This is a genomic window from Parapedobacter pyrenivorans (assembly GCF_014636865.1).
GTDB classification, from domain to species: Bacteria; Bacteroidota; Bacteroidia; order Sphingobacteriales; family Sphingobacteriaceae; genus Parapedobacter; species Parapedobacter pyrenivorans.
Map to the genome: position 1 here is coordinate 287,115 of NZ_BMER01000004.1, position 212,304 is coordinate 499,418.

Sequence of the window (212,304 nt, forward strand, 5' to 3'; positions counted from 1 at the left end):
ATATACCTGCCACCGGTCGGACCGGATTGGCTTATCCATCATATTGTAAAAAAAACCGGCACGATTGTCTTTCTTATCGACCCGCGCCCAGATTTCGGCCTCGGCCGTGGAATCGACGACTTCCACTTTCACCGCCGCCTGGAGCCGGAAGTTTTTCCCTTGGTGTGCCTCGATCGGGATACGCTGGATGAACGCTCCCCAGTCATCGGCAGGCTGAGCCAATAAAAAAAGAGGTAGAAAGAGCAGCCAGCCGATGGCTATGAGCATGTAACGTGTCATATCCGCAAAGATAGTTAGCTTGCGCCGATGTGATTTTTTTTTAACATTCGTTAACGGTGGGATAATTTCCTTGTGCTTCAAAATGTAATCTGCAACGCTGCCTCACACCCGCCGTTTCTACCGGGTTTCCAATGTGGCCCGTTGAGTACGATAGCGACCGCTAAGGAATTTAAGTTCTCGTTGTTGGTTTTGACTACCTTAATATCGGTCGGACGCCCGTCTTTATCCACGATGAATGTTAGGTCAACCGTGCCTTTTTCTCCGTCAGCTCGCTTTTGTTCGTCTTTCAAATACCGTCGATAGGCACGCCAACCGTCCTTGGGCTCGGGATTGCCGGCGCTTTTGGCTTTGCCGTAGCCGGTCACAACCACTTCGCTGAGCGAAACGGCCGAGGGTTCCATAATTAGCAGAATCGTATCCTTCCCGACCACTTCTACCGACTGAAGCTCATAGCCGATGAGCGAAGCGCTTTGTATAAGCTCCGGATCTGCAACGACGAACCGACCGGAAGAGTCTGTGACGACCTTATGCCCATCCGAGAGCTGTAATGCCACACCCGACAACGGCTCCTGTGTTTGGCCATCCACAATCTTACCGCTTACAACAGGTTGGTTCACATGCTGACTCACGCCGCGTATACGGATGCCAGGCGCACGCCCAGCTAAGGCTTGCTCACTTTCTTTTACCGGCGTGTCTATTAGTACATTGGCGGCTACCGCGCCGGTGAGGTCTGCTTTTTTCTGAGCACCATAACCCACCACTACGGTTTCGTCCAACGTATCCATGGATTGCGTTTGCTTCGCAGCGGTCTGCCGGTCCGTTGAGCCAATTGCTTCAGCGGAGCCCTCCGCACTTTCGCGCAAAGGCACCGTTGGGGCGGCGGCCAAGCGTTGCTGGCGCTGGTCTGCCAGCGGCACCTTGGATTGAGGCGATTGCACGGCTGCAGCGCCTTCTGAAGCAACTCCCTCTTCAGGTGTGACAGGTTGTTCGAGACGAGGTGTTTCCGCTTCGATGGGCGCCGATACGAGTTCCGCTTGGCTTTGTTCTGGTGCGCGCCACTCTGTGAACCATAAGGCGCCAAGGGTGAAGGCGACCAATACGGTTGCCGCTATGGCCCAGCGCTGTGCGGTAGCTAACCGTCGTGTACCGCCACGCCTGGTACGCACCGCAATACGGTTGCGGATAGCCGCAAGGTTAGCTTCATGCACTTCTTCGACTTCATTTTCCATCCCCAAGATGACGTCCATCAACGCAGGGTCGTCTTGCGCTTGCCGCTCCAACGTATACATCTCGCGGGGACTGAGTTCCCCACGGACATACCGTTTGATCAATTCCATATCCACCTTACCCTTTTCCATGGTTGGCCTCCATGCACAATTTTAAGTTCCGTTTGCCATTCTGGATGTAGCTTTTTACTTCTTTCAGGCTATACCCAGTCATGTCGACGATTTCCTTATAACACTTTTCATTCAAAAAAAACAAATCGACACTGCGTTTTTGTTTTTCGGGGAGCCGCTCCATGCAGCGTTCTAATACTGTGAGCAGCTGTTCTTTTTCCCCCGCGTCGTCCTCCGGATGCACGGACAATGGAAATTCCACAAATTCATCGATGGAAATTTGCTGTCTGTTTTTCTCGGACCGCAGCTGCATGAGGCAATGGTTGCGGCTAAGTACGTATAACCAGCTGCCGAATTTTTGGATTTCCTGCTTATTGACCTTACCGATAAGCTCCTCGAAAATCTGCATGACGGCATCCTTGCTCCGCTCGCTATCTTGTAGGTAGCGCATGCATACGTAATAGACCATTTCTGCATGGACATCAAATAACTCACCCAATGCAGCCAGATCGCCAGTATCGCGATAGCGCCGTAGGAGTATATCGTCGTCATCGACGTTTTTTTTGGACTTGCTAAACCAACCCATTGCTCGGTGAAAATAATTTTTTTTTCCGGTTTATGGAAATTCGGGAATTCACGCATCCTTCGCGAAAAAATTGACAGTTATGAAAGCTATTTTCTTTGCAACGGTGCTGATGTTATCCCTGGTGGGATACCGGAGTGCCACACCGTTTAATATCAGCGGTACGGTGTATGATCAATCGAGTGGAAATGCCCTGGTTGGCGTACAAGTGTCGGTTGAGGGGGCTGGGACCGCTGTGGCTACCGACGCCAACGGTCACTATGCGATTAGCGCAGAAAAAGGCAAATACCTTGCGTTTCATTTCATCGGCTACGAAAGTAAACGGGTCAAAGTCGGAAAGGACAGTGTGATTGATGTTAAATTGAACCCCATAACCGAAAACCTTGAGGAAGTAGTGATTGTGGGACACGGCGTGCAGGCAAAATCCGAATTAGTGGGAAGTGTTGCCGGTATCCGTATCCGAGGCATGTCACGAACCGGGTATAGCTCCCAAGTATATATGCCGCAGCCTATAAACACCGAATCCTATAAAGGGGTTACAGAAAATCGCTTTTTTAATCCTTTGGATGAACCGCTATCAACCTTTGCAATCGATGTGGATGCGGCCTCTTACAGTAACTTCCGACGCTTCATCAACAATGGGCAGCTCCCGCCTATAGATGCGGTACGGATTGAAGAGCTGATCAACTATTTCCAATATGATCTCAAAGGACCGTCTGGCGGTGAGCCTGTGGCGATCCACACGGAGCTGGCAGTAGCACCCTGGAATCCGGAACACCGCTTGCTGCGTATCAGCCTGAAAGCGAAATCGGTACCGACCGATAAGCTGCCAGCGTCAAACTTGGTTTTCCTTATCGACGTTTCGGGATCCATGATGGGGGTAAACAGGCTACCACTCGCGCAGGCATCGATGAAGATGTTGGTCGACCAACTGCGCGCGAATGACCACGTGGCAATCGTAACCTATGCCGGGTCTGCCGGCGTGGTACTCGAAAGTACGCCGGGCAGCCAGAAGACCAAAATAAAGGATGCTATTGATGCACTGCATGCCGGCGGGTCTACCGCAGGCGGGGCTGGCTTGCAGCTGGCCTACCGCATCGCCCGTCAGCATTTCATCAAAGGGGGTAACAACCGCATCGTCCTCGCCTCTGACGGCGACTTCAACGTCGGTTCGGCTAGTGACGGCGACATGGAACAACTCATCGCCAAAGAACGGCAGAGCGGTGTGAGCCTCTCCGTACTGGGCTTTGGCATGGGTAACTTCAAGGACAGCAAGATGGAACTGCTAGCCAATAAGGGGCATGGTAACTATGCGTACATCGACAATATCACGGAAGCCCGCAAGGCGATGGTCACGGAGTTCGGCGGCACCTTGTTTACCGTGGCCAAGGATGTGAAGGTACAGGTGGAATTCAATCCCGGCAAGGTACAGGCATATCGTTTAATGGGTTATGAAAACCGGCTGTTGGAAAAAGAAGATTTTAACAACGATGGAAAGCTTGGCGGCGACATGGGCGTTGGCCATACCGTAACCGCCCTCTACGAAATCGTGCCGATGGGGGTGAAAAGCACCTATCCTGGCGACGTGGATCCGCTGAAATACCAACCTGTTAAAGAACGGCCCGAGGTGAGAATCAGCGACGAGATAGCAACGGTCAAATTCCGCTACAAGGATACAGAAGGCGACAAAAGTCGGTTGCAACAGATGACCGTGGCGGGCAAGCCGCAGGAGCTATCGGAAGCTAGCGCGGATTTCCGGTTTGCTAGTGCAGTAGCTGAACTGGGTATGTTGTTGCGCAACTCGGACTACAAACAACAAGCAGACTATGACCGGCTGATCGCTCGGGCGAAGGGTGCAAAGGGAATCGATGATGAAGGATACCGTGCAGAATTCATCCGGTTGGCTGAAAGTGTCAAATTGCTGGCCAAAAGCAATGAATTGGCGGCAGAAAGTGATTAATCGGAATTTTAACAGGTCACCGACGGACGCTATCCGTCGGTGACCTGTTTATTGCAATGTTGCCAATGCTAAAGAGCGGCTATCATGCGATCGAAAACTGCCCGTTGTTCCCGCATGGATTGCACTTTATCGGCGGGGTCGGTGTGGCATTCCAACAGGATCCAGCCGCTGTAATCCATGGTAGCTAGGTTTTTCAGAAGGGCGGGGTAGGGGTAGTCCGTGCGGTCCAGTTCGCGTACGTGAACCGTGTCACCGAAACGATCTTTCACCAAATCAAAATTATATTGGAACCCTTGGCCGTCTAAATCCTGCGGATTGCAGTTCCAGCAAATCGTGGCGTTGGGATGATCGGCATGATCCATGATGGTCTTGATATTGGGCAGATTCTGGGTTTCATTTCCGTGTACCTCCAAGCGGAGCTGCTGCCCGAAGTCTGCAGCGTAGGCTGCCAGCTCATTCAATGCTGCTCCGATTTGCGCCATCGTCTTTTCACGGGGTACATCACGATGAAAAGCATTCGGTTTTACTTTTACGCCCGTTCCGCCGATGTCGGCACTCAACTGGATAAAAGCCTTGGTACGCGCAATAGACGTCTGCAGTTTGTGCTGATCCGGAAAATCGTACTGCTCATTGGTACCCATGCCTACACACTGCACCGCACTGGCTTCAAATTGTTCTTTTACGCGTTGCCGCTCGCGGTTGCTCATCTCCGGGCTGACGTGGTGAGCGTGGTCTACACGCAATTCAACGCCGTGTATACCCGTATCCGTACAATTTTTGATCAGGGTGGGTACGTCCCAATCCTTACCCCAGAGGTAAGTGACCAGTCCGAGCTTCATTTGGGTTGCAGGCTGATGATGGGCAGCTGCCCAGGTGGCAGCGGGAAACAATGGCACACCTGCAAGCAGTGACATCGTTTTCAGGAATTGCTTTCTATTGATGTTGTACATCGCATGTTATAATTGGGTACAGCTACAAATGTATCAAAAAATCTAAAACTTCATCCGCTGTATGCGGATTGCATTGCCAATAGCCAATAGCGCCACACCGACATCGGCAAACACCGCCTCCCACATGTTGGCCAGTCCGCCAGCACCTAGAATAAGCACGACGGCCTTTACCGCAAATGCCAGGGTAATGTTCTGCCAGACAATACGGCGAGTTGACTTCCCGATGCGGATAGCCACGGGAATCTTACCGGGCCGGTCATCTTGGATGACGACATCTGCGGTCTCGATGGTCGCATCGCTACCGAGCCCGCCCATGGCAATACCCACATCGCTCAACGCGATCACAGGGGCATCATTCACACCATCTCCAACGAAAGCAACAGTTATATTTGACGCTTTCATCTCCTTGATTTTATTTGCTTTATCTTCTGGTAGAAGATCACCGTAGGCGTCGGTGATTCCAAGTGTATCGGCCACAGCTCTCACAACAGCGGAGCGATCGCCACTCAGCATGGTAGGAGTTATACCTAGGGCTTCTAACTGAGTAACGGTCTCGGCAGCATCCGGCTTGAGTTGATCGGCAATAGTCAAATAGCCAGCAAATCGCCCGTCGTAGCCAAGGGCAACCACCGTAGCGGTTATTGAATTGGCATCCACATCATATGCGATACCGAACCGGTCGAGCAGCTTGAAGTTGCCGACTAACAGGGATTTGCCATTTACCACCGCCCGCAGCCCGTGACCGGCAATTTCCTCAACTTGCTCCAGCTGCAGGCTTTCATCCACAGGCCCCACGTGTGCATGGATGGCCGTAGCGACCGGATGGGTACTGTTGCTTTCCAATGCGTTGGCAAGACGGAGTACCTCAGCTCCGTTGAATCCTTCGGAAATAACGACTTCCTGTACCTTGAAGACCCCTTGGGTTAATGTACCGGTTTTGTCCATCACGACATGCCGGATATTGGCCAGTGTATCCAGGAAATTGCTGCCTTTGAAAAGAATGCCGTGGCGGCTAGCAGCGCCGATACCACCGAAATAGCCGAGTGGAATAGAGATGACCAATGCGCATGGACAGGAAATAACCAGAAAGACCAATGCGCGGTACAACCAGTCGTTAAACACGTAGTCGACTACAAAGAAGGCCGGGAGTAACGTAATAAGCAACGCCAACAGCACCACGATAGGCGTGTAAATCTTAGCGAACCTACGGATGAACAATTCGGTAGGTGCCTTCTGCGCAGTGGCATCCTGTACCAAGGAAATAATCCGGCTTAGCTTGCTATCCGTATAGGCGGTGGTGATGCGTACCAGCGCCACGGTATTCAGATTGATCATACCCGCGAGTACGGTATCGCCCTGCATCTTTGTATCCGGTTTGCTTTCTCCGGTGAGCGCCGCGGTATTGAAAAAGGCACTTTCTGACAGTAGTTCACCATCGAGGGCAAGCTTATCCCCTGGCTTGAGCTGTATGATCTGGCCGATGGTGGCCTGCTCGGCTTTGACAATTCGCGGACTTCCATTGTCCAAGATGGTCACTTCGTCGGGCCGTTGGTCCAACAGCGCCTTGATATTGCCCTTGGCGCGGCGTACGGCCATGCTTTGGAAATTCTCGCCGACTGTATAAAATAGCATGACAGCGACACCTTCCGGGTATTCGCCGATAAAGAAAGCCCCCAACGTAGCGATGGTCATCAGCGTGAACTCCGAGAAGATTTCTTTGTTGGAGAAGGCTTGGAACATTTCACGGATAACCGGGAAGCCCACAGGAAGGTATGCTGCGGCATACCAAACCAAGCGCACCCAGTGGTCCGAAAATGCCTGTACAGGGAACCACGCATTGTCAATGGCGAGTCCCAGTAGCAAAAGGATAAGGCTCACGAAGGCCGGAAGAAAAAGCTTAAAAGTAGATTGGCCTGCACCGTGGTTGTGATCTTCGCCATGATCGTGCGAATGGGAACAGGTGGTGCAGCCGGCCACGTGGCTATGCTCGCCAACGGTATCAGCACGGATTGAATCATGGTTTATCATTTCATGGATTGCCTTTGTCCTATACCAACAAAGGTAACGGCAAAAGCCATGCAACCGATTTGCAAAGTTATGTTGAGCAGTCCTCGCAAAGTCCCTTCATCACCATGTTCATCTCTTTCAATACGAATTTCTGTGGCAAATTTACGGCAGGAATGGTATAATCTGTAAGGCAGAATGTGCGTTTGCAGAGCTGACAATGGAAGTGTACATGCAAATCTCCGGGATTGCACTCACATCCCTCACTGCAGAGCGCATATTTGGCAGAACCCGTACCATCGTCGATACTGTGAATGATTTTATGCTGCTCGAATGTCTTTAGCGTGCGGTAGAGCGTTACCTTGTCTACTTTATCGAACTGTTCCTCTAGATCCGAAAGGCTGATGGCGGTTTCCTGCTGAGCCAGCATGTCCAAAACCAACAACCGCATGGCCGTCGGTTTGACGGAACGCGCATGGAGTATGGTTATCAACCGCTGATCATTCATGGTATATTGCTATACAGGTAACGTATTCAAAGATAAGCAAATTTTCAGTCGGTTGAGGGGCGTCGGCATGTATTAACCAAATTTAGTAGACCGTCTCGGAACCAGATATCCCTTAAAATAGCAGAATCAATGTCGATATCACCGTCAGCGTAATCATTGCGGTTTTGAATTGTCGCTCGGGAAGAACGTGTACGATCCGGATACCGAGCAGGCCCCCAAGCAGGATAACGGGCAGTGCCGTCAGATCGAGCAAGAGGCTATTCCAGGACAGGTTGTCCCAAACGAAAGCTTGTAATGGTATCTTGGCGTAATTCAGTATCATGATGAACCATGCTCCAGTAGCCACAAAGGCAAATTTGGGAAGTCGCATGGAGAGCAGGTACACCGTGAGGAGAGGGCCGGCAGCATTGCCAATCATGGTGGAAAATCCCAGAATGAAGCCCATAGCCGGAGCAAACCAAAGCGATTCGGTGATGGCAGCTGCGCTTTCGGAGCGATGGGTACCAATCATCGTGATAATCCCCAACAGGATGCACCCAGCCATTATCACCTTAAAGCCCGATTCAGGAACGAGGTGTCCGACGGCCAGCGCAACGGCTAAGCCAAGTAAAGCCCAGGGCATAGGCTTGATGACCAAATCGCGATGGAACTTCTTGCGGTAATAAATGACTGCCAGCAGATCAGCCATGCAAAGCAATGGCAATACAATGCCCGTGGAATGCTTGGCACCGAAGAGCAACGCAAATAAGGGAACGGTGAGTGTGCCGATATTGGGAATGCCGGTTTTTGACATACCGATAAGCAGGGCACAGGAAAAGAAAATGGCCCATTCGAACGGCCCATCCAACAGACCGGAGAAATCAGGCATCGGTGTGGGCTAATAGTTGCTTGATGCGGTTTACATCAATATCAAGGTAATCGTGGATGTAGTATTGGCAGGGAGGAAGTTCGTCCTTGGTATGGGAGGTAAGCACTCCTACCACCTTGGCACCGGCATTGATACCAGCGGATACACCGGAGAAGGAATCTTCAAAGACCACGCAGTCTCCCGGTGCAACGCCCAGCTTTCGGGCCGATTTCAGGTAGACTTCGGGGTTCGGCTTATGTATATGTACATCTTCGCTGGATAAAGCGGTGTCCATGAGCGAACGCAGGGAAAGCCCGTCTATGATGAAATCGAGGTTAGCCCGAGGTGCCGAAGTAGCTACACCTATTCGGAACCCCTCGGCCTTGAGCGCTGAAAGAAACTCAGGAAGCCCCACAATGGGCATGATATGGCCGGCATAAATCTCGCGGAAAAGTGCTTCTTTTTCTTCCGCGAGGCGCTTGATTTCCGAGCCAGTCAGTTCGCGTCTGAAAAAGTGACGCATGATGTAATCATTATGTTTTCCATACATATGGTCCTCGAATTCCTGCTCGGTATAGGGGACTTTATAGTTGTCGAAAAATTGTTTAAATGCTTCGGAATGGTAGGGATTGGTATGTGCGATGACCCCATCCATGTCAAAAATGACTGCGTAATTATTCATGCTGCAAAGGTAGCTTTTTTATCATACGCAAATGTCAATCCGTCGTCTTCCATATGAAGACACCTGCATCGGCCTGCGCAAGGGCGTTGCTATCCACGTCAGTATGGATGTTTACGGTTTACGGCTTGGTTCGTAAGCTCTGCGGGCCATGTAATAAAGGGGAATACCGATACAGGCGATCAAAATTGCGTTCGCAATGGCTACATTGGCAAAACTAAGTGGAGAAACGCTCGAAATTCTGGACAACGGGATAACGACAAACTGGATAACAATCCACATAAAGGGAGCATAAAGTATACCGGAAAGAAGGCCTATACGGCGGACGGATGCTAGCGAACGAAACAGCGCAAAGAATAGGGTGGTAAATGCAAAGGCAATGACAAAATGAAACAGCAGGCCCCATCCGGCCATGAGGATACCTCCCTTGTATGCACCGTCTCCAAATACGCCACTGGCAATGTAGTGCAATACCACAACGGGATTATTGTGCGTTGTGAAGTAGAATTGCAGGAACGCTGCCAAAATGTCCAGCGTTCCTATGATTAATCCTGCACGTACAACGGCTCTCATTGCGATACAGCGGTAATCCACCAGGTATTGCCAAAGGGGTCTTTGACCCCGCACGTCCTGCCATAATCCTTATCCGACGGCTCCTGCCCCGGTACGGTTTTCGCTCCGGCTTGGAGGGCTTTTTCGTACGTTGTGTCGGCGTCTTCCACATGGATGTATAAACCGGCATTCATAACCGTAAACTGATCGCTCGCCTCCGCGAACATGATGACCGTATCATCACCGATGCGGAGTTCACCGTGCATGATGCCGCCATTTTCTCCGGGCACGATCAATTGCTCCTGTGCATCGAATACCCTTTCCATAAACCGCAAGAAATCGCGGGCATCCTTAAGGATCAAATAAGGCATAATCCTGTTGTACTGTTTTGGAATGTTTGTAGCCATAAATTTTAGTTTTAATTACCTGTCAAAATTAGCAGATCGCTACGCGGAAAAATTGTAAAAAACCGACAACTTCAATCTCTCCATGAGGTTGCGTCAGTATCACCCGTAAAAAACTGCCGCGGATGGCACCCCGAAAAATGTTTGAAATCATGGATGAAGTGCGATTGATCATAATAGCCGCATTCGGCTGCTATATCTGTAAGCTTGATTTTCCGGCCGCCGTAATATGACATCGCCCAATGAAAGCGCGTTATCCGGCAAAATAACTTGGGTGGCATACCCGCAAATTGTTGGAACTGCCGCTCAAACTGTCGTTCAGATAGGCAATAGTTAGCGGCTAATTGCTTTACATTGGTCTTGGGTTGGCAATGAATGATGTCATTTATGGCTTGGAAGACAGGTCGTTTCGGGCTATGATGCCGTGCTAATCGCCCCACCACAAAATCTGAAAGGATTTTTATCCGCTCGGCATTATTTGCAGCTTCCATTACACGGCTTTCAAGCATGGAACCCCAATTTCTTGACCATGTATCCAGACTAACCATTTCGCCAGTAAATTCTACGGTCGGAACATCGAACACCAATGGGATTGCGTGCGGGTAAAAGTAGACCCCGAAAATACCAAACGATCGATTGATCTGGAATTTCCGTGTTTGGCAACATTGACCTTGGATGCCTGAAATGAATGACTTTTCGGTGATACCCCCCTCGAATATTTCATCAAAACGACCGCGGTAATGGAATAACAGTTCCGGGCAAACGTCGGCCATCGAATGATGAGTATAAGGAGATTCGCTCTCAAGGACCCAAAAGTACCTGATAAAATCGCTTAGTTTTTTGCCGGGAGGTATGGAATGGTACCGCATGTAAGAGCGAAGTTAGGAAATTTGAAGTAACTTATATTTGCTGATTACATGATTTGCCTTATAGACCTGAAAAAAATATTGCTACTTTTGGCTTATGCTGCTGAGAGGCGGCTTATTATCCGCTTTTACTAGATTGTCATTTATGCATTTCCACCAACGAATTACCTGCGCTGCAACATTGTCATTCCTGTTCCTATCGCTGTTTTTTGCCGGTCATGGATCAACGATCGCCTTTAGGGGTATACACCAAGACAGCCTTCGACTCATGGATACGCTGCTTATGGATACCAGCGTGCTCCGCGGTAGGCTCCCCAACGGATTTACGTACTACATACGCCACAATGCGGAGCCCAAAGATCGAGTGGTGATGTATTTAGCTACGAAAGTGGGCTCTATCCTTGAAACCGATAACGAATTGGGGCTGGCGCACTTCTTAGAACATATGCAGTTCAATGGCACCAAAAACTTCCCCAAAAATGAATTAGTAGACTACCTGCAAAAAGCGGGCGTGCGTTTTGGCGGAGACCTCAACGCCTATACCTCGTTTGACGAAACGGTATATCAACTGCCCATCCCCTCCGACGACCCAGAATTGCTTCAAAACGGATTGAAGGTAATGCGTGATTGGGCACAGGATGCCCTGCTCGACGACGAAGAAATAGACAAGGAACGCGGGGTCGTACTAAACGAGTTACTGGGTGGACGGGGAGCGCAACAGCGGATGCGCGACCAGTATTTTCCCATGGTTCTCAATCAATCACGCTACGCACAGCGTTTACCAATAGGCACCAAGGAAAGTATCGAAGGATTCAACCATGAAACGTTGCGTGATTTCCATCGAAAGTGGTATCGCCCGGACCTTCAGGCGCTTATTATTGTAGGCGATATCGATGTAGCAGAAATGGAAAAACAGGTAAACATTTTGTTTGCCGATCTCGAAAATCCGGATGATGCCCCAAATCGCGAAGAATATACGATTCCGCTAGCCGGCAAAAACCAATTTATAGCTGTAACGGATGCAGAAATGCCGCAAACTGTTATGCAATTGATCATCAAACACCCAGAGGCAGACATAAAAACGGTGGCCGACTACCGCATGCAGTTGATCAAGTCGCTATTCAATCAGATGGCCGGATCGCGTTTTGCTGAGCTTACCCGTCAATCTGACCCACCGTTTATTCAAGGGGGAGGCAGTATCGGCGGCTTTCTGCGGGGTTTGGATGCCTTTACGATGTATTTTGCTGCAAAGCCCGGTGAAATCGAACGGGGGTTCGAAGCGGTGGTAACGGAGTTTGAACGGATTAAACGCCATGGCTTCACAGCTACTGAACTGGAACGGGCCAAGGAAAACTTCATCACCAGTGTGGAGTCGTCATATGCCGAACGCGATAAGCGAAAGTCGGAAAGCTACGTGGAAAGCTACCTCAATCATTTCCTTGAAGGGGAAAATAGCCTGGGCAATGAAGATCGATACCAATTGGGTAAATCACTTATTGGCACCATTACACTGGAGAACATCAATGCCCTGGCCCGCCAATACTATACCGATAGCAACCGCGATATCCTCATCATGGCTCCTGAAAAAGATAAAGACACGTTACCCAATGAAAACACCGTAAATAACTGGATGGAGGCCATAAAAGTATCCGACATTATGCCTTATGACGACAATATACAAGAAGAGCCGCTCTTGGATGAACTGCCGCAAGCGGGCACGGTGATCAGTCGGCAGGATAAGCCCGAATTGGGCGTTACGGAACTGACGTTAAGCAACGGTATGAACGTGGTACTGAAACCAACGGATTTCAAGAACGATGAAATCAGCATGACGGCATTCAGCCAGGGGGGTACGTCGCTTTACGATGATGAAGATTTCCTTTCGGCTGCCTATGCGGCGACCGTTGTGGGTGGTAGCGGCCTTGGGCCACATAACGCGACCCAGTTGACCAAATATTTGAGTGGCAAGAAAGTATCCGTAAGGCCATATATCGCCGAACGGTCTGAGGGCTTCAATGCCTCCAGTGGCAAGAAGGACCTTCAACTGGCTTTCGAACTCATTTATGCTTACTTTAAGGTGCCACGGCTGGACATGGATGTATTTGAGGGATATATGCAGCGGATAAAGGCGTCACTGGCTAATAGGCTGGATGACCCCGATGCTGTTTTTTCGGATACGATAAACGCGGTACTTTATAATCACAATATCCGCCGAACAAGCATGACCATAGCGCAAGTGGATCTCATCGATCCGCAACGGGCCTACGACATCTATAAAGAACGATTTGCCGATGCATCGGATTTTACGGTGACCATTGTGGGCAGCTTTACGGAAGATGAACTCATGCCTTTTGTCCTGCAATACCTAGGTGGATTGCCGGCAACGGATAGGGGAGAGCAGGCCCGCGACTTGGGTATTTATCCGCCTGAAAAAGGATTGCAACGTACCGTGCATGAAGGGCAGGAACAGAAATCGAGCGTACGGCTATACTATTTTGGAGATTATGACTATTCAGAATACGAGAATATGCAGCTCGATGCGTTGGAAAGCATTCTGAACATCAAGTTAATCGAACGATTGCGGGAGGCCGAAAGCGGCGTCTATGGCGTATCTGCAAGTGCATCGTATGCCAAGTACCCGCGCCATCGGTATTCTTTCGGTATTGCCTATGGCACCAGTCCGGATATGGTAGCACCGCTAATGGCCTCAGTATTTGATGAGATCAATAAAATCAAACAAAATGGGCCGGAACAAGTGGATATCGCGAAGTTCGTAAGCGAACAGCGGCGTATGCTCGAAGTGCAACTGCGGGAAAACGGCTTTTGGTTGAGCCATCTTTCTGGTTCGTATCAAAACCATGAAGACCCTGCGTATATCTTAAAATACCTCGATGAACTAAACAAGGTAACGGCCGAAAGTGTTAAAGCGGTTGCCAACAAATACCTTCTCGAGGAGCGACTTTTCGAATTTGTGCTCATGCCTGACGCACAATAAGTGGTGCAGCCAACAACATTTACCCATAAAAAAAGGCCCCGTACAACACGGGGCCTTTTTTAACAACGATAGTTTGCTAACCTAAATAAGATTTCAAAATCCTGCTACGGGAAGTATGGCGTAGCCGTTGTAACGCTTTATCTTTGATCTGTCGTACCCGCTCACGGGTAAGATTGAATTTCTCGCCGATTTCTTCTAAGGATAATTGGTGATTAGATCCCAAGCCGAAGAACAAGACAATGATTTCGCGCTCCCGTTCGGTAAGGGTGGCCAATGATCTTTTGATCTCTTCGGAAAGTGATTCATCGATCAATGTACTGTCCGTATCGGGGTCACTGTTTTCCAAAACGTCCAATAAGGTGTTTTCCTCACCTTGAACGAAAGGTGCATCCATGGAAACATGGCGTCCAGAATTACTCAACGTATCGGAAACTTTGTCTACCGTCGTTTCCAGGATGTCTGCCAATTCTTCAGGTGATGGTTCCCGTTCATACTCCTGCTCCAATCGGGAGAAGGCTTTGCTGATTTTGCTTAACGAACCTACCTGATTCAATGGAAGACGTACGATGCGCGATTGCTCGGCAATAGCCTGCAGAATGGATTGTCGAATCCACCACACCGCATAGGAGATGAATTTAAAACCTTTTGTTTCATCAAAGCGTTTTGCGGCCTTGATTAAACCAAGATTTCCTTCGTTAATCAAGTCTCCAAGGGTGAGTCCCTGGTTTTGATATTGCTTGGCTACGGAAACTACGAAACGTAAGTTTGTCTTTGTCAACCGCTCCAAAGCCGCTTGGTCTCCTTCTCTGATTTTCTGAGCGAGGACAACCTCTTCTTCAGCAGTGATTAAGTCTACTTTACCAATCTCGTGCAAGTATTTGTCTAACGACTGCGACTCGCGATTGGTAATGGATTGTGTAATTTTGAGCTGTCTCATTTAATCTATTAAGTACCTTCCTCTCTAAAAAGTGTGCAAAAATACGATTTTTCTAATCATATAAACTGATTTTCTTGGAAAAAGTTGTCTGATTTAGAGGAAATTATCCGATATTTTTACTAAACATTCTTCATCAAAAAGTGTTCCAAACATTCAAACGGCTGTTTTAGCTTTAAAATATTGATATAAAATCAATAATTATTTAATATCAATAAAAATAGGTTGATTATCAATATGAACCGGTTAGCATTGTTGATTGAATATGAGAGAATTGTGACAGAGCAGATTTGATGCAATCGGTCTAATTAATTGATAATGAAGATCCAACGTGTATATTGTCAAATATAACGATATCTATCATAGGCGGTTTAGCGGTGATGATGCAAGCTATCGCTGGTGATTAAAACCGGAATCCCCGGAGGAATTCTTTGACATCCATCCGCTTTTTCCCTTCCAGCTGCAGCTCTTTTACCGTGATGTAACCATCCTGACAGGCAAATTTTAAAAACGACTTGCCATCGGTGTAAGGGGTTCCTGGTTCATGTTGCGTTGGCATCTCGTCTTTTTCGGCCTTAAAAAGCTTTAAGGTTTTTCCATCCAATAACGTGTATGCGGTGGGATAAGGACTGAGCCCCCTAATCAGGTTGTAGACCACAGCGATGGGCTTATTCCATGTTATCAGGCAGTCTTCCTTAAAGATTTTTGGTGCGTGTTTGAGTTCGGTACCTGCCGCTGCTCGATCCTGCGGAATGGGTTCGATTTTGCCCTGTGCAATAGCCCTAACCGTTTTGACCAGCAAATCGGCCCCCACTACCATAAGCCTATCATGTAAATCACCTGCGGTATCGTCGGGGCCGATGTTCACCTTTTCGGAAAAAAGAATATTTCCAGTATCGATTTCGTGTTGGAGGAGGAAGGTGCTGACCCCACTCTCCGTTTCGCCGTTGATGAGGGCATGGTTGATCGGAGCGGCCCCGCGGTATTGGGGCAGGAGGGAAGCATGCAGATTCACCGTGCCCGCAGGCGGCATATTCCAAACGACTTCCGGAAGCATCCGGAAAGCGACCACCACCTGTAAATCGGCATCTAGTAATTTCAAATGGGCTAGAAAATCGGGATCACGTAATTTTTCGGGTTGCAAAACCGGTATTCCGTTCGCATCGGCATATTGCTTTACTGCAGACTGTTGTAGGTGCCTCCCGCGCCCGGCGGGCTTGTCGGGTGCTGTGATCACCGCCACAATATCTTCGCCTGCATGGATTAATGCTGCTAAAGAAGCCACGGCGAATTCGGGAGTACCCATGAAGATGATGCGCATCAGTTGTTTCTAATTTCGTATTTCTAATCTCGTATCTTACCTTTGCAAAGTTATAAATTATATCGAGAGGCTTGAACTTCCCATATTTTTTAGCGAAACGGATTGCCATTGACGGTAAGCGGACCTTCTCTGGACTCATTGTGCGGGTTGCCATCGGTGCCATTGCTATTGGCGTGGCGGCGATGTTGCTTTCCATTGCGGTGCTGCGAGGTTTTAAGGGCGAGGTAACGGCAAAACAACGGGGCTTCTTCGGTGACATCATCCTCAGTAATTACGACCTGAATACCTCGTATGAACCGTTCCCTTTCCGTCTCACCGCAGCCGAAATCGACACATTAAAAGCGATTCCCGGCCTATTATCCATTCACTATTTTGCCGCCAAGGCCGGTATCATCAATGTGAATGACGAAGTGGAAGGCGTGCTCTTCAAAGGAATAGACAGTGCATATAACCAACATTTTCTCGCGAGCACATTAGTGGATGGGTATCCGATTGATTTTACCGATAGTGCAAAGGCCATCGGCCAGATTTTAATATCGCAACATACCGCCAGCCGGCTAAAGTTATCCGTTGGTGATGATTTCATCATGTATTTTGTGCAAGAGCCTGTCAGGCGGCGCAAATTCGAGATCAAGGGTATTTATCATACCGGTGTAGAGGAACTAGACAACACCTATGTGATTGGTGCACTGCCCTTGATTCGACGACTGAACGGATGGAACTCCGGTGAGGTAGGGGGGTATGAATTGTCCATCACTGATTTTGATAAACTGGCGGCGATCACCGCCGATGTACACGATAAACTCCCGATCGATGTGGAAGCGGTAAGTGTGCGCGACCAATTGCCTGAGATCTTTCAGTGGCTCGATCTGCTTGATGTCAATACCGTGATTATCTTGATTTTGATGATAATGGTTGCGGTCGTGAATATGATATCGGCATTGCTCATTATCATTCTGGAGCGGACGCCCATGATCGGTATATTGAAGGCATTGGGCTACACAGATGGTGGTATCCGTAAGGTGTTTTTGTATCAGGCGGGATATTTGATTAGTTTGGGCCTGCTCCTTGGCAATGTCCTAGGCCTTGGATTATATTGGTTTCAACATAAAACCCATTATTTTAAACTGGATGAAACGTCTTACTACGTTTCTTACATCCCGGTGAACATCAGTGTGTTTGAGGTGATTTCGCTCAATGTCGGCATCGCGGCAATTGCCTTGGCTGTCTTGCTGATTCCATCGTATCTCATCAGCCGAATCAGCCCCATTAAGGCAATTCAATTTCAATAAACTGACAGACGATCCCGAAAGGAACCGCTAATTTTGTTATCTTTGGGGCAGGTTTGACAAACCAACGAACGAATATTTTAAAATAAATCTATGGCCAAAAGTATTTTCGACCAGTTAAGCCATGCATTTGAAATACCGCTGAGCAATCCTGTGCTCATTTTCGCACTGATCCTGTTCATCATCCTTTTGTCGCCCATTTTACTACGCCGGATTAAAATCCCGGGCATTATCGGGCTTATCCTTTCAGGGGTTGCCATCGGTCCTCATGGATTGAACCTGCTCGAGAAAAGTTCGGCGGTTGATCTTTTTTCTACCATAGGGCTACTGTATATCATGTTTATTGCCGGTTTGGAGTTGGACATGAACGAATTTCGGAAAACCCGTCACAAAAGCCTCTTATTCGGTTTCTTGACCTTCGCTATTCCCATTGGCATCGGCTACCCCGTGTGTTATTACGTTTTAGGATACGATATGCTCGCGAGCATCATGATTTCGAGCATGTTTGCTACCCATACACTGGTAGCCTATCCGGTTGTAAACAGTTATGGTATTTCCAAGAATGAGGCGGTTGCCATTACTATTGGGGGGACTATCCTAACGGACACTGCAGTGCTGATTATACTCGCGGTCATTATTGGGGCCTCCCAAGGCCAGCTCGATCAACAGTTTTGGCTGACACTCGGTATTTCTTTTGCGATTTTTCTGCTGATTATGTTCGGTATCGTGCCGCGCGTGGCCAAATGGTTTTTTCAGAAGGTAGAAGGTGAAAAAACGGCACACTATATTTTTGTGCTTTCGGTCGTGTTTTTCGCTGCGTTTTTGGCGGAAATAGCCGGGCTGGAGCATATTATCGGTGCGTTCGTTGCAGGATTGGCGCTCAACAAACTAATTCCGCATTCTTCTGCATTGATGAACCGGATTGAGTTTATCGGCAACGCCATATTCATCCCTTTTTTCCTCATCAGCGTGGGTATGATCGTCGATGTAAGCGTGCTGCTCAATGGTCCGCTGGCACTGATTATTGCAGGCACGTTGACTGTTGTCGCTATTTTCAGCAAGTGGGTAGCGGCTTGGTTTACCCAATTGCTATTTGGCTATTCATCGTCGCAGCGACAAGTGATTTTTGGACTTAGTAGTGCACATGCCGCTGCTACGTTGGCAGTGATCATGGTGGGGTTCCGATATGAGATTATCGATGAAAATGTGCTCAATGGCACCATAGTACTTATTTTAGTCACCTGTATCGTAGCCACACTTGCTACAGAAGCTGCATCCAAAAAAGTCGTGCTAGCAGGTGATCAGGATGCAATGCCCAGCGAAAAGAACATCGCTCGGGAAGAACAGTTGGTACTACCGATTGCGAATCTGAACAACATGGAATCGTTACTGGATTTCGCAACGTTAATTAAAAGTAAGCATTCTCCCCATCCGATTACCGTACTGACAGTGGTACCCAATAATGAAATGGCTGAGCAAAACCTGCAACGCGCCAGAAAGAACCTTGATTCGACAGCGAAATACGCTTCAGGCAGTGAAACGGAGGTGAATATGATGGCAACGATCGACCATAATATCGCTAGCGGTATCAGCAGGGCCGCGCGCGAGGTGATGGCTGATGGGATTTTATTGGGCTGGCCGAGCCGCCCAGGCATCATTGAAAAGATGGTGGGGGAGAAAACGGAAAGCATCCTAAACCAAACGGATACGAATCTATTCATGTGTCACGTTGACAAGCCGCTGGTCTTACAGAAGCGCATTGTGGTATGCTGTCCGCCGCTGTCCGAATCAGAACTCGGTTTTGACTATTGCGTCGAAAAGATAATGCGTCTTTCACAGGAATTGACCATTCCTATTCAATTCGTTTGCGACGTGCGGACAAAGCAAGCTGTCTCCTTATATATCGAACGGAACAAAAACAGTACACGTGTGTTATTTACTGACCATAACGAGTGGGACGACTTGGCTACATTGAGAAGCGCTATAAAAGACAATGATCTCATCGTATTTATTTCTGCAAGGCAAGGGGAGGTGTCGTATCGCCATTCGTTTGACGGAATCGCAAAAAAGCTTGGAAAGGTATACGTTCAGCACAGCCGGATATTGATATTTCCAAGTCGGAGAGCTGGCTACTCGCTGGATGAATACGAAGACGTATCGGCCGCGCCGATCTTGCAACGTATCGGTAGGGGTATTGGAAATATGTTTACTAAGGATCGACGTTGATACCTCATTACAGAATGACAAGAATCACAAAAAAAGAAGACGGTACGCTGCTTGTACCACATCATGTGGACATCCCGTTTATTGTCGGTGACGGCATCGGTCCGGATATTTGGCGTGCCTCAGTGCGGGTATTTGATGCGGCTGTAGAAAAAGCGTATGATGGTAAACGTGGCGTGAATTGGAAAGAAATCCTAGCCGGCGAGAAGGCTTTCCAATTAACGGGCGAGTGGTTGCCAGAGGAAACGCTAAATACAATCCGTGGACATCTAGTTGGTATTAAAGGACCACTTACTACGCCCATTGGCGGAGGTATACGCTCGCTCAACGTGGCGATACGTAAGGCGCTCGACCTGTATGTTTGCCAACGGCCCACACGTTGGTTTGATGGCGTCCCCTCGCCTGTGAGACATCCCGAACATGTAGACATGATCATGTTCAGAGAGAACACCGAAGACATTTATACCGGTATCGAATTTCCCGCTCATTCCGTCGATGGGGCCCGCGTCAAGGACTTTCTTCAACATGAACTGGCTGTGGATTTCGATTTTACGGCAGATACGGCCATCGGCATAAAAACAGTTTCGGAACATGGGTCGAAGCGGTTGGTTAAGGCCGCCATCGAGCACGCCGTGCAGCATAAGCTCCCGTCGGTCACTTTGGTGCATAAGGGAAACATCATGAAATATACCGAAGGAGCGTTCAAAAATTGGGGATATGAGGTGGCGGAAACGGAATTTACAGACAGCACGTACACGTGGTTGCAATGGGAAAGGACGAAATCAACGGAAGGCGAGCAACGGGCCAACGATGAAATGCGTGCCGCTGAAGCCACAGGCATGGTGATCATCAAAGACGTCATTGCCGACAATTTCCTGCAGCAGATTTTATTGAATCCGAAAGATTACTCCGTTATTGCTACGTTGAATTTAAATGGAGATTACATCTCCGACGCTTTGGCCGCCATTGTCGGTGGAATTGGCATTGCACCGGGAGCCAATATCAATTACAATACCGGTCATGCCGTGTTTGAGGCTACCCATGGTACAGCACCGCGATTTGCGAATACCGACAGCATGAATCCTTCATCTGTGATCCTTAGCGGTGTGATGTTATTTGAATACATTGGTTGGAGGGAGGCCGCTTCGTTGATTGTTTCGGCATTACGGGAAACCATTTTGCAGAAAATGGTTACGATCGATTTCTTCAACCAGATGAAGGGAGCAAAATTGCTGAAAACAAGCGAATTTGCCACAGCCGTCATCGACAAAATAAAATCCGGTTTTGACCGTTCGATATACTAAAACAGGCATCCAATTTTATTAATCGCTTACTCCATGGCCAATATTCTTTTGGTAGAAGATGATACCACATTTGCCACAATACTTGAAAACTTCCTAAAAAAAAAGGGATTCGAGGTTGTGGTGAAATACAGCGTAAAAAGCGGCATCGAGGCGCTTAGAAACGATACATTCCATCTAATCTTATTGGATTATCGATTGGGAGATGGTATCGGCCTCGATGTGGTAGATGCGCTCCGTCGGCAGGGCAAGGTAATTCCCTCCATTATTATGACGAGTTTCAATGATGTCCGGACAGCGGTGAAAGCCATCCGACAAGGTGTATTTGACTACATCACCAAGCCGGTAAATCCCGACGAACTATTGATGGTGGTCAATGAAGCATTGGAAGGAAAATCTGCCGAACGCATTACCACTGTTTCACGCATTCGCGAAGATAACGCAGATGCCAAGGATTTGGATTTCGTCGAAGGGACGAGCACGGCGGCACGTAAGCTGCATGAGTACATTGCTTTAGTGGCTCCCACAGATATGTCCGTGCTTATCCGTGGCGAAAGTGGTACGGGAAAGGAATACGTGGCGCGTGCCATACACCAAATGAGTATGCGGGCTGATAAGCCCTTCGTTTCCATCGATTGTGGAACGTTGTCCAAGGAGTTGGCATCGAGTGAACTTTTTGGCCACATCAAAGGATCGTTTACGGGAGCGTTGAATGACAAGACAGGCCAGTTTGTTGAGGCCTCTGGTGGTACCCTGTTTTTGGATGAAATCGGCAATCTTTCTTACGATGTACAAGTGAAGCTCTTAAGGGCCTTACAGGAAAGAACGATACAGCCGGTTGGAGCAAACAAGACAATAAATGTCGATGTGCGGGTGATTGCCGCGACCAATGAGGATCTTTTGGGCTCGGGCAAGTTTAGGGAAGACCTCTATCACCGTATCAACGAGTTCGAAATTATCGTTCCGGCCCTTCGGGATCGGCGTGGTGATTTCCAGCAGTTCGTCGATTTTTTCGTAATGAAAGCAAATAACGAGCTGGGTAGGGAGGTGAATGAATTGGCCGACGAGGTGGATGAGATTTTCAATGCCTATGATTGGCCGGGCAATTTAAGAGAACTGAAAAATGTGATCAAGCGCATGGTGCTGCTGTCGCCCGGAAGCAGGGCCGAGGCATCGGCATTACCGCAAGAAATGGTATACGTCATCAAGAATCCCATCACGATAACGGACCAAGTGCCGTCGGCAGATAACCCCGACCTGCGCCTACACAGTGAGGCGCATGAGCGGAAGCTGATTTTGGATGTATTGCAAAAAGCGAAGTATAACAAAAGCAAAGCCGCACAGATGCTCAATATAGATCGCAAGACGTTGTACAACAAGATGGAAAAGTACGGCATAGAATGAAACTGTTTGACCTGCTTAACACATTCATTGGCGACAGCGCCACCTTACACCGACACCTACATCATAGGGCGGCCGAACTACTTGATGAAGGAGGGTAGCCGAAGCCTGGAAACTGCTATTACCGGCTTAACGAACAATAGATTTTTATTGAATTATTCGCAACAAATTATTAGAATTATTGAATGAATCTCAATGAATAATTGCTATTTTTGCGGCGAATTAAAAGGATACACCTTTCAGACAAAATAAATATGAAACATAATTTTGGAGCGGGGCCCTGCATATTACCTCAGGAGGTTTTCCAGGAAGCATCCCAAGCCGTATTGAATTTCAATGATACCGGATTGTCTATCCTGGAAATATCTCACCGAAGCAAAGAATTCGAGGCGGTGATGAACGAGACCGAGCGTTTGGTGCGTGACTTGCTTTCCGTACCCCAGGGTTATTCGATCCTGTTCCTGCAGGGAGGGGCGAGCACGCAGTTTGCCATGGTTCCGTTGAATCTATTACCGGAAGGTGGTAAGGCCGCCTATTTGGATACGGGAACCTGGGCTAGCAAGGCTATAAAAGAAGCAAAGAAATTGGGTGAAGTGACGGTCGTAGCATCCTCGGCTGATGCCAATTATTCATACATTCCGAAGGTCTATGAGGTTCCGACTGATGCCGCATACTTCCATTACACAACAAACAACACGATCTTTGGAACGGAAGTTTTTGATGTTCCCAAAACGTCCATTCCCTTGGTGTCCGACATGTCATCAGATATCCTGAGCCGCAAAATAAACGTTGCGGACTATGGGCTTATCTATGCGGGTGCACAAAAAAATATGGGCCCAGCAGGCGCAACCCTGGTCATTGTAAAAGACGAGCTGTTAGGAAAAACAGGTCGCACGCTGCCTACCATCTTTGATTACCAACCGCACATTGCAGCTGGGTCTATGTACAACACGCCTCCCGTGTTTTCGATTTATGTGTCGATGCTTAACCTCCGTTGGTTGAAAAGCAAGGGTGGGGTAGCGGTAATCGAACAGGAAAATATCATTAAGGCGCGCGCGCTTTACGACGAGATCGATCGAAACCCGCTATTCAAAGGCACGGCTGCGCCGGAAGATCGCTCACGCATGAATGTAACATTCGTGACAGAAGACAAAGCTCATGAAGCCGCGTTTTTAGAATTGGCAAAAGAACGTGGTCTTATAGGCTTAAAAGGACATCGTAGTGTTGGTGGATTTAGGGCATCGATTTACAATGCATTGAGCATTACCGGTGTAAATGCGCTTGTGGATACGATGCAGGAATTCAAAGAAAAAAACAAATAGACGTCAGACATGAAGATTTTAGCTAACGACGGAATAGACCCATTGGGTAAACAATTACTTGAAAGCGCCGGATTTACCGTCGATACCACTCATATATCACAAGATGAGCTTTCTGAAAAACTGCAGGCGTACGATGCAATCACAGTGCGTAGCGCCACCAAAGTCCGTAAAGAACTAATAGACCGTTGCCCCGGTTTGAAATTGATTGGTAGGGGCGGGGTAGGCATGGACAATATTGATGTGGAATATGCCCGCTCCAAAGGTATTGTCGTGGTCAATACGCCGGCGGCGTCTTCGTTGTCCGTGGCAGAACTTGTATTTGCTCATTTATTGGGCGGCGTCCGCTTTCTATACGATGCCCAACGCAAGATGCCCATCGAAGGTGACACGAATTTCGGCGGCTTAAAAAAGGCTTACGCCAACGGAATTGAATTACGGGGTAAGACACTCGGGATTGTGGGGATTGGGCGGATCGGACGTGAAACCGCAAAAGTAGGCTTGGGCTTAGGTATGGACGTTATTGTGAGTGATTTATTTGACGCTCCTACAAGCCTTCCCGTTGAACTTTCCGGCGGTATTACAGTCGATGTACCCATCCAGCAGGTGGAAATTACAGAATTATTGCAGCGTTCGGACTTCATTTCAATACACGTTCCATTTACAGATAAACCGATCATTGGAAAGGACGAATTTGCCTTATTAAAGACGGGGGTAGGTCTAGTAAACGCGTCACGTGGTGGTGTTATCGATGAGTTAGCACTTATCGACGCGCTTAATAGTGGCAAGGTGGCGTTCGCTGGCATTGACGTGTTCGAAAACGAACCCACTCCGCGTAAGGAACTACTTACCCATCCCAAGGTATCGCTCACACCGCATATCGGTGCAGCTACTGGTGAGGCGCAAGAACGTATTGGAGAGGAACTGGCCAGTTTGATCATCGAGCATCTAAAGAAATAAATTCAATACCTTAATTATGGCATGAAGGGCTATTTAGCTATCTTTGTGCCTTAATTTTTAAGTGATTATCCGACCAGATCGCGAGTTCGAATAGTCCTAATCCATAATACCATCGATGAAAGTATTAAAATTCGGGGGAACTTCCGTAGGAAGTGCAACACGCATCAAAGCACTGCTGGATATCATCCAGCCACAGGAACGCCAGATCGTCGTTTTATCTGCTGTAGCAGGTACAACCAATGCATTGGTGGAAATATCCCAAGCGTTCGGGTCTGGAGATAAAGATAAAGCAGCTGAGCTCATCGGTTTGCTTTATGACAAATATAATGTGTTCATCTCAGAACTGTTTGCTACGGATGAAGGGTATCAGAATGGTAGGGGTTTAATTGATTATCACTTCAATTTGATCGAGTCTTTTTCGAGTCATTTGTTTACACCCACTGAAGAAAAAATCATCTTGGCCCAAGGGGAATTGATTTCCACTACGCTCTTCCATTTCCACCTAACCGAGCTTGGTATACGTTCCAAGCTTTTGCCTGCGCTTGACTTCATGAAAATTGATGAAGATAACGAACCAAAAATAGATTTCATCCGCGAGCAATTGAATGAATTATTGCTTCAATCCAGTGATCATAACTTCTTCATTACCCAAGGATATATATGTCGAAATGCCTTCGGCGAAATCGACAACCTCCGTAGGGGTGGGAGCGACTATACCGCGTCGCTCATTGGCGCTGCCATCGGTGCTGACGAAGTTCAGATATGGACAGACATCGACGGGATGCACAATAACGATCCTCGTGTAGTAAAGGGTACTGCACCAATTGCTAATCTTAGTTTTGACGAGGCTGCGGAGCTGGCTTATTTCGGCGCCAAAATATTGCATCCGCAGAGTGTTTTTCCCGCGCAACGCTACAACGTACCGGTACGTATTCTCAATACCATGGAACCCAAGGCACATGGAACACTGATAAGCAAAGCAGGCGCTACCAAGGGAATTGTGCGCTCTATTGCGGCAAAAGACGGTATTACTGCCATACGTATCCATTCCTCGCGGATGCTGTTGGCATACGGTTTTTTACGGCGCGTGTTTGAGGTGTTCGAACGTTACAAAACACCGATAGATATGATTACAACCTCCGAGGTGGCCATATCATTGACGATAGATGAAACCAAATACCTTCCAGAAATTGAGAAGGAACTTTTAGATTTTGGATCGGTGGAGATAGACCGCGACCAAACCATCATATGTGTGGTGGGTGATTTCGGGCCGGATACGCATGGTTATGCTTCGCGCGTATTGGATGCTGTAAAGCACATTCCCGTGCGGATGATTTCCTATGGCGGAAGCAATTATAACATTTCCTTGTTGCTGCAAACGGAAAACAAGGTTGAGGCTTTGCGGTCCTTGCATAACAGACTTTTCTAAAAAAATAAGCGTGTGACCGATTATGTTTAACTCTGGACTCATTACCGCTCTTTCCAAGCACGAAACGCCGTTTTACTATTATGATCTCGACCTATTGGCGCAAACATTGGATGCTGCCAAACAAGCTTCGGCGGAATTGGGCTTTCATGTGCACTATGCCCTTAAGGCTAATTTCAACGAGCGCTTACTGAAACACGTATTGGAGGCTGGCTTCGGTGCGGATTGTGTGAGTGGAAATGAGGTAAAAAAGGCCATCGACATCGGATTCGATCCCACTAAAATTGTGTTTGCCGGTGTGGGTAAATCAGATAAGGAAATCACATTTGCACTGAGTCAGAATATCTTTGCTTTTAACGTCGAATCTATTCAGGAGCTGCACATTATTGACCAACTGGCAGCCAATCAGGGCAAAAAAGCGAGTGTAGCCCTTCGTATCAATCCAAACGTGGATGCCCAGACCCACCATTATATTACTACCGGTTTGGATGAAAATAAGTTTGGTATTGCACATTGGGAATTGGCGGATGCAATCGAAGCGCTGCGATCGTGTCCGCATATCGAGTTGATCGGAATCCATTTCCATATCGGTTCGCAAATAACCGATCTGAATGTATTCAAAAGCTTGTGTGTGAAAGTGAACGAACTAAATAACTGGTTTGACGAACGTGGTTTCCGTTTAAAAGTTCTCAATGTAGGGGGGGGGTTGGGAGTAGATTATCACGAGCCAGACGCGAGGCCCATCCCAGATTTCAAGTCATACTTCACGGTTTTTTCTGATTTTCTCGAACGCAAAGCCGGTCAGGAAGTCCATTTTGAGTTAGGCAGGGCATTAGTATCGCAATGCGGCAGTTTGGTCAGTCGTGTGCTATATGTTAAAAATGGCATCAAGAAAAATTTCCTTATCCTGGATGCCGGAATGACCGAGCTGATGCGCCCGGCACTATACCAAGCCTATCATCACATCCAGAAGCTTAGCCCGGTTCCTGCCGGAACGACAAAGGATCAGGTACACTACGATGTCGTTGGCCCTATATGCGAGAGCAGCGATTGTTTTGGAAAAGAGGTGCAACTTGCACCATCAGAACGTGGGGATCTTATTGCCATACGGACCGCGGGTGCTTACGGTGAGGTGATGGCATCTCACTACAACCTTCGCAATGAAATACGCTACGTATATAGCGACCAACTCTAGGGGTCCGATACTATATACTGATCAAAGCCAGCATTTCCGCAGTATTGCGAACACCTAATTTATGCAGGATGTTTTTGCGGTGTGTCATTATGGTATGTATAGATAAAAACAATATATCCGCTATTTCCTGATTGGTGTGGCCGTTACGTACCAATCCGATTATTTCCAGTTCGCGCCTTGAAAGTTTAAATTTTTTCAGGAACTTGTCTTCAAAAAGCACGTCGGATTGACCTGGTTTTAAGGTATGGTCGTAATCGTACCGGTTTTCGCCATCATATATGGCCTTGATCGTGTCTATGAGGTGTTGGGCGTCCGAGTCTTTATGCAAATAACCATTGATGGCCAATTCCCTGCATTTCGCGTAAATATTTTCATCTGCATACATGCTTAGCACCACGATTTTGCTAGGCGTTCGATTGTTTTTGAGAATGCGGATCGTATCAGGCCCATTCAATACCGGCATATTTAAGTCGATAAGGACTAAATCCACGATATGAGATCGTAGGTATTCGATAAGTTCCTTGCCGTTACCGCAGATTTTGACAACAGCCAACTCAGGATCCGACTGCAAAATAGAAGCGATACCTTCGGACATCAGTTTATGGTCATCGGCAATGGCAATAGTTATCATTGGTTATACACGAAAGAAAATGGTCAATCTTGTGGAATACGCAATTGTATGTGAGTCCCGCCACCATTAGAGGAAGAATCAATCTTAATATTGCCCCGAATAAGATTGACCCGATCGTAAATATTGATGAGCCCCGCTCCAGTGAAGGTGGAATCCGTCTCAAAACCTACGCCATCATCAGCGATTGACAGGATACAACCATCATTTTCCGCTACTAACTTAACAAATATATGTTTAGCTTCTGCATGTTTTAGGATATTATTGATGCATTCCTGGAAAATCCGGCTTATCATCAAGCGATTTTGAATGTTCGAGGGCTCACAGAAACCGGTGTTTTCAAAAGAAGTCTTTACAAGGCCAGCTTTATGCACCTTATTAAGCTCCTGTTCGATGAAATCACTAAGCGAGTACTGTTCCACGCGGTTGATATTGAGATCATGAGATAATAAACGAATATCAGTAATCGCTTGATCGATTAGCTGTTTGACATCCGTCTTCGGCTGTGTACCCGGACGGGAGAGGTAGAGTTTGATTAATGAAAGCACCTGACCAACATTGTCGTGGAGTTCTTGTCCGACGTATTTCAACGTTTCTTCACGTATCTCCACTTTAGCCTTTAATACCGCCTGTTCGTATTGAGCAATCAAACGCTGTTGCTCCCTGATTGTCTTTATTTTTCGTTTCTGATAAAATATCACCATAACGAACATAAATACACCAATCAATGCGAGTATTAAACTGCCAAAAAGGACAGCAATGACTACTTCGATGTTTGTCGTTCCCATTTGTTTCGAAATTCATACACGCCAGTAAGGCTACCTGATTTCGTCGGTTGGCTTATGCAGTAATATACCAGCAATATACATTGAATATAATATGAACGCAAATACACGCAACATCACGGTACCGAAATATTCGTTATTGACAACAAAATAGTTCCAAAAAATAATGGTGAGCGTACTACTGAGGTAAAAGAAGAATATTCCAGTTACAATCCAAAACGACGCGTTACGAACCGGATTGATATCGTATCCGCTATCAGACGTGACGATTTCATGAAAAAACAACAGGCTGTAAATAACCAATGAAATGGACATCGTTGTTCGGGGATAGGTCATCAAGAATGATATGTCCTGGACAAACAACAGATCAATAAGGAAAAAAAGCAGGTTTAATGCGGTGCCCACAATGATCACTTTTCGCTTGACCGGGTGCCTGACAATGCCGTGAAACAATACGCCAAAGCACAACATATTTATTGGGAGTGAGATGTTAAATATAAAATGATTGGACGCATGTTCGGTTAAAACAAACGAGTACAGGGATGCGATCAACTGATAAAGAAATTGAAATAGCAGAAAATAAGGAAATAATTTCAATACCGGTAATCTAAGGTTATTTCGATTATAAAAACCGATACCTGCACCTAGAAGGATTAGTCCCAATAAAATCACGGTAACGCTATTCATCGCGTACGAATGGAGGAGGTAATATTTTCGCCGGTAGCTAAATCCTTGCTAAATAAATGACGTGATAACCGATGATCATAAAAGTTGACCTTTGGAAGAGGGGGGAGGGCATAAGTCTAGTTCATCTGCCGGTAGGCCCGCCCACGACGGGGCAATGGGCAAGATAACAGGACCGATTTTTCCCTTACTCTTAACGATCGTTGTCTTCATGGGGATATTGAGACAATCCGTGCTGTTTTCCATGGTGGGATTCTCCGGATCATCCGATTTCGTGGCTACCATTATCGCGGTATGTGCCTTCTTATGATTAGGTTTCTTTAAGTCAAAACCCGGATAATCGTCCGCAATTGCGTAGTAGAATCGTATTCCATCAGCATTATTTAATTTCATCAGCTCAAGCAACGCTTCTTTGCTCACCCAAAATGAACGGGGCTCCTCCATCGGCTTACCTAATTCCTTACTTCTTTTCCTTGCCGCTGGTACTCGCCGCTGCGTGTCGTAAGCTTTGATCATTTGCTGGGCTAGTTCAATCGGGATTAAATTCAACTTACTTTTCCTTTCGTTGTTTGACTCTTTCATAATAAGGATATTTTTTTACAAAAAACTTAGTCCTAGAACATCACAAACCTCGAAAGAAGGAAGGCCAATAGCAATACACCAAAATGGGTATTTTCCTAGGAATTGCCCCCTTCGAAAACCGCATCAATTCCCCAATTGGCGGAGTCGAGCGACGCCTGTACCGCAAGGCGATCGCAGCGTTCGTTCTCGGGGTGGCCAGCGTGCCCTTTTACCCATATAAAACGTACATGATGCAGTTTATAAGTATGAAGAAATCGTAACCATAAATCCTTGTTCTTTTTACCCGCAAATCCCTTCCGTACCCAACCATGTACCCAACCCTTCTCTACAGCATCGATAACATATTTTGAGTCGGAGTAAACGGTTACATGCTGGTTCGGTTTCCTGAGCGCCTCTAAACCCTTTATAACGGCCATCAATTCCATTCGATTATTAGTGGTCTTCCGGAAGCCTTCGGCTATTTCTTTATAGTGTGAGCCGGCTCTCAAGATTGCCCCGTAGCCCCCCGGACCGGGGTTGCCACTTGAAGCCCCGTCAGTATACAATTCAATCATCGGCAACAAAGGTAAGCCATTCCGGGTTTATTCTTTAGCAAAAACGCTGGAAGATTGCTTATTTTGTTCCTGTGAAACCGCTAAATTTTATTGTTTACGAATGAAACATATCGTTGTATTTACCGGCGCCGGCATCTCAGCCGAGAGCGGTCTTAAGACATTCAGGGGAGAAGATGGGTTATGGGAAGGTTATCGAATCGAAGATGTGGCCACGCCGGAAGCATGGAGAGCGAATCCAGAAAGGGTACAGCATTTCTATAATCTGCGCCGAAAATCAGTGCTTGAGGCAGAACCCAATGCGGCGCACCTCGCATTGGTAGAACTCGAAAAACGATACCAAGTAACGATCATTACGCAAAACATTGATGATTTACATGAAAGGGCAGGATCGAGTAAAGTACTGCACCTGCATGGCCTTATTACAAAATCACAATCGAGCATCAATCCGAATTTAGTTTATCCCGTTGCGGGCAGCGAAATATCAATGGGTGAACTTTGTGAATTAGGAAGCCAATTGCGTCCGCATGTGGTTTGGTTCGGTGAACCCGTCCCCGCAATGACTGAAGCCACGCAGATCTGTCGCCAAGCATCCATCTTCATGGTTATAGGTACCTCGCTGCAGGTATATCCTGCAGCGGGCCTATTGGACGTGGTGCCATGCGATGCTCAACGGTACGTTGTCGATCCTCGTGCGTCAACGCTGTCGAAGCACCTGGATCTCATTTGTTTCGACGACCAAGCCAGTGTGGGCGTACCGAGCGTCGTAACCTATTTAATGAACAATATATAATATTGATTTAATATTGTTTACCTATTATAAATCAATTTAATATTCATGTCGGTTATAGGCGTTGATAAACGATTGTCTCATTTCTTGGAAACGAGCAGAAACGGACTGAGTAAACTCGGTATCAACTAGTTGAAACACCCCGTCGACCCCATTAGTCACATCGATTTCAGCAATTTTATAGACCTGTTCCAATGTCCCTTGCTCAAACTTGATAATGAATTTCTGATTCATCGCAAAGATGGTAATCTTAAAGTCCGGATGGGGCAGCTCCGCTATCGTTCTCATACGGGGGATATTTCACGTTTTTTTAGACAAATCCTTGTGCCTTCATTGCTGTGGCGACCTTCACAAAGCCACCAATGTTGGCACCTTTCAGGTAGTTGATTACGCCGTTTTTATCTTTACCATAATGCACACAAGTATCGTGAATTTCTTGCATGATTTTCTTGAGTTTACCATCTACCTTGTCAGCGGTCCACTGCTGACCAACCCGATTCTGAGACATCTCAAGTCCAGATACAGCCACTCCACCAGCATTGGCGGCTTTACCAGGAGCATAAAGTATCTTTGATTTCAGTATTGCTTTCACTGCAAGCTCAGTACACGGCATATTTGCACCCTCGGCTATGCAGATACAGCCATTTTTTAAAAGTTGCCGTACATCTTGCTCATCTAATTCGTTTTGAGTAGCGCAGGGGAGGGCGATATCACAAGCAAATTGCCAAGGCTTTTTCCCCTCATGATACTCGGCAGGGAAACGGGTCGTATATGCTTCAAGATTCCGTTTAAGGGTGTTTACATAATCCAGCTTCTCCTGCGAAAACCCATGTTCGTCGTAAATGGTACCGTTACTATTGGATATGGTAACTACCTTGGCGCCCAATGATATTGCTTTTAGAGCAGCATAATAAGCAACATTACCTGCTCCCGAAATCGCTACCGTTTTACCTTTCAGTGTGTTTTGAGTCTCATAAAACATGCGCTCAACAAAATAAAGCAGGCCGAATCCGGTTGCTTCCGGCCGAATAAAGCTGCCACCCCAAGCCGGTCCCTTGCCCGTCAATACCCCGGTAAAATTATTCCGAAGACGTTTGTATTGTCCAAATAGATAACCGATTTCACGTTCGCCAACACCAATATCGCCAGCTGGCACATCGGTATCAGCACCGATATGGCGAAAGAGCTCAGTCATAAAGCTTTGGCAAAAACGCATGATCTCGTTATCAGATTTGCCTTTCGGGTCGAAATCCGCGCCACCTTTGCCTGCGCCCAACGGTAATCCAGTGAGACTATTTTTGAACGTCTGCTCAAAGGCGAGGAATTTCAATACGCTCAGATCCACGGTCGGTGAAAACCGCAGACCGCCTTTATACGGACCCAGTGCACTATTCATCTGCACGCGATAGCCACGGTTGACCTGCACGTTATTATCATCATCCATCCAAACAACGCGGAATGAAATAACCCGTTCAGGTTCGGAAATACGTTCAAGGAGCTTGGCATCAATTAAGTCAACTGCGTTGGCCTCCATATATGGAATGATATCTTCTGTAACTTCCCTTACGGCCTGTAAGTATTCGGGTTGATTGGGGTTACGCACAGTAACATAATCAATGAACGATTCAAAATAGCTCGACATGCTTAGAATTTAATTTTTAATATAGTTTACGAAGGCGACAAATTTAGAAAATTTTAATTAAACTATAGTTTTTTTATGATATTTTAAGGATAAACTCCCAAATCGTTACAATAATAGCATCGATAGTTCGATGCGGTGGCAATGGTTTGTTATTGATAATTGACGTTATGTTAAATAAATAGATAAACCACTACACAGAGTGGTTCGTATATCACGTAAAATTGACAAGAATTTTTTGCGGAATGATACTATCCTGTCGATTTGGTTATCATTAACGCAGCAACCGTCAGGTTATTCCGTGGATCAATGATAATGGCGCCGCCATTTGCTTTATTGGATGTGTATTGATCGAACGCTAACGGCTCGGCAGACTTGAACTGGATTCTTCCGATATCATTTAAACCGAAATGCCCATTGGCCGACTTTTCAAGTGTTTCGATATCAACACGGTAAATGACTTCCTGTATTTTTACCTTGGCAGTCCTACCGTGTTGTTGGAGTAAATAGACCTGATTGAGATCAAGTGGTGTAGTATCCATCCAGCAAATTTCTGACTCAAAGCTTTGTGATACAATCGGTTGTTCGTTTTGTTTTACCAGCATATCACCTCTACTGATATCAATATCGTCCGCCAAATGGAGAATAACTGACGCGCCATTTTCAGCTGTATGAAGGGATTCTGAAGCCAGTTCGATATGACTTATTGTGCTACTAAACCCAGACGGAAGTACGGTTATTCGGTCGCCCACCGAAAATGTTCCACCGACTACGCGGCCTGCATATCCCCGATAATCGGGCAACTCATCCGTTTGGGGCCGGATCACCCACTGTACCGGAAAACGGGCCTGTTGGTTTTCATATTGGTGACTGACGTGTAATGTCTCGAGGAATGCCAATAACGGCTTTCCGCGATACCAGGGGATATTGGCAGATGGTGTGGCGATATTATCTCCCTTCAATGCGCTCACAGGGATATAATCTACCTGTTTGATATCTAGGTTTTCGGTAAGCCGCTCGTAGTCGGTCTTAATTTTTTCAAATACAGCCTCATCGTAGTCTACCATATCCATCTTATTGACACATACAAGGATGTTGGGAATGGCCAGCAGCGACACAAGGAATGAATGTCGCCGGGTTTGCTCAATAACTCCTTTGCGGGCATCGATTAAAATGATGGCTAGGTCTGCGTTCGATGCGCCGGTTACCATGTTACGCGTATACTGGATGTGTCCTGGCGCGTCTGCAATAATAAATTTACGGCTATCGGTTTGGAAATATTTGTAGGCCACGTCGATGGTAATCCCCTGCTCACGCTCTGCTTTTAATCCATCGGTTAATATCGCCAGATCCAACGTGCCGTCATTGTTTTTACGATTAGCCCGTTGTATAGCTTCGAGTTGGTCGTCCAATATAGAATCAGTGTCGTATAATAACCTTCCTATTAAGGTGCTTTTGCCGTCATCTACACTACCCGCTGTTATAAATTTTAATAGATCCATTTTGGATTTTAGATTATTGATAAAATGATTTGCCTTCAAATGGCATCATGAGAACCCTCAAAAATACCCGCCCTTTTTACGATCTTCCATCGCTGCTTCCGATACTTTATCATCCATCCTTGCACCGCGTTCACTGATTTTGGATAACCGGATTTCCTCGATGATATCATCAATATGATAAGCTTCGGATGGCACCGCTGCTGTACAGGTCATGTCCCCTACCGTACGGAATCGCACCTTCCTGTACTCAATCACGTCTTCGTGGTCGATGTTTAGGTATTCTGCGGCCGCCATCAATTGCCCATTACGGGTAATCACATCACGTTCATGCGAAAAATAAATGGAGGGCAGGTCGATATTTTCACGTCGGATATAGTTCCACACGTCCAATTCGGTCCAATTGCTAATGGGAAACACGCGGACATTCTCCCCCTTGTGAATACGCCCATTATAGATATTCCATAATTCGGGACGCTGACGTTTGGGATCCCATTGCCCAAATTCGTCGCGGACCGAAAAAATCCGCTCCTTAGCTCTCGCTTTCTCTTCATCCCGCCGTGCACCGCCTATACATGCATCAAATCCATGAGTTGATATTGTGTCTAATAGCGTAATGGTTTGCAGCGGGTTACGGCTTGCATTCTTACCGCTTTGTTCAACTGCTTTCCCGGCATCAATGCTATCCTGCACATACCCGACAATCAGTTTCTCCTTCAAATCAGCAATCAGTTCATCACGAAATGTGATGGTTTCCGGGAAATTGTGACCGGTATCGATATGCACCAGTGGAAAAGGAAACCTACCAGGTCTGAATGCCTTTTTGGCCAGATGCACCAACGTGATTGAATCCTTGCCTCCCGAAAACAGCAACGCAGGTTTTTCGAATTGCCCGGCCACTTCCCGCAGAATGTATATGGCCTCCGCCTCTAAATGGTCTAAATAATCCATGTTTATTGTTTGTATTCTTCTATTATTCTATCTTACCTATCCCATTATTTATGTGGCATGCAACCCGCATTCCTTCTTACTTTGATCTTCCCACCACCATCGGCCTGCCCTGAAATCCTCACCTTCTCCTACCGCTCGCGTACAGGGCGCACAGCCGATACTCGGGAATCCCTTATCATGCAGTGGATTATAAGGAATGTGGTTTGTTTTAGCATATTCCCACACTTCGTCAAGCGACCAATCGTATATTGGGTGGAACTTAATAAGCTGATGACCAGCATCCCACTCTACTTGCGACATATCCTGCCGGTCTCCCGACTGCTCTGCCCGTATACCGGTAATCCAGCATTCAACACCTTCCAATGCACGCTGCAGCGGCTCAATCTTGCGGATGCGGCAACACTCCTTTCTATTTTCGATCGACTCGTAGAAACTCGATGGCCCCTTTTCCCGGATCAATTGCTGTACGGCGTTTGTATCGGGAAAATAGGCTTCAATTTCCCTTTTGTAGGTTTCGAGTGTCCGGTTCCAAACATAATAGGTTTCGGGAAATAAACGTCCCGTTTCAAGCGTAAAAACCCGTATAGGCAGTTCATTGCTGAAAATGAAATGCGTGAGGATTTGGTCCTCTATGCCAAAACTAGTTGAAAAAACAATCCGTTCAGGAAAACGATCGGCCAGCAAAGCCAACGATTCCAGTACCGATTTCCCGCTCACCAGCGTGTTGATTTCTGTTGTCAATGTGTTCATCTTCCCTCTTTTGATGCAAGCAGCGAGGCCGTGTGTTTATTCAATTCCCTTACCTTATCAGTAAAGTCGCCTTTCAGCAAATCCCGCAATTTACTCATATAAGTCAACGTCTCGTCAATTTCTTCGGGCAATGCTTCGTTGAGCAGCTCCTTGATCCGCTTTGCAATGGTAGGTGATTTGCCATTCGTGGATATGCCTATTTTCAGATTTCCTTTCTTAACGACGGAACCTAAGTAAAAGTCACATAGCGTGGGCTTGTCTGCCACATTGATTAATAAGTGCCGTTTGCGGCCTTCTTCGCGAATATGTGCGTTTAAATCAGGGTTGTCCGCTGCTACCACTACCAGGTCCACCAAATCCAAATCCGTGTCCTGAAAACTACGTTCGTGCATAGTCACCCCTGGAAAATTGCCGGCAAAGTTACGCACTGCCGGACTTATTTCCTTAGCAACGATGCTAATCATCGACTTGGGACTATTGCCCAGTAGGGCGGTGAGTTTTTCCAATGCGACATTCCCTCCCCCTACAAGAAGCGTATGTAGTTGGTTCAACTGTAAAAAAACGGGAAATAGCTGATTATCATCAACCCGAATCATACGGCAATCGAGTTTGGCTGTTCCTGCGCAAAATGCTCATGTTTGGCCACCACTTCTCCAATAATAATCACTGCTGGTGCTCCGATTTGCTCCTCTTTGGCACGGGCCACAATACTATCCACTGTTCCCAATGCAATTTTTTCATCGGGCAGCGAGCCATTCTGTATAATCGCAATGGGGAGTTGGCCCCTACCCGCTTCTTGGTAAACCTGTACAATCTCGGCCAACTTATTCAACCCCATAAGTACGACAACGGTAGCCGCTGTTCTGGCAGCGGTATAAACATCTTTGGAAATCGAGCCGGCCGTTGTAGCACCGGTGATGACCCAAAAACTCTCGCTCAACCCTCTATAGGTCAATGGTATGCCCTGTAAACCTGCAAGGGAGATGGCGCTGGATATGCCGGGCACCACCGCTGTCGGAATATGGCGGCTTGCCGCATATTCAATTTCTTCTCCGCCTCTACCGAATACAAATGGATCGCCTCCCTTTAACCGGACGACATGCCCGTGTGATCGGGCGAAGGCGACCAACATCTGATTAATCTCCAATTGGCTATATGCATGATGGCTCGCCCGTTTACCTACGAATACGCGGACGGCCGTAGCGGGAACATATTCAAGCAATGCCTCGTTGACCAGCGCGTCATAAAGTACCACGTCAGCTGTCGACAATGCTTTCAACCCTTTGAGGCTGATTAAATCGGTATCCCCGGGCCCGGCCCCTACTAACGTTATTTTGGGATAAGCGTTCATTTTTTCTATAGTTCGTTATTAATATTTAGTTGAATTGAGCGAATTAACTATTTATTACAGTCGTAGCCGATCGCTTGGCAGCAATTACCTCATGAAAATCAATCGCCATTGCCAAGTATTGCCGTGCAAAGTCCTCAGACGGCTCGTTTTTATTGATTTCGAGGACCTGTCCGGCAAAGCCGCCCGGTATGATGTATTCACCCGATTCCACAAAGTTTGTATCAAAATCCTTAATGATAGCAATCTGTGTGCTGCTATGGATGCCCTTGTCAAGGAGCAATGCCTTTGCCGCACTGATATACATACTATAGGCATGATAGATGGCATCAGCGTATGAACCCGCACGGTAACTCTCATTTGCCCAGGCAAGCTTCTCTTCTGCTTCGAATAGCAGAACCGATACAAGGTCGATTACAACACCAGCACACTCTCCCACGCCGATCGCTTGTTGATAGGTTTCCTGATGGCCCCAATCGACAAATTCGTCATCAACTAGCGTAGCAAGGTCAGCCAACGGTTTCAGCATGCGATAAAAATAGTCTTTCGTCTGCCGCAGATAGTAGTCATGGAAAAGTTCCCCCGGAATAGTATTAGCAGCAAAATCGTCCAAGAGCAACCGTACTGCACTTACGACCCGTTTAGACGGAACTTTGATTACCCGTTCGGCTACCCGACCATCCCCGTCACCTAAAACACCGCCTCCAAGCATAATCTGGGCAGCCGGAACCACCTTACCAGCAGCTTTCAATGAGCTGCCATGTATGCCGATGTGAGCAATTCCGTGCTGTCCGCATGAATTCATGCAGCCGCTTATTTTTATTTTAAGTTCCCGGTCATAAACAAGTTCGTCATATTCGTCGTATATCAACGACTCAAGCACCCTTGCCATTTCAGTACTGTTGGAAATGCCGAGGTTGCAGGTATCTGTGCCCGGGCAGGTCGTCACATCAGCAACACTGTCAAACCCCGGTTTTGCAAAGCCGATTTTCGCCAACACATTGTATATATGTGGAAGTGATTCTTTCCTTGCAAATTTCAAAAGCAATCCTTGGTTTTGTGTTATCCGCACTTCATCGGCAACATGCCCACGGATACCTGCCAGCAATTCCCGCGCGCTTGCCGTTGGTAAATCTCCTGTTGGCACCTTGACGTACACCGCATAAAATCCTACCTGTTTTTGTGGCCATACATTCGTTTTTTCCCAGACTTCATAGGCTAAGTTATTGGAAGGCTGTTCTTCTTCGAAGGGAACTAATTCCGGTGGCGTTGGTAGAGGCACCGCATTCCGATCGATCGTGAATGTCTTTACTTTACTGGCAGTCTGCTCATCTTCGATCAGCTGCTTTACTTCCTCCAACCCCAATTTCTGAATCAGGTATTTGAAACGCGCCTTATTCCGATTGTTTCGTTCGCCATACCTGTCAAAGGTCCGGAGTACGGCTTCCGAATAAGGAATCAGTTGATCTTCTGGAAGAAATTCATTTACCACATGCCCAGCCATCGGTTGAGCTCCCAATCCGCCGCCCAGCACTACCCTGAATCCACGCTCTTCGATACCATTTACTATCCGGATCCTGGGAATAAATCCCAGGTCCTGCCCGAAGGCAAAGGCTGTATCGCGCGAGCTGGATGAAAAGCCGAATTTAAACTTCCTACCCAATTCTTGGCAAATCGGATTACGTAAGAAATAAGAAAATGTAGCATGTGCATATGGCGACACATCGAAGGGCTCTTCCGGGTCAATGCCCGCTTCGGGAGACGCCGTGACATTACGCACCGTATTGCCACAAGCTTCACGGATCGTCACATCGTCCTCGGCCAACTTTGCCCAAAGTTCGGGGGTTCGGTCCAAGCTCACGAAATGGATCTGTATGTCCTGACGGGTTGTGAAGTGCAGGTTACGGATGGCATATTCGTCGGAAATATCCGATATACGGAGCAGTTGCTTGAATGTGGCTTTACCAAATGGCAACTTAATGCGTACCATCTGGACACCGGGCTGGCGCTGACCATAAATACCGCGGGCTAAACGCAAGCTTTTGAATTTTTCTTCCGGGATAGAACCTTCACGGAAAGCCCTGATTTTGCGTTCAAGCTCGATAATCTCTTTTTCGACGACCGGATTTTCCAGTTCAGTCCTAAAGCTTTGCATGGATTGTTGTTTAGCTATTTACGTAATAAAAAAACCTCCCTATACTGTAATGGAGGCGATTATGTGTTTTCCAATATGACGTATCAGATACGCTGTATAACGACCACCACTTACTTAGCTATCCGGCAACAAATATAGATAACTGAGTTACTTTCTTCATGGTGCAAATATACCTAAAGTATATAGAAATAGTAGTTTTAAAATAAAATTTCACAAATATTGATTACAAATTGCTTGTTTACAGTGAATTAATAAATTAAAAAACGACTTATTTTCAAGCGAAGATTTGAAAAATCAGGAGATAACTTTCCAAAGTACATAAAGTCTACCTGTTTTATATATATATTTGCACCTCCAAATGTTAATCAGGGAACATGGCGATTACCTCCGTTGAGCGCTTTTATAAACACTGGTCTATCAGCAAACCGTGTATTGCATTAGCACTCTTTTGTGTATTCCAATGGGGTTGTGTACCGAAAAACTCATCGAGCTGGGATGAGGAAAAGGGATTGCAGGGAATGATAAGCCTATCAGGCGCATTTGCACTTTATCCCCTCGTGGTATTGTGGAGTGAGGAATTTAAGGCCATCCACCCCGATGTCCGTTTCAATATTTCAGCAGGCGGGGCCGGAAAAGGCATTGCGGATGCCCTAAACGGGATGGTTGATATCGGGTTAGTTTCCAGGGATATCCATCAACAGGAATATGACCAGGGAGCATATGTCATCCACGTGGCAAAAGACGCAGTAGTCGGGACGATGAGCAGCCAAAACCCCAACTTAAGTGCTATCCAGCAACGCGGTATCAAACAGGAAGAATTCAAACGGATTTTTATAGATGGCGATATTTCCAAGTGGAATCAGATTGAATCTTCCTTTTCGTCAGACGACCTGTATGTGTATGTTCGTTCCGATGCGGCGGGTGCTGCTGAAACATGGGCAGCGTACCTTGGGAAATCTCAAGAGGATCTCAAAGGGGTAGGGATTTTTGGGGACCCGGGCATTGTGCAGGCCATACAGAAAAATCCATTTGCCGTCGGATTCAGTAATATCAACTACGTCTATGACCTCAAGACGAGGCAGCAAAATCCCGGGATCCGCGTAGTTCCCATCGATTTGAATAATGATGGAGTCATCGGCCCGGAAGAAAATTTCTACAATAGTATAGACAGCCTTACCCAAGCAGTGGCACAGGGGCGCTTTCCCTCTCCCCCATCACGGAGTCTGTCCTTTCTTTTAAAGGGTAAACCGCGGGATGTGGTCGTGACTGAGTTCATTAAATTCGTGCTGACACAAGAATCGCAATCCATCCTACTGGAAAACGGATACATCCCGCTCCATGAAGAGTGGCTTATAACAGAACGGGCTAAACTTAATTGATTTGAATATCAGGATAATAAAAGACAAGATTATTGCCAATGCGATGCTCATCCTTTCGGTCGCATCGGTTTCCTTTGTGTTTTTGATCGGAATTGGGCTGTATTGGCGGGCAGCTCCTTTATTTGAGGGACATACGTTGTTTTCCTTGTTTAGCACGAGTGAATGGGCTCCTTCCAAAGGCAAGTTTGGATTCTATCCCTTTATCATGGGTACGTTATGGGTCACCTTGATCGCCATTGCGGTGGCGCTTCCGCTGTGCTTGTTGATGGCCATTTACCTCACTGAATATGCCAAGCCGGGTATCCGCAAGGTCATATTACCCCTGGTAAATATTCTTGCAGGCATCCCTCCCGTCATCTACGGGGTCTGGGGTATTTTTTTTGTGGTCCCGATTGTACGCGAATACTTGGCCCCGCAATTCATCGAATACTCCAGCGGATATACCGTATTGACTGGCGGTGTGGTGTTGGCTGTGATGACATTCCCCATCTTGGTGAGTATCGTTTCGGAAGTATTGCGCACCATTCCCAAGGAGTTGAAAGACGCGTCCCTTTCTTTGGGGGCAACGAAATGGGAAACCATCAAAAAAGTCGTACTCAAACGGGCATTCCCCGGTATCATGGCAGCTGCTGTTTTGGCGGTGTCAAGGGCATTCGGCGAAACCATCGCAGTGCTGATGGTGTGCGGCAATGTGCCGGTGGCTCCCACTTCTGTTTTCGATGCGGGGTACCCTTTGCCGGCACTGATTGCCAATAATTTCGGTGAGATGATGTCAATTCCCCTATATGATTCCGCTCTGATGTTTGCCGCCTTACTGTTATTTTTTATCATTTTCCTGTTTAATTTAGTTTCACGTATTATCCTCAATCGTATAGAATATAAATTCATTTCCTAGTGGGTATTAAAAAGCGAAAGACAGAGGAAGCAATTTTCAAAACACTGATGGTGTTGGCTTGCATATTGGTCAGTTCCAGCTTGTTTCTCATTATAGGCACTATTGTTGCAAAGGGGCTGCCATACCTCAACTGGGATATGGTATCCAAGGTACCGCAAGGGGGATTTTATCTGGGTAAAGAAGGTGGTGTACTCAATGCCATTATCGGTTCACTATATCTTGCAGGGGGAGCTACGGTGTTGGGATTACTGATCAGCATTCCCATCTCGGTGTACCTCAATATCTACTTGAAGAAGGGTAGTCTTTTGAGTAAGTCGGCCAAGTTGGCATATGATGTATTGTTCGGTATTCCCTCGATCGTCTACGGTGCATTTGCGTTCAGTATCATGGTGTGGCTGGGGGTCCGGGCTTCCTTGTTAGGTGGAATAATAGCGGTCACACTGCTGATTATTCCCATATTGGTGCGTACGTTGGATGAAGTGATTGCCACGGTACCTAAAGAACTGAAGCACGCCGCCCTGTCGTTGGGGGCCACACGGTGGGAAGCAGCTAAAGTTGTTCTCAAACAAATCAGACCGGGTATCTATACGGCCATTCTGTTGGCGTTCGGAAGGGGGATCGGCGATGTAGCTGCCGTGCTATTCACCGCAGGGTTTAGCGATAACATCCCTAAATACATCGATGAACCTGCCGCTACCCTCCCGTTGGCCATATTTTTCCAGTTAGGGAGTCCGATCCCCGAGGTTCAAGGCCGGGCTTACGCATCTGCCCTCATCCTTACCATCATTATTTTGGTTATCGTATTTTTATCACATGTCCTGGCAACCAAACAGAATAAGCACAAAATATAGACATGACGCAACACCCACTTATCAGTGTCAAGGACCTGAATGTACATATCGATGGGCACCACATCCTCAAAAACATCAATATCAGTATTCCCGACAAAAGCGTAACATCAATCATCGGGCCATCAGGGTGCGGGAAAACGACTCTCTTGAAAACATTCAATCGGTTGTTGGATGACACGGCAAATGTAACGGTATCAGGCAGTGTATTGGTGGGCGATGAGGATATCTATGCACCACATGCCGAGGTTACCCATATTCGCAAAAAGATGGGCTTGCTCTCTCAACGCCCCTATCCGCTCCCCATGTCGATATATGACAACGTCGCATATGGACCACGGATACATGGCATACGGAAAAAAAGCGAATTGGATGTCATCGTTGAGAAGCAGTTGAAAGACACCAGTCTCTGGAACGAAGTCAAGGACCGTCTGCACACACCGGCAGCAAAACTTTCCATTGGTCAGCAGCAGCGGCTCTGCCTGGCGAGGGGGCTGGCGGTAAAGCCTGAAATCATCCTTGGCGACGAATCGACATCAGCACTAGATCCAATATCTACCCATAAAATAGAAGATTTATTTGTAAGGCTTAAAGAACAGTACACGATTGTATTGGTTACCCATATCCTTCGCCAGGCGCGCCGTATTTCAGATTACATTATCTTCGTGTATATGGGTGAAATCATTGAGTTTGGTCCGACCGAAGAGGTGCTTCTTTACCCTAAGGAAGAGCTTACCAAGCAATATGTGAAAGGATTTATTAGTTAGGATTTCTTCAAATTTGTATAACACGTTCAATGGGTTTCTTGGAATGTCAGGCAAAGTTTTTCAGCGATTGCTTCTACGGTTGAGCACTTCGTCAAAATTATGTCGAAATCCGAAAGTTGGGGATTGGTTTGCAGTCGATATAAATTCTCCCGATCCATGAATAATGCGATTTTGGCATCGGGATACCTATCGCGCGTCCGTTTTATGTAGAACTTCTCCGGATCTAGCAAAAAACAATCTTCTAATATTACGAGGTCGTAGCCGCTTCCGGTTCGATCGAGCAATTGTTCCAACCCGGAACTATCGACTGCATCAGCAACCGATTCGGGTAAGTAATGCCTGACTGTTTCCAAGAATGCAATCTGTTCGACGATAAAGTCATCAGCGATCAGAACCCGTAGCCCCCTTCGGGTCGCCGATATTGTTTCGAGGTACCGATTGATCGTTTCTGAATGCTTCATTCCATTGATTATTTATGAGGTAAAATAAACTGGTTATTGTTGATTGTTTTGTAAAAAAATAGACCAAGCTAGCTCGTCATACCTTTCATCAAGTTTCGGAAACCGCTCCTGCCGAATGTACGTCGTGATTCCGCTATGGCGGTTGATTTCAAATCCAAGCCGGCTGGGGATAAAAAATGGTGTGGCTGCTTTATACACTACGACATCATTCAGTAAATCGTTCAGACGGCTTTCAGCCGCTGGTTCAACCATTCTTCGGCAATAGTCGCCGAAGTCAAAAAACAGGCGGTGGTTGCTATAGCGATCGAAATGCTGAACGTCGGGTAGGTCTATCGGCGATCGTGCCGCGATACCATATTGGCGTATCCAAGTTGCCAGCGGTTGAAGGCCGGCGGTTTTAGTAACGGTGATTGTTGCCGATCGATAATCACCAATTTGGTCGTTCCAGAAATCAAAATATGCCTGGGCAAAGGCAACAACGTCCGCCCGCGGTTCAAATAGCCGTTGAAGTGCGTTGGGATAAACCGGCGCAAATCCCGGCGAAACGACCTCGGCAGAAGAGGATAAAATATAATCCGTTTTATCTTTCAATTCGTAAAGCACCTCTATACCCGCCATGAAACAAGCTTCAAAAGCAATGAAGTCAAAGAAGTGATCAGGAATCGCCGCAGCAAACTCCCTAAGACCAAGTTCGCTGGTACCATCCATGGCTATGGTATACGTTCGGATGGGAGATCTTCCCATCCGCAGCAAGGCAGTTTCCGGTTGGGTAAGCGTGCCTTGGGGTAGCCAGCCTGATGCATGAGAAAAAAGAATAAGGCCATATGACTTAGCGGGGAATAATTGCTGTATATCGTCCAGCAGCAACTGGATGTCCCCTGCTACTACCTCGTTTTGCTCCGGATAACCCTTTATTATACGGATTTGGTTTTCCCCGGTCTTGTCCGCATATATTTCCAGCAGTTGGGGCACGTTATTCGGGATATCTTTATAAATGACAAGCCTGTTGTCACCTCCGGGAAAACCGAGGCGCAAGGCCTCGATTTTCTCGTCGGCTTCCACATGTAGATTATTATCGGCCCCTAGGTAATACAGGATGGTACGGTTAGGCAGCTCCGGTCTAACTTTATCATCTTTATCGCAACTCACTATCAACGAGAGCAGTATAGTTATCAAAACTAGTTTAGATGCCGTAATATATTTGTTCGTAAGTTGATATTCCATGGCAATTTACGGGTTTTCACTGATTGCAATATTCAGCCGACGTGGGTAGCGGCATATGATTGGCTGTAACTCCATCCAGATTAGCTGACCATCGTTTCTCAATTTGGAACATCATGGGCATAGCCGCCAGAAATACGGATTGCTATCCAGAAAGATATACTTATCACAGTATAACGTCACATCCCCTATATCAATATGTACCCATCGTCGTAAACTTTCCAGTTGTTAATATATATAATCAGCCTTCCGCTTGTGGTGTAGTTTATATCGATATTAAAATCACTCGTACAATCTGGGTTAAGGCCCGGTACCTTTTCCAGTAATGCATAAAAATATTCATCAACCAATAGCCTACCTGTTCTTGGATCGATGAGCTGGAATCGCGTATAATCCCCGTCGTCTTTCAGCGGCCAATTGATAAACGTCTTACCTATATATATACCTTCTTCTTCACGAATAGGTACAATGACCGGTGGGTTACCAGCCAAATAGACCTGTTCTCCCTCAAATGTGTATTGTGCCGCATTTCCAGCAATTATGATTTGATACTGATCTGTAGCTAATCCATCTACAGAAATATTCAGAGTTTTCGTCCGTTGGATTAGCACCAATGCGATCTCCTGACTTGGATCATCGGGAGCTACGGTAAGTGTATCGTTACCCAGATATAGTTTCTGTTCAGCGGAAGTCAAAGCGCCATTTCGCTGTTCAAAATATGCCGATACTGATGCGTCTTGGAGTCGCTTGACGCCCGGCACAAACGGTGCACCCCTCAGTTGTTCGTCGACATACCCTGCCATGGCTACGAATTGATAATGAGCAGGAACTAGTGATAATTCCAGTTGATCATTTGCTCGATCAGACACCGTATCAACTTGTTCTATAAACAGACCTTTTTGATCAAAAAGGAAGACCGTTAGTCTATTTACATCGTTTGGCATGATGCTATCTTCAGCACACACAGCAGAAGGAACAAATACAAAATTGATACGCACCGGCTGTGGCAGACAGATTTCAAGGTTCTCTTTGATACATCCTAAGAAAACCGACACCAATAAGCAACTAACAATGCTTAAACAGGTAATCTTCATGAATCTTATCGCTTTGCAAAATATCCTTTAAACAGAGGCCCCGAATAGGCTGGGACCTCTGAAATTAATGTTCTAACTTATTTGGCGGCAATGACTAATACACTTCATAATCTTGATCGTCGCTAAGCCAATCATCCAGCGTTATGCCAGCACTAAGCCCTGTAAACAAATCCAGTGGATCGATTTGGGCCGTTGGAAGTACCGGAGTATTCGGAAGAGGGTTAGGAAACCAAGCGCCCGGCCAAGTAGGTGTACCTCTACCAATATTAGTTAAGTGGTTTTCATAACTTCCTGGTAACGAATTCGGTCTAGTGGTGCCAATATAGTTTACACCCGTAATTGTGGCTAAATACACAGTATTACGTAAGATGTTATAGTTGCCAGTACCTGTACCGGGATCTCCGTCACTTCTGAGGTTTGGATTGAGGTAAATCCGATAATAGCAATAGCTGTCTTCATAAAAGAAGATATAATGATCGGACTCCCCAACAACCGCTGCATCATCGTAAACCGGACTTGTACTGGCGGTAATCGCCGATCCAACCTGATCTACAAAATAAGCTCCGGTTACAAAATCTCTTGCGTTGTTGATGTCGCTAAAGTAACGTACACCAAGTGCGTCGTCACCTGTAGGATCGCCGGTGAATACGGCATAAAAACCGCCTGGAATCTCTGTGCTGTTATCCCCAGTTCCGTCGTCAGGCAATGTCCCCGTATCAGCATCGGCACCCAGACGATGCGGTATGAATTTTGCCCGTATGCTGACATAGGTTACATCTTGGTGTCGGTACTCTTCCGATGTATTTTCTGTAGCATACCGCATATTTGTGGCTGCTCCATCCCCCGCATCCGCAAGAAGGCCATTTATCGGAATATAGTCTGAAGGCCTCACAAACTGCAACTTTTGTATGGCTGGATGAAGGGTACTTGACGTAGATACATTCACGATAGTAGACGCTAAAAAATTAGGATCTGCTCCACCGACGAGAGGGGAAACAAACATTTGGTTATTGCGTTGGCCAATGGCGAACTCCAAGTCGGAAACGGTTCCACCATTAACGTCCCAGGAAGCGCCATCAGCGCCATCGGCCATCACGACCACTTTAGCTACTAGCCTACTTACACTTACCGGGATAGCGGCACCGTCAGCCGTTACGTCGTGCTCGACAATTGCCGTATTAAAAAAAGCAACCTCTGCTGATCCCGTTGTTTCTATTTCCTCTGTTAGTAAGTCGATCAAGTCAGTTTGCTCATAAATTTCGTTGATGTAATACCCGGTCTTTAATCGATCCACAATAAAATCAGGTAAATTGACGCCCACGTAAACCAATTTAGGGCCCTCCCGCACATCAAAATCGGCTGTTAAAAACTGATCTCCTGTACCGTTATAATTAAAGAAACCTGCCGCAGGTTCAGCTGTGCCTAGTGGAGCGGTAGGAGCGAAACGGTAGTAAGTTAACGCATAGCTGCCTCCATCATCATAGATGAACACATCGATCGTGTTAGCAACGATTTCATCGTCGGTGGCTAATGGGTCAGTGTCGCCAGGAGCATACGTACGAACACTCTTCGGCACTGAAATGGCAAGCTTCGCTTTAACCAGTTCTCCCTCAGGATCAATGACGTCCGGATCATCTCCCCCAGGCTTGTTACATCCGCCCAGCGCTAATCCAATCAGCGCAAAGACTACATACTGTTTGATTTTCATAAGTAAAGAATTTTAAGTGCTTAAGAAATTGATTATTTGATTTAGTAAAAAATATGATGAATTAGTACAGTGCATACGCAGCACTCAAATAGACAATTGATAGGGACGACTTGCCAGGACCTAAGTACCTACGCGTGTCCGAGCCTTTAAAAGCACCGCACGTTCGGCAATCATAGCTATCATACCAGAGGTACGAAAAAACGAGTGTGGTGCCTATCTCGCCGCGCCACCTGCCTCCCAAACCGAACTGGTTGGCATACGTAAGGCCCCCACCTGCCCCGTGACCCTCATAACGGGTATACTTCGGATCAGGGAACATGCCAAACGGGATGTTGATACCCCCCGCATTGTAATATAGGTAGTGAAGCTGCAGACCAACGAAAGATTGCACGTTGATAAAAGAGCCACGGAAGGTCTCGCCGAACCAAACTCGGAACTCCGGTTGAATAGCCAAGTGCTTAATTTTTTTATTGTCCTCAAACGTCCAAGGATTATAACTAACTGGTAGGAGAATGCTAAATCGGTTCTCGAAAAATTGTTCTATCCCTATATTTAGTGTAGTAGTGGCCAATTCCGTGATATTCGTGCGGATAGTCAACATAGGGTCTACCCATCGGCTTCCGCCAATCTGCCGCAGCGAAGTCGAATAGTTTGTGGCCAATGCAGGTGACGACCTTGTGTAAGACCAAGCGGATGTTCGACTATAATCAGACGGCATTTGAGCAGAAGGACAATAGTAACATACCATGCATAGTGTTGTTGCTATCCAATATGGCATATGAAAACGGTTACGTTGATATTTCATTGTTATAGCGCAACATCAATTTGATGGTTCTGACAGTCAGATTGCGATAATGAATTTGGCATAAATCAATATGAATGAAATGAACGAGGAAAACGTGAATGGCAATAGATAATATTTACCATTTTTACTAATTGATTATTTAACTCCGATTAGAAATGAAAATCATGGGTTTAAAAGTTGAAAGGAACTAGGTGAATGTGTTACTTCGCTAGCAAACAAATGGCAATAATTTTTCCTTAAGATTAAGATATTCCCTGTTGATTTTCACAATATTTTAATTAATATACATTAAATAACGATATTGACGTTTTTGGCATTATTTGTGGTTACGGTGAGCATAAATCACCCATAAGTTGTTATGGCTTTTTCATAAATAATTGTTAAAAGGTAGAATAAACGGAGCTAATATATAGAATATATTCTAAAACAGTCAAGCTTATTTAGAGATTTTTCTATTTCTGGTTGTGCATGTCGAGTCCATTGAAGCGAATTAAAGATTATATAGATTTTAAGCGCATTAAAATCAGCGTTTTCGAAAAATCCGTAGGTTTTTCCAACGGGCTATTTGGAGGCCAATTAAAAAAAAATAAGACAATAGGTATTGACAAATTAGAAAATATACTAACTGTTTACCCTGATCTCAATGCCAATTGGGTACTTACTGGTAAAGAGAGTATGCTAAGAGATGACGTCCGTGAAGAAGCAACGGTCAAGTACCAATCCACTGAGCATGAATTGGCGAACGATTTGAAAAGAAATCATGAAGAAGTCATAGCGTCACTAAACGACGTAATAGCGGTCCAGCAAAAGACCATTTCACTATTGGAACAGCTGGCCACAGGGAAGGAACGTAACCACTAGCTACGCAGCCTCACTAGTTTCCCAATTCAGACATGAATTTGATACGCATCAATTGGATTTCCTCGTAGGTATAATCATCTGAACCCAAATCGCTTAAAGCTTGATCAACGGAATCAATCTCTGCGCTCCGGAAGTAATCGAACACTTCATCCTGTCGATCCTCATCGATAATCTCATCTACAAAATATCCAAGATTTAATTTGGTTCCCGAATTGACGATGGATTCCACCTCTTTCAACAAATCCTCGTAACTGATGCCTTTCGCATTGGCGATATCTTCCAGACCTATTTTGCGGTCGATATTTTGGATGATAGATACCTTCAAAGCCGATTTGTTAGCAGTACCTTTGATTACCAAGTCCTGCGGACGATCAATTTCGTTTTCTTCGACATAGTGTTTAATAAGCTCTACAAATTGTCCCCCGAATTTCATTGCCTTCCCCCCCCCTACACCGTGGATCTGCTTCAGTTCATCTATAGTAATCGGATAATGCGTACACATTTCATCCAATGAAGGATCCTGGAAAACTACAAATGGCGGCAATCCCTTTTGCTTGGCGATTTTCTTTCGCAACTCCTTTAGCATTTTGAGTAGCTGGGTATCAACAGCTCCCCCGCTCGCTTGCGAAGTTTCATCTGTACTGTTTTCGGTAGCGGCCTCCATGGGCTTATTGAGTATGTACCTAATGCCGTAAGGATTATCAATAAACCGTCTACCTGATTCCGTCAACATCAACAACCCATAATGATCGATATCTTTGGCCAAGAAATTATTCAATACCGCTTGCCTAATCAACGACTTCCAATAGATAACGCCGTGCTCCTTCCCACTCCCAAACATTGAATGTGCATCATGCTTGTAAGAAGATATAGGCTGGTTATTTTGTCCAATGAAAACATTTATGATATGATGATCGTCAAATTTCTCGCCCTGTTCCCGAATGAATTTTAGCACATCCAATAACGAATTTTCCGCATCGAACTGTGTTTGCTGCGAACTGCAATTGTCGCACATGCTGTTGCAGCCGGTTTCATCAAAATTTTCACCAAAGTAATGCAGTATCTGTTTTCGGCGGCATACCGAAGACTCCGAATAATCGATGACCTCTTTCAAGATCTGCGTACCAATCTCCCGTTCGGAGACTGGCTTATCTTTCATGAATTTGGTCAGTTTTTCAATGTCCTTTTCAGAATAGAATGCCAAGCAATGCCCCTCCCCACCGTCACGTCCGGCGCGTCCGGTTTCCTGATAATAGCCCTCCATACTCTTGGGAATATCATGATGGATAACGTACCGCACATCCGGCTTATCTATGCCCATCCCAAAGGCAATCGTGGCTACAATCACCTCGACATCTTCCATCAAGAATCTATCTTGTGTATCTGCACGTGTTTTAGCATCCAGCCCTGCATGGTAAGGTAGGGCCCGGATTCCATTGATATTCAATACTTCGGCAATCTCCTCGACCTTCTTGCGGCTCAAGCAGTAAATAATGCCCGATTTCCCGGTATTACTTTTAATAAAGCGGACGATCTCCTTGACAACGTTCCGCTTAGGTCGTACTTCGTAATAGAGGTTTGGTCTGTTGAATGACGATTTAAAAAGGGTCGCGTCATTCATTTGCAGGTTTTTACGGATATCGGACTGCACCTTGGGGGTCGCTGTGGCCGTAAGGGCGATAACTGGAATATCATTGCCAATGGAGTTGATGACAGACCGAATCTTGCGGTATTCCGGTCGGAAGTCATGCCCCCATTCGGAGATACAATGCGCTTCGTCCACCGCCACGAATGAAACCGTAATCAATTTCAGGAACTCTACGTTCTCAGTCTTAGCCAATGATTCGGGCGCTACATATAGTAGTTTTGTTTTGCCCGCCACCACATCCTGCTTTACGCGGGTAATCTCACTTTTGTTCAGTGACGAATTTAGGAAATGGGCAATACTGTCATCTCCGCCGAAGGACCGGAGCTGATCCACCTGATTCTTCATCAAAGCGATAAGCGGGGAAATAACAATAGCTGTGCCTTCACTCATCAGCGCCGGCAATTGGTAGCATATAGACTTCCCGCCACCAGTGGGCATAATCACAAACGTATCCTTTTTTTGTAAGATGTTGGTGATTATAGCCTCCTGATCGCCTTTAAATGTATCAAAACCAAAAAAATCCTGTAAATTGTCAAATAATCTTTTCCCTATTTCCATTGCGCCTTTCGCAAAATTTAGATAGACTGATAACCAAATAATGCCCAAAATAACATATTTTTGCGCATATCACTATCTAAAATTAAAAAATATATTTGTGAAAAGCAATTCCAAAATCAAAAACATGATAATAAGCGTTTGGGGCTTAGAGACAACCATTTTAATCGCACGAACGAGACAGATTGATAGTGATTTCATTGCTGTCATAAGCTCAACTATTGAATTCGCGCACCGGTTTGGACGTCGGTTAGCAAGCGGGGATCCCGTGTAGCAGCTTTTTAAATGATCGCGGTTTGAATGGCTTTGCCATGATCGATATTAAATGACTATATTATGCACGGATATAGGAAATTAAGCCAGGAACTGAAAACTAATGCAATAAGCTGACAGCTAAAAAAGAAAAAACGAATGAAGAACTACTATGCCGTCATTATGGCGGGAGGCATCGGAAGCCGGTTTTGGCCGGTAAGCCGTACAAGACTGCCAAAGCAGTTTATCGATATGATGGGTACTGGAAAAACCCTTATCCAAGCGACTTACGACCGCTTTAAAAAAATCATTCCCCAAGAGAATATCTTTGTAGCAACTAATGAAGCCTATGCTCATTTGGTTCATGAACAGCTACCGCAACTTTCCCAAGAGCAACTGATATTGGAGCCGATCATGCGCAATACCGCACCATGTATTGCCTATGCTAGTCATAAAATACAACAGCGCAATCCGAACGCAATCATGGTGATCGCGCCAGCCGACCACTTGATCATGGAGGCTGATGTATTTATCGATGATGTGATGAAGGGGCTTAAATGTGCGGAAAATAACGATTGGCTTATTACTTTGGGTATAAAGCCCGCCCGCCCGGACACAGGTTACGGTTATATCCAGTATGGCAAAAGCGCAACGGTACCTGGCTTCAAGAAGGTAAAGACTTTCACTGAAAAACCAACCCTTGAATTAGCCAAAACATTCCTGCAAAGCGGGGACTTCCTGTGGAATGCTGGTATATTCATCTGGTCTGCAAAATCCATTATCCAAGCATTCCAGAAGTATCAAACGGAGATGAACGAGGTATTTAAAGAAGGTACAGAAATTTATAACTCCGACCGAGAGGCTAAGTTCATTTCCGGCGCATTCGTGCGCTGTGTTAATATTTCCATTGATTTTGCGGTTATGGAAAAGGCCGATAATGTGTATGTTTTGCCGGCAGACTTCGGCTGGTCGGATTTGGGTACATGGGCTTCCATTTACGATTTGGCAGACAAAGACTATTTGGGTAACGTATCCTCGTCTTCGGAAAACGTTATTGCTTATGATTCATCTAATTGCATGATCCATGCGCCTGATAATAAGCTCATCATCATAAAAGGGTTACACAATTTTATCGTTGTCCAATCCGATGACACACTGATGATCTGCCCGAAAGATCAGGAGCAGGGTGTCAAGCAGATTGTGGCCGACGTCAAAGAGAAATTTGGAAACCAGTATATCTGATGGTGGAACGCAGCTAACGTGGATTTAGCACATAAATACGGACGTTGGGTTAATAGGAAATCGTGATAACCTGTTAATGCCGTATCATCCGGGTTCAATTCTTTGCTAATGGAGTTAGGATTTGTAAAGACCGATATAAACGCCGATGGGTTGGCCGTGATTACTTTTGGGCATCCTGCCCATAATTCTCTGCCGTCGGAATTGCTCAATCAGCTGAGCAAACACATCCATTCCGCGGGTAATGACTCCCATACTCGACTCATCGTATTACAAAGCGCCGGCGAAAAAACATTCTGCGCGGGTGCGAGTTTTGATGAATTGCTCGCGATAACTGACGAAGAAATGGGCAGCGTTTTCTTTTCCGGATTTGCGGATGTCATCAACGCTATACGTATTTCACCGAAACTTGTCATCGGCAGAGCGCAAGGAAAAGCTGTGGGCGGTGGCGTAGGGCTTATGGCAGCTTGCGATTATTGTTTCGCTACGGAACACGTCGCCGTTAAACTCAGCGAAGTAAGCATTCATATCGGTCCGTTTGTCATTGCTCCTGCCCTCGAACGAAAGATAGGCATTTCGGCATTCACGCAGCTTTCGCTAAACCCTACCCGCTTTTTCGATGCACATTGGGCGTTGCAACAGGGTCTCATCCATTCTGTGCAACCCACTATCGCAGAAATGGACCTTGCTATCCAGGAATTTTGTGACCCTTTATTAACTAAAAACGCGGAAGCGCTTGCGGCACTTAAGCAAACGCTCTGGCGGGGCACCGAGCATTGGTCCGAGCTGCTGTACAAACAGGCTGCTATCAGCGGCCGATTGGCCCTCAGTCCGGAAGCAAAACGATTGCTCGGGGAACTTAGACGGAAATGAACGCATCTCATGCAACGGTCCTTATATATCCTATTGTTCGTCACGTTGCTATTTTGCTATTCGGGGCATGCCCAGATGCGATCGGATAACAGGCGGGCGCAAGCAGCTTTCGAAAAGGCCGGAAACCAATTGAGAAATTATCAGTATGACCTGGCCATCGCTTCTCTGGAATCTGCGATCGCTTTAGATACCGGATTTGCAGCCGCCTACCAACAACTTGGTGATATTTACCGCAGGCAGCAAAATTATGGAAAAGCTACATCGCAATACGCACAAGTTGTTCAACTGGATCCGACATTGACGACGCTCACCTGGTTTGGCTTGGGAGAAAGCCTCCTGTATACAGGCCGCTACCAAGAAGCGTTACCTGTATTACGACGATACCTTTCCACACCCGGACTGGATGCAGCGGGTAAACAGCTTACCACGAAATACATAGCCGATTGCGAATTCAGCCTCGCGGCGCTCAAGCAGCCCCAGCCATTCCATCCACATAACCCCGGACCCACCATCAACAGCCCCTATGACGAATATTTTCCGCGCCTCACGGCGGATTACCGGAACATTATTTTCACCCGCAAAGAAAACAACCAGGAGAATTTCTACGAAAGCACACAAGATAGCAGCGGGGTATGGCAGACCGCACTGCTTCTGCAGGGCGATATCAACTCCGAACTATACAATGAAGGGGCCCACTGCATATCGCCCGACGGAAAGTACCTGTTTTTCACCGGATGCAACCGTCCTGAGGGCTTGGGGAGTTGTGACATCTACGTATCCCGCCGGGAGGGCGGCCGTTGGGGGGCTCCCTATAACCTCGGCGCCCCGATCAATAGCAGCGGCTGGGAAGCGCAACCCGCACTGGCTGCAGATGGACGTACCCTCTATTTCGTAAGCAACCGGCGCGGCGGACAGGGCGGTTACGACATCTGGAAATCGGAACTTCAAGGCAGCGGCCAATGGGGAGCACCAGTAAACCTGGGGCCTGCTGTCAACACGAGCTATGATGAGAGTTCACCCTATATCCACGCCGACAACCGTACCCTCTATTTTGCGTCAAATGGATGGCCGGGTTTTGGCGATAAAGACATTTTCAGAAGCCAGCTGGATAGTGCGGATAAGTGGGGGGAGCCAACCAACCTTGGGTATCCCATCAATGATCACCATGAGCAAAGTGCGCTCACAGTGAGCATGAATGGCAAGCAGGCTTTTTTCTCGACACGCAGGGACGACGCAGTAGGTGGGCTGGATATCTATTCGTTTGACCTGCCGCAGACCATACGTCCCCATCCCGTAGCGTACCTAAAGGGAATCATCGTAGATGCGGAAAGTGAGTTGCCGGTTCAGGCAAACGTAATCGTAACCGACATGCTCGCTAATGAGGCTGTATACAACGAGCAGGCCGATTACGAAGACGGCACCTTCCTGGCTCCGCTACCCTTTGGCAAAACGTATGCACTGCATATCAAACAGCCGGGCTACCTGTTTTTCTCCGAGAACTATCCGCTTGATGACCGGACCAAAATCAACGACGCCTATGAAATCCGCATTGCCCTGTCCCGCATCAAAGTAGGTAGCACCGGCACACTCAACAACGTTTTCTTTGACATCGATCGTTATGAACTGCTTCCGAAGTCCAAGATCGACCTCGATAACCTCGTCGAATTCCTAAATCTGAATAAAACGGTACGGGTAGAAATCGGCGGACATACAGACAATACGGGCAGGGAGGCGCATAACCAAATCTTGTCGGAAAACCGGGCGAAAGCGGTGCACGATTACCTGCTTCATGCGGGCATTGCTGCCGCTCGCTTAACCTACAAAGGATATGGCCCGTCTCAGCCCCTTGCTACCAATGAGACGGATGAAGGCAGACAACTTAACCGTCGTACGGATTTTAAGATTATAAAGTAAAAATAGTGTCGAAATCAATTTATTCAAATAACAATGAGAAACAACGTCCTCACGGCTTTATTAGCTGTTTTCGCCAGCTTCGCAGGCAATGCCCAGGTGGTTTCGCCAGATGCCAAACTGCAACTTATTGCCGACAATTTTAAGTTTACAGAAGGACCCGCCGCAGATGCAGCAGGAAACGTGTTCTTCACCGACCAACCCAACAACCGGATATGGAAATACGACACAGACGGCAAGCTATCGATCTTCATGGAGCCAGCGGGCCGAGCGAACGGCTTGTATTTCGATCGGGAAGGCTATTTAATCGCCTGTGCGGATCAGCGTTACGAATTATGGCGCATCGGGATGGATAAACACGTTCAAAAATTAGCGATCAATTATAAAGACTCCCTCTTCAATGGACCCAACGATGTGTGGGTATCTCCATCGTCGGGAGCAATCTATTTCACCGATCCGTACTATCAACGGGATTATTGGACGCGCACCTCGCCCGATATGCACGACCGGGCTTTGTATGTATATCGCGATGGCCGGATAACCCGCTTGGATAGTCAGTTCAAGCAACCGAATGGCATCATCGGCACCCCCGATGGAAAGTTCCTCTATGTCGCAGACATCGGCGACAGCAAGATCTATCGGTACGCGATACAAGCCAACGGCACATTGGCGGACAAACAGCTGTTTGTCGCTCAGGGGTCTGACGGGATGACCATCGATGACCAAGGCAATATCTACCTCACCGGCAAGGGCATTGACATATATAACTCCTCCGGCAAGAAGATCGAGCACATTGATGTCCCGGCAAAATGGACTGCGAATGTCTGTTTTGGCGGCGTAAATCGTGATCTGCTCTTTATTACCGCCAGTGAAAAAGCATTTACGTTAAAGATGGCGGTAAAAGGAGTTCGATAGTTCCTTTATACGTGTTGTCCTGCATGTTTACCTTCGGCAAATTCTTCGAGGACTTTCTCGTTGAAATCGGGCAGATCATCGGGTGTGCGGCTGGTTACCAAACCTTGGTCAACAACCACCGCACTGTCTTCCCACAATGCACCTGCGTTGATCAGGTCCTTGCTGATATTTTTGACCGACGTCATCTTCCGACCCTCCACCACTTCGGCATTGATGAGTATCTGTGGCCCGTGGCATATTGCGGCCACGGGTTTTCCCGCTTCGAAAAAGGCCTTTACAAAGCCCAGCGCCTGTTCATTCACACGGAGTTTATCCGGATTATACACACCGCCGGGTAACAGCAACGCATCGTAGTCATCTGGGTTTGCCCGATCCAATGGAACATCCACATCGAAATCAAGGCTCCATTCGCTTCCCTTTTTAGCACGTACCACCTCTTTTTTGGGCGATACAATATCGGTTTTTCCGCCAGCCATCTGGATGGCATCCCGCGGACTTGTCAATTCAACCTCTTCAAATCCGTCCGCTGTCAAAATTGCTACTTTCCGATCTCTTAATTCGTCAGCCATAATTAATCCTCCTTTTTAAGCTACTTTATCTTGAATAGTTTACAGGATAACAATGAAAATTGTTTTCGAAAAAACGGATAAACCCGACAGCCAAACTGGTATCAAAGAACCCATTCCAGTACCTTGTCGCCTGCGGTTGGATAAATACGTGCACCGGGCGACGGCTGTACCATATGCAGTCCTGTCAGCATCCCAAATGCGGGTAGCAGCAAGGTTTGCCTCCGAAAGTAAAAACAGGGCAAACGGTACGCCTGTCTTCCTTTTGCCGGGATAAGACAACCTGGATGTACGTGCCCGGCGATGTTAAGTCGTCCGACAAATTCGCCTCCTTCGGGGTGATGGGTGCAATGGATATGGGATGCAATGGAATAGGAAGGCACGACATCAACCGCCGCCTTTTCCAATAAATCGTCCGGCAGGATATCGTGGTTGCCGCGCGTAAGGATAAATCGAATAGCGGGATTGGTTGCTCTGAACCGCTCAAACACCAGCCATTCGCTATTCAGGTCGCTATGGAACAGGTCGCCCAGGAAAACCACGGTTTCGACACGATAGTTATCCAATAACGATTGCAAGCGCATCGTATCTTTATCGACCGGCAGTACCGGCATATAAATCCCCGCTTTACGGAAATGCGCTCCTTTTCCCAAATGCCAGTCGGCCACCACCAATGTATGATAATCGGGAAGCAACAACGCTCTTTCAGGCAGTAAGGTGAGTCGCGTATTCATCAGTTGGATTGCTTTCTCCATCCTGCTACGCCTCCAATTGGGTTTTTAGCTTTTCCAACCGTGTCTGCCAATCTTCATTGCTGTACCGCTCGCGGAAAGACTCCGCAAACACCGGAAACGCAAACGGCGTGAGCTGCGCCGGCCGCTGCACCACGATGCGGTGTGTGCTGATCCGCTCAAATGCTTTGTGCGTACGCGAAGCCTCCAACTGAAAATCGTACACTTCGTCGTAAGCCTGCCGGAGCAACAAATTGCCAGAATCATACTCTTCGAATACCGAAAAGAAAAGCCCCGAGTTGGCCTGGAGGTGTTTCGTTTTCATGGGCTTGCCCGGATAACCCTGGAACACCAATCCGGCTATCCCGGCGATATCCCGGAACTTGCGCCGTGCCATCTCCCGGATATTAATGCCACTGCGGATATCATCGAATAGCTTTTCCGTAGAAAACAAACCGGTTTGCAACGCCTCATCCAATGGCAGCGGATCGTCGCAGAGCAGCTCAAATCCATATTCATTGCTTGCAATGCTGAACGTGGCTTTCCGTATACTGCTCAACCGGTACGCCACCACTGCGGCCATACCTTCATGTACCAGCTTCCCTTCAAAGGGATAGACAAACAGGTGATAACCATGTCGGGTGTGGATGTATTCCACCAGCAATTCGTCTTCTTCTGGTAATTCCGACACCCGACGCTGTTCGGCGAAAAGCGGCTGGAGGTATCGCAGTTCCGTAGGAAGGTGACGGCTTTTCCGGTGAATTTCTGTAAACGTATGTCGGAGTGCTGCTCCAAAATTATCCGATATCGGGAACCTGCCCCCCATCCACGATGGGACGGCGCCTTTTTTACCAGCAGCGGGCCGGACAATGGCTTGGATGTCCTTTACTCGTACCAGCTCAAGCAATCTTCCCGAAAACCAGAACGTATCACCGGGTTGAAGCCGGGAAATAAACCATTCTTCTATGGTACCCAAGTATTTACCACTCAAGAATTTCACGCGCATCATCGTATCAGACACAATGGTGCCGATACTCAATCGATGGCGCATCGCCACGCGTTTACTGGTAACTTTGTATAAGCCGTTCTCTACTACGACTTTGTGGAACTCTTCATAGGTATCCAGCGTACGGCCACCCTGCGTCACCATCAACAGGCACTCGTCAAATTCATCGCGGCTAATGGATGAAAAGCAATGGGTGCGTATGATCTCGTTGTAAAGCTCATCCGCACGGAAACCATCGGATACCGCCAGCGTAACCATATATTGCAACAGTACGTCAAACGACCGAACATAAGGCAGTCGTTGTTCCAGCAATTGATGCTGCACCGCATATCGGATAGCCGCTCCCTCCATGATCTCCAACGAATGGGTAGGAAGGAAATAGATCTTGCTCGTTTCGCCCGGCCGGTGACCGCTTCTTCCGGCGCGTTGTACAAATCGGGCTACTCCTTTGGGCGAACCGATCTGTACCACACAATCTACCGGTCGGAAGTCCACACCCAGATCAAGGCTACTTGTGCATACCACCGCTTTGAGTATTCCCCGGTGCAGCGCGTCTTCCACCCACAGGCGTAATTCGTCGCTCAGCGATCCATGATGGATGGCCAGTGCACCGGCAAGCTGCGGCGCTGCATCCAGCAGCCGGTGGTACCAAATCTCCGCCTGCGAACGCGTGTTGGTAAACAACAAGGTTGACTGATGAGCATCAATAATGGGCAACACCTTGTCGATCATGGTCGTGCCCAAATGACCGGCCCACGGAAAGCGTTCCAGTACGTCGGGCAACAAGGTTTCCATGTGGATGTCTTTTTTTAGGCTGGCACGTACCAACGTACCCTTTCCCCTGCCGCCCAACAAGATTTCCATGGCTTCCTCGAGGTTGCCGATCGTGGCTGAGATTCCCCATACCTGAAGATTTGGACAGATGGTGCGAAGCCTGCTAAGGGCGAGTTCTACCAGCACACCCCGTTTGCTGCCCATCAATTCATGCCATTCGTCGATCACCACAAACTCCAATCCGCTGAAATAGTCGCCGTAGCCCTTGGATGCCATCAATAGATGAACACTTTCGGGAGTGGTAATAAGTGCCTGTGGTGCCGAAGTTTTCTGCCGTTGCCGTTCGGCAGCACCCGTATCGCCGGTTCGTAGTCCAATTCGGTAATCGAGTTCCAAATCATCGCTTACAGTACGGGTTGCTTGGAGTATTTCTGCGGAAAGCGCCCGCAAGGGTGTGATCCACAAGCAGTGAACACCCCTTTTCCGCTGCTCATTCCGGTAATAACGCTGGAGCACGCCGAACCACACGGCGAAGGTCTTTCCATATCCAGTGGGTGCGTTCAATAACCCCGACCGGCCATTGGCAATAGCCGACCACGTATCCTGCTGGAAACGGTGGGGCTGCCACTGTTGATTGAAAAACCAAGTTTCGGCGAATGTGTTCAATGGTGTTTTTCCCTATGCTAGCGGTTCGCGCTGAATCTCCTGCCAGTAATGCTTGTCTATGTAAGCGATTGCCTGTTCCTGATTAAGAACTGAAAAGTCCTTATACCGATGGTGAACATCGATAATTTCATCCAATGCTTGCCGTACTATTGCTTGGTTATCCCAGGTTTTCAGGTGTTCAACCACCATACCAAGGCAGTTCTTCTTATAAGCAATTTGTCCCAACACATGAACCAACGTACGCTTGACCCGCGCGGTTTTGTCAAACTGGAGTTCTTTGAGCAGCGGTAAAATATCCTGCGGATGTGTCCGCCCCCGTAGTTCGATGCCGTGGCAAATTTCCCTGCGAACCTCTTGGTCTGGATGATGCAGATATTTTCTTGCCCATTGTAAAACCGGCTCCGGATTTTTTTCGCCCATTTTCTTAACCGAACCGATGACTGCATTTCTAACAGCATGATGTTCATCGAACAATGCGTGATCAAAAAAATGTTCGACATTCCCGAATTCCTTCATGCCAATCTCACCGGCCGCATTAATCACCGTCTGTCTGACTTTTTCGTTATTGAATGTCAAAAGTTCATCTAGCAATGTTAAAATCTTGGGTTGCATATCCGGGCTTCCGGCGGCTATTTTTCCGATGGCTTGATAAGCTATCTTTCGTATGTACGTATCGTCATCTGAAAAATAAGCGATGATACGGTCACTCGTTGTCTGATGAATATCGGCACGTATGGCCACATTGATTTCATCCACAAGTTGAAGCCGCTGCGCTTTATTGAGGTCGTAAAATCCCATCGTTCGTCTTTTTAATCAAATTGAGGGTTTACAAATGTACAATTTCATCCATTGACCGCCGCGATTAACTCAAGCAAATCCGTCTGGGTATTTGCACTTTCGGGTGATTTGTCCCGGCGCCAGCGCAGGATACGGGGGAAACGGAGCGCCACCCCGGATTTGTGTCGGCTACTTTTTTGAATGCCTTCAAATGCGATCTCAAAAACATGATGCGGCTTGACGCTACGTACCGGACCGAAGCGCTCCGTTGTATTTCGTTTGATCCACGCATCCAATTCCGTGATCTCTTTGTCGGTGAGGCCCGAATACGCCTTGGCAAATGGCACCAGGGTTCCCGTCTCGTCCCATACCGCAAAGGTATAGTCAGTATACAGGTTTGCCCGACGCCCGTGGCCGCTTTGCGCATAGATCAACACGCCGTCGGCTGTCAATGGATCGGTTTTCCATTTCCACCAGTTTCCCCGCCTGCGGCCACTGCCATAGGAGCTGTCCCTGCGTTTGAGCATCACCCCTTCGCAATGGAAATCCCGCGCGTGCTGGCGGAAAACTGCTACTTCCGGCCAATTGTTGAACGGCATGATTTCCGACAGCAGCAAGACATCTGGGGCGGCCGTCGGCGACGAAAGCAATGTCTCAAGTAGGTTTCGTCGGTAACTCATCGGCATGTCGCGGATATCTTCCCCATTCCATTCGAGCAGATCATAACAAACCATCACCAAGGGTGCCTCCCTGAGCGATTTCTGCGATAGGTTCTTCCGGCCGATGCGCGTCTGCATGACCTGAAATGGTAATGGCTGTCCGTCCTGCCAAGGAATGATTTCACCATCGATGACGGTTCCATCGGGCAAAGATTCAGCCAGTTGTGTGAACTCCGGAAACTTATCCGTCAGCAAATCTTCCCCCCTGCTCCACACAAATAACTGGCCGTTGCGCACGATGATCTGCCCCCGTATACCATCCAGTTTTTTTTCAATGTACCAATCCTCGATATCGCCAAGGGATTCGGGAGGAGTGTCCAATTGATAAGCCAGGTAAAACGGATAAGGCTGGAAATCACGGGTACCGGATGCAGGTTCCGAAAATAATGACATCATCGTCTCCGCCGCCGGGATCCATTTGCCCATTAACCGGTGTGCTACTGCCGCTTCATCCATGTTGAGGTGGATCGAAAGTGCTTTGATAACCAATTGCCGAGATACGCCTATCCGGAAATTCCCGGTAATCAGTTTGGTAAAAATAAATCGCTCGTCCTTTCCCAGATGCCGCCAGTAATCTGTAATGATATCCTTCTTCCGTGCGTCTGATTGTTCCGATAGCTTAGAAAGCTCATCAATCACATCTGGCAGTCGGTAGTCATTCGGTGAAATTGAATCAAACGGAAGGACCAATGCGATAGCCTCGGCCAAATCACCCACGATGTGATACGATTCTTCGAATAGCCAATCGGGTATTTTCGCGATCTCTGTAGCCCACTTTTTGAGATCCGAAGTCTTGACCGGCCGTCTGGGGCGATTACCGATTAACAGGGCTATTGCATACAGTTTACTCCGATCGTCACTATCTGCGAGGAAGCGAACGATCGCAGCAACCTTTTCATTGGTTTTCGTCGTCTGGTCGATGGCCGTAAACAGATCAGTGAACCGCTTCATAGGTCTTCCTCCCCCGTTTCGCCGCCCTGCAAGTGTACCTCTTTTGCCTGTAGCCCTCTTTCTTCACAAAGCCAACGGGCGAAAGGCTCTTCGTAACCATGCGTTACGTACACCATTTCAGCTGCGGTAGCAGTGATGGCGTCGTTCAGCTGTCTCCAATCGCAGTGATCGGACAGTACGAAGCCGCGGTCGACCCCTCGGCGCCGGCGGGCACCGCGAAGCTGCATCCAGCCACTACATAACGCGATACGATAAGGTAACAATTTCTTGAGCCACGGCGAACCGTACGCGGAAGGGGGCGCTACGATGATGGCGTCTTTGATTGCTTTCCGGTCTGTCTCGGAAGTGATACGTGCTCCGGCAAATTGGAAGCCGATTTCGCCCAACGAAGCATTTACATTGGCTACTGCACCGTGAAGGAATACCGGGCCAATGGTTGTATCCAAGTGCGCAAGAATGGCCTGCGATTTACCTAATGCATAGCCAAGGAGTACGCTGTTCAAGCCCTCGGCAGCGTTACGCGCACACCATTGATTAATTGCAGGGAAAACCATAGCAGGATCGGGAAATTGATAAACGGGCAAACCGAATGTCGATTCTGTGACGAAATGGTGGCAGCGGACCGGTTCAAAGGGTTCACTGAGTCCGTCATAAGCAAGCTTGTAGTCCCCGGAAACGACCCATACCTCGCCCTTATGTTCCAGCTTTACCTGAGCGGAACCGATAATGTGTCCCGCAGGATGTAAACTGATGCGCACACCGTTTACCGTGAGTACTTCGCCGTATGCTAATTCTTGGATGGCAATATCCATCCCCAACCGCAAACGCAAAATGGGAGCCGTATGCCGATGGCAAAGGTAACGTCTCATACCCCATCGGGCATGGTCGCTATGACCGTGGGTCACAATGGCCTTTTCAACAGGTTGCCAAGGGTCGATATACATATCCGCCTGTGGGCAGTATATCCCCCGTTCCGTAAATCTAAGCATCGTCCTCCCTAAACAAAAAAACGCCCATCTTGGTTTCCGTATTTTATTATTATGTTTGAATCATGGAACATGTTTTTTACGAAGGGCAGATCATTTGGGCGCAGATAGACGCCAATCGGCATCTTCGTCATTCTGCTTATGCTGATCTATGTGCACAGGCAAGAAGCAATATGCTTAAAGAAATGGGGCTTTCACTCGACAAAATAGCGGAGATGAACATCGGACCGGTACTGTTCCGCGAAGAGTTGATCTACCTTCGGGAAATCCACCTCAACGAATTGGTAAAAGTGACCGTTGTCATGACCCGATATAACGTTTTAAATTCGCGTTTCTCTTTTCGTCATGAAGTATATCGTGCAGACGGCGTAAAATGTGCCGTGGTAACGGTGGACGGTGCATGGATGGATATTGAAAAACGCAAGTTAACTGTATTGCCCGCGGAATGGCAGTCTATTGTTTCTCATTTACCGAAAAGCGAAGACTTTGAGGAAATATCGGTATAATCACAGACCAAGATAACCAATAACCGGCTTCATTAATTGAAAAAGCCCGCCGAATTGGATTCGCGGGCTCTTTTTAATCGATTTTACCTGTGGGGGTTATTTTACCTCAATTAAACGTGAAGCTACCTTCGCTTCTTCTTTTTTGGTGATGTCTACTTTCAATACGCCGTCTTTGTAGTTTGCGTCGATTTTACCGTGGTCAATACTATCGGGCAACGTGAAAGAACGGGTGAACGACGTATAGCTGTATTCACGTTTACTGTACTTTTTGCTTTCGTCGGAACTTTCGACCTTCTTCTCTGCCGAAATAGTTAATACATCGCCGTCAACATTAATTTTGAAATCACCCTTTTCCAATCCCGGCGCAGCCAGCTCAATGTGATAAGCATCACTCGTTTCGGCCACATTCACCGCAGGAACACGTGAAGTAAAGCGGTCGGACAAGAACGAATCGTTAAAAACTGGATTAAAGAAATCGTTTACCCAGTTGTCCACTCCCCTGTTTTTGTTTCCAGAAAATTTTACCAATGTCATTTTTATTTCCTCCTATAATTTTATTCGTTGATAGGTGGTTTTCAATTTATATACCAACGGGAGAAAAATTTGTTTTAATGACTTTTTGTCACCTAAACAATGGGTTAACAAGACATTTTGTCGCTTATGCGCCGAGACGGCCTGACGCAGTGTCTTCAGATAGCTTCCACACCAGCGCTACATTCGCTTTCGCGTGATCGGCTCCAAATGGTGGGTTGTTTTTACAGATATTAACTTCAATTTCGTCTACAAATGGGAACTCAGCCAACACGCGATCGAGCATGGTTTCGGTCACGGTTTCCAGCAATTTTCTGGGACACTGCATTTCCTCTTTGGCAATACCATAAAGTGTTTCATAGTTGACGGTACCGGACAGGTCTTCTTCAGCTTTTCCCCGCTTATAAAACGCAACGTGGATCGATACTATAAACTCATTACCAAGCACCTGCTCTTCCGGATAGTAGCCATGAAATGCATAAAACCGTAGATCGGTAAGCGTTATGTGTTGGCGGATCGTTCTCATTTCGCAAACCTAAAGGAAATCGGCTAGCTTTGCAACTGTGTATTGAAGGCTGTCGATAAAATAAGGAGCACATTGTTTATTCATTAAACCAACTTTTATCCATATACTTGTACATCAAATGCGAGCTATGAGCCAATACCGTGCACCCGACTATTACCTGTTGGATGAACTGATCAGTGACGAACATCTGCTTATCCGCGATAGCGTAAGACAATGGGTCAACAAGGAACTGGTTCCCATCATTGAGGATTATGCTCAGCGTGCGGAATTTCCCCGCCACCTGCTTTCCGGCATGGCCCAGCTTGGACTCTTTGGCCCTACGATACCCGAAGAATATGGCGGCGGCGGGCTGGACTACTTGGCTTACGGCATCATGATGCAGGAACTTGAACGGGGTGATTCAGGCATCCGCTCTACCGCATCCGTACAGGGATCGTTAGTGATGTACCCAATATATGCATACGGTAGCGAGGAACAAAAACGCAATTACCTGCCGAAACTTGCAGGCGGCGAATTGATGGGATGCTTTGGCCTCACCGAAGCCAACCACGGCTCCAACCCGGCCGGAATGACCACCCGCTTTGAAGACGATGGGGATTCTGTGCGATTGAATGGTTCAAAAATGTGGATATCCAACGCACCATTTGCCGATATCGCTGTTGTATGGGCGAGGAACCCGGAGGGAAAGGTTCAGGGGCTGATCGTAGAGCGCGGCATGGATGGATTCAGCACACCGGAAACGCACAATAAGTGGAGCCTTCGGGCGTCGGCCACCGGTGAGCTGGTCTTTGACAACGTACGTGTACCTAAGACCCATATCCTGCCCGATGTCTCCGGCATGCGCGGGCCGCTCAGTTGCCTCAACCAAGCCCGTTATGGAATCGCTTGGGGAGCTTTGGGGGCTGCGATGGATTGCTACGATACGGCCCTGCGTTATGCCAAAGAACGCGAACAATTCGGCAAGCCAATTGCCGGCTTCCAATTGCAACAGAAGAAACTGGCCGAAATGCTCACCGAAATCACTAAAGGGCAATTGCTCGTGTGGCGGCTTGCGATGCTTAAAAACGAAGATCGAGCTACTCCGGCACAGATTTCTATGGCCAAGCGCAACAGCGTAGCGACAGCATTGGAAATCGTGCGTGAAGCCCGGCAAATACTCGGCGGAATGGGTATCACCGGTGAGTATCCCATTATGCGGCATATGATGAATCTCGAATCTGTGGTGACTTATGAAGGTACGCACGACATCCACTTGTTAATCACTGGAATGGATATCACAGGAATCAATGCGTTCGTTGGGTGAGCGAAGCGCGGACAATTGGATTGAATAAGGGTGTGACAACCACGTTAAGTGAAAATTATCGTTTAAATTTTTTTATATTTATGACTACTAAATCGTTTATTTCGGCCGGAATAGCAACATTGTTGGTGTTCCCGGCCTTAGCGCAACAAAACAAAATGAAACCAGAGGAAACCGAAGTGTGGGAGCCAGAGCCGCGAATGGTGACTACCGCCACCGACAAGGCCCCATCGGATGCCATCGTATTGTTTGATGGTACATCAACTGATCAATGGGTAAGCGGAAAGGATGGCTCCTCCCCCGCTGAATGGGTAGTGGCAGACGGTGCGCTTACCGTGGTTAGTGGCAAAGGCGAAATCCGGACTAAAGGGGAATTTTCTGACTACCAACTGCATGTAGAATGGAAAAGTCCCACGGAAATCGTGGGTGAAGGACAAGGTCGGGGAAATAGTGGCATTTTCATGCAGGGCTTATACGAGGTGCAGGTTTTGGATAGTTATAACAACCGCACCTATTCGAATGGCCAAGCGGCAAGTCTCTATAAGCAGCGCATACCGCTGGTGAATGCGACAAAGCCCCCCGGCGAATGGCAGACCTATGATATCATTTGGACGGCTCCACGATTTAACGCAGATGGCATGCTGATCAGCAAAGCGCGTGTTACCGTCATCCATAACGGAGTACTCGTACAGAACAATGTAGAACTGGATGGGCCGACCGAATATATCGGGATACCCAAATACAAGGCACATGGTCCCGGCCCAATTGTCTTGCAGGATCATGGAAACCCCGTAAGCTTCCGTAATATCTGGATAAGGCCGCTTTAATAGTTAGTTGTATTAGCATGGCTGGCAAACATACAGGCCGGATATCCTGAAGATATCCGGCCTGTATGTTTGTTGTTAGATCCAGCCAAATGCTTACGATCATATAGCTACGCTACTGTATGCTAACTTCTTCTTTATTTTTTTCCTTCTCATAACTTTCAACGTGTACAGCAGCTACTGCACGGCCGGAAGGATCGTTCAGGTTCTGGAATGACGCATCCCATGCCAATGCTTCGGGTGTGCTGCAGGCCACCGACTTCACAGACGGCACAGTCAACGCTGCTGCTGCCGAAGGAAAATGCTCGGTAAAAATAGACCGATAGAGGTACTCCTCTTTGTTCTGCGGCGGATTGATAGGGAACCGCTCTGCGGCAGCGGCCAACTCGCCATCACTAACGCGCTGCGCGGCCTGTTCTTTTAGGGTATCTATCCAGCTGTAGCCCACGCCATCCGAGAACTGCTCTTTTTGCCGCCAAGCGATACTTTCAGGCAGAAAGTCTTCGAAAGCTTTACGGACCACCCATTTCTCCATGCGGCCTTCCCGGATCATTTTATCTTCGGGATTCAAGCGCATGGCAATATCCATAAACTCCTTGTCGAGGAAAGGCACACGGCCCTCTACACCCCATGCTGCCAGCGATTTGTTGGCACGCAAGCAATCGTACAGATGCAATTTGCTCAGTTTCCGAACGGTCTCCTCATGGAATTCCTTTGCATTAGGCGCTTTGTGAAAGTACAAGTACCCTCCGAATAGCTCATCGGAACCCTCACCGGAGAGAACCATCTTAATGCCCATCGATTTGATCACCCGAGCAAGCAGATACATCGGTGTAGAGGCACGGATGGTGGTAACGTCGTAGGTTTCCAAATGATAAATCACATCGCGGATGGCATCCAAACCTTCCTGAATGGTGAAATTAATTTCGTGGTGTATCGTACCGATATGATCGGCGGCTTTCTTCGCGGCTGTTAAATCCGGCGATCCCTTTAATCCTACCGCAAACGAATGCAGGCGCGGATACCACGCTTTTTCCTGGTCATTGGATTCGATGCGACGGGAGGCGAATTTTTTGGTGACGGCCGCGATAACAGACGAATCCAGCCCGCCGGAAAGCAATACGCCATAAGGCACGTCAGACATCAACTGGCGGTGTACCGCATCTTCCAGTCCCTTACGCAGGGCATCGATATCCGTTACATTGTCTCTGACATTCGTATAGGATTCCCAATCACGGGTATACCATTTGCGGGGCTCATTGCCTTCTTTGCTATAAAGGTAATGTCCCGGAGGAAAGGTCTCAATACGGCTGCAATACCCTTCCAATGCTTTCAACTCGGAGGCAACATAGAGCGTTCCCCGATCATCCCAGCCAATATAAAGTGGTATAATCCCCATGTGATCACGGGCAATCAGATAAGCATCTTTTTCAACATCATACAATGCGAAGGCAAAAATGCCATTCAGATCTTCAATGAAATCGGCCCCTTTCTGAGCATATAGGGCCAATATCACCTCGCTATCGCATTGTGTGGAAAACTCGTAATCGGAAAGCTGGTTTCGCAATTGCTGGTGATTATAAATCTCGCCATTCACGGCAAGCACGATATTACGATTCGAGCTGTAAAGGGGTTGCTGGCCAGACTTAGGGTCGACAATTGCTAAACGTTCATGCGCCAATATCGCCCGTTCGGAACTATATATCCCCGACCAATCCGGACCGCGATGCCGAATTTTCTTCGACATCTTCAACACCTGGGGGCGCAATTCCTCTGACCTCATTTTCAGGTCAAAAGCACCAATGATTCCACACATAGATAATCCTATTAAATGTTAGTTATCGCTATTAGCTTACAAAGTAACGAATAAAAAAATTGACATTCGCAACATTTTATGTATTTATCAATCATTTTTTCAAAGAAATGACATTTTTCGAGAAATTATATCAATAAAAGCTCCATTAGACTGTCACAATTCTAATAAAAAGATTTCCGAATGAAGCGGTGCTATCGTGGGAAAGCGTATAGATCGTATCGTATTTTTACAGGAAGATGTCTAGTGTCTTTTGGTCAGCTGCTACATAAAAGCTATTTTCGCGCCCCAAAGATAATACATTTAAGGAAATTAGATAAAATTCATCCAAACTTTGATGTCGGTGGTTGGCTAAAGACCGAAAAATTTGTAAGTTTGGGTGCAATCGTCAGAAAGCACATCATCAATCCATCAAAAAACGTGAAGAAACGAATCGCTATTTTTGCTTCGGGCTCTGGATCGAATGCTCAAAAAATTATGGAATACTTTAAGTACAATGACCAGATCGAAGTGGCCCTTGTATTAAGTAATAACCCAGACGCTTACGTGCTGCAACGTGCCGACAATTTTGAGGTACCTACGCATATATTTGACAAGCATGCTTTTTACAAAACCGATGAAGTTGTCGATGTGTTGGACAGACTTCATATTGATCTGGTAGTATTAGCTGGCTTTCTATGGTTAATTCCCCAGAATCTATTGCGCAAATACCCTAATAAAATCATCAATATCCACCCCGCTTTGCTTCCGGCCTACGGTGGCAAAGGGATGTATGGCGACCGCGTACATCAGGCCATTTTGGATGCAGGTGATGAAGAGTCTGGCATTACCATCCATTTCGTAAACGAACATTTTGACGAGGGAGAAGTTATTTATCAAGCACGGTTCCATATCCAACCTGACGACAGCCTGGAAGTCATCAAGTTTAAGGGGCAACAATTGGAGCATCTTCATTACCCGAAAATTATTGAAAATCTACTCAAAAAGATATAGCGAGGCTGGAACGGGGATTTTTTTTATCTTTGCTGCTTATAAAACAAAAGCGCTAAATAGCAAATGAGCCATCCCGTAAAAATAAAAAATGCATTGGTCTCTGTATATTACAAAGACGGCCTCGCTCCATTGATCAATCTGTTAAACAAGCATGGTGTCACGTTCTACTCTACAGGCGGCACGGAAACATTTATCCGCGAACTCGGACACGAGGTGATACCAGTAGAAGACCTTACTGGTTACCCCTCAATATTAGGCGGACGGGTCAAAACCTTACACCCCAAAGTGTTTGGAGGCATCCTATCCCGCAGGCCTTTGGCGGCCGACAAGCAACAGCTCGACGAATACGAAATACCTGAAATCGATTTGGTAATCGTAGACCTCTACCCATTTGAAGAAACGGTGGCCTCTGGAGCATCCGACCAAGAAATCATCGAGAAAATCGATATCGGTGGGATTTCCCTGATCCGCGCTGCAGCGAAAAATTATAATGACGTGGTCATTATCGCCTCCAAAAACGACTACCAGCACCTTGAAGACATCCTAGCCGAAAACGAAGGCTATACTTTTGCGGAACACCGCAAGGAATTTGCCAAGCGGGCATTCAATGTATCTTCCCATTACGATTCGGCGATTTTTAATTATTTCAATCGGGAAGAACCGTTGCAAGTATTTAAACAAAGCGAACAGCGTGCACAAGTACTGCGATATGGCGAAAACCCGCATCAGAAAGGCGTTTTTTACGGTGATTTGGAAGCATTATTCGATAAGCTGAATGGCAAGGAACTTTCTTACAATAACCTCGTTGACGTGGACGCCGCGGTAGCGCTAATCGACGAGTTCAACGACCCAACGTTTGCCGTCCTGAAACACACCAATGCTTGCGGCATAGCCACGCGCGCCGACTTATTGACGGCATGGCAAGATGCCCTTGCGTGTGACCCCGTTTCGGCCTTCGGCGGTGTGCTTATCTGCAACGGGCAGATCGACGAAGCTACAGCGGCGGAAATCAACAAACTTTTCTTCGAAGTGCTTATCGCCCCCGACTATACCGACGATGCGCTGCGCACCCTCACCAGTAAGAAAAACCGGATATTGCTAAAAAGAAAGCCCACCCAATTACCCCATAAGCACTTTAAAACCCTATTGAACGGTGTTATTGAGCAGGATAAGGATGCGGTCATCGAAGGGGCGGCACAAATGAAAACGGTAACGGACAAGGAACCTACCGACAGGGAATTGACCGACCTCTCCTTTGCCAATAAGATTGTAAAGCATACCAAATCAAATGCGATCGTATTGGTTAAGGACGGACAGCTGTCTGCCAGCGGCGTGGGGCAGACTTCGCGAGTCGATGCCCTGAAACAGGCCATCGAAAAGGCGAAGACCTTTGGTTTCGATCTAAATGGCGCTGTTATGGCATCAGATGCCTTTTTCCCTTTTCCGGATTGTGTGGAAATAGCGGCTGAAGCAGGTATTACAGCGATCAGCCAGCCGGGTGGTTCCATCCGCGATCCGGAATCTGTAGCGATGGCGAACAAAAAGGGCGTGGCCATGGTTATTACTGGAATACGTCATTTTAAGCACTAGTACTTAACTTGAAAAAATGAAATTCGGAAGCGTTGAACATCCGGAAGCGGTAGATTTTACCCTTCCTCCTACCCATCCAGACACCCTGGCTTTATTGAAAAAACATAAGCCGGCGAGCCAATTGGAGGTATACGTAGGATGTGCCAAGTGGAATAAGCAGGATCTCAAAGGGTTCTATCCACGGGGCACTAAGGATGAGCTGACTTACTACGCTACGCAATTCAACAGTATTGAACTGAATGGTACATTTTACAACGCTCCCGATAAGCAGCAGGTAGAGACCTGGAAAGCCAAAACACCGGCTGATTTCAAGTTTTTTCCAAAGGTTCCGCAGTCCATCAGCCACTATGGTCGCCTGTTGAATGTAGATGAGAAGATGACAGCTTTCTGTGATGCCATCACCTTCTTTGAAGAAAAGCTGGGCGTTAGTTTCCTCCAACTGCACGATAACTTTAAACCCAAAGACTTTGATCGATTGGCTGCCTTCGTGGAGAAATTTGCAAAATCCGTGCCGCTGGCACTGGAAGTGCGGAATGCAGAATGGTTTGCTGATGCAGCCACGAGTGAGCAATTATATCAGCTGTTGGAAAACGCAAAAGCTGCAAATGTACTCGTAGATACGGCTGGGCGACGGGATATGTTGCACATGCGGCTTACTACCCCCACCGCTTTTATACGCTATGTGGGTGCAAACCATCCCACAGACAAAAACAGGCTGAATGATTGGGTAGATCGAATCAGGGAATGGAGGGATGCCGGTTTGCAATCCCTCTATTTTTTCGTGCATCAAAATATCGAGGTTGAATCCCCACTCCTCTCCACTTATTTCATAAGCCAGCTCAACAAGGCACTCGACCTTGATGTCCGTGGCCCCGACGGCAGGCTATTTGATTAAAACCCAATGCCTCGATTACGACACCCTTAGTGAGCGTGAGCGTGCTCTCCCGATTCACTCATTTTTGCATTAATGAAAAATGCGCCTTTAGTAACCACTTTTGCGTCATCGGGTACCGTTTTCACTGCCGTTATCGCGGTATAACCCATGTAAGAAACGCCTTTGGCCACTTCGATTTTTTCAAAGCTAACGGATTCGTTATGATGTTGATCTTCAACCGCTTCATGGTCGTGGTCTGTTTCGTCATGTGTTGCCTGCGCTGTCTTATCCACATGAACAAAAATGTAAAACTTACCGTCAGCTTCTACAATCGCATCGTCCATCACCGTCGGGGTCGAGACATTTTCAAGGTTTACCATTGCCGTCACATTCATACCGTCAATCAATCCGCTTTTGTCGCCCTGTATCATGCTATGTACAGCGACGGTTTTGCTCTCATTCTGGAAAGACGAGCCGATATTATAGACTTTCGCCGAATAATTTACAGCCGGATTGTTCGTAATTGTAAATGTAATGAGCTGCCCCACCTTAATTTTGGGAAGATCCTGTTCGAATACCTGTAAATCCAAATGCAACTGGCTATTATCCACAATTTCCGCTATCGGGGAAGACACATCTACATAGCTGCCTATTTTAGCGAAAACATTACTGATTGTGCCGCTTAGTGGACTTGCAATGACTAGTATATTCTTTAAGCTACTGCTATTGATGGAGGACGGACTGATGCCCATCAGCTCGATTTGCTGTTGCAAGGAGGCCTTTCTTGCACTCAAAATCGCCAGGTTTGACGTCGCATCCTGAAGATTCTTCTTCGCCCCGGCATTCCCTGCGTTTAGTTCCTGCTGCCGGCCCAGCTCCTGCTCAGCGAGGATAAGCTGGCTCCCGACGGTCAAGTATTCTTCCTGCAATTGGACAAATTGCGGATTTTCAATCGTCGCAATCACCTGTCCCTTCCGTACATTATCCCCCAATTCCACATTCAATGTTTTAATCACACCGCCATACAAAGACGTAGCATCCGCACTGTTTCTATTCGGCACCCGCAATGATCCATTGACCTTAATGGTTGCCGTCAGGTTTTTAAGCTCAATATCCCCCAGCATAATCCCGGCAGCTTTTAGCTGCTCGGGGGTCAGTGAAGTAGTCGGTTCGTCGTCATAGCCTTTTTCACCATACGCTTCCGCCGGCTCACCATGATCGTGTCCATCGTCGGGATCATGGGAGTTGCAGCCGATAAAAAGCAGGGCCGCCACTGCTACACCAAGTACGGCTATTGTTTTACTTATGTTTAAGTTCATGACAAATTAATTGTTAATCAGTGAATAGATATCGCTAACAGACTCGTTTACCTGCTGGATACTTTTTAAGTAGTTTAGTCGCGTGTCGGTTGCGGTCTGCACGGCAAACAGGTACTCCACATATGAGATGTCACCCGTTCTATACCCCAATAGCGCCGCTTGTATCAGTTCATCGGCATTGACAAGCGCCTCTTCCTTGAAGTACCGATATTGGGAAAAACGTTGCCCATACTGCCGTATCGCGTTGCTTAAATCGGTTTGCAACTGCTCCCGCTGCCATTGCGCGGCAAGCTCCGCAGATTGCTGCTGATAATCCAACGACCGCACCCTAGCTTTGGTAGCCCCGAATGATATCGGGATGGAAATCCCCACGTCAAAGTAGCTGAAGCGCTTTTCTCTACCGTAAAATTTTTCCATGCCATCTCTACGATGGGGCCCCACCAGCGAAATATTATTATAGCCGAGGGTAAATTCCGGGAGACCTTCCGCACGTTCTACCTTCTTTTGCTGTTCGATAATGCGGGCCTCCTGATAAAGCGCTTGCACCTGAGGATGTTTGGCTGCGAAAGTGCTGTCAAGCACTTGGTCGATGGCCAAAGGCTGATAAGTATCCGTGGTAGCGATGGAGAAATCGTCCGATACCTGGATCAGGTTTTTCAACCGTTCATATGCATTCTTCCTCGCTATTTCATTTTGATCGTACAACAACCTGATCTCCCCCTGCTTAGTCGTTGCCGTACTGATGTCGATCTTTTTTGTATCGCCTGTCCGGTACCTCAACGCTGCGATCTTGATAAAATCGATATAGATGCTATCCAGTTTAGCCAGTACGTCGGCATTGTGCTCCAGGTACTCCAGCTGTTGGTAATAAGTTCTGATTTCTCCCCTTAAATCGTTCTCGGCCAGCAGCTTCAGCCATTCCCTACTATGCACCTGTGCGGTAACCAGGTCTTTCCTTGCGCCAAACACCGTAGGAAACGGAATGGCTTGTGAAATCATCACACCATCATCATAGTCAAATCCTTCGCTATTACCGAATTGGTAGTTGACACCCGTCTGGGGTAGTTCGCCCACTGTTTTGCGCATCGCTTGCGCTGCCTGTATGTCTACTGACTTCGCCTTCATACCCGGATTATTCCGCAAGCCAATTTCAATGGTTTGCTCCATGGTCAGCCGCTGCTGTCCCAGCACCGGCGTAGCACTTCCAACTCCCACGGCAATTGTAATCACGGTTATCTTGGTCATCATTCGTCCGTTAAGATTTATGCTGGCATTTGCGATGATATACAGCAGGGGCAACACAAACAACGTCAGTAATGTCGCGGTCACCAACCCACCAATCACCACTGTGGCCAGCGGCTTCTGCACTTCCGCCCCTGCGCTGGTGCTCAATGCCATCGGTAAAAAGCCGAGCGACGCTACTGTTGCGGTCATCAATACAGGGCGCAACCGGATCAGGGTTCCAGTCTTTACCCGTTCCAGCACATCGGTCATCCCTTCCTTTTGCAATTGGTTGAACTTGCCGATCAGTACAATCCCGTTTAGAACAGCTACGCCAAACAGTGCAATAAAGCCGATTCCGGCACTGATGCTGAATGGCATATCTCTTAGCAACAATGCAAAGACGCCACCAATGGCACTCATCGGAATTGCCGTAAAGATAAGGACGGCCTGCTTAACGGAGTGGAAGGTAAAGTATAAAAGCGTGAAGATGAGCAGCAGCGAAATCGGAACGGCCACCATCAATCGGTTACTGGCTTCCTGAAGGTTTTCAAATTGCCCTCCATATGTGAAGTAGTATCCGGAAGGTAACGCTACATGATCAGCCAGCTGCTGCTTTATATCCTCTACAACACCCTGTACATCCCGACCGGAAATATTAAATCCAATTACGATCCGTCGTTTGCCCCCCTCCCTGCTAATTTGCGCCGGACCAACTTTGTAATCCACATCAGCAATTTGGTATAGTGGTATCTGCGCACCATCCTGGGTCGGCACCATGAGATTACGGACATCATCGATGTTATTTCTGTTGATACTATCCAGCCTAACGACCAGGTCAAAACGCCTTTCATTTTCGTAAACCACGCCGGCACGCTTTCCTGCAAACGCAGTACTTAAGATGTCGTTTACGTCTTTTACATTCAATCCATAATTTGCCATTCGTGCCCTGTCATACTCCACATTGATCTGGGGCAATCCGCTTACCCGTTCTACTTGCGGTGCCGTTGCGCCATCGACGGTCTGAATGACTTTGCTGACCTGGTCGGCATAACTAGCCAGCGTATCCAAATTTTCTCCGAAAATCTTGACTGCCACATCTTGGCGTATACCAGTCATCAATTCATTAAAGCGCATTTGGATCGGTTGGTTCTTTTCAAAGAACACCCCTGGTATCACCTCCAGTTTTTCCATGATGGCGTCACCGAGGTCATTGTATGATCTACCGGAAGTCCATTCATCTTGAGGTTTGAGTATCACCATCAGATCCGTGGCTTCGGGCGGCATCGGGTCGGTCGGCACCTCTGCGGAACCTGTTTTTCCCACCACCATTTTTACCTCATCAAATTCACGGATTAGTCGGGAAGCCTGCATCGAGGTCTCGATGCTTTGACTCAGTGAACTGCCTTGGGGTAGAATACAATGAAACGCAAAATCCCCTTCCTGTAATTGCGGAATAAATTCACCCCCCATGCGATTGAATAGGAATATACTGAATATAAATACGGCAACTGTAGCCGTTAAGACGATGTATTTTACACGGATTGCCTTTTGAAGCAATGGCATGTATATGTTTTGTAATCTGATTACCATCCGGTCACTGAACGTTACCCTGTTGTGTGGTGTTTTTGGCAGGAATAAGGTACACATCATCGGAATATAGGTCATGGATAAGATCAACGCGCCAAGTATGGCAAATCCAACGGTTTTGGCCATCGGCGTAAACATTTTACCTTCCACTCCCACAAGCGTCAGGATCGGAATGTAGACGATCAGTATAATGATTTCACCGAAAGCCGCCGTGGTGCGTATTTTGGATGCTGACTGGAAAACCTCCTGGTCCATCTCGCCCTGTGTCAGCTTATGGGTTGACCTCCGAAGACCCAAATGATGCAGTGTCGCTTCCACCACAATAACCGACCCGTCTACAATCAAACCAAAATCGATGGCACCCAGGCTCATCAGGTTGGCACTGACGCCAAATACGTTCATCATCCCTAATGCAAACAGCAGGGACAATGGAATAGCCGATGCTACAATCAAACCAGCCCTTAGGTTGCCTAGGAAAAATACAAGAACAAAAATAACGATTAGCGCACCCTCAATCAGGTTCTTTTCAACAGTCGTGATGGCTCTTCCCACCAGATCGGTACGGTCCAAATAAGGTTCTATAATCACATCTTGAGGCAGTGACTGCTGGATGGTAGGCAGCTTTTCCTTAATACGATTTACCACCTCATTGCTATTTTCGCCCTTGAGCATCATCACCACGCCCCCTACTGCGTCAACTTCGCCATTAAAAGTAAGTGCACCATAGCGGATTGCACTACCAAAGCGGACATCCGCTAAATCTTTGATGTATATGGCGACCCCGCCGGCAGTCTTGATGGGGATGTTTTTTACATCTTCCAATGATGTCACCAAGCCGATCCACCTAATGAAGTACGCATTGGGCTTCTTATCGATATAGGCGCCGCCCGTATTTTGATTATTGGCTTCAAGGGCGGTATATATTTCCAGTATGCTCACGTCCAAGGCCTTTAAGCGATCGGGATTTATGGCAACCTCATATTGTTTCAATTCCCCTCCGAAACTATTCACTTCAACAATGCCTTGCGTTCCATACAATTGCCTGGCTACGATCCAATCTTGCATGGTGCGCAAATCTTTGGCATCGTATTTAGCTTCGCTTCCAGCTTTGGGATGGATAATGTATTGGTATACCTCCCCCAAACCAGTACTTACGGGTGCCATCTCAGGCGTACCAATTCCGGGAGGAATTGATTCATACGCCTCTTTCAGTTTCTCGTTGATCAATTGCCGAGCAAAATAAATATCTACATGCTCTTTAAAGACTACCGTGATCACTGAAAGTCCAAATCGCGAGATACTCCGTATCTCCTCGATTTCCGGAACGTTGGTTATGGCCTGTTCAATGGGAAAAGTCACTAATTGTTCCACTTCCTGACCCGCTAATGTTGGGCAAGAAGTGAAAATCTGTACCTGATTATTGGTAATATCGGGTACGGCATCGATGGGGAGCCGAGTCGCACTCCATACCCCCCAGATGATTAGGAATAAGGTCATCAAACCGATGATGAACTTATTCCGAATGCTAAATTTTATAATGCTATCTAACACGTCTGTTCTACTTGAATAAGTAATACCTACGGAAACAAAGAACATTTTCCGTTTTAACTGGAAAGGAATAGCTACCTCAAACGGGGATGGCGTTAAGTATGTGGTTAACCCCGTCAAAACGCTTAGCCGTAACCAAAGTCGGTTACAACGGGAGGTGCTTTCCTGCGGTGTTAACTAATGGATTTTGGCGGTTGCCAGATGTTTCCGAGGTAATTGGAAACAAAATAATCATTCCTGATTACGGTTTCTCTTAAAATAGGTTTTGGTATCAAGGTGCCCAATTCCGCCTGATGAAAATGGAATGCAGCTACTGCAATACTACAGCAGGCACACAGGCAAAACGGACTACATCCGTCATCCTTGTCCCTACCGTGGTCGTGGGTCATCTGGTCTGCTGTGCGTGCGGCGCTTTCATCCTGACAGCGATTATCGCCATCTGTACAGGGCATTACGAACAACACCGTCAGCAAAATTGCCAATATCATTGCAAACCATTTCATTGCAAAGCAAAGCTACAAAAAAAATCGTGCAACCCTATTGCAAACAATCAAACGATCAGTCATCAAATTTTTCCAACTGACGGAGAAGCGTGGCAAAATCCTTTGGATATGGCGCCTCAAAATGGAATTCTTCGCCAGCTAATGTGAAACGAAGTTCGCGTGCATGCAGCGCAAACCGTCTCATGATGGGTTGTTCCTCTTGCCCTTTTCCCAACGTAAAACCCCGTTTTTTAATCTGCGAGAGATAAGCAGGTTTACCCTTATAAAGTGAGTCACCAACAATGGCTGCATGCTGGGTTGCCAAGTGGATACGGATTTGGTGCATACGACCTGTTACGGGGCGGCATTCCACCAATGTGTAATGCTTGAAGTAATGCAGTGACCTAAAATACGTTTCCGCACGTTTGCCATTGGCACGATCGATAGTGACATTTTTATTACCAAGGTTGAGAATGGGTAAATCGACCAAGAGGTCTTCGAACACATGTGTGCCTTCGATGACGGCATGATAGGTCTTGGCTACCCGTCGGCGCTCAAATTCAATGGAAACCAACCGATACGTTTCCGGGTTTTTAGCGATAAGTAGCAAACCTGAGGTTTCTTTATCCAATCGGTGGCATACCTGCGCATCCGGATGATATTTCTTTGCCAATCGCAACACGCTGGTTTCCGGCCCCTCCCTTTCGTCCAGAGACGCCAAAAACGGAGGCTTGTTGATCACGATAAGGTCATCGTCTTCATGGATGATCAGCTCCGTAAACTGCGGAAATTTGGCTGCGCGGCCCTCAAGGATTTTCATACCCGCAAAATTAAGCATTACGGGTGACAACGGGAAACCTGGCAATTGTCGGTTTATCCAAATGTCATGTTTTATCCGTTTAGACGAGTGGGCGTACCCAGTTTTTGCGCTGCAGTAACCCACACTGAACCAAAAAGAAGCAAAATTGTCAGTTGAACAGGGCTTGGCCCTTTACTTGGGTAACTGGATTAGCATAATCATATTGCCATGAAATTACTATTGACGTATCTGAGTAATTATAAAGGTCTTATTTTCCTGGCACTTATCCTCGCCGCTATTAACCAAGTGTTTTCGTTGCTTAATCCGTACATCCTCGGAAATCTGATTATCGATCCGTATGCCAATAAAGCCGCTGAATACCGCGCGCAGGATGCCGGGCCGGCCTTCATCAAGGGAATCACCGTTGCATTATTGTTGATTATAGGCGCAGCGATGGTGTCACGTATCGCTAAAGCCTTTCAGGATTACGTGGTCAATGTGGTTATCCAGAAATTTGGCGCCAAAATTTATACAGACGGCCTTCGTCATGCGCTCCGTCTCCCCTATCAGGATTTCGAGGATCAACGGAGCGGCGAAACGCTTTCCGTCTTGCAGAAAGTGCGTGCTGATTGCGAAAAATTCATTACCAACTTTGTAAATGTACTCTTTGCAACGCTGGTGGGTATTGTGTTTGTCACGATTGTTGCGTTTCAGCTCAGTCCCGCATTACCGGTCATTTATCTGATAGGTGCCGTGACCTTGGCCTTCCTAACGAGTTTCCTGAGCCGTAAGATCAAATTCATCCAGAAAAACATCGTTAAAGACACGAATGCCCTCTCAGGTTCGACCACCGAATCGCTGCGCAATATCGAATTGGTGAAGAGCCTTGGCCTTACCCAACAGGAAATAGGCAGGCTCAATACGACTACCATGAAGATCCTGAAGCTGGAGCTAAGAAAAGTAAAGAGTATCCGTTCGATTAGTTTTGTACAGGGCACGTTCGTCAATTTTCTACAGCAGTGTATCATGTTTGCTTTATTGTTTTTTATCTTCAAGGATCAGATTACCGTAGGGCAAATGATGATGATGCAATTTTACTCCTTCTTTATTTTTGGCCCACTGCAAGAGCTGGGTAACGTTATTTTATCGTACCGCGAGGCAGAAGCTTCTTTGGATAACCTTCAGGAACTCTTGAATCGTAAAGTGGAATACCAACCCGCCAATCCGGAAAAAATCGATGCCATTGCCAGCCTCCGGTTTGAGCACGTCCGCTTTCAGCACCAATCTGCCACAAGGCCCGCATTAGAAGATATCTCCTTTGAAGTAAAGCGAGGAGAAACCATTGCCTTTGTAGGGCCATCAGGTTCGGGCAAGACCACGTTAGTAAAATTGCTGGTGGGTCTTTATCACCCGAGTGAAGGTCGTATTTTTTATAACGATCATGGGGATGACCGTATTGAATTTGACGAATTACGCCACCAGATCGGTTTTGTCACCCAGGATACCCAATTGTTTTCGGGTACGATCAAGGAAAACCTCTTGTTCGTAAATCCCGCAGCCACCGATGACATGATTGAGGATGTCCTGCAAAAGGCCGCCAGCCAAAATATCCTGGCTCGTGCGGACCAGGGGCTGGATACGGTCATTGGAGAAGGTGGCCTAAAACTATCGGGGGGTGAACGTCAACGACTTTCCATTGCCCGTTCCTTACTCCGGCATCCACATTTAATGATTTTTGATGAGGCCACGTCTGCACTCGATTCCATTACTGAAGATGAGATATCCACTACGATACGGCAAATAACAGCTGAACGCCGGCACATCACCGTGATGATCGCACATCGTCTATCAACCATTATGTATGCCGATAAGATATTTGTACTTGAAAAAGGAAGGATTATTGAAACCGGAAACCACGCGGCGTTATTGGAGCTAAAAGGATTGTATTACGCGATGTGGCGGCAACAGATCGGCGAGCGCAAAGAAGTAATACAAAAACTCATTCCAATTTCCTAAATTCGCAACAGAATTACGAAAGGGACCATTGGCATAGATGCAACTAACCAAACTCGAAATAAAGGGTTTCAAAAGTTTTGGTGACAAGATTACCATCCATTTCAACGAAGGTGTTACCGCCATCGTAGGTCCCAATGGTTGCGGTAAATCCAATGTGGTGGATGCCATCCGCTGGGTGCTGGGTGAACAAAGTACGCGCATGCTCCGCTCTGAAAAGATGGAAAACATCATCTTCAACGGTACGAAAAGCCGCAAGGCTGCAAATCTTGCCGAAGTATCGTTGTCATTTGACAATACAAAGAACATTCTGCCTACGGAATTCTCACAAGTAACTATCACGCGCAAACTATACCGTAGCGGGGAAAGCGAATACCGGCTCAACGATGTGAAGTGCCGTCTCAAAGATATTACAGACCTCTTTCTGGATACCGGCATCGGGTCCGATTCCTATTCCATCATCGAGCTGAAAATGATCGATGAGATTATCAATAATAAAGAGAACTCGCGGCGCAACCTCTTTGAGGAGGCCTCTGGCATCTCGAAATATAAAGTTCGCAAAAAGCAGACGCTCAACAAGCTAAAAGATACCGAAAGTGATTTAGCCCGCGTAGACGACCTGCTCTTCGAAATCGAGAAAAATCTTAAAACGCTGGAAAATCAAGCCAAAAAGGCCGAACGGTATTATAGCCTCAAAGCGCATTACAAAACGCTCAGTTTGGCCTTGGCTAAATACCGCATTACGCATTTCAGTGAGTCGCTTGCTGCATTGGATGCCCTGGAACTGGTACAACGCACCGAACAGACGCGTATCAGTACCGAAGTGGCAAAATTGGAAGCCCTGCTTCAGCAACTCAAACAGGAAAGCCTAGCCAAGGAGAAGAATCTGGCCATCCAGCAACGCGCCGCCAACGAACACGTGGCTAAGATAAGGGCCTACGAGAGTGACAAAAAGGTCAAAAATGAGCGGCTTAAGAACCTCCAGGATAAAGACGCACGCCTAAGCAATGAATTGGCTCAGGATCGGCAGCAACTCAACCATGTATTGTACAACATCAAACGACTCCATGAAGAACACCTCGAAGAGCAAAGTAAGCTGGATCAGATCGCCGCAGCACTGGAGTTGCAACGCACGGCTGTAGATGAATTGCGAGGCCAGCAGCAAACGGCAAAAAACAGCGTCGATATCGCTGCGCGCCAACACGGCGACCTACAGGACGAAATCTACAAACTGGAAAAGGAAATCGCCGTACTACGCATCCAATATGATGCACTCGAACAAGAGAGCCTCCGTAACGTAAGCGACGCGGAATCAAAGGCTTCGGAGCTCGACCAGTTCAATACATTGGTGGCCCAATTGGAAGACCAAACGGAATCCCTTACGCAGGCATACGAACTCGCCGTAGAGACGGAAACCGTTTTGCAACAGCAGCTGGAAGATACCGAGACATCGATACAGTCGCTGAGAGACGGACTAGCACGGGATAACCGGCAACTCGATGCCAAGCAAAATGAATACAACCTCACCAAATCACTCGTAGACAATCTCGAAGGTTTCCCCGAATCGATCCGTTTCCTGCGTAAAAGCGCAGGTTGGAAGAAGCAATACCCCTTATTCTCAGACATCCTTTTCTGTCGGGAGGATTTTCGCATTGCCATCGAAAACTACCTGGAGCCGTACATGAACCATTATGTCGTGCAACGACAGGAGGAAGCCGTACAAGCCATCCGGCTACTGAGTGACGCCGCACGTGGACGCGCGAATTTTTTTGTGCTTGATGCCATCGGCAAACTTCCGGAAGCAGTGGGCACGTTATCGGTAGACGGCAGGGTGATCCCAGCACTCGATATCATCAGCGTAGAAGAACAATACCGTCCCTTGTGCCGGATATTGCTGCACAACGTATTCCTGCTTCACGCTGACGACGAGCGTGAGCTGGAAAATGCCTTGCCCCTTGACGGAACTGTACTCCTCCATAAAAGCGGCAAATTCAGCAAAAACCGGCTAGGACTTTCTGGGGGCTCGGTGGGGCTGTTTGAGGGTAAACGCATCGGTCGCGCAAAGAATCTCGAAAACCTATCGAAAGAAATCAAGACCCTCGGTCAATTGATCGCTACGCAGCAAGACGCGTTGGACCAAGCTATGCGAAAAGCAGCCGACCTGAAAAGCAGTTCCAAAAAAACGGATATGGAAGAGTTGGGCCGCCAGCTCAACCGGGTGAGCAATGAATTGGTATCCGTCAAAACCAAACAAGAACAATACCAAGTTTTTATTGCCAACAGCCGGAATCGCAAACAGGACATCGAGCAAAAAATGGCGAGCATCGCAACAACCCTCCATGAAGCTGATCCCAGCCTCGAAACGTTGAAAAAGGAACGGGAAAATCAGTATGCAGCGCTTCAGGACATGCAGCGGGGTTATCAGGATCTTTCAGAAATGCTTACCGATAAATCATCGGCTTTCAACCAGGAAAACATCCGCTTCCATCAACAGCAAAATAAGGTTTCCGGCATCAACAAAGACCTTGAATACCGTGAAAGCCTTCAGGACACCTACGAAAGCCGAATTGCGAAAAACACCAGTGAATTTGAGCAGGTCCAAGCCGATATCAAGGATATCCTGCAGCATGTTGACGATTCGGACGATGATCTGGTCACCATGTACAACCAAAAGGAAGCTTATGAAAAAGGCCTTCAGGAAGTGGAAGAAGATTACTATGCTGCACGTGGAAAAATCAATGAAATCGAGGAGCAAATTACCCGGTTACGCCGGCAGAAAGAACAAGTAGATTTTCTGTTTGATGAACTTCGAGATAAGAAAACCAATTTGAAACTCGATCTCAATGCACTGAAGGAACGGTTGTCTGTAGAATTCTCGATTGATATCAACGAATTGATCGATGCGAATCCGACGGTCCAATCCGAACCACAGGATGACGAGGACACGTTGCGTCAAAAAACCGAAAAGCTGCGCAGGCAGTTGGATGACTATGGCAGCATCAACCCCATGGCCATGGAGGCGTACCAAGAGATGAACGAACGATATACCTTCATTATCAAGGAAAAGCAAGACCTACTGGATGCGAAAAATTCACTCTTGGAGACCATTCAGGAAATCGATGATACCGCCCGCGAAAAGTTCATGGATGCATTCATCCGCGTCCGGGAAAACTTCATCACCGTATTCCGATCATTGTTCAATGAGGAGGATAACTGTGATCTTATCCTGAGCGATCCACACAATCCGCTGGAATCCGATATCGACATCGTGGCTCGCCCGAAGGGCAAACGGCCACTATCCATCAACCAGCTTTCGGGTGGCGAAAAAACGCTGACGTCTACCGCTCTCCTTTTCGCACTTTACTTGCTAAAACCCGCTCCTTTTTGCATTTTTGATGAGGTCGATGCTCCATTGGATGACACGAATATCGATAAATTCAACAACATCATCCGGAAGTTTTCTGACCAATCACAGTTCATCATTGTGTCACACAATAAACGTACAATTGCCAGTACAGATATCATCTATGGCGTAACCATGATAGAGCAGGGTGTCTCGCGGGTGGTAGCCGTGGATATGCGCGAAGTGGCTTAATATGCCGCGCCTGCCAATTTTAATTGTATCTGTTGCTGTAATCCACTGGTGATAAACCCGCAATCCGCTTGAATATATCCCTGAATGCCTTAGGATCGGTATATCCGACATCATACATCACTTCGGAGACGGTTTTGCGACCCGTTTCCAATTGTTTCTTGGCAGCTTCGATCTTTACCCGCTGAATGTATTCTACGACCGTATTGGCCGTGACTTTCTTAAACCTACGTTCAAACGTGCGGCGGCCGACGCCGAATTTATCGGCTATTGCATCAACAGTAAGGCGGTTAGCATAGTTTTTTTCGATATAGTCCTGCACGGCTAACATCAGCGTATCGCCATGGTCTTTTTGTCCTTTAAATACACTGAATGGTAGCTGGCTATTTTTTTCGATATCCAATAGGAAGAACTTAGAGGCGATGATGGCCATCTCCCGGGTGGTATATTTTTCCACGAGATACAGCAGTAGGTTCCAATAAGTGCTTGCGCCGCCACTTGAATAAAGTCCTTTCTGATGGGTGATTACCCGATCGTCTGCAAGTTGAACTTCAGGAAAACGTGCCCGGAATTCATTGGCAAAGAGCCAGTGGGTAGAACAAGACTTTCCGTCAAGCAATCCTGTCGAGGCCAGTAAGAATGCGCCGATACACAAGCTGGCTACTTCGGCCCCTTTCCGGTATTGTTCGACTATCCATGGATAAAATGCAGCATTGCGACTGATAGCGGCATCAATATCCCCGCTAATGGCTGGAATTATAATCAAATCTGCTTTATCGACATCCTTCAAAAGGAAATCGGTATGGATGGATACCAATCCGTCATTCAGCTCGACTTCTCGGGCAAGTCCGACAGTCTTTACATCAAAAAAAGGTCGGTGGCCAGAACTTTTAAAAAAATCATTGACCGCCGTAAACATGTATCGCGGATCTACAACAGCAGCAGGTACAGCCATCTCGGGGACCAGAATTGTTACTTTCTTCATATCACAAAGGTAGCTCAAACAATTGTCGCAATCAACCCGTCACTTTGTCGTTTTTACACACGTCGCTTCCTTGAATTTATTGTAAAACTAATCTTGGCCATCCGTCTGCTCAGCCAAGCCTGAAGCGGGCTAAATTTATCCCAAAGCCGTCTATTAGGGTCTATTCCTTGTTCTCCGCAATCAATTATTTCACATGAGCGCAAAAAACGTCTATATAAACCAAATGGAAAAATAATTATACATAAACTACTGTATTTAAGCAAACAATATTCAAAATAGAGATGCCCCCATATCTCCACGGTGAACGAGGTATCGGCAATAGCCAACGTCCTATTATAAGTCGTTTCGTAATCCGCTTTAATCCGACTCACCAATGCTCGTGTCGCCGCTTTTGGCTGCGAGGCTAACAAGCGCCTGAGAGCAGGATCATTCACAATCCCTACGAGGCCTTCTTCCATACGTACCCTGACAGGAACCCCATAAAGCACATATTGTTTTTCCATCGTCCGCTAAGATAAATGATAATTGCCAGTTGTTCTGGGGTTATTGTAACTTGCCCACAATCGATGTCGGAGGGTTACAATATAGAATAAATAGATTAGGTAGTAGCTATAACATATTGATTTAATGATATTAATAATTGATTATTAACCTATAGTTAATGCAAATGAAGCACTCATTGAGTCACTCTTTTTATATTTTTAAAAACTATTTCCTTCAATAGCGGTTGTGTTTAACAAAAACCTCATTTCGCCATGGCTTAACCAGATAAACTAATCAGTATGGGAAAAGGAGATAAGAAAACCAAACGCGGTAAAATCGTGAAAGGAACCTACGGCAGAAGAAGGCAAAGTGCCAAGAAACGGAAAAAGAAATCGGCAGCGGCCGTTGGGCGCAATTCGGAATAACTTCCTAGATAGCCAACCGTTGTCTTACGGCTTCGTAAAGCACAACACCTGCTGATACGGAAACGTTGAGCGATGCGATCGATCCGGTCATCGGTATCTTGGCCAAATGATCAGCGATCCGGATAAGTTCGTCGGAGATGCCGTATTCCTCGGAGCCGAGCACCAACGCTGTCGGCACCGTGTAATCCAATTGATACAAGTTTTCTGCTGTTTTTTCGGTACAGGCCACCAATTGGATTCCTGAATCCTGCAGGAATCGGACGGTTTTAACCAGACTATCTTCCCGACAAACGTTAATCTTAAACAACGCTCCTGCCGAAGTCTTTATGGCATCGGGATTGATTTCGGCGGATCCTTTTTTTGGAAGGATGAGTGCATGTACACCGGCGCACTCGGCGGTACGTGCAATAGCACCCAGGTTACGCACATCCGTAACCCCGTCTAGGATGAGCAAAAGGGGCACTTCCCCCCTTTCATAGATCGCAGGCACCAAATCTTCGGTCCGCTGGTAAGTGATGGGTGATATAACCGCGATGACCCCTTGATGGTTTTTGCGGGTCATGCGGTTGAGTTTCTCAATGGGCACTTGTTGATAAGTGATGCCATGCCGGCGCAACACCTCCTTTAATTCCAGGAACAGCGCACCACCCAACCCACGCTGGACAAACAAAGACTCTATTTCCTTGCCGCTGTCAATGGCTTCGAGAACGGCCCGTATACCAAAGACATGTTGGTTGGTTTCTCGTTTTTCATGGCCTCCCCGCCACTGTTGCTGTTGCATACCGTACGATTTTGTGCGCGAAGTTACACATTGTTGGGGCTAGTTGCAATTTATACCACAAATGCTCCGATGCGCTATTCCAATATTGCTAAGCTTCGTTGAATGATCCGAATACATTCATCCAATTGTTCTTTTGTAATGACCAAGGGCGGCGCAAAGCGGATCTTATCGCCGTGTGTCGGTTTGGCGAGCAAGCCATTGTTTTTCAGCACGAGGCAAAGCTCCCAAGCCGCATCGGGATTTTCATGTTGGATGACAATTGCATTCAACAGGCCTTTTCCCCTGATTTGTTTGATGTTAGGATGATTGAGCTGTTGCAGTTGTTCACGGAAGTATTTACCCAGTCCTGCGGCCCTTTCTGAAAGTTGCTCTTCCTTGATGACTTCCAGTGCAGCTATCGCAACTTTGCAGGCCAATGGATTGCCTCCATAGGTGGAACCATGCTCGCCCGGTTTGATGCAAAGCATCACCGCATCATCGGCCAAAACGGCTGAAATGGGCAATGTGCCGCCACTAAGTGCTTTACCTAATATCAAGATATCTGGACGTACACCTTCGTGGTCGCAAGCCAGCATCTTACCGGTGCGGGCCAATCCGGTCTGGATTTCGTCGCCGATGAATAATACATGGGCTTTACGGCATAATTCATAAGCTGCAGCTAAGTAACCATCATCCGGCACGTAGACTCCAGCTTCACCTTGGATGGGCTCCACGAGAAAACCCGCGACATGGGGGTCTTCCAGTGCGGTGGCCAATGCTTCCAAGTCATTGTAAGGAATAACCTGATATCCGGGCATGAACGGCCCGAAGCCGTCACGTGATGACGGATCGGTGCTGAACGATACGACATTAAGCGTTCGCCCGTGAAAGTTACCTTCAACGGCAACGATCTTGGCTTGATTAACAGGAATGCCCTTCTTATCGTATCCCCAGCGGCGGGCAAGTTTCAGTGCAGTTTCTACGGCTTCCACCCCACTGTTCATCGGCAATACCTTGTCGTAGCCGAAATAATCCGTGATGTAGTCCGCATATTCACCCAAAAGATCACTATGGAAAGCACGGGAGGCCAACGTAAGTTTATGAGCTTGTTCGACAAGCGCGCTAATGATCTTCGGATGGCAATGTCCTTGGTTAACCGCTGAATAGCCGGAAAGAAAGTCATAATAGCGTTTGCTATCCACGTCCCATAGATAGACCCCTTCTCCGCGCTCCAATACTACAGGCAAGGGATGGTAGTTGTGCGCACTGTATGCTAATTCCCTTTCAATGAACCGCTGGGTTTTTGAATGTTGATCGCTATTCGGTGACATGTGCCAAAATTAACATTTCTTTCCCATTATCCCCCCATCTCATCAGCGCTTGGCCCATAGCTTCCCGGAATCGGAATATCCAGCAAACGTAGAAATACGCCCAATTGTGCCCGGTGATGTATCGTTTGGGCAAAGGCATGCCTAACCATACCGTATTTCGTTGTATTTAGGTAAACGACTTCGCCTCCCCGCATGATCCATGGGGTATCCAGCATGGTAGCGGGCAACCGATCCAGCGCCGCCCGCCCGGTTTCATAAGACTTGTCAAACAATGTCAATAAACCTGCGTTGCTGCTTAATGGAGCCGGTTGATAGCTGCCGGCGTTAAAATCCAACTCATCCTGATCAACAGCCATTACGACCCAAGATGGGATTTCGGCGACATGTGTAGCCAGCTGTTTCAGCGTCATGCTTTTTGGGTGTGGAGACCAGTCAAACCGGTCTTCGGGTACAAGGGCGAGCATTTTACGGGTAATTGCCGCTTCATCTTCCATTTCGGTCAAAAGTTCTTTAATGATATCCATTTTTTATGATTGTTATTTATGCAAACAAAGAAAGGAACTGTGGGTGACAACCCTATGGCAGGCCAGAAAAATTTAAATACCTTTGCATCTCTTTACGTGATACCTCATGAATAAGCAACGCGTTACAGCATTCTTCCATGGTTTAATCCGCTTCCCCAAACTGGAAGCTTTCGAGGTTCGCGCCTAATGCTTTTCAACCGGCAACCCACTCCGTCCGGCAGTGGCCTGAGTAAACAAACATTGTGGTTAATGACCATCGGCGCCGGACTCGTCGTGGCCAATAACTACTACAATCAGCCCTTGTTGGGCCTAATCGCCCGTGATTTTAAGGTTTCAGAAAGCGAAGTAGGTATTGTGGCTATGTTGACGCAAATCGGCTATGCGACTGGATTGTTTTTTATTGTCCCACTGGCTGACATGTTCTACCGCCGGCGGTTGGTATTGACGATTTTTCCGTTTATTCCACTTTCACTGCTGTTGGCGACATTCAGTTACTCATTAACTTGGCTGGCCGCGGCGAGCTTCCTGATCGGGCTAAGTTGCGTGATACCGCAGCTATTCGTTCCGATGGCTGCTACGTTAGCTACAACCGACAAGAAAAGTTATTCCATTGGCTTGGTCATGAGTGGTTTGCTGATTGGCGTCCTCGCTTCGCGTATCATCAGCGGTGTGGCTGGCGAGTACCTAGGTTGGCGCCACGTATTTTTCGGCGGTGCTGTTGTGATGTTCGCGTATTGGATGCTCCTTATCCGGCAATTGCCTGAGGTCGCTCCCGCTTTTACTGGCCGTTATGGGGCATTGATGCGATCGCTTGTCCATTACTTTCGGTCAGATCGTGAGTTGCGGCTGGCTTCTTGGCGAGGTGCATGTAGTTTTGCTACATTCGCCGCATTCTGGACGACGTTGGTGTTTCATCTGGAAGGGCCACCCTTCCATGCCGGAAGTGGGATAGCCGGCGCATTTGGGATTTTGGGGGTCACCGGTGCTGTCGCGCCAGCCGTTCTAGGTAAACGGATTGATCGGCTTAAAAAAAACCGTGTCATCATAATCATGAGTGTCGTTTCGCTGTTTTCGTGGCTTTTGCTGGGCGGGCCCGGAACGACCAGCTACGTGGCGTTGATTATCGGTGTATTGTTTATCGACATGGCGTTACAAGCCATCCACCTAACCAATCAAACCATCATTTTTGCGCGCCATCCCGAAGCGACGAACCGCGTAAATACCATTTACATGACCAGTTATTTCATTGGCGGCTCGCTCGGCACTTTCACTGCTGCCCTGGCTTGGCAGTCTATGGGTTGGACGGGCGTGGCCATTGTGGGGACAGGCTGTTCGCTCTTGATGCTGTTTGGTCACTTGTTGTTCCGCCGCAAGAAATAGCAAACTACTTTCCGTCATCCCATTGTCGTTTTTCATCGATTGCCTTCCAAAGTCGAGTTGATGTTGTTACTTTTGCTGACAGTGTTAACTTTTGTACACAGTGTTACTGATGGGAATATCTGAACGTAAGCACCGGCAATTGGAACAGGTTCGCACTGCGATATTAGCGCAGTCTTGGCAAATCATTGAGGAAGAAGGCTGGGAAGCCCTTTCCATTCGTCGGATTGCTGATGCTATTGAATACAGCACACCTGTTGTTTATAAGCATTTCGAAAGCAAAGAAGCGATCCGAAGTGCATTTTCGCAAGAAGGATATGCCTTGCTGGCCAACCGACTCCTGAAGGCCAAAACAGCGTGCGATAGCCCCACCGATCAATTGATGGCGTTATCCAATACCTATTGGGCATTTGCACAGGAACACCCTAAACATTATCAGATCATGTATGGCTTGGGTATTCCTACGTGTGAGATGGTGCGGGAAACACGTGAAATTCTTGAGGTCAGCAACGTTTTCCACGAAACTATTGAAGCAGCGATACAAGCGAGCAAACAGCCGGATACCGATGTGCATTTAAAAGCGATGACATTCTGGTCGATTCTTCACGGGCTGATTGCGATGGGGATGATCTCTGGTCCCGGCGATCCACAGACAGCCAAACGGATTCTGGAGGATGCTACTGCCGGCTTTATCAAAGCGCTGATGGGTTGAAAGCGTATCTCAAATCGTATATTTTAATATCAAATATCTTCATATCAACATGCAATTACTTGAAACGTTGAAATGGCGCTACGCCACAAAAAAAATGAACGGGGAACCAGTTCCCCAAGAGAAAGTCGACCGTATATTGGAAGCCGCCCAACTGGCTCCGACCTCTTCCGGGCTTCAGCCGTTTAAGATCCTTGTGATTACGAATTCCGAATTGAAAGCCAAAATCCAGCCGATTGCCTTCAATCAAAGCCAGATTATTGACGGTTCGCATTTATTGGTATTTGCTGCATGGGATAATTACACAGCAGAACGAATCGACAACGTGTTTGCATATACCGCGTCGGAACGCGGTGTTCCGGTCAGTACCTTCGAAGACTATAGCAACCGCCTCAAAGGATTGTACTTAAGTCGCCCGGCGCAGGTCAACTTCGAGCATGCAGCCCGGCAGGCATATATCGCCTTTGGTTTGGCGATTGCCGCGGCAGCCGAATTGCGGGTTGACGCTACTCCCATGGAAGGTTTTGACAATGCGGCGCTCGACGAATTACTTGGATTGCCGCAACAGGGGCTTAAAAGCGTTACACTCCTCCCCCTCGGATATCGCGACGCAGAAAACGATTGGCTGGTAAACCAAAAGAAGGTACGCATACCCAAAACAGCGTTCTTTTCACAAATCGCTTAAACCAAAGTAGTTCACAACTGTAATACTATAGATGACGACAAATAAAAGAATTTTAGGAAAAAGCGATTTACATGTTTCGCCTATCGCATTCGGTGGTAATGTCTTCGGCTGGACATTGGACAAGCAACAGTCCTTCCGTATGCTGGACGCATTCACGGATGCAGGTTTTAATTTTATCGATACCGCAGATACGTATTCTACATGGGTACCCGGAAATCAGGGCGGTGAATCCGAGACCATCATCGGTCAATGGTTGAAGGAACATGGAAAACGGGATGAACTGATCATCGCTACTAAACTGGGTGGCGAAATGGGGGCGGGAAGAAAAGGGCTAAGCGCAAGCTATATTCATGAAGCGGTAGAAGCTTCTTTAAAGCGGCTGGGAACGGATTACATTGATTTGTATCAATCACACTATGATGATCCTGAAACACCTGTTGATGAAACCATCGAGGCTTTCAATGTACTGATTAAAAGCGGCAAGGTCCGTTATATCGGTGCATCCAATCTCCCGGCAGACCGTATTACCGAATCCAATCGATTCGCCGCGGCCAACGGTTTTGAAGGATATGCCAGTCTTCAACCCCTTTATAACCTATACGACCGGCAACTGTTCGAAGCCGAATACTTATCGCTTGTGCAAGCTGAGGGACTGGGAGTCATTACGTACTACGCTCTAGCTAGTGGATTTCTAAGTGGCAAATACCGAAATGAGGGAGACTTGGGCCAAAGCCCAAGAGGTGGTGGTGTGAAAAAATACCTAGACGCACGGGGACTCCGTATTTTGGACGCATTGGATCAAGTAGCCGGGGAGTCGATGGCTAGTCCCGCACAGGTGGCCTTGGCTTGGCAACTGAGCAAGCCGTACGTCACAGCCCCCATCGCCAGCGCCACAAGCGAGCAGCAGCTCGATGACCTTATTGCGGCGGCGAACTTGGACTTGACTACCGAACAGGTGGTCCTATTGGATAAGGCTAGCGCATATTAAAATGCTTTAAAATCTATAAACCATGAAAATAGAAGTTTGGTCGGACATCATGTGTCCGTTTTGTTATATCGGCAAACAACACCTTGAGATGGCACTGGAACAATTCAGTGAAGCTGAGGTGATTGATGTAGAATGGAAAAGTTTTCAACTTGACCCGCTTATCCCACGTCATCCCGACTATAAAAACACGTACCAATATTTGGCCGAAAGGAAAGGGATGGGATATGACGAAGCGAGACAAATGACCGCAGGCGTTGCACAAGCAGGTGCTCAGGCAGGCGTAACGTTGGATTTCGAACGGGCCATCGTGGCCAATTCCTTCAACGCACACCGGCTGGTGCATCTTGCGCAAACCAAGGGGCTCGGCAGTGAACTGAAAACAGCATTGTTCCGCGCGCATTTTACCGATGGCCAGGACATCAACGACCGCGAAACATTGATCGGATTGGCGAAAGCGGTCGGCCTGGATGAAGCAGCTACTGTTACTGTACTGGATAGTGACTTGTACGCCGATGACGTAGCTAAAGATATCCGCGAAGCCAACGATATCGGCGTGCGTGGTGTCCCTTTTTTCGTGTTCAACCGCAAGTATGCAATATCGGGGGCTCAGCCGCCCCAAGCTTTCCTGCAGACACTGGAAAAATCAGTGGCCGAGTGGCGCACTGAAAACCCAAAGGCATCCCTAACAGTGACCAAGGGGCCATCATGCGGACCGGATGGGGCATGTGACTAGGTTTTTTGTCACAATGACTAAACAAAAACCCATAAATCCATGTGATTTAAAAACAAATTTCTACCTTTGGTTGTATATTAAGCTGTAAATCAAAACTCATAACCACTATGGCAACTACCAACAGAAGGAGATTTTTACGTACAACCATTGGTTTTTCGACAGCGGCTGTCGCTTCCACAGCACTGGGTGTCAACCCGCTGAATGCATTGGTGGGATGCAGTTCACCTGACTCTTCCGGCGATTCCTCAACTGCATCGGGTGACCCGTTGCAGTTTTCTCAAGATCCGTTGGGATATGAATACAACGCGCTGGAACCCTATATCGATGCGCGGACGATGGAAATCCATTACACCAAGCACCATACCGGTTATATTACTAAAGTAAACGATGCCATAAAGGCCGAAGAGGTGGCTTACTCCACACCAGAGGAATTGTTTGCCAACATCTCGAAGCTATCTGCAACCGTACGAAACAATGGCGGCGGGGCCTGGAATCACACGTTTTTCTGGAAAGCCATGCGGGCGCCGGTAGATGGCAATGCACCGACAGGCGAAGTGCTGGAAGCAATTAATGGCGCATTCGGATCAATCGATCAATTCAAGGAGCAATTCGCTGCTGCAGGTGCCGGAAGGTTCGGTTCAGGATGGGCTTGGTTGGTCAGTGACAACGGTACGTTGAAAATCGGCTCAACCCCCAATCAAGATAATCCGTTAATGGATGACGCCGAGTTAAAAGGAAAGCCATTACTTGGCATCGATGTGTGGGAGCATGCATATTACCTTCATTATCAAAACAAACGCGGCGATTATATTAATAATTGGTGGAACGTAGTCAACTGGGATTTTGTCGTGGCACAACTAAAAGGATAAGTCTCGATCCAGATAGACGACGACCAATCAATAAAAAAGCCCGATGTATTTAACGTCGGGCTTTTTTATTACTAATGCGCTCCATTACGATCGGTCCATGATCACCTTCAATTGTTCAACCTGTTTATCGACCAACTTTTGCAGTGGTTTGGTCGCCATCATCTTCATCATCATATTCAGATCAGCCTCGATAATCAATAAGGCAATCGCGGTATGATCGGTTGCAGATGCTACTTTCCACCGAAGCGTCACATCGAAAGGCGCTTTTTCCGCGGGCACGAACACCACTTCACTATTATCGATACGACTATCGATTCTAAGCGAAAGTTTGGCCATGTTTTGAATGGTAAACGTGGCTTCATCACGTGTAGAAGACCAATTATAAATATTTTCCGGCATCAATTGCTCGTGGTTATTGCAGTCGGCTAAAAATGCGTACACCTCGGCAACCGGTCTATTGATGGTAACCTGATTCTGAATAATGGTCATTGAACTCATTAACCGTTTCTATCGATGTGGTTGCCAATTCGCGGGGTTTGACCGCCACTCTTCCAACAATTCTATTTCGCTATTCAAAATATAATTGTGCTTTGCGGCAACCTCCAAAAGCACATCATAACTACATAAGCTAAGGTGCCTGCACTTGGCATCGGCAAAATTCGTTTCTGCTTCTGCAAAGCCGTAGGTAAATATGGATACGAGGCCGACAACGTTGCAATCGACATCGCGCAATGCCTGAACCGCTTTCAAACTACTCTTGCCCGTAGAAATAAGATCTTCCACTACAACGGCACGTTGGCCACTGACCACCTCACCTTCGATTTGGTTTTCCCGACCATGGTCTTTGGAACTATTCCGCACATACGTAAATGGTAGTCCCAAATCCTGTGCAACCAAAACTCCTTGCGGGATACCCGCTGTGGCTACACCTGAAATCATCTCTACCGATCCAAACTCTTCCTGTATCAATTCGGAAAGCTTCTGCCGAATATAGGTTCGGATGGGAGGATGGGACAAAGCTACACGATTATCGCAATAAATCGGCGACTTCCAACCCGAAGCCCAAGTAAAAGGTTTTTTGGGTTGTAATTTAATTGCTTTAATTTGCAACAATGATTCAGCAACTTTTTGTGCAACCTCATTCATATTATTCATGGCGCAAATCTATAAAATTTATATGAACCAAGCTGTCCTTGTCTTGGCAGATTTCATACCCAAAAACCTAATCAACATTCAATCAATTGACCATCAATACCTTGACATTGAAAAACTTTTCAGGCAGTCTAAGGGCAACACGGTATTTGTCACATATTTCATACTAATCAAAAATCCGAAGGACTATTTTAGTCTCATTAAAAAAAGAATCAAAATAATTAAAGCATCTGGTGGCCTAGTGAAAAACGGCAATGGAAACTACCTGTTTATCCACCGGCTCGGCAAGTGGGATTTGCCGAAGGGTAAAGTCGATCCGGGAGAATCGATGAAAAAGGCGGCTGTGCGCGAAGTATCGGAGGAATGTGGCATTAAAGTTGATTACCTCGGTCAGAAAATCACAACCACTTACCATGTTTACGTAATGAAGGGAGAACTGGTGCTTAAAAAGACAAACTGGTATGAAATGGGTGTCAATAAAGTACCAAAACTTAAACCACAGCTTGAGGAAGATATCACGGAAGCCGTTTGGATGGAAAAAGATAAATTCGCGATTGTTAGAAAAAACACCTACCCCTTGATTGCGGATATACTGAATACCCTCTCCCCTTTGGAACAAGTGTGATACGATTCTGATGTATTATCGCGAGCTTTTACCTATGGCGCTTACGACGGCTTCGGGCACCAGTTGACTTACGTCGCCGTTGTTGATGATGATTTCGCGAATAATCGTGGAAGAGATATGTGATAGTCCGCTGCTACTCACCAAAAAAACGGTCTCAATATCCGGTGCGAGTGCGGCATTATTTAAAGCAATGGCCTTTTCAAATTCAAAATCATTAGCATTGCGCATGCCACGAAGGATGTATTGCGCATGCACTTTACGGCAAAAATCAACTGTAAGCCCTTCGAAATGAACGGCCTCAATTTTACTGTGGTGGGTAAAAAACACGGATTCAATGATGGATAATCGTTCCTTATGATTGAAGAACCCTTTCTTGGTAGTATTAGTGCCAATAGCCACATAGATCTTGTCAAAAAGCTGAATGGCCCTTTCCACGATGTCGACGTGTGCATTGGTAAGGGGGTCGAAAGAACCGGGAAATACCGCTATCTTCATGGGCTGTCTTTTTTTTCAAAAATAAAATATTGCAATTGCATAGGCAAATTTGTATTGAATCCGCCTATGGCAAAGCGTGTAATATTGAAATAAGCAGCCGTTAAAATTGATAAAACGAAAAGGACGAATACCCGTATTTACGGGTTTCAATCAAATTCGGGTGCGCTACCATCTTACGCGTAGACGCATGTTCCAAAACCAACCATGCACCCGGCTTCAGCAATCCATGGTCAACTATACGATCGGGGATTTGTGGTAGCTGAGGCAGTTCATAGGGCGGGTCGACAAAAATAAAATCAAATTCGTCCTTACACGACGTTATGAACTTCAATGCATCTGCGCGGATCGATTTGATGACGTCCATTTCCAATTTCTTCGCCGTCGCATTGACATACTGTACGCATTTGAAATGAATATCTACGGCAATTACACCGGCAGCGCCGCGGGAAGCCAGTTCAAAAGCGATACTGCCCGTGCCGCAAAAAAGATCCAATACCTGCATCCCCTCAAAATCAATCCGATTTTGCAATACATTGAACAGTGCTTCTTTCGCCATGTCCGTTGTGGGGCGTACCGGTAAAGTGGTCGGCGGGTAAAGTCGCAGTCCACCGTTGCTTCCACCTATTATCCGCATAAGTTGAGTCCGAAAAGTGTAAGAAACCGATGCTGATGGGCTAAAAATTCACTCGGTATCCCAATGCCAGTAAGTGATCCGCTATCTGCCAATTCAACTTGTCCGCTATAGGCCGAAGCACGTTCGTAATACGTGTCTCCCATTTCTATATCACCCGATAAGTACAACCGCGGCCGCTTATCGGCCAAACCTAGGTGATTAAGCACGGCAAGCAGGTAATAGGCCAAGCTATCTGCATGATCGATTTCAAAATCGTTACTGTAAATAAGCGTTCGCGCATCAAAAAAACAGATTGTCGCCCGATCCGAATGTTTATCGATGACCAGAAGAGGTTCTTCAATTGAATTTAACCCCTGACCAACAATTCCGCATAGCAGGGTTTGGACAGCGGGATAAGTAGTTAACTGCGGGAAACGAGTCTTCAAGGCTTCCATACCAATTTGGCTGGTTTGATGAAGCAATTTGATGTTCAACGGTTGAATGTCCGCCAAGATCGGCTCGCCGACGCCATCGTCGGGAAGATAACGAAGATAGGTATGCATATGCGCCTCGTTAAACACGTCGGCTGGAACGAACGTGTACCGGCTATCCGAAACAGCTATTTTTACCTTTTCAAAACCAAGATCAAGTATGCCCTGTATTGGATGTTTAACTTGAGCTGGATGGTAAGTGGCAGCGAATTTCAGCCGACGCTCATCGTCAATTACCGCCAGTGCATTTTCGTGTAACCCTATCCTTATCAACAGGGTCTGATCTGCTGCCTGCTGCCCGTCAAAATCTACCGATGTATATATCATGATGATTCGTTTGCCGCGACAAACTTACTTAGAATAAATCATTTTGAGCAAACTTTTGGGTACCTTTGGCCGTGCAGATTGCTGAATTGATTTCCAGCCACTTTCCTTTGCCGCCTACTAGACAGCAGCACGAGGCATTCACTAGGCTTGCCGATTTCCTGAACTACAAAGGTGAAGTCAGTTGCTTTGTCCTCAAGGGCTACGCCGGTACCGGCAAGACCACCATCATCAGCACCCTGGTCAGTGTATTGCCCGCCGTAAGGATTCGGTCCGTATTACTCGCACCTACCGGTAGAGCTGCGAAGGTAATGAGCAACTATGCTGGAAAAAAAGCCTACACCATACACAAGAAGATATATCGGAAAAAGGTAGCCTTATCGCCCGAAATGGCGTTTGGTATGGCCAATAACCCACACTCGGATACGCTCTTCATTGTCGACGAGGCCTCGATGATTTCCAACGAGCGGCTTACATTGAATGGAAAAAGTGTGCTCGAAGATCTTATCGAATACGTAAATAATGGTGAAAATTGCAGGTTGCTTTTTGTGGGCGATACTGCGCAGCTCCCACCCGTGGGACTCCAACAGAGTCCTGCCCTGGATTCCCATTGGCTTGCCCGTGTTTTTGCTATGCATGCAATGGTCTATGAACTTACGGATGTAGTGAGGCAAGAAAAAGACTCGGGCATTCTCCACAATGCCACAACCATACGCATGCAAATGCAGTCGGCAATGGATAAAAAGGCCGCCCTAACCTACCCACGCTTTATCGTAAAAGGATATCCGGATATTTATCGTATGACGGGTGAACACCTCATTGAGGGGTTGCATTACGCTTATGGAAAATACGGAATGGAAAACACCATCGTCATTTGCCGCTCAAATAAAAATGCCAACCTGTATAACCAACATATTCGTAATCGGATCCTATTTCGAGAGGAAGAGCTTACGGGCGGCGATCACATCATGGTTGTACGCAACAATTACCATTGGCTTTCGGCCGATTCAAACCGTAGCGGATTTATCGCCAATGGCGATATGGCGCAGGTACGCAGGGTGCGCAACGTCCACGACCAACATGGTTTCCGTTTTGCTGACGTCAGCTTGGAGTTCATGGATTCCGATGAAATAGAACCCGTCGATTGCCGCGTGATGCTGGATACACTTCATAGCGACACGCCAAACCTATCCCAAGCCGATCAGCGACGCCTTTTCGAAGCGATTATGGCAGACTACGCCGATATACCCGATAAAAGAGAGCGGCTGCTCGCCCTCAAGGCCGACCCGTACTACAATGCACTGCAAATCAAATTCGCTATGGCGATTACCTGCCATAAAGCACAGGGCGGACAATGGCAGGCTGTATTTGTAGACCAAGGTTACCTCACCGAAGAATTACTTGATATCGAATTTCTGCGTTGGCTTTATACCGCATGTACGCGCGCCACCAAGGAGCTGTTTCTGGTGAATTTCAACGATAAGTTTTTTGGCTAGCCCCCCGGGTATCCGAATACCTCAATTACGTTCCACCTGCGACTGCTCACCACAAAAATATTACAAGCCATTGTAAACAAACCGAATACCTTTTTGTATTTAACCCCGTACACCAATCGTAAATGACCGTCATATGAAAGCGGAAAGAGCGGCCGATAAAAACAGTCCGAAACCCATACTCCGAATGGTGGATGCCATTGTTATCATTGTGGGTATTGTGGTGGGGGCTGGTATCTTCCGGACACCTTCTTTGGTAGCAGCCAATACCGGAACCTGGGAATTATTTTTGTCCGTGTGGTTGCTCGGTGGATTGGTTTCCTTAATCGGGGCACTATGTTATGCCGAACTCACCACGACTTTCCCGAATACTGGCGGGGATTACCATTTTTTGATGCAAGCCTTTGGAAAACGTTTTGCATTCTTGTTTGCATGGGCCAGGGCAAGTGTTATCCAGACCGGATCCATTGCATTACTGGCTTACATCATAGGCGATTACAGCTCCCAACTATATAGCCTGGGTGCATATTCCCCTGCCATCTATGCTGCATTGGTCGTTGCTGTGCTTACCATCGTTAACATTGTCGGCGTTAAATTTGGCACTGGTGTGCAGAAGATACTGCTGGCCATCCAATTTATCGGATTGCTGCTTGTTGTCATCACTGGGTTCTTCTTCGATCCCTCCGCTACCACCCTTACAACGTTACCTACTGTAGGCGGCGATGCAACAACAACCGCTGTGGGGCTGGCCATGGTATTCGTACTCTTAACATTTGGAGGATGGAATGAAGCGGGCTACATATCCGCCGAGTTGCGGGCGGGGAGTCGAAAAATGGTGAATGTTCTGGTCATGAGCATTTTGATAATCACTGCCATCTATTTGTTGATCAATGCGGCATTCCTCCATGTATTGGGTATTGAACGAATGGCAGCTTCGGAGGCTGTGGGCGTTGATCTGATGCGCGCTACCATGGGCGAGACCGGTGTTATCCTTATCGGCGTGCTGGTGGTGATGGCTGCGCTCACCTCGGTCAATGCCACGATATTTACCGGCGCTCGAACCAATTATGCTTTGGGTCGTGACTTCAAACTATTTGCCTCATTAGGCAAATGGAATGCTAAAATTTCGGCCCCGGTCAATGCATTGATCGTGCAGGGTGTTATAGCCTTGGCCCTGATCGGCCTCGGTGCTCTTACGCGTGATGGATTCCAATCCATGGTTGACTTCACAGCACCCGTATTCTGGTTCTTTTTCTTGGCTATTGGTGTTTCCCTGTTTGTATTGCGCAAAAAAAAGCCGCATATTCCAAGGCCGTTTAAAGTGCCTTTTTATCCGTTTACACCCCTCATATTCTGTGGGTCATGTAGTTACCTATTGTATTCCAGTTTGACTTACACAGGTATCGGGGCGTTGGTGGGTGTAGCGGTACTGCTATTGGGAACACTGTTTTTCTTTTTTGTGCGATGAATGTTGAACAATATGAATAGTCGGATGTTTATCATTTGATTTAAAGCTATCTCGCTAATACGCTGTTTATACATAAATAATAAATATCACTAATTAATAAACATGATGAGCACGATTAAAAATTGGTTGATTGCCCTCTTTCTAGGCGTATGCATGGGTGCATACGCTCAAGAACCTGCGTTGGATGTCCCTTATGTACCTACCAATCAAGAGACGGTGGAAAAAATGCTGGAGCTGGCCGGCGTAAAGCCGGGAGACGTAGTTTATGACCTGGGATGCGGTGATGGACGAATTGTCATCACAGCCGCCCAAAAATTCGGCGCCACTGGTGTGGGTGTAGATCTCAACCCGCAACGCATCAAAGAGGCCAATGCAAATGCCGAAGCGGCGGGTGTAGCAGACAAGGTGAAATTTGTACAGGGTGATTTGTTTGACTTTGACTTCAGTGAGGCTAATGTGGTGACCATGTACCTGCTACCGTCAGTGAACTTAACGCTAAGGCCCAAGCTCCAGAAAGAATTGAAACCTGGGAGTCGCATTGTATCACATGATTTCGACATGGGTGACTGGGAAGCCGAAAAGACGGTACGTGTTGGCAGCCATGATACGGTATATTTGTGGACGATTCGTTAGTCCTGTTCCGGAAACCAATTAGTCGATCTTTCGGGGCGTGTACTTGCTCCACATAAAGAATACCGGGATACCCAGAAGTACAATGACCAATCCCGGCCAGGTAAACGTAGGCTGATAAATCAGTAGCCCTACACATATCGTCATTGCTGCCAGTACGTATAATGCTGGCAGCATGGGATAACCAAAGGCTTTGTAAGGCCGTTCGGCATCGGGTAGTTTCCGTCGCAGGACGAATATCCCGATAATAGTAAGTGCATAAAAAATCAGCACTACGAAAATTACGTAGTTTAGTAAATCTCCGTATCGGCCGGTCAAACACAATATAGATGTCCAAATACATTGTGCCCAAAGCCCCCAACCCGGCACTTCAAACTTATTGAGTACGCCCGCCTTTTTAAAGAACAGCCCGTCCTGCGACATGGTGTAATAAACGCGTGCTCCTGCCAAGATCAGCCCGTTATTGCAACCGAAGGTGGATATCATGATCATCACCGCAATGACGAGCGTACCCGCCTGACCGAAGATGGCTTGCGCGGCAACTACCGCCACGCGGTCCGCGGGCGCGTACGCAATCTCTTCCATCGAAAGCGTGGCTAGGTACATGAGGTTTGCCGAGACGTAAATGATGGTAACAATTGACGTGCCCAGGAAAAGGCTTAGTCCGATATTCCTACGGGGATTACGTATTTCACCCGCAATGAAGGTAACGTTGTTCCACGCGTCACTCGAAAATAGGGAACCAACCATGGCCGATACGATACCGGCAAACAATGCTGCCCCTCCTATTGACACGGCAGTTCCACTACCCACATCCCACTGTACTGTTTCCCATGCGGTTGACCAGTTGGCATTCCATATTTCGGTGTTGAACGCTCCGAAAAGCCCCATGATAATCAATCCCCCCAGCGAAAGGATTTTGACAATTGTAAATACTGTTTGGATAATCTTGCCATTTTTTACCCCGCGTGCATTAAACCACGTCAGGATCACAATCGTGCCGATTGACACCAGTTGAGCAGCATTGATTTTTACGATAACTAAATCCAACAAGATATGCTCGTCGCTCAGCGAGGGGAAAATATAGGCAGCAAACTTGGCAAATGCCACCCCTACTGCGGCAATCGTGCCCGCTTGGATAACCATAAACAACGACCACCCATAGAGGAATGCTACCAGGCGGCTATACGCCTCCCGAAGGTATACATATTGTCCGCCGGCTTTAGGGAACATCGCCGACAGCTCGCCATAACTTAAGGCAGCAATGATGGTGATAACGCCTGTAAGTATCCAAATGAAGATGAGCCACCCCGCGCTGCCAACGTGACGGACAATATCAGAACTTACGATAAAAATTCCGGAGCCTATCATCGATCCAGCGACCAGCATCGTTGCATCGAGCAAGCCCAGCTCGCGCTTCATGTCGTCAGGTTGTCCAGGAGTCGTATTCATTAGGTTACCAGTGTATTGATTTATGATCAGTAGCGTCTAAAATAGGCAAATAATATTAAATCGTCCAAATAAATTTGTTTATTGCAATAAGCATCTTATTTTTGGCCACTCTTTGTTGAGACCTATTTTGACAATGTAGCATTTCGTAAACAATTGAATCGGTTATAATGGAATTTTTACAACAAAATTTGATTTATTTAGTTCCTGTACTTGCCTTGATCGGCATCGTGGTGATGATGGTCAAATCTGCATGGGTGAAGAAGCAGGATGCTGGCGATGATCGGATGAAAGGTATCGCAAAGAATATCCAGGATGGAGCCTTGGCTTTTTTGAAGGCAGAATACCGGGTCTTGCTTGTTTTCGTGATCATCGCGTCCATTGCACTGTTTGCAGTATCCACGGTTGTTGATACGACCCCTTGGATTATTGTAGTTGCTTTTATTTTCGGCGCGTTCTTTTCGGCTTTAGCAGGAAATATCGGGATGCGTATCGCAACGCAATCCAATGTACGCACCACACAAGCAGCACGAACCAGTTTACCAAAAGCATTGAAAGTTTCGTTCACCGGTGGTACGGTGATGGGGTTGGGCGTAGCCGGATTGGCCGTACTGGGCTTAAGCATTTTCTTCTTGATATTCCTCAACATGTTCATCACCGAGGGTGGAAATTTTTATCACGAGATGACCATTGTATTGGAAGCGTTGGCCGGGTTTTCGCTCGGTGCCGAATCCATTGCGCTTTTTGCACGTGTAGGTGGAGGTATCTATACCAAAGCGGCTGATGTTGGTGCCGACCTCGTTGGCAAAGTAGAAGCCGGGATTCCGGAAGATGACCCCAGGAATCCGGCTACTATCGCCGATAACGTGGGTGATAATGTAGGCGACGTTGCTGGAATGGGGGCCGACCTATTTGGTTCTTACGTCGCTACGGTGTTGGCTTCAATGGTTCTTGGAAATTACATCATCAAAGATATAAGCGAAGCGTCAGGATCGGCATTTACCGATGCCTTCAATGGTTATGGGCCAATTCTGCTACCCATTGTGATTGCTGGTGTAGGTATCATTGCGTCCATTGTCGGCACGTTCTTCGTCAAAATTTCTTCAAATGATGCGAAAGAAAACCAAGTACAGGGTGCATTGAACATGGGCAATTGGGTGGCTATCATTCTGACGGTGATCGCTTGTTTCTTTCTGATTCGCTTCATGTTACCTGAAACGATCAATATGAAATTTTTCGGGGAAGGTTTTAAGGAAGTATCCAGAATGAATGTGTTTTACGCAACGATTGTAGGTTTGGCCGTTGGCGGACTGATTTCTTCCTTTACAGAATTTTATACCGGATTGGGCAAAAAGCCTGTTTTGAATATCGTTAGAAACTCCTCTACTGGCGCAGCGACCAATATCATAGCCGGATTGGCAACCGGGATGAAATCGACATGTTCTTCCGTATTGCTTTTTGCTTTGGCTATTTGGGGTTCATACGAATTGGCCGGATTTTATGGTGTGGCTATAGCGGCTTCTGCTATGATGGCCACTACAGCGATGCAATTGGCCATCGATGCATTCGGACCGATTGCGGACAATGCCGGCGGTATCGCCGAGATGAGCGAGCTGCCCAAGGAAGTCCGCCAACGTACCGATATCCTGGATTCAGTCGGTAATACGACAGCCGCTGTAGGAAAAGGATTTGCAATCGCTTCGGCAGCGTTGACTGCTTTAGCGCTCTTCGCGGCCTACGTAACGTTTACCGGCATCGATGGCATCAATATTTTTAAGGCCGACGTCTTGGCCGCTTTATTTATAGGCGGGATGATTCCGGTTGTTTTCTCGGCATTGGCCATGCAATCGGTCGGAAAGGCAGCCATGGATATGGTCAATGAGGTACGCCGTCAATTCCGTGAGATTCCCGGAATCATGGAAGGAACGGGTAAACCTGAATATGGCAAGTGCGTAGACATCTCCACCAAAGCGGCACTCCGTGAGATGATGCTTCCCGGTGCGATTACCATTATTACTCCAATCATCGTAGGATTTGTAATGGGAGCCGAAGCATTGGGCGCTTATATGGCGGGTGTTGCGGTTTCGGGTGTGCTCTGGGCGATTTTTCAGAATAATGCCGGCGGCGCTTGGGATAATGCAAAGAAATCTTTCGAAGCCGGTGTAGAAATAAATGGTGAAATGACTTACAAAGGTTCGGACGCGCATAAGGCGGCCGTGACGGGAGATACAGTGGGTGATCCATTTAAGGACACTTCAGGTCCGTCGATGAATATTCTAATCAAATTGACCTGTTTAGTTGGATTGGTCATTGCACCAATTTTGGGCAACCATACTAATGATCAAGTAAAGCTTGAAACCAACGAAGTGAAAGAAAAGGTTGTCTTGATGGAAAAGGAGGCACCGGTTACCCCGATATTTTAATAGTCGGCATCATTAAGATTTCAAGAATCCCCATCTCAAAAAAAGGTGGGGATTTTTTATGGTATGGTGTTTCCTTTTGACCGAAACAGGCATCCAGCATTTTTGGATAGCTGGTAAGCTGGAAAAAAAATCCTTTTTTCAGCACAAAAATTTGTAGGTTTGACACGGTCGCACACGAATGGGACCTAAATTGTAAAAAGAAAAGAGAAAAGTATGCTTTTTAAAAAATCGATTCCTACGCTGGTTGGGGAAGCCGCCGAGACCGGTGAAGGTACACTCAAACGAACATTATCAAGCAGCGGGTTAGTCGCATTAGGTATAGGGGCTATCATTGGTGCCGGCCTTTTTTCGCTCACGGGCATTGCCGCAGCAGAAAATGCAGGCCCTGCGGTAACCCTTTCGTTCATTGTAGCGGCGGTAGGATGTGCTTTTGCTGGATTATGTTATGCGGAATTTGCCGCGATGATACCTGTGGCAGGAAGTGCATATACCTATTCCTATGCGACAATGGGTGAATTTGTCGCTTGGATTATTGGCTGGGATCTGGTACTCGAGTATGCGTTGGGCGCAGCCACCGTAGCCTCCAGTTGGTCGCAGTATTTCAACCAGCTTTTGCTCGAATTTGGTATACATCTGCCTCACGATTTCTTATTTGGACCTTGGGAGGGCGGCATCGTCAACCTTCCAGCTATTTTTATCGTCTGCCTCCTTTCATTGTTGTTGATCCGAGGCACGGCTGAGTCGTCACTGGTCAACAATATCCTCGTTGTTGTGAAAGTGGCAGTGGTATTGATTTTTATTGCTTTGGGATGGAGTTTCATCAATCCGCTTAATCACGATCCGTTCATTCCGGTTAACGAGGGTGAACAGTTGCTGAAATCAGGCAAACTTGGTTTCTTTGAATTTTTCGGAAGTGATTATTTTGGCGAATTCGGGATCAGTGGAATCATGCGCGGGGCAGGTGTTGTTTTCTTTGCTTTTATCGGTTTCGATGCCGTAAGTACGGCTGCCCAAGAAGCCAAGAACCCACAAAAAGGTATGCCTATCGGCATTATCGGATCGCTAATCGTGTGTACGATACTATATGTGCTTTTTTCTTACGTGCTGACCGGATTAGAAAACTATACGTTATTTGCCGGCGATGCCAAGCCAGTGGCCACTGCTTTTGCGAAGACCGGGTACACCTTTTTAAATACGGCGTTAATCATCGCGATCTTAACTGGGTATACTTCTGTTATGCTTGTGATGCTGCTTGGACAAAGCCGGGTATTCTATACCATGAGTAAAGACGGCCTCTTACCGAAGTTTTTTTCTGACCTATCCAAAAGACAAACGCCTTGGAAGACCAACGTCGCATTTATGATATTCGTGAGTATTTTTACCGGATTTGTTCCCGTGTCGGATCTCGGCCATATGGTGAGCATCGGGACATTGTTTGCGTTTACGCTCGTATGTATCGGAATTATGGTATTACGTAAAACAAATCCGGACACCCCTCGCCCATTCCGCACTCCCTTGGTGCCATTGATACCTATCCTTGGCATTGTGGTATGTATCGCGATGATGGCGTCACTGCCCATTGAGAGCTGGGAGCGGTTAGCCATTTGGATGGCAATTGGTATCGTATTTTATTTCGTGTACGGAAAACGACACAGTAAAATTCGTGCTGCCGTGAATGCGGGGCGGTCAGCGGGGCCGACGGTCTAAGTATCTTTTATTATAAAAGTAAAAAACACTGCTCAGAAGAGAGCGGTGTTTTTTTTTGCCTGCAAACGGATGTTAGTTAATAATTTGTTAACACCTAGTTCATAACAAATACGTTATATTTGTATCAAAATTATTCATTAATCAATGAATATATCGTTTTTCATAGCACATCTATTCATTCTTCCAGCAAACGGAGGAAATTTTTCTTTCGACAATCAAATTCACCTCAATTTTTCGAGTCATGACAAGAAAAACCACTAAATGGACTGCATTGATTGCTGTTTTTTTAATGATCGGCAACTATTCCTGGGCACAGCGTACGCTTTCGGGAAAAGTGACTGACAGCGACGGACCTGTGGCCGGCGCAACGGTTCTAATCAGGGGTACCAATACCGCAACTGCAACGGATAGCGAGGGAAACTTTAGCCTTTCAACAGATCTCGAATCTGGGGAGATTGTAATCCGCATTCTTGGTTTTTCCAGCAAATCAATACCGTTTTCGTCACAAACGAGTTTGGGTACTATTGTCCTCGTATCTTCCGATTCCCAATCGTTGGATGAGGTTATTGTAGTGGGCCGTGGGATTATCGACTTCGCTGAAGACCGCAAAACACCCATCGCGGTTTCTACGGTATCTCGAGCAGAGATACTGGATAAGGGGGTCGGCAATGTCGAGTTCCCTGAAATCATGAAGAACATCCCCTCGGTTTTTGTCACCAACCAAGCTGGTGGATTTGGCGACAGTCAGAATTTCCTACGAGGTTTTGACCAATCCAATACTGCCTACCTGCTCAATGGGCAGCCAATAAACGGCATGGAAGATGGTAACATGTATTGGTCAAACTGGAGCTCCATTACAGATATTGCCAACGCTGTACAGGTGCAGCGTGGTTTGGGATCGTCTAAATTGGCCATATCTTCTGTGGGGGGTACCGTAAACATTGTTACCAAAGCCACCGACATGGAAGAGGGTGGATCCGTCCGTTTCATGACAGCTAATAATGGCTACGCAAAGGGTACCATCGCATACAACACCGGACTCCGCGGAAAATGGGGCTTTTCTTTCTTGCTGGACTACTGGCGAGCAGACGCTAAATATGCCAAAGGTACCGCAGGTGAAGGCCAAAGCTATTTCTTCTCTGTGGGCTACAAGCCAAACGCGCGGCATAATATCAACTTTATGGTCTTCGGTGCCCCCCAATGGCACGATCAGAATTATTCAAAAGCCCTGTTAACCCGGTATAATACCGATGCAGAGAATAATCCCACGACCATCAATACACCAGGCTACGATATCACTGGCATCCGTGGAAATTCCAATTATGGCTATTTAAATGGCAAAGGTCTGGCTATCCGGAAAAATTTTTATCATAAACCTGTGGCTAACTTAAACTGGGATTTTGATATCAGCGAAAAGTCGTCATTATCTACCGTGCTCTATGCTTCGCTTGGTAGAGGCGGCGGTGTTGGGCCATTAGGAAACGGCTTGAGTTTCCTCGGTGAGCAATTCGGAGGTGGCGGATACCTACCTGATGGATCTATTAATTGGCAAGGCTTGGTAGATTATAACGCGGGGATAGGTGATGGAATTGGTCAAAATCGTACCGGCAGCATGTTGCGTGCCTCGGCGAACAACCATGCTTGGTATGGCTTGGTATCGAATTACAGCTTTGACACCCAAAACTATTTCACGTTCAATGTAGGGGCAGACATCCGGTTCTATCGCGGTGATCATTTCCAGCAGTTGGTGGATAAATTGGGCCTCGAAGCGTGGAATGCGCCAAATACAAATCGTGGCGAAGGCGATTATCTCGTTTCTAAAACATTTAAAGCGAATCCGTGGACAGCACTATTCAACCCCGCCGGCGAAGAATACCGGGTAGGCTATGACAACTCCGAGCAGATCAATTATCAAGGTGTTTTCGGCCAAGCGGAATTCAGTAATGAAATCGTTTCAGCCTTTATACAGGGTGCCGTTTCCAACCAATCGTATCAAAAATTTGATCGTTGGAATTATGAAGGTGGGCAAGCCGAGTCGCCCGTCGAAAATAAATTTGGATATAATGTAAAAGCGGGTGCGTCCTATAATTTTGTTGAAGGACATACCATTTTTGCCAATGCGGGGTTTTATTCTCGCCAGCCGTACCTAGACAATGTATTTGTTCAAAATACGGTTGACTTTACAGACCCTGTAGTAGAAAATGAAGAAATCCTTGGACTTGAAGCTGGGTATCGATTCGAAATCCCCAATTTTACAATCAACCTCAATGGTTACTATACCTCTTGGGCAAACCGCTTCCTGTTGCAGAGCGGCACATACGGCGATGATAATATCGAAGGCGCGTATCTACTCACGGGTATCACACAATTACACAAAGGGCTAGAACTGGACTTCCAAACCTATATCTTACCTGATTGGATGCTGCGTGGGTACGCGTCTATCGGCGATTGGCAATATGATGGCGACTCTCCTTTCCGTTTCCGCGAAGAGGTGGAATCACAAATCATCGGAACCGGTTACCTGCCTTTATCTGGCGTCAAAGTGGGCAACGCCCCCCAAACTTCCTTTGGATTGGGAACCAAGTACAAGATTCTTTCCGACTTATCGGTGGATGTAGACTTTAACTTCTATGATAATTTATACGGACAGGTAGATCCGGAAGACGTGGTTGGTGCGGTATTGGAAGGTGAAGTCTACGAGGCTGAGAAACTAGATGGTTTCGGAGTGGTGGATGCCGGTCTTTCATACACAATCCGATTCGGTGGCCAGCACCTGAAATTCCGCGGAAATGTATTTAATGTGTTCAATAAGGAATACTTTGGCCGGAAGGACGGATTTGGATATTTTTATGGGTTAGGCACCACGTGGAACGCCGGCCTCACGTATAGCTTCTAGCAAAAGTTTTCGCTGCTCAAAAGAGACAAGGTCATTCTTTAGTTGGAATGACCTTTTTTCATGAATTATAATAAAATTCTTCGACATAGCCAAGGCCCATCAACTCATTATTGAACTGTTGCAAGTTTTTCCGGTCGGCGTTCAATTCGAAGACAACAGATAGCTTCCGGGCACGTTTGCTCACGGTTTTGCGTGTATGCTTGATAGCATGCTTATCCATTACACGTTTTAGGGCTTCGAGATGATCCGTGTCCATATCCTGGAAGACAACGAAAATGGTGCGCGTCAGGAACAATCGCTCCATAGCGCTTTCCACTTTGTTGAAAACGGACAAGATAAGTACGGTAATCACGGAAATGGTAAGCGAAAGCCCATAGTAACCGATGCCTGCGGCCATTCCTATCCCCGCAACAACCCAGATCACAGCGGCTGTGGTAAGGCCCATAACGGAAAACTTATCCTTAAAAATCACCCCGGCCCCAATGAAACCGATACCTGTGATGATGTTCGCCGCAATCCGATCATCGCTGCCCACGCCATAGCGGGAAACCATGGTAAACGCAGTAGCGCCCAAGCAAATCAACACAATGGTGCGAAACCCTGCCGACTTATTCTTGTATTCGCGCTCCAGCCCTACCAAACTACCGGCAAGAATAGATATACCAATGGAAATCAAATCATTATCTTCGGGCAACAAATCCATATCTTTACTGGTTATTAACGATCATTTTCAAATCTCCAAAATTAGCTAATCCAAATACGCATACGTTATCCCCTCACCTCCCCTGTCTGCGTGTTCATCCTCCATGCGCGTCACTTCACCGTATTTGCGTAGGTATTCCCGAATAAATTTACGTAAAATCCCGTCACCTTTACCATGTACGATTTTAAGGCTTGGAAAACCCATCATCACTGCTTTATCCAAGTATTTTTCGATTTGGTACAGCGCGGCTTCCGTACGCATACCACGAACATCCACTTCCGGGCGGAAATTAGCCACATCGTCTGTAATTTTTCCATGGTGGGTTTGGCGCGAACGTGTCTGCGCATGCTTCTTATCGATACGGACAACATTGTTCCATTTCTGCACCGTACGTAGATCGCCCATGGCTAGTACCACATTGTTTTTAGCCGTGCTGATTACTTGTGCTTCGTTATCTGTACCTAATATTTTAACCCAATCACCAACTTGGATAGCAACTGGTTCCTGCGGACTTCGTTTGGAAGCCTCCGGTTGCTCGTGATTGCCGATATTGCGGTTCAACCCCTCGCTCAACTGTTTACGAAGCGCTTTGGTTTTCTCCTTATCCGCTTGGCTTTCACGAATGCCCGAAATTGTGTTCTCCACTAATTTGTTGGCATTACGGATAATTTCACGGGCTTCTTCCCGAGCTTTACTGATAATGGTCTTTTTGTTTTCCTCAAGATAGGTCTGTAAGGTTTCGTTTTCTTCTTTCAGCCGAGCTAGTTGCTTTTCCTTCTGGCCGATAGCTATTTTTGCGTCATGTATTTCTTTTTTGTCACGCTCCAAATCGACCAACAACGTATCCACTTTCTTTTGCTGTACCCCTATCTTCTGCTTAGCGGCTTTAAGAATATCCCCGCTCAATCCTATCTTTTGCGCAATCTCGAAGGCGTACGAGCTGCCCGGTTTACCCGTTTGTAAAATGTATAACGGCCGCATAGCCAAGTTATCAAACAGCATGGAAGCGTTCTCCACCCCATCAGTATTGCTGGCAAAAACCTTCAAATTGGAATAGTGGGTGGTAACTACCCCCCTCGCCCCCTTACGATGGAGCATCTCCAATACTGCCTCAGCAATTGGTCCGCCGAAAAGCGGGTCCGTACCCGTGCCAAACTCATCAATAAGTACCAGTGTTCTGGCATCGGCGTGTTCGGAAAAATACTTCATCTTTGAAAGATGTGCACTATAGGTACTGAGATCACTTTCAATCGATTGGTCATCACCAATATCGGCGAATACCTGTCTAAATATACCTATCCGAGATGTTGGATCGGCTGGGATCAGCAAGCCTGCCTGAACCATCAATTGCAACAACCCGATGGTTTTCATACACACAGACTTACCACCTGCATTGGGGCCAGATACGACAATGATCCGATCTTGGCTATCGATTTTTACATTCAACGGTACCACAGTCTGTTTGGTACTTCTGAAATTGAGTAATAATAACGGGTGACGCGCATTGACCATTGACGTCGAGGCATCCTTGCTCAGCTCCGGCATATTCCCTTCGATGTCTGTCGCAAATAGTGCCTTCGCACGAACGAAATCTACCTTGCTCATCAAGTGATGGTAGTCGATCAACAGCGGTACATGTGGCCGGAGTTCGTCTGTAAGGGCGGTTAAAATACGGACAATTTCACGTCGCTTCTCAAATTCAAGGTCGCGTACCTTATTGTTTAGGTGGAATACCTCTTCCGGTTCGATATAAGCAGTTTGCCCGGTAGCCGACTCGTCATGTATCCAACCTTTTATTTTGCGTTTGCTTTCGGCTAATATGGGAATACATAGCCTACCGTCTCGAACAGTCAGATTGCCATCCGCCGTCCAGCCATTCTGCTGCGCGGTCCGAAACACCTGGTCAATACGTTTCCGGGCCTCTTGTTCTGCCTTGGCAATACCTGAATTAATTTCAGCCAATGTTGACGAAGCATTAGGTTTAACCTTTCCTTTTGCGTCAATAACCCGCTCAATCGCCACGACGATGTCCTTCTCAATTGGAAGGTGTTCAAATAGCGCTTCGAGATTAGGATACTGGCCATTTCGTTCATTGAAATACCGGATAATAGCAAATACGGTCTTTAGGGAAAGTAGTACATAAAAGAATTCTTCTTCTGATAAAAAAGTACCTACCACCCGTGCTTTTTCGGCCAACGGCCTGATAGGATATAGGTGATCCACAGGTAGCGGTGCGTCATTTTCGAGTAGATCCTTAAATTCCGCGGCTTGCCTTAAGAACTTGTCGATTTGGTCAAAGCGGGTTTGGGGTTGTATTCGACCCACCAGCTCCTTTCCGGCTTCACTTAAGCATTTTGATGCAATCAGTGTTTTGATGTCGGCAAAGCCAAGCTTTTCTATGGCGTTATCCGGATACGTCATATTATTTAATCTTTTGGAAAGGTCGTAATACCGGTTTGGGCTCATCCGGCACTTTTGGCGCAGGCTTTTGAGGCGGCGGCATTGGATTTGGGATCTGCGGACGTATACTACCCAACTCAACATCGCTCAAACCGACGGCTTTTAACATTCGGTCTCTCAGGGTTAAATATGTCACGGAGTCCGGCTTGCCATATAGGCTATCCGGGGCGTGCAAATAGAGCAAGTAGCGCTTGCGTTTAAAATCCAGCGAATCGCGAGCTATCCGTCGTAAACTATCTGTCCGTTTTGCATTAATCACCGAATCTGCACGACGTTGTGCTGCGTATTTTTCTTCAATTGCCTTTTGCTCGGCCATATTTAGCGCTTCCAATTTCTTTTCGATAGCGATATATAGCTCATTCATCATATATGGGCGCGTCGAATAAAATGTAACACTTTGCTCAAATGTGGTGGAATCAATACCATACCGATTGAAAATTGCAGCGTAATACGCATCACGGTGAGCCCGTGCGGAATCTATAGGCATAGCTGCCAGTTGTCCGTCAGCCAAATGCATATCCAACAATAATGCAGACATCTGCTGCTGAGGAACCACTTCCTTAGGTAATTTCTCCCCGCAAGCGATAACCAAAAATAAAATCACTAATCCAATTAGTGCCAGCCGCATACGATTACCTCAACTCATTTAACCACTACTATCCTTTGGGTATCTCAACCGATTCAAGCGCGCCACTATTGATGGATACCCACAGGTTTTGTAGTTTTGTGCAAACTTACAAAAATAGGACCGGATTTATGGACGTCGCTGATCAGATTAAAACCATTAAAGAAGAGTTAAACCGTTTAGACGTAACGTTAGTTGCCGTTTCCAAGACGAAATCCCTGGAAGATATTATGGCGGCTTATGATGCCGAACAACGGATCTTTGGGGAAAACGTCGTACAGGAATTGGTTGGAAAATATGAAGCGCTTCCGAAAGATATCAAATGGCACCTCATTGGCCACTTACAAAGCAATAAGGTGAAGTATATCGCCCCCTTTGTTGCCTTAATTCATTCGGTAGACAGTATAAAGTTGCTTAAAGAGATCAATAAGCAGGCGCATAAACACAATCGCACCATCGACTGCCTGCTGCAGGTGCATATCGCTGCCGAAGACACTAAATTCGGACTCGACCATGTAGAGCTCATCGAGTTGTTGCGCTCTCCAGAGCTCGCTCAACTCAATAATGTTCGGATCAGAGGGCTGATGGGCATCGCAACGAATACACCCAACGAGAAGGAAATTAAGGAAGAATTCCGAGAACTGAAATCGCTATATGACGGTATTAAGTCTAGCTTTTTTGGCGAAAAGCCTTCCTTTGACATACTCTCCATGGGCATGTCATCAGACTATAAAATCGCTATCGAACAGGGTTGCACCATGGTAAGGCTCGGAAGCACAATCTTTGGCGGTCGGTAATTGAGAAACTGAGACGGGTGCGGAAGTAACGGAACACAGCTGGAAAATGAACATCATCATACGCAAGGCGGCAGCAACAGACTGTCCGCAGATGCTTGAGCTAGTCAAAGAACTTGCACGATATGAAAAAGCGCCCAATGAGGTGACGGTGAGTCTTTCGGAATTTATCGATGCGGGTTTTGGCATAGCACCGGTCTGGGAGGCTTTTGTAGCTGAAATCGACGGATATATTGTGGGTATTTCCCTTTTCTACATTCGATATTCTACATGGAAGGGCCGCAGACTTTACCTTGAGGATATCGTCGTTACCGAATCCATGCGTGGAAAAGGTATTGGCAAATTATTGTTTGATGAAACTTGGGCACTATGCAAGGATAGGAACTATAGTGGGATGGTCTGGCAGGTTTTGGCGTGGAATGAACCCGCTATTAACTTCTACAAAAAATATGGTGCAACTTTTGACGGGGAATGGATGAATGTTTCATTGGATGGGTAAGGCGCACGCCCAAATTTTAATTAAAAGTAAAAGCATGAAATTAAGTAAACTGTACATTCTTTTTTTTATATGCCTCAATTCCCTTTTGATAGGTTCTTGCCAATTCAACACAACCGATCGGGATACACGGCAACAAAAGCCTGTAATGGATACCTTGGCCTATGAATACAAGGACTACATCAAGTTCAGTGAGAACGTGATGAGAACTACCGAAACCACAGACACCACTTTTTTCGCCGTTTCATATCCCATATTCCAAGATTCAGCTGTAAATCGTTTCGTGCAGACGGTACTATTGGGCAGCGATACGACGACAGTGGAAAAATCCGCCCACTCATTTATCAGCGAATTTGATAATTTTTATCAGTCTGATCCTTTTCCACGCGTTTGGACGTCAGAATCCCACGCCAGCGTGTATGCTATCAGCCCTTCGTATTTGGCCCTAGTTGTTAAGGCGTACAGCTATACAGGTGGTGCGCATGGTAATTATGCCACGATCTTCAAGCATTACGACATTCCGAATCACGAATCGTTGATACTCGATGATATCGTCGCCAAGCCGTTCCAGAACGAGTTAGCAGCTGTTGCCGAGCGCTATTTCCGTAAAGCGGAGGGCCTTAAGGTAGATCAGTCTCTTGAAGACCAGTACTTCTTTGATCAAGGCCGGTTTAGCATTCCGGACAATTTTGCACTAGAGCGTGATAGCATGCTCTTCCTGTATAATATTTATGAAATAAAGCCCTACGTAAATGGGCAGACTGAACTCCGCATTCCCTATTCAGAGGTTGAACGATTATTGACAGACCGTGCAAAACGGATCGTCGCTGAACTAAACATGTAAGCTGACCTTAATGCAAGTATTCAAATTTGGAGGGGCATCTGTCAAAGATGCCGACGGTGTGGTAAACCTCGGCCGTATTGTTTCGGCTTATCGAGGCCACCAGCTATTAATTGTGGTTTCGGCCATGGGCAAAACCACAAATCTGCTTGAGCGCCTTGTTCAGCAGTATTTCACACAGGCAGATGACACCTATGATTTGTTGCAGCAAGCGAAGCGCTACCATGAGGATATTGTCCAGGCATTATTTCCAGATGGCAATCACCCAGTATATAACGAAGTCGCCAACCGTTTCGTAGAGATTGAATGGATATTGGAAGAACCCCCGATGGATCCATACGACTACTTATATGATCAGATCGTTGCCGTTGGGGAATTGGTTTCCACAACGATCATTAGCCATTATCTCCATGCAATCGGATTAACGACCAAATGGCTGGATGCGAGGGATTACATTTTAACCGATAACACGCACCGGGAAGGCCGCGTAGCCTGGGAGGCTACGGAAGCACGCATCCAGGACAACCTACCAGACTTACTGGAGCACCAACTGTTGGTCACCCAGGGCTTCATAGGCTCTACTTCTGAAAATTTCACCACAACATTGGGCCGTGAGGGTTCGGATTATTCCGCAGCCATTTTTGCAGCTTGCCTCGGTGCTGAAAGCGTAACGATATGGAAAGATGTACCCGGCGTATTGAATGCCGATCCCAAATGGTTCGACCAAACCGAACTCATTCCCGAACTTTCGTATCTGGACGCCATCGAGCTGACCTACTATGGTGCCACCGTGATTCATCCCAAAACGATCAAACCTTTACAAAACAAAAATATTACGCTTCATGTAAAGTCTTTCATCGACATTGAAAATGGAGGCACGCAAATCAGGAGCACAAAAGAATCATTACCTGTGCCTTCCTTTATCTTTAAGGTAAATCAAGTACTAATTTCTATTCTGCCCAAGGATTTCTCCTTTATTGTCGAAGACAACCTAAGTGATATTTTCAGTCGCTTCCATGCCCATAAAATCAAGGTAAACATGATGCATAACAGCGCCGTGAGTTTTTCGGTAAGTATCGACAATACGGGGGATAACGTAGAGGCGTTACTTCTGGATCTCCGGTCGCGCTATGACATAAGACATCAAATTGGTCTGGAACTCATTACTATACGATATTACAATCAGCAAACCATCGCACGCGTCTTGGTTGAAAAGGAAATTATCATGGAGCTCAAAGACAGCTATACCTGCCAGCTTTTAGTACGTAAATTATAGTCATAAACACTTACCTTTGCATTCATGATAATACGACTAAATTCCATTTTGGTTCTTGCCTGCGTATCCCTGCTGACGTTGACCGCTGCATGCGATAACAACGCCAAGTCAGCGCACTCCAATAATAATGAGGCTACTGCTTCCAACTCGACACAAGAACAGGCCGGCGCCATTTCGGAGGCCGAGGCTCAACATTCTGTCCAACCTGATGTTTCGAAAGAACCTACCAGCACTATTCCAGATTTCACCTTTTACATACTGAAAAGTGGCATTCGCTTCACGAAGTCGGATTTGGCCAAAACCGGAAATATCGTGTTTATTCTGTTTGATCCCACGTGTGGTCATTGCCAACATGAGGCTAACGACATCGGCAAGCATTACAATCAAGTAAAAACCGCCAATTTCTATTTCGTATCCATGAACGATCCTGCATTGATGGCTTCATTTCTCGATACATGGGCCAAACCGTTGGTGGGTAAGGAAAATGTGGAAGTCCTTTATGACAGAGGCGCGGATTTCATTAATAAATTCCACATTCCCTCACAGTATCCAGCAACATACATTTACGGTGCCGACGGCCAGCTGAAGGAGTATTGGAACGGTGAAAGAAGTGCAGCGGAAATCGTCGAAGCGATAAACAAATAATTCGGAGGTTTGTAGCACCTCCTATGTTTTTGAATTGTGTTTGGTTGGCGGCTGCTCACTGAATTTCCGTTTCAATGCCGGTGCGCTTATGTTGGATTCCTCTTGGTGGCCGGTCTGACTTTCAGACCTATCGGTATCGACAATCTGATCATCTTCACGTAATCGCCGGTTTGAGTCCTTGGGCTCAAATTTCGCTTTCTTTTTCATAAGTTTATAACTCCCAACTCCCTTATTTTGTTTCGTTTGATGTTAACGAAATGTGTAACTTTGACCGCGGCATAACCGCAGTAATCCTATCAACAATGTTCAACGTCGCTATTAATGGATTTGGTCGTATCGGGCGAAATACGCTACGCAATACCTTGCTAAGAAATAGATTGGAAGACATCGCCGTCGTCGCAATAAACGACTTGACGGACCCACACACATTAGCCCACCTATTTAAATATGACTCGGTACACGGAATATACCCGGGAAACGTCACCGTAAACGCAGGTAAGTTAGTCATTGATGGTCACCTGATCGAAGTTTTCAATGAACGATTACCCGAGCAGCTTCCCTGGAAATCATTGGGTGTAAACACCGTCATCGAGTCTACCGGAAAATTCATCACACGGCAACACGCGCAAAAGCACCTCGATGCAGGCGCAAAACAAGTGATTATCTCCGCTCCATCACCTGATAAAGAAATTCCCACTGCGGTATTGGGGGTGAATGATTCATCGATAGATTTACGCACTCCTGTTTTGTCAAATGCTTCCTGTACGACTAACAATGTGGCCCCTATGGTGAAAATATTGGATGAACATTGGGGCATTGTGGATGGTTATATCACCACGGTCCATAGCATGACTGGCGACCAAAGCTTGCATGACAGTCCCCACCGCGATCTACGCCGTGCCCGGGCAGCATCTGCGTCGATCATCCCAACTACCACAGGAGCGGCCAAAGCTGTCACCAATGTATTTCCACACCTTGAAGGCAAGTTGGGCGGTGCCGGCATCCGAGTACCGGTTTTGAATGGATCATTGACGGATTTTACCTGCACGCTACGCAACCAAGCGACCGTCGAGGAAATAAATGCCGTATTCAAGAATGCGGCTGCCAATGAATTGAAATACATCCTGCAATACACCGAGGATCCGATCGTGTCCGTTGATATTATCAATAGTCCGTACTCCTGCGTCTTTGATGCGCAATTAACATCGGTGGTGGGTGGATTAGTGAAAGTTGTGGGCTGGTATGACAATGAATACGGCTATTCCAATCGGCTAGTGGATCTATTGCTAAAAATTGCCACAAATGATTAAATTGATACGACAAACAAAAAAAAGGAAACCTTAACGGTTTCCTTTTACTTAACAAATCGATATGGGGTTAAACCTTATTTCACTGCATCAATAACGGCTTTGAAAGCCTCCGGATTATTCATGGCTAAATCGGCCAATACCTTACGGTTCAATCCGATGTTCTTCGCATTCAACTTACCGATCAACTGTGAATACGAAATTCCATGTTGACGAGCGCCGGCATTGATACGCTGTATCCATAAAGCCCTGAACTCCCTTTTCTTAGTCTTGCGGTCGCGGTACGCGTACAACAATCCCTTTTCTACTGTATTTTTCGCAACGGTATAAACCTTACTGCGCGACCCATAATAGCCTTTGGCCATTTTGAGGATCTTCTTGCGTCTTCTTCTAGACGCTACTGCGTTAACCGAACGTGGCATAATCTTGTGTTTTTGGTAGCAGGCGCCGTGTTTTGCAACGGTCTTACAACCCAATACCTGGTTTCTTAATTACTAATTACTAACTACTATTTTCCGATGGCTAGCATACGTTTTACGTTGCCCATGTCGGCTTCAGACACGAGACTGGTCTGTGTCAGATTGCGCTTACGCTTAGTGCTCTTTTTGGTCAGGATGTGACTTTTAAAAGCATTCTTTCTGGCAATCTTACCTGTTCCAGTAAGCTTAAAACGTTTCTTAGCACTGGAATTGGTTCTCACTTTTGGCATGATTACTGATTTTTATATCGACTTGTTAATTTCTTATTTCTTCGTTGTGGCTTTGGGGGCTACCGTTAGAAACATCCGCTTACCCTCCAATTTGGGCAGCAATTCCACTTTTCCATACTCTTCTAGTGCCTGAGCGAAACGCAATAGCAGAATTTCACCCTGCTCCTTATAGACGATTGCCCGACCCTTAAAATGTACATACGCCCGTACTTTTTCTCCCGATTCCAAAAACTTGATTGCGTGTTTGAGTTTAAACTCAAAATCATGGTCGTTGGTGTTGGGACCGAAACGAATTTCCTTGATGACCGTTTGCTTGGCGTTTGATTTAATTTCTTTCTGCTTCTTCTTCTGCTCATAGATAAACTTACTGTAATCTATGATCCGACAAACAGGCGGTACGGCATTCGGCGAGATCTCCACTAAATCCAGTTCCAATTCATCAGCAAGCTCCAATGCCTTACGCGTCGGAAATATCCCCTGTTCTATATTGTCGCCCACTAATCGTACCTCTGGTACCCTAATATGTTCGTTTATACGGTGCTCCGGCTCCTTCTTTCTAAACGGAGGTCTCGGGCCTCTGAATCCTGGTCTATTTAATGCCAAATGTCTAAAATAATTAAACGGTTATCTCTTTTATTAACTGATCGCTAAATGCACTCACACGCATTGTTCCTAAATCCCCGTGGCCATGTTTCCGAACAGAAACCGTGCCGTCTTCCACCTCCTTTTCTCCCACAATCAACATATAGGGGATTTTTTTCAACTCGGCATCCCTTATTTTACGTCCAACTTTCTCATCGCGCAGGTCAGCCAAGCCGCGAATATCGGAATTATTGAGTGATTCTAAAAGTTTTTTTGCATATTCCTCATATTTTTCCGAGACGGGAAGGATGATGAATTGCTCGGGTGCCAACCACAACGGGAACTGCCCTGCACAATGTTCAATCAACACAGCTACAAAGCGTTCTAGGGAACCGAATGGTGCGCGGTGGATCATCACGGGACGATGCTTGCTATTGTCACTGCCCGTATATTCCAGTTCAAACCGCTCCGGCAGGTTGTAATCAACCTGAATGGTTCCCAGTTGCCATTTCCGGCCCAATGCATCCCTCACCATGAAATCGAGCTTCGGCCCATAGAATGCGGCTTCACCGTATTCGACCACGGTCTTCAAACCTTTGTCGGCAGCCGCTTCGATAATATCCAGTTCGGCACGGTTCCAATTCTCGTCAGAACCGATGTATTTGCTCCTATTTTCGGGATCGCGCAGGGAAATTTGCGCAACGTAATCGTCAAAGCCCAACGCCTCGAAAACGTAAAGCACTAAGTCGATGACTTTCTTGAATTCCTCTTTTACCTGATCCGGACGACAAAACAGGTGGGCGTCGTCTTGCGTGAATCCACGTACCCGTGTCAGGCCGTGCAATTCACCGCTCTGCTCATATCGGTATACCGTGCCGAATTCCGCATAGCGGATGGGTAAATCTTTATATGAACGCGGCTTTGTCTTATAGATTTCACAATGATGCGGGCAATTCATAGGTTTCAACAGGAACTCTTCCCCTTCCTGCGGCGTGTGTATGGGTTGGAACGAGTCCGCTCCATATTTTTCGTAATGGCCGGAGGTGACATATAGATTTTTGTGTCCGATATGAGGGGTTACCACAGGTTCATATCCGGCCTTAAGTTGCGCGCGTTGCATGAAATCAATCAATTTCTGTCGCAGCCGCGCTCCTTTGGGCAGCCATAGCGGCAATCCCATCCCGACTTTCTCCGAAAATGCAAACAATTCCAGTTCCCGCCCCAGTTTGCGATGGTCCCGTTTCTTGGCCTCCTCGATCATATACAGGTAATCGGTCAGTTCGCTGGCTTTTGGGAACGTAACGCCATAGATGCGGGTGAGCTGCTTACGGTTTTCATCGCCACGCCAATACGCTCCAGCGACATTCGTCAGTTTCACAGCCTTGATAAAGCCCGTATTCGGAATATGCGGACCACGACACAAATCTGTGAAGTTACCCTGCGTATAAAACGTGATGTTGCCATCGGGCAAATCCTTAATCAAATCGAGCTTATACTCATCTCCTTTTTCATTGAAATATGCTTCGGCATCAGCCTTACTGACCGGCTTGCGGACATATACTGCTTTTGTACGCGCCAGCTCGATCATTTTGTCCTCGATTTGCTTGAAATCGTCCGACGAGAATTCACGGTCGCCGAAGTCGACATCGTAATAGAATCCCGTTTCGATGGCTGGTCCGATACCGAACTTAGTGCCTGGATATAGCGCTTCTAATGCTTCGGCCATCAAGTGCGCCGATGAATGCCAGAAAGTGGATTTCCCTTGGTTGTCATTCCAGGTGAGCAGGCGTACGTTAGCGTCTTGTTCGATAGGGCGCAACGCATCCCATACCTCGCCGTTTACTTCTGCTGCCAATACGTTGCGGGCCAAGCCTTCTGAAATGGATTGTGCGACTTCCATCGCTGTGGTTCCCGGGGCATACTGCCTCACGGAGCCATCTGGTAGGGTAATTTGAATCATTTACAAGTATGATTTTGCGTTAACTTAAAACTAATCCATAAACCACAATACAAATGTGATCTGTAATTCGGATGCAAAGGTAAGGAAGGAAACACAAAATACGAAATCGATATAATGAAAAACCATTCTCCAAAACACCACGCCTACGCTGATCGCCATCCATTGGAAGAAGTAACGACTCATGTAAAGACAACAGGTCTTGGAGCAGAGACTATAAATTTCATATCTTTGTACCCTCAAAAAGCGACATGACACGACAGGTTCCGGAGGATGGCACATTATTACCCTTGATGGAGGAATTTTACACCATTCAAGGCGAGGGCTATCATACGGGTAAGGCTGCTTATTTTATCCGTTTGGGTGGATGTGATGTGGGGTGCCATTGGTGTGATGTAAAGGAAAGCTGGGACGCCGAGCTCCATCCGCTGACCGCAGCCGATACCATTATCGAGCATGCCAAGCAACATCCGTCGAAAGCCGTTGTCGTGACCGGTGGTGAGCCGTTGCTTTACAACCTCGACTACCTCACACAGGGACTTCAATCGGCCGGCATCAAAACTTTTATTGAAACATCGGGAGCCTACCCGCTAAGTGGGTATTGGGATTGGGTTTGCCTTTCGCCGAAGAAATTCAAGAGGCCACTACCGGACGTGTTGGCTGCTGCCGGCGAGCTGAAAGTCATTGTGTTCAATAAAAGCGATTTCGACTGGGCAGAACAGCACGCGGCGTTAGTCCATACCACATGCCGCCTTTACCTGCAACCCGAATGGTCTAAAACTCATGAAATGACTCCACTTATCGTAGATTACGTGATGCAAAATCCGAAGTGGGAAATTTCATTGCAGACACATAAATACCTGAATATTCCGTAGTCAATTGATCATTTGTCTGTTTCGCATCACCCTCCTACGTTGGTCAAACAAATCAACGAACCCTACAATGTTTGTCAGAAATATGGCGATCCAATTTGTTTTTGGAACATTTTTTGACCTTTTAATTCCAAAATGGTAGATTTGCGTATCATGCGTAAGGATGATAGCATTTACTGAAACAAAAATTAAAAAAACAATGATGAAAAAAATCGCTACAATATGCGCCGTACTCGTCGCTTTTGTTTGCACTGCGGCTGTCGGCCAGCAGAACAGCAAAGCGGAGTTTAAGTTTGACAAGGAAACGTATGATTTCGGTAAAATCCCGCAGGGCGATCCGGTCACTCACGTTTTTACGTTTGAAAATGTGGGTTCCGAGCCCATTATTATCAGTGAAGTAAAGCCATCCTGCGGTTGCTCGGTGGCTGAGTTTACCAAAACACCGGTTAAGCCAGGGGAAAAGGGCACCATATCAGTAACCTTCAACGCGGCAGCGAAACAGCCCTTTACCAAGAACTTCACCGTGCGGTCCAATACCAAGACACCCGTGAAAACCCTCTATATTAAGGGTGAGGTAACGGGTTAGTTAGCAACGACTTTTAAAATAACAGGAACCGCTATCTATTTAGCGGTTTTTTTGTGCCATTAAATCCAAAAGCTATGCTTAATATTGCACCAGAAATAACACAATAATATGCCTTCAATATCGATAAGGGGCCGTGAGATGCCGGCCTCTCCCATCCGTAAACTGACACCGTATGCCGACCAGGCGAAGCTGGATGGCAAACACGTGTACCACCTCAATATCGGCCAACCCGATATCGAGACGCCGCAATTGATGCTCGACGCCGTTCGAAACATTGATTTCAAGGTGTGGGCGTACACACCGTCTGAGGGCACAGCCTCCTATCGCAACAAACTAAGTGGCTATTATAATAAGTTGGGTTATGACATTGCGCCTGGGGACATCTTGGTTACAAATGGTGGCTCTGAGGCCCTTACCATCGTCATGCAAGCATGCGTCAACCCAGGAGAGGAAATTATCATACCCGAACCGTTTTACGCCAATTATAAGAGTTTTGCAAGTTCAGCCGGCATTGTGATCCAACCCATCCTTTCCCACATCGACGATGGATTTGCATTACCGCCCATCACTGATTTTGAAAAACTGATTACGGAAAACACCCGAGCCATTGCCATCTGTAGCCCAAACAATCCTACAGGTTATCTTTATTCCCGCCAGGAGATGGAAGCCCTCCGAGACCTTTGCCTCAACTATGACCTGTTTCTAATTGCTGACGAGGCGTATCGTGAATTCTGCTATGATGAAAAGGAATTTATATCGCCGATGCATCTGGAAGGCTTGGACCAACACGTGGTAATTGTAGACACCGTTTCTAAACGGTACAGCGCCTGCGGAGCTCGTTTGGGATGTCTAATAACCAAAAACAAATCGCTTTGGCAAATGGCATTAAAATTCGCGCAGGCGCGGCTCAGTCCACCCGCTGTAGCCCAGATCGCCGCGGAAGCAGCTGTGGATACTCCTGAAAGTTATTTTGAAGCCGTAAAGCAAGAATATACCGCGAGAAGAAACGTATTGGTTGCTGGCCTTAATCGCATACCAGGTGTATTTTGCCCCAATCCGGGAGGCGCTTTCTACGTGTTGGCCCGACTGCCGATCGATGATGCCGATCGATTCTGCCAATGGATGCTGGAGCATTTCTCACACGAAAATCAAACCGTCATGATGGCACCCGCGAGTGGGTTTTATAGCACAGCTGGTTCGGGAGCGGATGAAGTTAGGTTGGCATACGTATTAAACTGCGACGATTTGAGAAAAGCGTTAGTGTGTCTGGAAAAAGGACTCGAGAGCTATCCTGGGCGACGTAGCAAATAGATTCGAGAACCTAGCCTAGAGGTAATCAAGCACAAACGCAAGTTGCTCGGCTTCGTTGAGGCCAGTGTTATCTAATACGATAGCGTCGACAGCTCGTACTAAAGGACTTTCCCTACGGGTGGTGTCGATGTAATCGCGATGCGCAATATTCTCAAATACCTCCTCAAGGGTGATTTCTTCACCCTTGCTTTTTAATTCGAGGTAACGCCGCTCCGCACGTACCTTCGGATCGGCCGTCATGAAAATTTTTAGATCCGCATCTGGGAAGACGGTCGTACCGATGTCTCGACCGTCCATCACGATATTCTTATTTCTACCCATCCGTTGTTGCTGTGCCACCATAGCCAAGCGCACTGCCTTGATTGCACTCACTTCACTTACACAGTCGGATACGCGCATCTGTCGGATTTCCTCCGATACATCCTCATCGTTTAGATAGATACTGGTTGCTTCCGGCTGGCTATGAAAATCGATATGGATTTGGTCTAACGCTTCGACGACCCTAGCCGTATCTTCAAGAGGAATAGCATTCCGTATGAAATATAATGTAACAGCGCGATACATGGCCCCACTGTCGATGTAGAGGTATTGGAGTGCTTTGGCCAGCGCTTTAGCAAGCGTGCTTTTCCCGCAGGAAGAATATCCATCAATGGCAATAATTTTGTTTGATCTCACCATACCCATCAATGGTTGCCTCCGATTAATACACCCGGCTTATTCAGTACAGGGATCTTAATCAAGTTGTCATCAATGATGCTTTCCGGAAGAAAGATGTATTTCTTGTCATAGATGGTTTCGTCAATGTAGTAGCTCAGCCAGTATTCATTCGTGAGGCCGAAAACCTGCTCATCTATGGCCTCGATTTTCGCGTAGTCACGCGAATCGATATCGCCAATAAAATGTCGTAAGACAGATGTTTTTACTTCCTGCTCATCTTTAATACCGTATCCCTTTGAACTAACCATCACGTTCTTTAGCGTCACCTCTTTTTCGTTAATGAGGTAGACGTTCCATACTTTTCCGGTAGGTGAATCGCTTTCCAACACCACTGCAATGGAAATATCTTGAACAATATTGGTAGGTAGGTCTTTTTTCACTATTTTTTCCCTCTGCCTTTCTTCTTCGGCTTTTTTTCGTCGGCTTCGGCCCATTTTAGGACGTCGGCATAGGTGATATTTTGCACCTCTGTACCCTTTGGTATTTTGATATTCTGCTTACCAAACCGAATAAATGGTCCCCATCGGCCATTTTCTATCCGCGCATCCGGATTTTCATCGAAAATTTTGACGATTTTCTCGATATCCTTTTGCCGTTTATCTTTGATGATCTCGATAGCGGAATCCGTGGTTACATCGTGGGGATCAACCCCTTTGGGCAAGGAATAGAATGCATTGTTGTGACGGATGTACGGCCCAAATCTACCAATGGCCACAGTCATTTCCTTCTCTTCGAACTCCCCAACCTTTTTGGGCAATTTGAACAGCTCAAGCGCCTCTTCAAAGGTGATGGTTTCGATCATCTGTCCCGGCCGGAGACTGGCAAAGCGTGGCTTTTCTTCCTCGTCCGCCATTCCAATCTGCACCATGGGCCCAAACCGGCCAATACGCACACTAACCCGCTTACCGGTTTCCGGATCCATTCCCAACTCTCTTTCATTGGTGGCACGATCGGCATTTTTGATGGTCGTTTCTACTTCATTGTGAAACGGGCCATAAAAACTGTGCAACATATCGGTCCATTCTTTCATCCCTTGAGCTATTTCATCGAACTCCTTCTCCACCTTAGCTGTAAAGTTAAAATCGACGATCCCTTTGAAATGCTCTACTAAAAAGTCATTGACTACCACGCCGATATCCGTCGGAAACAACTTCGATCGTTCTGCACCGGTTATTTCGGTCTTCGTGAGCGTAGCTATCGTTCCACCGCCCAATTCCAGTACACGGTAGTCTCTCGGCTTACCATCTCGGTCTTCCTTTACCACATAGCCACGATTCTGAATGGTCGAAATCGTCGGTGCATAAGTTGACGGGCGACCGATGCCCAGCTCTTCTAATTTTTTAACAAGGCTTGCCTCGGTATAACGTGCAGCTGGGCGCGAAAAACGTTCCGTAGCCGTCATACTTTTTAATTGGATCCGTTGGTTCTTTTGCAATGGCGGTAGTAACGCATTATCTGTATCGTTGTCAAGGTTTGGTTCGTGCTCATCATCCGTCGATTCGAAATATACCTTTAAAAACCCATCAAATCGCATCACTTCTCCATTGGCCACCAATTCCTCCGCCCGGGTAGAAATCCCTATTTTTGCAGTTGTCTTCTCGAATTCCGCTTCGCTCATCTGTGAAGCAATTGCCCGCTTCCATATCAGCTCGTACAGTCTTCGCTCTGCATTATCGCCATCAATAGAATGCCGATCAAAATAGGTGGGTCGAATGGCCTCATGGGCTTCCTGAGCACCAGCCGACTTGGTTCGATATTGTCGGCGTTTATGGTACTTATCACCATACGCAGATCTAATTTCCTGTTCCGCACCTTGTAAGGCCGTATCGCTCAGGTTTACCGAATCGGTACGCATATAGGTGATGCGCCCGGCTTCATAAAGGCGCTGGGCTACGGACATGGTACGAGCTACAGAAAAACCGAGCTTACGGCTGGCCTCCTGTTGTAAAGTAGAGGTCGTAAATGGCGCTGCAGGATTACGTTTAGACGGTTTGGTTTCCAAACCATTGACCACAAAATCCGCTGGAATACAATCGGCAAGAAAACGCTCGGCGTCCATCACCGATGCAAATCGCTGCGGCAACTCCGCTTTAAACAGCTCCTTGGAATTATCCGTATGGAAAATGGCCACAATCTTAAACGCGGCTTCTGCTTTAAACCGATTGATTTCGCGTTCGCGATCCACAATCAGTCGAACAGCAACAGATTGTACCCGACCTGCCGATAATGATGGCTTTACTTTCTTCCACAATACCGGAGAGAGCTCAAAGCCAACCAGGCGATCAAGTACACGCCGCGCTTGTTGGGCATTGACCAAATTGAAATCGATCCCTCTTGGGGTCTCAATGGCTTTGAGTATGGCCGGCTTGGTAATTTCATGAAACACGATCCGCTTGGTCTTTTCGTCATGGAGACCAAGCGTTTCATACAGGTGCCAGGAAATCGCTTCCCCTTCACGGTCCTCGTCGGAGGCGAGCCACACCGTTTCGGCTGCTTTAGCCAATTTCTTTAATTCACTGACTACGGCCTTTTTGTCTGCCGGAACCTCATACTGTTGTTTAAAGTTATTCGCCGTGTCGATAGCATCGTCAGTTTTCACTAAATCGCGGATATGGCCATAGCTGGACTTGACCAAAAAATCCTTACCTAAGTATCCTTCTATTGTTTTCGCTTTCGCCGGTGACTCTACAATCAGTAAGTTTTTCGCCATTGATGTTTTCAGATTTTTGCAAATAAAGGGATTTATTCAGGGAATGGCAAATCAAAAAACCATATCCAGTAGAAAAAAACAAGCAAATACTACGGATGCCAAACCATTGGTCGTCATAAACGCCCGGTCCACCTTACTCAAATCGGAAGGGCTCACGATACGGTGTTGATAGATCAGCAATGCACAATAGAAAACAATGCCTGCAACGTAAAACCACCCCAATGGCATGAAAAACACGGGCAATAGCACGAAGATAGCTGACAACACGTGTAAAACCTCGGACACGTTCAATGCTTTGCGTTTTCCTAACCAAGCCGGTATGGAACTTAGTTGATGTTCGCGATCAAATTCTTCGTCTTGCAATGCGTAGATAATATCAAATCCCGCAACCCAAAACAATACGGCTAACGCATAAAATATCGGGACAATATGGAACGCCCCCGCGACCACCATATATGCCCCAAGCGGAGCCAGCCCAAGTCCCAACCCCAATATCAAATGGCATAAAGGAGTAAAACGTTTCGTATAACTATACCCCAATACCACTGCCAATGCCACCGGCGAAAGGGAAAAACAAATCAAATTGATGAACCACGTAGCAATCACGAATAGTATGCAATTGATGATCGTAAAGGCCAGCGCTTGTGACGGAGTTACCTTCCCTGCTGGAATATCACGCATGGCCGTTCGTGGATTTACGGCGTCAATATGGCGATCGAGATAACGATTGAACGCCATTGCTGCATTACGGGCGAATACCATACACGCTAGCATTAGTAATAGCTTTACCCAATCAAAACCGTAGGCAGTGGTATTTACGGCAAGAAAAAAGCCGATTATGGCAAATGGAAGTGCAAAAATACTGTGTACAAATAGTACAAGTGAGAAATATTTATTCATAAAAGGTTGTCAGCGATCTTTTACATCAACAGGTTGAAAGTTCGAATTGATTTCGTCGATGGCGGTCAGCAACTGTTCGCATCCCAAACGGCTTTCAGCAGATGTCAGAAAATGTGGTGGGGTCTCTTCAAACCATTGTAACAACGCCTGGTGGAACTTCCTGACGTTGGAATTTGCCTTCGCTAGCGACGACTTGTCGGCCTTGGTAAAAACCAGCAGAAAAGAAATACCCTTCTCTCCAAGCCAGCGGCAAAAATCCAAATCATTCTGCTGTGGCTCATGTCGACTATCAATCAGTACAAACACACATTGCAGGTTTTCACGTATAGAAAGATAGCGTCGTATGAATTTTTCCCATACGGCACGGCTACTCTTGGATGCTTTAGCGAAACCGTACCCCGGCAAATCCACCAAGTACCAGGCGCCATTGATCAGGAAATGGTTAATCAATTGGGTCTTGCCCGGTGTCTGCGAAGTCTTGGCCAAATGACGATTCCCTGTAAGTGCATTAATCAGAGATGATTTGCCAACGTTGGACCGTCCAATAAATGCGTATTCCGGTAAATTAGCTGCCGGCAATTTATCCACCTTGGTATTGCTGCTAATAAATGTTGCCGTTTTTACAATCATGATGCAAAGGTACGGATTCTTATATTACCCCACTTTTTTCATTTAACTTCAAATCACTATTTTGGCCCCTGTAAATAATCAAGTAATGACAAAAGGTCTCCTGCTCGTTCTATCATTGGCAATGCTGCTACTTAGCGGATGCTTAACCCGAAAAAACGCACTGCCGTCCGACAGGGTTGTTGGGTCCAAGTCCCATAGAAAGGCCGCTAAAGAGACCATCATTACAGATGCATCTTCGGCACCCAAGGGTGTGCGGAAAGCGGATAGAGGTCTGCTAGCTGGGTATGCAGAAGTATTAGGTGTGCGAGCCAATGAGTTGGATAATCCCACGTTATATGCATATATCGATGATTGGATGGGGGTACCCCACCGATCCGGCGGAACGGACCACCGCGGATTGGATTGTTCCGCATTCGTCGGCTTGGTTATGCGTGATGTCTATGGTAAATCGGTACCTCGGGTATCAAAGGAAATGGCTGAACAGGTCAAGCGCAAGTATGAGCGCCAATTGCAGGAGGGCGACCTTGTCTTTTTCTCATTCGGTCGCGGCAGCATAGACCACGTGGGTATCTATCTACACAACAATAAGTTCGTTCATGTTTCGACAAGCAAAGGAGTGATCATTAGCGACCTGCACGATACCTGGTATTACCGGTATTTTACCCGGGCTGGAACCGTGAGATAACCTTATTCAGGTAAATTCGTCTTGGAAAGGTGTTCTCATTTTATTAGTTTCGCAGCAGTATATGAACAACCAGTTATCATGAACAAACTATTCAGCATTTCACTAGTCGGTTTGGTTTTCATCGCTTGTCAGCAACAAGTGCAAAAACAACAGGATGAGACACCGGCAATAGACCCGAACGCCATCACGTGCGACGGCATCGGACCGGTCAAAACCAATTACTCATATTCCGCTTTGGATAGCGTGGTTGGGGCAGATAAGCTTCAAAACGGCACCGTTGATATCGATGGGAATGCTGTGCATATCACCAAAGTATTCCCCAATGAAGCGGAAGAGATCACGGTATATTGGGCGGAAAGCCAAGAACCGTATCGCACGATAACAAAAATTGCTGTAGCAAACAATTTCGGTCCGTACCAAACCCCAGAAGGGCTACGCGTCGGTTCTACCTTGAACGAGCTAAAGGAATACAATAATTTCATGCCCGTGACCATGACTAACTTTTATAATAGTCTAGACGGTTATGCTACAATCATTGGCTTCAATGGCGGCGACATCGAAACGAAGTACCCGTGCCTCGGGGGCAAGTTCGATATTGTGAAGCAGCGGGGTGTTGATGTGCGGACGTTGGATGAGATAAAGCCAGAAAAAGAACTGAAATCTTCACACAAGCTATTCAATTCAATAGATGTGGAAGTTGTGGAGCTGAGCATTTCACCACGGTAGCCTTCTTAATCAATACCCATTACGCGCGCAACATTGTCCTTCAGTTTAGTGACATCGGTTTTTAAACCGGCGTATAATGATACGACGTTGACCGGGCGGCGCTGGATATTCCTGAAATTATGGAGCCACCCCGTTTCAACAAATAGGAAAAAACCACCGATTTTGTAATCGGCGCCCAACCCACCGCGTGCGGTAGGAGTCATGTGCGTGGTATTTTCTATTGTCACGTTGCTCCCAGAAGAAGAGACGATTGCCCGAGGCTCGACGACTACCCCCACTCCCGGACCGGCATACGCATAGACATTCAATTTATCGAATTGCTTGCGGATGCCTGCCGCGAGGTTAAGCACATAAAAATTGCTCCTACCCTTCTCCAAATCATAGGCATAATCCGGATCGTGTACCTGCTGATTATATCCAAACGTCAGAAAGTCGATCGAGGGGTAGATAAAATAATTCCGATGGGCTAATGAAATATCCAAGCCCAAACTATTGGAAAACTTTGCTTGCAACACGTCATTGGTCGCACCAAGCGCAAATCCCCATCCCATCCCGCTGGTTACATATATTTTTTGGTGGTGGATTGAATCCGCTTCCGATTGCGCCGATGCGCTCCCAATCATCAAACATGGTAAAATGAGCGAAAATAGCTTTATCATAATTCGTAGCATCTGACACTAAAACAGGAATCGCATTAAAAAGTTTTTATGCTCAAAGATACCCCTTACTTTGCGGACCGTGATTAAATAGCAGATCCACGATACTCAAACCGGGAATGAAACCGTGTTTATTCTCAAATACCTGGTAATAGGGTTTAGCGATATACGATGTATGAGCCTTTTTCGGATGGATAACTTGCCTGAAATCGGTAGCCGGTTCATAATTTTCACGATAACTTTCGGTGTATCCTGTAGGCCGGTCTATTTTCAACAGTCTGAGTAACAGCTCCAGCTGAGCCGTATTATAGTCGAATAACCACTCATGCCTCCGCTGATAAAACGGTCGGAAATCATCTTCGTAGTATTCGAAATAAGCGGAGCTGCGGTAGGCGGTCTGCAGGCTCATCCAATGGAGCCGTTGCCATTCCGCGTCATAACTGATCCGCACATCTTTCATCTTGATGTGGCCAACGTTACCGTGCTGCACCGGCACAATAAGGTCGAGCTTGCCATTTGCAGAATAAACCGATGTCCGATTGCGGTAAGTCTGTTTGGGATAATGCTCCTGCCCTTCCAATAAAATGGGTAAGGATGAGCCGTTGAGTATACTGAAATACGCAATCGGAGGTAAGTAAAATGCAGGTAAAATAAGGTGATTGTCCATGTAACGCAAGGAATGTAAGTTTGCGCCGTAAAAATAACTTAAATTAAGGATACTTCCACTTCAAAGTAGTGCCAAGCGGCTGCGGAGCACCGATGCGCATAAAAGTGCGCCGATAAAGCTTCGTTTATAAGCAATTTAATCGTATTGCATATAAACGTAACTTTATCTAAGTTTGCAGCTTCACGAAACCATCGATGGCCGTAATGCGAAAATCTTCCGTATTGTCCTTCTTTATCTACTTGCTTTCGCTGCTGCCCTTCTGGGCACTCTATCTACTTTCGGACGTTGGTTATTTATTACTATACTACGTGGTTGGCTATCGAAGGGCGGTGGTGCGTCAAAACCTTAAAAACGCCTTTCCCGAAAAGAGCATCAAAGAACGGACGCAAATTGAGCGAAAATTTTATCGCTTTCTCCCTGATCTGATCGTGGAAGCTATTAAAATGCGTAGCATCTCACCTAAAGATGTGGCAAAACGGATGAGGCTCGAACAAACCGAAGAGCTGGAACGCCATTTCCGTGCAGGCAAGGGAGTGATAGCTGTGACGGCACACTACGGAAATTGGGAATTGGGCATCCATGCCATCAGTTTGTTTACCAGCAACCCTGCGCTTATCATCTATAAGCCGCTGCGTAATAAATCGTTTGATATCGCATTCAACGGCATACGAAGCCGCTTCGGTGCCGTTATGGTGCCGATGAAGCAAACATTACGAAAAATCGTAGCGTATAGGCATCAACCCCATATCAGCGTGTTTGTGGCAGACCAAACACCTTCGCGGAGGGACTCGGAATATTTTATCCGTTTCCTCAACCAAGACACTCCGGTCTATACCGGAGTAGAAAAAATTGCGAAGACGACCGGATTTCCAGTTGTTTTCTGTCATATTGACCGGGTAACGCGGGGCCATTACTGCTGTACTTTCAACACGTTAGTGGAAGTGCCAGCGGAAGTGCCGGGTCACGGCATCACGGATATCCATAATAGCGTTACAGAAGATATCATTCGTCGCAAACCGGAGCTTTGGCTTTGGTCGCACAGGCGTTGGAAAAGGAAACCTAAACGATGAACCATTATCCGAAAGTCGCTGTCGTCATCCTAAATTGGAACGGCAGATTTTTTCTAGAGAAATTCCTGCCTTCGGTATATAATAGCGACTACCCCAACGTTGAATTTATAGTGGGCGACAACGGTTCGATGGATGATTCTGTCGAGTTCGTCACTACGTTTTATCCAGCTATCCGCATTGTAAAGAACGATAGCAATCTGGGATTTGCTGGAGGATACAATGCGGTGCTGAAAGCAGTAGAAGCGGATTACTATGTATTGCTCAATTCGGATGTGGAAGTGAGCGCGAATTGGATCACACCGGTCGTCGAACTACTGGAAACTAATCCCGACATGGCCGCTGCACAACCAAAAATCCGATCATACTACCTTCGTGACCACTTCGAACATGCAGGTGCTGCAGGCGGATTTATGGATCACTACGGATTCCCCTTCTGCAGAGGGCGGATGCTGCATGTACTTGAGAAAGACCTGGGCCAGTACGACACTCCTTGTGAGCTATTTTGGGCTAGCGGAGCCGCATTTTTCATCAAGCGACAGCATTGGGAGTTATCGGGTGGATTTGATGCAGACTTCTTTGCGCACATGGAAGAAGTGGATTTGTGTTGGCGACTTCAGCTAGCGGGGTACCGTATCGGGTATTGCCCACAATCGGTCGTCTACCACGTAGGCGGCGGCACGTTGCCATCCAGTAACCCGAGAAAAACTTATCTAAACTTCCGGAACAGTCTATTCATGCTGCAAAAAAATCTACCTTTGCTCGAAGCGGTTTGGGTCGTGTTTGCCCGCATGTGGATTGATTTGCTGGCACTGATCCATTTTATGGTGCAAGGTAAATTCCAAGACGCCTGGGCCGTAAGCCGGTCTCACCAGCGTTTTTTCCTTGATTTTTTTAAAACAGCCAAGAAACGGAAGCGACACGGACCAAAGGTCCGTCCTTTGGGGATGTATCGTGGAAGCCTGGTCTGGGCATTTTATATCCAAGGCAAAACCCTATTTGGCAAGCTCGATCGCAGGCGTTTTTTGTAAAATACAAGCTACAGATCAACTATTTGGCGAAACAGTTGTTACCTTAGCGAACATGAATTGTCGACAGTTCTTTTTTGTCAATTAAGTAACCAACTATAGTGAACCATGAAATATACAGTCCTTTCCTTGCTCCTCATCTGCCTAACAGGTTTGAATACCCAAGCTTATCAATCCGATGTATTGGCCGGGGCCTGGCACACCCAACAAGGTGATATTGAACAGACCGCTGTATTTGTAGACGGCTATCTATCGCACAGCACCTATGATGTCAAAAACAAGAAATTCATTGCGACGAGGGGCGGCACCTACACTGCTGAAAACGGCAAACTTGTCGTTACTTGGCAATATGACACGGAAAAAGCTGCGAGCAATACACCTATCGAAGCATGGGTTGGCCAGTCCAGCACGTTCGACTATAAAACCGACGAAACGCTGGCTACAAACCTCTCGGGCACCGATACCAAATGGCATCGGATAGATGCCAATGAAGGACCTATGGCTGGCGTGTGGCGTATCACCGGCAGGAAACAAGATGATGGTATCAGCAACATGCCCCTACGCGACCGAAGAACATTGAAAATACTAAGTGGCACACGCTTCCAATGGGTAGCCATCAATATCAAAACCGGAGAGTTTTCGGGTACGGGAGGCGGCGTCTATACCTTTAAAAATGGCAAATACACAGAAAATATCGAATTTTTCTCGCGTGATAACGATCGTGTAGGTGCGTCCTTATCATTCGATGGCAAAATCGAAAATGGCTCATGGCACCATTCAGGACTTAGCTCTACCGGCAATCCCATTTATGAAATCTGGGATAAGCTGGAAGAGTAACCTTATAAATTCGTATTTTCGCTGCTATGTCACCAGCAGAAGCAGCCATCCGGGTCGAAGAGCTTACACGTGAGCTCAACGAATACAGTTACCAATACTATGTATTGGCTAGTCCAACGATTTCCGATTACGACTTCGACCAGAAGCTCAAGGAATTGGAAAAACTGGAGCGGCTGTTTCCACAACTCCTGGACGCGGATTCCCCGACGCAAAAGGTTGGTGGTGACATCACCCAGCGGTTCAACACCGTGCGTCATCGCTGGCCGATGCTTTCGCTTAGCAACACGTATAGCGAGCAGGAATTGCGCGATTTCGATGAACGTGTGCGCAAGGCGATTGGTGACGACTTTGAATATGTTTGCGAGTTGAAATTTGATGGGTTATCCATCAGTCTTACGTACGAGCAGGGTTTATTAAAACGAGCCGTTACCAGAGGAGATGGTATCCAGGGCGATGAAGTCACGACCAACGTACGCACCATTAAGAAAATCCCCATCAAATTAAGAACCAACGGTTATCCTCATCTGTTTGAAATACGGGGTGAAATTCTCATGCATCGCGCGGCTTTTCAGCGGCTGAACAACGAACGGATCGAGAACGGTGAGTTGGCGTACGCGAATCCCCGTAACTTTGCCGCCGGTACGATTAAACTGCAAAATTCGGCCGAGGTGGCCCGTCGCCCATTGGACTGTTTTCTATATTTTTTATATAGCGACAATCGCAACAGGTTGTTCAATAATCATTGGGATAGCCTCCAAGCAGTCAAATCCTGGGGATTCCATGTATCCGAGCATACTGCGCTTTGTACTTCTATCGAAGAAGTGTTTGCCTTTATTGCGAAATGGGAAGAGGCACGTCACGACCTGACTTACGACATAGACGGCATTGTCATTAAAGTAAACGACTACGGTCAGCAGGAAGAGTTAGGCTTTACGGCCAAGTCACCCCGTTGGGCGATTTCCTATAAATACAAAGCCGAGCAGGTAGAAACCCTATTCCAGTCGGTCAGTTACCAAGTGGGGCGTACCGGCGCAGTGACCCCGGTGGCCAACCTGAAGCCCGTTTTGCTAGCAGGCACGACGGTAAAACGGGCCAGTTTGCACAATGCCAACGAAATTGAGCGGCTGGATCTGCGGGAAGGCGATACCGTATTTGTGGAAAAAGGCGGCGAAATCATTCCCAAGGTCATGGGTGTGAATCTTTTGAAACGCCAGCCTGGCGCTCAGCCGATCCTGTATCCCCTTCTTTGTCCGGTATGTGGGACCCCTTTGGTACGCAAGGATGGCGAAGCTGTTCATTATTGTCCCAATGAAGACGGCTGTCCGCCGCAAATCGTAGGCCGCATGCAGCATTTCATCGGACGAAAGGCGCTGGACATCGAAGGTATGGGCGACGAAACCATCGAGACTTTCTTCAGACTGGGCTTGCTCCACAACATTACGGATATCTATGTCCTCAAAGATAAACAGGACGAACTCATTCAGTTGGAGCGATTCGGACAGAAGTCTATCGACAACATGATCGCTGGCATCGAAAAATCCAAGGAAAAACCATTTGAAAAATTGCTGTTCGCCCTCGGTATCCGATATGTGGGCGAAACTGTGGCAAAAAAACTGGCTAACCATTTTAAAACCATCGATGCCTTGATGGCTGCATCCAAGGAGGAAATCCAATCGGTTTACGAAATCGGTGAGCGCATCGCCGAAAGTGTGACCGAATATTTTGCCAACGCATTGCACCGGGAACAGATTGCGCGACTGCGGAAACACGGTCTCCAATTGGTTGTTGAAGAAAAGGAAATCGAACGGCTAGGTGATGCCTTATTAGGTAAGAGTTTTGTCATTTCCGGCGTATTCGAACAGTTTAGCCGGGAGGAACTGACTGCACTTATCGAAAGCCACGGCGGTAAGTTGTTGGGCAGTATCTCCGGGAAGCTCGATTACTTGGTGGCCGGCGACAAGATGGGACCTTCGAAGCTGGCAAAGGCCGAGAAATTGGGGATACCGATTATCTCCGAGGCGGAATTTCTTCAAATGATTACTTACCGTCGATAAAATCATTTTTTTAGTTTAATTTTGGCCCGTTATGAACGAACTTTACGGCGCAGGGGTTGCGTTGATCACCCCATTTTATTCGGATGGCAGCATTGACTTCGAAGGTTTGGAGCGGGTTATTGAACACCAGATCAAGGGCGGCATGGATTATCTCGTATCATTGGGTACAACGGGCGAAGTAGCGACCCTTACCGAAGCTGAACGAAAGGCTGTATGGAAATTTACCACCAATAAAGTCGCTGGCCGTATACCGTTGGTAGCTGGCATCGGTGGCAACAATACGTTGGAAGTGATTCATCAGCTTAAGGTTTTTGATCCGGAAGGATATTGTGCCGTTCTATCCGTAAGTCCGTATTATAATAAGCCTACGCAAGAGGGTATCTACCAACATTACAAAGCGGTGGCTGCAGTATCCCCCCTACCCTTGATTCTATATAATGTTCCGGGACGTACCGGCAGCAATGTAAGCCCCGAAACGACGGTGCGGCTGGCGAAAGAGATCGGCAATATTGTGGCTACAAAAGAAGCGTCCGGTAGTTTCGAACAGTTCAGTAAAATCATGCGCGACAAGCCAGACAACTTTCTACTCATATCTGGCGATGATCCCGCTACGCTGCCTATGATGGCATTGGGAGCTGCAGGCATCATCTCTGTAGTTGGCAATGCATTTCCGGCCGAAGTGGCCTTGCTTGCAAAGTTGTGTCGCGAAAGCAATTATCTGGAAGCACGCAAAATACACAGCAGACTGATACGTATTACTGAGCTCTGTTTTACTGAAGGTAATCCCGCTGGTGTCAAAGCTATCCTTCATCAGCTGGGAATTTGTGGTTCGGCGGTGAGGCTGCCCTTGGTTGAGGCAAGTTCACAACTTGAAAAATTCGTACAGGAGGAACTGGAATTGGTTACGCTTGCCTAGCGGCATCAAACATCACGCAGTTTAATGCCCAGATCTCGGCTGGTAGTGGAGTGGCCGATATTCCATTTGACTCCACGCCATGTGGCTCCCATTAGATCAAACCTGCCTTTGGCCAGGTGTCGGACCATCAAGACCGGCATGGCAACCAGCAGATAGTAGCAACTGAAAGCCATTGCAATCGGCCATATCGCATTCCGTCGGATGAACAGCCATCGATTTCGCACCATAAAATACGTTTTTAATGGGCTTTCCTTTCCCACGCTCATCGATTCCTTATGGTAAATTTTGGCTTTCCCAGTGAAGCCGATCTTCAAGCCTGCCCGCCTGAACTTTTCGCTCCAGTCGAGCTCCTCATAATACAGAAAAAAATGTTCTTCCATTAGCCCTACTTTCGCAAGTTCCGAACGCCGACACATCATCGCCGCACCGTGGCAATAACCGGTTTCAGTCGTGATACCGTCATATTGACCGTCATCATCGTCCATGGCGCCAATACCACGGTTTCGACCTGTGAGGTAGTTCATCGGTGTATAGCCTGCATATTGCACCTTTCTTTTATTTTCATAATATAGAATAAGTGGCGAAAGGAGCCCCATATCTGGATTGCGGTCCAGTTCGTCGCATAAAGTCTGAATGAAACCGCCGGTGATTTCGGTGTCGTTGTTCAGAAAGAGCAGATATTCTCCCTTAGCATGCCGGACACCTAAGTTGTTACCGCCTGCGAAGCCGAGGTTCTTTTCTGAGCGAAGATACACGACTGACGGAAAAACTTTCCGGAAAAACGCTCCATTGTCTTCCATGGCACCGTTATCTACCACGATAACTTCTACGCGCTCTTCTCCGACATAATGCATAAGAGAGCGCAGGAAATCAGCGGTAAGTGATGCTTGGCGATAATTTACCGTAATAATCGATGTAATACGCATACTGAACAACTAATGATAGAAACGGCGCAAAACTAACTGTTTTTTAAGCAACAAGTCCCGCTAAATTAACGTATTACAGCATAATTGCACGAAGATGTAGCATATACACTACAAAACAATATTTTCAACAGGTGCACAGGCTATTTTTTAAGAATACTGTTTTATTTTTGAGCTTGAATTGAAAAACATGGAAAGATTTTGTGGCAAGACCTAATTTAAGTCACAAGCATCCAAACAGGTTATAAATTAACGCATTATCCGTAAGGCATGAAAAAAGGCTTACATTTATCGATTATCGAACGCATCCATCAACAGGCCGCTGAAACACCGGACGGTATTGCTTTGCGTTGTGGTAAGGAAGCGATTTCTTATCAGGAACTTGCCGTTGCAGCAAGCCGCCTGACGACGCGCATCCTTTCTGTCGATGATTCCTGTCCGTTTGTCGGACTAAGTGCGTCCAAAAGCCCTGATACCATCATAGGTATGGTTGCCATTATCCAATCTGGCAAAGCTTATCTTCCCTTAGACCGCGAATATCCAACCGAACGCATTGCACAGATGGTAGAAGATTCAGGCATCAAATACGTCGTGTGTGATAATTCTGAATCAGAATTTTTCGCACAATTCGGTTTAAAGACATTGACCGTTTCAACTGCCGATCCCGACGGACCTGCTGCCCATCTTACCTTGCCGGGTCCAGGCGAGCTGGTTGCACTGCTGTATACATCGGGTTCAACCGGAGTTCCGAAGGGCGTCTGCCTCACGCATGCGGGTATGCTGAACCTGATCTGTCACCAACTTCAGAACAGCAAAGCCGCAAAAGGCAGCCATAATCTTCTCTTTTCTCACCTGAGTTTCGACGCATCGTTTCAGGAGATCTTTGTAAGCCTTACCTCAGGGGGCACGTTACATATTATTGACGAGGCGGTACGGCTTGACGCCGCGCGGTTGCTGCGTTATATCGGAGAACAGGAGATCAACCGCATATTCATTCCTTACGTCGTATTGCAATATCTTACCGAAACAGCACGTAACACGGATTACTACCCCAGGTCATTAGTGGAAATCACAACGGGAGGTGAGCTATTGAAAATCACACCCGCCATCCGTAATTTTTTCATTCACAAGCCGGACTGCACCCTTGTCAATGTATACGGGCCTACCGAAACGAGCATCTGGGTAACAGACTTACGTTTATCCGGCGACGCTTCGTTATGGCCTGATATTCCCACTATCGGAATGCCGATAGAAAACGCAGATATCTTCCTGCTGGACAGCGAAATGAACGAGGTTACCCCAGGGGATGTTGGAGAAATATACATTGGAGGAGTGAATGTATCAAAGGGTTACCTGAATCGCGACGAGCTCACGCGCGAACGCTACTTCCATTGGGTAGACGGCAATGGAACGTCTCACCGCCTGTACCGTACCGGCGACCTCGGACGGGTATTGGGGAATGGTGAAATCGAATTTCACGGCCGAGCAGACCATCAGGTCAAAATCAGAGGTAATCGCGTAGAATTAGGTGAAATCGAAGTCTGCTTGGCTATTCTGCCTTATATTGCCCAAAGTGTGGTTGCTGCACGCGAAGACATTGGAAGTACCAAACGACTGGTGGCTTACCTCATTGCCGAAGACGGCCAGCAACACGATGTCTCTCAAATCCGCGAACACCTAACCCAGCATTTGCCGGATTATATGATCCCCTCAGCGTTCGTATGGCTGGATCAATTCCCAAAGACAACGAGCGGCAAAGTAGACCGCCATTCTTTGCCTATTCCGGAACTCACAAGGCCGAATATCGGTGTACTTTACCGGAGGCCGAAAGCTGGAAATGAACATAAAATTGTTGAGCTGTGGTCGGAACTGCTGCTGATCAAGCAGATCGGTGCCGATGACAATTTTTTTGAGCTGGGCGGAAATTCCCTGCTCGCTCAGCAAACCATTGCACAATTGCGGCAACGGTATGGCCTGGAAGTGGGCGTAACGCAGATATATCAATACCCCACTGCCGCCGGGTTGGCGCTGGCCATTGATAACGCGGGGGCGCTACAACCGGAACAGCCAACGGCACATAAAAAGCGGGACCGTCGTGGCAGCCGCGCTGTTGCGATCATCGGCATGGCAGGTCGATTTCCCGGGGCCGGTTCGGTAGCCGAGCTATGGGATATCCTGCTTTCGGGAGAGGAATCGGTATCAGTATTCTCAGACGAAGAGCTGGATAACGGTATTCCTGAGGATTTAAAAAGCGATCCCAATTACGTTAAAGTCCGCGGTATCATTGATCAGGTGGATGAATTTGACGCCGCCCTGTTCGGCATCACGCCCACAATGGCAAAACTTATGGATCCCCAGCAACGGGTTTTTCTTGAAATATGCCGCGATGTATTGGAATCCTCCGGTTATCTAGCTTCAAGAAACCAACATTCCATCGGTGTTTTTGCAGGCACCGGCAATAACACGTATTTCCAGAACAACCTTCAGCAACATCCGGAAGAGATTGCAAAAGTCGGTGCCTTCCAGGTTATGCTGGCGAATGAAAAAGATTACATTGCCACCAGAACCGCATATCAACTGGACCTCACGGGGCCTGCCGTAAGCCTTAATACGGCGTGCAGTACATCGCTGGTTGCCATCTCGCAGGCTGTGGAATCGATCCGGAATGGGCAATGCGACATGGCTGTTGCCGGCGGCGTATCGATTACGGTACCGGTCAAAAGCGGACACCGGTATGAAGATGGCGCGATGTTCAGTGCCGACGGGCATACGCGCACATTTGATGCGGAAGCGACCGGGACCGTGTTCAGCGACGGGGCAGGTGTTGTACTGCTCAAGGATCTGGACGATGCGCAACGGGACGGCGACACCATTTACGCCGTTATACGCGGTGTCGGGCTGAGCAATGACGGTGGAGGCAAAGGGAGTTTTATGGCGCCATCTGCCACCGGTCAAGCACAAGCCATCCGGATGGCCTTGAATGACGCAGATTTTTCGCCGGAAACCATCGGCTACATTGAGGCACACGGAACGGCAACGCCACTCGGGGATCCTATTGAAATCGAGGGATTGAAACTGGCTTTCGGGAATGTGGAGTCACGCCAATACTGCCGAATCGGGTCGATAAAAAGTAATATCGGACACCTTACCCATGCCGCTGGAGTGGCCGGAGTCATCAAAGCCGCGCTGGCACTCCACCATGGTATCATTCCGCCAACCATCCACTACAGCAAACCGAATCCGAACATCGATTTTCCCGATACTCCCTTTTTGGTCAACGACACCGCTTTTGACCTGGAGCCGGGACAGCGGTTCCGCATGGGAGTCAGTTCATTCGGTGTAGGAGGAACAAACGCGCATATCGTACTCGAAACCCATACCAGTGCCGAGAAAGAAAAAGGGGAATCCACGGCACCCAACGGCCCCGCGTTAATTACGTGGTCGGCCAAAACAACCGCATCCGCGCAACGTTATGCGGAGCGGTTGGGAGCTTTTTTGACAGCAGGGCTAGATTTATCCCTCCCTTCGCTGTCCTATACGCTGCACACCACGCGCGAGCAGCTTAATCACCGCTGTTTCGTAGTGGCAAACGACCAGCAGGAACTTGCAGACAAATTAGCTGCGCAGCAGTGGCAGGACTATACGCTCCTTGAAAAAGCCGGTACGCTGGCTTTCCTATTTCCCGGACAGGGTGCACAGTATCCAACGATGGGCCGGGATCTTTACGACAAAGAACCTGTGTACCGAGCCGCTGTTGATCACTGTGCGGAAATTTTACGGAAGGAAATGGACGAGGATATCCGCACGGTTCTATTTACTGCTGATGATGAAAGTGATCTTCTTCGAAACACCTATTATACGCAACCAGCTTTATTTGTCACCTCCTATGCATTGGCCAGCCTCTTTATAAGCTGGGGTGTGAAACCCGACGCTTTCGTAGGCCACAGCGTCGGGGAATTCGTAGCAGCTCATCTCGCAGGTATTTTTTCACTGGAAGACGCACTGCGATTAATCGCCGTACGCGGCCGCCTTTGCCAGGACGTTTCTCCCGGCGGTATGCTGTCTATACGCGCCGCGGCCGAACAAGTGACTCCGCTATTATCCGAAGGACTATCCATCGCGGCGATCAATGCTCCGAGACTCAGTGTAGTTGCCGGTCCTCATGAAGAAATAGAGCGATTCGCTGCAACACTTGAAGCGAGCGGAATTGCCTGCAAGCTCTTACACACGAGCCATGCATTCCATTCTTCCATGATGCTTTCCATCAGGGAAGCTTTTCAAGCCGAGATAAGCAAAATAGCCCTCCATGCCCCGGAAATACCCATTGTCTCCACCGTAACAGGACGTTGGTTGAGCGCTGAAGAGGCTACCGACCCTGTTTATTGGGCGAACCATTTAGTTGCTACCGTGCGTTTTTCGGAAGCTGTTATGTTTCTTCAACAGGAACTGTCGCCGGTTTATCTGGAAGCAGGTCCCGGACAGGTCACTTCCACCCTGGTTAAGCAGCATGGTCCTGAATTCGGAGCCAATGCGTTTGCATCCCTTTATCCTGCAAAGGAAGACGAACACAGCATCCTGTTTCAGGCACTGGGGAATTTATGGCTAAGGGGTTTCGAACCCCGATGGGAAAATGTATACTACGGTCATGACCTCCGGATTATCCAGGACGTTCCGACCTACGCCTACGATCGGAAAATGTATTGGATAGGTCCCAAAGAGACACCGAAACTTATCGAAAACAATTATAAACAACCCGTACACAGTACTATGAGAAAAGATCTATTAATCAGTAAGATAAAGGAACTTTTGGAAGATGCTTCAGGTATCGATATTTCCGACGCTCCTTTGCAGTCGAGCTTTATTGAAATCGGTTTTGATTCGTTGCTGCTTACCCAAGTAGCCCAAAGCCTGTCCCGTGCATTTGACGTAACGGTCACGTTCCGTATGCTGAATGAGGAGTATTACAACCTCGATCGGCTTGGCGACTATCTGGATAGCCAATTGCCGCCATCGGCTTTCCAACCGTCCCAGCCAGCTAAAGAAGCAACCCCCTCGGTTCAGCCTGTGTTCAACGCCGTCACGCCCGCATTTCCTCAGGTATCCCAACAAGTTACGGGTATACCGCAATACGACACGATTGCCCTGATATCTCAACAGATCAGCTTAATATCCCAACAAATTGCGTTATTGCAGGGTTCAGCCGTCCCGGTTACTGCGGTTCAGCCGATTTCACAGCCTGCGGCTCAACCCACGTTGCCTAACGCAAATTCAGTTTCACCCACCGAAGCCCCTTTAGCACCGGAAGAGGTGGCTGAACTGAAAAAGCCATTTGGCGCAACGGCACGCATCGAAAGGCAGGGCGCTTCTCTAGACGAAAACCAATCACGCTATCTGAACGATTTCATGAAGCGGTATGTCGAAAAAACGGCTAAAAGCAAGGTCTACACGCAGGAACACCGTTCGTATATGGCCGATCCCCGGGTCGTATCAGGTTTTAAACCGTCAACCAAAGAAATGACCTATTCCATTGTGACCAATCGGTCGAAAGGATGCAGGCTTTGGGACATCGACGGAAATGAATACATCGATGCGCTAAATGGTTTCGGATCCAATATGCTCGGTTATCAGCCCGAAGCAATTACGGAGGCCCTGCACCGGCAGATAGACGAAGGCTATGAAATCGGGCCACAACATGAAAAGGCGGGCGAGGTGTGTAAACTTATTTGCGAACTAACACGGATGGAGCGTGCCGCACTTTGCAATACCGGTTCAGAAGCGGTTCTGGGCGCGATGCGAATCGCCCGGACGGTAACGGGTCGTTCCACGATCGTGGCCTTTTCCAATTCCTACCACGGCATTGTAGACGAAGTAATTGTGCGGGGCACAAAGAAGCTGAAGACCTTTCCCGCTGCGCCGGGAATTATGCCGGAGGCGGTACAGAACATGTTAATCCTTGACTACGGCACCCCTGAGTCGCTGCAGATCATCAGGGAACGGGCTACCGAACTGGCTGCAGTGCTGGTAGAACCCGTGCAAAGCCGGCGACCGGAGTTTCAGCCTGTCGAATTTGTAAGGGAACTACGCAAAATCACTGCCGAATCGGGCACCGCACTTATTTTTGACGAGGTAATCACCGGCTTCCGCATGCATCTTCACGGGATGCAGCATCTTTGGGGCATCGAGGCAGACCTGGCCACCTATGGAAAGGTTGTGGGATCCGGTATATCCATCGGAGTCATTGCCGGTCAACGGGCTTTCATGGATGCATTGGATGGCGGACATTGGGAATATGGGAATGACTCAGTGCCGGAAATAGGTGTTACGTATTTTGCAGGTACGTTTGTCCGGCACCCATTGGCATTGGCAGCCACCAAAGCGGCGTTGGAATACCTGAAAGCTCAGGGCCCCGAGTTGCAGGAAAATCTTACAAAACGCACGAAGTCACTTGCCGACGAATTGAATAAAATCTGCCAAAAATACCGGACCCCCATGTATATTGCACAATATGGTTCGTTATGGAAAGTGAAATACCATCAAGAATTTGCCTATAGCGAATTGCTTTTTGCTGCAATGCGGCTGAGAGGCATCCACATATTGGATGGATTTCCGTGTTTCCTGACCACTGCGCATACAGACGAAGATATCAGGCAGATTCTGCACGTATTTGAAGGTAGTGTACATGAGCTGGTGAAGGCAGGCTTCATTCCTACGGACCTGGAGGACAATGCGGATTCCCTTCCCCCCGTCCCCTACGCCCGTCTGGGAAGAGATGCAAACGGGAATGCAGCTTGGTTTGTACAAGACGAGAAAAACCCGGGAAAATTTTTGCAAGTAGTTACATCTTAACCAACATGAATACAGATTTTTACAACCTAACACCGATTGACCACGATCCATTTTACATCGGTGAGATTGAACGAATTGTTCCTACTGCGGAAACACAACTGGAAATCTGGTTATCATGTGCCATCGGAGGTCGCGATGCCAGCTGCTCGTATAATGAATCCATATCCCTGAAGCTGGAAGGCACATTGGACTCGTCGATCCTGTACGAGGCATTGGATGAGGTTATCCAACGCCACGAAGCGCTACGCTATACATTTAGCGCAGACGGCAGGGAAATCCACGTGACGGCGCATAGCCTGACGGAATTTCGCTACGAAGACATCACGGCCCAAACAGACCCGGCCCAGAAGCAAATTCTGAACGAATTCAACGGACGGGACGCAGCGGAACCTTTTGACCTGGCAGACGGTCCGCTTTTCAGGGTGTTTTTATTCAAGTTGGCGGAAGATGTACATTTGCTGCGATTGACAGCCCACCATATCATCTGTGACGGGTGGTCATTCGGCATTATATTGGAAGAACTATCCGAACTCTATCGATCAGCGTTGGCCGGACGGCAGGCAGCACTTCCGAAGGTCGTTCCCATGTCGCATTACAACCGGGAAATGGAGACCTATGCAAAAAGTGAAGGTTATCAACAAACCCTTCGCTACTGGCTCGATAAATTTCAGGAGATACCTGAACCCCTTACCCTGCCGACGGACCGGCTCCGGCCGGAGGAACGTACCTACAAAAGCCGTAGGGATGATTTTGTCTTGGACGCCGCGCTCGTGCAGGGTATCAAACAACTGGGTGCAAGCAATGGCCTCAGTCTCGTAAATACGCTGCTGATTTCCTTCGAAGTGTATTTAAGCCGGTTGACAGGACAATCCGACGTCGTCGTGGGTTTGCCCACGGCCGGACAAGCCGCCACCGGTCATTTCAACCTGGTGGGGCATTGCGTAAATCTTCTCCCCATCCGGAGTTCGATCGTTTCTTCAATGCCATTTATCGAACATCTGAAGCGCAGAAAAACCCAATTGCTGGATGATTATGATCATCAGTTATTCACATTCGGAACCCTGCTCAAATCATTGAAAATAAAACGGGACAGCTCTCGTGTTCCTTTGGTTCCGATTGTTTTCAACATCGATATGGGGATGGATGGCAATGTGTCCTTTCCCGATATAAAGCATACATTGATTTCCAATCCGCGGGCGTTTGAGAATTTTGAGATTTTTCTGAACGTGACCGGATCCCGCGATAAATTTGTGCTGGAATGGTCCTATAACACTCACCTCTTTGATGCGGAAACCATCAAAAAGATGATGAATGATTTTGAAAGCCTGTTAAGCGCCGTCATTCAGATTCCATCCACACCGATCGGGAAGCTGAAAATTACGCATACGCAGCATGCGGTTGAAATGCCGTCTTCAGCAGTACCTTTCAAACAGATTTATCCAAGAGAGACGCCATTTTTTAAACTGATCAGCGAGGCCGCACAACGTACACCGGGAAAATCCGCTGTTCGATTCGGATCGCAGCGCCTGTCCTACACGGAGCTGGACGAGCGTTCCAATCAGTTTGCGCATTACCTGCGGCGGCAGGGAATCACCCAGGGTGACATCGTCGGAATCGCTGTAGACCGATCCGCGGCGCTTCTGGTTGCCCTGCTTGGCATCGCCAAGTCTGGAGCGACGTACCTACCCCTGGATCCGGAATATCCCATTGAACGGATCACCTATATGCTGGATGATTCCGGTGCCAAACTACTTATTTCCAACCAGAAATATATTGGCTCATTCACAACCCAAGCGCAGAAAATTCCGCTTGAATCACTTGAGCGCGAAAGCTCGCACCTGCCGCTCCATGCACCGGAAAACCATACCAACGGTGATGATCTGGCCTACATACTTTATACATCCGGCTCTACCGGCAGGCCCAAAGGTGTGGAAATTGAACACCACAGCCTCACCAACTTCCTGCTAAGCATGCAGCAGAAACCCGGAATGACGCCGGAAGATCGTTTACTGGCGGTTACCACGATATCGTTCGACATCGCCGGACTGGAGCTGTACCTGCCGCTGATCACGGGTGCGGAACTGATCCTCGCCGATAAAGAATCGGCAAGAGACGCACGGAAACTGCTGACGCTCATGGATACCGAACAGGTGACGGTTATGCAGGCCACTCCTGCAACTTGGCGTATGCTGATTCACGCGGGATGGGATACGAAGAAATCGATTAAAGTGCTGTGCGGAGGTGAATCGTTACCGAAAGACCTTGCCGAGCGGTTGATGCAGCTCGGCGGCGAGGTATGGAATATGTACGGACCCACCGAAACCACGATCTGGTCGACCATAAAACAGCTTCGCACCCACGAACTGAATACCATTACGGTAGGCACTCCTATCGCAAACACCTCGGTATATATCCTCGACGAACAATTGAACCCCGTTGCGCACGGCGAGACAGGACAGCTGTTTATCGGTGGCGAGGGGGTTGCCAGGGGGTATCATGGCCGGCCTGACCTTACCCGGGAACGCTTTGTACCGGATCTGTCGGATTCCTCAAAACGGATGTACGCTACCGGCGACCTTTGCAAGGTTGCCGAAAACGGTGAAATCATCTGCCTCGGCCGGATGGACCATCAGGTCAAAATCAGGGGATATCGGATTGAACTGGGCGAAATAGAACACCAGCTGTCCAAACAGCCCGGCGTTAAGGAAGCGGTGGTTGTCGCCCGGGAAGATACGCCGGGTGATCAGCGCCTAGTGGCTTATGTGATCCCCGAAGCGGTCAGTGAGCCAACTGAACAATCCGTAACGTGGAAGGATAAATGGGATAACATTTACCATCAGGGAATCAGCTCGGAAGCCGGTCTGGATCTTTCCGAGCAGAATCTCGACGTAGCCATCGTAGAGCAACTGGGCAATCAAGCCGATGACCTGAAAGAACAAACGGCGGAATGGCTGAGCAGTTCGATAGACCGTATCAAGCGATTGGCACCCAGACGGATTTTTGAGGTCGGAAGCGGAGCGGGCCAGGTCATGTTTGAGTTGGTTGCCGGAGCCGAACAGTATATCGCTACGGATTACGCCGAATCGGCCATCCAGAAACTGCAGGAGAAAATCGACGCCTCGCCCGGCACCTTAGGTCATGTTCGGGCCCATGTAGCCCCAGCAGATGATTTCAGCTGCCTCAATGGACTGAAACCCGACCTTGTGCTTGTGCACAGTGTGGCTCAGTATTTTCCTGATATGGATTACCTGGTAAAGGTAATCAGCGGGGCTGCCGACCACATGGACCGGGGGTGTATATTCCTTGGCGATATCCAGGGCAAGAACACCCTGCCCATTCACCATACGGCTGATCAGTTACACCGGACAAAAGATACGGCAACAATTGCCGACTTCAGGAAAATCATCGCCAACCGGTTGCGACTGGAGGATGAACTGACCATAGATCCGGCATTCTTCTACCGTCTTCCGGAACTGGTACCTCAGATCACGGGGATAGATGTGCAATTGCGCCGCGGAAAATTCATCAACGAAATCACCAAGTACCACTATGATGTATGGCTCTACATCAATGGCAACCAAGAGCAAGCAGCGGGTGTTCGCCGCGAAACATGGCAGTCCATTGAACATACCAAACAGCTTCTGAGCCGGCATCGGGGCGATACCCTGGCTATCCAAGGCATTCCAAACCTTCGTACCGCGCGGGACCTGACCATTATGGCCCGCCTGCAGGGATTGCAAGACAGTGATACCGTGGGTATGCTGAAGGAACGCATGGAACAAACTGCTAGTCAGGAAAGCGTGGATCCGGACGTGCTGTGGGACATGGCCAGCCGATACGGTTACCGAGCACACGTACGGTGGTCGGCGGATGGTACCGACGGCCTATTCGAAGCTGTGTTTATTATGGAATCGGCCGAGCAACTGCTCCCCCCGCCCCCCGCTTCGGTCGACAGTCCTGCTTCCATCCGAGAGTTTATCCGCATCCCGGGCAAAACAGAAGCGACAGTCGACAATGGCCAATTGGCGAAATGGAAATCGGACCTGCGTCATTCATTACCGGATTATATGTTGCCGAATGACTGGGTTGTACTTGACCGGTTTCCGCTAACGGAAAACAATAAAATTGACCGAAAGGCGCTTCCAAAACCCGAAAAGCAAGTTTCTAACGAACAGCCAGACCACCGGGCAACGTTGTCGGCGAATGAAAAACTGATTGCGGACATCTGGGCCAAGGTATTAAAAATCAACGAAGTGAACCCAGACGACGATTTCTTTGAACTGGGCGGGCATTCGTTGCTCACCGTTGAGGTAATGACCCTTATCGAGCGGGCTATCGGTGTCTCTTTACCGTTAACCAGTATATTTAAGTATTCGGTCTTACGCGATTTCGCCAAACTCGTCGCACCCGAGGAACCTTCAGCTGAAAATAAGTCGCCTGACGTTGATCTGATCCGTACGCCTGAGGCAGAAGTGATACAGGTGCTCCCCACCATCGAACCGCAGCGCGAAATCTGGGTGGCCTGTATGATGGGCGAACAAGCCGCCACTAAAGCTTACACAATCCCGTTTGCTATCGCGTTGTCGGGAGAGCTTGACGAAGACGCACTCCGCCGTGCGGTACAAAAGCTGGTGGAACGGCATGAAGCACTGAGAACTACGTTCAATGAAGATGGCTCGGAAATGCGGGTACACGCTGAAATGATGATTCCGTTTATCCGTGAAGATATTTCTTCCCTTTCCGAACTTGATCAACAAAAATATCTTTCGGATTTTCATCAGGCTACAACAGAATTCGTTTTCGATTTCATCAACGGGCCTCTTTTCCGCACCACGCTGATCAAACTGGATGACACGGAGTACCGATTAATGCTCTCGGCACATCACATCATCTGCGACGGTTGGTCTACAGCCGTAATTGCAGAGGAATTGGGTGCACTGTACAGTGCTCATCGGAACGGTAAGGAGCCCTCCCTTGCTCCTGCACCGAAACTGACCGACTACATCGCCCAGAAACATCGATTTTACGAAAGCGATACCTACCGGGAAGCAGGGGATTACTGGCTCAGAAAATTTCAGCATGATATTCCCGTGCTAGATCTTCCCGTTGATTCGGTAAGACCTGCGGTACGCACCTACCAGAGTCGCCGCTCACTTTTTTTAGTCGATGCACCAACAGTAGCATCTTTCCGGCAAATGGCAAAAAAAACAGGAGGAAGCACGGCCATTAATCTGATGGCACTTGTGGAAATCTTACTTTACAGACTCACCGGATCTCCCGATATTGTTTTCGGGCTACCCGTTGCCGGACAACTGGAAGCTGCCGAAAACCATGGATTGATCGGGCATTGCGTAAATACCCTGCCGATTCGAAGTGAGGTGTCGGGGGGCCTTACGTTTGAACAATACCTAAAGAAACGGAAGGTCGAAATTATTAACGACTACGATCATCAGCAGTATACTTTCGGCAGCTTGGTACAGCGGCTAAATATGGTGCGGGATTCTTCACGCATTCCGCTGATACCGTTTTTATTCAACTATGAAGCCAAATCAACTGACACTGTGCAGTTTGCTGACCTGACGCACAGTTTCATTACCCAGGAACGGTTATACGACAACTTCGAAATCGTATTGAATGCTTCTGATGTCGATGAGGGATTGCTGTTTTCGTGGGTCTATAACAAGGGTCTGTTTTCTCCGGCCTCTATTGAGGGGTTCCAACGGAAACTGGCACGTCTATTGGAAGCTGTGAGCAGCAACCCATCGCTGTCGATAGACGAGCTTCCCTTCTATGATGAAGAGGAACTGAATAGAAAGAAACAGGCCTGGACAGCGGAGTATACCGAAAAGGCGATCGATACAACCATCCAGCAACTTTTTACGGATAGTGTTCAACGGTTTCCTGAACATCCAGCCTTATTTTTCGAAGGTCAATCGCTATCCTATAGCCAACTGGACAAACGGGCAAACCAACTCGCCCATTTACTCATTGAAGAAGGCGTCCTTCCGGGCGACCATGTGGGTATTGCGCTCGAACGGTCCATGGAGCTCATCGTGGCCGTGCTTGCCATCCTTAAAACCGGGGCGGCATATGTGCCGTTGGATTTGTCTTTTCCTGAAGACCGGCTGGCAACGATCATCGGAAACGCAAACATCAACTGTTTGCTGACCTACCGGAGCAACGAACACAAATACCCGGAAGAGGTGTTATCGCTATACACCGAAGAGTTGATTCCGAACCTGAAATCATTGCCGGACTCAGCTCCTGAAGTGGAAGTTTCGGGTAATCATACGGTATACATCTTACACACTTCCGGATCAACAGGCCAACCCAAAGGAGTTTGTCTGGGAGATGAGGCCTTAACAAATCTTCTGCTCTGGCAGCGCGAACAATCGGCAGCGAATGAACAAACACGTACGTTGCAATTTGCTCCGGTCACTTTCGACGTATCTTTTCAGGAAATCTTTGCTACCCTTACGACTGGAGGCTGTCTGTACCTGATTCCCGAAACGCTTCGGCTAGATATCGATTCTTTGTTGGAATACCTGGATCAAAATCAGATAAGCCGTATTTTTCTGCCGTTCGTTGCACTGAATGCGCTAGCCGAGCAAGCTTACGAAACACGCAGGTACCCGAGGTTCCTCACGGAGGTGATGACCGCAGGCGAACAGCTCAAAATCACGCCTCAGATCATTAACTTATTTGAGAAGCTACCTCAGGCCAAGCTATACAATCAATACGGGCCCACAGAGGCACATGTGGTGACTGAACTGGAGCTTGTAGGCGATCCCAATCAGTGGCCAAATCTTCCCAGCATCGGAAAACCGATTTACAATACCCGGATACTGATACTGAATGAACAGCTGAATCAGGTGCCCCCGGGAGCCGTCGGTGAATTATGCATTGCGGGGAAGTGCCTCGCCGAGGGGTACCTGAACCTACCCACGCTTACCGCTGAGAAATTCATCACATGGACAGGTCCGGACCAGGAAGCCATACGAATTTACCGTACAGGCGACCTTGCCCGGTGGCTTCCCGATGGAAACATCGAGTACCTCGGACGCAACGACAGCCAGGTAAAAATCCGCGGGTACCGGATAGAGCTTGGTGAGATAGAAGCAATACTGAGCAAGAGCGATGATATCAAGCAAGCGGTTGTCTCGACGCAACCGGATAACCGCGGGATTGAGCGGTTGGTTGCCTATGTCGTACTGAACGGGCAACCGCTGGATATAAACCAGCAACGTACTTCTTGGAGGCACTTTTTACAACTTTCGCTTCCCGAATACATGATACCATACGAATTTGTTGTACTTGAAAGCCTGCCCGTGACAAATAGTGGAAAGGTGGCCCGGAATGCGCTTCCGAAAATCACCAGTTTTTCAGAACACCATTCGGACAGCTATGTTGCGCCCACAAATCAGACGGAGCAACTGATCGCGCAGATTTGGGCAGATGTACTTGGTATCAATCGCGTCGGAATTCACGATAATTTCTTTGAATTAGGTGGTTATTCATTAATTGCTGTGAAGGTGATGCTGGCCATCGAGAAAGCAACCGGAAAACGGATGCCGCTATCGGCCCTATTCGAAAATGCGACCGTTGCCAAGTTGGCCATGCTGGTTCAAGCCGGAGAGGAGAAAATCCGTTGGGATGCATTGGTTCCGATTCAGATAGAAGGATCGAAGCCACCGATTTACCTAGTGCATGGTGGTGGGCTGAATGTGTTGATTTTCCAGTCCATGGCAAAATACATAGACAGTGACCAACCCGTTTATGCCTTGCAGGCACTTGGCTTAAACGGGCACGGTAAGTTGTTTGAAACCATTGAAGAGATTGCGGCGAAATATCTTGAAGAAGTGATAGACAACAACCCCGCCGGGCCGTACTTACTCGCGGGCTATTCGTTAGGTGGAAAGATAGCCTATGAAATGGCAAAGCAACTGTTAGCCAAAGGCAAAGAAGTTGCGCTATTGGGTATTTTTGATACCGTGGCAACCCAGCCTCCGTGTACAACGCAAATTTGGGCCAGGTTGGCCGAAAAAATAACCCGGCAATTCAGGAAAATTCCATTTTGGATCAGAACATTTAAAGAAAGTCCGGGGGAAGCGTTCGCTTATCAGCGGCTCATTATAGGCGAACGTCTGAAGGAAGTAATTCATGGTAAAGATTACGATGGTATGGAATCTTTTTCATTCAATCCAGAGATTTTAATGACGTATATAAAGGCATACGACAATTATCAAATTGAGCCGATTGATCTGAAAATTGACTTATTTAGAGTGAAAAAGCGGTTATATTACCTCGATGACCTTACCTATCTCGGTTGGGGAAAATTTGCTAAGCGAGGAGTGGATGTTCATGAAGTGCCCGGTGATCATAAAACGTTCATTCTTCCTCCCAATGACAAGGTTTTAGCCTCGGTTTTACAGCGATGCTTAACTATGAAGTCTCAGGTGATATCAAGCACTCAGCAAATAACTTTTCAGAAATAAAAGTTAATAGGCACGATAATTTATTTTTAAAATAAGGTTTTTTTTTACATGTCTTGAAATAAGCCGTCAAATTTTCCGTTCTTTGATTGTGGTTGAACACTTTGAACGAAAATTCAATGATGATTATTAATTCCTTTGCAAAGGTATTTGTTACAAGATTTACTGTATGCTGTTTGATTTGGGGTGGGATTTTATTGTTGCCGGTCCTATTGGCGTCTTGTGGAAAAAGGCAGGTGATTGCAGAAATCCCCACTACCCCTCCTCCCGGTCCAACTGATGGTAAACAGGATGATGATGAAGATAACCCGGATGAAGAGGACCCTGATACTACTCCGCCAGAAGGGGATTTTGTTACCGTAGGTAGTGGAAGCGGATCGTTGATCATCGACGGAAAGGATGGGCGCTATTCTTGCAGTACAGCCATCAAAATCAAGAGCGGGAATTACGCAAGCATTGCCATACGTAATTTATCTGGTGAGCAAGGTTGCCCCTTTGTCATTGTAAATGAAGGTTCGGTCGAGCTTAGCGGGTCCGGTAGGGTGATGTCTCTTGAAAATTTATCCTACGTTAATATACTTGGAAATTCGGACCCGTCCGTGACACATGGTTTTTTGTTCCGGAATATGAACAATGAGGCTATCCAAATGAACGGTACGATCAACAATTTCGCGCTATCCAATGCACGTTTTGAGGGGATCAATGCATACGCAGTTATCCGGTATAAACCGACTTTAGCATACGATGGATCGGATCGCTCTTTTATTAAAAACTTGCGGTTCTTGAATCTGGCTTCCGACAACAGCGGCACATTAATACGCTTTGAAGCGAGTGAGGGCAATGGAACTGTTACAGGTTTAATACGTGGAATTGAAATTGCAGGCGTCCGTTTTTCCAATTCGCCCGCTGTAGGTAGCGTTGTCGTACTGGAGAAAGCAGAAGATGTCGACATACACAATAACGTCATCGAAAATATCAATTCGTCCAATAATAACCACAACGGTGTATTTTACATACAAGGTAACGGTAGATTTTACAACAACATCGTCAGACATCATCAGGGAAATGCCATCCGGGCCTGGATTTTCAGCATTGGTAACACGCCTAAAGAGATGCTTATCTACAATAATATCGTTGTCAACTCGCGCGAATACGGCGCATTTGAATTACAGGCATTCCCGCGAGACATCGTTGCCGGCATTTCTACATTCGCAAATGCCAAGGTATTCAACAATACCTGCGGTGATTTGCGACCGAAAGCTGGTACATTTCCCGCACAGGTAGTCGATTTATATAGTTTACGGGGCGGGACATGTGAGATTTTCAACAATGTAGGCTATACATTCTATCGGGTGGGCCAAAACAATACCAATTATTTTTGGAATGAATTAGGAGATACATCTCCCTCCAAACACAGTAACAATCTGTACTACGATAACTACCAATTAGCGGGTATTATCAACGACTCCGAGTTTTTTTTGAATACAGCATCTCCCCTTAAAAAGGCAGCGGTGCCATTTCATTTGCTTACGGAAGACATCTACGGAAATAAACGCGGCGATAAACCCTCAGTGGGTGCGGTAGAATAAGTAAGATTTCGGTTTTAGCTGAAAACCGTTAATTAGAAATGAATGAAATATAGTTATCAAATGATCAAGCTCTCAGTATTTTACATCATCCTTGGGATGAATATCATAGGATGTTCAAAAAATGGTGCTCGGGAGGATAGTATCCAAGGTCCGGACATCGAACGGCCATCCGATGTTGGAAATAAGCCGAATGGCATTCCCTTTAGTAATATGCTCGGTGTAAACGGGTTTGACTGGGAGTACACCAATAATACTAACGCCTTTGATGATCGTAAATTTGAACTGATCAAGACATTTACCGGGTTCAGGCAATATTTGGATTGGGATCGGATAGAAGAAAAGGAGGGTTTTTATAGATTCAGTTACGACGAAATTTATAAAAAAAACCAGGAGAATGGCATCACGACACTGGCGTGTTTGCAGATTATTCCGCAGTGGTTCAGAGAGAAGTATTACGCGGGTGAGTACAATGTCTCTGACCGTTATAATAGTTTGAGAGATTATACTCCGGTGCCGAAAGGCGCTGACAAAAGTAATCCCAGGTCCTATATTGATATGGGAAAATTGGGCTTTCAAATGGCGGCCCGATACGGAAACAACCCGTCAATTGATCCAAAGTTAATCAAGGCCGTGACATGGGGAGACGCCCGGGATACTAAAATCGGATTGGGTACATTGAAATATATTGAGTGTAGCAACGAACCCGACAAGGATTGGCGGGGGCCTGAGGCACAGCAGACACCGGAGGAATATGCAGCTCAACTATCCGCATTTTACGATGGTCACATGGGCACTTTAGGTGAGGGAGTCGGTGTAAAAACCGCAGATCCATCGATGAACGTAGTGATGGCGGGTATTGCCTTCCCTGATCCGAAATGGGTAGAGAAGATGATTGAATGGTGTAAGAAAAATCGGGTCAAGGATGGTCAATATACGCTCTGTTTTGATGTTATCAATTACCACGAATATTCGGCGAAGCGATCGGGCGAGTATTGGAACAATCCGGATCTAAATGCCAACCATGGGATGGCTCCGGAGCTTTCCAACGTTGGTAAAGTCGCGACTAATTTTAGAAAAGTAAGCGAAGAAAAGGCGGGCGGATTGGAGGTCTGGGTTACCGAATGCGGGTTCGATGTGAATGAAAGGAGTATACAAAGAGCACTACCGATCAAAAACAAAACCACATTCGACTCTCAAGCGGATTGGACATTGCGCACTTCGCTGCTGTATGCCCGAAAAGGAATCGACCGGGTATTTTTCTATATGTTGAATGATGTCAATATTAACAGTGATATCCAATATGCATCATCGGGTCTCATCGAGGGAAACGAGCGCCGGCCATCAGCAGATTTCCTTTTGCAGGCTAAAAATTTGATCGGTGAATACGTGTATTCAGGAACTATTAATGATGACCCCCTAGTGGATATTTATACTTTGGGTCAAAACAAAATATACGTACTGACCGTACCGGATCAAAAGGGCAGAGAAGAAAAATACACACTGGACTTGCCCGGAATCAAAGGCGTAAAAATCCATACGCCCCGCAAGGGCCACGATTCGATGTTATCGGCAGATCAAGCTCTCGCGAACGGAAAACTGGAAGTCCTTGTAACGGAAACCCCTACTTTTGTAGAAGTATTGAACTAAAATTATTTAAATCATCTTCGGTAGCGGGCGAATTTCAATAGCCGTTGGATCTCAAAAGAACTTAATTGCAGTATTCCCAGTAAAGGAATGGGAAGTCTATTTCGCGCCAAGGCTAGAAACCCGAATACCAGTCCAATGACGATACTGACAGCACTGGAAAGCGTTGCAGCATAAATGCTTTTGGTAGCATACACAGCCACAAAGCAGGTAAGTACCCCAACTGCCACCATAATCACCACTTTAATAAAGTTGATTTTAGGTAGGCGGAAAACATCAATGGTCAGCGCGAGGAAACGTTCAGCTGGGTAAAGCAACGTAATAATCATGTAGATCCGCAGCAGGTTGGGTGCTTCTGTACCAACGTATTTTTCTCCCGCAAGCAACAATATCGCGTAATCGGCAAAAAATATCGTTGCCACACAAACAGGAAGTAGCGCAAATGAAAAAAGACCGATGTATTTTTGTGTCATACGAAGTACTCCCGCCCGATCTCCTTGATTATACGCCTCAGACATGGTTGGCATAGCGGCGAATACGACGCTCCGCAAGGGTAACTCGACAATTTGAATCAACTTTGAACCTGCATTATAGACGGCTAGGGCTGCGGTTCCTAGCAAGAACTTAATGATAAATGTGCCTGAAAGATTCATCAATGTGGCGGTAATACTTGTACCGACACTGTATTTTCCAAAATTAAACAGTTCTCGGATGTAGGGCTTGCTTACCAACCTGATTTTACTGATCAAAGTCCATCTGCAGGCGATCGCTATTCCACTCGACAGCAGGTTCGATGCCATATAGCAATAGATAACATGAACAACTGTTAATTCTCCTATGAGAATTGCCACTATAATGAAAACCATCAACGAACCCTGATTTGTCAAATTAAGCGCCAATAACCTATCAAACTGCTGTCTCGCCTGCAGTACGCAGTTCGCCATGAAAAAAGGCAACGAAAACAAATAAATGACACCAAAATACTGAAGAAATAATCGAATACTTGAGTCTTCGACCCGATCGACAAAAAGATAAGCGATACCATTGACAAGTAAAAATATGCTGGTTATGCAAATTGCGATTATCCAAGCCGCACCTGCAATCTTATCCTTTTTTACGGGCCCCTCTCCGGCATAAAAATTAATAAAGGCTGTAGACAGAAACCCTGACCTGAACGTGTCAAAGAATAATAATACGGTTAGAAAAAAGCTGTATTCCCCCATATCATTGAGTGATAAGTATCGGAACAGCAGTGTCAACGTGAGCATACCGATAAGGGCACTTGAACCATTGCTCAACAACGATAACACATACTTATTTTTAAAAATACCGCTTACATATTTCATCAAACCAACCATCTTTCGATCTTCCCTATTTACGTGTGAGGTTTTTTGCTCTGTTCAAAAGTGCACTTACCAATCCGCCCTCCTGCTGAAGTTTACGATCGGATGTCCAAACCAACGATTTCCAACCTTTGACGCGTTTCAATTCGCCAAAACGCTGATTGAGTTTCAACGCGAGGTAGCCATCCTCGTTCGCTCCCTCAGGGTGTTCATAACCTTCGACTGTTAACCCATCGCTTTTCCGATAACCCGAGCTACAGCCATAAACATACATAGCATGATTCTTTCTACCGTTGAAAATCTTATATAGATCGCCAAGTGACTCATACAGGAAATAGGCAAAGCGCGCCCCTTTCTTTTCAGAGAAAAACGCAAAACTCCCATATGTACAGGCTACCTTATGATCACGAAGAGGTAACGTCATCCTGTCAATCCAATATGGGGAATAAATCGAATCCGCATCGGCATTAAGAATAAATTTTCCTTTTGCATGCTGCAATCCGGTATTCCGTGCATGTTTAACGCCTTGGCGCATTTCTCGTAGCAGTGTAACTCCGGTTCCTTCAACAAATTCAATTGTGCGGTCGGTGGAATTGTTATCTACAACAATAATTTCGACGGCTTGATTGGTGACTGAAAACGACAATGAAGACAGGGTCCGCAAAATATGCGTTTCCTCATTGTATGCGGGGATAACCACTGATACTTGCGGTTCCACTGAACAAAGTCTGGTCAAACGATCTTTAATCAGGTCCTTTTGTCCTAAGAACCACTCCGCAGACCTTAGGTGGCTGTTGACGAAGTCAGGTGAATTCAGTGGTCTTACAAACATATTTCAAATGAACTAGTTGAATTATAAATTTCTGCTCTTTAATTGGGATACGGCATAATCACAGGCCCTTGCAGTCAGCGCCATGTATGTCAATGATGGATTTTGGCAACCGGAAGAGGTCATGCAACTACCGTCCGTAACAAATACATTTTTTACGCTATGAATCTGATTGAATCCATTCAATACAGAAGTATTGGGGTCACGTCCCATACGCGCCGTCCCCATTTCGTGTACGGAAGATCCGCCAGGAGTCTTGTAGTTAAAAGAAACTATTTTATCGAAACTTGCCTTATCCAGCATTTCGAACGCACTTTCTTTAATATGTTCCCGCATCAAGCGCTCATTTTCTCCGAATGAGAAATTGATCTTTATCAAAGGCTGACCCCATGTATCGGTCCGATCGGGCGAGGTGGTGACCCTGTTGTCACGATAAGGAAGGCATTCGCCCCATCCGGCGATCCAAACCATCCAGGGTCCGGGTTGGGTCAAACGCTGCTTGAAATCCTCACCAAACCCTTTGAGTTCAAACATCTGCTCTTCCCAACCTTGTCGTTCGCCAGCTCCCTGCAGATTATATCCTCTTAGAAAGCGCTCGGTGCGGTTGCCTTCTAAATTCTGATACCTGGGAATCAAGAACCCGCAGGGTCGTCTTCCCTTATAGTAGGTATCCTTAAATCCTTCATAAACCCCGTAGGCGCCTGCTGAAGAATGGTGGTCCATCAAATTTCGGCCCAATTCACCACTATCATTGCCCAACCCATCGGGAAATCTACTCGACTTGGAATTCAAAAGAATTGCCGCCGTAGCAATCGTCGAAGCATTCAGAAAAATAATACGTGCAAAATATTCATACGTCTTCTTTTCTATTGTATCAATAATGCGAACCCCTGTAGCCCGCTTCGTGTCATCATCATACATGATCTCCGTAACAATAGAAAATGGGCGTAATGTCAAATTGCCCGTAGCTACCGCTGCGGGAATGGTAGCACTGTTACTACTGAAATATCCCCCATAAGGACAACCCCTCGTACACAGGTTTCGATACAAACACGGTCCTCTTCCCTCCCACCCGCGTGTCAAATTAGCCACTCGTGCGATGGTCAACGTTCGACCATCGAAATTTTTCCGGATCGAATCCGCTAAATGTTCTTCCACACAATTTAGCTCCATAGGAGGTAAAAATTCGCTGTCAGGTAATTGGGAAAGATTCTCCCTGCGTCCACTGACACCTATAAATTTCTCAACGTAGCTATACCAAGGTGCAATATCTTTGTATCGAATAGGCCAATCTACCGCAATCCCATCTTTCTGATTAGCTTCGAAATCTAGGTCACTCCAACGATAACACTGCCGACCCCACGTCAGCGACCGCCCTCCTACTTGAAATCCCCTAAGCCATCTAAATGGCTTTTCCTGAATATAAGGGTGGTGTTCATCTGAAGCAAAGAAATGCCGATCTGCTTCATCTCCCGCCCACGCTTGGATCGGGTTCTGTTTGGTGTATTGTGCTGTGTTCCGCAGCCGGTGAGGAAAGTCCCAAGGATTAAGCATAGCGGTGGGATAGTCCTTACTATGTTCCACGTTCTGACCGCGTTCCAACAGCAAAGTCTTGAGCCCTTTCTTACATAATTCCATGGCTGCCCATCCTCCGCTGATACCGGAGCCGACGACAATTGCGTCGTAGATATTGTTTTTTATGTTGACCGGGCACATTTCGTTGTATACTAATTAGGTATATATATACTAGTTGGTTGCCCAACATTTTTGTCCCGCCCCCATCGCTAAGCAGGGTTGGTATACCCCCGGCACATAATCATAAGCCAAGGCTTGCGTAGCACCTTCCATGGAAGTGCAATAGCTGATTATTGTATACTTTTTCATCAACTCCATGCCATCCATCCCCAAAACCCGTAATCTGATCTTTCGAAATAGAGAATTTTGCTCGTCATTATGTTCGTAGCGGATGAGAATCGTAACCCGTTGTGGATAATTACAGCTGGAAAATGACTGTCCATATTTTTTTTCACTATCCCGCTCTACCCGCTTCAACCAGTTGATGAAAGATTGCTGTGCTTCCCGGGATTCGCAATCACCAATCAATTTGACGACACAATTAGCTACCCCTGCATCGTTTGCTCCGGGCGAATCAGTCTTCGGTATGATCGTTTCGGCTATATCTCCTATTAATGTCTGAAAATCAGAAAGCTCAACCACATGCCCCCCTCCCATCAATCGATTATTATACAATGATTTAAACAACGAAAAAGAAGCAATCACACCGGCCACTGCGGTGACTGCTTTAATAGCTGATCGTCTATCCATTGTCATCTTCTTTTCCGCATTAACGTTTACAAAGATTCGTATACATTCAACAACTTGATGGCTGCATTTCTCCAAGTGAACGCTTCCGCCCGCTTCAGTCCTTTTATGATCATCCCAGTTCTTTGTTCTTCATTACTCAGTACCTGTCCTATAGCGCCCGCCATATCCGTTACGTCCAATGGATCGATTAGCAGAGCAGCAGGGCCTGCCACCTCAGGCATTGACGAAGTATTAGACGTAATGACAGGTATCCCACAGGCCATAGCTTCCAAAATCGGCAGGCCAAAACTCTCTCGGAGAGAAGGATAAATGAACAACGTTGCCGAATTATACATTAACGGCATCTGATCTGGCAGAATATATCCCGGAAAGATAAAGTGGTTTACCAATTTTGCATAACCCGATTGCTGTAATTGCTCAAGCACCATTTCTCTTGAATAGTCCAAAATCACCATTGGCAGCGGTGCCGTTGCATTAACGATATACTTTATGTAAGCATCAATAGTATTCTTGGTATTCTTTTTCGGTGCTGTATTTCCTAAAAACAGTGTAAATTTATCGGGCAACCCTAATGATTTCCTGAACTTTTCAACTTCATCGTCCAGATAGTAATTATTAAACCGGGAATTGACAGCATTATGAATCACTTTGATCTTATCTTCCGGGATTTGAAGCCGATCCAACATGACTTTTTTTTCAAATTCGGAAACGGTGATGATGGCTTTGGCTTTCCGGACAGCGGACGGCACCACCCATCTTCTATAAATGTTACCGAAATTCTGATACCACGTGCCGGCCATATCCAATTTTTCCAAGTATATGATATCGTGGAGCGTAAGCACCAACGGTACGGATGGAAGCAATGCCGCCGTATTGCAAGTTGCATGTAAAATGTCTAATTGTGCATTGCGTATTGTCTTAGGTAGCAACATTTGCTCCCAGATGGGATAAGGCAAACTTGCCAGTTCGCAAACCCGTACGTGAGCCGACTCCTCGATACATCTATCAACATCCTTTTTTACAAAGATAGTGTATTCATGCTTGGAGTCGACGGTTTGCAATTCTCTAATAAGCTCCAAGGCCACTACCTCCATCCCGTGTTTCTTAGGCCGAAACAGCCTTTGTACTTCAATGCCTATCTGCTTGCCCGCTTTTCCCATGTTATTAGTGGTTATCCTTATCAATATAATGTTCGGTTGCTACGGACAGCTTATTTGCTTTTTTTGCTTTTAGCAAAGCCAACAGTTGATAACCGATAAACTTAGGAATCGAAATCAGTGAGTGATATATCTTTTGATCTGCCTTGAAATAATAAAGTGAATATGCAACAATAAGCGCAAAGACAGATAATCCTCCCATCCAAGCAACAGCCATCCAAGCATTTAAAAATAGATTAATAACCAAGCAAATGGAGGCGATTCCAATCAGCATGAACAAGGGCGGTCGAAGTAACATCAAACTGAACCAAAATCGGTTCAGGCTGAGTCTCGCGAGCGATGCTATAAACAACTTCCACCCGAGATATGTATACTTAAACCAGGTGTTAATCCACCTCGAACGCTGTTTAACCAACTGCTCCGTCATCGACGTTTTCTCATCAAAAACGATTGCTTTTTCTGCGAATGCAATAATATGATTTCTCATCAGCAGTTCATATTGTAGCACTTTATCGAAACCAGCGCCATTTATTTCTGCTTTTTCGAGACACTGTAAGTATAACGCTGTTGTAAACGCCATGCCCGAACCCGACAAAGCTGCTGACGATCCCCCTTCAAACAAAAGTTTCCTATCAATCATCCGGTAGTAGATGTCGCCTGCCTCATCCAGACACGCATACGTTGTATTGAGGTTCTTCGCCTTTCTCACCCCTTGGACAGCCTGAAATCCGTTATCGAAAAGAATGTTCAGCTCATTCAGGTATTCGCTATCCAGTAAATTGTCACTATCGATGATCGTTAGTCGTTCATGAGCCCTCTTGAAATGCTCAATCGCATAAAAATGCGACTTGACATTGCTCGCCAGTACTTCTGGCGGCCTTAGTACGATAACTCGTTTATTATCAAAAAACAAGCCTTCGTCGTCGCAGTTGTCAGCCACGATATAAACGAGGTAATTACTGTAATTCAATTTCAATATCGAATCGACCACGGAGGATAATTGCTGCGTTTGTTGATAAGCTGTTACAATAATCGCATAATCCGCGGGATGAGGTAAACCGGAGCGAAGTTTCCTTGTCTTCCTAGCATACTTCGCAACCACCAACAGGAGTGGCATGACTAATTGTGCGATTAAGCACCACTGGATAATTAAGCCAAAGATTATCAATGCTTCCATTACTAAATATGACTTGCTATCGCATTTTTTATTGCGTTGACACTGTTTTCCCATGTATGTGTGCACGCAAATGCCCTCCGACTTCTTTCTTTTTGTTCCGAATTTTCCCGCATGGCCCTTTCAATTTGAGTCACATACTCCTCTTTATTTGTGCATAGGTAAGTATACTCACCAAAGAACTCCATAGTACGTGTATGCGTCGCCACGACCGGCTTGCCCATAGCCAAATACTCATCGATTTTCCGTGGATAATTACCGATTGTAACCTCATTGACGACTTGCGGATTGATGCATACGTCGAACATCTGGATATAAGAAGCTAGTTCTTCGGGATTTCTTTTTCCGATAAACACCACATTGGGCAAGTTATGCAGTTGACTTGTTTTAAATGCCTCGCTTTCTGGACCTACTAACACTAAGTTCCATTCGGGTTTGGTCATGGCAATGTGCTGTAGCACCTGTATATCCAGTCGAAGCTCGTGAAGTGCTCCCACATACCCGATGATCGGACCGTCTGATACAGCGAATCCGTTAGCTTTGCTTGTAACTTCGGCATCAAATAACTCGAGATCGCATCCCTGCCCCACGTAATAAGAACTAAGATTATATTGTTTGCAATAATCGGTTAGATATTCCGAATTTGCCACACATAAATCATTTTTAGCAATCAGCAAGGGCTCCAGCACTTCACCGTGTCTCTTCCAATAGTTGACAGCCAGCATATAATCTCTCGAATAATACACACTTAACCTTGGCATGAGAAATTCATTCAGGTAAAATGCCTTAAAAATTTCATTATCATTAAATAATATAACCTGTCCAAATCCCAATGCCGCGATACCCTTTTTTATAGCCGCTGCAAACTGCTTGTTATTCCTTCTGTTAAAAAAATCAAATATCTTTCTACCATTCAGCCAATTGATGGATTCAACCAAACAATCCGGATACAAAACCCATAGGTTGTCCTGAATCTTCGTCACCCCGGCAGCGTTCCCTTTGATAACCGCGAGTCTTGTTTTTACCCACTGATCGCTCCTTCTCCGATAGCGTGTAAATCTATCCAACGGGGAGTTGACATAGAGCACGCGGTTCGTTGTCGCCATTTCAAGGGCAATATTCTTGCAATTACTGCCAATGTCGGTATCCCATGCTTGCTGGCCGACAATCACGATGTCAAATCCGTTCAGATTATCTATCCTCATTCTTTTCCGTTGCTTTTTCTTGTTGTACCATCCCCGAATTGGATTGAGAAACCCGCTCCCATTTTCCAAGTTCGGAATTGAATGCCTTTATCACCCTTGCCGGATTGCCCACCGCTACTGAAAAAGCGGGGATATCACGTGTTACAATACTTCCGGCGCCGATTACAGCGTGCTTACCGATTGTGACCCCTGCGGTCACAACGCTATTCGCGCCAATCCATACCCTGTCTTCGATGCGGATCAATCCAAGGCTTACGTCCTGTTTGCTTGGTGGTAATTCCGTATTTTCGTACCCATGATTCAAACCCGACAACACAACATTTTGCGCTAACATGACGTCATCTCCGATAAAAATTGGCCCGATAATCACGTTACCTATCCCCACAATGGACCTTTTTCCTATTGATACATCTCCAACCCCGTTATTGATGGTTGCGAAATCCTCGATTAACGAATAGTCTCCCAATGAAAAAGCATAATAGGGAAATACATCTTTGCGCGTACGTCTTCGAATCAATGCCCCCTTTCCTTTCCGATGTACAAAAGGATTGACGAACCATTGTATCCATACGCGGGGGCGTTGCTGATTCGTTGGAATCATCATCCACAGCAACAGCCTTTTTAACCTCGGTTTGTCCTTTATGTATTCAGCGATCTTCATATCTACCCCTATTAGCATCTATTAACCCAGTTGCTTATGCTACGTCATTTTTCCGTATGGCAACAATGAACCCCCACAGAAAACAGAGAAGTCCGGGCACTAAAAAGATTTCAAACGGCATACCTTACTAAATTTCAGTGATAATCTTTAATTACTTGATACCAAGCCATAGCCAGTTGGTCTAATCCTTTTTCGCTGAAATGCACGGCATCGTATCGATAATAGGCCAAGTTCAAGGCATCCACATTTGGGCCTTTCAGCACGTGATTGGCGCTATCCAATACACTCAATTGGCCTTGCAGAACCTGTTCGGAGATACCCAACGGATTACTATTGTTGAACGGGAAGTAACTGGTCAGGGAAACAAAAAAAGGTGCTTCAATATCCCTGTTTCTGAAATGGCCGATTACTTTCTCCAATTCATTTCCGTACTCAGCTGCAGTAGTTCCATTTACATTATCGGTTTCACCTTGACACCAAAAAACATGTGTTAGTTTAATTCCATCGCGGTTTAAGTCATCCAATATCTCGTTAACCTTATCAGCGCATTCGCCGGATGACCAACATTTTACGGGTGTTTGTCCTATACCACATGGTACGATAATCGCCCGATCGTACAAACCGCTATCTATTACTAAATCTGCCACACGCGTCCATACACTAGACCCTTTGCCGTCAGGTCCAAGCAACGGTTCAGCCGCTGCATACAATTTTCCCTTGTAATAATTATACACTTCGTTTCGGACGTTATATTTTCCGGCTCCATAGTCAGCAGAATTGGATTGGCCAAACGCCATGAATATAAGCACCCTTTCCGAGTTTACGATCTTATCTATTGCACGAAACTCCTTTCTGAAGTGGAGATGATTTCGGATGAATTGTCCGTCAATCAAAAAGCTTCTATAGCGGTGGGTCAATACGCCCAATAAAAACACGAGAAGCAGAATCGTAGATGAACGTAAAATTTTCTTCATTATGAGAGGTTCTCTTTATTTTGAATACGAAGCGTTAAGAAAGACCACGACAACGCGGTATTGAATAGAAAGGACGACGGCATCGCGTTCATCACCTCATTGCCATAACTACAGACAAACAATCCAGCCGCCATAGCAAGCAGCGAAACCAATTGGACTTTAAGTCCTTTATCTTTCAGGTTAAAAAGCGCTCCCCCTGCACGCCCCAGCAAATACATAATCATGCAAAACCAGAGAACAAATCCGACGATTCCGTACATTGCCCAAATTTTAACCCAATAACTATCGGGTTCAATGGTGGACAAAAATTTGTCTGAATTATATTCGTGTCCCCAAAATCCAATGACTCCCAACCCTTCGCCGAATGGTTTGTTTGCCAAATAGGCACGAAGAATTTTTTGATTCTCCAGTCTGACGTTCAAAGAGGCTTCCTTAGGATCGAGAGCAGACCTAATTCTTCTAATTTCGTAATTACCGCTACCAATGGATGTGAACTTCAATAGGCCAAAGCATAGAGCACCGGCAACGATGCCCACAATCATAACTTTGTAATTTTTGCTCAACAAAACCGCAAAGAAGCCTGAGATGAACAGTGCAAAGAGGGCTCCCCGCGTCCCTGATATTAGCATCCCATAAAGGAACATGCCACACATTAAAAAAAAGACAATTTTTTTAAAAGGACGAGACGATCCAAGCGCGAGTACAGCAGCGCCGACAGCTAATACCGCTTGTGCTGCACCAAATTGTCCTGCATCACTAAAAAAAGAAAAGACCCTAAGTTTTCCCCAAATCATATGTGTGGGTGATGTTTCAACAAAAAGCTGTTCTCCGGGGAACAACCCTAGGTGCTTCTGTTTTATCCCATTTAAAGCCGCCAAAAATCCCAGGACAAACACTAATGTGATGAATACTTGTAATTCTCGTTTTGATTCAAATAATAAAAGGGAAAGTATAACAACAATTAACGGATTCAGTGCCACGCTCCTAAATTCCTGCAGCCATCCCATGAAACTTGGGCCCGCGGGATTAAATAATTGAAGGGCACTAAGCGCAAACCAACCAAGATATAACCAAAACAGCGGGCAATTCAACCGGGTCCAATTATATCGTTGATATTGCATCAATAGAATACATAATGTAAATACACCTAAAAATTCGATGCCAATCCCGAAGGGAATGCTTGGTATTTCCCGTCCTAATAAACCAAAGAGAAAACAATATCCCGTAAGTGTATATAAACCAATAATAGGCTTATTGTACACAATGATTGCGTACACTAAAAATGCACAGCCTACGATTATGAGGATGGGCAGGATATCGTTTAAAACCGAAAGAACTGCTATGGACGCCCCCAACAAACCGGCAATGGAAAGCCAGAGACGTCTATTGCCCACGCTAAAGAACGAAGTACGGGCACCTCTTCTTATATGGTTAACAGTTTCCAAAATTTATATTTGAACTTTATTGATGATCCATCCTAAAAATCCCTCATGGCTATCTACCTGATTCAGGAACTCCTTGTCCCTTGCCCCTATTTCTCGCCCTGCTTCGAATACCGCAACACTTTTATCCGTGAAAGACAGCCATTCCTTTACCTGATTGATACTTTTAAGGCTATTTAGATCGATAATAATAATGTCAAACTCCTTCTTAAGCACTTCAAAGGCCGCTTTCAGGCTATTGGAATCCTTGATTTCCAGCAACGACTTATTGTCGGGATTTTTGCTCAGTACCGTAATCATATCTTCCGTTTTGATTTCCTTTTTCACTAAGAAGGACTCAAATGCTTGATTTTCCTTGTGCTGTCTATTAGAAATCAATTCAGTAAGATTGGGATAATTATCACCTATTAATAAAACTTTCTTACTAATCAGTGCAAATGCATAGGCAAGACTTGAAGTTAAAAAAGTTTTCCCTTCACCTTCCGACAGGCTGGTCACACCGATTACTTTTTCATCACCATTGGATAACGACTTATTCAGCTCAAAGCGTAAAGAACGCAATAAATCGCGATAAAAAACATGATCTTCTTTTAGGTTACTTTCGTCCCATATCACTCTCAAGTCCTTTTCGCTATCTCCTATCAGGTTTACTCCCCCAATTACCGGTTTGCCGGTGATCGTTGCCAATTGATCCGATGTCTTGATGGAATGATCTAAGAGGGATAGGATCAAAAGTATGGTTAATATGAAAACCAAGCTGGCGAACCAAGATATCGCGGTAAACTGCACCACCTTAGAAGGTTCAGGCGGGCCAGGATAACCGGATTCCACGACGGCTAAATTCAGCATCGCCGAATTCTCCAACGCGGCTTGATTATACTTATCCATTGCATCGGTGTATTCCTTAATAGCCAGATCGGTCTCACGCTCTAAATTTTGAACGCCGGCGTCTGCCGGCATCATCGCTCCAAACCTAGCACGCAAATTCCCCAGCTCAGTGTTAATCGTGGATATCGAGTTTTCAGCCCTAGCCAATGCAATTTCAAGATCGGATTTCTCTTTCAACAAGCCACGCCTGACTTCTTCAGTATTTACGGGAGATTGCCTCGACAATGCAGAGATCTTGCTGGTGCGAAGCGCTTGAAGCGAGTCAATGATCCGTTTATCGGCGGGATTAAAATTGTTTTCAAAATAGCGCTTATTTGCCTGATCCAATTGCTTACCGATTTGGATGATTTCGTTATTTTCTTTAATCGTACTTCCCCTATCAAAATTACCTGAGTTCAATTTCCCCTCAATGCTTCGAATCCCCCCTCGTAAAGACTGCATTTCCCCCATTAGTTGGGATCTCCGATTCTCTTGTTCGGCAATCTGCTGGTACAGCATATCCGATTGAGCTGTCAAATCCAACACACCGCTCCCCGCTTTGAAACTCCTCAATTGGGCATTCTTCTCGTCCATGATTGTTTTTTTCACCTGGAGAATTGAATCCAACAAGGTTGACGTATTTCGTCTGCTATTTGACGTTACACGGCCATAATAGAAAATGAACTCCTTCGAAAAAGTGTTGACGGCAAAAGCTGACAGGTCAGGGTTTCCGGAAACATAATCTATATTAATAAAATCACTTTCACCATATCGATAGATAGAAAGATTTTCTGAGATTGATTTTTCATCGTATCCCATATTCCTTGCCCAATCAAACAACGGATATTTTCCGTTATCCATTGGTGTAATAAATGCGTTATTACTTTGCTTTTCTTTCAAAATGGAAATTACCTCTGCCAACCCCTGCTGCGAGAGTTTAGTAATATCTTCCGGCAGTTGAGTGTAAGCAGTAGATGGGTTTTCCAAATCGTGCAAAATCAAACGAAGCGAAAGTATATTTAATACCCGCTTCGTACCCATCAACTCAATAATGTTTCCGAATTGTTGACTTACCCGGAAGTAATCCAACTGATCGCCGGATAGAATTTCCTGTGACCTATCGGTTATACCCGTAGTCAGTTGTACACTCGATTTATATTTTTTTGGTAAATCTTTGACCAGAAAGTACGTAGCCACGGCACAAGCAAATGGTATAAAAATGACCAACCACTTATTGCGCCATACGTTTCTTAGAAAATCGGGGATATTAATCATCACTTTTTGAACTATACGTCTATTTTTTACTTTACGTCCTCTATTTTGGCTCCGATTAGTTCTTCTAGCGCATCTTTGGCAGTTAAATAATTCACTTCTACCTCCAGTTTAGCAGAACTGGCTTCTGAAACAGAAGCTTTAGCTTCGGCGTAATCACTGAGCATTACTTCGCCCCGCTCAAACCGCAACTGCAGATCATCACTGAACGTCTTACTATCTTGAAGTGCCAGTTCTTTGATCCGCAATTCATTAAAGGCTTGAATGTAGGTGTAATAACGAATTTTCACCTGATTTTCCAGCTCAATTTCATAAGCCTGACGTTCAAATTGGGAAATCTTATGATCTATTCTTGCTTGTTTGATTTGGGAGGGCTTCTGAAGAAACGCTCCCAAATTTAGATTCACTCCAAATTGGAAACCATTAACAACGTAAGGGTTTTCCATCCCTAGGGCTGCCCGTTCACTGGGCCTGTAAAAGTAAGATACGTTTACTAGGTCCAAGAAGTTGACCGCTTGTGTACTGACTATTGAACGTGCCTTTTCTTCATTCAATTCCAAGATTTTCCGTTGTGGATGGTAATCTTTAGCCATTTGAATCATGCGAAGTAATTGCTCTTGGTTAATGCTTCCTATAATCGATTCCTGAGCAGAAACCGTACCGCAGATAGCTGTAAAAAGTATGCATAAAGGAATAAAATTTTTCATAGAGGTATGATTCGAAATTTTCATTTTTTGTTAATTCCATGGCAAAAATGAAACATATTTTGTTGTAGCTGGTGCCTTCTAGGGCAAAATAGTTTTTTTTGTAGTTATACACCTACAAACGCCGCAGTGACCGGAATATATGTGTTAAATTGCTAACCAGACGCTTTATTCCGACGGGAAACAACATAAAATGAACGGCTAATAATAACCATCCCCAAGGTTGGGTTATTGCAATATGAACAAGCAATGCCAACGGTAGAAATACTTGGTAACCATCCAGCATGACTACTTGATAAGGTCGGTTGTCAGGTATCAAAAAAACGATGGGCTTCAAATCAAAAAAACGAATTCTTAACCAAACGACCAATCCGTATCCCACGAGAAAAACATAAACAATGGGCAAGTGCATATACCACAGCATTGACCCGAAAGCCAACAACTCAACTCCCAATAGTGGCCACTCCAGATGCCTTGCCTGTGATTGGGCAACGAAACTGGCAAAGGTCCTGACTCCGGTATCACGATCATTTTCTCTATCAACGAATTGATGCCATAAAATGCCCCGGATACCGTAACTGAAAGACCAAATACCGATACTGAGTTCCCACCCCAAATCGGCCTGATCCGGTATTTGATGAAAAATCACCGATACAACGAATAACGAAGGAAAAAGGTGAGCACCACCAGCGTCTGCAAAAACACCCAGTATGCCCCGTTGCTTAAAACGAAAAGGGCTAATGGAATAAAGGCTAAAGGAAATCCAAGCCATCACATACCACATCGTCGAATGCCAGTCGGGCCACAAATACCAACAAACGAAAGTCCCTCCAGACAAACAGATCACTGGGAAGATCCAACGCCATCGGGACGGTACGCTCATCATACCTGTCCGTTTACCTGCGCGACGATCTTCTTCAATATCGGTAATATCATTGATCAAGCTTACGTAAACGGCACCAATTGCAATAGCCAATAGGAGAAGCAAGATATAGCCAACGAACTTATAGGCTGGTGTGTCGGAAAAAAGCAGTGTTGCGTACGCGACGGCCAACAACGGACAAAGCTTGTACTCCCACCATTCCGCTAGCCTAGCAAACCTAACTAGCTTTCGTATCGCTTGCATATCTCACGTCTTCCTTACGGTCGCTTTATCGCATAGCGTACTTTACGCAACGCAGCTTTCGCTAACTCTCCAGACCCTATACGCCTAATTAGCTCTCCCACAAGTGCTTTGTTCGTCAAAAATGCCAGTGGTGATCTTTCATCGACTTTCTTATCTGGTAAGCTTGGATGCTCTACAATAATTGCTGAACTATCATCACCGATATCGCGCTTTTGACTACAGACAATCACCCTGCGCGGGATTAGTAGGAAGTCCGGTTCATGCGGCCATTTCAGGATTTCGACCTTGCGAAAGTGCTTGGAAAACCAGCGAATCCACTGATCAAGGTTTGGGGACAGGCAGTGGTGATAAACGGTATCCATTTCCTTGAGGATCCAATGGATACCGGTAATATGAGTAGTATTATTGGTCAGCCGGTTAATGTCATAAACAGCGGGCAATTGATTCGGCATAAAATCCGATATATCAATGGGAGTAAGCATGCATTTTCCGTCCTTTGAAGTCCAACTCGCCAAATTTGCAACCGCCTCTTCGATTGCTTCCAGGGTTGGTAAGTATGACCAAGGTTGTCCGGTACAGGTTACTAAATCGAATCCAACTCGCTCCAACTCCGCGTTGGATTCTGACATACTTTGATGCACAAAAGATACATTTGGATTCTCTTTTCGAGCCTGTTCCAACATCGCGCTCGAAAAATCAAGTCCCACGCGATCAGCGTCGGGAAAGCAACTTAACAGAAACCCGGTACCACACCCCACATCCAGCCACTTTCCCGAAGGATTTATTAAGTCCGCAATCGTTTTGATATGTAATTTTGCCTCGGCTTTCCAAATAGGATTTTCACACCAGATTTGGTTATACAGCGAGGCATAGTGTTCGTCATAAGGACCGTCTATCCGGTGATATGTCTTTTCCATGAGTATTTTAGTATATTTTCTGAACCCTGCTGTTTCATCTTCCTAGCAAATAACTCCAAGTGATTACGGAATCCGCTAAAAATAATCTTTGGAATGGCTATTAATGTTGCAGATAAATCTATATTGAAAGACTGGCGGAGCAAGGAACTTGCGGCACTTAAATTACGCTCCCTAAGCACCTTGTGCTTTGCCAGTTCAACTAGTCCATTAATATACCGATTTTCAAGGACAGAAAGCTCATGTTTAGTTAGCAGATGGCGGTACTTATTCATGACTTCGAACGTATCTTCTACCAATAAAAGCCTTACCACCTCACTCCATTCCCTTCCGTCGTAAATATTCTGGCCGTCGATGTCTTTATACCAAAGCATTTCAAATGTGAATGCAGCTTTACATGACTTATTTAAAATCATATCCAAGTATAGGCACCAGTCATCACCAATGTTTAAAAGCTGATTCCATTGGGACACCATTGAAGACTTCCGCATAATCAGCGATGATGATGGCGAAGGACATGCTTCCAAATATAACGCCCTTAAATCGCTCTCATTTAGTATATGCCATGTTTGGGAAGCATCTTTGATGAATGGTGCAATATAGGGATCAACTGATAAAAAGTCACGCCATTCTCCGGATTTATGTGCCTGATGCCAATTGGCAAATACAAAATCCAATTCATACCGTTCCATCGCTCGCACACATTTTTCAACGAAATCAGCGGTCCAATAGTCATCCGAGTCCAAAGAAGCAATCAGTTCTCCGGTTGCATATTGTAACCCCGTATTACGTGCGACCGCCTGACCGGCATGAGGTTGCAGGATATATTGAAATCCCTCCAAATTTCCCAGCCGCTCCTTGGTATCATCATCAGAGCCGTCATCCACGACAATCAATTGGATGTGTGGATATGTCTGAGACAAGACACTTTCAATGGCTTTTAATACCCTCTTAGAACGATTATAGGTGGGAATAATGACCGATACTAATGGTGTGTTCATTTTATACTCATTAAATCATTGACAAAATCTCTTTCAGGTTTCTCCGGTATCATTTTATCTACATATAAAGCCGCTTTTTTTCCCATCTCTTCCCAACGATCACGCGCTTCCCAAGCTCGTAACATCGCTGCTTCAAACGATAACTCATCCGCTCCACCGATGAATCCCGTTTCTCCCTCTGTAAGTAATTCTGCATTCCCGCCAACGGCCGTAGTAATGACCGGCCGACCTGCCCGCATTGCTTCCACAATCGTCAATGGCAGCCCTTCACTGCGTGATGGCAAAATCAACGCATGATGCGACTCCCAAACCGCGCTTACATTCGTTTTAAAGCCTAAAAATGTTATGTTTTCCACATCAAGTAACTCGGCCATTTCTCTTAACGCATCCTCATCTTCACCGCGACCTACGAAGGTAATGTGGATCGGCATCGATTTCCACAAAGGCTTACTCAAGATACGCAGCAAGATATCTTGTCCCTTATCCAGGATGAAAAGACGGGCGATACAACATATACGGACAACAGATTCCATAGCTGGAAAAGGAATCGGTCGTGAAATCTTTACTGGATTAAATATGACCTGACTACGCTTAAGACGAAGACCAAACTGCTCTTCCGTGAGCCGGAGATTGTGTTTCGAAACAAAATAACACTTATTTGCTTGATCGTAAACCTCTTTCATAAGACTCCGATCCGTGAACGATGGCCAATAGAAGTCAACTGCCTTTTGTGAAATAATAACATACCTAATATGTTTACATAAGCATGCATAGGCATATCCCAGACCATCAAAATTTATGCCTTGCGAGACAACAACCAAATCGGGTTTGTATTTTGACAGGTGCTTGCTGAATTGTCTTACGGATGCTGTTTGTGCAAACCCCGGAATGGCTCCATTCGGTCGCCATACTGCCCTGCGTACTAAGCGAGCTATTAGCGATGTTTTGGGTTTTATATCACACAGCTCAATACCTTTTTTTGCCAACTGGACATATTTAGTGTGTTTTCGGGGTAGCCCGTCCTTGCATACTACAATCCGGTCTCCTCGTTCCTTCAGAAGACAAGCGCTTGTTGACCACAGTTCTTCACTTCCTCCCCAATCGTCGCCGCAGGTCGTAACAATCGTTATCGTCTGTTGATGTATCTCCATTGCCTACTTTAAAATTCTTGAACGAATTCTTTTTTGAAGAGCGATGCAAATTCGCCACCGGCATATTGCAATTGCTCATACGTACCAGATTCTATAATTTTGCCATTCGATAACACATAGATGTAGTCGGCATGTCTCACAGTAGAATGCCGATGGCTGATCACCAAAGCTCCCCTTCCATTCAGGTTCTCTTTTAATTCTTGAAAGAATTTCTGCTCAGATTTAGCATCCAGTGCACTTGTAGCTTCATCTAGCACCAAAAATTTACTGGAACTGTACAACGCGCGCGCGATGGCAATTTTTTGCCATTGACCGATGCTTACTTCGTTACCATTTTCAAAAATACGCCCCATAATCGTATCGTAACCATCTGATAGACTTTCGATAAACTCGTGCGCTCCTGCTCGTTGGGCTGCAGATTTAACCTTGTTCAATTCATGTGTTGGTTTGCTAATATCTCCTAAGCTTATGTTTTCTAATACGGATACATTATACCTGCAAAAATCCTGGAATACTGCACTGATATAACGCCGGTACTGTCGATCGGGGAAACTATTTATACTTACATTACCTAGGCTTATATTGCCTTGCGTAGGTTCGTAAAGCTTACAAATCAACTTAATCAATGTACTTTTACCTGCCCCGTTTAATCCAACAATAGCAACCACTTTTCCCTCTGGGAAAGATAAATTTATACCACTCAAAGTCGGCTTAGCTGCATGTGGATAGATAAAACTGACATTGTCCAGTTCAAGCGAAATCGGAGCCTCCGACTCGATCGTCACCTCAGTTTCGACCGTCCTCTTCTCCGTGCCTTTGACATCAAATAAATCAAATATACTCTTTACAAAGATATTATTGTGATAAACAACTGTTATACCGTTAGTTACACCTTGCATCATATTGAACACCTGCGGAAAGATGACCAGAAAGACCGCTATGTCACCGATCGTTACAAGCCCCTTAATTGATCCCCATACTACATACGCGATACACGCAAAAAAACCGAAAGTTGCTAATACAGTAGCCATTACTTCTTTTATGGTTCTCCGATAACTGATAGCCAATCGCTCACCGACAATCGCTTTTCTGATATCAACCAGCCGGGACATAAAGTGATCCCCTAAACCGAAGAGACGTACCTCCTTTGCGGAGTTTTCAGATGTCAAAAGGCTACCGAAGTATCCTGATTGGCGCTCAAGCGCCGTATGACGGAGCCGCAAAAGATTGAGCTTATCCGAGTAGTAAATCCGTATAAACAACGTCGGTAACATACAAGCTACCAATAATGGTAGAAGTAATGCGTCAATGGAAAAAATAACAGAAGCTATGGCAAAGAGCCCCAACACTTGCTTTAACGTGTCAAACAATGTGACTACTACCGCATGAGGCCGATCATAGCCAGATTCCTTGGCACGTTGCAGTACATCAAAATATTCAGGACTTTCATAAAAAGAATAATCCAATGCCGCAGCCTTTTCATGTATCTTCGCATAAAGATGCTCTGAAACCTTCGCAGATTGTATTTCAGTTGCATATACGGAAAACGCCTTTATAACATGGTAACAAATAGTTAATAACGCTGCCCAAACTAACGTGTACATAATCTCCTCCACCTCAGTCTGTTCCTTGCTTATGGTTATAGACACCGCATCAATCAGCATTTTTAATGCATATATAGACCCGAAAAACAACAGGGTTTCTAAAATAATCATACAGATCGCCAAAACAGACCACTTGCCAGCGACCGACCAAACCAACCTCAAAGTACGGGAAATATTGAGATTTGATTTAAAAATCGCTATTCGTTTAGAAATCCGCTTAACCATTTATTCTGCTGTTGTATATTCCTGATAAAATGAGATTCAAAAATCCACTGACATAGTACAGAGTTGCCTAAGTTGACTATTTACTGTGTATAATGGGTAATTTTTGTTTTTCAGGTGCATAATTATCTATTTTTTTTTACATTGCAATGGCATCTGTAGCATTGAATAATATATTGTAGTAAATCGACCACAATCAGATACAAATACGTGACAACTACCCCTGAAATCTTATTCCATCCCCGCGTTGCTCATCTCCTTTTAGTACATAAATCTCCTTGCCAGGTAGGAAGACTGGTGAAACGTTTACAGCATCCTTCTGCCTCTATTTATATTCATGTTGATGGTAAGGCCCCTATTGAGCCCTTTAGAAACGCTATTTTAGAAACGGGGGTCTCCAACGTGGAATTTATAACCGACAGATATTGTATCAATTGGAGTGCTTTTAGCATGGTCGAAGCAACATTAAGTTCTCTAAGACATATCGCCACTATCGAAAAATACGATTTCATAAATTTAATGAGTGGGGAAGATTACCCGTTGAAATCGCCATTGCAATTTCATACTTTTTTGAGTAATCATAGGGATAAGTCTTTCATGGAATTTCAAAAGCCGGGAGATGAGTGGTGGGAAGAAGCTCAGATCCGCTTCAGACGATACTATCTAAATGACTTTACCCTAAAAGGTCAATTTTTTCTGGAAAAGGTAGTCAATAAATTGACCCGTCCTCGCAAGCACCCGAAAAGTACAGTAATCGTCGGAAAATCACAATGGTTTACATTGGCTGTACCCCACCTCATGTATATACTTAAAAACGAGAAAAAATTACGTTATCTAAAGCGGTTTTTCAAATATTCCTGGGCGCCAGACGAATTTTTCTTTCAAACGTTGTTGTATAATTCACCCTACCGCGAAAAAATCATTAACGACAATTTGCGCTATATCAATTGGGATAACGGCAAATCAAGTCCCAAAATACTCACTGCTGAGGATTTACCTGTATTGAAAGCCTCCGGAAAGTTTTTTGCAAGGAAATTTAATACAGATATCGATCGCGGCGTACTAGACCGCCTTGATGAATGGATTCTTCCATAATAGAAAACGGCGCATGAAACAATCTTCTATTATATCTCCTAGACAGCCTCTTTCTGAAATAAAGCCGGTACTGTCTTGATTAAAATTTTCAGGTCCATCCAAAAAGAAAAATGATTGGCATAATCGTTGTCCAATTGCCGGCGCTCTTCGTCGGACATTTCACTTCGGCCTCGTTTAGTGACTTGCCATAACCCCGTAATCCCCGCGGGACCTAGGAAGCGTAACGCCCAATCATCGGAAGTGAGTTCCTGTGCCTCGTACAGGGGTAAAGGCCTATTTCCCACTAGCGACATATCTCCGTTCAATACGTTGAAAAGCTGCGGAAGTTCATCCAAACTCGTATTACGTAAAAAAGAACCCAGTCTGGTAACTCTAGGATCATTCTTTATTTTGATGAATGCCGATGAACCGCCATTTGTTGCGTATTGATTTAACGCAGACAATTTATCCAATTCTTTATCGGCATTGACGCGCATAGAACGGAATTTATAGAAATCAAACACCTTATACCCGGTTCCTGCCCGTTTGCTCCGATAAAAAACCGGACCTTTCGAATCCAATTTTATTAGTAAGGCGATTAACAACATAATCGGCAAAAAAAACAATAGGACTAAACCGGCAACCACGATATCAAACAATCGCTTTGTAGCCGGAATCTTGTAATGTATCGCAGGAACACTAACCCGATAGGCTTTCCCTTCATTCCGGATATGCTTAAACCTCAATATGAACTTAACACGTTCTCTAAGATCAGCGACGTTGAACGGATAAAAGTAAATATCATTTACAAAAGGCCGAAATGCCTCGATCACCGTATTCTTATTTCCTGAAAAATTCAGCAAAATAATACTGACGCCTTGAGTAATGGGATTGCTTTTTATGCTCGTAATCAGACGTTTGACTTCTGCCGTTTCGATACCGACCTCCAGCAATAATAATTCGGGGACATGCAATAAGTCGCAATTACTGATAAACAGCTCCAAATCCCTGATTTGGCTAAATTTAGTAATATCAGCGTTATCAAAAAAATCACTAGCCAGCTCATCACTGAACCTATTTCCTAAATACGCAATAGATATAGTAAGAAAATGCCGTTCATTTTTTACATCAGTTAATAAATCCATAGGTCGATGTGTTAAAAATATTTCCGATTGATTGTTTTAGCTTAAGTGGATCAAAAGGTTTACGGAGACATTGATTGACAGCATACGGAAGGTCGTTTAATTCTTCGTGGATATTCTCGGACGCAGACAATACAATGACGGGTATTTCAGAATATAGACCACTCACTTTAAGACATTTAAGAAAGGATTTACCGTCCATATGTGGCATGACCCAATCCATGATAATTAAGTCAGGAACATTCCTGTTTTCCAAATAAACAAAGGCTTCGTACCCATTAGGTGCAGCGTCCACGTCAAAGTCCTTTGACAATATGAAGTGTAACAATCTTTGTATTGTGGGCTCGTCTTCTACCAGAAGTATTTTCTTCTTCATACTTTATAGCTTGGAAATCTTACTCGGACAAATCTCCACGTTTTTTGCGAAATCTAACTGAAAAACTGTGCCTTTTCGTTCAATTGTAGCGATTCCACTACAATCTTACTTTCCGTTTCAAAAAAGCACGTTTGACACTATTGATTTACCATTAATTTTTACACTTTTGATTTTAAATTCATAGCCCGATGAGAGATTTTATTAAAAAACATGAAGTTTGGATATTCTTGACGCTCGCGCCTTTACTCAATGCAGTTGTAACTTATGCGAACAGTAAGGGAATTGTTGAAGGATACGCGTATCAACACGGTCGATTTTTTGCCCTTTTATTTTTTTTGATTTGTGTTGTAACCTTTACAAGAGGGATAAAAGGCGTGAAAGATTTGTTTAGACCGATGTTGATATGGAAAATTAATCCTAAATGGTATCTATTCAGTTTATTATTCTCATTGACAATCTGTTCCTTCACACTATTGCTTAAGAGCTTTTATCACGGAATTGATTATTCTTCGCTGATGAAGTTTGATTTTCCGCCATTCGGAATCTCTATCATGTTGTTGACTTGGGCATTTATGGGTGAGGTTGTCTGGGTCAGCTACGCCATTCGGGAATTATCAAAAACGTTACCCCCTTTTTATGCAAGTCAAATCATCGGTTTTTTCTGGACTTGTTGGTGGCTACCCTCAGTTTTAATCAATGTAGGTGTGATCTCCGACCTTCCGATATGGGCCCTCCTGCTGAATATGATGGGCGCCGCCGGGATGTGTGCGGTAGTTTATGGAAAAACGAAAAGTGGTGTCTGTGTGTGGATATTACAATTTATGCTGAATATGTCTCTACTCATACTACCCGTATCGCCCACAGTGGGCGGGGCAGCGACGTATAGTACGTTCGCGGTGCTTTATTATGTGGTAATGTTAGGCTTTATGTATTTTATGAATCCGGCAAGTGAGCGAGTGATGAGATTCAAACCTAACCCGCAGTGATTGCCGTACGCCTGAAAACAAAAAAGCTGGCCATGTATCTTCCTGCATGGCCGGCTATCAATTCCGTTATCAGAGATCTTACAACCGCTTAATCCGTATATTCCGGAAATGTACCTCCGATCCATGGCCCAGGAAAGCGATGTGCCCTGATTTACGTTTCAATCCGGGGTGTTCTTTATGGTCAAGTGTACCATTTTTCGAAGCCGCAGCCAAATCACCATCTACGATCACCGTGCCATTCAGTGTTACCCTGATTTTGTTGCCCTGTACACGTATCTCCTGTTCATTCCATTCGCCAACTGGCTTCAAGTATCCACGCTTCGCTGGAATAATGCCATAGACGGAACCATGGTATTGGTATTCGGCTAAATCCTTATACATATCCGCGCCATCATCCAACACCTGTATTTCCATACCCGCATAAGCGGCATCACCATCCATTGGACTACGGATGCCGATCCCGTTATTCGCACCTGGGGTCAGCCTGAATTCGAATCGGTACACGAAATCGGCGAACTCTTCCTTGGTATAGAGGTTTCCGCCCGATCCTTCTGTCGGATAGATGGCTAATGTACCTTCATCACTCACGTGATATGCAGTTGTGTTACCAGTCCATGCCTCCAAATCAGTACCGTCAAATAATACCTTATAACCATCTTGCTTTTCTGCGTCACTAAGGCTGGAAATTTCCTTTCGGGGCAACTCACGGATGTAAATGTCCCGGTAGGAAACAAGGGTCCCATGGGCCTGTAATTCAATTTGTTCCTTAGGAAATATGGGTAGGCTTCTGTCCCAAAAGTTTTCGAGTACGACTTGATCGGTTACCAGTTCTCCATTGAGGTAAACAGTTACGCGATCATCAATCATGATGATACGGAACGTATTCCATTCTCCCAACGCATTGTCGGCTACTTTAAGTGGTTTACTCTCATGCTTTTGATTGTTGTATAGTCCGCCTGAACCCACTTGTGCGCCGACGTTCACACGTGAAGTATCCCAAATTTGCACCTGTGGGGTGCCCCGAAGGTAAATCCCCGCATCGCCTTCTTTCCCCTCTTTGGCCAGTTTCCAGTCGACCAACATTTCGAAATCACCGTATTGCTTCAACGTTGCAATATTATCGCCATGCCCGTTGAAAAGCAATTCGCCATGCTGTACAGACCATCCACCACGCATGACTTCATCTGCTTTGACTTGTGCTTCGGCCAATGTTTTGGCATCCATATTAGCTCGCTTAATGGGGTCGGCGACCAAACCTTTCCATCCCTCCAAGTCTTTTCCGTTGAATAACGAAACAAATCCAGGTCCTTTTGGTAATTCATTAACATGCTTCTGGATCGCTTCGCGCAGGTAACTACTTTCGCTGCCCGAAAGCAGTTCAATCACCCGATTTAACAGGCGGACTACATCAGCACCGTAAAAGCTCTTTTCTTCCAATGCGATGTTCATGACCGTATTTGCGGCTGTCGCACTTAACTGCTTATCATCGAGGAATTTCCCTGCAAATAGCAATGCGTTGTAGGTTTTATTGGCTTCCAACGCCCTCAAAATCAGCTTGCGCTGATCTGCGGTTTGCGCGATTTCAAATAGATCACGCAGATGCAAGACTTTTTGCGCAGCCGGTAAATCGGCGATGCCGATAACCCGCACGAGTCCTTTGACAATTGCGTCCAATTGGGCTGCATCCGTCACTTTCTTACGGCTTAATGCAATCAATTCGGGCAATGCTCCAGCATCAATCCAATTTGCTAATGCAGAGGTAGCTGCCCCACGCAATGCAGGGTCCTGCTGATTCGTGAAATCAGACACCACGGTTAAAGCGGTCTGGCCACCGACCCCCGACAGAATGGGAAAGAAGTTGAGCTGTTGGACGCTGCTCGCAACCTTCAGCCGAGAAATGATAAGTTTTAATTGCGCCTCCTTATTATCACTGCGGTTTACCGCGACAACTGCGGCTTTCTGAACCGATGCTGTAAACGCTCCGTTGTCAGTAGCAGACAATAAAGCGAGTAGGTTGTCCAAATCATCCGGACGGACCATTTGAGGTAGTGCAGCATAGGCAGCCGCCTTTATCTCTTCTGAGGCATCACTGCGAATAATATCAAGGATCGCAGGCACATGCTCACCAGCCCCCCGTTGTGCCAGCACATCCATCAATAACACCTGGACATTTCCGTCGTTCTCCGCAGACAGCGCATCGGCCACCAATTGCGGAAGTTGTTTGTTTTTGGAGATAAGCAGTACTTGCTTAATAGCCGCCCTTGTTTTTGGTTCGCTTTCCGGAAGCAACGCCAACAATTCCTCCACGGCTGCCTCTCCGGTTAATTTGTGCAAAGCCTCGACGGCGGCTCCACGGACGTAGAGCGAATTGGAATGCAACGCTTCCCTAACTACGGGGAGTGTCGAACGCAGCTGGTTTTCACCCGCATACCGGAGGATATCTGCTTGGATCTGCTCATCCGCCTTAGCGAGATTCCGCACCAGTCGTGAAGTCGAGTGATCATCCAAATAAGGGACCAGCAGTTGTAACGCCGCGTTTCGGTATGTCGCGTCGTCGTCTTTGGATGCTTTCAATAGTTCCTTTACTTGCTTGGCTCCGTTTATTTCCGTAAGCAGTCCCAAAGCGGCAATACGGGTGTGTACCTGCTGAGCCTGTTTAGTCTGCTTAAACAAGCTTGTTGCTATTTTACGTGCGGTAGCGACATCATCCCGCGCAACCAAGCGATGGGCATAGTTTACGTAAGCAGTGGTTGCACCGGTCGGCTCGTAGATATAGCCAGCTGCTTTGGCAGCATCCGACAACACCAATTTTGAGGACGCTCCTCCAATGCGCGAAAGTGCGTACAATGCGGCCTTGCGCAATCCGATATCGGTAGTGGCCGATTTCGCTAAAATAGATTGCTCTGCCGGTGCGTAAGCCATGAATCCAAGTGCATTAATAACATGGATCGCCACATTGTCCGCGGCATCGGGCAATGCTCCCATCAGGGTCTTACCAGCTTCGTCCGTACCGATACGTGCTAACGCACGAGCGGCCTTTTCACTTAAATACTGGTCCGTTAGGTACATACCCAGCGGAGCCACGGCCAAATCATTTCCTGCATTTTGTAGAAGTTGAATGATAAAGCCTTTGGAGTCTTTGTCTGTAAGTACCGCAAGGGCATCTGCAGCTCCTTTAATGAACGTTTCACGTTGGCTGGTTTTTCCAGGAAGCAACACGTGGTAGCTGTAACTGTTTGAAGCATATTCGATACCCGCGTCGCTGCCTTCGCCTGGGGGCGTAAGTTTCCCAAGCAGGGTGGCTATATCTGATGCGGAAAAGCGCTCAAGTTGACCCATCGCATCCTGAAGCCGCTGTGGAGTTTCCGAGGGCTGTAAAGCAAGTAAATCGGCTATTTTGGTTGTCGCCGTCCGTGTATCGCTTTGCTGGGCAAATACGGGTAATTGCAATATGAAAAGCGCTAGAAGCGCAGGCATTATTTTTTTCATTCGGTTTATAGCATTTATATGAGCAATCTTAAATCGACCACGGACCGCGCATGGGCTGGTCAATCAACCTATTGGCAGCGTCGTCATCAATGAATACCTGATTTTGAGGGTCAAACTTAAGCGACCTGCCTAAACGCAAGGCCATCAGTCCCATATTCACAATGGTACAAGAGCGGTATCCATTTTCCTCATTGAGTGCGAATTTCCTACGGGTCTTCACTGCCTCCACAAAATCGGTCATTTGAGGTTCGGGGTCGGGGAAGGCAGCTAGTTTACGTTCCATATCCGGAATGTCTGATTCAAACCCCTTGAAAAGTTTTCCGTTCGGACCTTCAATGTAAGGCATGCCTACATCTTTACCTTCGCCATCCAGGATGATCTGGCAGCCATCCGAGTACGTAAACGTAATCCGACGCCAAGTACCCACCGCATCACTGTGCTGTTGGGGAGCATCGATCTCCACAGAAATGGGGCTTTCGTTATCCTTATTCAGGAAATATTGGACAGGGTCGATATAATGTTGCCCCATGTCGCCTAAACCGCCTCCGTCATAATCCCAGTACCCTCTGAACGTGGTATGTACACGATGCGTACTATAAGGCTTATATGGAGCTGGGCCTAGCCACATATTGTAATCCAATTCACTTGGCACCTGCTCCACAGGTAAGTTCTCTTGCCCCACCCAGTAAAACTTCCAGTCGAATCCGGTGTGTTTGCTGATTGTTACTTTAAGCGGCCAGCCCAACATGCCGGAATTCACCAGCTTCTTAATGCGCTTTACCGGAACGTTCATCCCGTAAAAATTGTCCTCAAAACGGAACCACGTGTTCAAGCGGAAAATATTGCCATGTTGTTTTACGGCTTCAACCACGCGCTTCCCCTCGCCTATCGTACGCGTCATCGGCTTTTCGCACCAGATGTCTTTTCCCATCCGAGCGGCTTCCGCTGCCATAATACCATGCCAGTGCGGCGGGGTAGCAATATGGACAATGTCTACCTCCGGCAACTGAATCAGGTCGCGGAAGTCCGCGAATTGCTTGACGCCTTGATCACCAAGCTGTTTCATGGCCAGTGCCAAATGGCGGGTATCCACATCACAGATGGCAACGGTTTTTGTACCTGCATAACCAAAATGGCCACGCCCCATACCTCCCACCCCAATCACTCCCTTAGTGAGGTGGTCACTGGGTGCCAAAAATCCTTGGCCGCCCAATACAAAACGGGGAACGATGCTAAATGCCGCCGCCCCCATCAAAGATTTCTTGATAAATTCCCGACGGGACTTGTTGTTTTCCTTCATGACTGTTTTGATTTCCAAATCGGTTTTGTATCGACAAAATTATTATTTCCCACAATAAACCAAAAACTTTTCATATTTTTTTTCAAAAGAAATGCAATATTTGCAAATATGTAGCAAAACTAACATCGAATTATCCAGTTAATATATTTTGGTCCCGCAAATTACATGATATGCCGCCGTTGTTTTTAAGTAAGAATCGCTTGCAAAACAAGATTGAAAAGAAAAACCACCGTTTCAGATTGAAACTGATGAAAGCCCTGATTGCCGATAGCGGGATGACCAACGCCGCTATCTGCAAACATCTTAAAATCAGCGCGCCAAAATCACTGGAATTGATTAACAACCTGGCGCAAGCCGGTATATTGGAGCAAAATGAAAAAGGAAGCTCCATTGGCGGCAGAAAACCCGTATTGAATAAGCTGAAAAGCCGTACTTTTTTTACCGTATGTGTAGAGGTTGAGTTGTTCAGGGTGAAAATGACCCTTGTCGACAACACCAATGCATTTATCCATTCGGCTTCCGAGGCTTTCTTATTGACCAAGGATTGGTCATCTGTCGACCAACTAAATCAGCTCCTTGTTGACTTCGGAAAGACATCCGGTATTGCGTGGACTTCCGTGCTGGCAATAGGCATCAGTATGCCGGGGCTTATAAACCACCGAGACGGACGCAACTATACCTACATGACGAACGACGACGGAAAAGAGTCTTTGCAGGATTACCTTTCCAAGCAATTCGACAAGCCTGTATTCATTATCAATGATGTGAAGAGCGCAGCAGTAGCGGAGTTGAGGTTCGGTTTGGCGAAAGGGCGTAAAGACGTGTTAGTCATATTGATGGATTGGGGTATTGGTTTGGGTGTCATCATGGATGGTCAGCTACGGAATGGAGCAACTGGCTTTTCCGGGGAAATGGGCCACATTCCCTTCGCCGAAGATGGAGCGCTGTGCTATTGCGGAAAAAAGGGCTGTCTTGAAACCGTTGCTTCAGGTGTCGCGTTGGCCAAAATGGCAAAAGAGGGAATCCAATCCGGCCAGGATTCCCTGCTTAATAGCCTGTCCGAACTGGAAATTGAAAATATTGAACCTAAGGTGGTCATTGATGCGGCAAACAACGGCGATCAATATGCGATTAGCATTCTCTCCCATACGGGTGAAAAACTTGGGAAAGGTATTGCGACACTCATCCAACTTTTCAATCCGGAATTGATTATCTTAGGCGGAAAAATTGCCGAGGCAAACCAGTACATTACCGTTCCAATTCAGCAAGCCATCAATACCTACTGCATGACGCAGTTAAGAGACATCGTAAAGGTCGAACTTTCGCAATTGGGAGCCGATGCCGGGGCAAAAGGTATCGCACATATTACTTTCGAGCGTTATTTTGATCGCCTCCTGTCCAGTATCGAACTTGATGATTAGCTATGAATGACACGGTTATCACTTCTGCATGGCTTAATCCTATCCGCTGGACTGACGGTTGGGGTGTTTTGCAAGGCACCGATAAAATCAGTCACCCAAGCATATGGGCAATCGACCCCGCTGCAACGCATTTAGTATTAGCGGATCGGTATGAAAATATACTAACGTCAGAAGAGATAGCTCGGGGCAATAGGCTCCATCAAGCCGCTCACGTCATCCGATACAAGACGGCGCATACCGTCCTCCGTTTGTTATTGTCGTCCGCTACCTCTTCAGATCCGACGGCCATCTGTCTTACGAAAGGACACCATCATAAACCACGATTACAGGGGCATTCAGATAACCCGATCGAATTCAATCTCTCTTATAGTGAAAACAAGGCCGTGATTGGCATGGCCAGTGGTTACCAGATGGGAATCGATGTCGAGTGGTTACATCGACCGCTGGACATCAAAGACATGTTACATGTGTGTTTCTCCGATAGGGAGATCGCTTTCATAACGTCGCAAAACGAAGGTATGCACCATCGTTTTTTCACGTTGTGGACACGCAAGGAAGCTGTTCTCAAATTGACCGGAGAAGGCATTGGCGAACACCTCCCGCTTTTTGAAGTGTTGGATGGGGTATCTATTGCGGGAAAAGATATCATTGGTGGGCAACCGCCCAATGCCATTTACCTGTATTCGTTTCCCTTAGGACATGATTTCCTGGGGTGTTTTGCTTCCTCGACACCCGTCGATGAGCTTTTTTTCTATCAGCTATAGCGTTACTTACCTATTGTTTGCGATTCGAGCGCTCCCACACAGCGCTTTGCCCACCTCGGAAATACCTCACGATCCCCGCCAATACGGCATAATTCATCACACAGAAATAGTAAGGGATAAATGCTACCTTCAGCTTTAATGCACGCCGTTCAAGTAAATAACCAATAATTGCCAGTGCATAAAACAGCACCTGACCATAGAAAAATAACGTATAGATATACCCCGAGTCACGGAAATACAAGTTGGCGTTAATGATAAACAGTGCGACCAATAATATTGGGGTAATCGTCCATCGCAATACCCGGTGACTGATGTATTGAAATGTCAACACCGGGTTCAAAAAAGGATTCAGCACCCGTCTTAAACGCGAAATGGATTGAATACCCCCTGCGGCTATCCTGATTTTCCGCTTTAATTCCTCTTTGACGTTTTCGGAAGCCATCTCAGTAGCATAGGCGCCGGGTTCATAAACAACCCGATACCCTTTTTCGGCTATCCGCATGGAGATCATAAAATCATCCAATACGGTATCGGACGGGACCGCTTCATATAAATCGCGCCGGATGCTAAACAATTCGCCAGCACTCCCAACCACCGAGTACAATTCAGAATCCCACCGCTTCAATGTTGATTCATATTTCCAGTAAAAACCTTCTCCCGCTGCGCTCGCATCCGCTTCACTCCCTGAATACACCCGCTTTTCACCAGCGACGGCACCAACCTGTGGATCAGCATAATGTTTACATAATTCCATTAAGGCATCACTATTGAGCAAGGTGTTGGCATCCGTAAAAACCACAATATCGGTTTCCACTTCATTCATCACACGATGGATAGCCGCAATCTTGCCCCGGCGTTCCGGCGTGTGCAAGAGCACGACTTCCGTATATTTCCTGACGAGCTCGGGTGTTTCGTCGGTTGAACCGTCAGTAACAACGATATAACGAAGCTTTCCTTCGGGGTATCGCAAGGCAAGCGTGTTCACCAATTTATGCTCAATGATTGTCGCCTCATTGTAAGCTGCGACGACCACCGTACAGGAAGGCAGTAGATGAATAGGCTCCCAATCCCGTCTAGCTTTCCTTCCGACCGCCCTTTTGCTAATTACTAAACAATACAATACGATACCGTAACCGACATAGGTATAGCAAATGACAAATAGGCTAATCCAGAAAAAAAACTCCATCATCTATCTCAAAAAACTGGACGAATGTAGGAAATTATCATCCAGTTCCTATCCAAAGCGCACCGATGTGCACGTCAAAATTATAAACCGTGGCTATTTTCTGACATAAATACCCGCCAAGCAACCCTATCCATCTCAAAGGTCAGATCGTTTTCGTTCAACTCTTCCATGGGAACCCAACGAAATACCTGATCTGGCTCCTTTCCATATTCGAAATCGAAAGCTATTTTACTGAACCTGCAACTCAGCGGGTCTTTGCTCTTCACTAAGTAATAGACGCCAATAACCTGGCTTTCGTTGAATGCAGACTGAAAGAAAACGTCTGTTGTATGGATATGGCGTATGATTTCGATATCCGCCTCGCATTCTTCTTCAAACTCGCGTACGAGCCCTGCCAACAGTCCCTCACCATATTCGAGTCCGCCGCCGGGGAACTTGGTGAACGCCATGCCATATTCCCGCTCGTCACTGATCAATACTTCTTGTGTATCATTGATGAGGATGCCGTAAACGCGTATGTTAAAATTACCCATTGATCATATGCTTTTATTCGCTTCCTGTATGAAACAACTTCCCCGGTTTATCCGTTTATCCAATAAATAGTGCGCTGCCCAAAAGTACGCTTAAAATATGATTCTTGTCATATTTTGAATATAATCTAGTAGCTGAAAAAAGATTATCAACGCATTTGACTACCTTTGCAAGAACTATGCAGACATTGACGCAACAAATACCTGAAGGATCACGAAAAGAAGTAATGGCTTATTTAGAGCCGTTTATGCTGAATGAAATGAGTGATTACCTGAAGCCCGTAGAGGAAATGTGGCAACCCGCAGACTTTCTCCCGGATGCTTCAAGGGATACTTTTTTTCAGGAAGTAAAGGATCTGCAGGAAAGCGCTCGGGAATTGTCCTATGACCTGGTGGCTGTTCTGATTGGGGATACCATTACCGAAGAAGCATTACCTACCTACGAATCATGGCTCACCATGGTGGAAGACGTCAACAAAAATGAGCAGGGCGGATGGATGAAATGGGTAAGGGCTTGGACGGCAGAAGAAAACCGTCATGGAGACCTGCTTAATAAGTACCTGTACCTTTCCGGACGCGTGAATATGCGGGAAATGGAAATCTCGACGCAATATTTGTTGCAAGATGGCATCGAAATCGGAACGGGCAATGACCCATACCGCAATTTTATCTATACCTCTTTCCAGGAACTCGCCACCAACGTATCGCATAGGCGGGTAGCGGCTTTCTCGAAAAAAGACGGAGACAGGTTACTGGCCAAGATGTGTGGCGTAATCGCGTCTGATGAAGCGCGTCATGCTAAAGCATACATGTCTTTTATTTCCAAAGCGATGGAGGTAGATCCCAGTGAGGTTATGCTGGCATTTGAAGACATGATGCGAAAAAAGATAGTCATGCCGGCGCTCTTGCTCCGGGAATCAGGGGAACCGCAAGGGGAAGCTTTTAGCCACTTCTCGGATGCAGCCCAACGATTGGGCGTGTACACGGCAATCGACTACGTGGATATCCTGAAAGAGTTATTGCTAGAATGGAAGGTAGAGTCTGTGAAGGAGCTGAATGAAGCCGGTGAACGTGCGCGGGATTACTTGGTTCGGCTGCCTGACCGGTTACTTCGCCTTGCCGATCGAATGAAGGTGCCAGATAAAAGCTACAGCTTTAAGTGGATACGTGCCTGATGGTTGCCTATCTCCTATCCGTGTCGACCAACTTGCTTAGCTTGAGGTATCCAGGATGCAATTCATCTTCCGATGAGATGGCGGTACTTTTTTCGACCAAGACCGCATATTTTTCTTTCAAATGAGGTGGAAGGACCTCTTCAATTTCGAAAATATCATCCACATCAATCCCATATTTATCATCGATATGCGATGAAACGCGGTGTTTCCAAAACGTTTGGGCTTTGGCTTGTCTGATTGCCTCCGCAGTATTTGCTGCCACGGAAAGGCATTTGTAGTGGTATTCCTCGAAATCGTTTTCCTTATAACCGCCAAGGTTTATAAAAAAAAGTTTGTGCTGTTCTTCGTTTTTTGACACATCTCCTCTCATCGTCACCCTTACTGAATATCTATCCACCATGTTCACCTCACGCCAAGCGTCGATGTGGATCTTACCATTCGCTTCCGGCCAAAAATCAATAATAGCGGGCACTAGGTCTGTCAATGAGGTTCCGATGCCGAAAAAAATATCGTGTTGTTCCGTATGCCTGCCATACGGCTTGCAGCCGAGTAACAACATATATAGTTTGATGCCATCCATGCTAAAAAGTAATATCTTTGTAAAGATAGAAATCCACCCATGAAATTCCTCCATTTACTTTTAATCCTCTCTTCGCTGATCAGCGCTTGCTCGGACAGCAATACTACAGCCGAATCCGCTATTTTCGCTGCCATGCAAAAGCAAGAGACGGCATGGAATGCTGGAGATATCCACACCTTCATGGAAACGTATTGGCACCACGACAGCTTGTTGTTTGTAGGCGGTGTCGGACCGGTATACGGATGGCAAAATACGCTCGACCGTTACCTCAAGACCTATCCGGATACTGTTGCCATGGGAAAGCTTAAGTTCAATATTATCCAGGTAAATCGGTTATCGTCAAATCATTATTTTGTATTAGGCAACTGGCAACTAACGCGTGCAATTGGGAATGCATCCGGTCATTTCACGTTGTTATTTGAAAAAATCGATAATAAATGGCTCATTGTTGCTGATCATTCGAGTTGACGGGCAGGTATACTTCCGCCATCATACAACGTGCACTACCACCACCATATTGTTCTATGGTATCCAATGGAGAATGGATGATCGGATCAAATGATTCCAACTTCCTTACTTGCGCCAGTTGAAGCGAATGGAAAGCACGCGATGACATGACAAGAAAACTTTTCCCCTGCTTGTTTTCAACCTGCAGCATGTTACCTGCAAAATCGATCATCTGGGCCTGATTAATCGCTATGATACTTTTCCCCGACTCGTTCAGTGTTTTCATAACCGATAGACGGTCCGACTCGACAATGCTTTCCAGATTAATGACAGCATAGCTATCCGCTATGCACATTAGCACATTGGTATGATATATGGCCCTTCCCTTTTCATCCACAGCATCAAAAACAACGGGCTTAAAGTTAAATTGGCGACAAAACTCCAGAAACAATGATTCATCGGTACGGGGAGACCGGCAAGCATAAGCAATGCCGTTCTTTCGGTCGAGCACGAAGCTACCGGTTCCTTCCAGGAATTTTCCTTCGGCTTCATGTTTGGTATAGTCGATTCGCCTATGAATCAAAAATACCCTTTCAATCGCATGGAGTACGCTCTGCTTGCGCTCTAGGCGCCTATTTGCTGCAAACATAGGGTACAGTACCACCGATCCATCGTGGTGAAAAGATATCCAGTTGTTTGGAAAAATACTATCCGGCGTATGCGGCATCGGCGTATCGGGTACGACCAATACATCGATATCGTTGTCACGGAGCTTCGCTACAAAAGCGTCAAACTCCCGAACAGCGCTATCTTGGACAACAACGGTATCTTCTATACCCTGCCTTTGGAATACGTTATTCACGGCGGTCTGTGCATTGTAAGCAAACTGGACTGGGCGAATCATTAAAATGGTCATGTCCTAAACGGTGTTAGTGCAAAACAGCCATCAGTCTCTAAGCAGTGGCATACTCATACAGTGAAACCCGCCCCTGGCGCGCGATAACTCTGCTGATGGCATCAGCACTAAGGTGTCGCTCAACTCATCCACGCATATACGGCCGGCTTCCAAATCGGCGAGCAGATCTTTTACATCTACGATGTCGAAGCCGGCCGCTCGAAATGCGTCGGTGGTTTTATCATTCCGATCGTACCCTAATACCACTCCCTCCCTGATTGCCAGTAGATTGCAACTATCTGTCCATTGTTCGCGCGCGTCGTAGGGGAACTCATTATTGCCTGATAAGATGATTCGCACGCTTTCTGGAGCACACCCCAGGTCATCCACACTGATCGCTACCAATAAGTCTTCCAACGAATGAAAACGCCGCGGCTCAGATTCCTTTCCCTTTTCAAATTGAAGAATTTCCAACTCGTCTATACGATGTGGCTGGATACGGAGGGCCCGATGTACCTCGTCTGTCTGCAGTCCTTTAATGCGTTCGGTTGAAAAATCACCCAGCATTACCCATACATTCCGCTTCACCTGAGTAAACACCGTATCGATATGCATATAATCACGTTTCCGAGGAATTTTCACAATGGTAACCTTCTTTACTACGTTTTTGTCAAATAACTTTCTTACTGCTTGCGCAGCCGCTTCACTATTCGTCCGCTCACTTACCCCGATCAATACGTGATCTCCGCTTACAACCATCACATCCCCACCTTCTAATGTCACTCTCTCCACTTCCGTATCGTTGGGTAGTAGGAAATGATGTGGAGTGTCCGTCAATTCGATGATCTTATCGCTATATGCTGCAAATATTGGATGATGGAAGAAAATATACTTGGCTATGAGTGCCTCCCGTTTACGCGCTTCTTTCATCGGCTTATTGAGCAGGATGTGATCGTTAATCACAATACCGATGTCGCGTGTAAAAATGAAGTTCGGTATTGGCGGAAAAATCATCTCGCTTTCATTGGGTGTGCCGCTGAAAAAAACCCTAGCCAAGGTGGCGGGACTATACCCCATCAGCTCACGCTGCACGTGATAGCTACACGCCTCGATAGCACAAACCGAAGCCACCAATTGATTTTTAATCGACACGTCATCAAGTATTTCCGAAAGTAATTCCTGCAATTCAACGACCTGCTCGGAACGGTAAAAGTCAGCGTGGTCTGGTTTATAGAAATTCCGGTGATTTTCCGTTGCATCAATGATCGCCAGTTGTCCCTTTATCTTTTCATCGTCCAAAAAGTACAGCAATAACTTAATGTAGTAATCATATTCATTACGCCGGATCGTGTTTAAATGAACGATGTCTTCAAACAACCAATCTTGCGCTTTGGAAGGGACGACCCGACCTAATCCACTATCGGGACTATGGACCAATACTTTTCGCAACCGGCCTGTTTCTGACGATACGTAAATGGCATCACGATTACGCATACTGACAATTTATTGGAAAAGGGCAAGATACAAAATTTGCTGGATATTGGTTGAAGAGTATACCCCAATTAATCTACAATTTGCATGCAATTTATAAGGGTTTTCTAGGGGTTTTCTAGGGGTTTTTTAGGTAATTGATACATAGTTATTCCTTAAAATTATTAAAGAAGTATGATTTAATTCATTTTTGAATTTTATTTTGTCGTATTTATTTTTTACATTAGCTTGGTAATCAATGATAACTCAGTTATGGCAACTTTCAAAAACGGTGTAAATGGCAGTTTCAGCGGGAGGGTGGGCAACGTAATCGGCTATCAATGGCGTGGCATCAACGTAATGCGCGCACTACCAAGAAAATCCAACAAACCACGCAGCGAAAAGCAACTGGCAAACGAAATGCGCATGAAGCTTGCGATGTCTTTCCTTTCGCCCCTAAGCGGTCTGATCGCGGTGGGTTATCAGCAGGCCGCCGATGGGCTGCCGATGACACCGTTCAACATCGCCTTGTCGTACCACAAGAAGCATGCGATCGGAGGTGAATATCCGGACTTATATTTCGATTACAGCAAGGCGATCATCAGCACCGGGGCTCTTACCCCTGCCGAAGCGCTCGCAGCCGAGTGGACCGACGAAGGGCTGGCCGTTTCATGGCACGCTTCTCCGCAAGATGGGAACCTCGTGAATAGTCAGAATACGACCATCATATGGTGTCTTGCCACCAACGAGAAATGGGATATCCGTACGTCCGGCATCACGCGGGGTATGGGCCGATACCTTTTTCCCTTGCCGCAAGACGTGATCGGAGCAGATGTCCATGTGTACCTGGCTTTCAACAAAGCACTATCCAGTGAAATGTCCGAAAGCCGGCACGTGCAGGTACAGGCGAACAGCTAACGAACGCAACAACATGTAGCGGCCGTAGTGTTAGCAATTAGATGCCAACTATGGCCTGGATTTCTTCCATGATCTGTCGGGCAATGGCTTGCGCCTTTTCCGGAGTCGAGCCTTCCGAATAAATCCGGATAATCGGTTCGGTGTTGGATTTCCGGAGATGAACCCATTCCTGTTCAAAATCTATTTTCAAACCGTCTATCGTACTATGCGGTACATCTTTATACCGTTGCTGCATAGTGGCCAACAGCCCGTCGATGTCCAGTCCCGGCGTAAGCGTGATCTTATTTTTAGACATGTAATATTGCGGATAGCTTGCTCGCAATTCGGAAATACGCTTACGGCTCTTCGCTAAATGCGTAAGGAAAAGCGCAATCCCGGCCAACGCATCCCTCCCGTAGTGTATCGCAGGGTAGATAACCCCACCATTACCCTCCCCTCCGATTACCGCACCGACTTCCTTCATTTTGGTCACTACGTTAACTTCGCCTACGGCTGCTGCATGGTATTGAAAGCCCTGGTTGATGGTTACATCCCGCAATGCTCTCGTCGATGAGAGATTGGACACCGTATGTCCAGGCGTGTGCTGAAGTACATAGTCAGCCACCGCGACTAATGTATATTCCTCGCCAAACATCGCTCCATCTTCCATCACAAAACAGAGCCGGTCTACATCGGGGTCGACTGCAATGCCCATATCAGCGTTTTTATCAACGACCAATGCGGATAAATCGGTCAAATTTTCTGCAAGTGGCTCCGGGTTGTGGGGAAAAAGTCCGTTTGGTTCACAATAAATTTCATGAATAGTCCCTACGCCAAGTGCCGCCAATAAAGCAGGTACAAAAACTCCCCCGGTTGAATTGACAGCATCCACAGCGATCTTGAAATCCGCCTTTCGAATCGCTTCGACATCGACCAATGGCAGAGCCAATATCTGATCGATGTGCTTCTGCAAATAACTATTGTCAGTGGTCACACGGCCTAGATTACTTACTTCGGCAAAATCAAAATCCAGGTTTTCGGCCATATCCAGCACTTGTCTACCCTGTGCATCGTTAATGAATTCGCCAGCGCTGTTAAGCAGCTTTAAAGCATTCCACTGAGCCGGATTATGGCTCGCAGTAAGGATGATCCCCCCACCAGCACCTTCCTGCGGTACGGCTATCTCCACTGTCGGTGTGGTAGATAAACCCAAGTCGACCACATCGATCCCCATACTCTGCAGTGTCCCAACTACCAGGTTTCGTACCATCTCACCAGAAATGCGCGCATCACGGCCGATAACAAGCTTACTGATTCCGGTTTCCTGTTGGATAAAACGACCAAACGCGGCAGTAAACTTAACGATATCAATAGGAGTGAATGCATCACCCGGCTGCCCGCCGATGGTACCTCTAATACCCGAAATGGATTTGATTAATGTCATGTTGGTCTTTGCTTTTTTGCGGCGATAAAAATAGGCATATTGTTCGGTATTTTTAAATTCATTCCGTTTGATTGGATTTCCGAATTTATTTTTACTTTTGTTGCAACTTTGTTTAATTTATATGATCGACCAACTCATTGCATTAGATCAAGAAGCCTTTTTGGCCATTAACCAAGGGTTAAGTAATGTATTTTTTGATTGGCTGATGCCTATCTTGCGCAACCCTTTTACCTGGGCCCCCCTGTACCTCTTCATTGTTATTTTCTGCATTAAAAATTACAAAAAGACTGGCGTGTTGATTGTCCTTTTTATATTGATCACATTTGGTATTGCCGACCAGCTCTCGTCTTCGGTCATCAAGAAATCAGTCAAGCGCGTGAGGCCGTGCAACGATATCGAGTTCAAGGAAGAAATCAATTTACGTGTGCGTTGCAGCGGTGGCTACAGCTTTACGTCGTCACATGCTACCAATCATTTTGCCATGGCCATGGTAATGATCATGATCTTTTACAAACGGTGGAAACATATTTTATGGCTTGGCTTGCTATGGGCAGCGCTCGTTAGCATTGCCCAAGTATATGTGGGCGTCCATTATCCTTTGGACATCGTAGCTGGCGCGTTATTGGGAAGTTTAATAGGTTGCGTTACGGGGCTGGCGTTCCGCTTTATCAGCCCTAACTTGACACCGGTAACGCATACGTCATGAGTTCCATCTTGATTATTGCCATTCTATTCACTTCCGCATTCGCTAGCGGGGTTTCTGTTTTTTTTGTGAGGCGCGATAATACGAACGCCCTCAAGCTTATTCTCGCTTTCAGTGGTGCGTACCTATTTTCCATCACCGTCTTACACTTAATTCCACACGTATATCATACTCACAGCTCACACAACGAGACCATAGGCTTATTTGTATTATTGGGTTTTCTGTTTCAACTGGGTATGGAGCAGTTTTCTCATGGTATAGAACATGGACACATCCATCATTCCCAAAAAGCAGGCGGAATCTTTCCCTTGGGGATCATGTTGAGCCTTTGTCTGCATGCCCTGCTGGAAGGCATGCCTTTAGCATCGGGCCACCAAGGAGCATTGACTTTTGGCATCGCGTTGCACCATGTACCGGCAGCCTTTGCCCTAGGGAGTCTACTGCTTAACACCTCACTACACAAAAGGCACATCATTGCATTATTGGCGGTATTTGCTTTAATGACCCCGCTAGGCTACCTCATAAGCAGTGCAATCGCCTCAGGTGATATCGGTCATATCGAGCAGTATTTTGACCGCATGATGGCGGTCGTGATCGGTATTTTTCTTCATATTTCTACAACGATCCTATTCGAATCAGGATCAGCCGATCATCACAAATTCAATAGAAAGAAAATGATCGCTGTTGTATTGGGTGTCGCGGCCTCGCTATTGAATTTCTTGTTTGATTCACACGGACATTAGGGTCACTTATCCCCCGCGCATTTTATCGAGCAATTCATTAAGTACTTGACATTCTGATTCAGTGATGTTTTCATGGAGGACGTCCATCATCATCATGCTCTCATCCAAATTAGCTAGAGCGTCTAACCCCTTTGAAGTAATCTTAACATCAACTGCACGTCGGTCGATGGCAGATTTACCCCTGGAAACCATTCCCTTCGCTACTAACCGATTAATAATTCGGGATACATCAGGCATTTTATCCAGCATTCGTTGCTTAAGCAGGCTATTGGTTATCGGATTAGGATATTGCCCTCTCAATATACGAAGTACGTTGAATTGTTGTAAGGTGATTTGCTGTGCGTTTGCCCTTCTCTCCAAAATATCGGTAATCCAATTGCTGGTAAACACAATATTTATTGTAGCCTTATGTCGTTCGTTAAGGAACTTTCGGGTCTGGATTTCCTCTTCTATTTTCATCGGAAATAATTTATTCTAAAGGCCTGATGGAGCCTGCATTTTTTGCGTAAGCGTGCAGTCCAATTCCTTCATCAACTTCAAATATAGCGCTACTGCTTGCTTCTTTTTATCATCATATTGGTAATCAATCTGCTCCATCAAATACAGTCGATAATCGAAATCGAGTCGAAAAGGCAACTGCTCGATAACCAACGTGCGGTGTGCCAAGCCATAAGCCAAGGCATCATTAAATGACTGGACAAACGACATGGGTAGCGGTTTGTTGGCCACCCAAACGGCAAATGCAAATGGCAATCCGGTAAACTGCTGCCAGTGTGCGGCTAAGTCATACCTATAAGGGTGTAATCCGTGTTTTCCGAAAGTACGATCTCCAATCTCTACATACGCGTCGGCCACGCCCTCAGTGATTACCGTCACCTCCCGCTTCCAGTAATATCGTAATAGAATTTGTGCCAATCCATTTGACGTTCTTGACTGGCTATCCAATCGTAGTGTATGGATTTCATCAATCGGCTTCTCACTGAAAATAAAAACCGAATTAACAGCTCCTGTTGCACCTATACAGTAATCCGAAATAATCTCAGCTTCAGGCAAATCGAGCAACGTCGCAACGGGAACGATACCCAAGTCTACCTCGTTATGAATTAGCTTATGTGCACACATACTCGGCACATCCAAACTAAGTACCAACTGCGCTATGATACCCGAATGTTGTAACCCGTAGATAAAAGGCGTTGTATTCGTATAGGATACCGCAGATACCTTCACTTTTTCCATAAGTATTATTCTGTAAACAGCCCTGCTAAATGCTGGATATTATAAGCATCTTCGATGGAAAACCCCTCACCGTTGTAGCGCACTTTGTAAAGTGCCGTATTTGTATGTGGAAAATCATCCATCAAAGCGATTTCACGGTTGGTTAACAGGCAAAGAAATACACGCATGGCACGCCCGTGCATGCAAACCAGTACGTTTCGCTCGTCAGGAAAGGAAAGGATATGCTGGAGTGCCTTTCGTTGTCTGGCGACCAATTGATTAGGCGTTTCGCCACCCGCCACACTAACATCCAACTCACCGTTGCGCCATCGTGCAATCAAGTCAGCAAAGCCCTCCATAATGGCTTCGGTCTGTTCCTTACCTTCATAGATTCCCCAACCTATTTCGTCGAGCCCTTCCAATTGCTCCGTGGGTATGCCCTCTTTTAGAAACGCAGCCACGGTTTGGTGAGTACGCAACAAGGTGGATGTATAAATTTTATCGAAACGCATATCCTTATAATAGGCATAGAACGCCTCGGCCTGTCTTTCCCCGATTTCATTCAAGGGGGCATCAACCCCCCGGCCTTGTACAATCCCTTTTAGATTGAAATCGGTTTGTCCATGTCGAATGATATATAATGTTTTTTCCAAAAATATATTGCTATTTGCTGTTCAATACGGGTAATTGATAATACCTGGACTGCTTATCGGCGGAATCTTCCGCAAAAATCACGTCCTTATAGTCGGTAACGATATTATAAAGGGTATCCCTTTCGACCGGGTGCCTACCTGCCTGTTGGATTAATTCCACCAGTTCGCGCGTAGTCATCGCCGGATGTTGCTCTTCTGCACCCGCCATGGAGTAAATCTTTGTCGTATCATCCAGTGTTCCGTCAATGTCGTCTACCCCGAAACCCAACGCCAATTGCGCAGTTTCCCTACTGATCATTGCCCAATAGGCCTTAATATGAGGGAAATTATCCAGATAGATACGACTGATCGCATAATTACGCAAGTCTTCCACCACCGACACTTCTGGAACGTGAGACATTTGGTTGTCTTTGTTTCGGAATTTAAGCGGTATAAAGGTCTGGAAACCACCTGTCTTATCCTGCAGTTGCCGAAGTTTTTCCATATGGTCCACGCGATGCCAATAGTGTTCAATATGACCATAAAGCATGGTTGCGTTGGAATGCATGCCTAGTCTATGCCACACTTCGTGTATTTGCAGCCATTGCTCGGCATTACATTTATCTTTTGCTATTTGTTCCCTGATCTCGGGATGGAAAATCTCTGCCCCACCACCTGGCATCGAGTCTAGGCCGGCACCTTTCATCATAGCCATACCGGACGCGTAATCTACCTTGGCCTTCTTGAAGATGTAGTGGTATTCTACCGGTGTAAGTGCCTTTATATGGAGATCTGGTCGGTGCTTTTTAATGGCAGCAAACAGGTCCATATAAAATGATAGGTTGTACTGCGGCAGCACCCCGCCCACAATATGAACCTCGGTTACCGGCTCGCTGTCATAGGACTTCACTACGCCTATCATTTCATCCATCGTAGCTTCCCATCCGTCTTCGCGTTCTTTGATTAAACGTGAGTATGAGCAGAATTTACAATCGTATACACAAAGATTAGTAGGCTCGATATGGAAATTACGATTGAAATAAGTGACATCGCCATGCTTCCTTTCCCTTATGAAATTGGCCAACACGCCCAAGTACCCTAACTCGCCACGCTCGTACAACAATACCCCGTCCTCCTCGCTGATCCGCTCGCCATTGCCTACTTTCGTCGCAATGGACTTCAGTTCTTGATCGAGGCTTTTATTTTCAAGAAGAAACGTGAGCTTTTTTTCGGCATCCATATCCTGAAATCTTTGACAGCAAACTTACCTAAATTGCCATTTATATACAAGTCACAAAACCGCCATATCATGTACCTGCCGGACTATTTAGGCACTTTTATACCTATTGAGATCCAATTCAGTCTCCAAACTGCTGCATCTCAATCAATTTCTTATACAGGCCATCATTCGCTAGTAATTGTTGATGCGTACCTTCCTCCACAATCTCCCCTCCCTCTAGCACGACAATTTTATCCGCGTTTTTGATGGTACTCAACCGATGGGCAATAACCAACGTTGTGCGATTCTGCATCAACATAGACAGGGCTTCCTGTACCAGCTTTTCAGACTCTGTGTCTAAAGCAGAGGTTGCTTCGTCGAGCAGTAACAGGGGGGGGTTCTTCAAGACGGCCCTGGCTATGCAAATCCGCTGACGCTGCCCCCCAGACAATCTGATTCCGCGGTCGCCAATGTAGGTTTCATAGCCCTGTTCCGTTTCGAGAATGAAATCATGTGCATTGGCAATTTTGGCAGCGGCTACGACGTCATCCATCGTTGCGTTTTCCATTCCGAATGCAATGTTGTTATATATGCTATCATTAAATAAGATAGAGTCCTGATTCACGAAACCAATTAGACTACGTAAATCATTTACTTTAAGTATCTTTATATTGATACCATCAACCATTACTTCACCTTCTCCAACATCATTGAACCGAGGAATGAGATCCATCAAGGTCGATTTTCCACCACCCGAAGGACCTACCAATGCGACCGTCTGGCCTTTCGGGATATCAAGATTGACCCGCTTCAGCACTTGTTTATCGCCATAGGAGAAGCCTACGTCAACCAACTGGACACCCGTTTCAAAGGTCTTAATCGGTCGTGCATCGGGCGCTTCTGGCAATTCGTTTCGTTGATCTATCAAATCCAGCACCCGCTCACCAGCGGCAATACCCGAATTGATATTACTAAATGCGTCCGTAAGCGCCTTTGCCGGACGCATCACCTGTGAAAAAATGGCAATATAGGTGATGAACGCTTCAGCAGGTAACTCACCAGAGCCACTCAAAACCAGTTTGCCACCGTAAAGCAACACGACAGCAACCATGCCCACCCCCAATAATTCCGACACCGGCGACCCTAACTGCTGCCGACGCACCATCCGCCTACTTATTTTAGAAAACCGGATATTTTCTTTATGGAACCGGCTTTTGATAAACGACGTCGCATTGAACGCCTTAATAATCTTAATGCCCGACAGCGCTTCGTCTAAGTAACTGATCATATTGCCGTAAACCTGTTGCGCCAAGGTCGCCTGCGCTTTGAGCCGCTTGACGATCCGCGAAATGATGAACGCAGAAACGGGAATGACCAGTATGGCAAACAACGTAAGCTTTGTAGAAAGAAGAAAGAGTACGATGACGTAAACCAATAGCGTGAGTGGCTCCTTAAAAACGACTTGCAACGTAGCCGTAACGGAAAACTGTACAACCTGTACATCAGAAGCAATCTTTGAAATGATATCTCCCTTACGTTGGTTATTGAAATAACCGACGTGCAAATCCATCACATTGTCGAAAACTGCCTTCCGTAAATTCAATAACGTATGGATACGAAGGTTCTCCATTATTCGTTGCGATAAATACCGAAACAGGTTGCTAAGAAAAACCGAAGAAATAATAACAATACACACCCGTTGCAGTGCGCCATAAGGGCCGAAGACCACGCTGGCATGAGTGGCGTAATACTTAAAATGCGCAGCAATGTCGTACCAATTTTCGGGAGCCACAGCAACGACCGTTCCGCCCTCTTCTGCAAATAGCGTTTGGAGTAATGGTATGATCAGCGCTAGATTAAGTACCGCAAACACGACACTCAATAATGTGGTGACGGCATAGGGAACAGCAAATCTCCCAATGGGTTTAGCATATGATAGTAATCGAAAATATGTCTTCATTAAAAACTAAACAAGCTGCAAAGCTACCAAAAAAAGAAAGGCTAGCCGAAAAATACGAATCCAAATATTGGCCGGTTTTGTGTAATTTAGTCGCCTAAACGTAAAAAAATGCAGATACAGGTTGCAAAAAGGCTAAAGCATACGGAAGAATACTATTTTTCGAAAAAGCTAAGCGAAATTGAGACGCTCAATCAGACTGGTGAAAAGGTCATCAATCTAGGCATTGGAAGCCCCGATTTACCTCCTCATCCAGCGGTTATCGAAACACTTCATGAATATGCATCGTTATCGTCTACCCACGCCTATCAAAACTATAGGGGGGTATTGCCATTGCGGTCGGCAATCGCCGATTGGTATAGCACGTATTACCAGGTTTCTTTAGACCCGAATAAACATGTACTCCCACTGATAGGCTCCAAAGAGGGTATTGTTCACATTTGCATGACTTATCTCCAAGAGGGTGATGAGGCGCTTTTCCCGAATCCTGGATATCCGGCGTACGCTGCGGCGATCCGATTGAGCGGTGCAACCGGCGTTCCATACGACCTGGATGCATCCAATGGCTGGCTCCCCGATTTAGATGCCTTGGCCAAACGTGACCTCAGCAGGGTCAAACTTATGTGGCTGAATTATCCGCATATGCCTACGGGTGCAACTGCGACAACGACATTTTTTAAGGAGGCGGTAGCTTTTGCTAAGCAACATAACATTCTGCTTTGTCATGACAACCCGTACAGCTTTATATTAACTGATCGTCCGCAGAGCCTGCTATCCATTGAAGGTGCGATGGAGGTCGTGATTGAACTGAATTCGCTAAGTAAATCTTCCAATATGGCCGGTTGGCGAGTTGGTATGCTTCTTGGTGCTGAAAATCGTATCAATGAGGTTATACGATTTAAAAGCAATATGGACTCGGGGATGTTTCTGCCTGTGCAAATGGCTGCTGCCAAAGCCCTTTCTCTCGGTCGCGAATGGTATGATGAACTGAATGAAAGCTATCGAAACAGGCGGGAAAAGGTATTTCGATTGTTGGATACGTTGAGGTGCACATACGACAAACAACAGGTGGGCCTTTTTGTATGGGCAAAGATACCCGTCGATTATCCAAACGGCTATGCGTTAAGCGACGAGATACTCCAACAATCACGGGTATTCATCACTCCCGGTGGAATTTTTGGAACCGGGGGCGACGCCTACATTCGGGTGAGTCTGTGTGCCACGGAAGCGGTATTGGATGAGGCCCGAGACCGTATTATAAATGCTAAGACAAATTTATAGTTTTAGTTTATTGACAATTAATATACGCAAAAAATGAACGTAGCTATTGTTGGTGTGGGTCTTATCGGTGGATCCATTGCCATCACATTGAAAGAAAAAAAAATTGCCGCAAAAATCGTAGGTGTCGATAAAAGCGAAATCAATTTAAAAAAGGCACTTCAGATGGGCTTGATTGATGAGGGAGCCACGTTAGCGGATGCCATTGGCAAATGTGAAATCATACTGCTTACCATCCCCGTTGATGCTATTATGAGCCTGTTGCCCTCCCTCCTCGACCAGGTAACGAGTCAGGTGATCGTTGACATGGGCTCTACCAAAGAACGTATCCTGCAGGCCATAGCCAACCACCCCAAGCGTGGACGGGTCGTAGCAGCACATCCCATGGCCGGTACGGAATACTCCGGCCCCGAAGCTGCCATCCCTAATCTATTTACCGGGAAAATGATGGTATATGTGGATGCGACGAACAGCGATGAGGATGCCTTTGAGGCCGTAGATGCGATCACCGAACAGCTCGAAATGCACACCACATTCATGAATGCGCGTGAGCATGACGTGCATACCGCCTATGTGTCGCACATATCGCATATTACCTCGTTTGCGCTGGCGCTAACGGTATTGGAAAAAGAGAAGTCTCAGGGTCGGATATTCGAGCTAGCCGGATCGGGATTCGAATCCACGGTTCGGCTAGCCAAAAGCTCGCCAGATATGTGGACACCTATTTTCAAACAAAATCGTGAAAATGTACTCGAAGTACTCCAAGAACACATTAAACAGTTGCAGCATGTCCACGATGTGCTTAGCAACGAGGACTACGAAACCTTCTATAAATTAATCAAGAAATCAAACAAAATCCGCAGAATCCTAAAGTAATGGCTTCTTGCTTTCAAAAACAAAGGGCAACCCAATGGGCTGCCCTTATTGATTTTCGGGTTGATTGAAATGCTAGTACTCCAGTACGGTTACCTCAGTCCGTCGGTTAGCTTGGTGCTCATCACGCGAACAAGGGACACCATCCGCGCAGCGGTTCACCAATTTGGACTCCCCGTAGCCCTTGGCTACCATTCGATCGCGTGCGATCCCCCTACTCACCAAGTAATCCACCGCTGACTGTGCCCTGCGTTGAGAGAGTGCTTCGTTATAGGTATTGCTACCCCGGCTATCTGTATGGCTTGATAGTTCAATCTTCAATGTTGGATTGTCGCGCATCGTCCGCACCAGCTCGTCCAAAATCGCCGCCGCATCCGGCCGGATGTTATGCTTATCGAAATCGTAATAAATATTTTCCAACTCGAAGGTCTGCCCTACTTGGAAAATGGGTTCCAATAGCAATGCCACTTCAAGTGTATCCGATTTCACGATGCCCCGCGTATTCACTTTCGCCGAGTCGGCATGGTAGCCTTCTTTTTGTGCCAATACAGTATAGTCACGGTCACGGTCAAGTATAAACTCAAACGTCCCGGCGTCACTGCTGCTCTTTTTCGCAATAATTTGCCGCTCACCATCATAAAGTGTCACGTCTGCGGCTGGTAGACGCTCACCCGTAGCTTTATCCGAAGTAGTACCCTTCAGGATAATGATAATTCTTGGTTTCTCTAAAGAAAACGAATAGATATCGTCCCCGCCTTTCCCCCCACGCCTATCTGATGAAAGGAAGCCGCGCACCCCGTCCTCGTCTTCGTCATCAATCAAATACGCAAAATCATCAGACGCACTATTAACCGGATATTTTAAGTTTTCAGGACGACCCCATTGTCCTTTATGCCCTGTGGATTTAAAAACGTCTAATCCCCCCATCCCTGCAAAACCATCACTTGAATAATATAGTGTGCCATCCGGCGCAATGCTTGGAAATAACTCCTCACCAGCACTGTTAATAACAGATCCAGCATTTACTGGGCTTCCCCACGTACCATCAGCCTGCCGCTCACTGTACCAAATATCGGTTCCTCCCTGCCCACCGGGCATATCGCTTGCAAAATAAAGGACATCTTCATTGGGCGACAACGCCGCATGGCCTGTCGAATATTCCTTCACGTTATTATAGGCAAAAGGCTCGGCTACCCAAGCACCGTCGATCTTTTGATAGCGATAGAGTTCCAACGCGTTCGTGCGGTATTTATGTCCCGCTTCTCGTTGCATACCTCCGTCCTTGCCAACGTGGGTACGCGTGGCATATAAGGTATTGCCGTCTTTTCCAGCAATGACTGGCCCCACGTGATATTTTACGTCGTTAAGCGTCGCTTCCGCAAAAGAAGGCGAGCCGAGCGTACCGGCGGCAGATAACGGTGCCGTGTACACCCGTAGAAAAGCATTGCCTGTCCATCCATAGGTATGCTTAAACATTTCATCGTCGGGCTCACCTGCATAATATACATTATCGCCCCATGGAAAAGCCGCAAATTCGGAATTGGTTGTATTCACGGTGGCTTCATTGCGCAAACGGTGTAGCGTCGGCGATGCCATCCAGCGCAATGCGGAATCACAACCTGCCACATGTAGAGCTACCTTAGCCGTATTTCCCGTCTTCACTGCATAGGTTTCCAATTGCTGCTTGGCTTCCTTATATTTTCCGTTTATTTTCAAGACTTCTCCATAACGAAGCAGATTTTCCGGTGAAGCGTCTTCGAGCTGTACGACCCGAGCATACCAGTTCTCTGCCGATTCATAGTCTTTCATTTTCCAATAGCTCTCAGCCAGGCGCTCAAGGTCTTGCGAACGTGGATTTCGGGTATCAACAAGTTTGGCATACAGTTTCACTGCATTTGCATATTCGTATCGCCTGTACAGCTCATCAGCGCGGTCGCGTAGGCCTGGCTGTTCTTGGGCAATGGAAACATTGAAGAATAACAGCAATGAGCCAATCAATATACTCGAATATTTATTTTTCATATCAATCACAATTAATGGGAGATGTTAATTATTGTCTGGTTTTATTACGGATACAATCACGATATAACTAGAAAAATCTCGGACTCAATATACGTTGCGCTTTGGGACCAAGGGTTACACCTAAAGTGACCTCATGAGATCCGTTTTGAACATTGGAAAGCCTACTGGTAATATAGTCATAGGAATAACCTATGCGAAGCGAATTGGTCACATAGATCTGGGTAACAGCCGAGAATGAATTACGTCCGCTCAAGCTATTACCGCTTAACCGGTTGTATTCACGTTCGAATACCGTGACACCCGTGCGCCAACCCGCACCGAGCCAGAACCGCTGCCCGAAAATGAACATGGCATTGAGGTCCAGGCTCGTAGGCCCTTTGAAGTCTTCCTTGATAAGCAGACTGGGGCGAAAGTCCAACCCTTTACCCAGATTAAACAACGCTCCACCGATAAAGTATAGGTGGCGCTTGCGGCGGATGTTGTCCGTGGTTGTATTATCCCAACGGAAAATATTATTACTTTGGTCGCCCGAAAGCAAATCCATCACCGACACTCCAGCATACCATTTCGGGTTGTAATAATATATGCCGAAGCGGATGTCAGGTACCCAATTGCTTATCTTGCCCGCAGGTATAACCTGATCGCTGCCTTCAATAGGATCCAGCACCGCACCATCCAAGCTGTATTGCGTCGCACCAGCACCGATACCGAAACTCAATCGTTGGGTATCTTCTTCGTTCAGTCGAAGACGGAAAGCGTAATTGGCGTATGCCGACGTCGCTGATTGCGGCCCCAATTTGTCTGCGATAACCTGCAACCCCAATCCGTGGCGTTTGTTTATTGGATCAGCAATGCCATCTATTGACAACGATCCCGTCCGAGGTGCTCCCGCTAGGCCTACCCACTGGCTTCGTAAACCCAACTGTCCGAACCATTCCTCCTTGTACCCGGTATAGGCGGGATTTACACTCATCGAATTGAAAATGTACTGCGTGAACTGGATATTCTGTTGAGCACGGGTCTCCCCGATCACGCCCGTGCCGATAATCAATACCATTAATTTTATAATGCGCTTCATAGCTATAGTTTTTGGAGTTTATGCACAGCCTACGTGATGTATTCGGCTGGAATGCCTGTCCTTATTTTCGTCGATTAATAATTACTGCCTTTTGATAAGTACCCATCCCGCATACCGTTCCTGGCGTCCACCCTCATGCGTGATAATAACATAGTAGTACGTTCCTTCGTTCAATCCCTGTCCATCCCAATTATTCCGGTAGTTGTTATTGCGGTAAACCTCGTTGCCCCAACGATTGACTACTGTAATCTCTGTGCGGTCAAAACCTTCAATACCGACGATTTCGAAGACATCGTTCTTGCCGTCGCCATTCGGCGTGAATACATTCGGTATTTTGAATGGCCGGGTGCTAACTGTAACATTGATAACCGCCGTATTAGATAGCAATCCATTTTCATCGGCAACTTCATAGCGCACGCTACTTGAACCGGTGAAGCCGTCAGCGGGCTCAAAGGTTACAATACCTTGAGCATTAACTTCGTACCGACCTTCACCAGGGATAGTGACTACGCTTACTCGATTACCGGATCCATCAATCAACCGTACGGTCGATGGTACAATTGGACTACTCCCCACCTGGTCATTACTCAACACGGGGATGGTTACCGCTTGACCATATGGCGTAGTTACTTGATCGTCTAATGCTGTTGGAGCGATTTCAGCAGCCACACCTTCGACGATGATTGCAATGGTTCCGTCGTTTGACGCTAGTCCGTTTTCATCGCTTACGGTATATTTTATAGTGCTATTTCCTACATATTCCGCATCTGGCGTGAAGGTTACCGTTCCGTCAGCAGCCACCGTGTAGCTGCCTTCTCCTGTTATGGTTACCGTGGTCACTTTCTCTCCGGTTGATGGATCGATCAAACGAACTGACTCGGACACCAACGGGCTGCTGCCTGCTGCATCGTTCGTCAACACCGAAATCGTAATCGGCTGACCTTGGTTCGTTGTACCATTATCATTTATGGCTGTCGGACCATTGATTACCGGCACTTCGGGAGACTCTGGATGTTCTACCTCTGGATTTTCTGGATCTCCACCGGTTACCATAGCCACATTCCGGATGGCATCAACCCCATCGAGCTCTTCGACGACCTGTACCTTGAACGTCACCGATACTTCTTTTCCATACGGAACATCGATGGTCCAACTAAGTTTATCATTTTCTAACTCGCCACCATTGGTTGCGCTACCTGTTACATAGGTAGTATTAGCGGGGATTTCATCTTCAATGGTAATACCCTTGTAGTCCACACTTCCTGTATTTTTGACAATAATGCCATAGGTCAATTCCTCACCTGCTTGGGCATTGCCATCTCCCGTAGCATCCTTCACGGTTTTGGCCGATTCAAATTGCTGCCCGGGGGTTGTCGGGGTCTCCACCTCAGGTTCCTCCGGTGTACCCGGATCCTCGCCCGTAACCTTCGCAACGTTCCGGATGCTCGCCACATCGGTCAGGTCGTCCGCAACGATAACCGTGAAGGTTACCTCACGCGATTCGCCGAACGGAACGTCGACCGTCCAGGAAAGCGTGTTGCCGCTCAAACCCGCGCCGGCGCTTGCGCTGCCTTCCTTGTAGGTCGTGTTCGCAGGGATATTGTCCGCAACCGTGATGCCGTCGTAGTCCACGTCACCCGTGTTGGTCACCGTGATCGTATACGTCAGCTCATCGCCAGCCTTCACCGACACCTTATCTGCAGCCTTCGTGGAAGTGAATGACTTGG

Annotated in this window: 180 protein-coding genes (1 of these 180 cut by a window edge); 73 read left to right on the forward strand and 107 right to left on the reverse strand. The window is 46.6% G+C overall.

Annotated features, from left to right (window positions below; all coding sequences use genetic code 11):
• The 3 genes from IEV98_RS18270 to IEV98_RS18280 all read right to left on the reverse strand — a co-directional run.
• A protein-coding gene (locus tag IEV98_RS18270) for an alpha/beta fold hydrolase (RefSeq protein WP_188507470.1) crosses the window boundary here: on the reverse strand, positions 1-279 show its 5' end (the start). The gene continues 1,014 nt to the left of window position 1, outside the view; only the first 279 of its 1,293 coding nucleotides appear in the window; the start codon lies at positions 277-279; its stop codon lies beyond the left edge, outside the window.
• A 77-nt stretch (positions 280-356) separates the two neighbouring features.
• Entirely contained in the window at positions 357-1,637 is a 1,281-nt protein-coding gene (locus IEV98_RS18275; protein WP_188507471.1) for a TonB family protein, read from the reverse strand.
• The gene (locus IEV98_RS18280; RefSeq protein ID WP_188507472.1) at positions 1,624-2,202 is read right to left on the reverse strand and encodes an RNA polymerase sigma factor; all 579 of its coding nucleotides are present in this window, start codon (positions 2,200-2,202) and stop codon (positions 1,624-1,626) included. Before IEV98_RS18280 ends, IEV98_RS18275 begins: the two co-directional genes overlap by 14 nt.
• Before the next feature lie 79 nt (positions 2,203-2,281).
• On the opposite strand from IEV98_RS18280, the gene IEV98_RS18285 reads away from it, so the two are divergent.
• A complete protein-coding gene (locus tag IEV98_RS18285; protein ID WP_229738835.1) occupies positions 2,282-4,159 on the forward strand; it encodes a vWA domain-containing protein in 1,878 nt (625 codons plus the stop codon).
• A gap of 68 nt (positions 4,160-4,227) precedes the next feature.
• Here the strand turns inward: IEV98_RS18285 and IEV98_RS18290 are convergent, their stop codons facing one another.
• The 8 genes from IEV98_RS18290 to IEV98_RS18325 all read right to left on the reverse strand — a co-directional run bounded on the left by IEV98_RS18290 (position 4,228) and on the right by IEV98_RS18325 (position 10,972).
• On the reverse strand, positions 4,228-5,109 hold the full coding sequence (locus tag IEV98_RS18290) for a sugar phosphate isomerase/epimerase family protein (protein ID WP_188507473.1): 882 nt from the start codon (positions 5,107-5,109) through the stop codon (positions 4,228-4,230).
• Positions 5,110-5,151: 42 nt separating this feature from the next.
• Entirely contained in the window at positions 5,152-7,137 is a 1,986-nt protein-coding gene (locus IEV98_RS18295) for a heavy metal translocating P-type ATPase (protein WP_188507474.1), read from the reverse strand.
• Positions 7,138-7,204: 67 nt separating this feature from the next.
• The gene (locus IEV98_RS18300) at positions 7,205-7,621 is read right to left on the reverse strand and encodes a Fur family transcriptional regulator (protein ID WP_188507475.1); all 417 of its coding nucleotides are present in this window, start codon (positions 7,619-7,621) and stop codon (positions 7,205-7,207) included.
• Positions 7,622-7,733: 112 nt separating this feature from the next.
• Positions 7,734-8,489: a sulfite exporter TauE/SafE family protein gene (locus tag IEV98_RS18305; RefSeq protein WP_188507476.1), complete on the reverse strand. Its 756-nt coding sequence runs from the start codon at positions 8,487-8,489 to the stop codon at positions 7,734-7,736.
• On the reverse strand, positions 8,482-9,150 hold the full coding sequence (locus tag IEV98_RS18310) for an HAD family hydrolase (RefSeq protein ID WP_188507477.1): 669 nt from the start codon (positions 9,148-9,150) through the stop codon (positions 8,482-8,484). The genes IEV98_RS18305 and IEV98_RS18310 overlap by 8 nt, the downstream gene beginning before the upstream one ends.
• Before the next feature lie 111 nt (positions 9,151-9,261).
• The gene (locus IEV98_RS18315; RefSeq protein WP_188507478.1) at positions 9,262-9,720 is read right to left on the reverse strand and encodes a hypothetical protein; all 459 of its coding nucleotides are present in this window, start codon (positions 9,718-9,720) and stop codon (positions 9,262-9,264) included.
• A complete protein-coding gene (locus IEV98_RS18320; RefSeq protein WP_188507479.1) occupies positions 9,717-10,106 on the reverse strand; it encodes a VOC family protein in 390 nt (129 codons plus the stop codon). Before IEV98_RS18320 ends, IEV98_RS18315 begins: the two co-directional genes overlap by 4 nt.
• Before the next feature lie 71 nt (positions 10,107-10,177).
• Complete coding sequence (locus IEV98_RS18325; RefSeq protein ID WP_307726865.1) at positions 10,178-10,972, reverse strand: helix-turn-helix domain-containing protein; 795 nt, start codon at positions 10,970-10,972, stop codon at positions 10,178-10,180.
• A gap of 142 nt (positions 10,973-11,114) precedes the next feature.
• Between IEV98_RS18325 and IEV98_RS18330 the strand changes: the two genes are divergently transcribed.
• Complete coding sequence (locus IEV98_RS18330) at positions 11,115-13,964, forward strand: M16 family metallopeptidase (RefSeq protein WP_229738836.1); 2,850 nt, start codon at positions 11,115-11,117, stop codon at positions 13,962-13,964.
• Between the two features lie 76 nt (positions 13,965-14,040).
• Here the strand turns inward: IEV98_RS18330 and IEV98_RS18335 are convergent, their stop codons facing one another.
• Positions 14,041-14,901 (reverse strand): sigma-70 family RNA polymerase sigma factor, encoded by an 861-nt coding sequence (locus tag IEV98_RS18335; protein ID WP_188507481.1) that lies wholly within the window; start codon positions 14,899-14,901, stop codon positions 14,041-14,043.
• A 400-nt stretch (positions 14,902-15,301) separates the two neighbouring features.
• Positions 15,302-16,219, reverse strand: coding sequence for a methionyl-tRNA formyltransferase (gene fmt / locus IEV98_RS18340; RefSeq protein ID WP_188507482.1), 918 nt, complete (start codon positions 16,217-16,219; stop codon positions 15,302-15,304).
• Between the two features lie 71 nt (positions 16,220-16,290).
• On the opposite strand from fmt, the gene IEV98_RS18345 reads away from it, so the two are divergent.
• The 8 genes from IEV98_RS18345 (at position 16,291) to lysA (ending at position 27,333) form a co-directional block, all read left to right on the forward strand.
• Entirely contained in the window at positions 16,291-17,511 is a 1,221-nt protein-coding gene (locus IEV98_RS18345) for an ABC transporter permease (protein WP_188507483.1), read from the forward strand.
• 90 nt (positions 17,512-17,601) lie between these two features.
• A complete protein-coding gene (locus tag IEV98_RS18350; protein WP_188507484.1) occupies positions 17,602-19,734 on the forward strand; it encodes a cation:proton antiporter in 2,133 nt (710 codons plus the stop codon).
• Positions 19,735-19,748: 14 nt separating this feature from the next.
• Positions 19,749-21,035 (forward strand): NADP-dependent isocitrate dehydrogenase, encoded by a 1,287-nt coding sequence (gene icd / locus IEV98_RS18355; RefSeq protein ID WP_188507485.1) that lies wholly within the window; start codon positions 19,749-19,751, stop codon positions 21,033-21,035.
• A 33-nt stretch (positions 21,036-21,068) separates the two neighbouring features.
• Complete coding sequence (locus IEV98_RS18360; RefSeq protein WP_188507486.1) at positions 21,069-22,436, forward strand: sigma-54-dependent transcriptional regulator; 1,368 nt, start codon at positions 21,069-21,071, stop codon at positions 22,434-22,436.
• A gap of 251 nt (positions 22,437-22,687) precedes the next feature.
• Entirely contained in the window at positions 22,688-23,755 is a 1,068-nt protein-coding gene (serC, locus tag IEV98_RS18365) for a 3-phosphoserine/phosphohydroxythreonine transaminase (protein WP_188507487.1), read from the forward strand.
• Positions 23,756-23,764: 9 nt separating this feature from the next.
• Positions 23,765-24,712 (forward strand): D-2-hydroxyacid dehydrogenase, encoded by a 948-nt coding sequence (locus IEV98_RS18370; RefSeq protein WP_188507488.1) that lies wholly within the window; start codon positions 23,765-23,767, stop codon positions 24,710-24,712.
• Positions 24,713-24,827: 115 nt separating this feature from the next.
• A complete protein-coding gene (locus tag IEV98_RS18375; RefSeq protein ID WP_188507489.1) occupies positions 24,828-26,141 on the forward strand; it encodes an aspartate kinase in 1,314 nt (437 codons plus the stop codon).
• Positions 26,142-26,163: 22 nt separating this feature from the next.
• Positions 26,164-27,333 carry a diaminopimelate decarboxylase gene (lysA, locus tag IEV98_RS18380; protein WP_188507490.1) on the forward strand — a complete coding sequence of 390 codons (1,170 nt, stop codon included), beginning with the start codon at positions 26,164-26,166 and terminating at the stop codon, positions 27,331-27,333.
• A 10-nt stretch (positions 27,334-27,343) separates the two neighbouring features.
• Here the strand turns inward: lysA and IEV98_RS18385 are convergent, their stop codons facing one another.
• The 5 genes from IEV98_RS18385 to rnhA all read right to left on the reverse strand — a co-directional run bounded on the left by IEV98_RS18385 (position 27,344) and on the right by rnhA (position 30,566).
• Positions 27,344-27,964 carry a response regulator transcription factor gene (locus IEV98_RS18385; RefSeq protein ID WP_188507491.1) on the reverse strand — a complete coding sequence of 207 codons (621 nt, stop codon included), beginning with the start codon at positions 27,962-27,964 and terminating at the stop codon, positions 27,344-27,346.
• Between the two features lie 23 nt (positions 27,965-27,987).
• Complete coding sequence (locus IEV98_RS18390) at positions 27,988-28,749, reverse strand: sensor histidine kinase (RefSeq protein ID WP_188507492.1); 762 nt, start codon at positions 28,747-28,749, stop codon at positions 27,988-27,990.
• A gap of 30 nt (positions 28,750-28,779) precedes the next feature.
• On the reverse strand, positions 28,780-29,217 hold the full coding sequence (locus tag IEV98_RS18395) for a hypothetical protein (protein WP_229738837.1): 438 nt from the start codon (positions 29,215-29,217) through the stop codon (positions 28,780-28,782).
• A 291-nt stretch (positions 29,218-29,508) separates the two neighbouring features.
• Positions 29,509-30,012 carry a hypothetical protein gene (locus IEV98_RS18400; RefSeq protein ID WP_188507494.1) on the reverse strand — a complete coding sequence of 168 codons (504 nt, stop codon included), beginning with the start codon at positions 30,010-30,012 and terminating at the stop codon, positions 29,509-29,511.
• A gap of 95 nt (positions 30,013-30,107) precedes the next feature.
• Positions 30,108-30,566 carry a ribonuclease HI gene (gene rnhA, locus IEV98_RS18405; protein ID WP_188507495.1) on the reverse strand — a complete coding sequence of 153 codons (459 nt, stop codon included), beginning with the start codon at positions 30,564-30,566 and terminating at the stop codon, positions 30,108-30,110.
• Positions 30,567-30,666: 100 nt separating this feature from the next.
• Between rnhA and IEV98_RS18410 the strand changes: the two genes are divergently transcribed.
• The gene (locus IEV98_RS18410; protein WP_188507496.1) at positions 30,667-31,356 is read left to right on the forward strand and encodes an SIR2 family NAD-dependent protein deacylase; all 690 of its coding nucleotides are present in this window, start codon (positions 30,667-30,669) and stop codon (positions 31,354-31,356) included.
• 36 nt (positions 31,357-31,392) lie between these two features.
• Here the strand turns inward: IEV98_RS18410 and IEV98_RS18415 are convergent, their stop codons facing one another.
• The 8 genes from IEV98_RS18415 to IEV98_RS18450 all read right to left on the reverse strand — a co-directional run bounded on the left by IEV98_RS18415 (position 31,393) and on the right by IEV98_RS18450 (position 39,695).
• Positions 31,393-31,641: a hypothetical protein gene (locus IEV98_RS18415; RefSeq protein ID WP_188507497.1), complete on the reverse strand. Its 249-nt coding sequence runs from the start codon at positions 31,639-31,641 to the stop codon at positions 31,393-31,395.
• Between the two features lie 22 nt (positions 31,642-31,663).
• Positions 31,664-32,995 (reverse strand): NADP-specific glutamate dehydrogenase, encoded by a 1,332-nt coding sequence (gene gdhA, locus IEV98_RS18420; protein WP_188507498.1) that lies wholly within the window; start codon positions 32,993-32,995, stop codon positions 31,664-31,666.
• Between the two features lie 248 nt (positions 32,996-33,243).
• Complete coding sequence (locus tag IEV98_RS18425) at positions 33,244-34,494, reverse strand: sulfate adenylyltransferase subunit 1 (protein WP_188507499.1); 1,251 nt, start codon at positions 34,492-34,494, stop codon at positions 33,244-33,246.
• A gap of 57 nt (positions 34,495-34,551) precedes the next feature.
• Complete coding sequence (cysD, locus tag IEV98_RS18430) at positions 34,552-35,442, reverse strand: sulfate adenylyltransferase subunit CysD (protein WP_188507500.1); 891 nt, start codon at positions 35,440-35,442, stop codon at positions 34,552-34,554.
• A 48-nt stretch (positions 35,443-35,490) separates the two neighbouring features.
• The gene (locus IEV98_RS18435; protein WP_188507501.1) at positions 35,491-36,192 is read right to left on the reverse strand and encodes a phosphoadenylyl-sulfate reductase; all 702 of its coding nucleotides are present in this window, start codon (positions 36,190-36,192) and stop codon (positions 35,491-35,493) included.
• The gene (locus IEV98_RS18440) at positions 36,189-36,788 is read right to left on the reverse strand and encodes a precorrin-2 dehydrogenase/sirohydrochlorin ferrochelatase family protein (RefSeq protein ID WP_188507502.1); all 600 of its coding nucleotides are present in this window, start codon (positions 36,786-36,788) and stop codon (positions 36,189-36,191) included. The genes IEV98_RS18435 and IEV98_RS18440 overlap by 4 nt, the downstream gene beginning before the upstream one ends.
• Positions 36,785-37,543, reverse strand: coding sequence for a uroporphyrinogen-III C-methyltransferase (gene cobA, locus IEV98_RS18445; protein ID WP_188507503.1), 759 nt, complete (start codon positions 37,541-37,543; stop codon positions 36,785-36,787). The genes IEV98_RS18440 and cobA overlap by 4 nt, the downstream gene beginning before the upstream one ends.
• 43 nt (positions 37,544-37,586) lie before the next feature.
• A complete protein-coding gene (locus tag IEV98_RS18450; protein ID WP_188507504.1) occupies positions 37,587-39,695 on the reverse strand; it encodes a ferredoxin-like domain-containing protein in 2,109 nt (702 codons plus the stop codon).
• A 374-nt stretch (positions 39,696-40,069) separates the two neighbouring features.
• Here IEV98_RS18450 and IEV98_RS18455 point away from each other — a divergent pair, with 374 nt between their 5' ends.
• Genes IEV98_RS18455 through IEV98_RS18470 form a run of 4 tightly spaced genes read left to right on the forward strand, consistent with a single transcriptional unit; the run spans position 40,070 to position 43,584 of the window.
• Entirely contained in the window at positions 40,070-41,074 is a 1,005-nt protein-coding gene (locus IEV98_RS18455) for a PstS family phosphate ABC transporter substrate-binding protein (RefSeq protein WP_188507505.1), read from the forward strand.
• 1 nt (position 41,075) lies between these two features.
• A complete protein-coding gene (pstC, locus tag IEV98_RS18460; RefSeq protein ID WP_188507506.1) occupies positions 41,076-41,969 on the forward strand; it encodes a phosphate ABC transporter permease subunit PstC in 894 nt (297 codons plus the stop codon).
• Positions 41,969-42,820: a PstA family ABC transporter permease gene (locus tag IEV98_RS18465; protein WP_229738838.1), complete on the forward strand. Its 852-nt coding sequence runs from the start codon at positions 41,969-41,971 to the stop codon at positions 42,818-42,820. Before pstC ends, IEV98_RS18465 begins: the two co-directional genes overlap by 1 nt.
• Positions 42,821-42,822: 2 nt before the next feature.
• Positions 42,823-43,584 carry a phosphate ABC transporter ATP-binding protein gene (locus IEV98_RS18470; protein ID WP_188507507.1) on the forward strand — a complete coding sequence of 254 codons (762 nt, stop codon included), beginning with the start codon at positions 42,823-42,825 and terminating at the stop codon, positions 43,582-43,584.
• 26 nt (positions 43,585-43,610) lie between these two features.
• On the opposite strand, the gene IEV98_RS18475 is transcribed toward IEV98_RS18470, so the two are convergent.
• The 5 genes from IEV98_RS18475 to IEV98_RS18495 all read right to left on the reverse strand — a co-directional run bounded on the left by IEV98_RS18475 (position 43,611) and on the right by IEV98_RS18495 (position 48,729).
• Positions 43,611-44,045 (reverse strand): hypothetical protein, encoded by a 435-nt coding sequence (locus IEV98_RS18475; RefSeq protein ID WP_188507508.1) that lies wholly within the window; start codon positions 44,043-44,045, stop codon positions 43,611-43,613.
• A gap of 33 nt (positions 44,046-44,078) precedes the next feature.
• Positions 44,079-45,221: a clostripain-related cysteine peptidase gene (locus IEV98_RS18480; RefSeq protein WP_229738839.1), complete on the reverse strand. Its 1,143-nt coding sequence runs from the start codon at positions 45,219-45,221 to the stop codon at positions 44,079-44,081.
• Positions 45,222-45,454: 233 nt separating this feature from the next.
• On the reverse strand, positions 45,455-46,360 hold the full coding sequence (locus IEV98_RS18485) for a FimB/Mfa2 family fimbrial subunit (RefSeq protein WP_188507510.1): 906 nt from the start codon (positions 46,358-46,360) through the stop codon (positions 45,455-45,457).
• Between the two features lie 94 nt (positions 46,361-46,454).
• The gene (locus tag IEV98_RS18490) at positions 46,455-48,068 is read right to left on the reverse strand and encodes an Mfa1 family fimbria major subunit (RefSeq protein WP_188507511.1); all 1,614 of its coding nucleotides are present in this window, start codon (positions 48,066-48,068) and stop codon (positions 46,455-46,457) included.
• A 61-nt stretch (positions 48,069-48,129) separates the two neighbouring features.
• Positions 48,130-48,729, reverse strand: coding sequence for a DUF3575 domain-containing protein (locus IEV98_RS18495; RefSeq protein ID WP_188507512.1), 600 nt, complete (start codon positions 48,727-48,729; stop codon positions 48,130-48,132).
• 819 nt (positions 48,730-49,548) lie between these two features.
• Here IEV98_RS18495 and IEV98_RS18500 point away from each other — a divergent pair.
• Positions 49,549-49,734: a hypothetical protein gene (locus tag IEV98_RS18500; RefSeq protein ID WP_188507513.1), complete on the forward strand. Its 186-nt coding sequence runs from the start codon at positions 49,549-49,551 to the stop codon at positions 49,732-49,734.
• A 13-nt stretch (positions 49,735-49,747) separates the two neighbouring features.
• On the opposite strand, the gene recQ is transcribed toward IEV98_RS18500, so the two are convergent.
• The gene (gene recQ / locus IEV98_RS18505; RefSeq protein WP_188507514.1) at positions 49,748-51,940 is read right to left on the reverse strand and encodes a DNA helicase RecQ; all 2,193 of its coding nucleotides are present in this window, start codon (positions 51,938-51,940) and stop codon (positions 49,748-49,750) included.
• A gap of 408 nt (positions 51,941-52,348) precedes the next feature.
• Between recQ and IEV98_RS18510 the strand changes: the two genes are divergently transcribed.
• From IEV98_RS18510 to IEV98_RS18525, 4 genes are all read left to right on the forward strand, one after another.
• Positions 52,349-53,431: a mannose-1-phosphate guanylyltransferase gene (locus IEV98_RS18510; RefSeq protein ID WP_188507515.1), complete on the forward strand. Its 1,083-nt coding sequence runs from the start codon at positions 52,349-52,351 to the stop codon at positions 53,429-53,431.
• A gap of 108 nt (positions 53,432-53,539) precedes the next feature.
• Positions 53,540-54,301: an enoyl-CoA hydratase/isomerase family protein gene (locus tag IEV98_RS18515; protein ID WP_188507516.1), complete on the forward strand. Its 762-nt coding sequence runs from the start codon at positions 53,540-53,542 to the stop codon at positions 54,299-54,301.
• 9 nt (positions 54,302-54,310) lie between these two features.
• The gene (locus IEV98_RS18520; protein ID WP_188507517.1) at positions 54,311-56,215 is read left to right on the forward strand and encodes an OmpA family protein; all 1,905 of its coding nucleotides are present in this window, start codon (positions 54,311-54,313) and stop codon (positions 56,213-56,215) included.
• Positions 56,216-56,248: 33 nt separating this feature from the next.
• Positions 56,249-57,127: an SMP-30/gluconolactonase/LRE family protein gene (locus IEV98_RS18525; RefSeq protein WP_188507518.1), complete on the forward strand. Its 879-nt coding sequence runs from the start codon at positions 56,249-56,251 to the stop codon at positions 57,125-57,127.
• Positions 57,128-57,132: 5 nt separating this feature from the next.
• Here IEV98_RS18525 and IEV98_RS18530 read toward each other — a convergent pair whose 3' ends face one another.
• The 6 genes from IEV98_RS18530 to IEV98_RS18555 form a co-directional block, all read right to left on the reverse strand.
• On the reverse strand, positions 57,133-57,696 hold the full coding sequence (locus IEV98_RS18530) for a type 1 glutamine amidotransferase domain-containing protein (RefSeq protein ID WP_188507519.1): 564 nt from the start codon (positions 57,694-57,696) through the stop codon (positions 57,133-57,135).
• A 101-nt stretch (positions 57,697-57,797) separates the two neighbouring features.
• Positions 57,798-58,427, reverse strand: a complete 630-nt coding sequence (pdeM, locus tag IEV98_RS18535) for a ligase-associated DNA damage response endonuclease PdeM (protein ID WP_229738840.1) — start codon at positions 58,425-58,427, stop codon at positions 57,798-57,800.
• A gap of 25 nt (positions 58,428-58,452) precedes the next feature.
• Positions 58,453-60,870, reverse strand: a complete 2,418-nt coding sequence (locus IEV98_RS18540) for a ligase-associated DNA damage response DEXH box helicase (RefSeq protein ID WP_188507521.1) — start codon at positions 60,868-60,870, stop codon at positions 58,453-58,455.
• 12 nt (positions 60,871-60,882) lie between these two features.
• Positions 60,883-61,668: a HEAT repeat domain-containing protein gene (locus IEV98_RS18545; RefSeq protein WP_188507522.1), complete on the reverse strand. Its 786-nt coding sequence runs from the start codon at positions 61,666-61,668 to the stop codon at positions 60,883-60,885.
• Between the two features lie 44 nt (positions 61,669-61,712).
• Positions 61,713-63,317, reverse strand: a complete 1,605-nt coding sequence (locus IEV98_RS18550; protein ID WP_188507523.1) for an ATP-dependent DNA ligase — start codon at positions 63,315-63,317, stop codon at positions 61,713-61,715.
• On the reverse strand, positions 63,314-64,306 hold the full coding sequence (locus IEV98_RS18555; protein ID WP_188507524.1) for a ligase-associated DNA damage response exonuclease: 993 nt from the start codon (positions 64,304-64,306) through the stop codon (positions 63,314-63,316). The genes IEV98_RS18550 and IEV98_RS18555 overlap by 4 nt, the downstream gene beginning before the upstream one ends.
• A 62-nt stretch (positions 64,307-64,368) precedes the next feature.
• Between IEV98_RS18555 and IEV98_RS18560 the strand changes: the two genes are divergently transcribed.
• On the forward strand, positions 64,369-64,809 hold the full coding sequence (locus IEV98_RS18560) for an acyl-CoA thioesterase (protein ID WP_188507525.1): 441 nt from the start codon (positions 64,369-64,371) through the stop codon (positions 64,807-64,809).
• Between the two features lie 96 nt (positions 64,810-64,905).
• Here IEV98_RS18560 and IEV98_RS18565 read toward each other — a convergent pair whose 3' ends face one another.
• On the reverse strand, positions 64,906-65,343 hold the full coding sequence (locus IEV98_RS18565; protein WP_188507526.1) for an Hsp20/alpha crystallin family protein: 438 nt from the start codon (positions 65,341-65,343) through the stop codon (positions 64,906-64,908).
• Positions 65,344-65,467: 124 nt separating this feature from the next.
• Positions 65,468-65,866, reverse strand: coding sequence for a dihydroneopterin aldolase (gene folB / locus IEV98_RS18570; RefSeq protein WP_188507527.1), 399 nt, complete (start codon positions 65,864-65,866; stop codon positions 65,468-65,470).
• Between the two features lie 118 nt (positions 65,867-65,984).
• Between folB and IEV98_RS18575 the strand changes: the two genes are divergently transcribed.
• Together IEV98_RS18575 and IEV98_RS18580 are read left to right on the forward strand one after the other, a co-directional pair.
• Positions 65,985-67,169, forward strand: a complete 1,185-nt coding sequence (locus IEV98_RS18575; protein WP_229738841.1) for an acyl-CoA dehydrogenase family protein — start codon at positions 65,985-65,987, stop codon at positions 67,167-67,169.
• Between the two features lie 155 nt (positions 67,170-67,324).
• Positions 67,325-67,993, forward strand: coding sequence for a 3-keto-disaccharide hydrolase (locus IEV98_RS18580; RefSeq protein ID WP_229738842.1), 669 nt, complete (start codon positions 67,325-67,327; stop codon positions 67,991-67,993).
• A gap of 112 nt (positions 67,994-68,105) precedes the next feature.
• On the opposite strand, the gene asnB is transcribed toward IEV98_RS18580, so the two are convergent.
• Positions 68,106-69,806: an asparagine synthase B gene (asnB, locus tag IEV98_RS18585; RefSeq protein WP_188507530.1), complete on the reverse strand. Its 1,701-nt coding sequence runs from the start codon at positions 69,804-69,806 to the stop codon at positions 68,106-68,108.
• Positions 69,807-70,223: 417 nt separating this feature from the next.
• Between asnB and purN the strand changes: the two genes are divergently transcribed.
• From purN to IEV98_RS18600, 3 genes are all read left to right on the forward strand, one after another.
• Positions 70,224-70,796, forward strand: coding sequence for a phosphoribosylglycinamide formyltransferase (purN, locus tag IEV98_RS18590; RefSeq protein ID WP_188507531.1), 573 nt, complete (start codon positions 70,224-70,226; stop codon positions 70,794-70,796).
• A gap of 63 nt (positions 70,797-70,859) precedes the next feature.
• Positions 70,860-72,386, forward strand: a complete 1,527-nt coding sequence (gene purH / locus IEV98_RS18595; RefSeq protein WP_188507532.1) for a bifunctional phosphoribosylaminoimidazolecarboxamide formyltransferase/IMP cyclohydrolase — start codon at positions 70,860-70,862, stop codon at positions 72,384-72,386.
• A gap of 16 nt (positions 72,387-72,402) precedes the next feature.
• A complete protein-coding gene (locus IEV98_RS18600; protein ID WP_188507533.1) occupies positions 72,403-73,281 on the forward strand; it encodes a DUF72 domain-containing protein in 879 nt (292 codons plus the stop codon).
• 26 nt (positions 73,282-73,307) lie between these two features.
• Here the strand turns inward: IEV98_RS18600 and IEV98_RS18605 are convergent, their stop codons facing one another.
• The 4 genes from IEV98_RS18605 to IEV98_RS18620 form a co-directional block, all read right to left on the reverse strand.
• Positions 73,308-74,579 (reverse strand): efflux RND transporter periplasmic adaptor subunit, encoded by a 1,272-nt coding sequence (locus IEV98_RS18605; protein ID WP_188507534.1) that lies wholly within the window; start codon positions 74,577-74,579, stop codon positions 73,308-73,310.
• Positions 74,580-74,585: 6 nt separating this feature from the next.
• Positions 74,586-78,887: a CusA/CzcA family heavy metal efflux RND transporter gene (locus tag IEV98_RS18610; RefSeq protein ID WP_229738843.1), complete on the reverse strand. Its 4,302-nt coding sequence runs from the start codon at positions 78,885-78,887 to the stop codon at positions 74,586-74,588.
• A gap of 224 nt (positions 78,888-79,111) precedes the next feature.
• Positions 79,112-79,441, reverse strand: coding sequence for a DUF6660 family protein (locus IEV98_RS18615; protein WP_307726867.1), 330 nt, complete (start codon positions 79,439-79,441; stop codon positions 79,112-79,114).
• Between the two features lie 55 nt (positions 79,442-79,496).
• On the reverse strand, positions 79,497-80,240 hold the full coding sequence (locus IEV98_RS18620) for an RluA family pseudouridine synthase (RefSeq protein WP_188507537.1): 744 nt from the start codon (positions 80,238-80,240) through the stop codon (positions 79,497-79,499).
• Between the two features lie 207 nt (positions 80,241-80,447).
• On the opposite strand from IEV98_RS18620, the gene IEV98_RS18625 reads away from it, so the two are divergent.
• Both IEV98_RS18625 and smc read left to right on the forward strand, forming a co-directional pair.
• Positions 80,448-82,235 (forward strand): ABC transporter ATP-binding protein, encoded by a 1,788-nt coding sequence (locus IEV98_RS18625; RefSeq protein ID WP_188507538.1) that lies wholly within the window; start codon positions 80,448-80,450, stop codon positions 82,233-82,235.
• Positions 82,236-82,272: 37 nt separating this feature from the next.
• Entirely contained in the window at positions 82,273-85,827 is a 3,555-nt protein-coding gene (gene smc, locus IEV98_RS18630; protein ID WP_188507539.1) for a chromosome segregation protein SMC, read from the forward strand.
• A gap of 19 nt (positions 85,828-85,846) precedes the next feature.
• Here smc and IEV98_RS18635 read toward each other — a convergent pair whose 3' ends face one another.
• Positions 85,847-86,809 (reverse strand): GlxA family transcriptional regulator, encoded by a 963-nt coding sequence (locus tag IEV98_RS18635; protein ID WP_188507540.1) that lies wholly within the window; start codon positions 86,807-86,809, stop codon positions 85,847-85,849.
• 53 nt (positions 86,810-86,862) lie between these two features.
• Positions 86,863-87,312 (reverse strand): hypothetical protein, encoded by a 450-nt coding sequence (locus IEV98_RS18640; RefSeq protein ID WP_188507541.1) that lies wholly within the window; start codon positions 87,310-87,312, stop codon positions 86,863-86,865.
• A 279-nt stretch (positions 87,313-87,591) separates the two neighbouring features.
• Here IEV98_RS18640 and IEV98_RS18645 point away from each other — a divergent pair, with 279 nt between their 5' ends.
• Positions 87,592-87,717, forward strand: a complete 126-nt coding sequence (locus IEV98_RS18645) for a 30S ribosomal protein THX (RefSeq protein ID WP_188507542.1) — start codon at positions 87,592-87,594, stop codon at positions 87,715-87,717.
• A 4-nt stretch (positions 87,718-87,721) separates the two neighbouring features.
• Here IEV98_RS18645 and rlmB read toward each other — a convergent pair whose 3' ends face one another.
• The 3 genes from rlmB to IEV98_RS18660 all read right to left on the reverse strand — a co-directional run bounded on the left by rlmB (position 87,722) and on the right by IEV98_RS18660 (position 90,332).
• On the reverse strand, positions 87,722-88,498 hold the full coding sequence (gene rlmB, locus IEV98_RS18650) for a 23S rRNA (guanosine(2251)-2'-O)-methyltransferase RlmB (protein WP_188507543.1): 777 nt from the start codon (positions 88,496-88,498) through the stop codon (positions 87,722-87,724).
• 74 nt (positions 88,499-88,572) lie between these two features.
• The gene (gene rocD / locus IEV98_RS18655) at positions 88,573-89,808 is read right to left on the reverse strand and encodes an ornithine--oxo-acid transaminase (RefSeq protein ID WP_188507544.1); all 1,236 of its coding nucleotides are present in this window, start codon (positions 89,806-89,808) and stop codon (positions 88,573-88,575) included.
• A 26-nt stretch (positions 89,809-89,834) separates the two neighbouring features.
• Positions 89,835-90,332, reverse strand: a complete 498-nt coding sequence (locus IEV98_RS18660; protein WP_188507545.1) for a DinB family protein — start codon at positions 90,330-90,332, stop codon at positions 89,835-89,837.
• A gap of 249 nt (positions 90,333-90,581) precedes the next feature.
• Here IEV98_RS18660 and IEV98_RS18665 point away from each other — a divergent pair, with 249 nt between their 5' ends.
• The 6 genes from IEV98_RS18665 (at position 90,582) to IEV98_RS18690 (ending at position 95,693) form a co-directional block, all read left to right on the forward strand.
• On the forward strand, positions 90,582-91,712 hold the full coding sequence (locus IEV98_RS18665) for an MFS transporter (RefSeq protein ID WP_229738844.1): 1,131 nt from the start codon (positions 90,582-90,584) through the stop codon (positions 91,710-91,712).
• Between the two features lie 109 nt (positions 91,713-91,821).
• A complete protein-coding gene (locus IEV98_RS18670; RefSeq protein ID WP_188507547.1) occupies positions 91,822-92,421 on the forward strand; it encodes a TetR/AcrR family transcriptional regulator in 600 nt (199 codons plus the stop codon).
• Between the two features lie 49 nt (positions 92,422-92,470).
• Positions 92,471-93,103, forward strand: coding sequence for a nitroreductase family protein (locus IEV98_RS18675; RefSeq protein WP_188507548.1), 633 nt, complete (start codon positions 92,471-92,473; stop codon positions 93,101-93,103).
• Between the two features lie 31 nt (positions 93,104-93,134).
• Complete coding sequence (locus tag IEV98_RS18680; protein WP_188507549.1) at positions 93,135-94,091, forward strand: aldo/keto reductase; 957 nt, start codon at positions 93,135-93,137, stop codon at positions 94,089-94,091.
• Between the two features lie 22 nt (positions 94,092-94,113).
• A complete protein-coding gene (locus IEV98_RS18685; protein ID WP_188507550.1) occupies positions 94,114-94,824 on the forward strand; it encodes a DsbA family oxidoreductase in 711 nt (236 codons plus the stop codon).
• 107 nt (positions 94,825-94,931) lie between these two features.
• On the forward strand, positions 94,932-95,693 hold the full coding sequence (locus IEV98_RS18690) for a superoxide dismutase (RefSeq protein WP_188507551.1): 762 nt from the start codon (positions 94,932-94,934) through the stop codon (positions 95,691-95,693).
• An 84-nt stretch (positions 95,694-95,777) separates the two neighbouring features.
• On the opposite strand, the gene IEV98_RS18695 is transcribed toward IEV98_RS18690, so the two are convergent.
• Positions 95,778-96,182, reverse strand: a complete 405-nt coding sequence (locus tag IEV98_RS18695) for an SRPBCC family protein (RefSeq protein WP_188507655.1) — start codon at positions 96,180-96,182, stop codon at positions 95,778-95,780.
• An 18-nt stretch (positions 96,183-96,200) separates the two neighbouring features.
• The gene (pyrE, locus tag IEV98_RS18700; protein WP_188507552.1) at positions 96,201-96,848 is read right to left on the reverse strand and encodes an orotate phosphoribosyltransferase; all 648 of its coding nucleotides are present in this window, start codon (positions 96,846-96,848) and stop codon (positions 96,201-96,203) included.
• On the opposite strand from pyrE, the gene IEV98_RS18705 reads away from it, so the two are divergent.
• On the forward strand, positions 96,772-97,470 hold the full coding sequence (locus IEV98_RS18705) for an NUDIX hydrolase (protein WP_229738845.1): 699 nt from the start codon (positions 96,772-96,774) through the stop codon (positions 97,468-97,470). The genes pyrE and IEV98_RS18705 overlap by 77 nt on opposite strands.
• Before the next feature lie 15 nt (positions 97,471-97,485).
• On the opposite strand, the gene coaD is transcribed toward IEV98_RS18705, so the two are convergent.
• The 3 genes from coaD to IEV98_RS18720 form a co-directional block, all read right to left on the reverse strand.
• On the reverse strand, positions 97,486-97,965 hold the full coding sequence (coaD, locus tag IEV98_RS18710) for a pantetheine-phosphate adenylyltransferase (RefSeq protein ID WP_188507554.1): 480 nt from the start codon (positions 97,963-97,965) through the stop codon (positions 97,486-97,488).
• A 100-nt stretch (positions 97,966-98,065) separates the two neighbouring features.
• On the reverse strand, positions 98,066-98,599 hold the full coding sequence (locus IEV98_RS18715; protein ID WP_188507555.1) for an RsmD family RNA methyltransferase: 534 nt from the start codon (positions 98,597-98,599) through the stop codon (positions 98,066-98,068).
• Entirely contained in the window at positions 98,590-99,396 is an 807-nt protein-coding gene (locus tag IEV98_RS18720; RefSeq protein WP_188507556.1) for a DUF3822 family protein, read from the reverse strand. Before IEV98_RS18720 ends, IEV98_RS18715 begins: the two co-directional genes overlap by 10 nt.
• A gap of 71 nt (positions 99,397-99,467) precedes the next feature.
• Here IEV98_RS18720 and IEV98_RS18725 point away from each other — a divergent pair, with 71 nt between their 5' ends.
• The 3 genes from IEV98_RS18725 (at position 99,468) to IEV98_RS18735 (ending at position 102,987) form a co-directional block, all read left to right on the forward strand.
• Positions 99,468-100,889, forward strand: coding sequence for an ATP-dependent DNA helicase (locus IEV98_RS18725; protein WP_188507656.1), 1,422 nt, complete (start codon positions 99,468-99,470; stop codon positions 100,887-100,889).
• A gap of 133 nt (positions 100,890-101,022) precedes the next feature.
• Entirely contained in the window at positions 101,023-102,354 is a 1,332-nt protein-coding gene (locus IEV98_RS18730) for an APC family permease (protein WP_188507557.1), read from the forward strand.
• Between the two features lie 102 nt (positions 102,355-102,456).
• Positions 102,457-102,987: an SAM-dependent methyltransferase gene (locus IEV98_RS18735; protein ID WP_229738846.1), complete on the forward strand. Its 531-nt coding sequence runs from the start codon at positions 102,457-102,459 to the stop codon at positions 102,985-102,987.
• Between the two features lie 18 nt (positions 102,988-103,005).
• On the opposite strand, the gene IEV98_RS18740 is transcribed toward IEV98_RS18735, so the two are convergent.
• Positions 103,006-104,436 (reverse strand): APC family permease, encoded by a 1,431-nt coding sequence (locus IEV98_RS18740; protein ID WP_188507558.1) that lies wholly within the window; start codon positions 104,434-104,436, stop codon positions 103,006-103,008.
• Positions 104,437-104,603: 167 nt separating this feature from the next.
• Here IEV98_RS18740 and IEV98_RS18745 point away from each other — a divergent pair, with 167 nt between their 5' ends.
• The 3 genes from IEV98_RS18745 to IEV98_RS18755 all read left to right on the forward strand — a co-directional run bounded on the left by IEV98_RS18745 (position 104,604) and on the right by IEV98_RS18755 (position 111,459).
• The gene (locus IEV98_RS18745) at positions 104,604-106,856 is read left to right on the forward strand and encodes a sodium-translocating pyrophosphatase (RefSeq protein WP_188507559.1); all 2,253 of its coding nucleotides are present in this window, start codon (positions 104,604-104,606) and stop codon (positions 106,854-106,856) included.
• 213 nt (positions 106,857-107,069) lie between these two features.
• Positions 107,070-108,563, forward strand: coding sequence for an amino acid permease (locus IEV98_RS18750; protein WP_188507560.1), 1,494 nt, complete (start codon positions 107,070-107,072; stop codon positions 108,561-108,563).
• Positions 108,564-108,804: 241 nt separating this feature from the next.
• A complete protein-coding gene (locus IEV98_RS18755; protein WP_188507561.1) occupies positions 108,805-111,459 on the forward strand; it encodes a TonB-dependent receptor in 2,655 nt (884 codons plus the stop codon).
• A 58-nt stretch (positions 111,460-111,517) separates the two neighbouring features.
• Here the strand turns inward: IEV98_RS18755 and IEV98_RS18760 are convergent, their stop codons facing one another.
• From IEV98_RS18760 to IEV98_RS18770, 3 genes are read right to left on the reverse strand one after another with little or no spacing between them, the layout of a single operon-like run.
• Complete coding sequence (locus IEV98_RS18760) at positions 111,518-112,162, reverse strand: MgtC/SapB family protein (RefSeq protein WP_188507562.1); 645 nt, start codon at positions 112,160-112,162, stop codon at positions 111,518-111,520.
• A 45-nt stretch (positions 112,163-112,207) separates the two neighbouring features.
• On the reverse strand, positions 112,208-114,583 hold the full coding sequence (locus tag IEV98_RS18765; protein WP_188507563.1) for an endonuclease MutS2: 2,376 nt from the start codon (positions 114,581-114,583) through the stop codon (positions 112,208-112,210).
• Between the two features lies 1 nt (position 114,584).
• Positions 114,585-115,226, reverse strand: a complete 642-nt coding sequence (locus IEV98_RS18770) for a DUF4296 domain-containing protein (RefSeq protein WP_229738847.1) — start codon at positions 115,224-115,226, stop codon at positions 114,585-114,587.
• Positions 115,227-115,378: 152 nt separating this feature from the next.
• Between IEV98_RS18770 and IEV98_RS18775 the strand changes: the two genes are divergently transcribed.
• From IEV98_RS18775 to IEV98_RS18795, 5 genes are read left to right on the forward strand one after another with little or no spacing between them, the layout of a single operon-like run.
• A complete protein-coding gene (locus IEV98_RS18775; protein ID WP_188507565.1) occupies positions 115,379-116,044 on the forward strand; it encodes a YggS family pyridoxal phosphate-dependent enzyme in 666 nt (221 codons plus the stop codon).
• Between the two features lie 46 nt (positions 116,045-116,090).
• A complete protein-coding gene (locus IEV98_RS18780; RefSeq protein WP_188507566.1) occupies positions 116,091-116,540 on the forward strand; it encodes a GNAT family N-acetyltransferase in 450 nt (149 codons plus the stop codon).
• A 34-nt stretch (positions 116,541-116,574) separates the two neighbouring features.
• Positions 116,575-117,381 (forward strand): DUF3298 and DUF4163 domain-containing protein, encoded by an 807-nt coding sequence (locus IEV98_RS18785; RefSeq protein ID WP_188507567.1) that lies wholly within the window; start codon positions 116,575-116,577, stop codon positions 117,379-117,381.
• Between the two features lie 10 nt (positions 117,382-117,391).
• Positions 117,392-118,654 (forward strand): aspartate kinase, encoded by a 1,263-nt coding sequence (locus IEV98_RS18790; protein WP_188507568.1) that lies wholly within the window; start codon positions 117,392-117,394, stop codon positions 118,652-118,654.
• 24 nt (positions 118,655-118,678) lie between these two features.
• Complete coding sequence (locus IEV98_RS18795; RefSeq protein ID WP_188507569.1) at positions 118,679-119,299, forward strand: TlpA family protein disulfide reductase; 621 nt, start codon at positions 118,679-118,681, stop codon at positions 119,297-119,299.
• A 21-nt stretch (positions 119,300-119,320) separates the two neighbouring features.
• Here IEV98_RS18795 and IEV98_RS18800 read toward each other — a convergent pair whose 3' ends face one another.
• Entirely contained in the window at positions 119,321-119,506 is a 186-nt protein-coding gene (locus tag IEV98_RS18800) for a hypothetical protein (RefSeq protein WP_188507570.1), read from the reverse strand.
• Between the two features lie 95 nt (positions 119,507-119,601).
• Here IEV98_RS18800 and gap point away from each other — a divergent pair, with 95 nt between their 5' ends.
• The gene (gap, locus tag IEV98_RS18805; RefSeq protein WP_188507571.1) at positions 119,602-120,609 is read left to right on the forward strand and encodes a type I glyceraldehyde-3-phosphate dehydrogenase; all 1,008 of its coding nucleotides are present in this window, start codon (positions 119,602-119,604) and stop codon (positions 120,607-120,609) included.
• A gap of 74 nt (positions 120,610-120,683) precedes the next feature.
• Here the strand turns inward: gap and rplT are convergent, their stop codons facing one another.
• The 4 genes from rplT to thrS form a co-directional block, all read right to left on the reverse strand.
• Positions 120,684-121,028: a 50S ribosomal protein L20 gene (gene rplT / locus IEV98_RS18810; RefSeq protein ID WP_188507572.1), complete on the reverse strand. Its 345-nt coding sequence runs from the start codon at positions 121,026-121,028 to the stop codon at positions 120,684-120,686.
• 86 nt (positions 121,029-121,114) lie between these two features.
• Complete coding sequence (rpmI, locus tag IEV98_RS18815) at positions 121,115-121,315, reverse strand: 50S ribosomal protein L35 (protein ID WP_188507573.1); 201 nt, start codon at positions 121,313-121,315, stop codon at positions 121,115-121,117.
• A 33-nt stretch (positions 121,316-121,348) separates the two neighbouring features.
• Complete coding sequence (gene infC, locus IEV98_RS18820) at positions 121,349-121,918, reverse strand: translation initiation factor IF-3 (protein ID WP_188507574.1); 570 nt, start codon at positions 121,916-121,918, stop codon at positions 121,349-121,351.
• A gap of 13 nt (positions 121,919-121,931) precedes the next feature.
• Positions 121,932-123,857 (reverse strand): threonine--tRNA ligase, encoded by a 1,926-nt coding sequence (gene thrS / locus IEV98_RS18825; protein WP_188507575.1) that lies wholly within the window; start codon positions 123,855-123,857, stop codon positions 121,932-121,934.
• 248 nt (positions 123,858-124,105) lie between these two features.
• On the opposite strand from thrS, the gene IEV98_RS18830 reads away from it, so the two are divergent.
• The 3 genes from IEV98_RS18830 to IEV98_RS18840 all read left to right on the forward strand — a co-directional run bounded on the left by IEV98_RS18830 (position 124,106) and on the right by IEV98_RS18840 (position 126,623).
• Positions 124,106-124,729: a 7-carboxy-7-deazaguanine synthase QueE gene (locus IEV98_RS18830; RefSeq protein ID WP_188507576.1), complete on the forward strand. Its 624-nt coding sequence runs from the start codon at positions 124,106-124,108 to the stop codon at positions 124,727-124,729.
• Positions 124,730-124,925: 196 nt separating this feature from the next.
• Positions 124,926-125,312 (forward strand): DUF1573 domain-containing protein, encoded by a 387-nt coding sequence (locus IEV98_RS18835; RefSeq protein ID WP_307726868.1) that lies wholly within the window; start codon positions 124,926-124,928, stop codon positions 125,310-125,312.
• Between the two features lie 108 nt (positions 125,313-125,420).
• On the forward strand, positions 125,421-126,623 hold the full coding sequence (locus IEV98_RS18840; protein WP_188507577.1) for a pyridoxal phosphate-dependent aminotransferase: 1,203 nt from the start codon (positions 125,421-125,423) through the stop codon (positions 126,621-126,623).
• Between the two features lie 15 nt (positions 126,624-126,638).
• On the opposite strand, the gene cmk is transcribed toward IEV98_RS18840, so the two are convergent.
• The 5 genes from cmk to yihA are packed head-to-tail and all read right to left on the reverse strand — an operon-like array spanning position 126,639 to position 131,580.
• Entirely contained in the window at positions 126,639-127,301 is a 663-nt protein-coding gene (gene cmk, locus IEV98_RS18845) for a (d)CMP kinase (RefSeq protein WP_371870676.1), read from the reverse strand.
• A gap of 5 nt (positions 127,302-127,306) precedes the next feature.
• Positions 127,307-127,720 carry a hypothetical protein gene (locus tag IEV98_RS18850; protein ID WP_188507578.1) on the reverse strand — a complete coding sequence of 138 codons (414 nt, stop codon included), beginning with the start codon at positions 127,718-127,720 and terminating at the stop codon, positions 127,307-127,309.
• Positions 127,720-130,050, reverse strand: a complete 2,331-nt coding sequence (gene topA, locus IEV98_RS18855; protein WP_188507579.1) for a type I DNA topoisomerase — start codon at positions 130,048-130,050, stop codon at positions 127,720-127,722. Before topA ends, IEV98_RS18850 begins: the two co-directional genes overlap by 1 nt.
• Before the next feature lie 51 nt (positions 130,051-130,101).
• Entirely contained in the window at positions 130,102-130,950 is an 849-nt protein-coding gene (locus IEV98_RS18860) for a UbiA-like polyprenyltransferase (RefSeq protein ID WP_188507580.1), read from the reverse strand.
• A gap of 9 nt (positions 130,951-130,959) precedes the next feature.
• Positions 130,960-131,580, reverse strand: a complete 621-nt coding sequence (yihA, locus tag IEV98_RS18865; RefSeq protein ID WP_188507581.1) for a ribosome biogenesis GTP-binding protein YihA/YsxC — start codon at positions 131,578-131,580, stop codon at positions 130,960-130,962.
• An 85-nt stretch (positions 131,581-131,665) separates the two neighbouring features.
• Here yihA and IEV98_RS18870 point away from each other — a divergent pair, with 85 nt between their 5' ends.
• Both IEV98_RS18870 and IEV98_RS18875 read left to right on the forward strand, forming a co-directional pair.
• The gene (locus tag IEV98_RS18870; protein WP_229738848.1) at positions 131,666-132,265 is read left to right on the forward strand and encodes a C40 family peptidase; all 600 of its coding nucleotides are present in this window, start codon (positions 131,666-131,668) and stop codon (positions 132,263-132,265) included.
• Positions 132,266-132,343: 78 nt separating this feature from the next.
• Positions 132,344-132,991, forward strand: a complete 648-nt coding sequence (locus tag IEV98_RS18875) for a hypothetical protein (RefSeq protein ID WP_188507582.1) — start codon at positions 132,344-132,346, stop codon at positions 132,989-132,991.
• Between the two features lie 5 nt (positions 132,992-132,996).
• Here the strand turns inward: IEV98_RS18875 and IEV98_RS18880 are convergent, their stop codons facing one another.
• Together IEV98_RS18880 and IEV98_RS18885 are read right to left on the reverse strand one after the other, a co-directional pair.
• Positions 132,997-133,614 carry a hypothetical protein gene (locus IEV98_RS18880; protein ID WP_188507583.1) on the reverse strand — a complete coding sequence of 206 codons (618 nt, stop codon included), beginning with the start codon at positions 133,612-133,614 and terminating at the stop codon, positions 132,997-132,999.
• A gap of 88 nt (positions 133,615-133,702) precedes the next feature.
• A complete protein-coding gene (locus IEV98_RS18885; protein WP_188507584.1) occupies positions 133,703-134,314 on the reverse strand; it encodes a WbqC family protein in 612 nt (203 codons plus the stop codon).
• Positions 134,315-134,508: 194 nt separating this feature from the next.
• Here IEV98_RS18885 and IEV98_RS18890 point away from each other — a divergent pair, with 194 nt between their 5' ends.
• The 5 genes from IEV98_RS18890 (at position 134,509) to dapA (ending at position 140,216) form a co-directional block, all read left to right on the forward strand.
• Positions 134,509-135,384 carry a lysophospholipid acyltransferase family protein gene (locus IEV98_RS18890; protein ID WP_188507585.1) on the forward strand — a complete coding sequence of 292 codons (876 nt, stop codon included), beginning with the start codon at positions 134,509-134,511 and terminating at the stop codon, positions 135,382-135,384.
• Positions 135,381-136,412, forward strand: coding sequence for a glycosyltransferase family 2 protein (locus IEV98_RS18895; protein WP_188507586.1), 1,032 nt, complete (start codon positions 135,381-135,383; stop codon positions 136,410-136,412). Before IEV98_RS18890 ends, IEV98_RS18895 begins: the two co-directional genes overlap by 4 nt.
• Positions 136,413-136,517: 105 nt before the next feature.
• Positions 136,518-137,246 carry a membrane or secreted protein gene (locus IEV98_RS18900; protein ID WP_188507587.1) on the forward strand — a complete coding sequence of 243 codons (729 nt, stop codon included), beginning with the start codon at positions 136,518-136,520 and terminating at the stop codon, positions 137,244-137,246.
• 26 nt (positions 137,247-137,272) lie between these two features.
• Entirely contained in the window at positions 137,273-139,300 is a 2,028-nt protein-coding gene (ligA, locus tag IEV98_RS18905) for an NAD-dependent DNA ligase LigA (RefSeq protein ID WP_188507588.1), read from the forward strand.
• A 31-nt stretch (positions 139,301-139,331) separates the two neighbouring features.
• Positions 139,332-140,216: a 4-hydroxy-tetrahydrodipicolinate synthase gene (gene dapA / locus IEV98_RS18910; RefSeq protein ID WP_188507589.1), complete on the forward strand. Its 885-nt coding sequence runs from the start codon at positions 139,332-139,334 to the stop codon at positions 140,214-140,216.
• 5 nt (positions 140,217-140,221) lie between these two features.
• Here the strand turns inward: dapA and IEV98_RS18915 are convergent, their stop codons facing one another.
• Positions 140,222-141,142 (reverse strand): glycosyltransferase family 2 protein, encoded by a 921-nt coding sequence (locus IEV98_RS18915; RefSeq protein ID WP_188507590.1) that lies wholly within the window; start codon positions 141,140-141,142, stop codon positions 140,222-140,224.
• 267 nt (positions 141,143-141,409) lie between these two features.
• Here IEV98_RS18915 and IEV98_RS18920 point away from each other — a divergent pair, with 267 nt between their 5' ends.
• The 4 genes from IEV98_RS18920 (at position 141,410) to IEV98_RS18935 (ending at position 159,713) form a co-directional block, all read left to right on the forward strand.
• Positions 141,410-147,985: a polyketide synthase gene (locus IEV98_RS18920; RefSeq protein ID WP_188507591.1), complete on the forward strand. Its 6,576-nt coding sequence runs from the start codon at positions 141,410-141,412 to the stop codon at positions 147,983-147,985.
• A 5-nt stretch (positions 147,986-147,990) separates the two neighbouring features.
• Positions 147,991-156,480: a non-ribosomal peptide synthetase gene (locus IEV98_RS18925; RefSeq protein WP_188507592.1), complete on the forward strand. Its 8,490-nt coding sequence runs from the start codon at positions 147,991-147,993 to the stop codon at positions 156,478-156,480.
• A gap of 233 nt (positions 156,481-156,713) precedes the next feature.
• A complete protein-coding gene (locus IEV98_RS18930; RefSeq protein WP_188507593.1) occupies positions 156,714-158,066 on the forward strand; it encodes a hypothetical protein in 1,353 nt (450 codons plus the stop codon).
• A gap of 60 nt (positions 158,067-158,126) precedes the next feature.
• Positions 158,127-159,713, forward strand: a complete 1,587-nt coding sequence (locus tag IEV98_RS18935) for an alpha-amylase family protein (RefSeq protein ID WP_188507594.1) — start codon at positions 158,127-158,129, stop codon at positions 159,711-159,713.
• A gap of 11 nt (positions 159,714-159,724) precedes the next feature.
• On the opposite strand, the gene IEV98_RS18940 is transcribed toward IEV98_RS18935, so the two are convergent.
• From IEV98_RS18940 to IEV98_RS19020, 17 genes are all read right to left on the reverse strand, one after another.
• A complete protein-coding gene (locus tag IEV98_RS18940; RefSeq protein WP_307726869.1) occupies positions 159,725-161,068 on the reverse strand; it encodes an oligosaccharide flippase family protein in 1,344 nt (447 codons plus the stop codon).
• Between the two features lie 13 nt (positions 161,069-161,081).
• Positions 161,082-161,771, reverse strand: a complete 690-nt coding sequence (locus IEV98_RS18945; RefSeq protein ID WP_188507596.1) for a glycosyltransferase family 2 protein — start codon at positions 161,769-161,771, stop codon at positions 161,082-161,084.
• 135 nt (positions 161,772-161,906) lie between these two features.
• On the reverse strand, positions 161,907-163,598 hold the full coding sequence (locus IEV98_RS18950; RefSeq protein WP_188507597.1) for an FAD-dependent oxidoreductase: 1,692 nt from the start codon (positions 163,596-163,598) through the stop codon (positions 161,907-161,909).
• A 30-nt stretch (positions 163,599-163,628) separates the two neighbouring features.
• On the reverse strand, positions 163,629-164,207 hold the full coding sequence (locus tag IEV98_RS18955; RefSeq protein ID WP_188507598.1) for a gluconate 2-dehydrogenase subunit 3 family protein: 579 nt from the start codon (positions 164,205-164,207) through the stop codon (positions 163,629-163,631).
• 26 nt (positions 164,208-164,233) lie between these two features.
• Complete coding sequence (locus IEV98_RS18960) at positions 164,234-165,367, reverse strand: glycosyltransferase family 4 protein (RefSeq protein ID WP_188507599.1); 1,134 nt, start codon at positions 165,365-165,367, stop codon at positions 164,234-164,236.
• Positions 165,368-165,371: 4 nt separating this feature from the next.
• Complete coding sequence (locus IEV98_RS18965; protein ID WP_188507600.1) at positions 165,372-166,541, reverse strand: glycosyltransferase; 1,170 nt, start codon at positions 166,539-166,541, stop codon at positions 165,372-165,374.
• 2 nt (positions 166,542-166,543) lie between these two features.
• Positions 166,544-167,743 (reverse strand): glycosyltransferase, encoded by a 1,200-nt coding sequence (locus tag IEV98_RS18970; RefSeq protein WP_188507601.1) that lies wholly within the window; start codon positions 167,741-167,743, stop codon positions 166,544-166,546.
• The gene (locus IEV98_RS18975) at positions 167,730-168,404 is read right to left on the reverse strand and encodes an acyltransferase (protein WP_188507602.1); all 675 of its coding nucleotides are present in this window, start codon (positions 168,402-168,404) and stop codon (positions 167,730-167,732) included. The genes IEV98_RS18970 and IEV98_RS18975 overlap by 14 nt, the downstream gene beginning before the upstream one ends.
• A gap of 134 nt (positions 168,405-168,538) precedes the next feature.
• Entirely contained in the window at positions 168,539-169,378 is an 840-nt protein-coding gene (locus IEV98_RS18980) for a sialate O-acetylesterase (protein WP_188507603.1), read from the reverse strand.
• Complete coding sequence (locus IEV98_RS18985) at positions 169,378-170,823, reverse strand: O-antigen ligase family protein (protein WP_188507604.1); 1,446 nt, start codon at positions 170,821-170,823, stop codon at positions 169,378-169,380. The genes IEV98_RS18980 and IEV98_RS18985 overlap by 1 nt, the downstream gene beginning before the upstream one ends.
• Positions 170,824-170,826: 3 nt before the next feature.
• Positions 170,827-172,962 carry an exopolysaccharide transport family protein gene (locus IEV98_RS18990; protein WP_188507605.1) on the reverse strand — a complete coding sequence of 712 codons (2,136 nt, stop codon included), beginning with the start codon at positions 172,960-172,962 and terminating at the stop codon, positions 170,827-170,829.
• Positions 172,963-172,988: 26 nt separating this feature from the next.
• On the reverse strand, positions 172,989-173,690 hold the full coding sequence (locus IEV98_RS18995; RefSeq protein ID WP_229738849.1) for a TolC family protein: 702 nt from the start codon (positions 173,688-173,690) through the stop codon (positions 172,989-172,991).
• Between the two features lie 88 nt (positions 173,691-173,778).
• Positions 173,779-174,789, reverse strand: a complete 1,011-nt coding sequence (locus tag IEV98_RS19000) for a UbiA family prenyltransferase (RefSeq protein WP_188507607.1) — start codon at positions 174,787-174,789, stop codon at positions 173,779-173,781.
• Positions 174,790-174,803: 14 nt separating this feature from the next.
• Positions 174,804-175,706, reverse strand: coding sequence for a class I SAM-dependent DNA methyltransferase (locus IEV98_RS19005; RefSeq protein WP_188507608.1), 903 nt, complete (start codon positions 175,704-175,706; stop codon positions 174,804-174,806).
• Entirely contained in the window at positions 175,682-176,704 is a 1,023-nt protein-coding gene (locus tag IEV98_RS19010) for a glycosyltransferase family 2 protein (protein ID WP_188507609.1), read from the reverse strand. Before IEV98_RS19010 ends, IEV98_RS19005 begins: the two co-directional genes overlap by 25 nt.
• Positions 176,701-177,855 (reverse strand): glycosyltransferase family 4 protein, encoded by a 1,155-nt coding sequence (locus IEV98_RS19015; RefSeq protein WP_188507610.1) that lies wholly within the window; start codon positions 177,853-177,855, stop codon positions 176,701-176,703. Before IEV98_RS19015 ends, IEV98_RS19010 begins: the two co-directional genes overlap by 4 nt.
• Before the next feature lie 8 nt (positions 177,856-177,863).
• Complete coding sequence (locus IEV98_RS19020) at positions 177,864-179,684, reverse strand: ABC transporter ATP-binding protein (RefSeq protein WP_188507611.1); 1,821 nt, start codon at positions 179,682-179,684, stop codon at positions 177,864-177,866.
• A gap of 207 nt (positions 179,685-179,891) precedes the next feature.
• Between IEV98_RS19020 and IEV98_RS19025 the strand changes: the two genes are divergently transcribed.
• Positions 179,892-180,776 carry a beta-1,6-N-acetylglucosaminyltransferase gene (locus tag IEV98_RS19025; protein WP_188507612.1) on the forward strand — a complete coding sequence of 295 codons (885 nt, stop codon included), beginning with the start codon at positions 179,892-179,894 and terminating at the stop codon, positions 180,774-180,776.
• A gap of 38 nt (positions 180,777-180,814) precedes the next feature.
• On the opposite strand, the gene IEV98_RS19030 is transcribed toward IEV98_RS19025, so the two are convergent.
• Positions 180,815-181,900, reverse strand: coding sequence for a sugar transferase (locus IEV98_RS19030; RefSeq protein ID WP_188507613.1), 1,086 nt, complete (start codon positions 181,898-181,900; stop codon positions 180,815-180,817).
• Positions 181,884-182,273, reverse strand: a complete 390-nt coding sequence (locus tag IEV98_RS19035; protein ID WP_188507614.1) for a response regulator — start codon at positions 182,271-182,273, stop codon at positions 181,884-181,886. Before IEV98_RS19035 ends, IEV98_RS19030 begins: the two co-directional genes overlap by 17 nt.
• A gap of 188 nt (positions 182,274-182,461) precedes the next feature.
• On the opposite strand from IEV98_RS19035, the gene IEV98_RS19040 reads away from it, so the two are divergent.
• On the forward strand, positions 182,462-183,259 hold the full coding sequence (locus tag IEV98_RS19040) for a hypothetical protein (RefSeq protein ID WP_188507615.1): 798 nt from the start codon (positions 182,462-182,464) through the stop codon (positions 183,257-183,259).
• A gap of 78 nt (positions 183,260-183,337) precedes the next feature.
• Here the strand turns inward: IEV98_RS19040 and IEV98_RS19045 are convergent, their stop codons facing one another.
• Entirely contained in the window at positions 183,338-186,748 is a 3,411-nt protein-coding gene (locus IEV98_RS19045; RefSeq protein ID WP_188507616.1) for a DUF1080 domain-containing protein, read from the reverse strand.
• Between the two features lie 28 nt (positions 186,749-186,776).
• On the reverse strand, positions 186,777-188,048 hold the full coding sequence (locus IEV98_RS19050) for a Gfo/Idh/MocA family oxidoreductase (RefSeq protein WP_188507617.1): 1,272 nt from the start codon (positions 188,046-188,048) through the stop codon (positions 186,777-186,779).
• A gap of 200 nt (positions 188,049-188,248) precedes the next feature.
• Between IEV98_RS19050 and IEV98_RS19055 the strand changes: the two genes are divergently transcribed.
• Positions 188,249-189,469, forward strand: coding sequence for an ROK family transcriptional regulator (locus IEV98_RS19055; protein ID WP_229738850.1), 1,221 nt, complete (start codon positions 188,249-188,251; stop codon positions 189,467-189,469).
• A 2-nt stretch (positions 189,470-189,471) separates the two neighbouring features.
• Positions 189,472-190,233 (forward strand): 4'-phosphopantetheinyl transferase family protein, encoded by a 762-nt coding sequence (locus tag IEV98_RS19060; protein WP_188507619.1) that lies wholly within the window; start codon positions 189,472-189,474, stop codon positions 190,231-190,233.
• A 10-nt stretch (positions 190,234-190,243) separates the two neighbouring features.
• On the opposite strand, the gene IEV98_RS19065 is transcribed toward IEV98_RS19060, so the two are convergent.
• Both IEV98_RS19065 and IEV98_RS19070 read right to left on the reverse strand, forming a co-directional pair.
• Positions 190,244-191,422: a glycosyltransferase family 2 protein gene (locus IEV98_RS19065; RefSeq protein ID WP_307726870.1), complete on the reverse strand. Its 1,179-nt coding sequence runs from the start codon at positions 191,420-191,422 to the stop codon at positions 190,244-190,246.
• A gap of 77 nt (positions 191,423-191,499) precedes the next feature.
• On the reverse strand, positions 191,500-191,952 hold the full coding sequence (locus IEV98_RS19070) for an NUDIX domain-containing protein (protein WP_188507620.1): 453 nt from the start codon (positions 191,950-191,952) through the stop codon (positions 191,500-191,502).
• 176 nt (positions 191,953-192,128) lie between these two features.
• On the opposite strand from IEV98_RS19070, the gene IEV98_RS19075 reads away from it, so the two are divergent.
• Complete coding sequence (locus IEV98_RS19075; RefSeq protein WP_188507621.1) at positions 192,129-193,124, forward strand: acyl-ACP desaturase; 996 nt, start codon at positions 192,129-192,131, stop codon at positions 193,122-193,124.
• A 7-nt stretch (positions 193,125-193,131) separates the two neighbouring features.
• Here the strand turns inward: IEV98_RS19075 and IEV98_RS19080 are convergent, their stop codons facing one another.
• On the reverse strand, positions 193,132-193,704 hold the full coding sequence (locus IEV98_RS19080; protein ID WP_188507622.1) for a DUF1543 domain-containing protein: 573 nt from the start codon (positions 193,702-193,704) through the stop codon (positions 193,132-193,134).
• A 39-nt stretch (positions 193,705-193,743) separates the two neighbouring features.
• Here IEV98_RS19080 and IEV98_RS19085 point away from each other — a divergent pair, with 39 nt between their 5' ends.
• Positions 193,744-194,172, forward strand: coding sequence for a YybH family protein (locus IEV98_RS19085; protein ID WP_188507623.1), 429 nt, complete (start codon positions 193,744-193,746; stop codon positions 194,170-194,172).
• Here IEV98_RS19085 and ctlX read toward each other — a convergent pair.
• Entirely contained in the window at positions 194,147-195,067 is a 921-nt protein-coding gene (gene ctlX / locus IEV98_RS19090; protein WP_229738851.1) for a citrulline utilization hydrolase CtlX, read from the reverse strand. The genes IEV98_RS19085 and ctlX overlap by 26 nt on opposite strands.
• Positions 195,068-195,097: 30 nt before the next feature.
• On the reverse strand, positions 195,098-196,540 hold the full coding sequence (locus IEV98_RS19095; protein ID WP_188507624.1) for an arginine deiminase family protein: 1,443 nt from the start codon (positions 196,538-196,540) through the stop codon (positions 195,098-195,100).
• Positions 196,541-196,789: 249 nt separating this feature from the next.
• Between IEV98_RS19095 and IEV98_RS19100 the strand changes: the two genes are divergently transcribed.
• Positions 196,790-197,434, forward strand: coding sequence for a DUF6266 family protein (locus IEV98_RS19100; RefSeq protein WP_188507625.1), 645 nt, complete (start codon positions 196,790-196,792; stop codon positions 197,432-197,434).
• Between the two features lie 37 nt (positions 197,435-197,471).
• Here the strand turns inward: IEV98_RS19100 and glmM are convergent, their stop codons facing one another.
• Positions 197,472-198,857, reverse strand: coding sequence for a phosphoglucosamine mutase (glmM, locus tag IEV98_RS19105; protein ID WP_188507626.1), 1,386 nt, complete (start codon positions 198,855-198,857; stop codon positions 197,472-197,474).
• A 121-nt stretch (positions 198,858-198,978) separates the two neighbouring features.
• Here glmM and IEV98_RS19110 point away from each other — a divergent pair, with 121 nt between their 5' ends.
• Positions 198,979-199,563, forward strand: a complete 585-nt coding sequence (locus IEV98_RS19110; RefSeq protein WP_188507627.1) for a phosphatase PAP2 family protein — start codon at positions 198,979-198,981, stop codon at positions 199,561-199,563.
• Positions 199,560-200,303 (forward strand): ZIP family metal transporter, encoded by a 744-nt coding sequence (locus IEV98_RS19115; RefSeq protein WP_188507628.1) that lies wholly within the window; start codon positions 199,560-199,562, stop codon positions 200,301-200,303. Before IEV98_RS19110 ends, IEV98_RS19115 begins: the two co-directional genes overlap by 4 nt.
• 6 nt (positions 200,304-200,309) lie before the next feature.
• Here IEV98_RS19115 and IEV98_RS19120 read toward each other — a convergent pair whose 3' ends face one another.
• From IEV98_RS19120 to IEV98_RS19140, 5 genes are all read right to left on the reverse strand, one after another.
• On the reverse strand, positions 200,310-200,762 hold the full coding sequence (locus tag IEV98_RS19120) for a MarR family winged helix-turn-helix transcriptional regulator (protein ID WP_188507629.1): 453 nt from the start codon (positions 200,760-200,762) through the stop codon (positions 200,310-200,312).
• 15 nt (positions 200,763-200,777) lie between these two features.
• Positions 200,778-201,539 (reverse strand): menaquinone biosynthetic enzyme MqnA/MqnD family protein, encoded by a 762-nt coding sequence (locus IEV98_RS19125; protein WP_188507630.1) that lies wholly within the window; start codon positions 201,537-201,539, stop codon positions 200,778-200,780.
• Between the two features lie 5 nt (positions 201,540-201,544).
• A complete protein-coding gene (locus IEV98_RS19130; protein ID WP_188507631.1) occupies positions 201,545-202,171 on the reverse strand; it encodes a histidine phosphatase family protein in 627 nt (208 codons plus the stop codon).
• Positions 202,172-202,181: 10 nt separating this feature from the next.
• A complete protein-coding gene (gene mqnE / locus IEV98_RS19135; RefSeq protein WP_188507632.1) occupies positions 202,182-203,390 on the reverse strand; it encodes an aminofutalosine synthase MqnE in 1,209 nt (402 codons plus the stop codon).
• A 118-nt stretch (positions 203,391-203,508) separates the two neighbouring features.
• Positions 203,509-205,329, reverse strand: a complete 1,821-nt coding sequence (locus tag IEV98_RS19140; RefSeq protein WP_188507633.1) for an ABC transporter ATP-binding protein — start codon at positions 205,327-205,329, stop codon at positions 203,509-203,511.
• 108 nt (positions 205,330-205,437) lie between these two features.
• Here IEV98_RS19140 and IEV98_RS19145 point away from each other — a divergent pair, with 108 nt between their 5' ends.
• Together IEV98_RS19145 and IEV98_RS19150 are read left to right on the forward strand one after the other, a co-directional pair.
• A complete protein-coding gene (locus IEV98_RS19145) occupies positions 205,438-206,607 on the forward strand; it encodes a pyridoxal phosphate-dependent aminotransferase (RefSeq protein ID WP_188507634.1) in 1,170 nt (389 codons plus the stop codon).
• A gap of 33 nt (positions 206,608-206,640) precedes the next feature.
• Positions 206,641-207,480 carry a prephenate dehydrogenase gene (locus IEV98_RS19150; protein ID WP_188507635.1) on the forward strand — a complete coding sequence of 280 codons (840 nt, stop codon included), beginning with the start codon at positions 206,641-206,643 and terminating at the stop codon, positions 207,478-207,480.
• A 72-nt stretch (positions 207,481-207,552) separates the two neighbouring features.
• Here the strand turns inward: IEV98_RS19150 and IEV98_RS19155 are convergent, their stop codons facing one another.
• From IEV98_RS19155 to IEV98_RS19165, 3 genes are all read right to left on the reverse strand, one after another.
• On the reverse strand, positions 207,553-209,499 hold the full coding sequence (locus IEV98_RS19155) for an OmpA family protein (protein WP_229738852.1): 1,947 nt from the start codon (positions 209,497-209,499) through the stop codon (positions 207,553-207,555).
• 67 nt (positions 209,500-209,566) lie between these two features.
• A complete protein-coding gene (locus IEV98_RS19160; protein ID WP_188507636.1) occupies positions 209,567-210,577 on the reverse strand; it encodes a PorP/SprF family type IX secretion system membrane protein in 1,011 nt (336 codons plus the stop codon).
• Between the two features lie 81 nt (positions 210,578-210,658).
• Positions 210,659-212,304 (reverse strand): T9SS type B sorting domain-containing protein (locus IEV98_RS19165; protein ID WP_188507637.1); only part of this gene is annotated, 1,646 nt, incomplete at its 5' end.

Bases quoted from the DNA above. Each gene is read 5' to 3' on its own strand.
- IEV98_RS18275 (WP_188507471.1), bottom strand. From the start codon at position 1,637: ATGGAAAAGGGTAAGGTGGATATGGAATTGATCAAACGGTATGTCCGT.
- IEV98_RS18280 (WP_188507472.1), bottom strand. From the start codon at position 2,202: ATGGGTTGGTTTAGCAAGTCCAAAAAAAACGTCGATGACGACGATATA.
- IEV98_RS18285 (WP_229738835.1), top strand. From the start codon at position 2,282: ATGAAAGCTATTTTCTTTGCAACGGTGCTGATGTTATCCCTGGTGGGA.
- IEV98_RS18290 (WP_188507473.1), bottom strand. From the start codon at position 5,109: ATGTACAACATCAATAGAAAGCAATTCCTGAAAACGATGTCACTGCTT.
- IEV98_RS18295 (WP_188507474.1), bottom strand. From the start codon at position 7,137: ATGATAAACCATGATTCAATCCGTGCTGATACCGTTGGCGAGCATAGC.
- IEV98_RS18300 (WP_188507475.1), bottom strand. From the start codon at position 7,621: ATGAATGATCAGCGGTTGATAACCATACTCCATGCGCGTTCCGTCAAA.
- IEV98_RS18305 (WP_188507476.1), bottom strand. From the start codon at position 8,489: ATGCCTGATTTCTCCGGTCTGTTGGATGGGCCGTTCGAATGGGCCATT.
- IEV98_RS18310 (WP_188507477.1), bottom strand. From the start codon at position 9,150: ATGAATAATTACGCAGTCATTTTTGACATGGATGGGGTCATCGCACAT.
- IEV98_RS18315 (WP_188507478.1), bottom strand. From the start codon at position 9,720: ATGAGAGCCGTTGTACGTGCAGGATTAATCATAGGAACGCTGGACATT.
- IEV98_RS18320 (WP_188507479.1), bottom strand. From the start codon at position 10,106: ATGGCTACAAACATTCCAAAACAGTACAACAGGATTATGCCTTATTTG.
- IEV98_RS18325 (WP_307726865.1), bottom strand. From the start codon at position 10,972: ATGCGGTACCATTCCATACCTCCCGGCAAAAAACTAAGCGATTTTATC.
- IEV98_RS18330 (WP_229738836.1), top strand. From the start codon at position 11,115: ATGCATTTCCACCAACGAATTACCTGCGCTGCAACATTGTCATTCCTG.
- IEV98_RS18335 (WP_188507481.1), bottom strand. From the start codon at position 14,901: ATGAGACAGCTCAAAATTACACAATCCATTACCAATCGCGAGTCGCAG.
- fmt (WP_188507482.1), bottom strand. From the start codon at position 16,219: ATGCGCATCATCTTCATGGGTACTCCCGAATTCGCCGTGGCTTCTTTA.
- IEV98_RS18350 (WP_188507484.1), top strand. From the start codon at position 17,602: ATGGCCAAAAGTATTTTCGACCAGTTAAGCCATGCATTTGAAATACCG.
- icd (WP_188507485.1), top strand. From the start codon at position 19,749: ATGACAAGAATCACAAAAAAAGAAGACGGTACGCTGCTTGTACCACAT.
- IEV98_RS18360 (WP_188507486.1), top strand. From the start codon at position 21,069: ATGGCCAATATTCTTTTGGTAGAAGATGATACCACATTTGCCACAATA.
- serC (WP_188507487.1), top strand. From the start codon at position 22,688: ATGAAACATAATTTTGGAGCGGGGCCCTGCATATTACCTCAGGAGGTT.
- IEV98_RS18370 (WP_188507488.1), top strand. From the start codon at position 23,765: ATGAAGATTTTAGCTAACGACGGAATAGACCCATTGGGTAAACAATTA.
- IEV98_RS18375 (WP_188507489.1), top strand. From the start codon at position 24,828: ATGAAAGTATTAAAATTCGGGGGAACTTCCGTAGGAAGTGCAACACGC.
- lysA (WP_188507490.1), top strand. From the start codon at position 26,164: ATGTTTAACTCTGGACTCATTACCGCTCTTTCCAAGCACGAAACGCCG.
- IEV98_RS18385 (WP_188507491.1), bottom strand. From the start codon at position 27,964: ATGATAACTATTGCCATTGCCGATGACCATAAACTGATGTCCGAAGGT.
- IEV98_RS18390 (WP_188507492.1), bottom strand. From the start codon at position 28,749: ATGGGAACGACAAACATCGAAGTAGTCATTGCTGTCCTTTTTGGCAGT.
- IEV98_RS18395 (WP_229738837.1), bottom strand. From the start codon at position 29,217: ATGTTGTGCTTTGGCGTATTGTTTCACGGCATTGTCAGGCACCCGGTC.
- IEV98_RS18400 (WP_188507494.1), bottom strand. From the start codon at position 30,012: ATGAAAGAGTCAAACAACGAAAGGAAAAGTAAGTTGAATTTAATCCCG.
- rnhA (WP_188507495.1), bottom strand. From the start codon at position 30,566: ATGATTGAATTGTATACTGACGGGGCTTCAAGTGGCAACCCCGGTCCG.
- IEV98_RS18410 (WP_188507496.1), top strand. From the start codon at position 30,667: ATGAAACATATCGTTGTATTTACCGGCGCCGGCATCTCAGCCGAGAGC.
- IEV98_RS18415 (WP_188507497.1), bottom strand. From the start codon at position 31,641: ATGAGAACGATAGCGGAGCTGCCCCATCCGGACTTTAAGATTACCATC.
- gdhA (WP_188507498.1), bottom strand. From the start codon at position 32,995: ATGTCGAGCTATTTTGAATCGTTCATTGATTATGTTACTGTGCGTAAC.
- IEV98_RS18425 (WP_188507499.1), bottom strand. From the start codon at position 34,494: ATGGATCTATTAAAATTTATAACAGCGGGTAGTGTAGATGACGGCAAA.
- cysD (WP_188507500.1), bottom strand. From the start codon at position 35,442: ATGGATTATTTAGACCATTTAGAGGCGGAGGCCATATACATTCTGCGG.
- IEV98_RS18435 (WP_188507501.1), bottom strand. From the start codon at position 36,192: ATGAACACATTGACAACAGAAATCAACACGCTGGTGAGCGGGAAATCG.
- IEV98_RS18440 (WP_188507502.1), bottom strand. From the start codon at position 36,788: ATGATTCGGGTTGATGATAATCAGCTATTTCCCGTTTTTTTACAGTTG.
- cobA (WP_188507503.1), bottom strand. From the start codon at position 37,543: ATGAACGCTTATCCCAAAATAACGTTAGTAGGGGCCGGGCCCGGGGAT.
- IEV98_RS18450 (WP_188507504.1), bottom strand. From the start codon at position 39,695: ATGCAAAGCTTTAGGACTGAACTGGAAAATCCGGTCGTCGAAAAAGAG.
- IEV98_RS18455 (WP_188507505.1), top strand. From the start codon at position 40,070: ATGGCGATTACCTCCGTTGAGCGCTTTTATAAACACTGGTCTATCAGC.
- IEV98_RS18470 (WP_188507507.1), top strand. From the start codon at position 42,823: ATGACGCAACACCCACTTATCAGTGTCAAGGACCTGAATGTACATATC.
- IEV98_RS18475 (WP_188507508.1), bottom strand. From the start codon at position 44,045: ATGAAGCATTCAGAAACGATCAATCGGTACCTCGAAACAATATCGGCG.
- IEV98_RS18485 (WP_188507510.1), bottom strand. From the start codon at position 46,360: ATGAAGATTACCTGTTTAAGCATTGTTAGTTGCTTATTGGTGTCGGTT.
- IEV98_RS18490 (WP_188507511.1), bottom strand. From the start codon at position 48,068: ATGAAAATCAAACAGTATGTAGTCTTTGCGCTGATTGGATTAGCGCTG.
- IEV98_RS18500 (WP_188507513.1), top strand. From the start codon at position 49,549: ATGCTAAGAGATGACGTCCGTGAAGAAGCAACGGTCAAGTACCAATCC.
- recQ (WP_188507514.1), bottom strand. From the start codon at position 51,940: ATGGAAATAGGGAAAAGATTATTTGACAATTTACAGGATTTTTTTGGT.
- IEV98_RS18510 (WP_188507515.1), top strand. From the start codon at position 52,349: ATGAAGAACTACTATGCCGTCATTATGGCGGGAGGCATCGGAAGCCGG.
- IEV98_RS18515 (WP_188507516.1), top strand. From the start codon at position 53,540: ATGGAGTTAGGATTTGTAAAGACCGATATAAACGCCGATGGGTTGGCC.
- IEV98_RS18520 (WP_188507517.1), top strand. From the start codon at position 54,311: ATGCAACGGTCCTTATATATCCTATTGTTCGTCACGTTGCTATTTTGC.
- IEV98_RS18525 (WP_188507518.1), top strand. From the start codon at position 56,249: ATGAGAAACAACGTCCTCACGGCTTTATTAGCTGTTTTCGCCAGCTTC.
- IEV98_RS18530 (WP_188507519.1), bottom strand. From the start codon at position 57,696: ATGGCTGACGAATTAAGAGATCGGAAAGTAGCAATTTTGACAGCGGAC.
- pdeM (WP_229738840.1), bottom strand. From the start codon at position 58,427: ATGAATACGCGACTCACCTTACTGCCTGAAAGAGCGTTGTTGCTTCCC.
- IEV98_RS18545 (WP_188507522.1), bottom strand. From the start codon at position 61,668: ATGGGATTTTACGACCTCAATAAAGCGCAGCGGCTTCAACTTGTGGAT.
- IEV98_RS18550 (WP_188507523.1), bottom strand. From the start codon at position 63,317: ATGAAGCGGTTCACTGATCTGTTTACGGCCATCGACCAGACGACGAAA.
- IEV98_RS18555 (WP_188507524.1), bottom strand. From the start codon at position 64,306: ATGCTTAGATTTACGGAACGGGGGATATACTGCCCACAGGCGGATATG.
- IEV98_RS18560 (WP_188507525.1), top strand. From the start codon at position 64,369: ATGGAACATGTTTTTTACGAAGGGCAGATCATTTGGGCGCAGATAGAC.
- IEV98_RS18565 (WP_188507526.1), bottom strand. From the start codon at position 65,343: ATGACATTGGTAAAATTTTCTGGAAACAAAAACAGGGGAGTGGACAAC.
- folB (WP_188507527.1), bottom strand. From the start codon at position 65,866: ATGAGAACGATCCGCCAACACATAACGCTTACCGATCTACGGTTTTAT.
- IEV98_RS18575 (WP_229738841.1), top strand. From the start codon at position 65,985: ATGCGAGCTATGAGCCAATACCGTGCACCCGACTATTACCTGTTGGAT.
- IEV98_RS18580 (WP_229738842.1), top strand. From the start codon at position 67,325: ATGAAACCAGAGGAAACCGAAGTGTGGGAGCCAGAGCCGCGAATGGTG.
- asnB (WP_188507530.1), bottom strand. From the start codon at position 69,806: ATGTGTGGAATCATTGGTGCTTTTGACCTGAAAATGAGGTCAGAGGAA.
- purH (WP_188507532.1), top strand. From the start codon at position 70,860: ATGAGCCATCCCGTAAAAATAAAAAATGCATTGGTCTCTGTATATTAC.
- IEV98_RS18600 (WP_188507533.1), top strand. From the start codon at position 72,403: ATGAAATTCGGAAGCGTTGAACATCCGGAAGCGGTAGATTTTACCCTT.
- IEV98_RS18605 (WP_188507534.1), bottom strand. From the start codon at position 74,579: ATGAACTTAAACATAAGTAAAACAATAGCCGTACTTGGTGTAGCAGTG.
- IEV98_RS18610 (WP_229738843.1), bottom strand. From the start codon at position 78,887: ATGACCTTATTCCTAATCATCTGGGGGGTATGGAGTGCGACTCGGCTC.
- IEV98_RS18615 (WP_307726867.1), bottom strand. From the start codon at position 79,441: ATGAAATGGTTTGCAATGATATTGGCAATTTTGCTGACGGTGTTGTTC.
- IEV98_RS18620 (WP_188507537.1), bottom strand. From the start codon at position 80,240: ATGAAAATCCTTGAGGGCCGCGCAGCCAAATTTCCGCAGTTTACGGAG.
- IEV98_RS18625 (WP_188507538.1), top strand. From the start codon at position 80,448: ATGAAATTACTATTGACGTATCTGAGTAATTATAAAGGTCTTATTTTC.
- smc (WP_188507539.1), top strand. From the start codon at position 82,273: ATGCAACTAACCAAACTCGAAATAAAGGGTTTCAAAAGTTTTGGTGAC.
- IEV98_RS18635 (WP_188507540.1), bottom strand. From the start codon at position 86,809: ATGAAGAAAGTAACAATTCTGGTCCCCGAGATGGCTGTACCTGCTGCT.
- IEV98_RS18640 (WP_188507541.1), bottom strand. From the start codon at position 87,312: ATGGAAAAACAATATGTGCTTTATGGGGTTCCTGTCAGGGTACGTATG.
- IEV98_RS18645 (WP_188507542.1), top strand. From the start codon at position 87,592: ATGGGAAAAGGAGATAAGAAAACCAAACGCGGTAAAATCGTGAAAGGA.
- rlmB (WP_188507543.1), bottom strand. From the start codon at position 88,498: ATGCAACAGCAACAGTGGCGGGGAGGCCATGAAAAACGAGAAACCAAC.
- rocD (WP_188507544.1), bottom strand. From the start codon at position 89,808: ATGTCACCGAATAGCGATCAACATTCAAAAACCCAGCGGTTCATTGAA.
- IEV98_RS18660 (WP_188507545.1), bottom strand. From the start codon at position 90,332: ATGGATATCATTAAAGAACTTTTGACCGAAATGGAAGATGAAGCGGCA.
- IEV98_RS18665 (WP_229738844.1), top strand. From the start codon at position 90,582: ATGACCATCGGCGCCGGACTCGTCGTGGCCAATAACTACTACAATCAG.
- IEV98_RS18670 (WP_188507547.1), top strand. From the start codon at position 91,822: ATGGGAATATCTGAACGTAAGCACCGGCAATTGGAACAGGTTCGCACT.
- IEV98_RS18675 (WP_188507548.1), top strand. From the start codon at position 92,471: ATGCAATTACTTGAAACGTTGAAATGGCGCTACGCCACAAAAAAAATG.
- IEV98_RS18680 (WP_188507549.1), top strand. From the start codon at position 93,135: ATGACGACAAATAAAAGAATTTTAGGAAAAAGCGATTTACATGTTTCG.
- IEV98_RS18685 (WP_188507550.1), top strand. From the start codon at position 94,114: ATGAAAATAGAAGTTTGGTCGGACATCATGTGTCCGTTTTGTTATATC.
- IEV98_RS18690 (WP_188507551.1), top strand. From the start codon at position 94,932: ATGGCAACTACCAACAGAAGGAGATTTTTACGTACAACCATTGGTTTT.
- IEV98_RS18695 (WP_188507655.1), bottom strand. From the start codon at position 96,182: ATGACCATTATTCAGAATCAGGTTACCATCAATAGACCGGTTGCCGAG.
- pyrE (WP_188507552.1), bottom strand. From the start codon at position 96,848: ATGAATAATATGAATGAGGTTGCACAAAAAGTTGCTGAATCATTGTTG.
- coaD (WP_188507554.1), bottom strand. From the start codon at position 97,965: ATGAAGATAGCGGTATTTCCCGGTTCTTTCGACCCCCTTACCAATGCA.
- IEV98_RS18715 (WP_188507555.1), bottom strand. From the start codon at position 98,599: ATGCGGATAATAGGTGGAAGCAACGGTGGACTGCGACTTTACCCGCCG.
- IEV98_RS18720 (WP_188507556.1), bottom strand. From the start codon at position 99,396: ATGATATATACATCGGTAGATTTTGACGGGCAGCAGGCAGCAGATCAG.
- IEV98_RS18730 (WP_188507557.1), top strand. From the start codon at position 101,023: ATGAAAGCGGAAAGAGCGGCCGATAAAAACAGTCCGAAACCCATACTC.
- IEV98_RS18735 (WP_229738846.1), top strand. From the start codon at position 102,457: ATGATGAGCACGATTAAAAATTGGTTGATTGCCCTCTTTCTAGGCGTA.
- IEV98_RS18740 (WP_188507558.1), bottom strand. From the start codon at position 104,436: ATGAATACGACTCCTGGACAACCTGACGACATGAAGCGCGAGCTGGGC.
- IEV98_RS18745 (WP_188507559.1), top strand. From the start codon at position 104,604: ATGGAATTTTTACAACAAAATTTGATTTATTTAGTTCCTGTACTTGCC.
- IEV98_RS18750 (WP_188507560.1), top strand. From the start codon at position 107,070: ATGCTTTTTAAAAAATCGATTCCTACGCTGGTTGGGGAAGCCGCCGAG.
- IEV98_RS18755 (WP_188507561.1), top strand. From the start codon at position 108,805: ATGACAAGAAAAACCACTAAATGGACTGCATTGATTGCTGTTTTTTTA.
- IEV98_RS18760 (WP_188507562.1), bottom strand. From the start codon at position 112,162: ATGGATTTGTTGCCCGAAGATAATGATTTGATTTCCATTGGTATATCT.
- IEV98_RS18765 (WP_188507563.1), bottom strand. From the start codon at position 114,583: ATGACGTATCCGGATAACGCCATAGAAAAGCTTGGCTTTGCCGACATC.
- IEV98_RS18775 (WP_188507565.1), top strand. From the start codon at position 115,379: ATGGACGTCGCTGATCAGATTAAAACCATTAAAGAAGAGTTAAACCGT.
- IEV98_RS18780 (WP_188507566.1), top strand. From the start codon at position 116,091: ATGAACATCATCATACGCAAGGCGGCAGCAACAGACTGTCCGCAGATG.
- IEV98_RS18785 (WP_188507567.1), top strand. From the start codon at position 116,575: ATGAAATTAAGTAAACTGTACATTCTTTTTTTTATATGCCTCAATTCC.
- IEV98_RS18790 (WP_188507568.1), top strand. From the start codon at position 117,392: ATGCAAGTATTCAAATTTGGAGGGGCATCTGTCAAAGATGCCGACGGT.
- IEV98_RS18795 (WP_188507569.1), top strand. From the start codon at position 118,679: ATGATAATACGACTAAATTCCATTTTGGTTCTTGCCTGCGTATCCCTG.
- IEV98_RS18800 (WP_188507570.1), bottom strand. From the start codon at position 119,506: ATGAAAAAGAAAGCGAAATTTGAGCCCAAGGACTCAAACCGGCGATTA.
- gap (WP_188507571.1), top strand. From the start codon at position 119,602: ATGTTCAACGTCGCTATTAATGGATTTGGTCGTATCGGGCGAAATACG.
- rplT (WP_188507572.1), bottom strand. From the start codon at position 121,028: ATGCCACGTTCGGTTAACGCAGTAGCGTCTAGAAGAAGACGCAAGAAG.
- rpmI (WP_188507573.1), bottom strand. From the start codon at position 121,315: ATGCCAAAAGTGAGAACCAATTCCAGTGCTAAGAAACGTTTTAAGCTT.
- thrS (WP_188507575.1), bottom strand. From the start codon at position 123,857: ATGATTCAAATTACCCTACCAGATGGCTCCGTGAGGCAGTATGCCCCG.
- IEV98_RS18830 (WP_188507576.1), top strand. From the start codon at position 124,106: ATGACACGACAGGTTCCGGAGGATGGCACATTATTACCCTTGATGGAG.
- IEV98_RS18835 (WP_307726868.1), top strand. From the start codon at position 124,926: ATGATGAAAAAAATCGCTACAATATGCGCCGTACTCGTCGCTTTTGTT.
- IEV98_RS18840 (WP_188507577.1), top strand. From the start codon at position 125,421: ATGCCTTCAATATCGATAAGGGGCCGTGAGATGCCGGCCTCTCCCATC.
- cmk (WP_371870676.1), bottom strand. From the start codon at position 127,301: ATGGTGAGATCAAACAAAATTATTGCCATTGATGGATATTCTTCCTGC.
- topA (WP_188507579.1), bottom strand. From the start codon at position 130,050: ATGGCGAAAAACTTACTGATTGTAGAGTCACCGGCGAAAGCGAAAACA.
- IEV98_RS18860 (WP_188507580.1), bottom strand. From the start codon at position 130,950: ATGAATAAATATTTCTCACTTGTACTATTTGTACACAGTATTTTTGCA.
- yihA (WP_188507581.1), bottom strand. From the start codon at position 131,580: ATGATTGTAAAAACGGCAACATTTATTAGCAGCAATACCAAGGTGGAT.
- IEV98_RS18870 (WP_229738848.1), top strand. From the start codon at position 131,666: ATGACAAAAGGTCTCCTGCTCGTTCTATCATTGGCAATGCTGCTACTT.
- IEV98_RS18875 (WP_188507582.1), top strand. From the start codon at position 132,344: ATGAACAAACTATTCAGCATTTCACTAGTCGGTTTGGTTTTCATCGCT.
- IEV98_RS18880 (WP_188507583.1), bottom strand. From the start codon at position 133,614: ATGATTGGGAGCGCATCGGCGCAATCGGAAGCGGATTCAATCCACCAC.
- IEV98_RS18885 (WP_188507584.1), bottom strand. From the start codon at position 134,314: ATGGACAATCACCTTATTTTACCTGCATTTTACTTACCTCCGATTGCG.
- IEV98_RS18890 (WP_188507585.1), top strand. From the start codon at position 134,509: ATGGCCGTAATGCGAAAATCTTCCGTATTGTCCTTCTTTATCTACTTG.
- IEV98_RS18895 (WP_188507586.1), top strand. From the start codon at position 135,381: ATGAACCATTATCCGAAAGTCGCTGTCGTCATCCTAAATTGGAACGGC.
- IEV98_RS18900 (WP_188507587.1), top strand. From the start codon at position 136,518: ATGAAATATACAGTCCTTTCCTTGCTCCTCATCTGCCTAACAGGTTTG.
- ligA (WP_188507588.1), top strand. From the start codon at position 137,273: ATGTCACCAGCAGAAGCAGCCATCCGGGTCGAAGAGCTTACACGTGAG.
- dapA (WP_188507589.1), top strand. From the start codon at position 139,332: ATGAACGAACTTTACGGCGCAGGGGTTGCGTTGATCACCCCATTTTAT.
- IEV98_RS18915 (WP_188507590.1), bottom strand. From the start codon at position 141,142: ATGCGTATTACATCGATTATTACGGTAAATTATCGCCAAGCATCACTT.
- IEV98_RS18920 (WP_188507591.1), top strand. From the start codon at position 141,410: ATGAAAAAAGGCTTACATTTATCGATTATCGAACGCATCCATCAACAG.
- IEV98_RS18925 (WP_188507592.1), top strand. From the start codon at position 147,991: ATGAATACAGATTTTTACAACCTAACACCGATTGACCACGATCCATTT.
- IEV98_RS18935 (WP_188507594.1), top strand. From the start codon at position 158,127: ATGATCAAGCTCTCAGTATTTTACATCATCCTTGGGATGAATATCATA.
- IEV98_RS18940 (WP_307726869.1), bottom strand. From the start codon at position 161,068: ATGGTTGGTTTGATGAAATATGTAAGCGGTATTTTTAAAAATAAGTAT.
- IEV98_RS18950 (WP_188507597.1), bottom strand. From the start codon at position 163,598: ATGTGCCCGGTCAACATAAAAAACAATATCTACGACGCAATTGTCGTC.
- IEV98_RS18955 (WP_188507598.1), bottom strand. From the start codon at position 164,207: ATGGATAGACGATCAGCTATTAAAGCAGTCACCGCAGTGGCCGGTGTG.
- IEV98_RS18960 (WP_188507599.1), bottom strand. From the start codon at position 165,367: ATGGGAAAAGCGGGCAAGCAGATAGGCATTGAAGTACAAAGGCTGTTT.
- IEV98_RS18965 (WP_188507600.1), bottom strand. From the start codon at position 166,541: ATGGAAGCATTGATAATCTTTGGCTTAATTATCCAGTGGTGCTTAATC.
- IEV98_RS18970 (WP_188507601.1), bottom strand. From the start codon at position 167,743: ATGAGGATAGATAATCTGAACGGATTTGACATCGTGATTGTCGGCCAG.
- IEV98_RS18975 (WP_188507602.1), bottom strand. From the start codon at position 168,404: ATGAAGATCGCTGAATACATAAAGGACAAACCGAGGTTAAAAAGGCTG.
- IEV98_RS18980 (WP_188507603.1), bottom strand. From the start codon at position 169,378: ATGAAGAAAATTTTACGTTCATCTACGATTCTGCTTCTCGTGTTTTTA.
- IEV98_RS18990 (WP_188507605.1), bottom strand. From the start codon at position 172,962: ATGATTAATATCCCCGATTTTCTAAGAAACGTATGGCGCAATAAGTGG.
- IEV98_RS18995 (WP_229738849.1), bottom strand. From the start codon at position 173,690: ATGAAAATTTCGAATCATACCTCTATGAAAAATTTTATTCCTTTATGC.
- IEV98_RS19000 (WP_188507607.1), bottom strand. From the start codon at position 174,789: ATGCAAGCGATACGAAAGCTAGTTAGGTTTGCTAGGCTAGCGGAATGG.
- IEV98_RS19005 (WP_188507608.1), bottom strand. From the start codon at position 175,706: ATGGAAAAGACATATCACCGGATAGACGGTCCTTATGACGAACACTAT.
- IEV98_RS19010 (WP_188507609.1), bottom strand. From the start codon at position 176,704: ATGAACACACCATTAGTATCGGTCATTATTCCCACCTATAATCGTTCT.
- IEV98_RS19015 (WP_188507610.1), bottom strand. From the start codon at position 177,855: ATGGAGATACATCAACAGACGATAACGATTGTTACGACCTGCGGCGAC.
- IEV98_RS19020 (WP_188507611.1), bottom strand. From the start codon at position 179,684: ATGGTTAAGCGGATTTCTAAACGAATAGCGATTTTTAAATCAAATCTC.
- IEV98_RS19030 (WP_188507613.1), bottom strand. From the start codon at position 181,900: ATGGATTTATTAACTGATGTAAAAAATGAACGGCATTTTCTTACTATA.
- IEV98_RS19035 (WP_188507614.1), bottom strand. From the start codon at position 182,273: ATGAAGAAGAAAATACTTCTGGTAGAAGACGAGCCCACAATACAAAGA.
- IEV98_RS19040 (WP_188507615.1), top strand. From the start codon at position 182,462: ATGAGAGATTTTATTAAAAAACATGAAGTTTGGATATTCTTGACGCTC.
- IEV98_RS19045 (WP_188507616.1), bottom strand. From the start codon at position 186,748: ATGAAAAAAATAATGCCTGCGCTTCTAGCGCTTTTCATATTGCAATTA.
- IEV98_RS19050 (WP_188507617.1), bottom strand. From the start codon at position 188,048: ATGAAGGAAAACAACAAGTCCCGTCGGGAATTTATCAAGAAATCTTTG.
- IEV98_RS19060 (WP_188507619.1), top strand. From the start codon at position 189,472: ATGAATGACACGGTTATCACTTCTGCATGGCTTAATCCTATCCGCTGG.
- IEV98_RS19065 (WP_307726870.1), bottom strand. From the start codon at position 191,422: ATGATGGAGTTTTTTTTCTGGATTAGCCTATTTGTCATTTGCTATACC.
- IEV98_RS19070 (WP_188507620.1), bottom strand. From the start codon at position 191,952: ATGGGTAATTTTAACATACGCGTTTACGGCATCCTCATCAATGATACA.
- IEV98_RS19075 (WP_188507621.1), top strand. From the start codon at position 192,129: ATGCAGACATTGACGCAACAAATACCTGAAGGATCACGAAAAGAAGTA.
- IEV98_RS19080 (WP_188507622.1), bottom strand. From the start codon at position 193,704: ATGGATGGCATCAAACTATATATGTTGTTACTCGGCTGCAAGCCGTAT.
- IEV98_RS19085 (WP_188507623.1), top strand. From the start codon at position 193,744: ATGAAATTCCTCCATTTACTTTTAATCCTCTCTTCGCTGATCAGCGCT.
- ctlX (WP_229738851.1), bottom strand. From the start codon at position 195,067: ATGACCATTTTAATGATTCGCCCAGTCCAGTTTGCTTACAATGCACAG.
- IEV98_RS19095 (WP_188507624.1), bottom strand. From the start codon at position 196,540: ATGCGTAATCGTGATGCCATTTACGTATCGTCAGAAACAGGCCGGTTG.
- IEV98_RS19100 (WP_188507625.1), top strand. From the start codon at position 196,790: ATGGCAACTTTCAAAAACGGTGTAAATGGCAGTTTCAGCGGGAGGGTG.
- glmM (WP_188507626.1), bottom strand. From the start codon at position 198,857: ATGACATTAATCAAATCCATTTCGGGTATTAGAGGTACCATCGGCGGG.
- IEV98_RS19110 (WP_188507627.1), top strand. From the start codon at position 198,979: ATGATCGACCAACTCATTGCATTAGATCAAGAAGCCTTTTTGGCCATT.
- IEV98_RS19115 (WP_188507628.1), top strand. From the start codon at position 199,560: ATGAGTTCCATCTTGATTATTGCCATTCTATTCACTTCCGCATTCGCT.
- IEV98_RS19120 (WP_188507629.1), bottom strand. From the start codon at position 200,762: ATGAAAATAGAAGAGGAAATCCAGACCCGAAAGTTCCTTAACGAACGA.
- IEV98_RS19125 (WP_188507630.1), bottom strand. From the start codon at position 201,539: ATGGAAAAAGTGAAGGTATCTGCGGTATCCTATACGAATACAACGCCT.
- mqnE (WP_188507632.1), bottom strand. From the start codon at position 203,390: ATGGATGCCGAAAAAAAGCTCACGTTTCTTCTTGAAAATAAAAGCCTC.
- IEV98_RS19140 (WP_188507633.1), bottom strand. From the start codon at position 205,329: ATGAAGACATATTTTCGATTACTATCATATGCTAAACCCATTGGGAGA.
- IEV98_RS19145 (WP_188507634.1), top strand. From the start codon at position 205,438: ATGCAGATACAGGTTGCAAAAAGGCTAAAGCATACGGAAGAATACTAT.
- IEV98_RS19150 (WP_188507635.1), top strand. From the start codon at position 206,641: ATGAACGTAGCTATTGTTGGTGTGGGTCTTATCGGTGGATCCATTGCC.
- IEV98_RS19155 (WP_229738852.1), bottom strand. From the start codon at position 209,499: ATGAAAAATAAATATTCGAGTATATTGATTGGCTCATTGCTGTTATTC.
- IEV98_RS19160 (WP_188507636.1), bottom strand. From the start codon at position 210,577: ATGAAGCGCATTATAAAATTAATGGTATTGATTATCGGCACGGGCGTG.